This is a genomic window from Psychromonas aquimarina ATCC BAA-1526 (genome assembly GCF_000428725.1).
Taxonomy (GTDB): domain Bacteria; phylum Pseudomonadota; class Gammaproteobacteria; order Enterobacterales; family Psychromonadaceae; genus Psychromonas; species Psychromonas aquimarina.
Map to the genome: position 1 here is coordinate 115343 of NZ_KE386791.1, position 176297 is coordinate 291639.

Annotated in this window: 142 protein-coding genes and 2 pseudogenes (1 of these 144 cut by a window edge); 77 read left to right on the plus strand and 67 right to left on the minus strand. The window is 43.7% G+C overall.

Annotated elements, in window-relative coordinates; translation table 11 throughout:
- Positions 1-2974, plus strand: the 3' portion of a protein-coding gene (locus G337_RS0119985; protein ID WP_028865405.1) for a hydantoinase B/oxoprolinase family protein. Its footprint begins 641 nt before the window's first position; only the last 2974 of its 3615 coding nucleotides appear in the window; its start codon lies beyond the left edge, outside the window; the stop codon is at positions 2972-2974.
- A gap of 20 nt (positions 2975-2994) precedes the next feature.
- Here the strand turns inward: G337_RS0119985 and mepA are convergent, their stop codons facing one another.
- Complete coding sequence (gene mepA, locus G337_RS0119990; RefSeq protein ID WP_051303446.1) at positions 2995-3843, minus strand: penicillin-insensitive murein endopeptidase; 849 nt, start codon at positions 3841-3843, stop codon at positions 2995-2997.
- A 208-nt stretch (positions 3844-4051) separates the two neighbouring features.
- Between mepA and G337_RS0119995 the strand changes: the two genes are divergently transcribed.
- The gene (locus G337_RS0119995) at positions 4052-4795 is read left to right on the plus strand and encodes a substrate-binding periplasmic protein (RefSeq protein ID WP_028865407.1); all 744 of its coding nucleotides are present in this window, start codon (positions 4052-4054) and stop codon (positions 4793-4795) included.
- Between the two features lie 199 nt (positions 4796-4994).
- Positions 4995-5435, plus strand: coding sequence for a DUF4426 domain-containing protein (locus tag G337_RS0120000; RefSeq protein WP_028865408.1), 441 nt, complete (start codon positions 4995-4997; stop codon positions 5433-5435).
- Between the two features lie 62 nt (positions 5436-5497).
- On the opposite strand, the gene G337_RS0120005 is transcribed toward G337_RS0120000, so the two are convergent.
- Entirely contained in the window at positions 5498-6421 is a 924-nt protein-coding gene (locus tag G337_RS0120005; protein WP_028865409.1) for a LysR family transcriptional regulator, read from the minus strand.
- 123 nt (positions 6422-6544) lie between these two features.
- Here G337_RS0120005 and G337_RS0120010 point away from each other — a divergent pair, with 123 nt between their 5' ends.
- Together G337_RS0120010 and G337_RS0120015 are read left to right on the plus strand one after the other, a co-directional pair.
- Positions 6545-7681: a DSD1 family PLP-dependent enzyme gene (locus G337_RS0120010; RefSeq protein WP_028865410.1), complete on the plus strand. Its 1137-nt coding sequence runs from the start codon at positions 6545-6547 to the stop codon at positions 7679-7681.
- Positions 7682-7683: 2 nt separating this feature from the next.
- Positions 7684-8625, plus strand: a complete 942-nt coding sequence (locus G337_RS0120015; protein ID WP_028865411.1) for an ornithine cyclodeaminase family protein — start codon at positions 7684-7686, stop codon at positions 8623-8625.
- A gap of 71 nt (positions 8626-8696) precedes the next feature.
- Here the strand turns inward: G337_RS0120015 and G337_RS29100 are convergent.
- Positions 8697-9131 (minus strand): annotated as a pseudogene (locus G337_RS29100) (MarC family protein).
- 266 nt (positions 9132-9397) lie between these two features.
- Between G337_RS29100 and G337_RS27965 the strand changes: the two are divergent.
- The 8 genes from G337_RS27965 to G337_RS0120060 all read left to right on the plus strand — a co-directional run bounded on the left by G337_RS27965 (position 9398) and on the right by G337_RS0120060 (position 17427).
- Positions 9398-9880 carry a GspH/FimT family pseudopilin gene (locus G337_RS27965; protein ID WP_051303448.1) on the plus strand — a complete coding sequence of 161 codons (483 nt, stop codon included), beginning with the start codon at positions 9398-9400 and terminating at the stop codon, positions 9878-9880.
- Complete coding sequence (pilV, locus tag G337_RS26945; RefSeq protein WP_051303450.1) at positions 9873-10376, plus strand: type IV pilus modification protein PilV; 504 nt, start codon at positions 9873-9875, stop codon at positions 10374-10376. The genes G337_RS27965 and pilV overlap by 8 nt, the downstream gene beginning before the upstream one ends.
- Before the next feature lie 110 nt (positions 10377-10486).
- Positions 10487-11473, plus strand: a complete 987-nt coding sequence (locus tag G337_RS0120035) for a PilW family protein (RefSeq protein ID WP_028865412.1) — start codon at positions 10487-10489, stop codon at positions 11471-11473.
- 13 nt (positions 11474-11486) lie between these two features.
- Positions 11487-12011, plus strand: a complete 525-nt coding sequence (locus G337_RS27970; RefSeq protein WP_051303452.1) for a pilus assembly PilX family protein — start codon at positions 11487-11489, stop codon at positions 12009-12011.
- A 27-nt stretch (positions 12012-12038) separates the two neighbouring features.
- Positions 12039-15464 carry a pilus assembly protein gene (locus G337_RS0120045; protein ID WP_028865413.1) on the plus strand — a complete coding sequence of 1142 codons (3426 nt, stop codon included), beginning with the start codon at positions 12039-12041 and terminating at the stop codon, positions 15462-15464.
- Between the two features lie 49 nt (positions 15465-15513).
- Positions 15514-15999 carry a type IV pilin protein gene (locus G337_RS26955; RefSeq protein WP_037028238.1) on the plus strand — a complete coding sequence of 162 codons (486 nt, stop codon included), beginning with the start codon at positions 15514-15516 and terminating at the stop codon, positions 15997-15999.
- 211 nt (positions 16000-16210) lie between these two features.
- Positions 16211-16750 (plus strand): class IV adenylate cyclase, encoded by a 540-nt coding sequence (cyaB, locus tag G337_RS0120055; RefSeq protein ID WP_051303454.1) that lies wholly within the window; start codon positions 16211-16213, stop codon positions 16748-16750.
- Between the two features lie 128 nt (positions 16751-16878).
- On the plus strand, positions 16879-17427 hold the full coding sequence (locus G337_RS0120060; RefSeq protein ID WP_028865415.1) for a hypothetical protein: 549 nt from the start codon (positions 16879-16881) through the stop codon (positions 17425-17427).
- A gap of 196 nt (positions 17428-17623) precedes the next feature.
- On the opposite strand, the gene G337_RS0120065 is transcribed toward G337_RS0120060, so the two are convergent.
- Positions 17624-19459, minus strand: coding sequence for a M3 family metallopeptidase (locus tag G337_RS0120065; RefSeq protein WP_028865416.1), 1836 nt, complete (start codon positions 19457-19459; stop codon positions 17624-17626).
- 437 nt (positions 19460-19896) lie between these two features.
- Here G337_RS0120065 and G337_RS0120070 point away from each other — a divergent pair, with 437 nt between their 5' ends.
- Positions 19897-20490 carry an LPP20 family lipoprotein gene (locus G337_RS0120070; RefSeq protein ID WP_028865417.1) on the plus strand — a complete coding sequence of 198 codons (594 nt, stop codon included), beginning with the start codon at positions 19897-19899 and terminating at the stop codon, positions 20488-20490.
- A gap of 195 nt (positions 20491-20685) precedes the next feature.
- Here the strand turns inward: G337_RS0120070 and G337_RS26960 are convergent, their stop codons facing one another.
- The 12 genes from G337_RS26960 to dmeF form a co-directional block, all read right to left on the minus strand.
- Positions 20686-23154, minus strand: a complete 2469-nt coding sequence (locus tag G337_RS26960) for a CHAT domain-containing protein (RefSeq protein WP_051303456.1) — start codon at positions 23152-23154, stop codon at positions 20686-20688.
- 61 nt (positions 23155-23215) lie between these two features.
- On the minus strand, positions 23216-25693 hold the full coding sequence (locus G337_RS0120085) for a CHAT domain-containing protein (protein WP_028865419.1): 2478 nt from the start codon (positions 25691-25693) through the stop codon (positions 23216-23218).
- An 85-nt stretch (positions 25694-25778) separates the two neighbouring features.
- On the minus strand, positions 25779-28238 hold the full coding sequence (locus G337_RS0120090) for a CHAT domain-containing protein (RefSeq protein WP_028865420.1): 2460 nt from the start codon (positions 28236-28238) through the stop codon (positions 25779-25781).
- Between the two features lie 138 nt (positions 28239-28376).
- Positions 28377-30791 carry a CHAT domain-containing protein gene (locus G337_RS0120095; RefSeq protein WP_028865421.1) on the minus strand — a complete coding sequence of 805 codons (2415 nt, stop codon included), beginning with the start codon at positions 30789-30791 and terminating at the stop codon, positions 28377-28379.
- A 2-nt stretch (positions 30792-30793) separates the two neighbouring features.
- Positions 30794-32209 carry an LPP20 family lipoprotein gene (locus G337_RS0120100; RefSeq protein ID WP_028865422.1) on the minus strand — a complete coding sequence of 472 codons (1416 nt, stop codon included), beginning with the start codon at positions 32207-32209 and terminating at the stop codon, positions 30794-30796.
- A 585-nt stretch (positions 32210-32794) separates the two neighbouring features.
- A complete protein-coding gene (locus G337_RS0120110) occupies positions 32795-33355 on the minus strand; it encodes a DUF3157 family protein (RefSeq protein ID WP_028865424.1) in 561 nt (186 codons plus the stop codon).
- Between the two features lie 231 nt (positions 33356-33586).
- A complete protein-coding gene (locus G337_RS27975; protein WP_051303458.1) occupies positions 33587-36973 on the minus strand; it encodes an EAL domain-containing protein in 3387 nt (1128 codons plus the stop codon).
- Complete coding sequence (locus G337_RS0120120; RefSeq protein ID WP_028865425.1) at positions 36970-38007, minus strand: ABC transporter substrate-binding protein; 1038 nt, start codon at positions 38005-38007, stop codon at positions 36970-36972. The genes G337_RS27975 and G337_RS0120120 overlap by 4 nt, the downstream gene beginning before the upstream one ends.
- 354 nt (positions 38008-38361) lie before the next feature.
- Positions 38362-38910, minus strand: a complete 549-nt coding sequence (mepK, locus tag G337_RS0120130; RefSeq protein WP_028865426.1) for a peptidoglycan L,D-endopeptidase MepK — start codon at positions 38908-38910, stop codon at positions 38362-38364.
- 144 nt (positions 38911-39054) lie between these two features.
- Positions 39055-40641, minus strand: coding sequence for a L,D-transpeptidase family protein (locus tag G337_RS0120135; RefSeq protein WP_028865427.1), 1587 nt, complete (start codon positions 40639-40641; stop codon positions 39055-39057).
- Positions 40642-40920: 279 nt separating this feature from the next.
- Positions 40921-41337, minus strand: a complete 417-nt coding sequence (locus tag G337_RS0120140; RefSeq protein WP_028865428.1) for a MarR family winged helix-turn-helix transcriptional regulator — start codon at positions 41335-41337, stop codon at positions 40921-40923.
- 7 nt (positions 41338-41344) lie between these two features.
- Complete coding sequence (gene dmeF / locus G337_RS0120145) at positions 41345-42271, minus strand: CDF family Co(II)/Ni(II) efflux transporter DmeF (protein WP_028865429.1); 927 nt, start codon at positions 42269-42271, stop codon at positions 41345-41347.
- A gap of 362 nt (positions 42272-42633) precedes the next feature.
- On the opposite strand from dmeF, the gene G337_RS0120150 reads away from it, so the two are divergent.
- The 6 genes from G337_RS0120150 to glgC all read left to right on the plus strand — a co-directional run bounded on the left by G337_RS0120150 (position 42634) and on the right by glgC (position 49256).
- The gene (locus G337_RS0120150; protein WP_028865430.1) at positions 42634-43407 is read left to right on the plus strand and encodes a ferredoxin--NADP reductase; all 774 of its coding nucleotides are present in this window, start codon (positions 42634-42636) and stop codon (positions 43405-43407) included.
- Between the two features lie 2 nt (positions 43408-43409).
- Entirely contained in the window at positions 43410-43991 is a 582-nt protein-coding gene (locus tag G337_RS28420) for a very short patch repair endonuclease (protein WP_211235831.1), read from the plus strand.
- A 175-nt stretch (positions 43992-44166) separates the two neighbouring features.
- Entirely contained in the window at positions 44167-45042 is an 876-nt protein-coding gene (locus tag G337_RS0120160) for a substrate-binding periplasmic protein (RefSeq protein ID WP_037028241.1), read from the plus strand.
- 102 nt (positions 45043-45144) lie between these two features.
- A complete protein-coding gene (locus tag G337_RS0120165) occupies positions 45145-45537 on the plus strand; it encodes a thiol-disulfide oxidoreductase DCC family protein (RefSeq protein ID WP_028865432.1) in 393 nt (130 codons plus the stop codon).
- A 389-nt stretch (positions 45538-45926) separates the two neighbouring features.
- Entirely contained in the window at positions 45927-47555 is a 1629-nt protein-coding gene (locus G337_RS0120170; protein WP_028865433.1) for an FMN-binding glutamate synthase family protein, read from the plus strand.
- Positions 47556-47936: 381 nt separating this feature from the next.
- The gene (gene glgC / locus G337_RS0120180) at positions 47937-49256 is read left to right on the plus strand and encodes a glucose-1-phosphate adenylyltransferase (RefSeq protein ID WP_028865434.1); all 1320 of its coding nucleotides are present in this window, start codon (positions 47937-47939) and stop codon (positions 49254-49256) included.
- Positions 49257-49319: 63 nt separating this feature from the next.
- Here the strand turns inward: glgC and G337_RS0120185 are convergent, their stop codons facing one another.
- Positions 49320-49907 (minus strand): AAA family ATPase, encoded by a 588-nt coding sequence (locus G337_RS0120185; RefSeq protein WP_028865435.1) that lies wholly within the window; start codon positions 49905-49907, stop codon positions 49320-49322.
- Between the two features lie 447 nt (positions 49908-50354).
- Here G337_RS0120185 and G337_RS0120190 point away from each other — a divergent pair, with 447 nt between their 5' ends.
- Complete coding sequence (locus G337_RS0120190) at positions 50355-51308, plus strand: GlxA family transcriptional regulator (RefSeq protein WP_028865436.1); 954 nt, start codon at positions 50355-50357, stop codon at positions 51306-51308.
- Positions 51309-51523: 215 nt separating this feature from the next.
- On the plus strand, positions 51524-52030 hold the full coding sequence (locus tag G337_RS26975; RefSeq protein ID WP_051303460.1) for a GNAT family N-acetyltransferase: 507 nt from the start codon (positions 51524-51526) through the stop codon (positions 52028-52030).
- A 46-nt stretch (positions 52031-52076) separates the two neighbouring features.
- Here G337_RS26975 and G337_RS0120200 read toward each other — a convergent pair whose 3' ends face one another.
- Positions 52077-53291 (minus strand): multidrug effflux MFS transporter, encoded by a 1215-nt coding sequence (locus tag G337_RS0120200; protein WP_028865437.1) that lies wholly within the window; start codon positions 53289-53291, stop codon positions 52077-52079.
- 112 nt (positions 53292-53403) lie between these two features.
- Here G337_RS0120200 and G337_RS0120205 point away from each other — a divergent pair, with 112 nt between their 5' ends.
- The 3 genes from G337_RS0120205 (at position 53404) to G337_RS0120215 (ending at position 56555) form a co-directional block, all read left to right on the plus strand.
- Positions 53404-54282, plus strand: coding sequence for a LysR family transcriptional regulator (locus tag G337_RS0120205; RefSeq protein ID WP_028865438.1), 879 nt, complete (start codon positions 53404-53406; stop codon positions 54280-54282).
- 181 nt (positions 54283-54463) lie between these two features.
- Positions 54464-55570: a M20/M25/M40 family metallo-hydrolase gene (locus G337_RS0120210; RefSeq protein WP_028865439.1), complete on the plus strand. Its 1107-nt coding sequence runs from the start codon at positions 54464-54466 to the stop codon at positions 55568-55570.
- Positions 55571-55847: 277 nt separating this feature from the next.
- On the plus strand, positions 55848-56555 hold the full coding sequence (locus G337_RS0120215) for a DUF2982 domain-containing protein (RefSeq protein WP_028865440.1): 708 nt from the start codon (positions 55848-55850) through the stop codon (positions 56553-56555).
- 25 nt (positions 56556-56580) lie between these two features.
- On the opposite strand, the gene G337_RS0120220 is transcribed toward G337_RS0120215, so the two are convergent.
- Positions 56581-57129 (minus strand): sugar O-acetyltransferase, encoded by a 549-nt coding sequence (locus tag G337_RS0120220; protein ID WP_028865441.1) that lies wholly within the window; start codon positions 57127-57129, stop codon positions 56581-56583.
- A gap of 360 nt (positions 57130-57489) precedes the next feature.
- On the opposite strand from G337_RS0120220, the gene G337_RS0120225 reads away from it, so the two are divergent.
- The 5 genes from G337_RS0120225 (at position 57490) to G337_RS0120245 (ending at position 64559) form a co-directional block, all read left to right on the plus strand.
- The gene (locus G337_RS0120225; protein WP_028865442.1) at positions 57490-58545 is read left to right on the plus strand and encodes a cysteine synthase A; all 1056 of its coding nucleotides are present in this window, start codon (positions 57490-57492) and stop codon (positions 58543-58545) included.
- Positions 58546-58669: 124 nt separating this feature from the next.
- Positions 58670-59917, plus strand: coding sequence for a UPF0149 family protein (locus G337_RS0120230; RefSeq protein WP_028865443.1), 1248 nt, complete (start codon positions 58670-58672; stop codon positions 59915-59917).
- Positions 59918-60228: 311 nt separating this feature from the next.
- A complete protein-coding gene (locus tag G337_RS0120235; protein WP_028865444.1) occupies positions 60229-63033 on the plus strand; it encodes a response regulator in 2805 nt (934 codons plus the stop codon).
- Positions 63026-63364: an Hpt domain-containing protein gene (locus G337_RS0120240; protein WP_028865445.1), complete on the plus strand. Its 339-nt coding sequence runs from the start codon at positions 63026-63028 to the stop codon at positions 63362-63364. The genes G337_RS0120235 and G337_RS0120240 overlap by 8 nt, the downstream gene beginning before the upstream one ends.
- Complete coding sequence (locus G337_RS0120245; protein ID WP_028865446.1) at positions 63357-64559, plus strand: response regulator; 1203 nt, start codon at positions 63357-63359, stop codon at positions 64557-64559. The genes G337_RS0120240 and G337_RS0120245 overlap by 8 nt, the downstream gene beginning before the upstream one ends.
- Positions 64560-64734: 175 nt before the next feature.
- Here the strand turns inward: G337_RS0120245 and G337_RS0120250 are convergent, their stop codons facing one another.
- Together G337_RS0120250 and G337_RS0120255 are read right to left on the minus strand one after the other, a co-directional pair.
- Positions 64735-65385 carry a PEP-CTERM sorting domain-containing protein gene (locus G337_RS0120250; RefSeq protein WP_037028246.1) on the minus strand — a complete coding sequence of 217 codons (651 nt, stop codon included), beginning with the start codon at positions 65383-65385 and terminating at the stop codon, positions 64735-64737.
- A gap of 297 nt (positions 65386-65682) precedes the next feature.
- Positions 65683-66303 carry a LysE/ArgO family amino acid transporter gene (locus G337_RS0120255; protein WP_028865448.1) on the minus strand — a complete coding sequence of 207 codons (621 nt, stop codon included), beginning with the start codon at positions 66301-66303 and terminating at the stop codon, positions 65683-65685.
- Positions 66304-66399: 96 nt separating this feature from the next.
- Here G337_RS0120255 and G337_RS0120260 point away from each other — a divergent pair, with 96 nt between their 5' ends.
- Together G337_RS0120260 and G337_RS0120265 are read left to right on the plus strand one after the other, a co-directional pair.
- Entirely contained in the window at positions 66400-67296 is an 897-nt protein-coding gene (locus G337_RS0120260) for a LysR family transcriptional regulator ArgP (protein WP_028865449.1), read from the plus strand.
- 79 nt (positions 67297-67375) lie between these two features.
- On the plus strand, positions 67376-68095 hold the full coding sequence (locus G337_RS0120265) for a DUF3108 domain-containing protein (protein ID WP_028865450.1): 720 nt from the start codon (positions 67376-67378) through the stop codon (positions 68093-68095).
- 99 nt (positions 68096-68194) lie between these two features.
- Here G337_RS0120265 and G337_RS0120270 read toward each other — a convergent pair whose 3' ends face one another.
- From G337_RS0120270 to G337_RS0120285, 4 genes are all read right to left on the minus strand, one after another.
- On the minus strand, positions 68195-69673 hold the full coding sequence (locus tag G337_RS0120270; protein WP_028865451.1) for a sensor histidine kinase: 1479 nt from the start codon (positions 69671-69673) through the stop codon (positions 68195-68197).
- On the minus strand, positions 69670-70416 hold the full coding sequence (locus tag G337_RS0120275; protein WP_028865452.1) for a response regulator transcription factor: 747 nt from the start codon (positions 70414-70416) through the stop codon (positions 69670-69672). The genes G337_RS0120270 and G337_RS0120275 overlap by 4 nt, the downstream gene beginning before the upstream one ends.
- A 139-nt stretch (positions 70417-70555) precedes the next feature.
- Positions 70556-71272 (minus strand): spondin domain-containing protein, encoded by a 717-nt coding sequence (locus G337_RS0120280; RefSeq protein WP_028865453.1) that lies wholly within the window; start codon positions 71270-71272, stop codon positions 70556-70558.
- A 222-nt stretch (positions 71273-71494) separates the two neighbouring features.
- Positions 71495-72544: a response regulator gene (locus tag G337_RS0120285; protein WP_028865454.1), complete on the minus strand. Its 1050-nt coding sequence runs from the start codon at positions 72542-72544 to the stop codon at positions 71495-71497.
- Positions 72545-73014: 470 nt separating this feature from the next.
- On the opposite strand from G337_RS0120285, the gene G337_RS0120290 reads away from it, so the two are divergent.
- The gene (locus G337_RS0120290; RefSeq protein ID WP_028865455.1) at positions 73015-73260 is read left to right on the plus strand and encodes a DUF1496 domain-containing protein; all 246 of its coding nucleotides are present in this window, start codon (positions 73015-73017) and stop codon (positions 73258-73260) included.
- Positions 73261-73418: 158 nt separating this feature from the next.
- Here the strand turns inward: G337_RS0120290 and G337_RS0120295 are convergent, their stop codons facing one another.
- Complete coding sequence (locus tag G337_RS0120295) at positions 73419-74294, minus strand: LysR family transcriptional regulator (RefSeq protein ID WP_028865456.1); 876 nt, start codon at positions 74292-74294, stop codon at positions 73419-73421.
- A gap of 89 nt (positions 74295-74383) precedes the next feature.
- On the opposite strand from G337_RS0120295, the gene G337_RS0120300 reads away from it, so the two are divergent.
- Positions 74384-74800, plus strand: a complete 417-nt coding sequence (locus G337_RS0120300) for a PACE efflux transporter (protein WP_028865457.1) — start codon at positions 74384-74386, stop codon at positions 74798-74800.
- Positions 74801-74932: 132 nt separating this feature from the next.
- Here the strand turns inward: G337_RS0120300 and gcvP are convergent, their stop codons facing one another.
- Both gcvP and gcvH read right to left on the minus strand, forming a co-directional pair.
- The gene (gene gcvP, locus G337_RS0120305) at positions 74933-77836 is read right to left on the minus strand and encodes an aminomethyl-transferring glycine dehydrogenase (protein WP_028865458.1); all 2904 of its coding nucleotides are present in this window, start codon (positions 77834-77836) and stop codon (positions 74933-74935) included.
- 208 nt (positions 77837-78044) lie between these two features.
- A complete protein-coding gene (gene gcvH, locus G337_RS0120310; protein ID WP_028865459.1) occupies positions 78045-78416 on the minus strand; it encodes a glycine cleavage system protein GcvH in 372 nt (123 codons plus the stop codon).
- Between the two features lie 508 nt (positions 78417-78924).
- Between gcvH and G337_RS0120315 the strand changes: the two genes are divergently transcribed.
- From G337_RS0120315 to G337_RS0120330, 4 genes are all read left to right on the plus strand, one after another.
- A complete protein-coding gene (locus tag G337_RS0120315; RefSeq protein ID WP_028865460.1) occupies positions 78925-79551 on the plus strand; it encodes a helix-turn-helix domain-containing protein in 627 nt (208 codons plus the stop codon).
- Positions 79552-79616: 65 nt separating this feature from the next.
- Complete coding sequence (gene gcvT / locus G337_RS0120320) at positions 79617-80735, plus strand: glycine cleavage system aminomethyltransferase GcvT (RefSeq protein WP_028865461.1); 1119 nt, start codon at positions 79617-79619, stop codon at positions 80733-80735.
- Between the two features lie 105 nt (positions 80736-80840).
- On the plus strand, positions 80841-81038 hold the full coding sequence (locus G337_RS0120325; protein ID WP_028865462.1) for a CPXCG motif-containing cysteine-rich protein: 198 nt from the start codon (positions 80841-80843) through the stop codon (positions 81036-81038).
- A gap of 82 nt (positions 81039-81120) precedes the next feature.
- Complete coding sequence (locus G337_RS0120330) at positions 81121-81744, plus strand: thiol:disulfide interchange protein DsbA/DsbL (protein WP_028865463.1); 624 nt, start codon at positions 81121-81123, stop codon at positions 81742-81744.
- A 348-nt stretch (positions 81745-82092) separates the two neighbouring features.
- Here G337_RS0120330 and G337_RS0120335 read toward each other — a convergent pair whose 3' ends face one another.
- On the minus strand, positions 82093-83187 hold the full coding sequence (locus G337_RS0120335; protein ID WP_028865464.1) for a YdcF family protein: 1095 nt from the start codon (positions 83185-83187) through the stop codon (positions 82093-82095).
- A gap of 348 nt (positions 83188-83535) precedes the next feature.
- Between G337_RS0120335 and G337_RS0120340 the strand changes: the two genes are divergently transcribed.
- Positions 83536-84255, plus strand: coding sequence for an SDR family oxidoreductase (locus tag G337_RS0120340; RefSeq protein ID WP_028865465.1), 720 nt, complete (start codon positions 83536-83538; stop codon positions 84253-84255).
- 141 nt (positions 84256-84396) lie between these two features.
- Here the strand turns inward: G337_RS0120340 and punC are convergent, their stop codons facing one another.
- On the minus strand, positions 84397-85632 hold the full coding sequence (gene punC, locus G337_RS0120345) for a purine nucleoside transporter PunC (protein WP_028865466.1): 1236 nt from the start codon (positions 85630-85632) through the stop codon (positions 84397-84399).
- A 99-nt stretch (positions 85633-85731) separates the two neighbouring features.
- Between punC and punR the strand changes: the two genes are divergently transcribed.
- Entirely contained in the window at positions 85732-86634 is a 903-nt protein-coding gene (gene punR, locus G337_RS0120350) for a DNA-binding transcriptional activator PunR (protein ID WP_028865467.1), read from the plus strand.
- A 53-nt stretch (positions 86635-86687) separates the two neighbouring features.
- Here the strand turns inward: punR and G337_RS0120355 are convergent, their stop codons facing one another.
- On the minus strand, positions 86688-87836 hold the full coding sequence (locus G337_RS0120355; protein WP_028865468.1) for an HIT family protein: 1149 nt from the start codon (positions 87834-87836) through the stop codon (positions 86688-86690).
- 300 nt (positions 87837-88136) lie between these two features.
- On the opposite strand from G337_RS0120355, the gene G337_RS0120360 reads away from it, so the two are divergent.
- The gene (locus G337_RS0120360; RefSeq protein WP_028865469.1) at positions 88137-90017 is read left to right on the plus strand and encodes a methyl-accepting chemotaxis protein; all 1881 of its coding nucleotides are present in this window, start codon (positions 88137-88139) and stop codon (positions 90015-90017) included.
- A gap of 59 nt (positions 90018-90076) precedes the next feature.
- On the opposite strand, the gene G337_RS0120365 is transcribed toward G337_RS0120360, so the two are convergent.
- Complete coding sequence (locus G337_RS0120365; protein WP_028865470.1) at positions 90077-90988, minus strand: DMT family transporter; 912 nt, start codon at positions 90986-90988, stop codon at positions 90077-90079.
- A 100-nt stretch (positions 90989-91088) separates the two neighbouring features.
- Here G337_RS0120365 and G337_RS0120370 point away from each other — a divergent pair, with 100 nt between their 5' ends.
- Positions 91089-91877 carry an AraC family transcriptional regulator gene (locus G337_RS0120370; protein WP_028865471.1) on the plus strand — a complete coding sequence of 263 codons (789 nt, stop codon included), beginning with the start codon at positions 91089-91091 and terminating at the stop codon, positions 91875-91877.
- Between the two features lie 97 nt (positions 91878-91974).
- Here the strand turns inward: G337_RS0120370 and G337_RS0120375 are convergent, their stop codons facing one another.
- The 5 genes from G337_RS0120375 to G337_RS0120395 all read right to left on the minus strand — a co-directional run bounded on the left by G337_RS0120375 (position 91975) and on the right by G337_RS0120395 (position 98907).
- Positions 91975-94371, minus strand: a complete 2397-nt coding sequence (locus tag G337_RS0120375) for a putative bifunctional diguanylate cyclase/phosphodiesterase (protein ID WP_028865472.1) — start codon at positions 94369-94371, stop codon at positions 91975-91977.
- A 7-nt stretch (positions 94372-94378) separates the two neighbouring features.
- Positions 94379-95410, minus strand: coding sequence for a polyamine ABC transporter substrate-binding protein (locus G337_RS0120380; RefSeq protein WP_028865473.1), 1032 nt, complete (start codon positions 95408-95410; stop codon positions 94379-94381).
- 316 nt (positions 95411-95726) lie between these two features.
- Positions 95727-97055 carry an anaerobic C4-dicarboxylate transporter gene (locus G337_RS0120385; protein WP_028865474.1) on the minus strand — a complete coding sequence of 443 codons (1329 nt, stop codon included), beginning with the start codon at positions 97053-97055 and terminating at the stop codon, positions 95727-95729.
- 274 nt (positions 97056-97329) lie between these two features.
- Positions 97330-98115, minus strand: coding sequence for a substrate-binding periplasmic protein (locus tag G337_RS0120390; protein ID WP_028865475.1), 786 nt, complete (start codon positions 98113-98115; stop codon positions 97330-97332).
- A 12-nt stretch (positions 98116-98127) separates the two neighbouring features.
- Positions 98128-98907, minus strand: coding sequence for a rhodanese-like domain-containing protein (locus G337_RS0120395; RefSeq protein ID WP_028865476.1), 780 nt, complete (start codon positions 98905-98907; stop codon positions 98128-98130).
- Between the two features lie 314 nt (positions 98908-99221).
- Here G337_RS0120395 and G337_RS0120400 point away from each other — a divergent pair, with 314 nt between their 5' ends.
- The 3 genes from G337_RS0120400 to G337_RS0120410 all read left to right on the plus strand — a co-directional run bounded on the left by G337_RS0120400 (position 99222) and on the right by G337_RS0120410 (position 103197).
- Complete coding sequence (locus G337_RS0120400) at positions 99222-100322, plus strand: protein kinase family protein (protein ID WP_028865477.1); 1101 nt, start codon at positions 99222-99224, stop codon at positions 100320-100322.
- Between the two features lie 218 nt (positions 100323-100540).
- Entirely contained in the window at positions 100541-101179 is a 639-nt protein-coding gene (gene udk / locus G337_RS0120405) for a uridine kinase (protein ID WP_028865478.1), read from the plus strand.
- Between the two features lie 311 nt (positions 101180-101490).
- Positions 101491-103197 (plus strand): AMP-binding protein, encoded by a 1707-nt coding sequence (locus G337_RS0120410; RefSeq protein WP_028865479.1) that lies wholly within the window; start codon positions 101491-101493, stop codon positions 103195-103197.
- Positions 103198-103285: 88 nt separating this feature from the next.
- On the opposite strand, the gene G337_RS0120415 is transcribed toward G337_RS0120410, so the two are convergent.
- The 5 genes and pseudogenes from G337_RS0120415 to G337_RS28430 form a co-directional block, all read right to left on the minus strand.
- On the minus strand, positions 103286-104743 hold the full coding sequence (locus tag G337_RS0120415; RefSeq protein ID WP_028865480.1) for a methyl-accepting chemotaxis protein: 1458 nt from the start codon (positions 104741-104743) through the stop codon (positions 103286-103288).
- A gap of 109 nt (positions 104744-104852) precedes the next feature.
- Entirely contained in the window at positions 104853-105356 is a 504-nt protein-coding gene (locus G337_RS0120420) for a DUF1097 domain-containing protein (RefSeq protein ID WP_028865481.1), read from the minus strand.
- 377 nt (positions 105357-105733) lie between these two features.
- Positions 105734-105919 carry a hypothetical protein gene (locus G337_RS0120425; protein ID WP_028865482.1) on the minus strand — a complete coding sequence of 62 codons (186 nt, stop codon included), beginning with the start codon at positions 105917-105919 and terminating at the stop codon, positions 105734-105736.
- 111 nt (positions 105920-106030) lie between these two features.
- Positions 106031-106372: a thiamine-binding protein gene (locus G337_RS0120430; RefSeq protein WP_157619420.1), complete on the minus strand. Its 342-nt coding sequence runs from the start codon at positions 106370-106372 to the stop codon at positions 106031-106033.
- Positions 106373-106586: 214 nt separating this feature from the next.
- A pseudogene (locus G337_RS28430) lies at positions 106587-106871 on the minus strand (ethylbenzene dehydrogenase-related protein); the annotation flags it as partial.
- A gap of 289 nt (positions 106872-107160) precedes the next feature.
- On the opposite strand from G337_RS28430, the gene G337_RS0120435 reads away from it, so the two are divergent.
- The 6 genes from G337_RS0120435 to G337_RS0120460 all read left to right on the plus strand — a co-directional run bounded on the left by G337_RS0120435 (position 107161) and on the right by G337_RS0120460 (position 114662).
- Positions 107161-108354: a glycine C-acetyltransferase gene (locus G337_RS0120435; protein WP_028865484.1), complete on the plus strand. Its 1194-nt coding sequence runs from the start codon at positions 107161-107163 to the stop codon at positions 108352-108354.
- A gap of 17 nt (positions 108355-108371) precedes the next feature.
- A complete protein-coding gene (gene tdh, locus G337_RS0120440; protein ID WP_425414447.1) occupies positions 108372-109400 on the plus strand; it encodes an L-threonine 3-dehydrogenase in 1029 nt (342 codons plus the stop codon).
- 332 nt (positions 109401-109732) lie between these two features.
- Positions 109733-112276, plus strand: coding sequence for a molybdopterin-dependent oxidoreductase (locus G337_RS0120445; RefSeq protein ID WP_028865486.1), 2544 nt, complete (start codon positions 109733-109735; stop codon positions 112274-112276).
- A 10-nt stretch (positions 112277-112286) separates the two neighbouring features.
- A complete protein-coding gene (locus G337_RS0120450; RefSeq protein WP_028865487.1) occupies positions 112287-112985 on the plus strand; it encodes a 4Fe-4S dicluster domain-containing protein in 699 nt (232 codons plus the stop codon).
- Positions 112986-112997: 12 nt separating this feature from the next.
- Complete coding sequence (locus G337_RS26980) at positions 112998-114029, plus strand: hypothetical protein (protein ID WP_051303462.1); 1032 nt, start codon at positions 112998-113000, stop codon at positions 114027-114029.
- 153 nt (positions 114030-114182) lie between these two features.
- On the plus strand, positions 114183-114662 hold the full coding sequence (locus tag G337_RS0120460) for an FKBP-type peptidyl-prolyl cis-trans isomerase (RefSeq protein WP_028865488.1): 480 nt from the start codon (positions 114183-114185) through the stop codon (positions 114660-114662).
- Positions 114663-114759: 97 nt separating this feature from the next.
- Here G337_RS0120460 and G337_RS0120465 read toward each other — a convergent pair whose 3' ends face one another.
- The gene (locus tag G337_RS0120465; protein ID WP_028865489.1) at positions 114760-117735 is read right to left on the minus strand and encodes a DUF748 domain-containing protein; all 2976 of its coding nucleotides are present in this window, start codon (positions 117733-117735) and stop codon (positions 114760-114762) included.
- A 106-nt stretch (positions 117736-117841) separates the two neighbouring features.
- Here G337_RS0120465 and G337_RS28775 point away from each other — a divergent pair, with 106 nt between their 5' ends.
- On the plus strand, positions 117842-118015 hold the full coding sequence (locus tag G337_RS28775) for a hypothetical protein (protein WP_157619422.1): 174 nt from the start codon (positions 117842-117844) through the stop codon (positions 118013-118015).
- A gap of 111 nt (positions 118016-118126) precedes the next feature.
- On the opposite strand, the gene secF is transcribed toward G337_RS28775, so the two are convergent.
- The 3 genes from secF to G337_RS0120485 form a co-directional block, all read right to left on the minus strand.
- On the minus strand, positions 118127-119017 hold the full coding sequence (secF, locus tag G337_RS0120475; RefSeq protein ID WP_084605535.1) for a protein translocase subunit SecF: 891 nt from the start codon (positions 119015-119017) through the stop codon (positions 118127-118129).
- Positions 119017-120840: a protein translocase subunit SecD gene (secD, locus tag G337_RS0120480; RefSeq protein ID WP_028865491.1), complete on the minus strand. Its 1824-nt coding sequence runs from the start codon at positions 120838-120840 to the stop codon at positions 119017-119019. Before secD ends, secF begins: the two co-directional genes overlap by 1 nt.
- A 104-nt stretch (positions 120841-120944) precedes the next feature.
- Positions 120945-121466, minus strand: a complete 522-nt coding sequence (locus G337_RS0120485; protein ID WP_028865492.1) for a hypothetical protein — start codon at positions 121464-121466, stop codon at positions 120945-120947.
- 316 nt (positions 121467-121782) lie between these two features.
- Here G337_RS0120485 and G337_RS0120490 point away from each other — a divergent pair, with 316 nt between their 5' ends.
- A complete protein-coding gene (locus G337_RS0120490; RefSeq protein WP_028865493.1) occupies positions 121783-122223 on the plus strand; it encodes a tellurite resistance TerB family protein in 441 nt (146 codons plus the stop codon).
- A gap of 84 nt (positions 122224-122307) precedes the next feature.
- Here G337_RS0120490 and G337_RS0120495 read toward each other — a convergent pair whose 3' ends face one another.
- Together G337_RS0120495 and G337_RS0120500 are read right to left on the minus strand one after the other, a co-directional pair.
- Positions 122308-122928 carry a DUF2057 family protein gene (locus G337_RS0120495; RefSeq protein ID WP_028865494.1) on the minus strand — a complete coding sequence of 207 codons (621 nt, stop codon included), beginning with the start codon at positions 122926-122928 and terminating at the stop codon, positions 122308-122310.
- A 155-nt stretch (positions 122929-123083) separates the two neighbouring features.
- Positions 123084-123689 carry a TetR/AcrR family transcriptional regulator gene (locus G337_RS0120500; RefSeq protein ID WP_028865495.1) on the minus strand — a complete coding sequence of 202 codons (606 nt, stop codon included), beginning with the start codon at positions 123687-123689 and terminating at the stop codon, positions 123084-123086.
- 186 nt (positions 123690-123875) lie between these two features.
- Here G337_RS0120500 and G337_RS0120505 point away from each other — a divergent pair, with 186 nt between their 5' ends.
- The 7 genes from G337_RS0120505 to G337_RS0120535 all read left to right on the plus strand — a co-directional run bounded on the left by G337_RS0120505 (position 123876) and on the right by G337_RS0120535 (position 131912).
- On the plus strand, positions 123876-124907 hold the full coding sequence (locus G337_RS0120505) for an HlyD family secretion protein (RefSeq protein WP_028865496.1): 1032 nt from the start codon (positions 123876-123878) through the stop codon (positions 124905-124907).
- On the plus strand, positions 124907-126430 hold the full coding sequence (locus tag G337_RS0120510) for an MFS transporter (RefSeq protein WP_028865497.1): 1524 nt from the start codon (positions 124907-124909) through the stop codon (positions 126428-126430). Before G337_RS0120505 ends, G337_RS0120510 begins: the two co-directional genes overlap by 1 nt.
- A 180-nt stretch (positions 126431-126610) precedes the next feature.
- A complete protein-coding gene (locus G337_RS0120515; RefSeq protein ID WP_037028252.1) occupies positions 126611-127888 on the plus strand; it encodes a dicarboxylate/amino acid:cation symporter in 1278 nt (425 codons plus the stop codon).
- Positions 127889-128260: 372 nt separating this feature from the next.
- Positions 128261-129781 (plus strand): Na+/H+ antiporter NhaC family protein, encoded by a 1521-nt coding sequence (locus G337_RS0120520; protein ID WP_028865499.1) that lies wholly within the window; start codon positions 128261-128263, stop codon positions 129779-129781.
- 174 nt (positions 129782-129955) lie between these two features.
- On the plus strand, positions 129956-131146 hold the full coding sequence (locus tag G337_RS0120525) for a Bcr/CflA family multidrug efflux MFS transporter (protein WP_028865500.1): 1191 nt from the start codon (positions 129956-129958) through the stop codon (positions 131144-131146).
- Positions 131147-131256: 110 nt separating this feature from the next.
- Positions 131257-131442: a hypothetical protein gene (locus G337_RS0120530; protein ID WP_019614374.1), complete on the plus strand. Its 186-nt coding sequence runs from the start codon at positions 131257-131259 to the stop codon at positions 131440-131442.
- 275 nt (positions 131443-131717) lie between these two features.
- Positions 131718-131912 (plus strand): putative motility protein, encoded by a 195-nt coding sequence (locus G337_RS0120535; RefSeq protein ID WP_028865501.1) that lies wholly within the window; start codon positions 131718-131720, stop codon positions 131910-131912.
- Positions 131913-132264: 352 nt separating this feature from the next.
- Here the strand turns inward: G337_RS0120535 and G337_RS0120540 are convergent, their stop codons facing one another.
- The 6 genes from G337_RS0120540 to G337_RS0120565 form a co-directional block, all read right to left on the minus strand.
- Positions 132265-132894 (minus strand): bifunctional 4-hydroxy-2-oxoglutarate aldolase/2-dehydro-3-deoxy-phosphogluconate aldolase, encoded by a 630-nt coding sequence (locus G337_RS0120540; RefSeq protein ID WP_028865502.1) that lies wholly within the window; start codon positions 132892-132894, stop codon positions 132265-132267.
- Between the two features lie 23 nt (positions 132895-132917).
- Positions 132918-133853 (minus strand): sugar kinase, encoded by a 936-nt coding sequence (locus G337_RS0120545; RefSeq protein WP_028865503.1) that lies wholly within the window; start codon positions 133851-133853, stop codon positions 132918-132920.
- A complete protein-coding gene (gene uxaC, locus G337_RS0120550) occupies positions 133850-135274 on the minus strand; it encodes a glucuronate isomerase (RefSeq protein WP_028865504.1) in 1425 nt (474 codons plus the stop codon). The genes G337_RS0120545 and uxaC overlap by 4 nt, the downstream gene beginning before the upstream one ends.
- A 56-nt stretch (positions 135275-135330) precedes the next feature.
- Positions 135331-136797, minus strand: a complete 1467-nt coding sequence (locus G337_RS0120555; RefSeq protein ID WP_028865505.1) for a fructuronate reductase — start codon at positions 136795-136797, stop codon at positions 135331-135333.
- 118 nt (positions 136798-136915) lie between these two features.
- On the minus strand, positions 136916-138217 hold the full coding sequence (locus tag G337_RS0120560) for a TRAP transporter large permease (RefSeq protein ID WP_028865506.1): 1302 nt from the start codon (positions 138215-138217) through the stop codon (positions 136916-136918).
- A gap of 23 nt (positions 138218-138240) precedes the next feature.
- Positions 138241-138747, minus strand: coding sequence for a TRAP transporter small permease (locus G337_RS0120565; RefSeq protein ID WP_028865507.1), 507 nt, complete (start codon positions 138745-138747; stop codon positions 138241-138243).
- Positions 138748-139020: 273 nt separating this feature from the next.
- Here G337_RS0120565 and G337_RS0120570 point away from each other — a divergent pair, with 273 nt between their 5' ends.
- From G337_RS0120570 to uxuA, 3 genes are all read left to right on the plus strand, one after another.
- A complete protein-coding gene (locus tag G337_RS0120570) occupies positions 139021-140004 on the plus strand; it encodes a TRAP transporter substrate-binding protein (RefSeq protein ID WP_028865508.1) in 984 nt (327 codons plus the stop codon).
- 171 nt (positions 140005-140175) lie between these two features.
- Positions 140176-140940, plus strand: coding sequence for an FCD domain-containing protein (locus G337_RS0120575; protein WP_245597691.1), 765 nt, complete (start codon positions 140176-140178; stop codon positions 140938-140940).
- A 142-nt stretch (positions 140941-141082) separates the two neighbouring features.
- Entirely contained in the window at positions 141083-142267 is a 1185-nt protein-coding gene (gene uxuA, locus G337_RS0120580) for a mannonate dehydratase (protein ID WP_028865510.1), read from the plus strand.
- 51 nt (positions 142268-142318) lie between these two features.
- On the opposite strand, the gene G337_RS0120585 is transcribed toward uxuA, so the two are convergent.
- The 3 genes from G337_RS0120585 to fbp all read right to left on the minus strand — a co-directional run bounded on the left by G337_RS0120585 (position 142319) and on the right by fbp (position 145085).
- Complete coding sequence (locus tag G337_RS0120585) at positions 142319-142810, minus strand: type II secretion system protein (protein WP_028865511.1); 492 nt, start codon at positions 142808-142810, stop codon at positions 142319-142321.
- Between the two features lie 88 nt (positions 142811-142898).
- Positions 142899-143858 carry a trypsin-like serine peptidase gene (locus tag G337_RS0120590; protein ID WP_084605537.1) on the minus strand — a complete coding sequence of 320 codons (960 nt, stop codon included), beginning with the start codon at positions 143856-143858 and terminating at the stop codon, positions 142899-142901.
- A gap of 225 nt (positions 143859-144083) precedes the next feature.
- Positions 144084-145085: a class 1 fructose-bisphosphatase gene (fbp, locus tag G337_RS0120595; RefSeq protein WP_028865513.1), complete on the minus strand. Its 1002-nt coding sequence runs from the start codon at positions 145083-145085 to the stop codon at positions 144084-144086.
- A 483-nt stretch (positions 145086-145568) separates the two neighbouring features.
- On the opposite strand from fbp, the gene G337_RS0120605 reads away from it, so the two are divergent.
- Both G337_RS0120605 and G337_RS27980 read left to right on the plus strand, forming a co-directional pair.
- Positions 145569-146558: an ABC transporter substrate-binding protein gene (locus G337_RS0120605; RefSeq protein WP_169719649.1), complete on the plus strand. Its 990-nt coding sequence runs from the start codon at positions 145569-145571 to the stop codon at positions 146556-146558.
- 40 nt (positions 146559-146598) lie between these two features.
- Positions 146599-147912 (plus strand): sensor domain-containing diguanylate cyclase, encoded by a 1314-nt coding sequence (locus G337_RS27980; RefSeq protein ID WP_051303464.1) that lies wholly within the window; start codon positions 146599-146601, stop codon positions 147910-147912.
- 36 nt (positions 147913-147948) lie between these two features.
- Here the strand turns inward: G337_RS27980 and G337_RS0120615 are convergent, their stop codons facing one another.
- Positions 147949-148671 (minus strand): YebC/PmpR family DNA-binding transcriptional regulator, encoded by a 723-nt coding sequence (locus G337_RS0120615; RefSeq protein ID WP_028865516.1) that lies wholly within the window; start codon positions 148669-148671, stop codon positions 147949-147951.
- A 160-nt stretch (positions 148672-148831) separates the two neighbouring features.
- On the opposite strand from G337_RS0120615, the gene G337_RS0120620 reads away from it, so the two are divergent.
- The 3 genes from G337_RS0120620 to G337_RS0120630 are packed head-to-tail and all read left to right on the plus strand — an operon-like array spanning position 148832 to position 152699.
- Positions 148832-149746 carry an AAA family ATPase gene (locus G337_RS0120620; protein WP_028865517.1) on the plus strand — a complete coding sequence of 305 codons (915 nt, stop codon included), beginning with the start codon at positions 148832-148834 and terminating at the stop codon, positions 149744-149746.
- Entirely contained in the window at positions 149746-150714 is a 969-nt protein-coding gene (locus G337_RS0120625) for a DUF58 domain-containing protein (protein ID WP_028865518.1), read from the plus strand. The genes G337_RS0120620 and G337_RS0120625 overlap by 1 nt, the downstream gene beginning before the upstream one ends.
- The gene (locus G337_RS0120630) at positions 150711-152699 is read left to right on the plus strand and encodes a transglutaminase TgpA family protein (RefSeq protein WP_028865519.1); all 1989 of its coding nucleotides are present in this window, start codon (positions 150711-150713) and stop codon (positions 152697-152699) included. The genes G337_RS0120625 and G337_RS0120630 overlap by 4 nt, the downstream gene beginning before the upstream one ends.
- Before the next feature lie 18 nt (positions 152700-152717).
- Here the strand turns inward: G337_RS0120630 and G337_RS0120635 are convergent, their stop codons facing one another.
- From G337_RS0120635 to G337_RS0120645, 3 genes are all read right to left on the minus strand, one after another.
- The gene (locus tag G337_RS0120635; protein ID WP_028865520.1) at positions 152718-154397 is read right to left on the minus strand and encodes a flagellar assembly protein A; all 1680 of its coding nucleotides are present in this window, start codon (positions 154395-154397) and stop codon (positions 152718-152720) included.
- Between the two features lie 264 nt (positions 154398-154661).
- Positions 154662-156257 carry a protein adenylyltransferase SelO gene (locus G337_RS0120640; RefSeq protein ID WP_028865521.1) on the minus strand — a complete coding sequence of 532 codons (1596 nt, stop codon included), beginning with the start codon at positions 156255-156257 and terminating at the stop codon, positions 154662-154664.
- Positions 156258-156387: 130 nt separating this feature from the next.
- Positions 156388-156738 (minus strand): RidA family protein, encoded by a 351-nt coding sequence (locus tag G337_RS0120645; protein WP_028865522.1) that lies wholly within the window; start codon positions 156736-156738, stop codon positions 156388-156390.
- Between the two features lie 104 nt (positions 156739-156842).
- On the opposite strand from G337_RS0120645, the gene G337_RS0120650 reads away from it, so the two are divergent.
- A complete protein-coding gene (locus G337_RS0120650) occupies positions 156843-157349 on the plus strand; it encodes a M48 metallopeptidase family protein (RefSeq protein WP_028865523.1) in 507 nt (168 codons plus the stop codon).
- Here the strand turns inward: G337_RS0120650 and oleD are convergent, their stop codons facing one another.
- The 4 genes from oleD to G337_RS0120670 all read right to left on the minus strand — a co-directional run bounded on the left by oleD (position 157350) and on the right by G337_RS0120670 (position 162104).
- The gene (oleD, locus tag G337_RS0120655) at positions 157350-158414 is read right to left on the minus strand and encodes a 2-alkyl-3-oxoalkanoate reductase (RefSeq protein ID WP_028865524.1); all 1065 of its coding nucleotides are present in this window, start codon (positions 158412-158414) and stop codon (positions 157350-157352) included.
- 15 nt (positions 158415-158429) lie between these two features.
- A complete protein-coding gene (gene oleC, locus G337_RS0120660; protein WP_028865525.1) occupies positions 158430-160094 on the minus strand; it encodes an olefin beta-lactone synthetase in 1665 nt (554 codons plus the stop codon).
- 77 nt (positions 160095-160171) lie between these two features.
- Positions 160172-161053 (minus strand): alpha/beta fold hydrolase, encoded by an 882-nt coding sequence (locus tag G337_RS0120665; RefSeq protein WP_028865526.1) that lies wholly within the window; start codon positions 161051-161053, stop codon positions 160172-160174.
- 1 nt (position 161054) lies between these two features.
- Positions 161055-162104, minus strand: coding sequence for a 3-oxoacyl-ACP synthase III (locus tag G337_RS0120670; RefSeq protein ID WP_028865527.1), 1050 nt, complete (start codon positions 162102-162104; stop codon positions 161055-161057).
- Positions 162105-162715: 611 nt separating this feature from the next.
- On the opposite strand from G337_RS0120670, the gene G337_RS0120675 reads away from it, so the two are divergent.
- From G337_RS0120675 to G337_RS0120690, 4 genes are all read left to right on the plus strand, one after another.
- Entirely contained in the window at positions 162716-163489 is a 774-nt protein-coding gene (locus G337_RS0120675) for a fimbrial biogenesis chaperone (RefSeq protein ID WP_028865528.1), read from the plus strand.
- A 92-nt stretch (positions 163490-163581) separates the two neighbouring features.
- Positions 163582-164082 (plus strand): hypothetical protein, encoded by a 501-nt coding sequence (locus G337_RS0120680; protein ID WP_028865529.1) that lies wholly within the window; start codon positions 163582-163584, stop codon positions 164080-164082.
- 33 nt (positions 164083-164115) lie between these two features.
- Positions 164116-164595: a hypothetical protein gene (locus G337_RS0120685; RefSeq protein WP_028865530.1), complete on the plus strand. Its 480-nt coding sequence runs from the start codon at positions 164116-164118 to the stop codon at positions 164593-164595.
- Positions 164596-167187 (plus strand): collagen binding domain-containing protein, encoded by a 2592-nt coding sequence (locus tag G337_RS0120690; protein ID WP_028865531.1) that lies wholly within the window; start codon positions 164596-164598, stop codon positions 167185-167187.
- A gap of 22 nt (positions 167188-167209) precedes the next feature.
- On the opposite strand, the gene G337_RS0120695 is transcribed toward G337_RS0120690, so the two are convergent.
- Together G337_RS0120695 and mnmC are read right to left on the minus strand one after the other, a co-directional pair.
- Entirely contained in the window at positions 167210-168418 is a 1209-nt protein-coding gene (locus tag G337_RS0120695) for an aromatic amino acid transport family protein (protein WP_028865532.1), read from the minus strand.
- 344 nt (positions 168419-168762) lie between these two features.
- On the minus strand, positions 168763-170778 hold the full coding sequence (gene mnmC, locus G337_RS0120700; RefSeq protein ID WP_028865533.1) for a bifunctional tRNA (5-methylaminomethyl-2-thiouridine)(34)-methyltransferase MnmC2/FAD-dependent 5-carboxymethylaminomethyl-2-thiouridine(34) oxidoreductase MnmC1: 2016 nt from the start codon (positions 170776-170778) through the stop codon (positions 168763-168765).
- Between the two features lie 121 nt (positions 170779-170899).
- Between mnmC and fabB the strand changes: the two genes are divergently transcribed.
- The 4 genes from fabB to G337_RS26990 form a co-directional block, all read left to right on the plus strand.
- Positions 170900-172114, plus strand: coding sequence for a beta-ketoacyl-ACP synthase I (fabB, locus tag G337_RS0120705; protein WP_028865534.1), 1215 nt, complete (start codon positions 170900-170902; stop codon positions 172112-172114).
- Positions 172115-172259: 145 nt separating this feature from the next.
- On the plus strand, positions 172260-173399 hold the full coding sequence (locus G337_RS0120710; protein ID WP_028865535.1) for a 4-phosphoerythronate dehydrogenase: 1140 nt from the start codon (positions 172260-172262) through the stop codon (positions 173397-173399).
- Between the two features lies 1 nt (position 173400).
- Positions 173401-174432 carry an aspartate-semialdehyde dehydrogenase gene (locus G337_RS0120715; RefSeq protein WP_028865536.1) on the plus strand — a complete coding sequence of 344 codons (1032 nt, stop codon included), beginning with the start codon at positions 173401-173403 and terminating at the stop codon, positions 174430-174432.
- Positions 174433-174577: 145 nt separating this feature from the next.
- A partial coding sequence (locus G337_RS26990; protein WP_037028258.1) for a FimV/HubP family polar landmark protein occupies positions 174578-176297 on the plus strand: 1720 nt, incomplete at its 3' end.

The window sequence follows — 176297 nt, forward strand, 5'->3', positions numbered from 1 at the left end:
TGTGGTTGATGCTTATCTTTCTCCGATTCTGCTGCGTTATATTGAACACATTGCTGTTGAACTGGGTCATGCCAGGCTGATGTTTATGCAGTCAAACGGCGGCCTGGCAGATGCCGCTTTTTTTCACGGCAAGGACAGTATTTTGTCCGGACCTGCCGGAGGCGTGGTCGGGGCTGTGAAAACGGCGGTTATGGCTGGATTTAGTAAGATCATCAGCTTTGATATGGGCGGCACATCTACCGATGTGGCCCATTACAGCGGTGAATATGAACGGACTTTTGAAACGCAGACAGCCGGTGTACGTATCAAAGCTCCGATGATGTCTATTCATACTGTTGCCGCCGGAGGAGGATCTATTCTGCACTTTGACGGGGGCCGTTTGCGGGTAGGCCCGGATTCGGCTGGTGCTGATCCAGGGCCTGTCTGTTATCGACGCGGCGGGCCCTTGTGTGTAACCGATGCTAATGTGATGGTCGGCAAGATCCAGGCGCACTGTTTTCCTAAAGTATTCGGCCCCGGTGCTGATCAGTGTATGGATGAGCAGCTGGTGCAGGAAAAGTTTGCGACACTGGCGGCAGAGATTGAGTCTGAGACGGGCAGGAAAATAAGTCCGCTTGAAGCCGCTGACGGCTTTTTGAAAATTGCTGTAGAAAATATGGTCAATGCAGTTAAGCAGATTTCAGTACAGCGCGGCTATGATGTTTGTGAATATACACTGAACTGCTTCGGCGGCGCGGCCGGTCAGTTTGCCTGTCGGGTAGCGGATGCTCTGGCAGTGACCTCTGTGCTGGTCCATCCCTATGCAGGTGTGCTGTCGGCTTACGGAATGGGGCTGGCAGAGCAGAGGCTGATACTTGAGCGGGCAGTGCAGGCCGTTCTAGATGAGGCACTGGTGAGTAAATTACACTCTGTGTTTGCGGCCCTGAAGGCAGAGGGATGCGCTAAAATGTCAGCTCAGGGTATTGATGAATCAAAAATATCTTTGCTCCAGAAACTGCATCTTCGTTATCAAGGCAGTGATACAACACTGTTGGTAGATTTCAGCAGTTACGCGGAGATCTGTGCTGCATTTGCACAGCAGCATCGTTCTCAGTTTAGTTTTATTACTCCGGAAAAGGCGCTGATCGTGGATGCTGTTTTACTAGAGGTGATAGGGCATGGTGAACAGATGTCCGGGCATCATATTGTTATTGAGCAGAGTACAACACCTGTTGAGGTGCAGGAGCAGGTAAAAATATACAGTGGCGGAAAGTTTTATACAGCGGCTCTGTATCAGCGTTGTGAACTGAACCCGGGAAACCGTATTGTCGGACCTGCTGTTATTATCGAAACTAATGCTACAACGGTAGTAGAGGCCGGCTGGGATGCCCGGGTCGGCGTCAACAGGGAACTGCTTCTTAAGCGTATACAGGCACAGCCTGAACGGACAGCCGTTGGAACTCATGTCGATCCGGTTATGCTGGAAGTCTTCAATAACCTGTTTATGTCCATTGCCGAACAGATGGGAGTTGTACTGCAGAATACTTCCTATTCGGTTAATATCAAAGAGCGTCTGGATTTTTCCTGTGCTGTTTTTGATGCTGATGGTGCACTGGTCGCTAATGCGCCGCATATTCCGGTGCACCTCGGTTCGATGGAGAAAAGTGTGCAGATTATCGCGCGAAGCCGCAGAGCATGTATGAAGGCGGGTGATGTGTTTATGCTTAACAGCCCCTATAACGGCGGTACTCATCTGCCGGATATTACGCTGATAACACCGGTTTTTGATAAGACTGGAAATCTGTTGTTCTATACGGCCTGCCGCGGCCATCATGCTGAAATAGGCAGCATTACACCGGGCTCGATGCCTGCGCAGAGCACCCATATTGATCAGGAGGGCGTGCTGATAAATGACTTCCTGCTGGTACAGGCCGGTCACCTTCGTGAGGATGAGACCCGGGAACTGTTCACTTCGGGGTGTTACCCGAGTCGTAATTTCAGGCATAATCTTGGGGATCTGCAGGCGCAGATTGCCGCCAATGAAAAAGGTCTGTGTGAGTTACATAAAATGGTCAGCCATTTCGGTTTAAAAACAGTTCATGCCTATATGCGCCATGTACAGAGCAATGCTGAGGAGATGGTGCGCCGGGTAATTGATCAGCTGCAGGACGGGTTGTTTGTTTATAAAATGGATATCGGGGCCAGGATTAAAGTCAGTATCAGGGTGGACAAAATAAAGCGCACTGCAGAGATTGATTTCAGCGGCACCTCTGCGCAGCTGGGCTGCAATTTTAACGCGCCGTCGGCTGTGTGTACGGCGGCGGTTTTGTATGTATTCAGAACTCTGGTTGATGATGATATCCCTTTAAATGCCGGCTGCCTGAAACCGTTAAGGATAATCATTCCTAAGGGATCCATGCTGGATCCTGTTTATCCGGCCGCTGTGGCTGCCGGTAATGTTGAAACCTCGCAGGCGTTAACCGATGCATTGTTCGGCGCACTGGGGACTGCCGCCGCCAGTCAGGGCACCATGAATAACTTCACCTTCGGCAACAAAAGCAGGCAGTATTATGAAACTATCTGCGGAGGGGCGGGAGCCGGTTCAGGTTATAACGGCTGCAGCGCAGTGCATACCCATATGACTAATACCCGTCTGACAGATCCGGAAGTACTGGAGAGCCGTTTTCCTGTGCTTGTGCAGTCCTTTGCTATTCGGCGCGGCTCCGGCGGGCAGGGAGCTTATTGCGGGGGGGACGGAGTTATCCGACGGCTGTGTTTTCGAGAAAGCATGACCGCATCTATCCTGTCCGGACACCGACGCGTGCCTCCCTACGGCCTGGCTGGTGGTTTTCCCGGGCAGGTGGGGCGAAACTATGTTGAACGCTTTGATGGTACGTTTATTGAATTACCTGGAAATGCACAGGTCGAGATGCTGCCTGGAGACTGTTTTGTAATTGAAACGCCGGGCGGAGGGGGGTACGGAAAAGAAAAATAAGCAAGTCTTAGCTCAAAGCTTTAGCCTGGTGTAGATAATAGTTTTCTGCACTGTTCAGGTTTTACTTTGACAGCTGTTTTTGTACTGCTGCTTTTTAGTTTAGGCTGAGATTTCCACCAGGCGATCTCATTACAGCCGTTTCCCGGTGCCGGTACAGGCTGATTTGTACACAGCTTGCTGTCTTTGGGGCAGGTCAGCCTGATATGCATATGAATTGAATGTCCCCACCAGGGACGTACCTTGTTAAGCCAGTTGTCATCATGCCAGGGCATCTGGCAAAGCTGCTGCTTAATAACCGGATTAACAAAAATGCGTGCTACACGTTTATCTTCGGCAGCCAGCTGTATCATAGCCGCATGCTTATTCTGCCAGTTTGAATTGACTTTGAATTCTTTCTGGTTTGTCAGGTCTAAGGCTTGAGGTGTTTCAAGCCGCTCTGCTGATAATGAGCTGTCGGTCTGTTGAAACCACACATCCACATCTAGACCAATCTGATGGCTTGAGTGTCCGGAAATAAAGCGTCCTCCCCGCGGCATGGATATATCGCCAATCAATAGGTTATTACCACTGCTTGATTTAAACTCAGCTGCAAAATCTGTTATAAATTCAATAAGCTCTGGATGGCCGTAATAACGATGCCGTGATGCCCGGATCACCTGAAAGCCTTCTCCCTGCAGCGGCAGTGCCTGTGCGCCCGACAGGCAGCCGTTATTATAAAAACCGATAGCTTCAGGCGGATGAGGATAAGGGCTGTCGAAATCGTGCCAGGAGGCGGCTGCAGTATCTGTGATACATATAATCATCACAGTTATGGATTTAAGCATCAACCACAGTGTAGATATTGAAGTGTTCTGTTCTGCATTGCACATTATTCACAACCACCTGTTCTGCTCTTACACCGTTAATGAAATTCATCATGAATGTAATTATAGCTCCATAAGGAACTGTTATGAGAGGCTGCTGATATAGATTTTACAGCCCGCTAAATAGCTGCGATTGAACTTTTAAATTACACTTATATGTAAATGCGTTTTATTACAGTCTGCCTGCAGTGAGCCTCTGTTAAAGGAAAATGGAATGTATAAATCTTTAATTATACAGATGTTTTTCCTGTTTTTTAGCTTTATACATGTAAGTGATATTAAAGCTGAAGAGCAGTCCCATGACGTGCTGGTTAATGTAGAGATTAGCGAATGGCTGCCTTATGCTTATCAGGAGAACGGTGAATTTAAAGGGTTTGCCTATCAGATTGCCAGGGATGTATTTACCAGAGCGGGTATTGCTTATGAATTTCGTATTAAACCCTGGGCAAGGGTTTATGACTTGGGCTTAAAAAAAGAAAATTATTTGATATGCGGTGTCGGTAGAACCCCGAAAAGAGAAAAACTGTTTAACTGGATTGGTCCGGTAGCTAAAAATATTGATATCTATTTTTATAAATTAAAAAGCAGTCCGATTGAAATTAATAATCTTGAAGAAGTCAGGAAATATGTGGTGGGTGTTGAAAGAGATGCTTATACGCACGATTTTATGGTGATCAGCGGTTTTGATGAAGCGGGTTATCACCATGTGAGTAAAACCGATCAGCTGCTTAAAATGCTCCTGGCAGGCCGGTTTGAGCTGTTTCTTCTAGAGGAATCGCGAGTATTAAAAGAGGCTGAAAAACTCAGTCTGGATCCTGCATTGTTTGAAAAAGCCTATTTTGCTTTTAATGTCACTGACTATATGGCATTTAGTAAAATGACTTCTCCAGCGTTAGCGGACAAGGTTCGAAAGGCTTATCAGGAACTGTATAGTGAAGGAAAAATAAGTCTGCATTAGAATTCTATGATCTTCCTTTTTTGGTTAAACGCTGTTTTTTTAACTGCCTGCCTGTCCGCTGTGTACAGCGTTTCATTCCTCAGCTGCTTGAACTAAACTCATTAATATACCCAAGCTCTGAATCTGTATCTTCAAGTGGTTTGGTTATAAATGCACGCTTTTCCGGCGCATTTTTAAGAAAGATTATTGAGGAGTTATCATGTCTATTTTAAAACAGCTCAGCCGCTTTCTGTTGACCTTGGTTCTGCTCGGCTGCAGCTTGATGAGTTCTGCTGAGCAGTCTTTGGATTTTGGAAATCTGCAGGTACATTATATTGCGCTGCCCACCACTTTTTTACCTGCAAACACTGCTAAAGAGTATGCCATTAAGCGCAGCAGATACACGGCTTATATTAATATTTCCGTATTAGATAAAAATGCTGAACTAAAAGCAGTAACAGCTGAAATTTCCGGGATAGGTAAAAACTTAATCGGGCAGAATGAAGTACTTAAGTTCAAAGAGATAAGAGAGCAAAATGCAGTTTATTATATTGCTGAATATCCTTTTAATAATGAAGAACTTGTACACTTTAATATTGATATAAAAGCACAAAATAAAAAACATAATCTGAGATTTAAGCACAAATTTTATGTAGAGTAAGATGCAGTGAGTGAAGTCTTAAAGCTGCATAGCCAGATATATTCAGTAATAAATCGGCAACTTCATTGATTCTTCGCCTTTAACCAGGGGCGGCCGGCGAAGCGCTCCTTTAACAGCTGCAGAAACTGAGCTGTTCTGGCTGAACGGGAGCGTGCATCTGTACCCAGTAATGCAACTATATCAGCGCCGGGCAGCTCATATTCAGGCAGTACCCGCTGCAGTTCTCCACTGTTTAATGCAGACTGCACATCCCATTCTGAGCGCATAATAATACCGTGTCCGGCTAAGGCCCAGTCCTTTACCACGCGGCCTTCATTACTTGCCAGTGTCGGGTTGATACGAATAGATGTCTGTTCCCCGCTGGTGCTGTGAGTGAAGCGCCACAGGGTTACATCTTCACTGTTTTCACGCAGAGCAATACAGGCATGATCACGCAGGGCTTTTGGTGAGGTCGGCTCACCTCTGCGCGCCAGGTAATCTGGAGAAGCACATAAAAATCGCCGGTTGGGGGCAAGTAAAGCTAACTTGAGCGATGAGTCGCGCAGTTCTCCGATATAAATGATGATGTCCCACTGGTGGCTGTCTGCCCAGCTGGGGTTATCAGACAGTTCCAGTTCCACGCTGAGATTCTGGTGGCTGCGCTGAAATTCGCCCACTAACGGTGCTATATAATCATTACCGAAACCTAGCGGAGCAAGTACTTTCAGTTTACCGCTTACCTGGGATTTTTTGTTGTTCATCAGTTCCTGAAGCTGATCCATTTCACTAAGGATAAGTTTAGCTTTATCCAGCAGAAGCAGGCCTTCTTCTGTTAATGTGATACCTCTTGCCTGACGCTGCACCAGTTTTACCTGCAGTTTTCCCTCAATCAGCTGCAGCCGCTGCGTTACTGTCGGCGGGGTGACATTTAAATTTCTGGCGGCCGCGGTTAAAGAGGGATGAGTGGCAATAACATAAAAAAAACGCAGATCTTCACTGGTCAGCATTAGGTCATATCCTAATATAGTAGTTAGTTATACTTAATTCTATTCTAAAGCTTATTCAAGCACAATGTTCTCATTAGCGAGAAATACCGCATGTATGTTTATTTTAATTAGGAATAACTTTTTATGGCCCTTGAGCAGCAGTTACAGAGTATAGACACCCCGTTTTTATTAATTGATAAGCCCAAGTTTGAGGCCAACATCGTAGCTTTAAGGCTAAGACTGAAGCCGTTTCAGGTACAGCTGCGGCCGCATTTGAAAACCGTAAAATCAGTTGAAGGGGCGAAGCATGTATTACCCGATTTTGAATCTCCGGCTGTTGTTTCAACGCTGCGCGAAGCAGAGGTATTTGCTCAGGCCGGTTACAGAAACTTAACCTATGCGGTTGGTATAACAGCACAAAAACTGCCGCGTATTCTGGCTTTATTAAACAAAGGCATTGATATCAGTATTCTGCTTGACAGCATAGCGCAGGCACAAGCAGTGGCTGCATTTTGTCAGACACATGAGTGCAGCATTCCAACCCTGTTAGAAATTGACTGTGACGGTCATCGAGGCGGTATAAAGGCTTCAGATCCGCTGTTAATTGAAATAGGTAACATTCTGCATCAAGGCGGCGTAGAGCTTCGCGGGGTATTAACTCACGCCGGTGAATCCTATGCCTGTGACAGCAGACAGGCACTGATAGAGGCTGCCGAAGGAGAGAGAGCCGCTGCGGTTGAGGCTGCTGTTAATTTAACTACACAGGGGCTGCCTTGTCCCGTGGTAAGCGTGGGGTCAACACCTACCGCACATTTCGCACAAAACCTGGACGGTGTGACCGAAGTGCGGGCGGGGGTTTATACCTTCTTTGATCTGGTCATGGCGGGTATAGGCGTATGCAGTGCAGAAAATATTGCTTTGTCTGTGGTAACCAGTGTAATCGGCCATAATCCAGAAAAAAACTGGCTGTTTATTGATGCCGGCTGGATGGCGCTGTCACAGGACAGGGGGACCAGAAATCAGAAAATTGATCGTGGTTACGGTCTGGTATGTGATATTAACGGGCGCATTATTCCCGGCTTACAGGTAAGCGCTGCTAATCAGGAGCACGGCATTATTACGGCCTGCGGTGATCAGAATTTGACTGATATTGTTCTGGGCACGAAGCTGCGTATCCTGCCTAATCATGCCTGTGCGACGGGTGCTATGCATAGCGGTTATTACGTGGCTGACCCTGATTCAAGTGAGCTGGATTACTGGCACAGAATACAGGGGTGGTAATAATGAAATATATTAGTGAGGTTTTATCCAGCAGGCTGATTAGTCATGAGCTGGCATTTAATGCAGTAAGGGCCGCCTTTATCGCCGCTGCTGAACAGGCCGAATTATTTCCTGTAGTGATCGCGCAGGGGCATGGCCCGGGCAGCATATTTTCATTAAAATCGGCAAATACGGCTGAACTTACGGGCTGGAAAGCCGGTAGTTACTGGCCGGGTAACGTTGATAAGAATATACCTTGTCATGCTTCCACTATATTCCTGCTTAATCCGGAAACAGGGTATTTAGATGCGGTGATTGAGGGCAGTACCGTTAATGCTTACCGAACGGCCGCTGCTGATGCGGTAGCCGCCGCTGAACTGGCTCGTGCTGATGCGCAGTGTCTGGTTATTTTCGGCACAGGTCATCAGGCTTTTTATGAATGTATGGCAGTATCGAAAGTTCGTAATATAAACACAATCCTGGTGGTAGGGCGGGATCCGCAAAAGGCGCATAAACTCGCTGCTAAGTTAAATAAGCAGGGATTATCCGCATCTCCCTGTGATGCACAAACTGCCTGCCGCCGTGCAGATATAATAATAACTGCAACCACAGCTGCAAGCCCGTTATTTGCCGCAGAATGGGTACAGCCCGGCACTCATATTTCAGCAATGGGAGCTGATACGCAGGGTAAGCAGGAGCTGCCCGCAGATTTACTTGAGAGCGCCAAATTATACTGTGATTTTACCGCACAATCGCTGGTCATCGGCGAATTTCAGCATCTTAGTAAGGATGCACAGCAACCGCAGATGATCGGGCACGTTCTTGCCGGTAAAAGCGCCGGGCGAACTAATGACCGCGAAATTACGGTCTTTGACAGCTCTGGTATTGCGGTGCAGGATTTGTTTATCGGACAACATCTGTTAACCGCCGCCGTTGAAGCAGGTTTTAACATTACAGCCTGCTGAGTGTTGTTTGTCAGCAGCCCGCGTTATTGTCCTATAAAACAGCGCGGTGCTGTTGCTGTATTGTATGAGGATTAGACGGCAAACGCTCTGTATGCCTGATCTAAACCTTCAATAAGCATCTGTGTGCCGATCACAGCGAGAATTAATCCCATCATACGAGAGAGCACGTTAAGTACACTGTGGCCTAATGCTTTGACAAATTTTTCGCCGAAGACAAACAGTGTATAGGTTAAGGCACACAGCAGAAAAAACGGCACGATAGTAATAAGCACTTCATAAAATCCGCCGACAGTGGCGAAATTCATCGCTGCTGCAATGGTACCGGGGCCCGCAAGGATCGGCATTGCTAATGGTTATACCGCAATACTGAGCGCCGCCTGCTTCTGCGCTTTTTGGGTTTTACTATGCGGCTCACCGCCCTGGAGCATATGAAAAGCAATTAGAAAAACTAAGATCCCCCCGGTGATCTGCAGCGTATAGAGGGTGATATCAAACAGATCAAAGATAACTTACCATTTTCCTTCATTCAGTTTTGATTCAACCTTACTGATATTCCCGCCAAGCGGCGGCGCGTATAAAAACGCCAATGAATAATCCTGCTGTTCCCTTTACCGATACTTTCTAAGTTATAGAATTAACTTGATAAATTAATACTTTATAACTCAGATCTTAATCTCAAAGTCAAGCAGCTGCACTTGACGTATCTGTAATGCAGTCCTAAACATATAGTAAGTGTTATGGTTTATGGATTAAGCAACCCTAAGGGTGCGATATGAAAAATTCAGGTTTCACTGTTACTGAGCTGCTGGTTAGTATCGCTATATTTGCAATATTATTATTTATTGGGATACCGAGTTATCAAGGGCTTTCCGAGAGTGGTAATTTGGTTTCCAGTACGAATGGTATGATCGGTGCATTTAATTACGCACGAATTGAAGCTGTTAAACGCGGCAACACGGTTCAGTTAGGGCAGCTGGACGGATCCAGCTGGACCGGCGGTATAGTTGCATGGGTGGATCTCGATGCTGATGGTGTAAGGGATAGCGGCGAAGAGCTGCGCCTCTGGAAGGGACTGGCAAGCGGCAGTACCGTAGACAGTGTTCACAATAGAAGTGCTTTTGCTTTTCGAGCCTCCGGTGAAGTCGACAATGATGACGAATTAACAATCTGTGATAACCGTACGGGGGAAGAGGGGCGGAAAATTTCAATCTTAACATCGGGGGCTGTTATTGCTGAAAAGGTGACCTGTGGATAAACATAACCCGATACCTAAGCAAAGAAAATTAAGCAGACACAGTCAACGGGGCAGTTCACTTTTAGAGATTTTGATCTCCGTGTTTATTATGGCTATTGGGTTATTAGGGCTGGCCTTAGTTCAGGTGGTAAGTCTTAATAATATTAATAATTCACAGTTTCGTTCACTCGCGACAGCTTATGCTTATGATATGGCAGAGCGGATGCGTTCCAACCGGGCGGCTGTAGCTGCTGGAGATTATGATGCAGTGACTGCCGCGGAGACAGATCCTAACTGCTCACCATGTAATTTCTCACAAATTGCACAGCTTGATGCCTATCAATGGAACCAGCAGATAAAGCAGGCTGCCAATGCCGGCGGTCTGCCGCAAGGCGAAGGAACAGTAACTAAAAACGGCAGTTTACATGATATCAAAATTGTCTGGCAGGAACAGATGCATGACGGCAGCGGAGGAAAAGTAGATACCGTTGAGTTTACACTCAGCATTCAACTTTGAGCTTACATAAAATAAGAATATTTGTACCCGGCTGCGCAGGCAAAGAGTACAACACAGGGATGTCGGATAGAAAATATAAGGGCGTATATGACGTCTAGACAGAGGGATGTATGGATATTAACACAATTAATAACCTCCAGTTAGTACGCCAGCGCGGTTTTTCATTAATAGAATTAATGATAGCGGTACCTTTCGGTCTGCTTGTTATGCTTGCGGTACTGCAGGTATTTACCGCTAATATACAAAGCGTCAACCTGCAGAATGCCTATTCAAGAGTTCAGGAGAACGGGCGTGTGGCGACGGAATTAATGATTCGTGATATCCGCACGGCTGATTACTGGGGATGTATACGAGATACCAGCTTAATAGTGAATCATTTAGATACGACTGATCCGGATTATGATGCCGCATTGATGTCAAGCGGCGGCAGCGGTGTTGCCGGGGAAGATAACGTATCATCAAAAACAATTGCATCAATTAATGTCAAAGATGATACCGATACATTAACGCTGCGGGGGGCAGGAAGTTTTTCCGGCGTAAAAGTTGTACCTCCCTATATGACACCCAATGCAGCTGCAATTCATATCAATACCGGTGTCAACATTGCCAAAGGACAAATAATATTAATCAGTGACTGTACGGGTGCTGATTTATTTTCAAATACTGCCGGCAATACCTTTAACAGCGGCAGTATAATCCATAATACTGGTGCACTGCCGGTTGCCGGAGCCGTGGCCAATGCCATTAAACCTATGTCGCACACCTACGAAACCAGCGCTCAAATCATGATCCCGCATGTTAAAACCTATTTTATCGGCCAGAATTCAGGCAGCAGTTTTTCGCTTTTTAGAAGTGATAACGGTGTCGCTAGTGAGCTGGTAAGAGGAGTTAATGATCTGCAGCTGGTATATGGAGAGGATACTAACGGCAACGGCTCTGCAGACTCATTCTCGAATGCGGCTTCTGTTACTGATATGGATACGGTGCGTTCTGTTCGGCTTAGTTTAGTGGCAGACAGCGGAGACAGTTCGTCCGGTACGACATTAGAAAGAACCTACAGCATCACTGCTAATATACGTAACCGTACACTACAATAAGGGTAAGTCGACTATGCTTAAAAAACAATCCGGTGCAGCTTTAGCAGTCAGTTTAATTATATTACTGGTTGCGACGGTGATTGTGGTATCCGGCAGTCAGTCAGGAGCTTTGCAGGAAAAAATGACTGTGGCGGTTCGTGAGGCACATATATCACTGGAGATAGCAGAGTCGGGAATAAAAGATGCTGAGAACGTTATCGATGCGCTCACAAGTACTGCCGGATTTAATACATCGGGCACTAATGGTTTTTACAGTCAGGATGCAGCACCTGCAGACATCTTCGAGGCCAGCGTATGGGGTAACGCTATTACGGCGGCTGCGGCAACTACTGTCTCCGGCCAGACTGCTCGGTTTTTTATTGAAGATCAAGGGGTATTACCCATGCCGGATGAGGACTTGTCCGGTGTAAACATGACAGGCTATGGACAAACAACGGGAAGCGGTGATATTCGGGCTTTTAAAATAGTATCGCGGTCGCTGGGAATCAACGGAAATAGCGAACGGATCGTTGTGAGTTATTACGGCAAGCGTTTTTAGCCTTAAATTAGGAAAAGGAAGGCGACAATGAAGAGTATATCCAGTAAAAAATTAGTTATAGAGGTAATAGCTGCCGGCTTTTTCTGCACTCATCTTTCTTATGCTGCGCCCCTGGACCTGACATCAACTCCGCTAGTTATTTCCTCTGCTGTCGATCCTAATATGATGCTCCTGCTGGACAGCTCCGGCTCGATGAGTAATATCGTACCCGATCTGCCCTATGATACAGCTGTTGATTATCGTAATTGTAACGGTACAAATATTCTAAACCCGGGCAGCCAGCTTGATATTCGCATTCAGGCTGATGGTGATTCATATTTTAGCTATGACGGGTCTTATTATGACTACGGCAATGACGGCTCGACCGGTATTACCGGTCGAGCAAAGCGCTGTTTTGTTGATGCTGGAGTATATACAGCCCGTTTACTGGCTAACGGTACGGGAGATCCGAAGAGTCCCAGCGGTTATCTGGCCGGGCGTTACAGCGGAAACTATTTAAACTGGTATTTTGCAGACGGATCCGGTAACGGTGCAAATTTTGGTGCCGGTGCCACCCAGCGTGCAGGCACTAATTCGCGTATGGAGATAGCTAAGAAAGCGGCCGCTGGTTTAATTTCCGGACTGGATCGTATGCGTGTGGGGTTGTCAATTTATGATGGTGAGAGCGGTGCCGACGGAGATAGTGACGGTGTTAAAATACTGGTAAATATTGGTGATGTAGACTCCCAGGAAAGTACCTTAATAACGGAAATAGCTGCAATATCTAATAGCGGTTCAACACCTTTAGGGGAGTCTCTGGAAGAGCTGGGACGTTACTTTACTTTGGGCTATCCTGCGTCAAGTAACCTGAAGATGCACCCTGGGCTGGTTAATGAGGCAGATATTCAAACATCTACGTTATTTAGTCATACGCCTGAATATAAAGCAGGCCTGAGCGCTCCCGCTCAGGTGACTCAATACTGGTGTCAGCAGAACTATATTGTTGCTATGTCTGACGGACGCCCTCAGGCCGATCAGGCGGTTAGTGCGGATCTGCACGACTATGACGGCGATTGTGTCGGTGCAACACCTGCCTGCGGCAGCGATGACAAAAAAAGTTCTACATTAGGTTATGAATATGAGTCGAGCGGCACTGATTTTGCTGATGATGTCGCACTGGCTATGTATGATATCGATCTGCGTCCGGATCTCAGCGACGGCAGTGTTGATATAAAAAACAATGTTACTACTTATATGGTCGGTTTTGCCGACGATCAGGTTCTTAATGATCCGCTTATAAAAGATATCGCCGCCAACGGCGGCGGCAAATTTCTTACTGCGGCAGACAGCTTAGGCCTGGTAAGCGCATTCCGGCAGGCGTCAGAAAGTATATTTGCTCAGGTTGCGGCAGCCGCTGCTGTTTCCTTTAATACCAGTCAGCTTAGTTCTGACAGCGGCCTGTATCAGGCAAGTTTTAATACTGCCGGCTGGCGAGGCAGTTTGAAGGCGTTTTCATTGTCTGATACTGGAGTCGTTGAAAGCGAAGCCTGGGACGCTGCCGATATTCTTGACAACATGACAGCCGCTGAGCGCAAGCTGTTCAGCTATAGTGCGGACACTTCAGAAGGCATTGAATTTACATTAGCCAGCTTGAGCGCGGCTCAACTGGCAGACCTGCGTGCAGGTCCCGATGCAGATGCAGACGGTAACAGCACTGCTGACGATGATGATGTGCAGCTGCTGATTAACTATATTCGCGGAGATGATGCAAATGAGGGCAGTGGTTCAACAAACTATAGAGTCCGCTCCAGCAGCCTGGGTGATATTGTCAACTCAACCGCACTGTATGTCGGAGCGCCGCAGTTAAAATGGCCGGATTACGCCTTCAATGATAAATTCGGCGCTTCGGGTGCGGATTATTCTACCTTTAAAAGCGGCAGCGCCGCATCGCGGACACCTATGCTGTATGTGGGGGCCAATGACGGTATGCTGCATGGTTTTAATGCGGCATTAACAGGGACAGATGCCGGCAAAGAAAAGTTTGCCTATCTGCCGGGCAGTATCGCCTCCGCGGCAAATAATGCCGGATTACATTATCTGGCTGAACTCGATTATCAGCATCGTTTTTATGTTGACTTAAGTCCGGCTGTGAGCGACGTTTATATCAACCGGGGAACGGGAGATGCGTGGCGTACGGTACTTATCGGCGGGCTGCGGGGGGGAGGTAAAGGCCTGTTTGCTCTGGATATAACCGATCCGACGGAATTCGCATCCCCGTCCACTAAGGCTGATGAAATAGTCTTGTGGGAATTCAGCAGTGCCGATGATATTGATTTAGGTTATACCTACAGTCAGCCGACGATAGTAATGACGGCAAACGGTAAATGGGCTGCTATCGTTGGTAATGGTTACAATAACAGCGGCGATGGTCATGCCAAACTATTTATAATATTTATCGAAGAGGGGGTCGACGGCTCCTGGGATTCCGATGATTATATAGAAATTGATACTGGAATAGGGGATACAACGACGCCAAACGGGCTTTCAACGCCGCGCGTGGTAGATATCGATGGTGATAATGTCGCCGACCGTGTTTATGCGGGGGATTTACAGGGAAACATGTGGGCATTTGATCTCAGCAGCAGCAGTGCAAACCAGTGGCAGGTGGCTTATAAAACGGGTAACACACCTAAACCTTTATTTACTGCACGTAACAGCAGCAATCAGATTCAGCCCATTACTACAGCTCCCATCGTATCGAAAAATCCAAATTTATCAACGGTTAGCAGCAATGAGCCGAATCTTCTGGTGTTTTTTGGTGTCGGCAAATATCTAGAGGCCAATGATGTAACCAGTAATTTAGATGAGATGAGTTACTACAGCGTTTTAGATGCAAATGAAGGAGGCAAAACCCGAACAGATCTAACCGTTCGAGAACTGCTGACAAATAACGGATTACGCGCTGTCAGCGGCAGCGATGTTGACTGGAATACATCGTTCGGCTGGTACTTCGACTTAGTTGACAGAGCAACAAAGGGATCTGCGGGTACCAAGCTGGGAGAACGCGTTGTTTCAGAGTCACTTCTGCGCCGTAAGGTGTTATTCTTTAATACGGTCATCCCAGACGGGACTGAGTGTTCATCTGGTGGAAAGGGCTGGCTGATGGCATTGGATCTGGATACCGGCTTAGCGCCGTATTATGGTGTTTTTGATGCCAATAATGACGGTGTTATTGATGATGAGACCGGTGAAGCTACCGTTCTTAATGATCTCAATCATGACGGTGTTGTTGATGATGGTGACGGGGGATATATTGGTGAGATATTTGATGACGGACTGCCCTCTCAGCCGAGTATTTTAGAAGAGACACAATATACGCTCGGCAGTACTGGTGTATTGACAGAAAGAAAAGTGAGCGTAGGTAAAGGCCGGCAGGAGGGACGCCTGTCCTGGGAAGAGCAGATCCGTCAATAACCAGTGTATTAATATTGATTATTAACAGCTAGTGCAGCAGGGAGTTGTGATGAACCGCGACAAAGGCTTTTCTCTTATGGAACTGATAACTGCGCTGGTTATTGTCGGTATATTAGCGGCTGTAAGTTATCCGCCGTATCAGGAGAGTGTTCGTAAAGCACGTCGTGCCGAAGCCCAGGGTGCGCTGCAGAGTCTGGCTCAAGCTATGGAGCGTTTCTATACCAGCAAGCGCACCTATGACGGTGCCGCTGCCGGCGGGGCAGCGACCGGTGCTCCTGAAATTTTTCCAACAAAGTCTCCCATCAGCGGCTCTAACGCGTACTATAATTTAAAAATTGTCTCAGCCGGCAGCACCGCCTACGTAGTCGCCGCTGAGCCCATTAATGCTCAGGCAGGTGACGGGGTACTAGTATTGAAGTCGACAGGAGCTCAAGGCTGGGATGTAGATAATGATGCTAACGGCCTGGTATCTGGATTAGGAGCCTCACCTAATGAAGTTGAAAGCAGTGAGTGGTGCTGGACAGTGCATTGTTAGCTGATACTTTAATACTTTCCCCGCAGTATGAGACAAGTCTAAATGCATATAAGCCCTGCTTTATCTTATATTTTCTCAGTCAATTATATTGAGTACTCAAAAGTCAGACTAAAAGCTTCATTTTTAAACTTTTCCTCATAATCATCAGCAAGACAAAATAAACAATAACCAGTATCATGCGTCCAAATTATTGAAGCATACAGGTACAGGCATGGATACACATTTTCAAGGTAAATTTGAAGTAGAGTTAAAATATCGTATAAACTGCAGAGAGTCTTTTTTATCTGCTTTAGAGCAGATGAATCCTGAGGTTATGCTGGAAAATAATCTTGAACATGACTGTTATTTTGATTCAAATTTACACCGCCTGAGTAGTGACAATAAGAGTGTCTGTATAAGAGAGATGCAGCCGTCGGGTATTATGCTGTGGATAGTAAAAGGGCCGCAAAAAGACCGCTGTGAAGCACTTAATATAACAGATGTGGCTAAAGCTAAAAGTATGCTGACAACCATGGGGTTTGAAGCGGTTTTAGAGATGAAAAAAAAGCGCAGTATCTATTTTTTAGGCAAGTATCATGTAACGCTTGATCATCTTGAAAATATTGGTCATTTTGCTGAGTTTGCCATTATGACAGATGACCAGTCAATGCTGGAAGAGTATAAACAGCAGTTATTACAGCTTGCACAAAAATTCGGACTGGGTGAACAGCAGCAGGAGTTTAAATCATACCGGCAGCTGTATACGGCTTAACATTTCTATTTCATATATCAGGCAGGGGGGCTTGTTACTTTATTTCATTTCTGACTGGTGCTATTAATTAATAAGGCGATTTTTTAAACTAATCTAGTCCATATAATAGACTTAATGAGGGAAAGAATATGAGCGAACAGCTATTAATGAACGCAGAGTCAGCATTCGAGTATACGGGGCTGACTGCTAGTTCACCTAAACAAGACCTGTACGAGTTCTTTATCTGTGTTAATAATGACTGGAAAGAGAAGCATATAAGCGAGGAAAACTTCGAACGTAAGAGAAATGCATACCTGTCTCTTTGCTTCCATGCCGGCTATCTTCCTTTATCGTCATCTCTGGACGGGGTATCTGATGATATTGTTACCCTGTTTGACAAGATGCATAAGGAGCCGCCTGAAGATTCCTGCTCTGACACTCGTGTTAAGATTAAGCAGGATGTTTCTAGTTCCAGCTTAAAAATTAACCCTGCTGTAGCAGAGGGGAAGTTAGAATTAGAGTTCGAGGCTGATCCGGTTTCGTTAATACTTGCATTAGTAGACGGCGGTGTTAGTTCAGAGAGACTGGCCGCTGATATCCATATTTTCGACCATGAAACTGAGTATGTTGACAATGTAACAGGCTATTTTAGGTCTCTGGTCAAGGAGCTGGAGAGAATGAAAGGTGAGGAGCAGTAACCTTTTATAGTCTGATGCTTACAACGCGAAATATTCCGTAACATTATCAGCTGGTGCAGATCCAGGCTAGTTGTCCTGACAAAGGGAGTTTCAGTTATCATACTGCAGATAAATATTTACTGTTTAATAGAGCATTAAAGAAAATAAAAGATTCGACATGCTTTTGAGGAGCATGCCGAGAGTTATAGGCGGATGCTTAGCAGTTCTTACCGTAGTGTTTTGCTATGTAAGCCTCAAAATCTTCACATAACTGCTGATCTGATTTATGGTTATCGGCAATCAGTTTGTCCCCGTCAACAATCCTGATTGAGGCGTTCAGAGAAAGTGGTTCAATTTGACTGCGCTTCGAAGCCGCGCTGATTTTCTGTTGCTCCTGTGCCCAGGCCTGCTCGCTGCTTTGATTACACATTTCTGCTAAGTAGGCTGGTGAAAAACCTTCGCCGGTTAAACTGTGCAGCGTTGCATTATGGCTGATACTGTTTCCCGGACGCCAGTAATGCTCTGCCAGCAGCGGTCCAATCTCCGGGTTGTCGCTAAGGTAACCAAACTTCTTGGTAAAATATGCGCGGGTTTGATAAACCGCCATATGCGCCAGTAAGTACCCCTGATAAGAACAGGCCGACTCCTGTGATAAAAGGTGCGGAATGGCCAGCAGCGGACGCGGACTTACCTCTAATCCTAAAATACGTTTCTCGGTTTGACGGGCAAGGCGAGTCAGATGCTCTGCTGTTAACTGCTGCTCATCACTGCTGTATACAGCCCATTCGAAATAGGGCACCACTAGAATACTGCGCTCCTGATAGGCTTTAAAAGGCTGCTTTGCCTCGACCAATGCCCGGATCACTGAGTCTGGAATCACTTCTCTCTGTGCATTGACTGCATATTTTTTAAGCCAGTCGCCGTCATTAAGCAGGCTGTCGCAGAACATTGACTGGGTTTCTGCATATGTCATAGAGGTAGGAGCAAACTCCTGGGAAAAACACGGTGAGTTAAGCTTCACATTGGAAAAATGAGCAGCATGACCGCCTTCATGAAACAGCGTGTTGATACCGTCAAAACCGCAGCCGATCTGATCCGGTTTGGCATTGCTGGTAAAGTTTACTTTAGCCGCCTGCCATTTATCTACATTATAAAATGACGGAACAGGGCCGTGGCAGAAACCATTCTGGTATTTCCCCGGACGATCCAGCAGATCCAGGGTTAAATCTGCCTGCGAAAAGTTGATATTTAAACGTCCGAAGGACTGCACCCAGCGGCGCAGAGATTTTGAGAAGGGCACATAGGGATCCAGCTGACGAGCTGCATCACCGCTGTACATGTAACTGAAGTTATGGCCGGCAATGGCTGATTCACCTTTACTTTTTGCCAGTTCCATTAAACTCTGCTCATTTCTTTTTCGAGTGCGTAGTTCAAAGTCATCCAGGATGGTAAATAACTGCTCTGGAGTCATCTGCTCCGTTTTATTCACTTTGTAATCGAAGAAGTTGCGGAACCCCTGCTGGCGGGCAAAGGCATTACGCTGTTTAACTAATTCGATAAAACCGTTATTGAGCACCCACTGCTCCAGATCTAAAAGAGCCTGATGAGCAGAACTGCGCACATTTTCGTTATCACTGGTACGAATATTTGCACCCAGTACCGTTAGTGAGGCCTGTTCACGCTCTCCCTGTACATTATTAAAATACATCAGATAATTCTGACGTCTGGCAAACAGCTCCGATTCGGCGCGGATCAGTTCCGCCATCTGTACTCTGCCCTGCTCGCTTTCAATAGCATTAGCTTTAAAAAAGTCCAGCCAGCCCTTTAATCCCTGTTTTAATTCTTCATTATCTTCTAAAAACTGCAGCTGTTTGCGGATCTCTGTGATACGGGCGGGATCTGCAATAAAAGCGTTCAGCGATGCTTCAGCCTCGGCAAAACCACTATGATCCTCGCTGGTGCCCATGTAGGTACTCCAGAACAGATCTTCTTTACGACGGTGCAGCTGCAGATAGTCATCATTGAGCTGTTTAAAATAGTGTTGTGGGTTCAAAATAAATTCCTTGTTAAATAAGTCTGCGGCGACTGCATTGCCGTTTACTGCATAACTCTAATATAAATTTAAAAACAAACAGTTAAACAATATATTTGTGTAAATAAAACAAACCTTAACGTAAAAAAGAAATAATAAAAGCCCTATTAAGCACTAATGGTTCACAGTTTTGCAGAAACTATTAATACTTAACCTCTGACTTAGAAATGTTTTTCCTACACTCTGTAGAAGTGCCTGCTGCTGGTTAAAAAAGAGCTGCCGATAAAGATGTAGAGAAGTTTATTTGAGTTAAAAAAACAGCTTTAAATTAGCGTGATTAGGTACAAATAAACAGGAATAACCCTTTTTGCTTTACGTGTACTTAAGGGGAGAAATGCTATAGTATCTGTAACCATTAATTAGGAACAAATAATACGAATAATAAAGGAGTTATGTTCATGAAAAAAATCGTCTATACATCAGTTATTTTGGGTAGTATTTTACTGGCAGGCTGTTCATCAAATGATGTGCAGCAGGAAAAAACTATGGTTGCTGACTGTGTATTTCCGGATGCGCCGCAGGCTGCTGCACCACTGTGGATATGTGATGAGCCGGTTGAGGGCTTTGATGTTACCGGAGTTGGTTTTGCGCAGAAATCTGCAGCAGGTGCCGGTTTTATGAAGGATGTGGCTGCTAATGACGCCCGAGTTAAAATAGCGCAGTCTATGCAGATTAAAGTGCAGAATATGTTCAAGCAGTATGTCGGTACTACAGGGGCAGCGGACAGTGAAACGGTCGATATGGTAATGGAATCTGTGACTAAAAACGTGACGGCGCAGACTCTGCAGGGCAGCAAGATAATCAAAACACGTGTCAGCCCGAACGGCGGTCTTTATGCGCTTGTAGCGATGGATCCAATGGCGGTGCAGGAGAACGCTAAAACTGCGCTTAAAACCAGTATGAACAATGATCCGGCGCTTTGGCAGCAGTTTAAAGCAGACAAAGCTCAGCAGGAGCTGGAAATGATGGTCGACAAGATTGTTGCGCCGTAAAATTATTATCTGCGGCTCACTGTTTTATAGTAGTGAGCCGCAGCTTAAAGATAAGCTGCTCATTCTACTGCATTAGTAAATCCCATCCTTAGTACCGCCAATATAATTCCGCCCTGCAGAATCAATTTATGTTGTGCTTATTGTTATTTGAACTTTATGCAAAGCTCCCTGATAAAATGGGGAGCTTTGGTGTTTTTAGCGCCCGGTTAGTTGAAATGCAGCCCAGTAATAGGGATGGCGGTTATAGTTCGTTTTAACTGCCAGCTGTGCTTTTTTCAGTGCCAGACGTTTATCTGAACTGTCGGCTAGATTAGTATAGAAATTCTGCATAAGACGGCTGGTGGCCTGATCATCAACCTTCCATAAGCTCGAAATAATGCTGTTGGTGCCCGCATATAAAAATCCGCGGGTGAAACCTACCACATCATCACCATTGGCTATTTTCCCCAGCCCGGTTTCACAGGCCGACAGGGTGACCAGATCGGCATTAAGGTTAAGCTCGTAGAGTTCTCGTACGGTAAGCAGCCCGTCATTGCTTTTATCTTTTGCCAGCAGCAGACCGGAAGAGAGCGGTGTTTGCGGATCAAATATCCCGTGCGAGGCAAAGTGCAGCGTTTTAAACAATGCTCCGTTTTCTTTTACCTGAGTCTCAGTGGCATTACTTCTGAGCAGCAGGCTGGCACCGGGCTGTTTTGAAGCAATTGCTTTAGCTTCCTGCTCTGCGCCGGGCAGCGCCAGTTTAGGATCGCCGAGCTCCGGGTTACCGAGGATCAGCAGCGGATGAGCCGCAGTTACCTCTTTATTAAGGAAGGCCATTACCGAGGCGCTGGGCAGAATACTGATATCGTACTGGTCTATCAGAAAATCACTGCCGTTATACAGGGCATTAAAGGGCAGATAATGCAGCGGACCGTGCGGCACGATAATCAGTTTCTCAGTGTGCAGTTCATGCTGCAGCGGTTTGAATAGACGCTGATAGAGCAGAGCTGCGCTGTGCTGGTAGTTATTGCTGTTAGTTTTCAGTAGATCCTCGCGTAAAGCGCTGACAGAATTTGCTAAATCTTCACCGTTAAGTACGGACGCCTTGATGCCGCTATGCGACAGCAGAAAAGCAAACAGCTGCGTGCCGCTGCCGTAGAATTCAATCAGGGTTTCATCATCTGCCAGCTTCTGCTGCAGCTGAGTTACCTGCGGTGCTGAGACAGTTACCAGGGATGCCAGTTCAGGCTGCGTCTGCTGCAGCTGTTTCTGAGTTTTGCGCAGCAGGCCGCGGTCAGCGCTGCGGCTGCGGCCGCTTTTCTCACTGTAATCGGCAGTCTGCAGATCTGAATCTATGCTGTTTAGTTGTGCCAGTAGCAGAGGGGCCTGCTGAGCAGCACTTTTTGCTGCAAAATTCTGCTTGCCGGCCAGTGTATCGATCAGTGCCCGCGCTTTACTGCGTTCGGCATAGATAAACGCCTGATCCAGTTTTCCCTGCTCTATCAGCAGTGCAACTAGATCCCGGTAAACCGCTTCTTTATTGCCGATAAAACCAATTTTAGAAGCTTCGGTGTTAATAGTAGAGCGCTGCTGTTCAATAACTTCAACAGACTGCTGATAATAAATAAGTGCTTCGTCTGGACGGTCAAGCTGCTCGGCGATAACTCCAAGATCGTAGAGTAACTGATAGTAGATTCCCTGACGGTTGAGCAGAGCAGGGGAGTGATTAGCTGCGTTTTCAGGATCGAACACTAAATTATTGTACCACTGGATTATCGGAGTATCAGATTGTTCAGCTGTATATAAAAGGCTGAGGTAAATATTTTCGGCATCTTCAAGTCGACCGCTGCCCTGAGCTATTTTCGCCAGCATATAGGTTTCGTCAAAATTGAACGGATTTGCTCTTTCTTCTCCGGCTCCTAATAGTTCTGAGAGGCCCAGGGTGGTGAGTGCATCCAGAGAACGCATGATAGTGTCATTAAGCGATTGGGAAAACAGCAGGGCTTGCTGCGCTTTACTGTAATCCCCCAGGGCGAGGTAGATACGCGCCTTGCTGGCATTTTTAACTTTTACGTCTTCTGCGCTTTCGCTTAACAGAATCGATGGATAATCCAGGCAGTCTATCTTTTCGGCAATTGCGTCCGCTTCGCCGTGGTAACCCAGCTGTACAGCGGCCACTGCACCATTGGCATACATAGCCGCCATAGGTTTTATGCCTATACGTGACGGCACAGCGCAACTGTCTTCATGGGAAGAAGTGCTATGCTTTTGGGCAAGTTTGTAGCTGCGGTAAGCTTCTGGATAGTTTCCCAGCTCCAGAAAAATGGCAGTCTGCAGACGGTTATAATCAGTCAAAACCCATTCTCTTACTTCCTGATCTTCTTCGCTGTTGCTGATCTGCTTTAACATTTCATCTTTCCAGCGGATCACACACTGCTGCGCCATGGAAAAATCACGGACCATCTGATAGGAATTACACAGGTAGATCATATAACCCCAGTGCTGTGCCCACCCCTTGGGTTCATAATCTGCCCAGTGTTCAAATTCTCCTATCTGTTGAGAAAACTGTTCAACAGCTGCCCGGTGGTTGCCTTTATAAGATTCCTGACTGATTTCAAACGCCGGCGACAACGAGCAGCCGGACAGGGTAAGTGTTACTGTGAGTAATAACAGTATTTTTTTCATTATGTTTATTTCCAGTTCCATTGGAGGGCTGCAGTTTTTCTGTTAAAAATGATTGTCTTTTCTAGCGCCCAGTCAGTTGAAATGCCGCCCAGTAATAGGGATGGCGGTTATAGTTCGTTTTAACTGCCAGCTGTGCTTTTTTCAGTGCCAGACGTTTATCCGAGCTCTCTGCCAGATTTGCGTAGAAATTCTGCATTAACTGACTTGTGGCCTGATCATCAACCTTCCATAGGCTGGATATAATGCTGTCGGTGCCCGCATATAAAAATCCGCGGGTAAAACCTACCACATCATCACCATTGGCTATTTTCCCCAGCCCGGTTTCACAGGCCGACAGGGTGACCAGATCCGCATTAAGGTTAAGCTCGTAGAGTTCTCGTACGGTAAGCAGCCCGTCATTGCTTTTATCTTTTGCCAGCAGCAGACCGGAAGAGAGAGGCTGCTCTGGATCGAATATCCCATGCGAGGCAAAGTGCAGCGTTTTAAACTGCGATCCGTTTTCTTTTACCTGAGTCTCAGTGGCACTACTTCTGATCAGCAGGCTGGCACCTCTCTGCTGCGAGGCAATAGCTTTCGCTTCCTGCTCTGCACCGGGCAGCGCCAGTTTAGGATCGCCGAGCTCTGGGTTACCGAGGATCAGCAGCGGATGAGCCGCAGTTACCTCTTTATTAAGGAAGGCCATTACCGAGGCGCTCGGCAGAATACTGATATCGTACTGGTCTATCAGAAAATCCCGGTCGTTATACAGAGCATTAAAGGGCAGGTAATGCAGCGGGCCGTGGGGTACGATAATCAGTTTCTCAGTGTGCAGTTCATCCTGCAGCGGTTTGAATAGACGCTGATAGAGCAGAGCTGCGCTGTGCTGGTAGCTATTGCTGTCGATTTTGTGCAGATCCTCGCGTAAAGCGCTGACTGCTGCCGCTAAATCTTCACCGTTAAGAACGGCCGCCTTAATACCGCCGCGTGACAATAGAAAAGCAAACAGCTGTGTGCCGCTGCCGTAGAACTCAATCAGGGTTTCGTCTGTAGCCAGACGCTGCTGCAGCTCAGCCACTTGCGGCGCTGAAACAGTTAGCAGGGATGCCAGTTCCGGCTCTGTTTTCTGCAGCTGTTTCTGAGTCTTGCGCAGCAGGCCGCGGTCGACACTGCGGCTGCGTCCGCTATTTTCACTGTAATCGGCGGTCTGCAGATCTGAATCTATGCTGTTTAGTTGTGCCAGCAGCAGAGGGGCCTGCTGATCGGCCCCTTTTGCGGCAAAACTCTGTTTACCGGCCAGAGTGTCGATCAGTGCACGCGCCTTGCCGCGCTCTGCATAGATAAACGCCTGTTCCAGTTTTCCCTGTTTTATCAGCAGGCTGACCAGATCCTGATAAACTGCCTCTTTATTGCCGATAAAACCAATTTTAGAGGCTTCGGTATTGATAGTTGCCCGCTGTTCTTCAATAACTTTAACAGACTGCTGGTAATAGACAAGTGCTTCGGCCGGACGGCCAAGCTGCTCGGCGATAACTCCGAGATCGTAGAGTAACTGGTAGTAGATTCCCTGACGATTAAGCAGAGCAGGGGAGTGATGAGCTGTGTTTTCAGGATCGAACACTAAATTGTTGTACCACTGGATTATCGGAGTATCAGATTGTTCAGCTGTATATAACAGGCTGAGGTAAATATTCTCGGCATCTTCAAGTCGACCGCTGCCCTGGGCTATTTTTGCCAGCATATAGGTTTCGTCAAAACTGAATGGATTTGCCCTTTCTTCCCCGGCTCCTAATAGTTCTGAGAGGCCTAAAGTGGTGAGTGCATCCAGAGAACGCATAATAGTGTCATTGAGCGATTGTGAAAACAACAGGGCTTGCTGTGCTTTACTGTAATCCCCCTGGGCGAGGTAGATACGCGCTTTGCTGGCATTTTTAACTTTTACGTCTTCTGCGCTTTCGCTTAATAGAATCGACGAATAATCTAGGCAGTCTATCTTTTCGGCAATTGCGGCCGCTTCGCCGTGATAACCCAGCTGCACAGCTGCCACTGCACCATTGGCATACATAGCCGCCATAGCTCTTACTCCTATACGTAGCGGCACAGCGCAGCTGTCTTCATGGAGGGAGGAGCTATACTCTCTGGCCAGTTTGTAGCTGCGGTATGCTTCAGGATAGTTTCCCAGCTCCAGAAAAATGGCAGTATTGAGGCGGTTGTAGTCAGTCAAAACCCATTTTCTTACTTCCTGATCTTCTTCCGTATCGCTGAGCTGCTTTAACATTTCATCTTTCCAGCGGATCACACACTGCTGCGCCTTGGAAAAATCACGGACCATTTGGTAGGAATTACACAGGGAGATCATATAAACCCAGTGCGGGTCCCATCCCTTGGGTTCATAATCTGCCCAGTGTTCAAATTCTCCTATCTCCTGAGAAAACTGTTCAATAGCTGCTCTGTGGTTGCCTTTGGAAGATTCCTGTCTGATTTCGAACGCCGGCGACAACGAGCAGCCGGAGAGAACCAGCGCAGCAGAGAGTATTAATAATGTTTTTTTTATTTTATTCATTTCCAGATCCCTTGGTTGATAACTGCAGCATGTTTTATTATTTTTGTCTGATGCTGTTGCTTTTTGTTTGTAACAGAGCTTATTGTCAGCGCCCGGTCAGCTGGAATGCCGCCCAGTAATAGGGATGGCGGTTATAGTTCGCTTTGACTGCCTGCTGCGCTTTTTTCAGGGCCAGACGTTTATCCGAACTGCCGCCCAGATTTTCGTAGAAATTCTGCATTAATTGGCTGGTTGCCTGATCATCAACTTTCCATAAGCTCGATATAATACTGTTGGTGCCCGCATATAAAAAACCGCGGGTAAATCCTACTACATCATCACCGTTGGCTATCTTACCCAGACCGGTCTCACAGGCGGAGAGTGTGACCAGATCGGCATTAAGATTCAGCTTATAGAGTTCCCGGACGGTGAGCATACCGTCGTTTTTATTATCTCGAGCTAGAAGCAGGCCGGAAGAAAGCGGCTGAAGCGGGTCGAATACCCCGTGTGAGGCAAAATGCAGAGTTTTAAACAACACGCCGTTTTCTTTTACCTGAGTCTCAGTGGCACCTGATCCAAGCAGCAGGCTTGCACCTGTCTGCTGTGATGCTATTGCTTTAGCTTCCTGCTCTGCACCGGGCAGTGCTAGTTTCGGATCGCCAAGTTCAGGGTTGCCGAGGATCAGCAGCGGTTGAGGGGCTGTTACTTGTTTATTAAGGAAGGCCATAACAGAAGCGCTGGGAAGAATGCTGATATCGTATTGATCAATAAGAAAATCACTGCCGTTATACAAAGCGTTAAACGGAAGGTAATGCAGCGGGCCGTGCGGTACGATGATCAGTTTTTTTGTGCGCAGCTCATCTTTTAACGGGTTGAATAGACGCTGGTAGAGCAGGTTTGCGTTATGCTGATAAACATTACTGTCGGTTTTCTGTAGATCGTCACGCAGACCGCTGACTGCAGCCGCTAAACCCTCACCGTTAAGAACCGTCGCCTTGATGCCGCCGCGCGACAGCAGAAAGGTAAACAGTTGTGTGCCGCTTCCGTAAAACTCAATCAGGGTTTCATCGGCAGCCAGCCGCTGCTGCAGCTCAGCTACTTGCGGCGCCGAGACAGTGACTAGTGAGGCCAGCTCCGGTTGTGCAGTCTGAAGCTGCTGTTGGGTTTTACGCAGTAATCCACGATCGGCGCTGCGGCTGCGCCCGCTTGTTTCGCTGTAATCAGCAGTTTTCAGATCCGATTCAATGGTATTCAGTTGTGTCAGCAGTAGAGGAGGCTGTTCGTCGAAAGTTTTTGGAGCAAACTCCTGTTTGCCGGCCAGTGTGTCGATCAGCGCTCGCGCCTTACTGCGCTCGGCATAGATAAAGGCTTGCTCCAGTTGTCCCTGTTTTATCAGCAGGCTGACCAGATCCTGATAGACCGCTTCTTTATTGCCGATAAAACCTATTTTAGAAGCTTCAGTATTAATAGTTGCCCGCTGCTCTTCAATGACCTCGACAGACTGCTGGTAATATTTTAGTGCTTCGTTTGGACGGTCAAGCTGCTCTGCGATGTTGCCGAGATCATAGAAAAGTTGATAGGAGAGGCCTGGACGTTCGAGCAGAGCAGGGGAGTAATTAGTTTGCTTTTCCGGATCGAATAACAATTTGTTGTACACAAGCACTACCGGGCTGTTAGATTGTGTCGTGCTGTATAATAGGCTGATGTAAAGGTTCTCAGCTTCCTCGAGTTGACCAAGACCCAGCGCTACTTTAGCCAGCATATAGGTTTCGTCAAAATTAAACGGGTTAGCGAATTCTTTGCCCCCTCCCAATAGTTCATTTAGACCTAAGGTGGTGAGCGCATCCATCGTTCGAAAGAAGGTATCTTCAAGCGTTTGTGAAAACACCATGGCTTGCTTCGCTTTGCTGTAAGCACCCAGAGCAAGGTAGATACGTGCCTTGCTGACATGTTTAATTTTTACATCTGCAGGTATTTCATAAAAAGCCGTATCGAACCATTCGATGCAGTCAATTTCTTCAACAATTGCTGCCGCTTCATCCCGGTAGCCTAGATTAACAGCTGCTATTGCACCGTTAGCATAAGTGCGGGCCATTTGTGATATGCCTAACTGTGTTTTACAGCTGTCTTTAGTGAACAGCTTATTATGTTTTCTGGCAAGCTTGTAGCTTCGGTAAGCTTCCTGGTAGTTTCCCAGTTCCAGATAAATGGCGCTGTTGATACTGTTGTAGTGGGCTAATTTCCTGTCCTGATCGATCACTTTACCCTCATAGAGACTTGTGTCGGTTTTCCAGTAATCCACACACTGCTGCGCCTTATTAAAATCACGGAGTACCAGATAGGATTCGCACAATAAAGCCATACCGCTCTGGCCAAGTGGACCGAATCCCAGCGAGGGTTCATAATCTGACCAGTGTTCAAATTCGACGATGTCCTGCTCAAAGATTTTCACTGCAGTTCTAGACTGATCGTTTGTCGCAAAATACATAACTTGTTCCTGGGGCTTATAGGCACAGCCGGACAGCGCAAGGGTAATAGCGAGCAGTAACAAGGGCTTTTTCATCATTTTTATTTCCATTCCGTTGGGACGTAAACAGTATCAGTTCTTAGGTCATTTTTTCTTGATCTGCCTGACTGTAGTTTCGCTTTTTAAAGCAGCTGGGTTTTCCCGGGGCTGCTTGATATTATCAGAAATCCGGACTTGTCAGCGCCCGGTCAGCTGAAACGCCGCCCAGTAGTAGGGATGGCGGTTATAGTTGGCTTTTACTGCCAGCTGCGCATTTTTTAGGGCCAGACGTTTATCTGAAGTTCCTGCCATATTCGTGTAGAAATTCTGCATCAGCCGGCTGGTGGCCTGGTCATCAACCTTCCACAGGCTGGATATAATGCTGTTGGTGCCCGCATAGAGAAAGCCGCGGGTAAATCCCACCACATCATCACCATTGGCTACCTTACCCAGTCCGGTTTCACAGGCCGACAGTGTTACTAGGTCGGCATTAAGGTTCAGTTCATAGAGCTCTCGGACAGTCAGCATACCGTCATTGCTTTTATCTCCTGCCAGCAGCAGGCCGGAAGAGAGCGGTGTTTCCGGATCAAATATGCCGTGGGAGGCAAAATGCAGAGATTTAAACAAAGCGCCGTTTTCTTTTACCTGAGTCTCAGTGGCATCGGATCCAAGCTGCAGACTGGTACCTGGCTGCTTTGAGGCAATTGCTTTAGCTTCCTGCTCTGCGCCGGGCAGGGCCAGTTTCGCATCGCCGAGTTCAGGATTGCCGAGAATCAGCAGCGGTTGAGCGGCTGTCACCTCTTTATTAAGGAATGCCATTACCGATGCGCTCGGCAGAATACTGATATCATACTGATCAATAAGAAAATCACTGCCGTTATACAGGGCATTAAACGGCAGGTAATGCAGCGGGCCGTGCGGCACGATAATCAGTTTTTTAGTATGCAGCTCATCTTTTAGAGGTTTGAACAGGCGCTGATAGAGCAGGTTTGCGTTATGCTGGTAGGTATTGCTGTTAGTTTTGAGCAGATCGCTGCGCAAAGCGCTGACAGACGCTGCTAAATCTTCACCGTTAAGAACAGCCGCTTTAATACCGCCGCGCGACAGCAGAAAGGCAAACAGCTTCCGGCCGCTGCCGTAAAATTCAATCATGGTTTCATCATCAGCCAGGCTCTCCTGAAGCTCCGTTACTTGTGGTGTTGAGACAGTCAGCAGTGAGGCCAGCTCAGGTTGTGTCTGCTGCAGCTGTTTCTGAGTCTTGCGCAGCAGGCCGCGATCGACACTGCGGCTGCGGCCGGAGGTATCGCTGTAATCAGCGGTTGTAAGATCTGATTCAATGGTATTCAGCTGTGCAAGCAGCATAGGTGTCTGCTGATCGGAGTCTTTTGCTGTAAACTCCTGTTTGCCGGCCAGTGTGTCGATCAGCGCCCGCGCCTTACTTCGTTCTGCATAGATAAAGGCCTGATCCAGTTTTCCCTGTTTTATCAGCAGGCTGACCAGATCCTGATAAACCGCTTCTTTATTGCCGATAAAACCGATTTTAGAGGCTTCAGTATTAATAGTTGCACGCTGCTGCTCAATGACTTCAACGGACTGCCGGTAATAATTTAACGCCTTTTCTGGATCTCCCTGCTGTTCTGCTATTCGCCCTAGATTATAGAGCAGCTGATAGTAGATACCCGGGCGGTTAAGCAGTGCAGGGGAGTGCTTTGTTTTGTTCTCCTTAGTAAATAACAGGCTGTTGTAAATCTGCTGTGCTTCTTTAAGCTGTCCTTTACCTTGAGCTATCTTGGCAAACATATAGGTTTCGTCAAAGCTGTAGGGATTTGAGAACTCTTCACCCATTCCTGTCACTTCGCTGAGCCCTACGCTGTAGACCGCCATAGTGAATCGACTGAAGGTTTCGAGAAGCTCAGGTGAATACAGCATGGCCTGCTGCGCCTTGCTGTAATCGCCCAGGGCAAGGTAGATACGTGCTTTGCTGGCATTTTTAACTTTTATATCTGCCGGGATTTCCAGTGTGCCGCCCCAGTGATCGATGCAGTCGATCTCTTTGACAATGGCCTGTGCTTCATCCCTGTGACCCAGCTGTACCGCTGCAATCGCACCGTCTGCATACATGCGGGCCGCTGCTGATATGCCCATCGGGGTTTCGCAGATACTGTCACTGAACAGATTACTATTTTCATTGATAAATTTGTTGTTATGCTTTCTGGCTAGTTTGTAGCTGTGGTACGCCTGTTGATAGTTTCCCAGCTCCAGGAAAATGGCGGTATTAAGACGGTTGTAATGGGCCGCTGTCCAGTCCTCTCCGAAGGTATCCTGTGCAAAGGGAAGCATATCTGCTTTCCAATAGTTCAGGCACTGCTGTGCCTTGGAAAAATCACGTATCCCGAGATAGGAGTCACACAGGTGGATCATGGCCATCGGGCCGTACCAGCCCGAGGCTTTATACTCAGTCCAGCGGTCAAATTCGACTACATCATGTTCAAATTTTTCTACGGCAGCCCTGTGATAGCCGCTTTTGCCGTAACCTGAGATTATTTGTGTCGGTGAAATCGAACAGCCGGACAGGGCCAGGGTAACAGATAGCAGTAACAGGGGCCTTTTCATTCTTATTGCTCCCATTTTTTCTGGGTGGTAAAGAGTAATACGGCTTCAGCAGTTTTTTCCTGATCTGTTTTGTTGTTCTTTATCTTTTTTAGTCCACGGGTTTTTCCAAGCCCCTGACTGATATTGTCTGCGAGTTTAAAATATCCAGTTTCATTGTCATAACGGTAGCCGGGCAGTTTGTCGATCAGATCCTTTTCAGCAGCAATAACCTGTAGACTCTCGATGCCGAAGGGCGGGATAGTTTCAAATTCACCCAGCGACAGCCATTTGTTGATCTCATCGCCGTTGACAAAATAGACAAACTTACGCGAGCCTTCTCCGTATCCGGCTTCTAGAAGATAAGATAACTCCTGCTGCTCATTTTTGGCATGGCCGACGATATAGAAATAGCCTGGACGGTTCAGTTTAACCATTAGTTTGACCGTTTCTCCCTGCTGGAAGAGTAACTGGCGGCTTCCCTTATTGGTAGCAAGCTGAACTTTAAAGTCGCTGTCGAGCGCATATCCCTGATGCAGCAGGCGGTCAAAGTCCGGCGCCAGCGGCTCGGCTCTATAGTTCCGGTAAGCCTCTGGCAATACTGCCGCCACAGAGGTACTGACTGTATTACCGTCACGATCCACCAGGGAATAAGCGACTTGTATGCCGTTTTTGCTGATCTGGTAGCTGCCCGCGTAGGTAAATGACGCTTTTTCGTAGCTGCCTGCAGTATTGGGCAGTGCTTTCTGCAGCTGCATCTGCAGTGCACCGGCGAACGGTGTGATTTCTCGGGAGCTCGTAAGCGTTGCCGGACGGATATAAACAGGAGCATCGGGAACGCCGCGTGCAAGCAGTTCAGCCGCCAGTTTGAGGCTTGGCGCTTGACTTTCCAGGGCAAGCAGCTGTTCGTTGATCTGCTGACGGCTGAGTGATATCTGCGGCTCAGCAGTGCTTTTCCCGGAAAGGAAAGTGATCAGAGTTCGGTATTTATCCGACTGTTCCAGCAGCTGCAGCAGGGATTTTAAGCGGCGGTGCTGATGCTTTTTATTGTTGTCTTTAAGGGCGCTGTCAACGGCACTGATTTCTCTATGGACAGGTGTGAGCTTTTGTCGATAAAGTGGCAGCGCGCGTTTACTGTTAAGTGTTGCCAGGCAGTAATAGCCGTCTTTTTTACGGCAGTTGAATTCGGCGCCGATAATCGGCAGATCCGTACTGGAGCGGGTGGAAGATGAAATGGAATATTCACCCAGGTTGTTTGCCTGTTGTTCGAAACTGCTTTCGATGCGCACAAAGATGGTAGCCGCCAGTGAGGCCAGCGCATCATCCTGGGCAGCTTTCTGCGTTTCACCGTAACCTTCACCGTCGAGCACTGCCGCCTGAATTTGACCGGCCAGCAGTATAAACAGTGGTAAAAGGGTCGTTCTTTTTGTTAATAATTTCATCTGCAAGCAAGTATCCATACTGTTGAATAGTGAAAAAACAAATCATATTTTATGAAAACAAACGATACACAGTACAGTGTATATTTCATTGATTTTTAGCAAACTGCATCTTTAAAATTTCCCTGATTAATACAATTTGTTTATTCAGCTGTGAATTCCGGAGTCTCAGCAGCACTGCTGTCCGTTTTCTTTGCCTGGTCGTTAACCTGTTCTGTTTGATTTTATGCACTGCTTTAATCAGTTTTTTATCTTCTGCTGCTTTACCTCAGAAACACATCTTTTTTGTAAAGTCAGCCATAGTGAATGCCTGTGTTACCTATTGTTTTAATAGTAGTTTATGGCAAGTAGAACGGAGAGGAAAGCAGTTGATCAAGATCGCGTATTCGGGAGAAGTTTAGGCTTTGTTGATTTTTTATTCGGGAGTTACATTCAGCAGGCGCTGCAGACAGCCGCTAGTTTTTCTATTTAAAACTGCTGATACTGCGCTTGTAGAAAAACAGGGAGTATTTATCAGGTATAAAGGTGATGGTTATTGCAGACAACTGTGCTTTGATTACAAAGCACAGTTGTCTGCTGAGCCCTGTATTATCGTGCTTTAACTTCGATAACTTTCAGACTAAGAAGCTGTTTTCCCCAGCTGCTCTGATCGATACCTTCGACCCACAGCGTACGGCTTGGACGCTGCTCACCTTCGCGCAGGTAAGTTTCCGGGAGACGGTATTGCGCCTGCCAGACGGTTAATACTTCTTTTTTAAGGTGTTTACCGCTGTCATCAAACAGTGTCACTTCAATATCCACCACAACAATATTTTTTGAAGTTGTGCTGTGCAGATCGAAGTTAAGCCCTAGTTTGCCGTCTTCCCATTTGCTCTCAGTAAAGCTTACTTTTACACCATCAAGTGCGGCTGTAGAAAGCAGGGCACTCTGTGTCATAGCCGCTGCGGTTAAAGCCGGGGTGGCTGTGGTCTGCGTTGTACTCTGAGAGTTTTGAACAACAGGCTGTTCTGTGAGAATGACATATTCCCAGGTGAAGTCATCTTTGAGCCACACTTTAGCGCCGTTGTCCAGGGTAACTGTACTTATCTCGCCGGAAAAAGCTGGAAATGACAGTAGGAAAAGTGCCGCAAGGCCGAGTCTTTTGATCATGGTGATAAATCCTGATATTTTATTCGAGGTGTATAGCGTGTAATAGAAGTTAGCAGGTTTGATTTGTTCACTGCTGAACAAAAATGCTGTTGTGTTTCTTGACAGGCCGGGTTAATTTTTTTGTTAGTCTATAAGATAATGCCGCTGATTAACGGGATCAAGCCTTGTTTTTTTATCTTCTGGAGAAATTATTTGCTATGAGGTATTTCTATTCCCGTTATTACGATGTTTTTATCCCCCGATTCTGCTTAATTTCCGCGTCTGCAGCTCCCAATGATGGTTCTTTTTAAGCATCTGTTCAATCTCTACTGCCGGCACTGGTTTTGAAAAATAATAACCCTGACCGTAGTTACATCCCAGGCTTTTCAAAAAGCTGCACTGTTCAAGTGTTTCAATTCCCTCTGCCAGGGAATACAGCTTCAAACTTTGCGCCATTTGTACCGTTGCTGTGACTATGGCAATATCGTCTTCGTCATCAGGAATGCCGTCAACAAAGGACTTGTCGATTTTGAGCTTATGGAAGGGCAGGCGCTTCAGACGGTCAAGTGAGGAATAACCGGTACCAAAATCATCGAGAGAAATCTTGATGCCGTTTTCTTTGAAATGCTGCAGTGTTTTCTCCATTCGCTCCGGATCAACAAACATTGCACTTTCGGTTACTTCGATTTCAAGCATACTTTTAGATATGCCCGTCTCATTTATGATATTTAGTATCTGACCGGCAATATCACCGTGCCACATCTGCCGAGCTGAAAGGTTAACTGCGACCTGCAGTGAAATCCCCTTATCTGCCCATCTGCGCAGCTGCTGACAAGCTTCTTGTATCACCCAGTCTCCAATAGGCAGGATCAATCCGGTATCTTCTGCCACCGGCAGGAAGTCTGCTGGCGAGATCAGATGACCTTCCTCTCGCTCCCAGCGGATCAGAGCTTCTACTCCAACCATTCTGCCGCTGTTTAGATCAATAAGCGGCTGGTAAAAAAGTCTGAATTCCTGTTGTTCAACTGCCTTATGGAGCAGTGTTGCTAGTGACATTTTTTTCTGCTGGCGTTCCGACAGTTCTTTGGAGAAATACTGATAGTTATTACGGCCCAGTTCCTTCGCCCGATACATTGCATTGTCTGCATATTGAATCAACTGTTCGGCATTACCGCTGTCACCAGGCTGCAGACTGATACCAATGCTTGCCGAGATATAGGCATCCTGTTCTTGAACCCGGAACGGCCTCTGCAGCTCATCTAGAATTCTCTGTGCAACGAGAGATGCTTCCTGCTCGAATTTCGTATTATTGAGCTGTTTTTCGTATTCAGTGAAGAGAACAATAAATTCGTCTCCCCCTTGCCTCGCAACAATGTCGCTGTCTCGTGTCGCCTTTTTTAAACGCTTTGCAGCCTGCCTGAGCAGTTCATCACCAGCCGAATGACCGAGTGTGTCGTTAACCAGTTTAAAATCATCCAGATCAATAAACAGTATAGCCAGTGCCCCGCTGTGGCTGCGAATTCGCTCAACGCTCTGCCGCAGAGACTGCATGATCATTGTCCGGTTAGGCAGATCCGTAAGAGAGTCATGAAAGGCCTGATAGGCAATTTTTTCCTCAGCCTGTTTGTGATTTTGTTTTGTGCGAATTGCTGTTACACCATAGGCGAGATCATCGGCAAGTTTCTTCATTAACGTTACTTCATCCGCTTCAAAGCTGCTGGTCTGTGTGCTGTAGATTGACAGCACCCCAAATGCCTCGTTCTTATGCATAAGCGGAAGTACGATCATTGACTGGTAGCCGTGCTTAGCCGCTTCCCTGCGCCAGTGAACGCCGTCAGAGCCGTTATTTATGCCTGTTTCAATACACGGTTTGCAGGATCTAAGTGCAGCAGCCTCCGGGCAGTCTGCGGACTCGCCGTCCTGCAGACGCAGCTGCAGTGAACTGCTGTAGCTCTGCTCCTGCCCGGCGCAGGATGCTGTGATTATGGTTTCTGCATTATCGGGATGCCGTAGTCCTACCCAGGCAAACTGATAGCCTGTTTGTTCAACGATGTTCTTACATACGCCTGTAAGCAGCGAATGCTCATTATCAGAGCGAGTTAGAAGAATATGACTGGCATGGACGGCATTTAAAGCCCGGCTGTTTCTGCGCAATTTTTCTTCATGCTCCTTGCGTTTACTGATGTCAGTAGCCGCACAAACAATGCCCTTAACTTTTCCCTTGCTGTCACGCATTATTGAGCCGGAAAACAGCACTGATATTCTGCGTCCATCCCTGCTGATATAAGATGTTTCTATGCTGGCCGCTGCACCTTTGTGAGTGAAGGCTTCCAAATTTTTGTTTTTTAAAAGACTTTTTTCAGCAATAATTATGTCAACGGACCGGCCGATTAATTCGTTTTCTTTGTAGTCGAGCAGGGTAAGCGCCGCTTGATTGACCGAGATAATGTTTCTATCCGGGGTGATAACGATAAGCATGTTGAGCATTGTTTTCAGGATATTGTCCAGGTAATCTTTTGAAACGGTCGTCTTCTGCAGAGCTTCGGTCATTTTGTTGAATGAACAGGCCAGTTCTCCAACTTCATCATTTGTACTTACCTGTGCTTTTACTGTCAAATTTCCGCGCGAAAGCTCCTCAACTGTTTCGGTCAGTTTTTCTACCGGTCGGGCAAGCATTCTGCCTGCATAGTAGAGAACTCCTATCAGTAATATGGTCACAATTAATGCGGCGGCTGCGACATTTTTTGCCATCTGGTTAACGGGAGCCAGTGCTTTTTCAAGGGGAGTTTCCAGCAGTAGAGTCCAGCCGCTGCCTTTATAACCGAAAAGGCCGTTCTGTGAATAGTAAACTGCCAGTATAGGCCCGAGTTTTTTATGCGCTCCTTCTTCAATAACAGCACTGCCCCCAGTATTATCTGTAAGCGATCTTTCTGCCAGTTCATGCTCGGCGAGATTAAGTTTAAAGATATGATCTGCATAGGCGCTGGGCGCTGCTATGGTCATACCCTTTTTATTGATCAGGTGTACAACGGCCGGAGGGGGAATTTCATCCAGTGCCTGAATAATCACGGGCCATGCAAAATGGCCTAGCACTACACCGTTAATGGTGCTTTTTCCCTGCCGGCTTTTAACAGGCGCCGCAAATATGACCGCGGGTCTGCCTGCTTTTACGGGCTGCACCAGATCAGAATAATAGGTTTTACCTGTAACAGCCTGGTAATAGGCTGCACTGCTGCTCGGATATTCTTGTATTTGTGTGCCGATAAGCTTTTTATTTGTCGACATGAGGATAGAGCCGTCTTTGTCAATCACAGTTAACAGATCCCAGGGGCCGGTAAACCGGGCTCGTTCTTCTAGTTCTCTGAGGATTAACGATAAGTATTTATCTTCAGCAGCACTGCTTCGGGCTAGTAACGTCTGTAAAAAATCATCCTCAGCGATCATTTGAATATCCCGGTAGGCAGTATAGAGGGTTCGGTCAATTGTCTGCATCTGCCGCTGAGCAATTTCCTGATGGTTTTTACTGATGTTTTTTTGCAGTACAGTTCTGGCAGAATAAAAAACGCTCAAAACCAGTATCGGCAGGGCAATAAGCGATACCAGTGCAACTGACAGTGTGATTTTGCTGGCTAATTTCATCGTGCTTCCTGCTGCACGGAATGCATAAGGCTGCGGATAAAAGTTGCGTCAATAAATTTTGTGCTGTCCAGATGCCCTTTGCTTACTCCTTTGTCAATCAGGAAATTATCTATATATCGCGCTGTACCGTGCATCGATTCAAACCCTGCACCGTAAGAGAAGGAGGTAATATTATCCCGGAGATCCAGTATCTGGTCTAGGCGAGCAAAATCCTGTACTTCATCCGTTGTAACCTTGTAGATCCCGGCTATAATAGCGAATGCCTCTTTAGGGTTTTCTTTGATAAACAGTGTTGTCCTGTGCCATACGTTGACATAGGCCTGAACATCACCCGGCCTTTGTTCAATAAAGCTGCGCCGAAAAACCTGGCCGTTGGGGGATATGCCGGGAATCTCCGAGGTATCAAAGAGCTTTCGGCCATGCTGCTGTTTTACCGCTTCAGATACAACCGGCTCCCATGTAACAACAGCATCTAGTCGACCTTTGCTGAACTCCTCTGCCGCCTGTTCACCAGCGAGTTGTATTTTATTAACATCAGCGGGTATTAATCCATTTCGTTTCAGCACTGTATCCAGTATATATTCCGTATAGGATTCAATGTCCACGCCGATGGTTTTCCCTTTTAAGTCAGTTATTGCTGTAATAGCAGGCTTGGCTACAATAGCCTCTGCGCCGGATGAGTTGTCGCAATTAATGACCATTACCAGATCGGCGCCTACAGCATTAAAACTCATCACATCAAACAGAGAGAAACCGTGACTGTTTATTTTTCCATTAACAACATCTTGCAGTGAGCCGTAATAGTCGGGGTTAGTATCGATCAGTTCTACATTCAGGCCTGCTTCTTTAAACCAGCCTTTTTTATCAGCGATTTCTACCCAGTACATTCCCGGCCAGTAATAACGGGCGACTTTCATCGGCAGGCCGGTGGTTTCTGCCTGGTTTTCTATTTCCGGTGCAGACTGCCAGGTCAGCATTGCGATGATGATTACAAGTAGTAAAGCAGTGCTGGTGATAAGAAACTTTTTAATCATTTCGTAAACCTTCATTTTGGTTACGGAGGTTGTTTATATTATAGTGAGGAAATGAATTTAGTGTCAGTACCTAATTGAATCCTAGTAAAGAATAAGCATTTTTTTAATCAAATTGTTTCAGCTGCGGAGCAGTTTGTTTTTCACAGGAAACAGTTCCAGCATTGCTGGTTATTTTAATGAGTAAGGGACTTTCTGATAACTGACTGAGATCGCTGTAGCAGCACATATGGATTCGAGGGGATATTGTCTCTACAGTCAGCTTAGATGAGAATATGATTGTTTAATAAATTGTAACTATTGTACCCCGTATAAAATGCAGGTTTTAATCCAGGATCTGTTCTTTTTCGGAGCTTATTACCAGCTGCGAAATCGTCCGCTGTCTATATGGATAAAATTACTCTTCGGGTAATAACCGACACCGCCTGTTTTAAGCGACAAAGCCGCTTTTCTAACATCGGCTAAGGGTACGCCTTCGATTCTAAAATCTATTGCCTTACCAAGCATATGCAGACTTTTTTTTGCTACACCCTCAGATCGTTCACTAAGCATTTTATTGGTAGCTGAGGAGCGGAAACCAGAGATTATCTGTACCTGATTATCGCAGCCTATGATCTGCTGAATGGCTGATATTTGATCGAATAAAGTTTTATCCATGTTATGGGCTTCATTCTGACGGAAATCGCGGCATAAATGGTTAATTTTTTGAAGTTCACTTAACTGATACTGTCGGCCGTCAAAGTATTGAGTATGCAGTGATTCACCGGTATGGATATTACTCATCTGTAAAGCTCTGGGAGAGCCTTGTATTAATGAAGCAAATGATAAAGAAGGAAGGGCTGCCGCACCTAAAACAAATAAACTGTTTTGAAGAAATTTTCGGCGACTATAAATAGGGGCTGTCATATCACTCCGCTGCATGATAAATAAACAATCAAATGCGCGAAGATACTGATTTTTAATACAGTCGTCAAATATTAAATAGCTAAAAACAGTGTTTAGAGAGTCTTGTGGCGCTTACTTGTTGAACAGCAAGGCTTTAAATTTTTATCAAAAATAGAAATTTTTCTCTGAGTTAGGGCTTCTGCTTAATTTATCGTAATTATAGATATCTTTTCTAAACTGAGTGAAACCAAACTCATCAACCCAGACGGTTTGATACATGGTATACATAGTTATTTTTTTCTTTAAAGCAACCACATTGGTTTTAGGAAGCTGATGGTAGCTGAGAAAATCCTGATTTGAAAAACCTGATTTGTCCATCAGCAGCTGCGCAAACTTTTCTGATTTCTGAACCCGTATACAGCCGGAACTATAGGCGCGGTATTGTTTGTTAAACAGTGACTTTGTCGGCGTATCATGTAGGTAGATTGCATTTTTATTAGGTGTATTGAATTTAAATAAGCCCAGCGCATTACCCTGGCCAGGTTTTTGACGAAGTTTATAGGGGAAATTTGCCGCTGTGATGGTATCCCAGGCAATCTTTTCAGGATCAATGACCTCTTTACTCCGCCAGGTAGGGATAATGTCATAACGGTGCTGAGTAAAATAATCGCTGTCGGATAATGCTTTAGGCAGAATATCCCTGCGCATTATACGTGTCGGCACACGCCAGGTCGGATTAAATACAATGGAATCAAGTTTGGATGAAAACAGCGGAGTTTTTCTGGTTAAGCGCCCGACGATAACTTTACTTTCAAAGAGCTTTTCTCCCGATTCCCAGTACTCCATGGTGTAATTAGGAATATTAACTAATACCATTCTCGGTTTATTAACGGACCATAACTGTATTCTTAAAATATTTAGTGCCATTAAGCGCATTCTTTCCTGATGGCTGATATTCAACCAGAAACGGGTATTTGCACCGATAATGCCGTCTGCTTTTAAACCGTGACGTTTTTGGAAAAACTGCACAATATTCTGCAGCTCCGGACTGTACAGTTGTTCACCCTGTGCTTCAAAATAGGCTTTACTTTCTAAGGATATTTCGCCGGAGATCTGTAAACGGGATAATAAAAGTGTTTTCTGCTCCAGGTTTTCGCCCTGTTTTGCAAAAGCAGTAAATTCCGGGATGAAAATTTTATTGCGGCTCCTATGATAATAATCGAACAGGTTTTGAGAAAGCCGGGTGTATTGAGCTGATGCCGGCTGCTGTGCTTGTAAATATTCCAGTCTCTGCTGATTTGACTGTGCATTAAAAAAAGCATTTATTGATTCGGCGGACGGAGCGCCTATACCATGATTTATTCGTCCTCCAAACAGCCAGGAATTTCCCTGAACAGGGATCTGCTGGCTATAGGACATATAGAATAATAATAAGTCTGCAGCAATACGTTCATAACCCGGCCAGTTATTTTCTTTTGCCGCTTCAGTTAATGCCTGGTAACGCTCTGCTAAATCATCGCTGATATCAGCAAGTACCAGAAGTAAAATTTGATTTTCAAACTCGTCCCTTAAGGACTGATCCTGCCAGATATTTTTATGAGAATGGTCCTGATTGATAGTTTCAACAAGTGCGGGATATTTCAGCTCTATTTCATTAGTACTGCTAAGGGGGAGCGCATAGCTGTACACAGAAAGCATCGCACTCAGGCAGCTGAGAGTAAAATACAGATAAGATTTCAGCGGATAATTCATTTCTCAGCAGCCTATAAAAGTGAATTACGTATTGCTATAAGTATGGTTGAATTATCTGAATATTCAAAAATCGGAAAGAAACAAACAGGTTTCTGTTTTAGCTCAGATGTAACACTTTATTTATATTTAAAGTAATGAATTTAAAGGAATATTTAGAATGAGGAATAAACTGTCAGGAAGTTTTATCCAGAAATACCGGTGAAAGGCAAGTTGACCTGTCGCTCATTTTTTGAAAATTGTTCAGCAGCTGGTTTGTCAGCTGCTTCACTAAGCCGTTAGCTAAAACTCATTATTCATTTTCGATAAACACAACTGCAGTATCCTGCGTTCATCCTTATTTAAGTTTGCAGTAATATCCTGAGTCAGTGCCAGGTGAAGGTCGTCATGTTCCCGGTAGAGATGCCGGCCGCTGTCTGTTAAGTCAACCAGAATTGAACGCCTGTCCGATTCGTGCGGACGACGTGCAATAAAACCTGCATTAACTAGTTTATCTATCTGCACGGTTAGTGTGCCGGTTGTTATTCCTAATCTGTCGGCAAGCTCTTTCATTCTCATCGCACCGTGACTGCCTAGTACTTCGATGGTATGGATCTGTGCCAGAGAAAAATTTTTCTCTCTTACAACCGCATGCTCCCAGGAAGAAAGCTTGTCGTAAAACTCGATAATAGAATGATTAAGCTGTTCAATATCTTTCATAGAAAATTTATTGTCTCTCGGTGCAGTGGTTTACTTCAATGGTCAGATGGGCGATTTTATCAAACTTATGCAGTAATTGCTTGTAGTGATCTACCGGTTCAGGAAGGTGGGTGACTAACGAAATAACCGCCGCATAGTGATCCGCGCTGACTTTCCAGATATGAATATCGCTGACTTTATTATCATTGTGTTTTTCTAATGTGGTGACAATCTGCTCCTGGTAATCAGATGCGATACCTGCATCAAGAAGAATCGGGCTGGTCTGCTGCATCAGTCCAATCGCCCAGCGGGTGATAATCACTGAACCTACAATTCCCATTAACGCATCCACCCAGTTCCATCCCCAGTATTTTCCGGCAAACAGGGCTGCAATTGCCAGTAGAGAGGTTAATGCATCAGCTAATACGTGCAGGTAGGCGGCTTTTAAGTTGTGGTCATGGTGGTGAGAATGGCTCTGTTCATGGTCATGCCCATGATGGTGATCATCCTTAAGTAAAAATGCACAAACTACATTTACTAAAAGGCCGATTACAGCAACCATTATCGCTTCATTAAAGTGAATGACTTGCGGTGACATTAAACGCTGGACTGATTCACCAAGCATAATTAATGCTACTAAACCAAGAAGAATGGCACTGGTATAGCCGCCGAGAACACTTGCTTTGCCTGTACCAAATGTAAATGAGTCATTGTGTGCATGTTTACGAGCATAGTGATATGCAAAAATGGTGATCAGGAAAGCAAAAGCGTGAGTGCCCATATGCCAGCCGTCGGCCAGTAAGGCCATTGAGCCGTATATTGTTCCCGCAGCAATTTCGATCAGCATAGTAATAAGAGTAAGAAATAGTACGTAATAAGTTCGTCGTTCACCCCTATGGTTATGATTGGTAAAATTATGGCTATGCTGCCATTTATTTAAAGCCTGAGTATGCATCTGTATTTCCTGTAATTAGTTTGATCATCAAATTAAATATATAGCATATAGTTTGATAGTCAAAGTAATTGTTATTTAATTCAGCAGGATGATTTAAAAGGATTTATAAATAGAGAAGTAGAGCAGTTTAGAGAACCAGCCTGTCTGTAAGGTAAATATAGTAGATTAAGGTATTATTAGTTAAGAGATTAAATGTATGATATAAGGTGTATATCAAATGCATGTTATAATTAAGATGTGTTCTAAACAATTTCAGGCTTAGTAAATAAGCGCTAGTGTATGCACCGGACAAATATTGAATTCAGCTTAACGGTTAATTCTCCGTTAAACCTTAATTGTTTTGTGTTTTAAGGAGAGCCGTAATGAAAGAAATTCCACATGGTTTAATCAAAGGCAGAGTGACCGGCCGAACGGAGTGGACTGATAATGAATTCAGTTTAAGGATTAATGCTCCCGTTGAACCTTATCTGGCAGGACAGTTTACTAAACTGGCCCTGCTTAATGGAGCAGGTGAATGGGTGCGGCGCGCATATTCCCTGGTTAATTCTCCGAATCATAAAAGCGGCCATCAGGATATGGAATTTCTTCTTATCAGCGTCTCTGACGGAGAATTAAGTTCACAGCTTAGAAATCTGCAGAGAGGTGATACAGTTTATGTCGGAAAACAGGCCGCCGGTTTCATGACATTAGCTGAAATCCCCGCGCATATCACCGACTTGTGGTTATTATCAACAGGTACAGCAATAGGCCCCTTCCTGTCCATTCTGGATGAGCTGGAAACCCGGACGCGTTTTAAAAAAATAGTTTTAGTACATGCAGTAAGGACTAAAGCAGAACTGGTTTATCAGTCTAAAATAGAACAAATAGCAGACTCTTATAAAGATAAGTTTGTCTATATACCGATTGTCTCAAGAGAACAGTGTGCGGGTGCTCTACGGGGACGAATACCGCAGCTGCTGCAGTCCGGACTGTTAGCTGAAAGTGCACAGGTGAGACTGACAGCTGAAAATAGTTTTTTTTATTTATGCGGTAATCCGGACATGGTAAAGGAAACCAGTGAACAGCTTGTTCTTCTGGGTTATAAAAAACATCTGCGCCGTAAACCTGGTAATTTCAGCTCAGAAAATTACTGGTAACTATGAGTGCTGCTGTTAAGGGAGGTATAGTGACCGACAGCATATCCAAAGCACACCGGAGCTGGAATATGAGCCGCATACGGTCAACGGGAACCAAGCCGGAGATCATTGTACGGCGTCTTCTGCATGCACTTGGCTACCGCTTCAGACTGTACGGCAGAGTAAATAAAAGGCTCTATAAATCAGGGGTACTGCCCGGAAAACCGGATATCGTTTTGAAAAAGCATAAAGCGGTAATCTGTGTGCACGGTTGTTTCTGGCATCACCACCAGGCATGTAAACGCGCAACAACCCCTAAGACCCGGACACAATACTGGAAGGATAAATTCTCGCGTAATCAGCAAAGAGATAAACAAAACCAGCAGCTGCTGAGAGCATTAGGCTGGAATGTAATTACAGTATGGGAATGCGAAGTTTCTGTTTACCTTAAAGAAGTCAGACAGAAACCGCTGCGCAGCACTAAGCTTAGTCATCGTCTACTGTCTGAATTATCACCGTTTGTCTACGATCAGTCCTGTCCTGAGCAGGAGCTTTTCGCCGCCGAAAACAGCCCGGATTATTCGCTGAAAAAAAAAGATGCCTGAAACAGTGTTAACTTTCTAAAATGCACAGCAGTATGCGCAGCTGGTGCATAATAACTATTTTTAATGTTTAATTGGGTCTAAGTTTTAAAAAGAAGTTTTTATTAAATGTTTATTTATAGAGATACAATGGATTCAGCGTTTTCTGCTGGTGATCAGGCTTTTTTCAGGAGATATAATGAAACAGTTTTTTGCTGCTTTGATGATGCTGTTTCTGATTAACAGCCCGATCCGGGCAGATGAGCTGCTGATCAGGCATATTGCTCCTCAAGGAAGTTTGGATCAGCGTAGCCTCTATGTTATTGATCTGCTTCGTTTAGCACTGGAAAAAACGGCTAATACAGACGGTCCTTACCGACTGGAAACAATAAATAGGAAAATGTTTCAAGGGCGGGCGATAAAGCAGCTGGCGGCAGGAAAGTCCGTTGATGTGATCTGGACAATGACCTCTGTCGAGCGTGAACAGCAGCTGCTGCCGATCCGTATTCCGTTATTAAAAGGGCTGCTGGGGCATCGCATTTTTATTATCCGTGCCGAGGATAAAGAAAAATTTTCTATGATCAGTACGTTAGATGATTTGAAAGGATTGACTGCAGGGCAGGGACACGACTGGCCGGACAGCGAAATTTTACGTGCTAACGGTATTAAGGTGATCAGCAGTCCCAGTTATAAAGGGCTTTTCAGTATGCTGGAAATGAAAAGGTTTGATTATTTCCCGCGTGGAATTAATGAACCCTGGGCAGAAGTTGCCGCACATAAAGATAAGCACTTTATAGTGGAAGAAACACTGCTTATTCAATATCCCGCGCCGCAGTATTTTTTTGTTAATAAGGATAATACTCAACTTGCTTTACGCTTAGAAAGAGGGCTTCGCCTGGCGATTACAGACGGCTCTTTTGACCGTTTGTTTTACCATCATCCGGCTAACAGGGAAATTTTTGAATCAGCAAAGATTGAGCAGCGCAAGATATTCAGATTTAAGAACCCGCTGCTTCCCGCAGAGACTCCCCTGCAGGAAAAAGTTTTATGGTACAGCCCTAAGTCCAGGAAATAACCGTTTTTCAACTATTGTCTATTATTAACAACCTGCCCTGACTTATTTCGCCTGATAAACAGCGCTGCTGAATGCTGCTAGAATAAATATAGAGGTATTGATATGAGCAAGCGCAGTGCAGAAATTACAGTTTATTACGACGGCAGCTGTCCGCGCTGTATTAAAGATCGTGATAACTATCAGAAACTGGCCGGGACTGCAGGGGATTCTGTCTGCTGGTTTGATATCACCGGTAGAGACAAGGAGCTGCTGGATCTTGGTATCGATCCGCGTAAAGCTTTAACCGAACTTCATGTTAAAACTGCTGATGATAAAATTGTTACTGAACTTGATGCTTATATCGAGCTAATGAGCCGAGTCAGAGTATTGAAACCCGGCGCATTTATTATCGGACTGCCGATTATCCGGCCGCTTGTGGCCCGCTATTATCACTTTAGTGTATATAAACGGCTGAAAAAAAACGGTCGTTACCCGGGCGGCCGCAATAAAAAATAAAGTCTGTTTACTGAATGCATATTTATGACCAGTCGTATTCTGCGGCCTTGTCAGACAGATACTTACAGCTAAACTGCATATTAAGCACCCAGAATATATACCCGTTATCATTCAAGATGCAAAAATCAGCAAGCCGTGAGGTGAACAGATTCTAGGCGTGAAGGTGAAGATCTAACAGGTTAAATCGAGGCTTCATAACAACGAAGATGTTTATCTCACGACTTGCCCCGTGGGTCGCTAGCTCGAAAACCAATACTACGTTGCAACACTCGAGAAGGACTGGCCATTGTCATCATGTTGCGCCTTATCTTGGTGTCCGAGCTAACGACTGATAAATGCATTTTGATTGGTAACGGGTATAACAGACAAATAGACAGGGGAGTATTGATATGAGGAAGTATTTTATTCTTACTGCTGTTTCTTCACTTGTTGTTATTACACTTTTATCTTTAGTCTGGCCGTCGGCTCTCTGGCTGTTTGCCGCGGCGCTGCCGCTTACTGCTGTCGGTATTTACGATATGCACCAGAGTAAACATGCGCTGCTGCGGAATTTTCCCGTGATCAGCCGTATGCGCTGGATTGTAGAGTATATTCGCCCCTATCTGCGCCAGTATCTTTTTGAATCAGAAACTGACGGTGTACCCATCAGCCGTATGTTCCGCTCGGTTATATATCAAAGAGCAAAGGGCGAGCGTGATACTGTGCCTTACGGTACCAAGGTTGACAGTCTGCGGGTTGGTTATGAGTGGATAGGGCATTCACTGGCCGCCAGGCATATTACTGAGAAAAAGCCGGATCCGCGTATCAAAATCGGCGGAGCAGACTGCAGTAAACCATACAGCACAAGTATCTTTAATATTTCCGCAATGAGCTTCGGCGCTTTAAGCTCAAATGCCATAAAAGCACTTAATAAAGGTGCGAAACTTGGAGGTTTTTCTCATAATACCGGGGAGGGTAGTGTCAGCCCGTATCACTTAGGATATGACGGCGATCTGATCTGGCAGATCGGGACAGGTTACTTCGGCTGCCGGGATAATACAGGCTGTTTCAGCCCGGAAAAGTTTGCGCAGACAGCCTGTTTACCCAATGTAAAAATGATTGAGATAAAATTGTCACAGGGGGCTAAACCTGGTCATGGCGGTATACTGCCTGCCCATAAAAATACCATAGAAATTGCGCAGATCCGCCATGTAAAAGCCGGAGAAACAGTTAATTCACCGCCGACCCATTCAGCATTTTCAACTCCTTTAGAACTGATGTTATTTGTTCAGCAGCTGCGTGCTCTATCTGACGGTAAACCTGTCGGTTTTAAATTATGTGTCGGACGCCGAAGCGAGTTTTTCGGCTTGTGTAAAGCTATGCTTAAATCGGGTATTAAACCTGATTTTATTACTGTGGATGGTGGAGAGGGCGGCACGGGGGCCGCGCCGCTGGAGTATTCAAATTCAGTGGGTATGCCCTTAAAAGAGGGCTTGAGTTTTGTCTGTGATGCGCTGATTGGTTTTGGTTTGAGGGATGAAATTAAATTGATTGCCAGCGGCAAGGTGTTTACCGGTTTTCATATTGTTAAAAATATTGCGCTGGGTGCCGATGTCTGTAACAGCGCGCGCGGTATGATGGTCGCATTAGGCTGCGTGCAGTCATTAATCTGTAATACCAACAGATGCCCTACGGGTATTGCAACACAGGATGCGGATCTCGCCGGCGGGCTGGTTGTTGAGGATAAGGCTGCACGGGTTGCTTCCTATCATAATAAAACAGTCAAGGCGGCTATGGAAATAGTTGCTTCTGCAGGACTTGAAAATTCTACCCAGCTTAACCGTTCACATATTTACAGGCGAACCAGCCAGACTGCTGTTATGCGTTATGATGAAATTTATCCCTACCCGCTTAAAAACTGCTTTCTGGGTGACAATTACCCGAAAAGATTTGCGCAGGAGATGTCTGAGTCCTGTGCGGAGAGCTTTTTACCCGAGCATTATTTTGTCAAGTCAAGTTCAGGATTGGCTGAATTATAACAGCCGTAACAGGGCTGCTAGTCTGCTTCATTGTCTAGCTGAATTTAATGTTTATTAAATATGAAATTTTCTGTTTGAAATAAGCGTATGCTGAATTTTTCAAAACACAGGCGCCGCCCGCAGCAGTTAAATAAACTGTTACCTTAATCACAATACCTCTCTGTAGACCTTTTATTTATGTTGTTAATCATTCAATATAAAAGGACCGGTCCCATTTTGTTTTTATCAATAAGAACGGGAGCAATCCATAAAATTGAAACAAGGAGCCAGTTCGGAGCATATCAGCAGTAAATAACGGACAGCTGCACAGTTTATCCGTTAATTTTTACAGAAAATAAATACCTTTAGATTTTAGATTCAAAAATTTATGGAGATTCATTTATGAGCCACAATAAAGACCGTTTTATCAGTAACCTTACTAAAGATACCTATGCCCTAGTATTAGCCGGGGGACGCGGCAGCCGATTGTTCGAACTGACAGACTGGCGTGCAAAACCCGCTGTATATTTTGGCGGTAAATTCCGTATTATCGACTTTCCTTTATCAAACTGTATTAACTCTGGAATTAACCGTGTTGGTATTGCAACACAATATAAATCACACTCGCTAATCCGCCATATAAACCGCGGATGGGGAACTTTTAAGGCAAATATATCAGAGTTTGTTGATGTGCTGCCTGCGTCGCAGCGAAGCGGTGATGACTGGTATGTGGGAACTGCTGATGCGGTATATCAGAATCTGGATATCATTCGTGCTGAGTCTCCAAAATATGTTCTGATTTTGTCCGGTGATCATGTCTACCGCATGGATTACGGTGTTCTGCTGGCGCAGCACGTAGAAAACGGTGCAGATATGACCGTCTGCTGCCTTGAAGTAGATACAGAAGAAGCTGCCGGCAGCTTTGGTGTTATGACAGTTAACAGCGCCAATAAAGTACTCGCCTTTGATGAGAAACCTGCTGTGCCTAATGAAATCCCTGCTAAAGCGGGTAAATGCCTGGCTTCAATGGGGAACTATGTGTTTAATACCGACTTTTTATTCGAGCAGCTGGAAAAAGACTGTAGTAAAGAGGGCTCCAGTCGAGATTTTGGACATGATATAATTCCGTCAATCATTAAAGAGCATAATATCTTTGCATTTGCTTTTAAAGATCCGGACAGTAACAATCAGCCTTACTGGCGGGATGTCGGTACCATAGACTCCTTCTGGGAAGCTAATATGGAACTGGTTGCCCCTGAGCCGCAGCTGGATTTATATGATAAATCCTGGCCTATCTGGACTTATCAGGAGCAGCTTCCTCCGGCAAAGTTTATTTTTGATAATGACCAGCGCCGCGGTATGGCAGTTGACTCAACGGTGTCCGGCGGCTGTATTATATCCGGTTCAACAATCCGCAAGTCACTGTTATTTTCCAGCGTACATACGCACACAAACAGTGTTATTGAAGAGTCTGTACTGCTTCACGGTAGTCACGTTGGCGAACGGAGTAGATTACGGCGTGTTATTGTTGACAGTAAATGTCTGATCCCGGCTGATTTAACAATTGGTTATGATAAAAAGCAGGATATAGCCAACGGCTTCCGAGTGTCAGAGAAAGGCATTACTTTAGTTACGAATGATATGCTTAAAGTATTAGCAAAGAAGAAAAAATCTGCGCGGATTAAAAACAAAACCCCGGAATTAGATTTAGTTATCGGCTGATGATTAAACAGGTTAAGGAGAATTAAAATGACCGGAGTCCTGCCGCCGTATGCAGGGCTCTAGTCAGATGGTATTAATAACATTTTCAATAGTCATAATACCGAACATAACTTTGCGGATAAATGATTCTGAGCTGCTGACTAAGTTAAAGTTGGGATGCTGCGACCAGATCCGCTGCAGTTTTTGATCAATAACAATTGCAGTCTGTTCCGATTCATTTCTGATCGGGTTATTACTTTTTATTTCTTGGCCGGATTTGGCCGCTGTTTCAAAAAAAATTACTGCATCATAACGGCTTAATTCATACTCCAGGGTAGTGTTCATGGTTTTAAAAAAATCTTCATCTGAACGCGGCCAGTAGGCAAGCCCGTCTAAACATCCCCGGTCGCATAATATCAGACAGTCAGGGTTCATTTTTCGCTGCACATCTTCCAAATTCCGCTGCAGATTGAATATTGCGATCTGTTGAGTACAGGTCACTTCATCATCAAGGCTGCGGTCAATGCCGCCGCTGAAGATCATAGTAGCGGCTTCCGGAACGGAAGCTATTTTGCCGAGAAGCTCACGCCTAAACAGGTCCAGCGCCGTGGTTTTACCGCCCCCCGGGCCGCCTGTTAGTACAATACGTCGTTTTACATTTAACTTATTCATTTTGTCCTTTACTTTAAGATCTGTTCTACCGTGAATAATGAGATAAGGTTAATTAATACCAATCTGAATAAGCATCTGATCCTTTATGCTGGTTAAAATTAATTCTATCTTCGTTATTAATTTCGTAATTAGAATAACTAGTTACATCAATTAATGCCTTGCTAGTATTAATTTTTCCTGCGCTTAAACTGACCATTTACTTAATCAGTTTGGTATAAAAGGTAGGACAGTCACAGCTGTTAGGCAAAAAAGGCACTGTTATATCATTTGAAATCATGACGTTAATTGCAAAAACGGTAATAAAAACACGGTATTCGTCTGCGCGCGCATAACAACATTGTGCGTTTCATTTTTACATGATGATTATGCGATATTGTTGACTGGCATATGTAAGTCTAAACTGACATGATTAAAGTCAAAAGTGACAATATGACAGGTAACGTCGTTATGAATATAAGAATTGCAGTCGTAGACTATCCCGGCTGCCTTAAATCAGCAGTATACGGGCTGTCAGAAATGTTCAAAATGGCCGGCCGGGTGAGTATCGATCAAAACCTCAGCTATCAGTTTGTCCCTGAAATAATTGATTTTAATATTTATAAAAATGACCATCAACTGCAAAAGGCCAGTTACGATGCTGTTATTGTGCCTCCCTGTGATGATAATGATTATTTCCTGAGTCCTGAAGCTGAGCTGCTTAACTGGTTAGTACTGCAGCATAACAAGGGGGCTGTTTTAACCTCTGCCTGTGCCGGTTCTTTTATACTGGCGGCTACAGGCCTTTTAAAAGAAACTGAAATAACCACTCATTGGGCTCTGCAGACTTTATTCCATAAAACTTATCCGCAGTTAGCGCTGAAAATAGATCAGCTGCTGATTAATCAGGATGATTTTATTACAGCTGCCGGTATGCTCTCCTGGCTTGATTTAGGTTTGGAGATTGTGGCGCAGTTTTCCCGGCCGAGTGTGATGCGTCAGCTGGGGAAAATGCTGGTGGTTGATACGGGGCGGCGGGAGCAGCGCTATTATAAGCAGTTTGCACCAAGCTTTAGTCATGGTGACCATGCAATATTAGGCCTGCAGATAGAGCTGCAGACAATTTTTAATCAAAGCCTCACTATCTATCTGCTTGCACAGAAATGCAGTTTAACCGAGCGTACTTTTCTACGCCGTTTTATCCGGGCAACCGAGCTTAAACCAACTCAATATATTCAAAGGCTGAGAATTCAAAAAGCCTGTGACTTATTAGAAACCTCTGATAACCCGTTTGCATGGATAGCGCATCAGGTTGGTTATGAAGATGTCAGTGCCTGCCGTAAAATATTTATCCGAATTATCGGTTTAACTCCGAGTGAATTTAGAACCCGCTTTGTACGTAACAAGAGTCAGGCGGTTTTGTAAACGGCGTGAGTTCGTAGGTAACAAAAGTCAGGCGGTTTTGTGAACGGCGTGAGTTCGAATGTAACAAGAGTCAGGCTGTTTTGTAAACGCTTTGAGTTCAAGCTGTTATAATTAATACAAGGTATTATTCGTCTGCTGAGTTGTGTTTCTGTAAGCTGTTTTCCAGCTCAAACAGGCAGTAGTAATAGAAGCAACTTATACTGGAAATTTTTATTATGATTACTATCAGAAAATATGTACAACAGGATGCACAGGCTACCTGGTCACTTTATTTTAATACCATTCGAAATATCAATAAGTCTGATTACAACGCTCTGCAGCTGCAGGCATGGGCTCCTGATTCTATGGATATGTTTATCTGGAATAAAAGAATGTCTGATATTGAACCTTATATTGCTGAGCTCAACGGTGAAATTGTCGGATACGCGGATCTGCAGAATGACGGTCTGATCGACCACTTCTTTTGTGATCAGCACCACCAGAGAGAAGGTATCGGCAGAGCCCTGATGATGCATATTTTAAAGCAGGGTAAACAGCAGAAAATAAAACATTATTTTTCTCAGGTTAGTATTACCGCAAAACCTTTCTTTGAACACTTCGGTTTTAAGGTGGTGAAGCAGCAGCTGCTTGAGGTGAAAGATCAGGAACTGCTGAATTTTCATATGCAGAAGTATGACGAGCAGCAGAGGGGATTACCGGGTCGAAAAGCAGTGCTTTTGTAGAAAAATAAGGCGGCAGTGTCTCTGCCGCCTGCTGTATTTACCTTGGTTATTTTTCAGCGACTAATACAGTATTGTTAGTTTTTGTATTTCTTATGCGGCTGTGGGTTAATACTGCCGCAACTGCCAGCCCGGTTATTAAATAGAAAATGCCCAGGCTTACCTGACTGGTCACCCAGTATTTGATTAAATAACCGCCCAGCAGGCCTGCAAAACACATCTGTACTGCGCCGGAAAGCGCTGAAACCGCACCAACCTGCTTAGTGTGCGGCGCAAGCAGCAGGCTGATTGAAAGAGGAAAATTTATTCCCTGTGCCGTCGCCAGCAGTGTAAATCCGAAGATTATATTAAATAATGACATCTCATTAAATATCAGCCAGGCGCCGGAAAAAATCATAATGCCTGCAGATAAATACATCAACTGGCTTGTCGATAATATTTTGATTAAACGGTTTAATAATAAACTGCCTATTAATAATCCTGCTGAGGGGATAATCATTACTTGACCGTATTCTGCCGCGCTTAAGTGCAGCCCGTTCTGCAGTAAAAAGGGCAGTAAAGAGACCGAGACTAAACTGGATAAATAACCTATCCAGTTATAACTCGCTGAAGAGATAACCTGATAGCTGCGTGATAAACCCCAGTAGCCGCTAAACGTACTTTTGATGCTGAACTTTTTAGCCTGGTAGGGCAGTGTTTCCGGCAGTATAAAATAGCCTAATGTTAAAATTGCCGACAGATACAGCAGCACCAGGGTAAACACCGACTGCCAGCCGAAATGCCAGGCCGTCCAGCCGCCGATAACCGGCGCTAAAATCGGCAGAATTGAAGCTGTCATCGCGACATAAGACATAGCCTGGGTTAACTGCGTACCGTGATAACTGTCTCGTATCACACTGCGTCCCAGCACGGAAGCACTGCCGGCACCTAGGCCCTGCAGTAAACGGCCGATTAATAATGCAGTGAAACTCTCTGTCATCACGAAACACACCAGAGTGCCAAGCAGATAGATGCCCTGTCCCAGCAGAAATACCGGGCGCCGCCCGACTGCATCCGAAAAAGGCCCGTAAAACAGCTGAGACAGTCCAAAACCGAGTAAAAACAGGGTGACCAGCAGTTGTACATCCGCCTGTGATACCTGCAGCTGACTGCTGATTAGAGGTAATGAGGGCAGATATATACTGACACCAACCTGACCGGTGGCAATGATCATCATCGCCAGAGCCAGGGGGATTTTATTAAAAGTAGTAGTTTTTATATTCATAAAGCTAGTGTACATTTATGCGATATAAATGATAATAACCCGTATGGGAATGTCATTAGGTCCTGTTGGGACTTAATTGTTTTGTCCTTTACTTTTCATATAAGGAAACCTTATGGACTGGATGCTTTGCGTCCGCAGCTTTATTAAAGTTGTGGAAGAAGGAAGTTTTAACGGCGCGGCTTATCAGCTTAATACCAGCGGTTCAGCAGTCAGTAAACGGGTAAACTGGCTTGAAGAAAGGGTCGGGGTGCAGCTGCTGAAACGAACGACGCGTTCAATTGATCAGACCGAAGCTGGGCAGTTATTTTATCAACGCTCTCGACTGCAGCTGGATCAGTGGCAGTCATTAGTCGATGAAGCACGCTCTATACATCAGACTCCGGCCGGTATTCTTAAAATAGGCGCCACGATTGCTGTCGGCTCAAAATTTATCGTCAAATATCTTGATGATTTTTTACGGGCTTATCCGAAAATAAAAGTGCAGCTTCTGACCACGCTGCCGGGGCAGATGCCTGAGAATTATGTTGATGTATTTATCAGCCGCGAACTTGAACAGCTTAACAGTCACAGTTACAAATCGGTTTCGCTTTTTGAAAACCATGCCGAATTTTTTGCTTCGCCGAGTTATCTGCAGAAATACGGTGTGCCCGGCACTACCTGTGATTTAGAGCATCATAATATGCTGATCTGGGGGGAAAGGCCTGTCAGGGAAGTTAAATTGTCCACCGGCAAGCGCATTACTTTAAGGGGAAATTTTGCGACAACCAACCCGGAAGCACTGTTTTACGGTGCGAAATGCGGCATGGGTATTCTCCTGGCCAGCCGCAGGATGCTGCAGGATGTGATTGAATCGGGTGAATTAGTACAGGTGCTGCCGGAAATAACCGCAGATCACCGCTCTGTTTGTGCTTATTATCCGACTCTTGAATATGAACACACGCGCACCCAGGTATTTATTAAATATTTAAAAGAAAAACTCCATAGTGAGTAAAGCAAAGATTCTGCTTCGCATCGCCCGGGTTAATCGGGCAGCAGCCTCTGCCTTTCAAATCTAAAAACAGAAGTGTAAAGACTGCAGACTTTATGTGCACAAGAATACATTTATTGACCTGCTCTAGGTAAACGGAGAAAAATTGCGTTACTGTTATTTTTTTTGTTATTAAGAGAACTTTATGAACAGAATTAACCAGGAACGACTAATCCGCCACTTTATTGAACTTGTTAAGATAGACAGTGAGTCAGGAAATGAAAAACAGATAGCACAAACTCTAGCTGCTCAGTTATCTGAGATTGGTTTTGAGGTTCGCCAGCTTGCTGTCCCCGCCGATGTTTCTAACGGTTTCAATCTTTATGCCCGTCTGCAGGGAACTTTACCAGAGAGTATTTTACTCAGCTGCCATATGGATACGGTAAACCCGGGAAAAGAGATACAGCCGCAGATTATTGACGGGGTGATCAGTTCGAAGGGGGATACTATTTTAGGTGGTGACGACAAGTCTGGAATTGCCGCCATTATGGAAGCGGTTCGTTGTCTACTGGCAGATAACCAGGCTCATAAAACCATTGAACTGGCATTTACGGTTTACGAAGAGGGCGGACTTCGCGGCTCACAGCATTTCGATATGTCCTGCATAGAATCTAAGCAGGCTATAGTTTTAGACTCTGGAGGCCCGATCGGTACAATTATAACTGTGGCGCCGGGACAGCAGAGCCTGAAAATAAATATTAGCGGAAAACCCGCACACGCAGGTTTAGCCCCGGAAGAGGGGGTTAATGCATTAACAGTCGCATCCGATGCTATTTCGCAAATGAAACTTTCGCGAATTGACCATGAAACAACGGCTAATATCGGTTTTGTTAAAGGCGGCGGTGCGACAAATATTGTTATGCCGGATCTTTATCTGGAAGCTGAGGCACGCTCACTTGACGATCAAAAACTGCAGGCTCAGGTTGATCATATGGTAGGTTTATTTGAAAGGACTGCTGTTAAGCATGGTGCTGCAGTTGAGATAGAATCATGTCGTTCATATAACGCTTATTGTATTGCTGAAAATGATCCTCTGGTCAGTTCAGTTAAAGCGGCATTTACCGCCAATGATGTTGAACCGCTGCCGCGTTCTACCGGCGGCGGCAGTGATGCCAATATCTTTAATGAAAAAGGGCTTAAAACCGTTAATTTATCGACGGGTATGGCGAAAGTGCATACAACTGATGAGTATATTACTGTTGCCGATATGACTTCCATTACTGAGTTTCTTTACACCTACCTCAGTAGCTGATTATCTGCCTCTTTAAGCTTTATGATGAGGAGTATAAAAACTTCTCATCTGCTCTTACAAAAAACACGGCCATGCTGTTGTGTGCTGTTAAAAATCACTGCCGTTAACTGCGCGCTGTTATATCCCTATAAAAAAATTCACTAGCAGGATTGCCAAGTTACTCCTACAATTTATATAACCCTATAATATTCGGGCAAAAAATTTGCTGTTATTTTGATATAACACCGAATCAGGGCATTTTCATTTAGCAAAGGAAAGCTTGTGAGGAGGATATATTATGGCGGAACAAACAGCGGAGAAGGTCATTAAGGTAAGACCTAAGTCAAAACGTAATGAACAATTTTTAGTCTGTTTAGGAGGTGTATTACTTATTTTCAGTATGATATTCGACCTGCTGGTGTGGGATTTAAGTCAAATTCAGCTGATATTACTCTCGCTGGCATGTTTACTGGTATCTTTTATCGGTGTTGTTAAAATTTTAGAACCGCAGATCAGTTATTTCATCTACCCTGAAAAAATCGTTTATGTACACCGCTCCGGTTACTGGCTGCTGCCCTGGCAGGATATTCTTCGTGTAGGGGATGTCAAAGCGGATATTGATGGAGAGCATAAAGAGCTGCCTTATTTAGGTATAAAGCTGAAAAATCTGGAAAATATTGCGCAGAATATCTCCCCTAGGCTGGCAAATAAACTGCTCCATGAACAGCAGGAGTTATTAAATTTAGCAGCTAAAAACGAAGAGATTACCTTCGATGACTGTTTAGTCAATTTTGATCCCTATGTCCTTAATGATGTGACTTATCAGGGGCCGGTTGCAGCCTGGCTGCATAGGAGCGAGCAGTTAGCAAGCGCCTATGGTTATCACCTGTTTTTACCGGACAGTAGTTTAGATAGAGATATGAGTGACTTTTTAAGTTTATTAAAAGAGTGTCTGGAATATATTCGTTATCATCCAGGTTTTGTTTCCGGACATATGCAGGATTAACAGAAGATTAACTCGAACAGCTGGTTTACTGCACTGTTTTTATTAATTTTGCCGGGTTACCAGCTACCACTGTTTTAGCTGCAACATCTTTAGTGACTACGGAGCCGGCGCCTATTACTGCTTCATCGCCAATAGTAATTCCGGGTAAAATGACAGCACCGCCGCCTACCCAGACCCGTTTGCCAAGGCGAATTTCTTTTGCTGTTTCCATTCCCTGTACTCGTCTACCTGCATCAAGAGGATGGTCCGAGGTATAAAACTGCACATTTGGTCCAATCATTGTCTGTTTGCCGATATAAATGGGGGCATTATCCTGCAGGGTGACATTGCTGTTAATAAAGACTTGTTCAGCAAGATGAATATGCAGGCCGTAACTGACATAGAAGGGCAGTGATACGATAGCGCTGGGAGATTTGTGCGGCAGCAGTTCCGGGGCGATAACAGCTTCTAGCGATTGATTGACCTGACGATTGAGGCGCTGTTGTCTGCTGCGAAGCTCTGCTATTTCACCATCCAGGCAGTTATATTCCTGACCGGAAATCATTTTCTGATAATTGTCTGCTGACTCTGTCATTTTTTGTCCTTTATAAAAAGTTTATAGAGTACCTTCGGAAGGTGAGGCAAAGCAAGTAAATAACCTGTAATTATCTGCCTGAGCTTATTTATACCAATTTCATTAATTAAGTGCTCTATTTAGGCGCAGGAAAAATGGATGAACGCAAGGCATTGATTGCAGTAACTAGTTGTTCTAATTGCAAAATCAATAACGAAGCTAGCATTCATTTTAACCAGCATAAATGAATACAAAATTATTGAATTTGGTATTACCTCCTCAAGGCATTGCCAGCAGACATCAGGCTGCTGACAGGGCTTGATTTAATGCTGTATCTGCCTAGTATTTATTATATTGTTTTCAATATTAGGCGTAAAACTTATGCATTGCTCCCCAATATCAAAAAACGTTACTGAACTGATCGGTAATACAGATCTGCTGCGTATCAACAGCCTTTCTGATTTAAGCGGCTGCGAAATTTTAATGAAGTGTGAACAGCAGAATCCCGGCGGATCTATTAAAGACCGGGCCGCTCTGCAGCTGGTCAAAGATGCAGTTAACAGTGGAAAACTGAAGCCGGGAATGACCATAGTTGAGGGCACTGCGGGTAATACCGGTATCGGTCTGGCACTGGTTGCCAAAGCTATGGGTTTTAAAATGTTAGCGGTTATGCCCAGGGGACAGGCACCGGAAAAAGAGCAGATGATTGCTTTATACGATGCGCAGCTGATGCTGGTGGATGCCTGTCCATTTGCTAATCCTAATCATTTTTATCATACAGCTAGACGTCTCGGTGAAGATAATCATAATTACTGGTGGGCTGATCAGTTTGAAAATATCAGTAACAGTAAGGCGCATTATGAAAACACCGGCCCGGAAATCTGGCTGCAGACAGAAGGCAGAATAGATGCATTAGTATCCGTGGTAGGAACGGGTGGTACGATTGCTGGAAATTCACGTTATTTATCAGAAAAACATCATGCTCTGCAGACCTGGCTGATTGATCCTGAAGGCTCCGGCATCTACTCCTACCTTAAAAATGGTCAATATGTCAGCAGCGGCAGTTCGTTCACTGAAGGGATCGGCATTATGCGCAGTGTGGAGAATTTCCGCGAGGCTAGAATTGATCACGCAGTTACCCTTCCTGACCAGGATCTGGTTACTATTTCCCGACATGTTCGTGAAATTGACGGTATAGTTTTAGGCAGCAGCTCAGCGCTAAATGCCGCCGGTGCATTATACGCGGCTGCGAAAATGGGACCGGGTAAAACTATTGTTACTTTTTGCTGTGATCTGGCTGAACGCTCTTCGTCAAAGCTCTATAATAAACAGTTTCTGGCTGAAAGAGGTATTAGTGAAAAGCATGAGTCTGTGCAGGAGATGTTTGTCCGATACCAGAATGAGCCGCAGACAAGTATTGTTAATGTTGATCATTAAAAGAATAGACTTATTTCGGAGAAACCACTTCGTAAAACAGCATTGTTATATCAACTACACTTTGCGCGTGTTGTTGTGCTTTATGATATAGAGACTTGATAAAGTAACCTCAAAAAGAGTAAGCTTGCTTATTTTTCAAGAATCGACAATTAATATTATGATCTCACCACAAAAAGCACGTCTTCAAACCATTAAGTTTTCCAGCCTAAGCTCATTAAAACCGGATTATTATTTTATTCAAGGTTATTTTATGGGCTTAGCATGCTCACCGGAATTAATAGTTCCGTCAGTCTGGATGGAAGATCTGTTCGGCGATATTACGCTGGAAAATGAAGAACAGATGCAGGCAGTACTGCAGATCTACACATCACAAATGGATGATGTGATGGAGATGAAAATTAAGCTGCCTGCAAAGTGCGTACTTTCTAAAACGGATTTTGCCACTTCGTTAGCACCTGCATCTGCATTACCTAACTGGTGCTTAGGTATGATTAAAGCGCTTGATTTTATTGATGTGCAGGTTTTATCTGATCGGAATAGAGATGATCTGTTATTCATTAAAGAAACACTGACAGCTTTTAGCTGCATAAAAAACGCCAAGAAGATATTTTCTAAGCGCAGCGAGGATTACCAGTTAGAAGGGCATCGTATGAAGCGCTTATTAACGACTTTAATTGCTGATTTCATTCATGAGATGCGTTTTTCTGAGACACAAGAAAGTGCGCAGCCAGAAGAGAATAAAATCGACGAACAGGCTTTTCGTGAAATTACGCAGATTATTATGCACCAGAGTGATGACAATGCCTGTCGCCTGCTTGAGGAGATGATCTCGTTTCAAGTGTCACAGTTAGGCCCAGATTTTGAAAAACACAATAAGGGCCATATGTGGCTTAACCCGGAAATTCGCCCTTACATGGTATTAAGAGCACGACGTGCGCAGATAAATTTTGAAAAAGGATTGATAGATCCGGCTATTAATGAACTGCAGGCGCTTATTGAATTAAACCCGAATGATAATCAGGCGAATCGTTATCCACTGGTCAATTATTTGATTATTAAACAGCGCTGGTCAGAAGTTGAAGGGCTGCTTAATCTATATGAAGAAAGAAGTACCTTTATGCTGGCGGCACAAGCTCTGATGTTGTTTGCCCAGTCCGGGGACAGTAAAGAGTCAAAACTGATAAAGAAACAGCTTAAAAAAGCCAATAAACATCTCGAAAAATATCTGACCGGGCAGATTAAAATCCCCAAACAGACACCTCAGGCTTATCAGGCCGGAGATAAAAGCGAGGCACTTACCTATATTAATCTGGCTGGTAAAGAAACCTGGCGGGCAGTGGACGGTGCATTGTTCTGGTTAAGACGTAAATAGATCACAAAATTTATATAGCCGTTAGCAATCGAAATGCATTTTAAATGATAACGGCTACACATCTTATCGACGGGTGAGTTTAATTTTCTTCTCATCCGTATCTGCAGTTATTTTCTTTTTGTACCCGGCTTTATCATCTGCATCACTGTTTATACTGCCTGCTGTTTATCTCCTCTGCTCCTATTTGAAAACTAATAACAAATTGATGTCATAAAACTGTCCCTATAGATCAATTGGATATAATGCTATTTTATCAAAGAGATACTATTATTTATCAATAAAGCAATTTGACAGCAAGGATGAAAAGGTCAATGACGATTCAATGCGCATTTGATATTACACCATACCCGATTTTAGTCTGTGACAGTCAAGGCAATATTATTACTGCAAACTCCTCTTTTGCTGAGCAGTATAAAATTTCAGCTGACACATTAATCGGTTTAAAAGTACTGAGCTTGTTGTCTTTTCCTGAGAAAGCAGAAAATGAATCTGAAACCTATTTTTTAAAGATGCTTAAAAATAATGAGTATATTTACGCTCTTCTATCACTTCATGAAAAACAAAAAGAAAATGTGTATCTGAGCATAAAAGAAAACACGCAGGTGCAGGGGCAGTATTGTATTTTATTCAATACGGTTAATGTGCAGACTGTGCCGCAGAATATTACTGAAAATAAATTAAAACAGCTTAACCAGGCTGTGAGAAGTGCAGATATTGGTACCTGGGAATATACACCGCAGACACACGGTTTATATTTTTCATTAAAGCTTAAAGAATTAATTGGTCTTGATGCTGATACGCAGCCGGTCTGGAGTGATTTGGTGGAAAAAGTTGCCGTTTCGGATCAGGCTAAGTTTCTGGCCTTTGGTACCGATACTGTGAATGTTGGAGATCGAATTGACTTTGAATTTCGAGTAAAAATTGCTCAGCAGGACAAATGGTTTGAATTAAAAAGCGAGGCTTCTCTTTCTGATGACGGAGACTTATTGTTTGTTGGTTCGCTGAACGATTCGACCAAATCAAAACAAGTTTTATTAGCCCTTAAAAATGTGATTGAAGAAAAAAACCTGGCTTTTGAGGCTGGTAAAATAGGTACCTGGCGGGCGGAAAAAAATAAACAGGGGGAATGGATCTGGGACTGGAGTATACAGGCAAATAATATGTTTGCCTTAAAAGCAGAAGATATTGGAAATTTAGATAAATGGTCAGAGCGTCTTCATCCGGATGATGTTGATGATGTATTTAAAGCGATTCAGGATTCTTTAGATACGGGCAGAGAATTTGAACAGGAATATCGAGCAGTACTCCCCGGTGGACAGGTCAAATATTTTCTTGGAAAAGGTAAAGTCAGTAAAGATCTGTTTGGTAATAACAGCAGAATTGATGGTGTTTGTTTTGATCATACGGCACTTAACAGTATTCAGACAGAGTTAAAAAAAATAAACAGTGAATTAGAAAAACGTGTCTCTATGCGCACCAAAGAGCTGCAGCAGGCAAAAGAGCGTGCAGAAAATGCAAGTCAGACTAAAACTGAATTTTTGTCTATGATGAGCCATGAACTAAGAACCCCGATGAATGCGGTTATAGGATCTTTAGACTTACTGGCATTATCTAAACAGTCTTTAGAATCAATGGATCTTATTGAAACAGCAAGTACTTCGGCAACAAACCTTATCTATATTTTAAATGATATTCTCGATATAGGAAAAATTGAAGCTGGAAAAATGCAGTTAGAACAGCGTGATTTTTCCGTTGCAGAGGTGGTTGATAATGTTGTGCAGTTATTTCTGCCTACAGCTAACAGTAAATCTATTGAATTTATTGTTGAAGAGGATCCCAAGTTACCCAAGCTGCTCGAAGGTGATGCAGTAAGGGTAAGGCAGTTATTATTCAACCTGCTTGGTAACGCTTTCAAATTTACCGAGTCTAGTAAAGATAAACCCGGTATTGTGACACTGCGTACTAAAGTCATTGAAACTAATGGTATTATTTATCAGGTATTGTTTACCGTAACGGATAACGGTATAGGTATTGATAAAAAAACGCAGAAAAAACTGTTTTTACCTTTTACTCAGGCACAGCTTTCTACTACAAGGGAATATGGAGGAACCGGCTTAGGTCTGGCTATCTGCTGGAAGCTGACCTGTTTAATGGGCGGAACTGTTTCCTTAGACAGCAGCCTTGGCAGCGGAGCTGCATTTGGTATTGAAATTCCTTTCTGGCGTTCCAAAGCAAAAACGCAGCAGCTGCCTTGTCTGCAGAATAAAACCGTGGCAGTAACGCATTTTACCGATCAGTATCCATTAAATAAAACAGTGATAGCGTATCTGAGCAGTGAATATGCCGAGGTTGAGGCGGTAGATACTGCATCTATTACTGATACTTTAAATAATTATGATGTTGTACTTTTATTACTGGATACGAATATAAATCAGCTGGATGAGCTGCAGTATATTTATCAGACAAACAAAACTGTAGATAATTTACTGGTGGGGGCGCCGCGGGCGCAAATCAAGAAGATCAGACAGTTAATACCTGCCTGCTGCATATTACCTATTAATCCAATGACAAAAATGCAGCTGCTGATTTTGACACAAAAGCTGCTGGATAATAAAGAATCTCGACAGGAAGGTGATTTTTCGATAGGGGATATTGAGACAGACCTTGACTTCGATTTAGATCTGGAACTTGATTTAGATCTAGATTTGGATAGTGAAACCGCCCCCCCCGAAGAACTGCTGTCTGATGTATTAATTGTTGAAGATAATCCCTTAAATCAAAAACTAATTGTAAAACAGCTTTCGACATTAGGTTATCAGTGTGATCTGGCTAATGACGGCCTGCAGGGAATAGATAAATGGCTGGCTAATGATTATAAGCTGATATTAACGGACTGCCATATGCCCAATCTTGACGGTTACAATATGACAAAACGTATCCGGGAGATGGAAAAAACACAAAGCAAAGCTGAAATTCCGATTATTGCTATCACAGGAGCCGCTATGGCTGGTGATGCTGAATATTGTTATTCGACAGGAATGAACGATTTCGTCAGTAAACCGGTTGTGTTGAAAGATCTTCAGAAGGTAATGACCAGGTGGTATGTAAATGGCTGAAAGAAAAGTATTAAACCGTAATGTAATGATCGATCTGATTGGCGATGACAGGGAGAGTATTCGTCAGTTTGAAATCGATTTTTTAAAGCAGGCAAAAACATCGCTTATAAAAATTGCCGCTTTGTACAATGAAAAAAATCTGGCTGCTATAAAAGAAGAAGCGCATTTTTTGAAAACCTCTGCAAAAGCTGTCGGAGCCGAGCAGACAGCAGATCTTTTAGAGGCGTTAGAACACTCGGCTGTAGAAAACAATAAAGAAAAAAGTAAACAGAAAATAATACAGATAAAAGAGTCTCTATTACTTGTGCATAAAGAGGTTAAAAATGGCTAATCGCTCTAAGTCTAAATCTAAAATTGCTTGCCGAGACCCTGAAGTGATCATGATTTATGAAAATGAAGAAGACGTTTTAGGCGTCGCCAGTATCATAGCTGAACAGGTTGAAGAGTACCGGACTATCCCGGTAAACAGCAAAATAGGTCTGATTATCAACAAGTGTAAACCAGCGGTTATTCTGCTGGCGTTAAGCACGATTGAAAGGAATATTGAACTGTATAACCAGGTTATTGAGAATAAGTGTCTGGATTATCCTCACCATAGTGTTCTGTTATGTAACAATCGAGAATCAGCCGCCGCATTCCGCTGCTGTTTAAAAGGGCTGTTTGACGATTATTTTGTCTATCAGCCTCTATATGAAAAATTAAGATTAAAAATGATTGTTCATAACGGACTGCAGTCCAGCCAGGCCTCGACCAAATATGCGGGAATAAATGATGAGGAACTTGAAAATATCGGCGAAAATTTGTCGTCATTAATTGATCAGAGTGGTGAATGGAAACAGTCTTTGTTAGGCTCAATCAGTTCCTGTAAACAAGTTATTAATGCAGTGGAACCAGCTGAGGCCGGCAGCGCCTCTGCGGCTTCAACAGCTATTTTGGATGAGATAAATAAAACCCATATTGAGCCGCTGCTTGCGGATTTAGAAACCAATATAAGGCTTAATTTAGATAGTCTTATCGGGCAGTTATTAGCGCAAAAAAACGGTTTATCAACCTTTGAAAGCCGTGTTGCTATGATCAATGAAATGTCAGATACAAACCCTGATAAAAGAGCGTCGCGCCTGAAAAAAGCGTTAGCAGAGCCGCCGGCACGAGGAAAAGAAAGAATATTAGTGGTAGAGGACAATGTTTTATACCGGGATATGCTGGTTAAAGTACTAAGCAATGAAAATTTTGTTGTTGATGTAGCTGATGACGGTTTAAGTGCGCTTAAGAAAATAAAAAAGAACTGTTACGAACTTATATTGATGGATCTGTTTATGCCCCAGTTAGACGGTATTAATACAACCAAACAAATCAAGGCAGTAACAGGTGGAAAAAGTTTACCCGTTATTGCCTTAACGGGAAATAAAAATAAAGATCTGATCAAAAAATGGGCTGAACAAGGGTTGAATGGATATCTTTTAAAACCTTCTAATAAAACTGAAATTCTTAAAGCGGTAAATAAAGTTCTGGATCAAGCAAGATAAAAGAGCTGAACCTGTTAAAAGAAACCCTGAACATCAGGAATATATTCTGCTTATCCCTGCAGTAAATAAGCAGTCGCTAGTGTTTAAAAGCTTGTGTTATTTCAGTGAAATAAAAAAACAGCAATAAAAAAGCCTGAATCATTATCCAGGCTTTAATTTTTTATTATGAATAGTATTAAGCTCTGCGTCTGCGTCGTAATACTAAGCCTGCTACACCCACTACAAGTAAGCCTAATGCAGCCGGAGCCGGTACTCCGATTGTTGGATCGTTATTAGGGTCGGTATCATCCCCGCTTCTATTTGAAAGCAGTGCGTAATCAAAACCGTAGAAATCACCAGAGCCGTTCCGGTCAATCACTACGTCTAAGGTACCTAATAGATTTATGCTGTCTAGAACGTTCTGCGCAAGATCAAAATGGCGTACTACAGTTTTTGGATAACCGTCATTAAACGCCCAGTTTTGTACAATTCCGTTATAGGTGGTTATAACAGCGCCGAAGGTAGATGCCTGGAAGTCTGCCATATCAAACCACATGCTGCCTTGTGTCCAGCCGTTTCCCAGGCCGGTAAAAGAGAATGTAGTTATGGTACCTGGTTGAGGGCCGTAGCCGGGATGCGCTGTGCTGTATGTATCTGTATATTGTGCACCGTTTGTAGCGAGCTTTTCGGCAGCATCACGGCCGTCATAAATAGGGCGGAATGGCGGGTGATCTGCGTTATCGGCAATTCCTGCGCCGTAACCGTCGTTATCACCGATCATAATGACCGCGCCCCAGGCTGGGTTCATTATCATGGCAAGCAGTGCCGCTGAAAGTAGTTTTAACATTATATGCTTCCTCCATAAATTTATATTAATATCAAGGATAGAGTTATCAGAAACATTCTGTTCCTCTAGTTGATAGAGCAAGATACATACCAAGCGAGCTGCTTGTTTATAATCAATATGTTGCAATTATGTTAAATGGCGGTGTGTAAAATAAATCAACACTTTTTCTTTAAATCAACTGTTTAACTAGCAAAAGAATCGACAGTGTAATGACTGCCTTTGTCAGCTGTATTATTAATTATTAAACTAACGCTTTAACAGCTGTGATAACTTAAATGAATCTGCATAGGATCCGGCTTAGTAAGCTAACCAGGCGCTGAATAACGACCAGGCAATAGAGAACATAATAACGGCGACGATAATATCAACGGCACGTTTGATATTTTTTCTTCTCAGCTGCTTAGACAGTTTAGCAGCACCGACTGCCAGCGTATAAAACCATACAATTGATGCCGACATTACACCGAGCATAAAATAGATCCTGCTGCTTCCCTGATATTGTCCTCCGACACTGCCGATTATCATGATCATATCAATATAAACATGCGGATTTAAAAAAGTAACAAGTAAACAGGTGAGTAAAACTATTTTCAGCGGTTTTTTGACCGCAGTCTGTCTCCCGTTTTGTTCCGCCTGTTTAAACGCTGACTTTACTGACAGTGATGCATAGGTGCATAAAAAGATAATGCCGCCCCAGGTCAGCAGATTAAACATCATCGCACTGCCGGCTAACAGTAAACTGCCGCCTGTTACACCCACTATTATTAATAAGATGTCACTGAGAGCAAAAAGCGTTGCTGCTGCTATATGATGATTTCGATTTATGGCCTGATTCAACATCATCGCATTCTGACTGCCGATAGGCAGGATCATACTGATTCCTAATGCAAAACCTTTCGCTGCTAATAATAAGCTCATTTTACCTCCAGACCTTTGTGTGTAAGAGGTAAAGATTTTGCATCGCTAAATACAATAAGTATAATTAATATATTTTATTGTAGATAAGGCTGGCTTATGCAGGGGTTTGATTATAAATTATTAGCCGCATTGAATGCTGTGATTGAACAGCAGAGTTTTGAACTTGCCGCTGAAAAATTGTGTATCAGTCAGCCGGCAGTTTCGCTGCGTCTTAAAAGCCTGGAGGAAAAACTCGGCCAGCCGGTTGTTATTCGCGGTCAGCCGCTAACAGTGACACCTGCCGGAGAAAAGCTCTTAAGCCACTACAAAATGGTGCAGCAGCTTGAGAGTGATTTACTGCCGAGTTTATCTTCAGATACGCCGAGTAAACCGATTAAAATATCGCTCGCGGTAAATGCGGACAGTATTGCGACCTGGTTTATCGATGCGATGTCGCCAATTTTAAAAAACAATCTGGTAGAGATGAATCTGCTGATTGCAAGCGGTGAACATACGCTGGACAAATTACGCTCAGGTCAGGCTATCGGCGGTGTAACTAATGTTGAGCAGCCTTTACCTGGTTACCGCTCTTTTAAACTGGGTAAAATGAATTATATCCTGGTGGCCTCCAGGGAGTTTAAAAACAGATACTTCAGTATGGGAGTTAATAAAGCCAGCTTAAAAATGGCTCCGGGCATCACCTACGATCAGAAAGATAATATGCACCTGCACTTTATCGGTAAACATTTTAAACTCGATTCCAGCGAGTATTACTGTCATAGAGTTAGTTCATCTGAAGCGTTTGTTGATCTGGCCAAACGCGGTCTGGCTTATTGTTTAATTCCACAGCTGCAGATAGAAAATGAACTGGCAAACGGTGACTTAATTAATATCTGCCCGCAGCAGCAGCTGATTGAAACTCTCTACTGGCACAGCTGGGTTTTAGTTAAAGGGATAAATAAACAGATTTCACAGGAAATAGTTCGTTACGCAAGACAGGTTTTACAAAACTAAAACTATACCGTCGCGCATCAGTTAGAAAATTTCCTATACTTCTATTCACTGTTGTAATCAGAAAATATAAGGTGCTAATTTGTTTTATAAAAGTTTAATTCTTCTATTGTTTTTATCGCTCTGCAGCAGTCAGCTGTCGGCATCGCATGGCCCGCAGTCTGAACCTGTAAAGCAGCGCTATACATATGATCTTTTTTACAAAAAAATAACCGTAGGAGAAATAATCCGGGAATTACAATATGAGGGAGAAAAAATCACTGCTGATACTCGCGCTGATTTATCTTTTTTGTATATCTATTTCGGTGGTAATCAGCTTTCTCAAATATACTGGGATAAAAACTCGCAGATGTTTTTAAGTAAAAGTTTTCAACGAAACAGTGTTGGATTTTCTCGTGTCAGTATGACAGCAGAATTTTTTAAAGACGGACATAAAAGCACTATACTGCGGAATGGGAAGCGCCAGACATTTTCAAACGAACAAGAAAAAATCATTGATTTTAACACGCTTTTTTTGCAAATCAGTGAAGGCCTTAAAGAAGGCCGGACACATTTCGAGTTCTATATGCAGACATCTGACTCCGTGGAACACTATTTTTTCGAAGTAACAGGTAAAGAAAAAACAGATACTAAATTTGGTAAACTGGATACATATCGTCTGCAGCAGACGGGAAAAAATGACCGCACGCTTATTGCCTGGTTTGCACCACAGGTTAACTACCAGATGGTGAAGTTTATTTATAAGCGTAAAATTCTGGATATTCGCGGGGAATTACGCGAACAGTCAAAAGTTGATTTGTAAGCTGTTTTGCTGATATGCAGTGCAAAGTTAGATGTTCGGATCTGCGTACCAGCATATACAGCTCGGGCTTAAAGTGCACAGGTAGAATTGATTTTAAGATTAACGACCGCGGTTGAGATTAAAGCTGAAAGTGGTCCCACGTCCTAATTCGCTGCTCACACGAATATCAGATTTTAACAGGCTTAACAATTTATGAGTGATGGCCAGTCCTAGCCCGCTGTGCTCTTTTTGATCATCAACCGCGTTACTGGCGCGGTATCTTGGATCAAAAACATAGGCTAGTTCTTCAGCATTAATGCCGCTTCCGTTGTCAATTACCTGCAGTTTAAGCTGGTTACCGGCTTCTTCAGAAACTTTAATAATAATTTTTCCATTTTCAGCGGTATGACGGACGGCATTTTCAAGAAGATTAGTTAATACTCTCTCCAGCTTGCCGATATCGGAATAGACATTAAATGTACATTGTTCAGGCTGCACCCTTAAGCTGATATTTTTTTCGCCTGCTTTGAATGAAAATTTAGCGGCAATATCATGAAGCAGCTCGCCCAAAGGAAAGCTTTCTAAATTGAGCGTGACCTGTTCGTCCTGAAGGTGAGCTAATTCAAATATCTGCTCAACAAGTTTATTTAACTGGCTGGCATTTTTAAAAGCAATATCAATAAAGCGCTGCTGCTGCTGCTCGGATAGATCGCGGCCTTTTAATTTTACTGTTTCAAGGTAACCCTGTAGTGAAGCAAGCGGGGTTCTTAAATCATGTGACAAGTGCATTAATAATTCGCGTCTCTGTTTATCGTTGTTTTGCAATTGTGCCAATTGATAATTTATCTGCTCTGCCATTTCATTGAATGCCGAGCCTAATTCATGTACTTCATTATGTTCGGCTGAAGGCCAGTCATTAAGTTGTACTTTTGATTTTTCAAATCCGGCAAGACGAAAAGCGCGCATACTGCTGCTGAGCTTTTGTAACGGTAAAGTTAGAAAACGTAATAAACCAAGAACTGCGAAAAAAAAGAAAATAACCGCACCCAGCAGCAGCCCGATGGACTGAGAACGGTGCTGATTAGACTGAATGTCTGAAAAAATTGAGTCATAAATTTCACCGCGAATGATGATGTATAAATAAGCCTGTAGTTTATCACCCTTGTAGACAGCTGAAGCTGAGAATATTTTTTGACCTTCATTGTTTCTTGGATCATCACCGTAGATTGGTAATGACTGCCGGCGAGAAATGAAGGACTTTATCGGTTTAAGATCCACTTTTTGCCGTTCAACTTTACCTGGCTCAGCCGAATAACTGATTATTTTTCCATCGACATCAAGAAGGTAAAATTCAAAGCTGGGTCCTAGAATCATTAAGCTGTGAAACAGGTTCTTTAATGCCTCATGATCATAAAGGCCTTCTTTTAACAATGGATTATCCTGGGCAAGGTGATCTGCAATCGAAAGGTGCAGACGCTGCTCTGCTTCGTTACGTGATAACTGTTCAAGGTTTGCTGACCACCAGAAAAATAGACCGGCAATTAAGATGAATATAATAACCAGAGACAGCGACAGCCTTTGATATAAAGTTATTTTCATTCAGCAGCGCCCTCGGGGTTAAATTTATAACCTACCCCGAATACCGTCTGAATAATTGGAGTGACTTGATCGGTTAATGCTGTTTTTGTATCTACTGACAATTTGTTTCGCAGGCGGTTGATATGAGAATTAACCGTGTGTTCATAACCACTATGCTGATAACCCCATACCTGCTCAAGCAGCTGCGTGCGTGAAAATACCTGATTAGGATGGCGTGCCATAAAACTTAATAAATCAAATTCGGTGGAAGTAAGGTCTAATATTTTTGAATTTAGCAGTGCCTGATGACTGCGCAGATCAATTTTCAGCCTGCCGCTGCGGATAAGTGTTTCGTCCTGGCTCTGCTCACTGGTATGGCTGCGGCTGCTTTCTAACAGGTGTACCCGCCGTAATAAAGCGTGCACTCTTGCCTGCAGCTCGCGAATGCTGAAAGGTTTAGTCATGTAGTCATCAGCACCCACTTCTAGACCGACTACTCTGTCTATTTCAGAGGTGCGTGAAGTTAACATTAAAATAGCCTGCTCAGGTCTGCTCTGACGTATTTGTCTGCATATATCCAGGCCGCTGCAGCCGGGCAGGGTGATGTCTAAGATGAGCAGAGAATACTCTCTGCGGAGAGCCATATCCAGACCTGTATCACCATTGTCACACAGCTCAACATGGATATTAAGATCCTGCATATGTACCTTAATCAGTTCGGCGATATCCTGATCATCTTCAACGATCAGTATAGAGTCCTGCATAATTGTTCCTGTTTACCATTCTCGCTGCCAGTGCATCAGAGGTTTCTAATATCATAGAAGCGGGCAGAGCTGTTTGCCAGATCTACCCTGATTTGCTCAGTAGAGTTTTATTTCCTTCTGATTCTATTTCAGTTAATTTTTAATGTTTTTTCCCCGATACGGTTACTGTCACTTTAGCGACTGGGTTTAACCAGCGGTGCACACGTTTATCCAGATCGCTTTGCCCTGCGTTGAGCAGATCGTCACCAACCACGCCGCGATGAATATGAACCTTGCCGTTACTCTGCGGATCACTGACTCCTGTGCCGTTAACCCCTGCATCACCACCTGGTGCCGCTGGAATACCTGGAACGCCTGGTGCACCGCCGGCTCCACCGACAATGAGTTCATCGTTTGCTTCTGTGCCGGCATCATAAGCATTCAACCAGATAGTATAAGTGCCGTTTTTGCTTGGTATTTTCCAGCTGTCTAAACCAACAAATCCGTCATTAGTCGGCAGCATCATAGCGGCCAGTGACAAGTATCTGTTACCTGCAGATGCTGATAAAGTAAAACTACTGCCTGCTGAGCCGGCTAACAAACCAGCTGCCGGATTTTCAACTATATCTGCACCGGCCGCTGCCAGGCTGCCGCTGACACCTGATATATCACCGCCCTCGGCGAGGGCCTGCAGTTCAGCAGAGGCATCGGCGGCAGGCGTAAAAATATTGGTGCTGTTGTCGTGAGCCGCTGCAATAATCGGTGTGAAATAGATGCCGTAGCTGAGATTGGTTATGGTAATGTTGAGATCTTTAGCGCCGGCACCTATGCTGAATAGGCTGATTAACCCGGCGGCCGCGAGTTGTTTGTTATTCATTGTGAACTCCTTGTGTTGTTTAACAACAATGAAAAGTATAAACAGCACAAATTACGGAGTTATCACTGAGTTATTACAATTTAGTTGAGAATCTGTTTCTTTTTGCCGCGGATAAAGTAGTACAAGAACAGAAATTTCAGGAAAGCAGCATCGCCCTAAAATTGGTTAAGGGACTGCTGAAGCTGTGATTTTGTGCAGTAGTCCCTAGGAATGTATTTATGCCTAATCAGCAAAGTCTTTGCTGATTTCAATAATACTGGATATATTTTTTTGAAAAACCGTTACTAAAGCCGGATCAAAGGCCTCACCAGAGGCCGCATTAATATAATCGACAGCTTTTTTAACGGGCCAGGCATCTTTATAAGATCTTTGTGTTGTCAGTGCATCAAAGACATCTGCAATAGCAGTAATACGTCCTTCAATGGGAATCGATTCACCCCGCAATTTAGACGGGTAACCTTTTCCGTCCCAGCGTTCGTGATGTGAAAGCGCAATAACTCTAGCCATCTGTACTATATCTGAGTCATTACTGCCGATCAGCGCTTCAGCAAAAATAGTATGTTTATCCATTATTATGCGTTCTGCATCGTCTAGTTTCCCGGGTTTTAGTAAAATCTTATCAGGCACACCTATTTTACCAATATCGTGTAAAGGCGCGGTCTGTTCAATCATATTGACCAGTTCAGCGGGAAGTCCGTAACCTTCGGCTAATATGCGTGCATACTTTCCTACGCGGAAGACATGTTTGCCGGTATCGTCATCTTTTAGTTCGCCGGCGACAGCAAGGCTGTGTAGTAAGGAGTGAATTGATTTATTTAACTGTAGTGTCCTAAGCTGTATTTTCTGCTCTAGTATTTGATTACATTTCTCGTGCAGCAGGTAGCTTACACGGATTTTAAGTAAGTTTTTTACTCTTAATATGAGTTCTATTTGATCAACGGGTTTATTGATAAAATCATTTGCGCCGCTTTCTAAAGCGCGGTTTCTTGTTGTTATACCGATTGTACCGGTAATAATGATAATCGGGAGTTGATCGGGCTCATAGGTTTTTCTCACTTGTTCCATTACCTCAAAGCCGTTGAGGTGGGGCATTTCCAGATCCAGTAGGATTAAGTCGATTCTCTGCTCTATCAGGGTAGATGCAATCTTTCTCGGATCAGTAAGTGTAATAACACCGGCATTAATTTCACTTTCAACCAGTTTAGTTAGAATTAGAACATTGGTGATTGAATCATCGCAAATCAGAATATTCAGATCTTCAAAATTATCCATTGTGCTTGTACTCTTCTGTCAGGATATGCTGCTTAGTTTTGTCTGCTGATAAAGCCGTTTATTTATTCGAAAATACGTTTGTTTTTAGAGCAAGTTATCATCAGCATCTATATCATATTGAGGCTAACGCTTATCTGCCTATGTATCAGATTATAGTCAACATAAAATGTTTTTTAATAGATTGTTGTTAGAACAGATTGATAAATTGTTAAGATGTTGTATCTGTAAAGATTATTAAAGAAGACTCTGCAGTTTTCTTAAGCTCAGCGCTGCTTAATCACAAGTTTTATCTGCTAGTAGACAGCAGTGTGGACTGCTGCTCTAATTTAATTAATGATCCATATTTAATACAGTATAATCTGTGGTTTACAGTATTATCAGCTATACTTACAAGGCTTTATTCGCTGCATGTGCAGGGTTTTCTGCTGTTGCAGACTGCCTGCTGTTTTTTACGCTAAGGAATGCTTATTATGAATCAAGTTAAATCTATTGCTAACGTTGGTGCGCAAGTTCCTGAAATGAAAAATTCGCCTATTGTTGATGATACTGATGAAGAATTTGATGTACTCAGGCAGGAAGTGGAAGAGCTGCCCTGCTGCTATTTTAATGATATTAGTTATACAGATGGAAGCTATGTGCATAGCGGTACAGATGTACTGGTATGCAGCAAAGGTCTATGGATTTACCAGAGCAGCAGTGATATCGATAAACCCTGATCTACTTGAAAAGCTGCACAATTGAGCAGGAAGCGCAGGATAGAGTATTTACATTTTTTCTCTAACAAGCACTGAACTCGGCATTATTGACTGTATTGTCTGCAGTTGCGGGTTCAGTGTCTTTTTATCTATCGTGTAATAAAATCTGTTTCCTGCGTTTATTCAAGCAGGGTAGTAAGTTGTTCTGCCAGCCAGATACAGGCCGGTCCCATGATCCTATTTTTCGGGGTAATACGCTCAACGGGGACAGACCAGGGCTTGTGATCAAAACTTAGTTTTAATGCATGCAGTTGGCCGGAAATGAGTTCTTTTTCGACTAAATGTCTGGGTAAGTAACCCCAGCCGATTCCCTTTTCTATATAGCGCAGCTGCATACGGTAATCATTTGTCCACCATATTAGCGGTGCTAGAGGCACTGACTGAGACTGATTATTATATAAGCCCTTAACCATAAGCTGGCGATGCGCTGTTAACTGCGGAGCTGATACGATTGAATGTTTTGTTAACGGATGAACGGGACTAACTACTGCAGCAAATGCTATGCTGCCTATGTAACACTGGTCAACTTCGCTGGTAAATGACATATCGCTGTACATCAGTGCAATATCAGCACGGCCATTTTTTATCAGGTCAATAATATCGGAACTGGCTGCAGTAAAGACCTCCAGTGAAGTCGCTGGAAAACGCGCTGCAAACTGTTCAAGAATGTTATAAAAGCGCTCCAGCATCAGGCCGTCATCAATGACCATGCTAAGTTTACTTTCTTCATTATTATTCAGCGCGTTAGCCGCACACTCAAATTCATGTACCTGCAGCAGAGCAGCTTCCGCAAAAGTCAGCAGGTGCTGACCAGCCTCGGTTAATCTCGGCTTACGTGTCGAACGATCAAATAGTTGATTATTAACATCAATTTCTAAGTTTGCTATGCCCTGGCTTACCGCAGACTGGACCTTGCCCAGTTTCTTCGCGCAGGCAGAAAAAGAGCCCAGCTTAGCGCACAGGACAAACATTTTTAACTGTTCTAGGTTATACATACTATCACCAAAACTGATACTAACTAACTAGATCTCATTGTATATTCATATACATTGACTGTAAATTTATAGTTAACAGGAACAAAAGCATGTCTATCAAAGAACGTATTATTCACAGCATATTATTTGAATTAATAGCGCTGATTATATTAATCAGTTTTTCTAAAGCATTTACTGAGCATAACCCGGCAACAGTCAGCGGCTTAGCCGTTTCCCTTTCGCTTACCGCAATGGTTTGGAATTATCTTTATAATCTGGGTTTTGACAAAATATTTGGTGCGCAGCGTTTATCTCGAGGTGTTTTAAAACGTTTAGCTCATGGGGTTGGATTTGAAATAGGCTTATTGACTGTGAGCATGCCGATGATTATGTGGGCACTGGATCGAGATTTCATTTCTGTTTTCATAATAAATATCGGGCTTTCTCTGTTTTTCGTAGCTTATGCTGTTATTTATAACTGGAGTTACGATAATATTCGCCGAAATTTGAAATTTGCATCTATTTAAGCGGGAAAATATACGTATTTTCAAACCGGACTAGTTTAACCAATTAACCGCGGTGCATAAATTGAATATAAAAAAAGCGGATTCCACTGTTGTAGAATCCGCTTTTTAATTAGTTGGAGTTTGTTTAACTATTTAGTCCTGTTGATCAATATAATTAGCAATGCTCGGGCATGAGCAGATTAAGTTTCGGTCGCCGAAGACATTATCAACACGGTTAACTGCCGGCCAGTATTTAGCGTCTTTAGTTTGTTTCGACGGGAAGCAGGCAAGTTCACGGCTGTAATTATACGGCCATTCACAGGCTGTTAAATCAGCCTGGGTATGAGGGGCATTTACCAGAGGGTTATCCTGCAGTGTCCATTCACCTTCTTCTACTTTAGTGATTTCAAAACGAATTGCGATCATCGCATCACAGAACCTGTCGAGCTCGGCCAGATCTTCCGATTCCGTAGGTTCAATCATCAAAGTACCAGGAACAGGGAAAGACATAGTCGGCGCATGGAAACCATAGTCCATTAAGCGTTTCGCAACATCCTCTTCGGAGATACCTGAAGATTCTTTAAGCGGGCGAATATCAATGATACATTCATGGGCAATACGGCCGTTACTGCCGCGGTATAATACCGGGTAATAAACACGTAAACGCTCCATTACATAGTTGGCATTCAGTATTGCCAGTTTTGTCGCTTTAGTCAGACCTTCTTCACCCATCATGGCAATGTATGCGTAGGAGATCGGCAGGATAGAAGCTGAGCCTAACTCTGCACCGGAGACTGCAAACTGCTCTTGTTCAGAATTAGTGGCTTCAACATGACCAGGCAGGAAGGGGGTCAGATGTGATTTAACACCAATCGGGCCCATACCCGGACCGCCGCCGCCGTGAGGGATACAGAATGTTTTATGTAAATTAAGATGTGATACATCGGATCCGATAAAGCCTGGATTGGTCAGGCCGACCTGGGCATTCATATTTGCGCCGTCCAGATAAACCTGACCACCTGCTTCATGCACCCATTCACAAACTTCACCAATCGCTTCTTCATATACGCCGTGAGTAGAAGGGTAGGTGATCATGATGCAGGATAGATTGTCGCGGTGAATTTCGATTTTCGCTTTAAGATCGCAATGGTCAATATTCCCGAATTCATCGCAGGCAACCACAACAACTTTCATGGATACCATAGCGGCAGATGCCGGATTCGTACCGTGTGCAGAGCTTGGGATCAGGCAGATATTACGATGCTCATCACCGTTACTGTGATGATAGCGCTGAATGGCAATAAGACCCGCATATTCTCCCTGTGCACCTGAATTAGGCTGCAGGGAAAATGCATCGTAGCCGGTGACTGAACATAACATCTCAGAAAATTCAACTGCCAGCTCCTGGTAACCTAATGTCTGCTCATAGGGCGCAAAGGGATGCATCTGAGCAAATTCCGGCCAGGTAATAGGAAGCATTTCTGCGGCTGCATTTAATTTCATGGTACAGCTGCCCAGCGGGATCATGCCGTGAGTCAGTGAGTAATCGCGGTTTTCCAGCTTTTTCATATAACGCATCATCTGCGTTTCACTATGGTGTTCGTTAAATACCGGATGAGTCAGGTAGTTGCTGGTGCGTCGGCATGACTCTGGTATGGCCGCAAATTCATCAGCTTCAATTGCAGTGGTTAAATAAGATGCTTGAATTGTTTTACCGGTAAACAGCGCAATCAGCTGTTCAACATCGGCTGCCGTTGTTGTTTCATCCAGACTGATGCCTAACTGATCCACGCTGTTTTCAATATGCTGATAGTGGCGTAAATTGATGCCGACTTCTAAAGCTTTATTATAGATAGTATTGGTCTGTTCACCGGTATTCACGGTTAAAGTGTCAAAGTAGGTTTTATTAACTAATTCAATACCGGAACTGGTTAATCCGGCCGCTAGAATAGCGGTTAAGTGATGAACGCGACGGCCAATTTTGCGCAGGCCTTCCGGGCCGTGGTACAAGGCGTAGAAAGCTGACATATTGGCAAGTAAAGCCTGTGCAGTGCAGATATTTGATGTCGCTTTTTCACGGCGGATATGCTGTTCGCGTGTCTGCATAGCCATACGCAGTGACTGTTTACCTTTGCTGTCTACGGATACGCCGATAATGCGTCCGGGCATGGTGCGCTTGTATTTGTCTTTAGCGGCCATAAAACCGGCATGCGGGCCGCCGAACCCCATGGGTACACCGAAACGCTGGGCACTGCCGATCACCACATCTGCGTCCATTTCTCCTGGCGCTTTTAAAATGGTTAAGGCTAATAAATCAGAGGCAACGGCAACTAAGGTTTTCTTCGCATGTGCTTTTTCGATAATCTCAGTAAGATCTTCAACACTGCCGCTGCTGCCCGGGTACTGGAGCAGGGCACCAAACAGATCATGATTGTCTATATCAGTAAGCGGTCCGACAATCACATTGTAACCAACGTACTTAGCACGTGTACGCACTACATCAATGGTCTGCGGATGCAGCTCGTCTGCCACAAAAAAGTTCAGGCTTTTACTTTTACCTGCGCGCTTACATAACGTCATTGCTTCGGCTGCCGCAGTTGCTTCATCAAGCAGTGATGCATTAGCAACTTCCATCGCGGTTAAATCCATAATCATCTGCTGATAGTTAAGCAGTGACTCAAGACGGCCCTGGGAAATTTCCGGCTGATAAGGCGTATATGCTGTGTACCAGCCGGGGTTTTCTAGAATATTACGCAGTATGACATTGGGAGTTAAATTATTGTAATAACCCTGACCGATATAACTGCGGTTGATGATGTTTTTCTTAGCCATGGCTTTTAGAGAAGCCAGCATGTGAATTTCACTCTGCGGCTGTGCTAATTTCATCGGCTCGGGAAGACGAATAGCGGCTGGTACAGTTTGTTCAATAAGCTGATCAAGAGTGTTGAGACCGATTGTTTCCAGCATAACATGCTGCTGAGCTGCATCGGGGCCGTTGTGACGAGCGGCAAATTCTTTTTCGTCACTTAATAGATTGAGAAGTCTTGTGTCGGTCATTAGAGTTTCCTGAACGTTTATAGCTTTACATGCGCTTGTCGGCTGCTAAGCGATGATAAACTGTGGATCTGATGGTGTTTAATTGACTGCCTCTGCCGGTTCAGTTTGTATTGAAAGAGCCGTTAAAACGCAGATGAAATTTTATCTTCATCTGCGCATACACAGAGCAGTGTAACAGTCAGCTGTTACGTGACCTTTTTAATAGCGGTTAAAAGCTGGCAAGATAAGTATCACCGTCAAGCAGACTTTCAAGCTGCTTAGTATCTGCTAATCTGATTTTTGCAATCCAGCCGCCGGCGTAGGGCTCTTCATTGATAAGTTCCGGGTTGTCCTCTAACTCACTATTGATTTCTAAAATTTCACCGGAAACTGCAGCATAAATGTCAGATGCGGCTTTTACTGATTCAATAAGAGTAAAAGGTTCGCCTGCTTCGGTATGATCGCCGATCTCCGGAAGATCAACAAAAACCACATCACCCAGTAATTCCTGTGCCTGGTGTGAAATACCCGTCGTGATTGTGCCGTCACAGTTATCACGTACCCATTCATGACTTTCTGTGAACATCAGTGTCTTTTCCATCTACAACTCCTAAAGATTTATTAAAAAAAATATTGATTTCACCGGCAGCTGAAGCTGTGGTGAAGTGCTTTTTGATCTTTGCAATGTAATCTTGTTCTGCAGTTATTACACCGCTAATTTAGTAACAAGTCACTAACATTTAGTCTTTAAGGCAAGATTTAAAACAATAAGTTTCCAATAGTGAAACAATAAGTTGTTTGTTTATGCCTGCCAGACTGTCAGTTTTTCTTTGTGCTTTAAGCTTATGGATATCTGTAAAGGTGTAATATAACATTATGTTATATATGGTGTTTGTGTCGTTTGTTATGAATAAGAAAGATACATAGCTAAACTTTAATCACAATATACAGTCTAGATTACCTTAATGTTTATGAACATAAGTTTCCAAAAGGAAACTTTATCCCGTCTTTGTGCTGCGGATCATGTTTTTAACAAGATTCACCTTAATTATTGACTTAAATTTATGTGAGAATGAAAACAAATCAGAACTACATCAAGGAGGACAGATATGAGTGACGAGAGTCCACAGGATATTTATCCGTCGATGACTATCGCTTCAGAGCAGTCATCAGAAAAAATCGAACCTCTAAAGCTAGGGAAACGTTTAAAAGAGATACGTAAGTCATTTGGTTTGACTTTAGAGGAAGCGAGTCAGAAAACAGGACTGGCGCGTTCAACCCTGTCTAAGATTGAAAATGAACAGATCTCGCCGACATTTCAGGCGATGCAGAAATTAGCCAACGGCCTGCAGGTGGATATTCCGCAGCTGTTTGCACCGCCGAAACAGGTAACAGCAACGGGACGCCGTGATATTACGCGTAGTGAAGAAGGTAAAGCACATCCGACTTCCACCTATGAACATGAATTGTTAGCAACGCAGCTGACCAACAAAAAAATGATGCCGTTTAAATCCCGGATCAGGGCGCGCAGTTTTGATGATTACGGGGACTGGATCCGCCATGACGGTGAAGAGTTTCTACTGGTCTTACAGGGGGAGATAAACTTTTTTTCGGAATTTTACGAACCGGTTAATTTAAGTGAAGGTGATTCGGTTTATTACGATGCCAATATGGGACACATGTTAGCGTCAGTTAGTGAGGAAGATGCCCTGATCCTTTGGGTCACGGCTTCTTAATTTTTTAAACAGCAGTTAATCTGAATAATAAGGCGCAAACGCGCGCTCTATGGAGTATTAAACGTATGTCTGAACAATTATTGGTTACGCCTCTGCATCTATTACACATTGAAGCGGGTGCTAAAATGGTGCCTTTTGCTGGTTATGATATGCCGGTGCAGTATGAACTTGGTGTACGTAAGGAACATCTGCACTGCCGCGCACAGGCGGGTTTATTTGATGTTTCACATATGGGCCAGTTACGCCTTCATGGTGAAAATGCAGCAGCTGCTGTGGAAGCGTTAGTACCCGTGGATATTATTGATTTACCTGCCGGTAAGCAGCGTTATGCCTTTTTTACCAATGAGCAGGGCGGTATTAATGACGATCTGATGGTGACTAATTTTGGAGATCATCTGTTTGTGGTGGTTAATGCCGCCTGTAAAGAGCAGGATATAAAACATCTACAGGATAATCTGCCTGAAGATGTGGAACTTGAGATTATTGAAGACCGTGCATTATTAGCTCTGCAGGGCCCGCAGGCTGCTGAGGTATTAGCCCGCCTTAATCCGCTGGTCAGTGATATGGTGTTTATGGATGCTCAAAAAATCGAGCTGGCCGGGACTGAGTGTTATGTAAGCCGTTCTGGTTATACAGGTGAAGACGGTTACGAAATCTCTGTAGCGGCAGATGCCGCACAGCTGTTAGCGCGTCAGTTGTTAGCAAATAGTGAAGTGGAATGGATTGGACTTGGAGCACGTGATTCGCTACGTCTTGAATGTGGTTTATGCCTGTACGGGCATGATCTTGATCCGACAACCACTCCTGTTGAAGCGAGTCTGCTCTGGGGCATTAGCCCTGTCCGTCGTACAGCCGGTGAGCGTGCCGGCGGTTTTCCGGGAGCCGATTTGATTTTAGAGCAGATCCGCACCAAGGAAATCGCCCGTAAACGTGTTGGTTTAATCGGACTTTCTAAAGCGCCGGTGCGTGAAGGCAGCCGCTTGTTTGACGCTGAAAATAATGAGATCGGCATAGTCACCAGCGGTACGTTTGGTCCGTCAAAAGGGGTACCGGTGGCCATGGCTTATGTACATACTGATTTTGCCGCTTTAGGCAGTGAAGTTTTTGCTGACGTACGAGGAAAAAAGCTGCCCATGACTGTAGAGAAAATGCCCTTTGTGCCGCAGCGGTATTACCGCGGTTGATAAGCTGCTGTTAGTTTAAAGCCTGAATAAGTGTATTACCGGTCTGTAATACACTTTTGTATTTATTCATCCAGATCTTTTCTCTGATATTAATTCGGGGCTCCTATGAATATGCTGGTTAGTTGTTTTGTTTGCTGCCCTTACTGTGGTGAAACAATCGAAATGGTCGTTGACTGTTCAGCTGCAGAGCAGAATTATATTGAAGACTGCCAGGTCTGCTGCTGTCCGATAACCGTATCTGTCACAGTACCTGAAAACCGGCCTCCGCTTGTTGTTGTCTCACATCAGGACGAGTCGTTTTAATCGAATTGTAATTTTCGTTTTTTATCTGTTAAGAAAGTGATATTGTTGATTTTCATAACTTAATTACTTATCGGGACAAAAAATGAAATTCCTCAGCAAACCATTATTTATTCTACTTTCTTCTGTACTGTTTCTGGCCGCCTGCTCTGAATCGAGCATTCCTGAAGAAGGCAAACAGTATGTGCAGCTTCCTGAAAACCTGCAGGATCAAGATTTAGCTCCGGTAACAGAAGTTTTTTCTCTAGGCTGCGGTCACTGCCGTAAGATGGAAGAGTTTATTCCCGTTATAAGTGAAAATGCCGATGCAGAGATTGGTAAAATGCATATCGTCTTTAATCAGTCTGCGCAGTTTGCCGCTATGTTTTATTACGCCGCGGAAATGCAGTTAAAAGCAGTTCCGGATCATGCTTTTATGGAAGATCTGTTTGCGGCTATGCAGATGTCTAAGGAAAGCTCTGCTGAAGAGAAAACAACGGCTATGTCAGAAGCATTTACCTCTCGTGGTCTGGTCAGCCCCTTTGATTACAATGAACAGCAGAGTGCAGAACTGATTGCTAAAGTTGAGGAAATAAGCCAGTTATCTCAGCGTAGTAAGATTGATGCGGTGCCTACTTTTGTTGTTAACGGCCGTTACCAGGTATTAGTTGCCGGGCATAAAGATCCTGCAAAAATTGCAGAAACTATTTCTTATCTTCTAGAAAAATAATTCAGCTGTGAATAGCAGATAGTGCGGGTGTTTTCTTTAAACAAAGTGATGCCCGTTGGTATTTTTAAATTCAGCATTTCAAATACAGACCCTGTCAATATGTCACAGAAACTATTTCATATCTTCTAGAAAAATAATTCAGCTGTGAATAGCAGATAGTGCGGGTGTTTTCTTTAAATAAAGAAATGCCTGCTTGTTTGTTAAATTCACTATTTCTAATAAAGATACAGTCAGTAAGCTGCAGAAATCATTTTATCTCTTCTAGAAAATAATTAACTATGCTGTATTTGTTTAAAAACGCTTGTAATGAGATTGAAAATAACCGGCTCGCTTGAGCCGGTTGTACGATTAACGCTGTTCTAACGGGTAAGAGCGGTAACTCCACATTCCGTAAACGCGTAATGCATCGCGGTAAATTCCAAGCAGCTCTGCATCGCTCGGTGTTTTTAACTCCTCTAATGACTGATCTGTGCCGGCAACGGTATCAAAGGTAATATCTGCAGGACCGCTTTTCCATGAGGCAACTTCAAACAGAGCCTGACCGCGGCGGACGTGACTTGCTGAACTGATAATTGTTGCATGATCAATATTATGTCTTGCTAATGCGTAACTGCTGTACAATGCATTTTCAACGGTGCTTCTCGCATAGTTATCTTCAATAAGGCGTGAACGTGCGATACCGTGAGCCACTAACCAGTCAGCCATTAACTTACCTTCAGTTTTATGATTTTTCGGTACGCCGCCCGTGGTGATTATATATGAATCAGGATATTTCTTAGCCATTGCTAGAGTGATATTCAGGCGGTCAATTAATATCTCATGCATAGAGCCGTCCGGGTTTAAGGCATAACCTAAGGTTACAATAGCTGTTTTTCCCTGCTGTTCGCCGCCTGCCTGGTTCTTTAAAGGAGTCTGAACAATACGGTTTACGGTTGACATGATTTTTTTAAGATCCTGCACTCTGCCGTTATTGATATTCTTTAACGCATTAAGGTGTTTCTGCACCGCTTTTTCATTATTTTTAAAGTGCTGCCATATGACCAGATAGGAGTGAGCATCGAGATCATTAGGGGCGACAGTTAATACCTTCTCAAACAGCTCAATCGCTTTATCGATATTACTGTTATAAACCTGCGCATTAGCAGCTGAAATAAGAAGGTCTGTTCTATAAGGTTCTAGTTGATAGGCCTGCAGAAGACGCTCTGTTATCAGTTCCATATTGCTCGGCATTTTAGCTGTGAAACCGGCATGGGAGATGCGTGCAGGAGACTTGAATGTCTGATAGGCATCATTTAATAACTGCTCAACAACCTGACGCTTGGATGTAAACTGACTGAGTTCAATATCTGGCTGAATACTTTCAGGGGCGGCCGTGGCCGTATTAACAAAAACAGCACTGGACAGGGCCAGGGTGAATGGCAGAAGTAATTTTGTACGTTTCATTATAAACCTTGTTTAATTATTGATTTTACTAGTTAAAGCTGCTGAATTGTACTTTATTAAATGCAGTGGTACAGTTAATTTACATAGCGAATTTATGGTTTGGTTAACGGCTGTTAATTGTCTTAAAATCTGCACAAAAGAGATACAGGACGGGAATTAGCTATAGCAGCACAGAAACAAATGCTTGATTGTGTCGCTACTATAAACAATCATTTTCTTTTTGTCGTATATATCACCAATAAAGCTTTATGTATTATTACTTCAAGCAGCGGGGAGTCACAAAACAGCGTAACTATCCGTTTGTATTATTTAAATTAGTAAAACTAAAATATTCAATTGAGGGTTAAAATGAAGAAGTTAATTGTAATTACCGGAGCAAGTTCAGGTATTGGTGCGGCTATCGCAAAACGTTTCAGCAAAGAAGGGCATCCGCTTCTGCTGCTGGCGCGCCGTATTGACAAATTAGAAGCACTGCAGCTGCCGGATATGTTGTGTGAAAAAGTAGATGTCACCGATAAAAAGAGTTTCGAAGCTGCGATTAAAAAAGCTGAAGCAGTTTACGGCCCAGCTGACTGCCTGGTTAATAACGCAGGTAAAATGTTATTAGGTCAAATTGATACGCAGGACTCGTCTGAGTGGAAAAGTATGTTTGATGTTAATGTAATCGGACTTTTGAATGGTCTGCAGGCTGTGCTGGCTCCCATGAAAGAGCGTAACTGCGGTACTGTTATTAATATCAGCTCTATTGCCGGTCGTAAAACATTTGCAAATCATGCAGCATATTGCGGCACAAAGTTTGCCGTACATGCTATTTCTGAAAATGTAAGGGAAGAAGTTGCAGATTCAAATGTGCGGGTAACTACCATTGCTCCTGGAGCAGTGGAAACTGAACTGCTTTCACATACCACTTCGACAGAAATTAAAGAGGGTTATGATTCATGGAAAGACTCCATGGGCGGAGTACTGAAAGCGGATGATATTGCCCGTTCAGTGCTATTTGCTTATCAGCAGCCGCAGGGGGTTTGTATTCGTGAAATCGTTGTTGGTCCGACACGTCAGCAGCCGTAATCAATGACTTGTTTGTTTTAACAGGTTAAAAAAAATCAGCCCTGAATAGTAATTTCAGGGCTGATTTAGCGCACACTTTTGCTTTTTTGGTTTATTCACTTTGACCCTCCCTGGCCAACTGTAAACTAAATGTTGTTAAGTTTACTGCGCTGTTTGAGCCTGCTGCTGTGCTTTAACACTTTTAGCAACTAAAGGATATGCAGCTATTACAATTACTGCCTGAAGAAGCATCACTGTTGTCATTGCTACTAAACCGTAACCACTGATAAATGCCGATACCAGGCCGCTTGCAATAACACAAAGCATCATCTGTAAAAAGTTCATTAACCCCGAAGCAGACGCGCTGTTTTCTTTAAAGTCAGATAAAGCACTGTTAGCAACAATCGGATAAATTGCACCATTTGCCGCCGCCATAAAGCACATTAGAACCAGAAAGGGGATGATCGAGGTGCTGGTAAAATTTATTGCCACAATAAACATAAGCAGAACACTGACAGTAAACAGCTTTAATAACCACGGAAGTATTACTGCTGATTCATGTTTATTTAATAAAACGCGGCAGGTATAACCACCAACAATAAATGCAATGGTTTGCGGTACGTAACTAAGACCAATATCTGCGCCTGAGTAACCCATGCTGGTCATTACAAAAGGTGAACCGGTCAGCCAGGCAAAAAAAGCGGCTGAGCAGGCTGCATAAATCAGCATATTGCCGGTGAATTTTTTTGAATGCAGAATAGTTTTGTACGACTGAAAAACATTTAATGGTTTTGCTGGTGCTGACAACTGCTCTTTTTGAACTGGTGCTGCAGGCTTAGGCATTTTAAAGTCAATAAAGCTGCTGCGCAGGATCAGCACTGCACCAATTGCAACTAATGAATAGAAAATAGACTGCCACCCGAACTGTGCTTCTAATACAGCTCCGAGTAATGGAGCTAAAGCAGGCGATAATGCTACCAGCGGCATTACGGTTGCAAATACACGCTGTGATGTTTTTGAATCATATTTTTCGATGACAAATGATTGCCAAATTATTGTGGACCCGCAGGCGCCGACTGCCTGAATAAAACGGCCGAATAACAGCACTTCGATACTGCTGGAAAAAGCACAAATAATGGTGCCGATACTGAAAACTATCAAGCTTGCGCATAATACTAGTTTTTTACCGAAACGATTTGCTAATGGCCCGTAAACCAGCTGTCCGCCTGCCATTCCGAACAGAAATATAGTTAATGACCAGCCTATTAAGCGCTCACTGGTTTGTAAATCCTGACGAATAATATCAAAAGCAGGCAGATACATATCTGTTGCTAAAAAACCCAGCATACTAAGTCCAGCCAGCCAGATATACGGAATTGCAATTTTTTCTTTTGTCATTGTTACCTCTGAAATAATGAATTTTCATCAGTTTATTCTTGCTATTTAGTATTGTGAAACGGTATATTTTCACTATTCCTTTCAAAATAATTGATGCGTATGTTTTCCAATCAAGATCTTGTTGTTATTGATACAGTCGCCCGCCGAGGCAGCTTTTCAGCGGCCGCTGACGAGCTGCATAAAGTGCCCAGCGCCATAAGTTACACGGTTAAATCCATCGAAAATAAATTAAATGTGGTTCTTTTTAAACGCCTGCACCGTAAAGTAAAACTTACCCCTGCAGGTGATTATTTTGTAGAGCAGGCGCGGCTGCTGTTAAAGCAGATGGATGATATAAAATTTCAAACCCAGCGGGTTGCTAACGGATGGCAGAGCAGCGTATCAATTGCGCTGGATAATGTGGTACGTGAAGCCAGCGTGAATCAGCTGGTAAGGGATTTTTATGATGAATTTCCCGATGTTGAGCTGCTGCTTACCATGGAGGTATTTAACGGAGTATGGGATGCACTGGCTGACGGCCGAGCGGATATTGCTATTGGTGCAACAGCTTCAGTACCGATTGCCGGAAATATATCTTATCGCGCCATGGGCTCTCTTTCATGGGATTTTGTGGTAAGCGCAGATCATGAATTAGCCGGGCACAGTGGTCCGCTTAAGGAAAGTGAGCTTATCCATTACCCGTGTATCTGTTTAGATGATAGTTCACGCAAACTGCCGAAACGAACTACCTGGCTTCTGGATAATCAGAGACGTCTGGTTGTACCTAACTGGCACAGTGCTGAACAGTGTTTTATAGCCGGTCTAGGGATCGGTATTATGCCGTCGCACCGCTCAAGACCTCTGGTGGAAAAAGGAGTGCTGATTCAGCGCACACTGCAGAAACCGCATCCCAACAGTCCCTGCTGTCTAGCCTGGAATAATGACAGCTTAAATCCCGCAGTTATCTGGTTATTAAATTACCTGGGTGACAGTGAAAAACTGCATGCTGAATGGCTTTGTTAGTGTTTTATTGTTGATATCTTTGTGGGTATTCTAAGCTCCTGCGCTGACTAATTTCAGCTGCCCAGTGATAAAATTCTTTCACGCAGTCTTAATGCGCAGTCGGCAGCGTTAGCCTGACAGACAAATAAGCCTATCTGCTCATAACCGCCCATCTTCTGGGTTTGAGCAAGAAACTCAAAATATAAGCCGCAGCCGGGTCCGTTATTGACTATCATATTGTAGGCAGGCTGGATGTCCATATCCTGCATAAGCCCGATAATTGTCTGTATGGACTCCTGAATGGCAAGGGTAACCTGCTGTTTTTCTACCACAGTTAACTGATGCAGGTAACGTTTTCTGCTGTCTTTTACCATCAGCATCATATCCAGAGGACGCTTCATAAAGTAGGGCACAATTAATATTACCTCTCCATAATCCTTGACAATTAAGTTAGCTGGATTTTCATCCTGCATAAACTGGCTGAAGCTTTTGTCGTGGCGTTTACGAAAGCGTAAATTATTAAAAAAGCGCTGCGGTAAAATATTACTGTAGGCGATCTGCTGGTGGCCGTGGGTTAATGATGCGCCGGCCGCCGCCCCGTAGTTTTTTATAATAGAAACATAGCCGCTGACCAGCTGCTGTTCCATTTTTGTGATTGAGCGGGACATAAAACTGGTTGTCTGGCAGAGTAAAATTTTTTCTAGTGTTGCCAGCTGTTCAAAGCTTATTAATGCATCTGCAAAGGGCAGATTATGCCAGTCCTTATCATGAATCGATGAGGTCCATTGTAAAAGATGAAATCCGTAAGAGGCACGGCCTTTATGCTCTAAATCCTGATGCAGAAAATAATCAGCTTCCTCCTGAGGAAGTTCTTTAATGGGGTGAAAAATGGGATAAATGTTTTTATTAATAAAGGTAAACCCCTCACTCTGTTCAGCAATATCGAGGATCTCGGAGCTGCTGCCGCTGCAGATGGGGCAGTTGTCGGACTCTTTAGTCCGGGGCGGTTTGTCAACTGTAGTATGAATCCGTTTAGCGCGGGAAGAGTTATAAACCACTAGATTACCATTGCGCGGATCAATCTGGCAGATACCGTCGGGTGAATATTTATTAAGCAGTTCATCATTATTAATATTGTTTAATATTTCGGCAAAGTCTAACTTGCCTATATCACAGCTGAGCATCAGTTTTTTTGCATCTTCCAGTTTCAGCTGCTGTTTCATATAAACCATCCCTGACTTGTTCCTATTTATTTTCAGTATAGGTAACAAAATATTATTTCAATGCTTGTGGATTTTTTAGCCGCTGCAGCGTTATAAATAATATATCTACTGTGATGCTTTGCAGTAGATAATGCTGAGATTACCTGCACTTAGATGGGTGGTCATTGTAATATTATATATACATCAATTTTTTAATTATATTGAAGTCGGCTTAGCAAAAGTTTCAATTAGTTATAAGCTGTTAAAGGGGCTGTTGGAAAATCAGTCTCCCTGCTACTAATACATACAGAGGATGTAACTATGAAAGTATCCATCAAAGTTGTTTTAATATCTTCCTTGGTGCTGGTTTTAGCGATTAGTTCACTGTCGTTTTTCCAGTATAGGGAAATAAAAAGCACCTTGCAGAATCAGTCCAGCGGTGCAATAGAGGAGTCTAGTGATGCGTTGGCACAGCAGATAACCTACTGGCTGAATGGTAAATTAGAAATCATAGATCTGATGGCGCAGGTGATTGACTCCGATTTTAGCGGGGCTAATATACAGAAAACTTTCGACAGCCCGCTGCTTAAGCAGAACTTCTTACTTATATTCGGCGGACTGCACACTGACGGTATACGAATTACTAATGATCCCAGCTGGCAGCCGGAAGGCTGGGACGCAAGAAAACGTCCCTGGTACGATGTTGCTAAAAATGCAAACCAGGCGATGATCACTGAACCCTATGCCGATGCGGTAACTAAAGATATTTTAATTTCTGTTGTAGCTAATTTATCCGATAAGGGCCGCTTTAAAGGTGCTTTCGGCGGTGATCTTAGTCTAAAAACAGTATCCGATGCTTTGAATACTCTTACTTTTAATGACGCTGGTTATGCTTTTTTGTTAACTAAGAACGGCAATATTATCAGCCATCCCGATAGTGAAAATAACGGTAAAAACTATTCACAGCTGTTTGACGGTCAGTCGGTGGCAATGGATAAAAAGGTCAGGGAAATTGAAGTTGACGGTCAGTCTATGTGGGTTAGTTTTACACCGCTTAAAGGACTGCGCGGCATGGACTGGTATATCGGTGTTGTAGTTGATGCTGATATTGTGATGGCCGAGGCTGATGCAATGGGCTGGCGCTCATTTATTGGTGTAGTGATCAGTGTCGCTATCGGCTTTTTTGTTCTTGGTACCCTGATGCAGACAATTTTAAAACCGATTACTTTGTTGAGTGAGTCATTAGTTGAGATTAACAGCGGTAATGGCGATTTAACCAAACGCCTGCCGATTATATCCAAGGATGAATTCGGAGATGTAGCGATTCAGTTTAATATCTTTGTGGAAAATCTTCAGGGCATTGTTTCTAAAGTCAAAAATCTTGCTTCACAGATAGGAGGCAGCACAGTTCAGGTTAGTGATGAATCGGAAAAAGCTTCCCATGAGCTGCAGCAGCAGTTAACTGAGCTGGATCAGCTGGCCACTGCTATGAATGAGATGGCGTCAAGTGCAGTTGAGGTAGCAAAAAATGCCCAGGTAGCGGCTGAGGCCGCCGGTACCGCCGATGTAGAAACAGGTAACGGCGTAATGGTTGTTTCCGGTGCAACGGACTCGATGAACCAGCTGGCGGCTCAGATGGAAGGTGCGGTTGACTCGGTGGTTGAGCTTGCCAATTTCAGCAATAACATTGAATCTATATTATCTGTTATTACAGGTATTGCCGATCAGACTAATCTGCTGGCGTTAAATGCAGCCATTGAAGCAGCCAGGGCGGGTGAATCTGGCCGAGGTTTTGCGGTTGTTGCAGACGAAGTTCGCTCATTAGCTTCGCGTACACAGGAATCAACCAGTGAAATAAGATCCATGATTGAGCAGCTGCAGACCGGGGTACGGCAGTCGGAGGAAATTATTAAACAGAGCCGCGAAGCAGCTATAAGTACGGCGGAAGAGGCCGGCAAAGCAAATGAAATGCTGGCAACAATTCAGTCCGCTATTGTGCAGATTAATGATATGAATCTGCAGATAGCAGCCGCTGCCGAGGAGCAGTCAGCAACTTCAGAAGAGATTAATCGTAATACTACGAATATCAGAGATATCACTCAAGATGTTAGCAATGGAGCACACGAGCAGGTGAAACATGCTGAGCTGATGCGTGATCAGGTTGGTGAACAGGATGACCAGTTAAATAACTTTAAGGTTTAAACTGTTTATTACAAAGTAAAATAAAAAGCCCGCGGGATACTGTTCCGCGGGCTTTATTTTTACAGTTTACTGTCGAGGGGGTTAAGCTTCTGAGCTGCCGGCGGCTTTTTATCCGTAAGTTTAATCTGCGCCAGCATTACCCCGGAAATAACCATAATGCCGCCGAGAAGATGGTACGACTGCAGTTTTTCACCAAGAAACAGTGCCGCTAATGAGGCCGCTACCACAGGCAGCAGATTCATAAACATGGCACTAGACTCTGCACCGATTAAATCAATGGCTTTAACCCACATCCAGGGAGCAATAATTGAAGCGCCGACAGCTGCATAAGCGATTAACGGCAGTGATTCAGCTGTTGGTAAAAGTGACTGACTGGTTAACCATAACGGACAGAGCATAACCACTGAAAACAGTCCCTGCATATAGATAAGCTGCCAGCTGCTCAGCGGCATTTTCCAGCGTTTTAGCAGTACACAGTATGTAGCATAAACAGTCGCAGCTATGACCATCAGAGCGTCACCCTGGGTAATAGACTGGTCGAACATAAACAGAAGATCACCGCTGCCGAGCATATAAGCCAAGCCGATAATAGAAATAACTGCGCCGATAATGCTCAGTGTGGAAAGACGCTTTCCAAGCAGCGGTACGGCAATAAAAATACTCAGCAGCGGCACCAGTGCTGTAATCAGTGACATATTAGTTGCAGTGGTAGTCAAACCCGCGTAATAACCTAGTGACTGGTTTAATACCATGCCCAGCAAACCTAAGAAAGCCAGCTTGGCAAGGTAAGGGCGGATAGTTTTACGTGCTTTAATAACCGCAGGTAAACAAAACGGAGTTAAAATCAGCATGGCAAAAAACCATCTGAAAAAGCTCATGGCGCTGGGCTCTATAAGCGAAACTGAGGTGACATTGACGATTGAGTTGCCACCCCAGATAATAACGGTGAACAGCGGAAGTAGATAATTCATGGGCTTAGTGTCTGTTAAGAATAATGATGCAAATAGTGTGGCAGGTCTGTATGGTTATATATATCTCTATTCAGACATAAAATCTCATTAGGAAGACAATATGTTAAGCATGCGTAATATTCAGCCGGCTCTGCAGTTAAAAGACCTTCCGGCTGCACAATTTCTTCTTTTTGATGCTTTCCGTTCAAATACAGAAACACGCCCGCATTCGCATCCCTGGGGACAGTTACAGATCGTCAGCGGCGGTTTACTGGAACTGCAGGCGCAGGGCAAACGTTTTTTATCACCGCCCAATCTGGCCATCTGGGTACCACCCGGCATTATGCACCAGAGTTATAACCGTAAACCTATTGATTACTGTTCGGTAAATATAGTTCCTGAGCTTGCAGAGCATTTACCTGATCACGTGTGTTTATTAGCGGTAACTGCCATTATTGAAGCGCTGATTTCTGACTTGCGGGCCAGAGATATTCGTACTGCGCATAGTCTGGCTGACAAACGTCTGTTTAAGGTGCTGCTGGATCAGCTGGCTATAACGGAGCAGATTGAACATTTTTTACCGGTTAGTAATCATAAATTACTCGCACCTGTGTTAAAGGCGCTAGAGCTTAACCCTGCCGATGAAACGCCTCTGCATGTCTGGGCGAAACGCGTACACAGTACAGAAAGAACGCTGGCGCGGCACTGTCAGAATGAGCTGGGCATGAACTTTACCGAGTGGCGTTTAAGAATGCGTTATATTTATTCTCTAGAGCTGCTGAGAAGCGGCAGGTCGGTAAAAGATACTGCTTTTACACTCGGTTATAATCAGGCCAGCCCGTTTATTACCATGTTTAAAAGATATGCTGAGTGCACACCGGAGCAGTATAAACTCAAGCATGCCATATAATTATTTAATAAGGGAATAAGTGAGATCAATACCGCGGCTGCTGATCCGGCTAGACGAAAAATAGAAACAGTTTTTTGTAAAAAAAACAAATGTTTCTTCAGCCCTGCTCTAGTTGATATTTGTTTTCAATAACACTTTGCCATGTCAGCGGCTGAGTAAAATAGAAACCTTGTACTATATCGCAGCCGAGGTTTCTGACATGTTTAAACTCATCCTGAGTTTCAATGCCCTCAACAATAACCTCTAACTGATAAACTTTGGCAAGCTCAAAGATAATATCCAGGGTAGGTTTTTTACCTGCAGGAGTTTTATTAAGGTTTTTAATAAAAGAACGGTCAATCTTAAGTGTATCGAGCGGATAGTTATTTAACTGACTAAATGACGTATAGCCTGTGCCGAAATCATCAAGCGTAACTTTTACACCCAGTGATTTCAGCTGCGTCAGACTTGCCACCGCCTTTTTGTCGTCGGGCATCAGGCATGTTTCAGTTATTTCAAGCTCCAGCTGTTTCGGATTGATCTTGTGTTTATTTATCAGCATCTGTAAGTGTTTGTACAGCCGATTATTTTTTAAGGAGCGCGAAGATATATTGACGGAGATAAAACCGCAAAAATCATTCGTTAAAACCATCTCGGCCAGTCTGGCTAGTGCATTTTCTGCAACCCACATATCAATTTTTATTATCAGATCGGTTTTTTCAGCGATAGGTATAAAGATATCCGGGCCAATATTTTCTTTACTTAGAGCCGGGCACCTTAATAATAACTCGTAACCCTGCAGTTTTAGGTTGGCAGCTGAGTAGGCGGGCATAAAGACAAAAAACAATTCATTTTTTGCCAGTGCATTTGTTATCTCTTTTTCAATTTTTTTCTCATGATCTATTTCAGCTTCAATTTCCGGCGAAAAAACTTTATAGGTATTTTTGCCGTCTCTTTTAGCCATATACATTGCCGAGTCGGCTTGATTGAGCAGCGTCTCACCCGAGTCGCTGTTATCATTTGAATAAGCGATGCCGATACTGGCATGGACGTCATATACATTGTTATCAATAACAAAACCATTGTTGAATAAAGCACAAATTCTTTTGGCAATATTCTCAATTACCTCCAGTGTCGGCAGACCATCGATAAGAATAACAAACTCGTCCCCGCCGAGTCTGGCTATGCTGTTAATCGTGTCGGCAGTGATAAATTTATCCTGACTTCTTAAGGTCTTTTTTAATCTCTGACTAAATGCGATCAGCAGCTGATCGCCGGTTTCATGGCCGAAGGTATCATTAACATGTTTAAAATTATCTAAATCAATAAAAAATAGAGCGAGATAGTGTTTTTGAGCAGTAGTGCGGTTATCTATTAGTAATAATTTTTTATTAAAACTGCCTCGGTTAGACAGTCCGGTCAACGCATCATTGCTGGCAAGATTATTAATTTTATTAATAAATGAAATATAACTTTCATTAAGATCGGCAACCTCGTCCTTTGTAGATAAAGGTTTAAGCTTTATATCATCAGATAATTCAACCTGCTTAATACTTTTAGCAAGATTAGTGATTGGTAATATTATCTGTTTGTCAATCATCATCAGTAGAATAAAAGAGCAGGTTACAATAAGCATTATATTAAGAACAGAGAGCTTTAAAATAATACTCCATAAAATATCGTCAAAGTAGCGCTCATCGAGAATAAATTTCACCTCAAAAAGTTCAGTTTCGAAGGTACTTTCATAAAGACCGTTGTTATTGTTTATTAACGGGGTGCCGGAAACAGAAATATTATTGGTCACGCTGTTTTTGTCGGTAAACGTAAAGCTCATATAGTCTTTATGTTCACTGATAATGCGCTGTATCTCTTCTTTTACAAAATCCACATTAATTTCACTCTGTATAAGATAGAGCTCGTCATTTTTGTTATAAGTAGGTTTTGAAGTGAGATAAAAGGGTGAGAATATTTCAATAATATTCATGGATGAAAACTTCTGTTCACTGTCTGTTTCAATAAAATAATAATACTGAAACAATTTGTCACTATCTGGCTCTGTAACTGCCGCTTTATCGATTATTTTCTCTGTTTGTTTTTTTAATTCTGCTTGTGCAAAGGGATCCCTAGTATTAACGTAAAATAAAACCTCTTTATCAAATCCGAAAATAGTAAAATCATTAACTATATTGGTGGTGTTATTTGAGTCATTCTGTTTATCAACAAAGCGTTTAAGAAGCTGGGTGATGTAGGGAGCCGCCATCTCTTTTCCCTGCTTAATTACATCAAAGATAAGAAATGCCTCTTTGCTGTCTATCTTTTGTCTTATAAAACTTTTCGTGTAGGCCAGGTGGTATTGGCTCATTAACTTTAGATTCTGCAGGCGGTCATCAAGTGATAACAATTTGTTGGCGATTATCTGATCTTTATAGACATTATAATAAACGGCAGTACTCATAGTAAAAACCAAGGCGATAACCGGTATTAGAATGTAACGTATTTTTTTTCTAAGCTGCATAAGCCCTTCATTCCCTGGTGCTGAGCATAGATACAATTCTATTACGAAGCACAACTTGTTCCCTGCTCAGTAAACGATAGTGATAACTGCGCAGCAGCACACTTTTATCCGGGGATATTTCTGTGTCGTTTTTATATTCTGCACTGGCTTTTTCCAGTGCGCTTTGGCTGGTGGTGGAAAACCACATATCCTGTGCATTCATGTAAGCAATTTCCGGCTCATTAATAAACTCAAGAAATGCTTTAGTCCCCTGCAGAACCGGTTTACCGGCAGGTGCTACAAAACAGTCTACAAAAAACAGGGTACCTTCCTTCGGCACTATATACTGCCAGTCCTGTTGTCCGGTAAAGTCTTTGAGGTTCTGTAAATCACCGGCATAGAGAGCCGCCATAGTAAGTTTGGAGCGGCTGCCGTGCTCTGTGACATAAGCAACCGGGTGTCCGTATGCAAGCAGATATTGTGACTGGCTGCTTAATAGAGAATAAGCAGACTTTAATTCCTGTTTATCACTGGTGAAAGGATTTAGACCTCTGGCAAGCAGGGCAATTGCAACGGTATCTATATCGTTTTTGAGCATCATTGTACTGCCTCTGTGCTCCTGCGGCGGCTGCAGGAGATCATTCCATGAATCGATTTTTTTGGGGGATATGGAGGTGCGGTAGGCTATGCCCATTGTACCTTTGGCAAAGGGCACGCCGCTGCCGCCGCAGGAAGCCCGCGATTTTTTGGAGTTATGATCCATGTTTTTTAAAGATAAAGCAGATAAGGGGGCGAACAAGCCTAATTTTGTATAACTGACGGTATTGGCATTATCGACAAGAATCAGATCATATTTTCCGGCTTGTTCATTAACCAGAATAGCATCTCGAGCAACCTCGTCATCATATAGATACTGTTTGACCGTATGCCCGGTTCGTTCGTTGAAAATACGCACTACCTGATCGGAAATATAATGATCCCATATATAAATTTTGACTTCCTGGGCATATAAAGGCGCAACTAAAATAGCGGAGAATAATGCTAACAGCATATATTTCATAAAAGCTCCCTGCTTAAATTTCGGCTGGTAATCTTCTCTTGACCTGTTTACTGACTAAAGGAAGTTACACGGTTAATAATTAATTCTGATATATCTGTTAATAATAGTGCTGATTTCATTTATTTGGATAATAAATTTCACCTGACTGGCGCTTAATAAGCTAACAGATAATTAAATTTTTCAATATGTTATCTCTGTCCGTATTTTTTGTGCCGCGGCTTATAGGCAGGAATCATAAAGATGACCGATTTTATGGTTTGTTGTTAAAGCTTCAAGCTAAAGGCGCAGCATAGGCGCCTTTAGCTTGTCTGCTTTATCAGCCGATAACTATCTGGCCGAGAACGTAACCAAGACAACAGGCGCTGCTTACGCCGATTATACCAACTGACATAAATGAGTGGTTGAAATACCATTTACCTATTTTAGTGGTACCGGAAGAATCAAAGTTCACCGTTGCAATATCTGACGGATAATTCGGAATGAAGAAATATCCGTAGACCGCCGGCATTAATCCGATAAGTAAAGCAGGATCTAAACCTAATCCTAATCCGACAGGAAGCATCATACGGGCTGTGGCCGCCTGTGAATTAACCACCACGGAAACAATAAACAGCGCTAGAGCAAAAGTCCACGGGTGATCTGTCACCATGCCGATGATCCCGGATTGAAACTGCGGCATTGCATACTGGAAATAAGTATCGGACATCCAGGCTATACCGAAAATAGCAATAGCCGCTACCATGCCGGATTTAAAAACAACACCGTTGGGTACGTCTCTAGGGTGGGTATCGGTTGCTAATAAAATTACCCCGCCAAATGCCAGCATCATCATCTGGATAATGACAGACATACTGATCGGCTTGCCGCCTTCAGTTATGGTCCTGATTTCCGGTACCATGGCAATAAATACAATCATCGCAATTGCGCTTAAAAATATCAGTACGGAGTTTCGCGCAGAAGTAGGCAGCTTTTCATCTAAAGAGGTGGAGGTGGTATTTAATATTTTTTCACGCCACACAGGATCTTCTAAGCGGGCCTGATAATCCGGATCATCATCTAATTCCTTACCGCGTTTTAAGCTGTATAGCGACATTAACAGGGTGCCGAACAGAGTTGCAGGTACGGTCACCATTAGTATTGAAAGTAGTGTAATATCAGCCTGAATATCAACCAGTTGTGCTAAGTAATAGACTACAGCCGCTGAAATAGGAGAAGCGGTAATAGCTATTTGTGATGCGACCGAGGAAGCCGCCATAGGCCTTTCCGGGCGTATACCGTTTTTTAATGCGACATCACCGATGATCGGCATAATGGAGTAAACCGCATGGCCGGTTCCGAGCATAAAGGTCATAGTATAGGTTACAAAAGGTGCAATCAGGGTGACACGTTTAGGATTTTTACGCAGGATCCGCTCGGCAACCTGAAGCATATACTTTAGACCTCCGGCGGCTTCCAGAATCGAAGCACAGGTAACTACGGCTAAAATAATCAGCATAACGGTTACAGGAGGGGAGGTCGGCGGCATCTTGAAGATAAAGACTTCAATAACCAGACCTATGCCGGAGATAACCCCTAAACCGATTCCGCCATAGCGGGAACCGATATAGAGCATTACTAACAGAAATAAAAACTCAAGATACAGCATAATAATCCTTATAAATAGTGATGGTTAAGCTATTGTCCATCTGTTTGTAAAACAATGATTAAAGGTAATTCACATAATTTGCACAGAATAAAAACAATCTCTATTTATTAGAACAGGACCACATTTTTAGGCTGTAAAGTTCATGTAAGGTTATGATTTTGTTAAATAATTGTGTGGTGTACGGGGGCGGGGGATAATAGTCTTTGTCCAGTAGAGATGGATTGCTACTTGTAATAGTAGCTGTAAATCGGCATTTTAATTTACAGATGCATAACTATTTGCCGAACCATTTGATTCTTATCTGCTCAAGTCTTCCATTTTTACGCAGACGTTTTTTGCCCTGATCAAAAGCGCTTAAAAATTCCTTACCTTTGGGGTTGCTTTTAAGTGCTGCCAGATACTCAGAAGTGGAGCCGAAAGCATCGAGCTTTCTGTATTTATCATGCCAGTTCTGCCGCTGCAGAATATAATCCCAGTTAAATTCATAACCGGCAAATCCGTCAATACGCCCGGCATTTAACATTTTAAATCCCTGTAGAATTGTCAAAACATCATATTTATTGACAGCAGATGCCTGCCGCCATGCATTACCATAGCTAAAACCTTTTTTGACTCCGATAGTCAGTCCGTTTAATGACTGTAAACCCCGCCACTGTATGGGGTCATCTGCTCTGACATAAACAATGTAGTCGGCATGATTAACCGATTCCAGGGAATAAGTAAATATCTTGAGGCGTTTGCTGTTTTTACCCGTCGGAAAAACGATATCAGCTTTGTTATTTTTAACATTAGCAACAGCTCTTGCCCATGGTCTGATTGACAAGTGGACTACATATCCCATTTCATGAAAGCTTTCCCTTAATATATCCCAGCTGTAACCGCTGAACCCGAGTGCATCCTGACCGGGAACTATGACCTGATTGATTTCATAGTCCCCGCTGGTCATACAAAAAGGCGCGTAATCATGTAAAGTTACAATTTTAACTATTTTCGGGGCCGCATAAGTAAGCGGTATGCCCGCTGATAAAATGATCGCTATACACAAAGCTCTGCAGTACATAGCATCTCCTGATTATTCTTGTTGAAAACTGAGTACGCCGTCTTTGAGAAAATAATAATCTGTATAATGATATTTCTTTAAATAGTATTGCAGCCAGCGTACCTGGCGTCCGGTTGCATCCATAATATATAGTGTTTTATCTTTTAGTCGGCCTTGTTTTATCTGCTTATACATTTTTGCAATCGTAATTGAGCGCTGGTGTCTAACGGCTGTAACTGTAATATTTGTACGTTGAACAATGTCTCGAATATCAATTAAATAATTGCTTTGACTAGATTTAATAAAACTTTCTGAGCTAAGCAGATGAGCCTGGAATTCAGCTTCTGAGATAATGTCCTGCGGTGCTGCCGGGTTTTTCCCCAGTAGTACAGTAAACTGCGGATAAGCCTTCAGCCAGTCGATAATACCGGTATCAAAAACCCGGCTGCTGATTTTGTAATCAAGTAATAACCTGCCCGCCTGATAACTTTTCTGACATTGATGGCCGTTACAGTAGACAACCAGCTGTTTATCTGGAAATTGTGCAGTTAATTTTTTTATTCTGTTTAGAAATCCTCGGTTGGATAAGGGGATATTGATTGCCCCCTGGATGTGCACGGTATCAAATTCTAAAGGTGTTCGGACATCAATTAGTATACTGCGGCTAAGCTCTTCTCTAAGGTCTGCAATGCTGATATAAGAGAGTTCTGGGAATGTATTTCGATCCGGAAAATGAATATTAGTTTCTGCGCTGCAAAAAACTGCCAATAAGGCGCTGCAGAGTAAGAACACTGCCGATAATTTTTTACTCATAGTGCCTCCTTTTTATTAATGTAGACGATATCCGTTAGTGAAGCTAAATAATTATCACTATTACAGGGCTTAATATATCTAAATTGCTGTTGATTTGTTAAAAAACATGTATTTGCTGTATTAAAGTGCACCGCTTAGTCTCAAACCCACTGTTTCCGGTATTTATCGGCCAGTCTACGCGGCTGATTACTATATTTTTTCTCCTGTTTATTATTAAAATTGTTGATTTTTTACAGTAATTACAGGGGGCGGGGTTAGCAGTTAATGATTATTTATGCGATGTTATTTATCTGAGCCGATGAGGAGTATAAAAGATGGATCTTGAACAGCAGCGCCAGCAGCAGCAGAAGTTATTTGCAGAAAGCGGGCGAAATATTGAAATAGGGGATCTGAAAGGGTTTCCGCTGACACTAGCGCAGTTAAAAGCAACCAGCAGTGTTTCTGATTATGTTGTTGAATCGTTTAATTCCGGCCTGACCGCGGTAGTACATCATCTGCAGTTCGCCGATCAGCACTGGACGCTAAAGTTAAAAAGACCGGTTAGTCTGGTGAATAATATCGACGGGCAGACCTCTTTTCTTAACGAAGTACAGCGCCGCCGGGATTTGACTCTTCTGAAGCAAAGCGAACCGTCGGCATTTAAACATATAATCGATACGCAGTTTGCATCATTTACAGAGGGTATTATTCTCTCCCCGTGGATAAACGGGGAGCCGCCGCTGATTTTCAGTCAAAGGTTATTTGAACAGATTTTCTCCTGCATCGTAAATCTGGAATTAAATGGTTTATTTGAATGGGATTTTTGTCCGGGTAATATTTTAGTAGATACTGATAATGAAATTAAACTGTTTGATTTTGGTTATATGTATCAGTTTGATCCGCAGAAACACTTTAACAGTAACGGCCGGGCAACGCCTTTATTTCACGGCATTGAACGTTTTGAAACGCGTTTCTTTTTTGATTATTTAATGAAGAATCCGCTTAATCTTAGCGAATCGGATTTGTTTGAATTATACCGGTTGGAAAAGCAGTGTGCGCTGCCGGCTTATCAGCTTAAACTACAGAGACTGCGTGATGCGGGGGCGGAGGCAAGTGTTATCTCACGTCAGTATGTTATTAATCAAAGCTGGGAAAAAGCGCTGGCCAGCGAAAGTGCTTTAACAGAGCTGTATTTAGTGGAAAGTTACCGCTCTAATGTGCTGGATCTGCTTGATGATCTGCATGGTCAGTCATGCAGTCCTTACACAATTAAAAAAGCGGATCTTATTTTAGGCTTTATCAGTAGTAATTTTGCCCGGCTTCAGAAGGGCGATGCATTTTTCTTTGGTGACGAGAAATTAACCCGGGATGAACTGATCATTAAATATACGCTGCTGCGTAAAGATGCTCAGCGCTTTCAACTGAATATTTGCTAAGAGAAATACTCGGTGTCTTTTATCGCCTGCACAAAAAGTAAAACTTGCAGGCAATATCATTTATTAATTCTTATTTTAATGACAATTTTGTGTGAATTTGTTCGCTTATTGTGCTTAAAATCAATCTAAAGCGCCGTTGTGTTTGTCGTTGCTCCTTTACTCGTATACCATACGCGTTTTTTATCCTATTCGTTTTATTTTTCTGAGGTTATATGTCGTTGAGTTCAAAACATTGTGTCGTTATCGCTATTGCTGGGGCTTCAGCATCGGGTAAAAGTCTTATCGCAAATACGATATTTGAGGAGTTATGTCATGAACTTGGCACGGACCAGATCGGCATTGTTTCTGAAGATGCATATTATCGCGACCAGAGCCACTTAACTTTAGATGTACGTATGCAGACCAATTATGATCACCCTAAAGCATTTGACCATGGGCTTTTATGTGATCATTTGAAAGCGTTGAAAAACAACGAGTCAGTAGATATTCCTGTTTATAGTTATACAGAGCATACCCGTATGCAGGAAAGCAATGTATTAACGCCTAAAAAGGTTATTATACTTGAAGGTATATTACTGCTGACTGATCCTGCTGTTAGAGAGCAGATTGATGCCAGTATCTTTATTGATACGCCGCTGGATATTTGTTTAATGCGCCGTTTAGCGCGAGATATTGCCGAACGCGGTAGAACCATGGAAAATGTAATAGCACAGTATACAGCAACGGTTCGTCCGATGTTCCTGCAGTTTATTGAACCTTCTAAGCAATATGCCGATATCATTATTCCCCGCGGCGGAAAAAACCGTATTGCAACGGATATTTTAAAGACTCGTATTAAATACCTTTTAAACGATTAACACTACAGTAGCCTCAGGATTCGAGTTTTGTTTTAAAACACTAAACCTAACTTGTGCTGCTCAGAACACTATTTCCGGCCACCGCGCTCTCAGCATTGCAGTGCCGGAATACTCTTCATCATATTTCACCGCAGTTACTCTTACTATTCGCGAATGTATTCATAAGAACTTAAACTGGCCGATTTTGATTATTTGTCAAAGTTCTTATCCGGCGAGACTGCATTGTTTGAGTGATTTCTGTATAATATCGCGCTTTTTGCAGCAGACTTAAGACGTTAAACGAATTACCCTGGATTAACTAAGGATCCTGAATGACCATACAGCTTGAAAATAATACTTTGGCCGCCTTAACTGAGCGCTCGACTTCTCTTTATGAAGACAGACTTTTAGTCTCAAATATTGGAGAAATTGAAATAACATATGCTCAGGCCAGAGCAAAGATTGCTCAGATTCACAGCATTTTCGAGGAGTTAGGAATAAAACAGGGTGATAAAGTTGCTATCTGCAGTGAGAATATGCCGCACTGGGGAATTGTCTACCTTGCTGTTACTTCCATTGGAGCGATAACTGTACCTATTCTGCCTGATTTTCACAGCAATGAAGTGCATCATATTATTAAGCACTCGGAAGCAGTCGCTATCTTCGTTTCCAAAAAAATCAGTGCGAAACTCAATGAGGATGATTTCAGTTCATCCCTGCAGTATGTCTTTTCACTGGAATCGCTGCAGATATTAGAAGATAAAACACCCAGACAGTCGGAACTGGTAATTAAAGGTGCCGAAAAAATTGCCCAGATTAAGGCAAAAGCGATGCAGCTGGCGCATCGCCAGACGGAGAGTCAAACATTAACAATTAATGAAGATGATCTTGCTTCGATTATCTATACATCGGGTACAACCGGGCAGTCAAAAGGGGTTATGCTGTCGCATAAAAACCTGATTGCACAGGTTATGCAGGCACAAAGTCTGACCAAGATTCATAGCGATGATAAGTTTCTGTCGATATTACCTTTAGCACATACTTTTGAATGTTCTGTTGGGTTCTTAGTGCCTTTTGCAAACGGTGCTTCCATTTATTACATCAGTAAAGTGCCGTCACCAAAAATAATTTTAGCCGCTATGCAGAAAGTCAAACCGACATGCATGTTAAGCGTGCCGCTGGTGATTGAAAAGATTTACAAATCAAAAGTACAGGCCGGTTTTAATAAAAACAGGGCGGTTAAATTTCTTTATGAAAACCTGACTTGCGTGCGTAAAAAATTAAATAAAATTGCAGGTAAAAAACTGCAGCAAAGTTTCGGTGGTGAGATGCGTCTGTTTGGTATCGGCGGTGCGAAATTATCTCCCTTTGTAGAAGCATTTTTAAAGGAAGCTGATTTCCCTTACGCGATTGGTTACGGTCTGACCGAAACAGCTCCGATTATTGCCGGTGCAGTTCCAGGAGCTACTAAAGTCGGCACCACGGGAATTATTGCTCCGGGTATTGAATGCCGCTTTGAAAAACAGTCTGAAGACAGCCGTGACGGCGAGCTGCACGTACGCGGTCCTAATATTATGATGGGTTATTATAAAGATCCTGAACGTACGGCTGAGGTCTTAAATGAAGACGGCTGGTTAAATACAGGTGACCTGGGTTATATCGATGACAACGGCGTGCTGACCATTAACGGGCGCAGTAAAAATGTGATTATCGGTGCAAGCGGAGAGAATATTTATCCGGAAGCTGTGGAGTCGGTTATCAATCAGAACCCGCTGGTTTTAGATTCTCTGGTTTATGAACTCGACCATAAAGTGGTTGCTAAAATACATATTGATTATGATCAGTTTGACGAATCTCATAATATCAGCCAGACCAGTGATTCCGCTCTGCACGATGATATTTTACTGCTGTTAGAAGAGATTCGAACTGAAGTCAACACGCAGTTGTCCAGCTATTCAAAGATTACAAAAGTTGTAGAGCAGCGCGAGCCGTTTATTAAAACGCCGACCAAAAAGATTAAACGTTATTTACACACTTAAGACAATACTGGAAGAGGGAGCCGCGGCTCCCTTTTTCTATTGTTAGGAAAAGGAAGCCGCATTTTGAAGGGGATACTCGAGTGAGTATTCAGCTGTTCTCGGGCAGCTGATACTGAGAAAGTATTCCTTCCAGCTGCACAGATGATTTACTCAGATCCGATGCTAAAGTCACCGACCGCTGTGCTGTCTGTCTAATGGTTTCTGACTGCTCTCTAATATCATTAAGCTGCGAGCTGATTTCTCGGGCGGATACACTCTGCTCTTCTGCTGATGCTGCAATTTGTGAGCTCATATCGAACACATCACTGGTTGAAGCCGCCATTGACTCAACATCGTCGCCAACGGAAACAATCGAGTCGCGTCCTTTATCTGCCTGTTCAACAATTTCATCGGTTACTTTTGAAAGCGTTGCCGAGCCGGACTGCAGACCTTCAATCATAGACTGGATTTCAACCGTTGCCTGCTGGGTACGGCCTGCTAAGGTTCTAACTTCATCGGCCACAACAGCAAAACCGCGGCCCTGCTCACCTGCACGCGCCGCTTCAATGGCTGCATTTAATGCCAGTAAGTTAGTCTGTTCAGAAATGGCGTTAATAGTGGTGACTACCACCCCGATTTCCGAAGCATTATTTGACAACTGTGAAACTGATTCGGAGGCTGAGTCAATTTTATTGACCAGGGTTGAAATTCTGATCACAGCCTGAGAGATCTGCTCTTTACTGGAAGCCGCCTGACCGGAATTGTCTTTGGTCTGCAGAGAAGTATTAGCCGCGTTGCGGGAAACATCCTCTATGGCCGCTGTCATCTGCTCCATAGCAACTGATACTGTATCTAAGAACTGATGCTGCAGACTGATCAGCTCTTCACTCTGCTGTGCCTGCTGATTAAATTCATCAGCAGCTTCCGCAAGGCTGGCTGCATTATTTCCAATTGCCGTGACCATCTCGCTCATATTATCGGCACTGCGGTCAATTTCAGTGGCGATCATACTGAAATCATCAACACCAAAGAAATTAAGGCGCTGTGATAAGTCACCGTCGGCTAAACGTTTGATGGCGATATACATATCCCATAAACCGCCTCCCAGCGATGTTGATGTCCAGTAGCTTAATTGAAACAACGGCAGTAATCCCAGAAGGGCAACCCATAACATCAAACCTGCATCATCTAACGCCTGCTGCTCCCAGCCGCTGACATTAGTGCTCAGTTGAAGATAACGGCGGCCTACGGGGGCGCTTACGGTTACTGAATCTCCCTGACGGGAACTGTTCAGCTGCGAGGTCAGCTGCAGATTATGTTGTCTGGCAAATTCGCTCAGTGCATCAGTCTCCAGGCTCTGTTTAGATGCGACCTGCGCGAAGCTGTCTACCATTGCCTGAGCTCTGGCCTGTGAGCTTACGGCGGTTTGTTGTTTCACCTGATTTAAGTTGAACAGTGCAATAGTGGTGGTGATCACAGCCACAAGAGAGCAAAGTAGAAAAAACTTTCCATTTAGACTCAGCTTTATCATCAGCGCGTCAATTTTTCTAAATTCAATCTGTTTCATATTGGTTACCAACGTAATTCTATTAAGAAAAAATATAAGTATAACGTGTTACAGAAACTCTGTTTGCCTGCAGTTCCTATATTGGAGCTGCAGCGCAAAATTAGTCAAACTACTCTGTCCTTGCCTTTGTAGTTATTTTGCTCATTTCAGTCATTTTCTGCCATTTGCGGGTAATGCTGATCAGCTGACCGGTAAATAATGTCATCGAATAACCCAGCAGGGCGCCGATTATTAATGCCGGTATAATAATTACAACATCTCCGCCTACTGCAAATGTTATGCAGCAGCCGATAAATGCGCCAGGAATAAAAGAGAATTTTTGATGACTGGCCTGTAAACACATGGCTGAAGTTGCTATTCCTGTGAAAATATAACCCATAAACGGCGTGTCGAAATAGCTGCTTCCGTTGATAATTAACCATGCCCATAAAACACCGGACAGTGTTGTACACCAGGTAACAACAACTCCTTTAAAATTGGAGTTCGGCTGCGCAAAATAGGTACTGCAGCCTAAAAAACCTATCCAGGTGACAAGATGAAACAGATCTGCGATGCCGCACCATACTGCTGCTAGAATTCCTGCTGATAACGCGATTTGCCAACGATTTTCCATGATTACCCTTATTGCCATTAACTAATTATTTATTAAACAATACCGCATGCGGTGATGTTTTTATCTGCATTGATCTGCCGTGATCAGTGCTTATTCGCAGGCAGTCTATTTACTCAACAGCGTAGAAAATGCGATCTGGCTCTATAGAATGATCAATACTCGGGTTTCTCCTGTAATCGTTTACAAAATATGTTGTTAATAGTAAAAGGGCAGTGAGTTCTGAACTCTGAAGGGTAGCGCTGTATCGGGACTTAAATGCAGTCTTAAGCTGGTAGCATTATCAAGTGAAATAACTAAGGTAGAATCCTGCAGGGCAAAGTGTCTTTTGTATTGCCCTGACGACTGCATTTATTAAGCTAAGGGTATATATAAAATTATTATTTACGGTCACGTCCGCTTAACTTACGTAGACACGCAAATTTTTCAGCACCAACTTTTACTACACATTCAGAATAAACGATATCGTTATTAATCTGCTGTGTGTTTGATAAAGCTGAAGCGGGTGCAGTAAATAGTGATGCGCCTAAAACCGCGGCCGCAAATAAACTAATTAACCTGATCATAATCACCTCTCCTTTTCAAGCTGAAGAAATACGTAAGAAATGTATTTCTTATACAATAAAAGAACGGGGCAGATCACAATAAATTTCATATTTATTTAAAATAATATGTTGTTATTTTTTAACAAACATATGGTTTGCAGGTGTAACACCGCGATGATAGGTACAAAATGTATCCGTTGCTTCGGGTGTTCGGCTGTGAATTTTGATATTTGTAATAACTTCTAAAGCACCGGCGTCGTAACAGGCTTGCTGGGCATTTTTAACAATATCAAGCAGCTGGTTTAATTCCCCTGTCATTGTTGTTTCCATCGCGCCTACCTGATAGGGCACGTCAGCTTGCCTTACAACTTCAATGGCTTTATCGACTACTTCAAAATTATTACCCTCTTTGAGTCTTGGGATAACTTGAAACGCTAAGAAAACTTCATTTTCGGCTGGTGATAATGTGGTCAATTTATTCATCCTAAGGTTATTTTTAATTAGAAATATTAATTTTAGTCAATGCTGCAAAGCAGCCCGGCAATTATAACGGGTATATATTAATGTACTAAGCTCAGTTTTTCAGACGAAAAGCTGGTGCAGAAATTATGCTCTAAGCTTGAATATGCTGCGCAGGTAAATTTAAGATACCGGTTTTTTACAGTAAAACCGGTATTAAATTGAGGAATTACTGCTGAGTACTTACCACGCTGCCCTGTGCATTGTCACCAATGCCTAGTGTGAAGGTTAATGTTACATAATGATAGCGGGTTGTTGCCTGACCGTCATGAATTGCAATATTGAAATCATAGGTACCGCCTATTTTTATTCTCTTATCGTCTTCAGGAAAACCAGTATCGAGTTTGCGTTTAAAGATGACGGTATATTTACCATCTTTCCATAAGGATGCAGCTTCCTGATTAGTACCTGCAGAGCCTTCTCCTTTACGGTTTAAACGTCCCAGCAGATACTGACCTTCTTTAACCCCTGTTTACTGCTTGAATACGGCGTTCTGCGGCACTCTGATTATATTAACGTAAAGCTTAAAAAGTTTATGTTTTAGAAGGTTTTTTATTCGTTATAAATTCACTAGCCTGAGTTATAGATGCATATCTGTGATGCAGTTTAAAAACTGTTGTGTAAATGATTAACACCAAGTGCTTTTTTTTGTTATAAAGGCGTTATTAAACTCTGCCGCCGTTAAATATTCCGGCGAGCGGGACTTATTCTTTTATTCTAATTCTTTTAATGCGTGGTATGTGATGTCTAATAAATTTTATGAGCAAATTAATCAGCAGCTTGAACAGGTAAAAAATGAAGGCCTGTATAAATCAGAGCGTATTATTACTTCAGCACAAAAGGCAAGTGTTTCTATTACCGGCGGTGAAGAGGTTTTAAATTTCTGTGCGAATAACTATTTAGGTTTAGCTAATAATGCTTCGCTGATTAATGCGGCAAAAAAAGGATTAGACGAGCAGGGATTCGGTATGGCTTCTGTGCGTTTTATATGCGGAACACAGGATAAACATAAAGAGTTAGAAGCAAAGCTTTCAACATTTTTGGGCATGGAAGATACTATTCTTTATACCTCTTGTTTTGATGCAAATACCGGTCTGTTTGAAACTATTCTCGATGCACAGGATGCCATTATTTCTGATGCGCTTAACCATGCATCAATTATTGACGGTGTGCGTTTATGTAAAGCGAAACGTTACCGTTACGCTAATAACGATATGACTGAATTAGAGCAGAAGCTGATTGATGCCGATCAGGCCGGCGTTCGTCATAAACTGATTGTGACCGACGGTGTTTTCTCTATGGACGGCGTGGTGGCAAATCTGCCTGCAATTTGTGATCTGGCTGATAAGTACAATGCATTAGTGATGGTTGATGACTCTCATGCGGTTGGGTTTATGGGCGATAACGGCCGCGGCACTCATGAGTACCATGATGTGATTGACCGTATTGATATTATTACCGGTACTCTTGGCAAAGCCATGGGCGGCGCATCCGGCGGCTACACGGCGGGCAAAAAAGAGGTGATTGACTGGTTACGCCAGCGTTCTCGTCCTTACCTTTTTTCTAACTCGTTAGCACCAGCCATTGTAGCCGCATCAATTGAAGTGATTGATCTGCTGGCTGACAGCGCTAATCTGCGTGATAAGCTATGGGAAAATGCCGCGCATTTCCGCACCAGCATGACTGAAGCCGGTTTTACCATGGCAGGATGTGACCATGCGATTATTCCTATTATGCTCGGTGATGCTAAAGTTGCCGCTGAATTCGCAGAAAGAGCACTGCACAAGGGTATTTACGTAATTGCTTTCTCCTTCCCTGTTGTACCAAAGGGACAGGCGCGTATCCGCACACAGATGTCAGCAGCCCACTCTCGAGAGCAGCTGGATCGTGCTATTGCTGTGTTTATTGAAGTAGGTAAAGAGATGGGATTAATTTAAGGGCCATAACCATGAAAATAAAAGCACTTGCAAAATTACAGCCGCAAGTCGGCATCTGGATGACCGAAGTTGATAAACCTGAGCCCGGTCATAATGATCTGCTTATTAAGATCCATAAAACAGCTATCTGCGGCACCGATGTACATATCTATAACTGGGATGACTGGTCACAGAAAACCATTCCAGTGCCTATGGTGGTCGGCCATGAATATGTTGGTGAAGTGGTCGGCATGGGCCAGGAAGTCAGAGGTTTCAGCGTTGGTGACCGGGTTTCCGGAGAAGGGCATATAACCTGCGGTCACTGTCGAAACTGCCGCGGCGGGCGAACGCACCTGTGCCGTAATACAATTGGTGTCGGTGTTAACCGCACCGGTGCTTTTGCGGAGTATTTAGTCATTCCGGCTTTTAATGCTTTTAAGATCCCCGATGGTATTTCTGATGATTTAGCCGCTATTTTTGATCCGCTGGGTAATGCGGTTCACTCTGCACTGTCATTTGATATTGTCGGTGAAGATGTATTAATTACTGGAGCCGGCCCCATTGGCATTATGGCGGCAGCTGTTGCTAAACACGTTGGTGCGCGGCATGTGGTGATCACGGATGTTAATGAATACCGCTTGTCTTTAGCTCGAAAAATGGGCGTAACGCGTGCAGTGAATGTCGCGGAGCAGAAACTCGAAGATGTTATGGCAGAATTAGGTATGACGGAAGGTTTTGATGTCGGGCTGGAGATGTCTGGAGCGCCGGTTGCTTTTAACAGCATGCTGGCTAATATGACCCATGGCGGTAAGATTTCACTGCTGGGCATTCCTCCTGCAGATATGACCGTTGACTGGAATATGGTTATCTTTAAAGGTTTGATTATTAAAGGCATATACGGCCGAGAAATGTTTGAAACCTGGTATAAAATGGCCAGTCTGATTCAGTCTGGTTTAGATTTAAGCGAGATGATAACCCATACTTACCCTGTTGAGCAGTTCCAGGAAGGTTTCGATATGATGCGTTCCGGACAGTCCGGTAAAGTCATTTTAGACTGGACAGTCTAACGGACGAGACAGTTAACTCCCTGATTAATTATTAACAAACAGCAGTAAGTTTAAAATGTTTACTGCTGTTTTTATTCCTGTTCAGCCTTAAGCACTGCTTTTAACCTTTACTTATCTAAACCTCCCGCTTTTGATTGTTTTTTCTACAATTTTTGATCTTTATCATAATTCCCTTATTTATCCGATGGTTAATGTTTAGTCGTACTATAGTTAAAAAGATCCATGGCGCTTCTGTCAGCTATGGCCACTTCAGCGGTGTGACTGACTGGTAATATTTAAATTTCTCTCCCACTGCATCCGGTTTTTAAACAAGGTGAATTGGAGATAAGTTTATGGACACAAAGGACGGTTGGAAACTATCGAGGCGTCAGCTGCTGCTGGGTACAGGCAGTTTAGCGCTGGCTTCACTGTTTGCCCCTAAGCTGATTATGGCTGCGATGGCTAAGGCAGGTGTGGTGTATGCACCAGGCAGCGGCAAATGGGTGGGAACTACTTGTAACGGCTGTACCTCTTTCTGCGCTAAGCAGGTATATATTCAGGACGGCCGTGCGCTGCATATTCGCGGTAACGAATATTCTAAAGTGCATGGTACGGCAAGCTGTCCGCGTCAGTATCTGGCACTGCAGGAGCTTTATGATCCGGATCGCGTACGCACACCTATGCTGCGCGGCAATCCGGAAAAAGGCCGCGGGATTGATCCGCAGTTTAAATCGATCAGCTGGGAAGAAGCGATCAAACTGATGGCAGACCAGTTTATGGCCCTGCGTGAACAAAATGAAACCCATCGTTATGTAGCACTTCGCGGCCGTTACTCCTATCTTAGTGATCTGCTCATTAAAAACTTTACTCAGGTGATGGGCTCGCCTAATGCCATTACCCACAGTGCCCTGTGTGCAGAAGCTGACAAATTAGGCAGTTTCTTTACCGAGGGTAACTGGGGATACCGTCAGTACGATATTAAGGATACCCGTTATATCCTCTCCTTTGGTGTAGACCCTCTCAGTTCCAACCGTCAGGTTTCCTACTATTGTAAGGAGTGGGGTAATACCCTGGATCGTGCTCAGGTTGCGATTGTTGATCCGCGCTTCTCAGCGTCTGCCGCTAAGGCCGATGAGTGGCTGCCTGTCGTTCCGGGGCAGGATGCTGCGCTGGGTCTGGCACTGGCGCATCAGGTTATGGTAAACGGCGGCTGGCACCGCCCCTTTGTCGGTGACTTTGTTGACGGAAAAAATCGTTTTATTGCCGGTAGTGAGGTCGAGCCTGATAGTTTCAAAGAACAGCATACCCTGGGACTGGTTGAATGGTGGAATTTAGAGCTTAAGGATCGTACTCCGGAATGGGCTGCCGAATTATGCGGTATTAAAGCAGAGCAGATACGGCGTATTGCAGTCAAACTAGCCGATGCTGCTCCAAAAGTACAGATCTGGCGTTCCCGTGGTGCTCAGATGCAGCATAGAGGCGGCTATACCGCGATCGCCCTGCATGCACTTAATGGTTTACTGGGCAGTATTGATCAGGAAGGCGGGGTGCTTAAGTGGGCTTCGGTTCCTCTAGGAAAGATGCCGTCTTCTAAGAAATATGTTGATGAGGTCGGTTCGCACGGCCTGAAAATGGAGAAAATAGACCGCCGCGGACGTCTGGAATATCCTGCTCTTAAAAAAGGTAAAAGCGGGGGAGGTGTGGTTACAGCCGCGGTTGCTGAGAGTATTCTTAGTGAAGACCCTTATCTGCCGGAGTTTGTACTTGGCTATTTTAATAACTTTACTTTTTCGGCACCAGGCGGGCAGCAGTGGGAAAAAGCCCTTAAGAAAGTCTCATTTGTCACCCATCTCACCACTAATATCAGTGAATTCAGTTATTACGCGGATCTGATTCTTCCGGCGCCGCATTTTATGTTTGAACGCTGGGGAATTCAGAAAACCGCAGGTAACCGCTACACCCAGGTGTCCATTAGTCAGCCTGCGGTAAAACGCCTGGGTATGTCAGTTGAAGATGAGTGCGGCCTGCCGTGGTTATTAGCTGAGGAATTAGCGAAGCGGGGTTTTGAAAATCCGCTTAACTACCTTAAAACTGAATTTAAGGATCCGGAAACGGGCAGAGAGCCGACCAGTGCAGATGAAGTCGCCCTGTATGCAACTAAAATACTCACGCAGACGTTCTGGGATCCGGCTAAATATAAGGAAGGGGATCACCTCAGCGGCTGGCAGGAGTTTATGGAGAAAGGCATCTGGAATTCCAAACCGTATGCATTCCGTAAACGCTGGAGCCATATGAAAACGAAGAGCAAAAAGTTTGAGTTTTACAGTGAAACGCTCAAATACGCGCTGCAGAAGCACGCTAAAAAACACCATACTGATGTCGATGGAGTAATGCAGGCTACCGGTTATTTAGCACGCGGCGAGCTGGCTTTTATCCCCCATTACGAGACTCCGTACCGCTTTGGTGATGAAAGTAAATTCCCGATGTTATTTGTTGATTATAAGTCACGCTTAAACCGCGAGGGCCGTTCGGCAAACACTGCCTGGTACCAGTACAATCTGGATATTGATCCCGGATCACACAAACTTGCTGATGCGGCTAAACTCAATCCCTTAGATGCGCAGAAGCTGGGAATTAGTGACGGAGATACCATCCGTATCACCTCGCTGCAGGGAAGTATCACTTGTCAGGCGGCTCTGTTCGAAGGCGTTCGGCCCGGTACCGTTGCTAAAGCTTTTGGTCAGGGGCATTGGGCCTATGGCAGGACAGCATCGCAGCAGTTTGGTAAAACCCCCTTCGGCGGCAATAATAACGAATTACTACCACCGGTATATGAGCAATTGTCTGGATCCTCTGCCTTTTACGGTCAGATTGGTGTCCGGGTAGAGAAAGTCTAGGAGGCTGACAATGCGTTATGGAATGGTAATCGATCAACAAAAATGTGTGGGTTGTGCCGGTTGTGTTTTCGCCTGTAAAGCTGAAAATCATACGCCGCCCGAGATTAACTGGTGTGACAAGATAATTACAAGCAGCGGTCAATTTCCAGATGTTCGTTTTGAATATCTGTCAACTATGTGTAATCACTGCGACGATGCTCCTTGTGTTAAAGGCTGCCCGACACAGGCGATGCATAAAGGAGAGGGAGGATTGACTCTTCACGAACAGGAAAAGTGTATCGGCTGTAAAGCCTGTATGGAGAATTGTCCCTACGGAGTGATAAGCTTTAACTGGCAGCGCCCGCATCAGGAATGGCAGGAAAATAAAGGGCTGGCCGCTGGTACTTTTACGCCGTCGGTTATGCTTGCAGAGGCAGGCGGAGAAGGCAGTCCGCTTAGTAATCCCGAACGCGGCGGCAGCTACCCGTTAATGCGGTCGCGCGGCACGGTTGAAAAATGTAACTTCTGCGACCATCGACTTAAAGTCGGGCTGAATCCAGTTTGCGTGGACGCCTGTCCTTCGAACGCCCGGGTAGTAGGTGATCTTGATGATCCCAATAGTGAAGTTTCGATGCTGATCCGCAAGTATGACGGCAAGCCGCTTAAACCAGAGCTGGGTACCGGAAGCAAGGTGTTTTATATCCGCCGTTATACTCCGGAAAACCGCTGATAGGAGAGAAACATGAAAACTGCAAACTTCAATAAAATGTTGTTGGCGCTGTCTGCTGCCGGATTATTGTTCGGGGGGTATTTTGCTTTAATGGAATGGTTTGTCGGTCCAATGTTTGTGACCAATGACGCTCTGTTCTGGACATTACCCCTGGTAGCCTACATATTCCTGGCCTTGACCAGCACAGGTATATCTATCCTAATGACAGCAGGTGAGCTGTTGAACAACAAGGCTGTTATAGCACACAAGCCGGTCTTATTGACTGCAGCCCTGTCTCTGCTGATAGGTGCTTTTGCCGCCTTGACTGCTGAAATGGGTTCTCCGCTGCATGTTGTCTGGCTGCTGTTCAGCCCTAACCTGAGTTCACCTATCTGGTGGATGGGAACACTGTATGCCGTGGAACTGCTGCTGCTTGGTATTAAATATTACGCCTTGCTGCGCGGCCGGCCGCTGGGTTCTGAGTTGTGGTTAACCTCAGCTGCATTGTGCGTGGCCGTGGCCGCCGCTTTAGTATTAGGCAGTGTATTCGGAACGGCAGTCGGCCGTACTGGTTATCAAGGTGCGGATGCGTCGGTGCTTACCCTGCTTTGTGCTCTGGCAAGCGGTATGAGCTTAGCGCCGCTGCTGTTTAAAGAACAGGCGCGGGAAGTGCTGCAGCTGCCCGGCAGAAGCATGCTTGCCGGCCTGGCGTTGTTTTTGTTTACCCTGTATTTGTATTCTTCCCGCAGTACGGTTGTGGCGGAAATAGTCTGGGTGCAGTTGTGGATGCCGCTGCTGCTGCTGGGCGCATTACTTGCTTATAAAGTAAAACCGGCACTGAGTGCGCTGATCGCTTTGCCGACTGTGCTGCTGGTGGAGTTGTTCTTTGTTATTCAGGGACAGATGCAGGTATTAGGTCCGAAACAAACCTGGTTAGGTGCGGTGCAGAGCTATATGCCCAATACAGCTGAAATAGCGATTCTTATATTCGGCTGCTCCGTTGCTTATCTTTGCTTCTTCTTATTTAACCGGCTGGCACTACGTCCGGGCGGCTCTGCAGACTAAATGCCGTGAACAGCAGTGAGTAAAACCGGTGCGGCCTGGCTGCGCCGGTTTTTGTTTATGCGTCAATTGAAATTTTCTACACTTGCTTATAATGATATTGGTTATCATGCTGTTAATCAGTACAATGCAGGCTCATTAAAAAAGAGAATCATTATGCTTATAAGTAAAAATTCAGTTGTACAGTTTCATTATGTTTTAAGTGAAGCAGATCAGGAGCTTGAAAACAGTTTCCAGAGTGAGCCGTTAGTTTATCTGCATGGTCATGACGGTCTGTTTGAAACCTTAGAAAAACAACTCGAAGGTAAAACCAGCGGTGACAAACTGCAGGTGACACTTAAACCTGAGCAGGCTTACGGTCAGCGTAGAGAAGGTGGTCTGCAGCGTATTCCAATTAAACATCTGCAGGGGGCTAAGGTCTGGAAGCCGGGTATGACAGCTGTTGTTGAATCAAATCAAGGCCGTCAGCAGGTAACAATCGTAAAAGTTGGGCGTTTTAATGCCGACTGCGATTTAAACCATCCCTTTGCCGGTAAAACATTAACCTTTGTCATTGAGATTGTATCGGTACGTGCTGCAACAGATGAAGAGATCAGCCATGGTCATGTGCATGGCGCCGGCGGCTGCGGGCATTAGATTTATTGATTAAAAAAGGTCATTAATAGTTAATGACCTTCTTGTCTGCGCTTTGTTCTCCGCTTGTTTTTAGACTTTCCTATTGTACTTTTTCTGGCTATTTAGTGGTCAACGTAAAGGTTGTAGAAATAGTATTATTGACTGCTTGGCCGTCTAGTGACGGCTGTAAAGCAAATACCTGCCCATTGGCTACTTTGTCGTGTTTAATCAGCTGCGCTTTGATAATACTGATCCGCTGCTGAGCCAGAGTGCTTAACTCCAGACTGGACAGAGGCTGCCTGGTTAACAGAGCCTGATAAAGTGACTGCTCATATTTATCGGCTGCAGCCTGCAGCTGCTTAGTTTTGTTTTCTGAGTTCTCTTTTACTGCTGCCGTTTCTGTGTGCATATCACTTTGTAGTCCGGCAAGCTCTTTTTCTCCATTATGCTTGGTTAACTGCTGTTCCAGCACCGAGATACGTTTATGCTGTTCTTCATTGTCGGCACCGGATTCTTTTAACAGCTTATCCATTTTTATCTGTTTTAATACCTCGCCGTCTTGCTTTTCATCAACTATAGCGCGGATTTCCAGGATCAATTGTGGACGTTTGTTTAATACCTCCGCAAGTGTATCCAGCTGAGCTGTCTGATCTGCAGTTAAGGCCGCACTGCCGGGAGCAAATGCCACAGAGTTCAGTTTATCAGGATCACCTCCAACCAGATCAGCTATCATAGAAAAGGGTGAAGTGACTGCTTTACTGAGCACATTCATAAATGCTTTCATCACTAAACCGCCGACCGCAAAATCCGGATCATTCATATCACCTTTGGTTGGAAGGCTGATATCAATGATTCCGTCACTGTCTTTAAACAGTGCCAGTGCTAGTTTAAGCGGCAGATCCAGTGATTCGTCGCTGTCTACCGTAGAGCCTAACTCAAACTGATCTAGAATCAGACGATTATGGCCATCGAGTAAACTGTCGGCTATTTTGTAATTTAGATTAAGGCTGAGTTTACCTTTATCAATAACATAACCGGCATAACGGCCTGAATAGGGAGTAAGCGTGGTGAGTTCTATCTTGTCAAAGTCAGCATTGATATCTGTATATAGATCGCCGCTGAGCGGGTTTATTTTCCCTTTTACCAGCATCTTTCCATATTCTTCAATGGTGCCGCTGATATTCACATCAGCACGAGCCAGGTTATCAGAAGAGAGGCCGTCCACTGACCCGTTCATATTTTGAATACTGGTGCCGAACTGCGGGCGCAGCGACAGGTCCGCAAAATAGGCGCTGCCGTCCTTAAGTTCAATTTTATCTATTTTAACCGGCAGCGGCTGCTTTTTATCTGCTTTACTGCTGCTTTTGCTTTTGCCTTTGTCCGCCTGTTTACTGTCAACTGCTAACTGTGCAAAATTAATACTGCGCTGTTCAGTGACGATTAAACGCAGATAAGGTTTTATTAATGTCACCTTGTTCACAGCAATGCTTAACGGGTTTAAATCAACTTTTACCGGAGCAATGTCAAGAGTCTGCCAACCGACTAAACGCTGCTTAAGCAGCTGGTCTTTACTATTAAACTCTCTTATATCAAAGCCTCCTTGAAAGTCGCCTTGAATCTCTCCCTGCTGATCTTTGTGTAAGTTAAGATCGCCGTTCATTGACAGTTTTCCCTGCTCTAAAGTGATTCTGGCTAGATCATTTATATAAGGCTGCAGCATGGGTAAAGCAAAATCATTGATCTTTAAGTGTGCCTGCAGCTTGAGCGGCTGCGGTTTTACCTGACCATTAACAGTGTTTTTGCCGGAATTGTTTACATAGTAGGATAGATTAAAAGGCAGATCAGCACCTAAGTCTTGGTTGAGCCCTTCAAGGTTAAAATTAATCCTGTTGACCTCTATTTGTGCTTTTGTACTAGGATATTTATCAACAAAGTTAACCTGGCTGTTAGTTAAAATAACATCTGCAATCGACCACTGAAAAGGTGATTGAGAAGGGGCCTCTTCTGCTGCTGTTTCAGTTGTGTTTTCTGAATCATAGCTGCCGGAGAAGGGCGCCAGTATATTAAGCATCCCTTGTTTGTCACGCTCAATCAGCAAACTTGCTGTATCAATTTTAACTGACTCTGCCTGTAGTCTTTTTTCTGCCAGATTAAAGTCTAATGGACCAATTTTAACTGCTTTTATATCTGCAAAACTCTGTGCTTGTTGTTTATCAGCCAGCTTAATATCGTTAATTTGTATCGTGCTTTGTTGAATCTTCAGCTCAGCGGACTCGCCTGCCATGCTTATCTCATACTGACCGTTAAAGCCGGCAAGGGCATGCTCTAGAGTATAGGGAGCTTGTTCGGAGAGATAATCCCGGAAGTTATGTACTCTAATACCATTTATATTCAGTGAGCCGCTGGAATGCAAGGGCGCAAGGCCGATAGTACCGCTCCAGTTTAATGTTTGTCCGCCGCCCAGGGCGATATTGAGCTGATAGCTGCCGTCTTCTTTAATGTAGGTGGATAAGTTTTTTAAATTAAATGCAATAGGGTTAAGTTGATGTTTAACCGTTTTAGCAGGAGTATGGTCAACAATACTAATCTCGCCGCCGCTAACATTAATATTATCAAATAACAGTTTGGGTAAAGCGCTGTCTGTTTTGTCTTGTGTTTCAGCTTCTACTGTTGGTGCGCTGTTGGCTTTCTGTTCCAGCAGTGCCTGCTGGAAATTAGTCAGTCCGTTTTTATCAATTTCTACTTTGATGCTCGGAGCGGTCAGTTCAATGTCGGCAAAGGTAAAAGCACCCTCTATAAGTGAGCGCAGTTCGAAATTCATATGATAGCGGGCAAAAGACAGCTGCTCCTGTGCCTGCTTATTCAGTATTTTTAAATTATGGATTGTCAGCGTTAATGCATAGGGATTGAACTCAATTTTTTCAATTTCAGCCCGCCAGCCGAGGTGCTGATCAACCTGTTCAACTAGTGTTTTGTGAATAATATTGGGTAAAAGTAAAAAGCCGGCAAGGCTGTATGCTGCTGTCAGTGATAAAAGCCAGAAAAGGCTGGAACGGTAGAATTGTCGGCTGCATAATTTTTGTAAATATTTCACGTTATATCCTTGTTCTTTAAGAAAAGAACTATTTTCGAATGGTGCTGTTTCAAAGAAAAATTATAGCCTAGCCATACTGTTATTTACAATCGCAGCAGGGAAGAGTATGGATTTAAAGCATAATAGCCCGGTGTATGTTGACGGCGAACAATTCACCGGTTTAAACAAGGGCGCTGAACGTTATCAGGGCAGGGGGCAGTTTTCACTGGATATTTCCGACGCACAGCCCGGAAAAACCTACAGCGATACTATTCACCTGCTTTTTGAGGCTGATTTTTAATTTTAGGCTTTCTTAAGTTGTGCAGTGATTCACTGCCGCGGCAGTTTCTGCATACAGCTTAAAAATAACCACCAGTAACAGTGCTGGTGGTTATAAACTGCAGTCTTAGTATTATATTAACTCAGGCGCAGGCTCTTTCGGCTGATAATCCTCAGCGCTTAAACCGAGCTTTTCAGGCAGTGTCGGTGCGACACAAATAGAAGAGATAGTACCGACTACGATGCCGAAAAACAGGGCAATGGAAAAGCCTTCAAGCGGCCTTCCCGCTAACAGCCATATTGCCCCTACAGTGGTTAAGGTTGTTCCCGAGGTAATCAAGGTTCGGCTCATGGTTGACTGAATCGCCTGATTAATGCTTTGCGATACAGCTTGTTTAGGCTTACTGCGCAGTATTTCGCGGATTCGATCAGCCACGACAATGGAGTCATTGAGTGAATAACCAATAACCGCCAGAACTGCCGCTAATACGGTAAGATTAAACTCCAGACCGCTCCAGGCAAAGATACCTAGTATGATGACCACATCATGAAATAATGCCAGCACTGCGCCAAAAGCAAAACGCCATTCAAATCTAAATGCTAGATAGATAAAAATAGCTATAACCGCAGCCAGCATAGCCAGGCCGCCTTGTTCAAGCAGTTCATCACCAACCTGCGGCCCTATTATACTGGAGTTCAGCAGTGTAGTTTCCGTAGCGGTATTAGCTCCAAGCTGAGCTATCCAGGATAGATCCTGATTTTTTAATAGAGACTGGCGTATATTCCAGGTATGTCCCTCGTCAATCAGGTTAACAGCGGCTTCCGGGCCGAGAAGCAGACTGACCTGATTATTCATCTCCTGTAGATTAACTACTTCTGTTGTACTGATCTCGGTGACAATACCGCCGGTAAATTCGAGTCCCTGATTTAGTCCAAAAGTAAATAAACCGGAAAGAGATAAAAGCACACCGGCTAAACCTAATACACAGCCGTAAAAACGTAATCTGGTTAATTTAGTATTCATTATTTTGCCCCCTGTAAAGCACGATTGTGTGACGTTTTTTTCTTTCTTAATAAGGTTAAATTAACTAATGCTCTGGAAGTAAATACACCGGTGAAGATACTGGTCAAAATACCTAGACCAAGGGTAATAGCAAAACCTTTTACCGGTCCGTAACCGATGGAAAATAAAACTACTGCACAGATCATCGTGGTGATATTGGCATCCATAATGGTGGTTAGTGCCCCGCGATATCCAGCCTCAACCGCCATGGCTAAACTGCGTCCCCGTTTAGACTCCTCTTTAATACGTTCAAAAATAAGTACATTAGTATCTACCGCCATACCAATAGTTAATACCAGTCCGGCAATGCCGGGAAGAGTCAGTACAGCTCCCGGCAGTAAAGACATCAGGCCGATCAGCATTACCAGGTTAGTGAGCAGAGAAAGGTTGGCAATCCATCCTAAGCGCCGATACCACAGGGCCATAAAGGTAACGATAACACCAAGTCCAAGAAGCAGGGCTGCAAAGCCGTTTTCAATATTATCCTGTCCTAATGAAGGGCCTATGGTGCGCTCTTCAATAATGGAAACCGGTGCAGACAAGGAACCGGCGCGAAGCAGCAGTGCTAATTCCTGAGCCGCTTTGGAGTTCTCCATACCGCTGATCTGAAAGCGGCTGCCCAGGTGAGCGCGAATGGTGGCGACATTAATCACTTTACTCTCTTTGATTAAGCTGCCGTCTTCATCTTGTCGATATTCGGTATACAGAGTTGCCATCGGTTTACCGATATTGTCACGGGTAAAGCTGGACATTAACTTGCCGCCGCTGGCATCCAGGGTCAGACTGACCTGTGCGCCGCCGAACTCATCGCGGCCGCTGCGTGCGTCGCTGATATGCTGACCGGTTAATATCGGCTGACGTGCTATGGATATGGTCTCTCCCCGCTGAGTTTTTATGAGTCGCCCGCCTCCTGCCAGCACAGGGTAAAACTCAAGTGAAGCAGTAGCACCGATTACGCGTTTTGCCTCGGCAGGATCCTGCACGCCGGGCAGTTCAATACGAATTCGATCATGGCCCTGACGCTGTGTTACCGCTTCGGTAATACCTAAAGCTTCAATTCTGCCTCTAAGGGTGTGCAGGTTTTCCTGCAGGGTAAGCTGACGAATTAAATGCTGCTCTGCCTCTGGAATGGTGACTGAGATGCGTCCGCCGCCATGAACAGTAGTTTTTAAATTAGGATAAAGCTCCTGCAGTTCTGCTTTTAAGCGGCTTTTGAGCCGGCTGCTGATACCAGGGGAGTTGATTTCGATTGACTCGAGTCCGCTGATCACCACAGTGCTGTTTCTGATTTTTAATTCGCGTAATGAAATTCGGATCTCCTCCTGCATCTGCGTGAGTTTGTCACGTAGTGCCTGATCTGTATCAACATTAAGCAGAAACTGTACGCCGCCGCGCAGATCTAAGCCGAGTTTTATCGGCTCCAAACCCAGGCTTTTAAGCCAGGCTGGTGATGCAGAGTGCATCGACATAGCCACTGTTGTTTTATGTCCGAGTGCCCGCTGCAGTACCTTCTGTGCTTTAGCCTGCTGGTTATTGTCTTTTAATAAGACGGTTAACTCGTTGTTGTTAACATCAATTTTTGTTAGCGGAATATCCTGCTCCTGCAGGATTCGGTAAACCTGGGTCGCCGGAAGCATTGAATCAGATCTGCTGCGGATATTGAGCGCGGCATTCTGACCGAAAATATTCGGCAATGCGCTGATAAACAGCATGGCGATGGTAAATATAAGGATCAGGTACTGCCATTTAGAATAGCGGTTAATAACTTTTGGTTTTACTTTCATAAGAGATCTATCCAGCATAGTCGACAGAAAAAGCCGACAAAAAATGTCTCCAGCGTTAGTTAACGCCGGCGGTAATTTTTATTACTTTGGTGAGGATGCAGTAATTAGCTGTGGTAGGTAATGGAGCCGCTGTAAAGGCTGTTACTCTCTTTCCAGCCGGCAATACGTGCAGGGCAGCTGCTGGAAGTTGATAAAAACCAGGGACGAAAATCATTGGCCGCAAATGAAGGAGTAGATTTTTGTGTAGGGGGAAGCGGGGGATTAAACTCAATTTCAAGCTGGTAAAGCGGCTGGCGTTGATAATCACTGAGCAGGTAAGCATCTCTGTTCAGTCCTGGATCAACATGCACCCCGCCTTTTAATTTCTGCTGTTGTTTTGGCGCTGGAAATTTTTGACTTAACAGTTTTATCTGTGTATTCGCAGCCTGTTTGCCTGTAGTTATATTTTGTTTAACCGGACTGTGTTTGAGTTGAGAGTTATCCTGAGAAATTACATTTTTCGGGATTGAACCTTGCTGCTCAGCGTCTGATTTTACTACTGAGAAGTCAGCTGCTAACTGTGCCGGGTTTGATTGGAGTGCTTCTTCAAACGGAGTGCATGAGCCGGCATAAGCACAAAAGCTCATTAAAAACAGCAAAGAAATTAAAAGACTTCTTACACTCCGCACTAAAATTGTCCACTTGAATTGATTTGAAAAGAGAATATGGTGATCATTATCACATTTGTCAATGCCTGAACGGAAATAGTGATAAATAAATTTATCTGCAGCGGACGCAAGTTGGTTGATTTAACTGCTTATCCGCTGGTTTTTTGTTGTTAATGGAACTTAATAGTCATTTTCAGCTCTAAGTTTAACCTTAACTTATTCGTAAAGTCCTGCAAAAAGGTTCTTCTGTGCAGTTAAAGCGCATAAGTCATTAATATAAATAAAAGAGTTAGCAATGATTGCAAAGATTAAAGATTTTTTAAATTCAATTATAGAAACAGATGTATCAGCTTCAGAAGAGGATCACAGAATCGCGATTGTTTCTTTACTGTGTGAGGTTTGTAATGCCAATCATTCGATTGCACATAAAGAGGAAGCTGCTGTGATCAGAACCTTGAGCAAACTCCTGCATATTGAAACGGTTAAGGCACAGGAGCTCCTGGAAATCGGTAAAGAAGAGATTAAATCATCAAATTCATTATTTGACTTTACCTCGCAGTTAAGTGATTTAGATAATGAAACCCGTATCAGATTAATAAGTTCAATGTGGGAAGTTGCGTATGCAGACAATCATTTAGATCCGATTGAAGAATCGATTATTCGTAAGGTCGCCGCTTTAATTTATGTAGGACATAATGAGTTTATCCGCACTAAACTGGCGGTTATGCCTTCATAAAAGAAATACAGGTAAATATAAAAAAAGGTGTCCCTCTTAATAATGGACACCTTTTTTACGGCTGCTGTGAAAGTAACGGGGGGGTTATTTCATCTCTTGTTCAAGCAGCCAGATTCTAAAGGCTTTACGCTCTTCTTTGCTTGCCGAGTTATACAGCTGCATCAACTGTTCGGATTTTGCCAGGTTTAAATTGTTATTCGGCTTGTCCGCAGCTGCAGTCGCTGCTGTTGTCACCGCTACCGGAGCATTCGCTAGCGTAATACCCTGTTCTTTATTATAAGCAGTGATCAGTTTTTCGATATCACTATAAGGCAGGTATCCTTGTCCTGTCAGTATATCACTGCCGACTATTTTTGTAGTTTCTTGTTCATTGCTGACAATCCAGGTAAGACCTTTACGCATTTCACTTTCAGCTTGGCTCTGAGTATTGAAATTTTTGACTGCGATTTCAGTCTCTCCGATAACATCAATATCAAAAATATACGGCTTACTGTGGATCAGCTCTTTATTTCTAAAACTGTTTACATATTTGACCACCACCTGATGGCTGCCTTCAGTTAACTGCGCATCTGCGCTGGAGAAAAATCCACCTTTTATCTTCTGACCGTCAACGGCTAATATTTCTACCGCTTTTCCTGCGATCAGATTGTTAGCCTGAGTAAACGGAGCAATGATTAATGTTAATATTAAAACTAAACCTTTCATTTAAACTTTTCCTTTTAAGTATCACGTATTGTTTTGTTCGACACGTTACTATGTTGTTGATTAAAAATATAGGAGCTTCTGGTCTTTTTTAATTTGTCTGGTAATTAATGTGTTGACTTCAAAATCAGCAGGCCTAAATAATGTCTACTGCTTAATTAATCTGGAGCACTGCATCCCTGCAGGAAAAACTTCACCGCCTGTTGGGCCGATTTATGAATTTCCTGTTCGCTCGGGCAGGGCAGTCCGACCAGTGCTTCCTGAAAAAAATCACCTTTTAATAACCCTAATAAGCGGGTGGCTGCTAATGGAGCCTTGTTTATGTTCAGTTTTCCCTGCTCAGCCTGCTGCAGTAGAAACTCAGTTAAAATACGATGAAAATGCTGCGGACCCCGTGACAAGAAAAATTCTGCAAGTTCCGGATCACGGCGTGATTCTGTAATGACTATGCGGTGCATGTTCAGCAGCTGCGGAGAACACAGGGTTTTAATATATAAATAACCAAATTCATTGAGCTGTTTGATCAGGGCAGTATCTGAATCATTTTCAAACTGAAAAACACTTTTCATCTCCTCGGTACCCTGAGTAATGACCTCATTGAGAATACCTTTTTTATCACCAAAATAACGGTAAAGGGTTTGTTTTGAGCCGCCGCACTGTTCGATGATCTGATCCAGAGTGGTTTCCGGGTATCCCTGCTTGAAAAACAGCTGTGTTGCCGCCGAAATGATTTTTTGACGCTTTATAAGGGTGGATGGACGCATAACTACCTCTTTTTTATCCATATTAAATCAGTTAGTTTGATTACATGCAATTCTCAGCCGCGGGGCCGCTGCTTATATCGCTTTTTTATTCCGCCGTCTGCCTGTAAATATAACTTGATCAATTCTGTATAATAACTTATTGTACTGTTCGGTACAGTACATAATCAACAGAAAAGAGTATAGGATATGAACAACAAAATCAAAGTGCTGCTGACAGCTTTAGTCTTAAGTGTTTCTGCTACCGGCATTTATTACACATTTGCTCTGAAAGCAGGTCAGGTGAAAACTGATAATGCCTATGTTCATGGTGAAATCACCCAGATAAGTGCAGAAGCCTCTGGTCGAATTACGAAAATATTTATCAGTGATAATCAGCTGGTAAAGGCCGGTGAACTGCTGGCAGTTATTGATGAGCGTGACTATATAGCGCGACGGGATCAGGCTCAGGCCGCCTTGGCAGCAGCGCAGGCGGCGTTAGATAACAACCTGACGCGAATTGAGCTGCAGCAGCTGAAAATAAAACAAGCAAGTGCTCAGCTTAATACGCTGCAGGCTGAAGATAAACTGCAGAAAAGTGAATTGATACGCTATTCCCGACTGGTAACAAGTGGTGCGGTAAGTAAAACCAAGTACGATCTGCAGCAGACCACCACAACAAAAGCCGCCTCGAATCTGCAGGCCGGTAAGTTTACCCTGGCTGCGTCAAAGCAGACTGTGCAGACTTTATACAGCGAACGGGCACAGATTATAGCGCAGCTTCAGCAGGCTGAAGCTGCGCTGGCCCTGAGTGAACTGGCACTTCAGGACACTAAAATCCGCGCGCCGATTACTGGAGTTGTTGGTAACCGTTCCCTGCAGGTCGGCAAGTTTATTAAAGCTGGAACGGGAATTCTGGCGATAGTGCCGGTTAATGATCTGTGGCTAAACGCAAACTATAAAGAAACACAGCTGACTAATGTCCAGCCGGGGCAGGTGGTTGATGTGCAGCTGGATATGTTTCCGGGTAAACATATTAAGGGGTTAGTCAGCAGTATTTCACCGTCTACGGGGGCACAGTTCAGTCTGCTGCCGCCGGACAACTCTACGGGCAACTTTGTAAAAGTGGTACAGCGGGTCACAGTTAAAATTGAACTGGATATTCCCGAGCAGCTGCAGGGGCGTATTGTGCCGGGACTTTCTGCACAGGTTGTGATTCACGCAGAAAATACGGGAGTTTAATGATGAAAGCGCCTATTGAACTTATTGTGCTGGTATCCGTACTGATGATTCCCTTCGGCATCACTTCAGCTGTTTATAATTCCAGCTCGGCTGAGATAGCCGCCGCGCTGCGTTTATCAGCAGACGATACTGCCTGGTTCAATATACTTTATATTGGCGCACAGTTAATAATGCTGCCCTTTGCCTCCTGGCTGACTTACCGCTTTGGTGCGGTGCGTTTACTTATCGGCGGTGCTGTTATTGGTTTAGTCAGTGCAGTAATAAGTGCTTTTTGTAATATACCCGAGGCACATTACTTTACCTGGACTGGGCACGGCATCGCCGCCAGTGCAATGATAGTGGCCGGCCAGGTACTGGTGCTGCGAAATTTGTCTATTCGTAATATTGCTTATGCTGAAAGCATTATGCTGCTGATGACCACTTTGTTACCTTTTGGTATTTATCCGTGGATTTTAGCTGAATTAGCTGAAAATCAGCTTTGGCAGCTCTCTTTTGCTGTACAGATACTTGTTTATATCATCTTTTTTGCCTGGATCTGGTTACGTCCTTTTCCCTATAAAGATGAAAAGCGGGCTGTCACATTTAACCTTCTTCAGGCTGTGTTGATGACGGCCGCCATTGCCGGCGTTGTTTTTATACTGATGCGCGGTCAGTTTTATAACTGGTTTGACAGCCCGCTAATAAGTAATGCCGCTGTGATAACAGCCGCGCTGATCCTGCTTTGCGTCTTTGCGCTTAAAAAACGCTGGGGCAGGGGGGAATATATTCGCTCCGATGTACTGGCTTCTGCTAAGAATATCGTCTCTATGTATAACGGCGCGTTAGCTGGATTTGCAGTGTTAGGTACTTCTATGCTGATTTCAAGTTACCTTGCCGGCGTTCTGCAGTACAGTCATAGTCAACTGGGCTGGATTCAAGTTCCTGCATTAAGCAGTATGCTGCTGGGCCTGCTGGTGAGTATATGGATTTGTAACCATCCGACCTTAAAACCTGATGTAGTGATTCCTGTCGGAGTACTGATGATCCTGCTCTCCAGTGCTTTTCTTGCCGGCAGTAATGCCTACAGCGGCGTTAGCGACATGTGGTTAGCGCTGCTGCTGCGCGGTTTTGGTGTCGGCGTGCTTAATGTAACAGTAACAATTTATATTCTTGGCGGATTTGAAAAAAAATATATAGCGCAAGGTGTAAGTTATTTCTACTTGTTTCGTACATTTGGCGGTCTGGCAGGGGGCGCTTTGTTTTCCCGTTTAATGAGTCAGGAAGCTTCCACTGCCGTTAATGTTCTGGGTGAGAATTTTAATGAAATGAATCAGGCTTTTATTCTTTATCAAGGGGCCATGGTGCGCACTCTGGAAAATGCGATGCTGGAAGCAACACCTGCCCGCGTTGCTCTGCTGCTGAGCGGGCAGCTGAAAACTCAGACAGCGGCAGTAGCGGGGGTTAATAATTTCCAGTGGTTTGTTATTTGTATTTTTATACTTGCTCCGATACTGCTTATTGGTAAGAAACTGGCGGCAAAGTAAAACAATTCAGCATAAAAAATATACTTTAGTGCACAGTAGACAACTCCTTATTGAGTGTGTGGAGATGTGAGAGCCGGCACAATCTGACGTTAATATATTGCTCAGTGAATAAGGGATAGGTAAACTGCATCCGCAGACGCTTAGTCTCAACACATATAAACAATAATTAAGGATGAAAAAGTGCTAACGAAACATAAAGGAATCTTGTCCAATATTGGGACACAGGTAGTTATTGCCATGATTATAGGCTCCCTTGTCGGGGTTTATATGGGTGATGCTGCATCTATGTTTGCGCCGCTGGGTGCAATATTTATTCATTTAATCAAAATGCTGGTAATCCCTCTAGTAGCCGTGGCTATTATTACGGGGGCGGCAAATCTTGGTGACAGTCCGGCTGCTGGTAAAATTGGTCTTACCACTTTCGGCTTCTTCATGCTGACTTCTGCAATTGCTGTTGCATTAGCAATCTTTATGGGTGAGATGTTTACTCCTGGTGTTGGAGTTGATTTATCAAGCATGCAGGGAATATTCTCTAATGAGTATGCAGATAAAGGTAACGTACCAGGCTTTTTCGAAACAGTATTAGGCATGATCCCGACGAATGTCTTCCAGTCGTTAAATAATGCCAACATTCTGCAGATTCTAGTTTTCTGTCTGTTCCTGGGTATCGCACTGTCTAAAGTTGAGAAGAAACGCAGCGAACCGTTAATGAATATTCTTAACGGCCTTGTTGATGCGTTTGTATGGATGATTAATGTTGTTATGCGTATAGCACCGATTGGTGTATTCGGTCTTATGGCTGAAGCAGTAGGTACGTTTGGTTTTGATGTACTAACAACAGTAATGCAGCTGTTTATTGTCTATGTAGCGGCAATCCTGATCTTTGGTTTTGTTGTTTACCCGTTATTTATCAAACTGTTTTCAGATGTACCGGTGGGACGCTTTCTCTCGGCAATGAAACGTCCGCAGGCTGTTGCACTTTCAACTGCTTCTTCTATGGCAACACTGCCGGTTACTTTAGATACAGTAGAAAAAGAGCTGGATGTTTCTAACTCTACCGCTTCTTTTGTACTGCCGCTGGGCGCTACTATTAATATGAGTGGTAATGCTATCTACTACGGTCTAGTTGCGGTATTTTTTGCACAGGTATTTAATGTAGATCTTGGTTTTGCAGCTTATGCGGCTATTATTTTCACCGCAACTATCGGTGCAATCGGTCAGGCAGGTGTACCTGGTCCGTCTTTCCTTGTTGTTGCAGTACTGCTGGCTGCCGGTATTCCTATTGAAGGTTTACCGCTGCTGTTTGCACTGGACCGTATCTTCGATATGATCCGTACTGCGTTGAATATTACCGGTGACGCCGCTTGTGCGGTAATCGTAGATAAATTCAACCCGGAAAATCAGGTTGATGCTGAAGTCACGCCGATTAACGGGCAGGAAGAGAAGAAGGTCGCTTAATTTTTTTATTAAGTGAATATCTTGTTAAGGGAGCTTATTTAAGCTCCCTTTTTTATTGCTGATCTTGTCTCATCAGCGTTTCATTGCTTTTCTAACATATCTGCCTAGCCTGCATTCAGGCAAATTTTCAAAAAATGTTTAGTCACATTAACTGCATAAACAAATCAATATTTTGCTTCTCTGAACATGGTGATAAAAACATCAATTACAGTTATTCGGTTTATTATTAGATACTTGTACTAAATTTTTTGTTCCTGCTATACACAGCTTGAAAATAAATATATATTCACTATTTATGTGTATACATTCACTTTGTGTGTTTGTTTTTAAATAATACAGCTGCTCACAGCTTTACTTGGGAATAAGAATAAGATGCAGGAAATAGATGTAACCTCACTGCTGCCGATTGTTGTAACTCTGGTGCTTTCATTAACCACACGAAACGTAGTGATCGGCCTGTTTAGCGGTGTATTAACGGGGATTGTTATGTTAAACGGCTTCAGCCCGCTGCATAATGTCGAGTTAATGGTTAAAGATTATATTGCACCGCAGCTGACTGACAGTTATAACGCCGGTGTATTAGTTCTGCTGGTATTTATCGGCGGTTTTGTAGCATTGATGGAACAGTCCGGTGGCGGTTTTGCTTTTGCCTCTAAAGTAACCGACTGGGTCAGTACAAAATTTAAAGCTCAGACTGCTTCATGGTTTGGCGGTATTATTATCTTCTTCTCTGATTTAGGAACTCCGCTGATTGTCGGGCCGGTATTTCGTCCTATTTTTGACAAGTTAAAAATTTCCCGTCAGAAACTCGCATTTATTCTTGATTCAACTTCTTCGCCTGTGGCTATTCTTATTCCTTTTATCGGCTGGGGAGTTTACATAATGGGGCTGCTGCATAAGGAGTTCAGTGTTTTAAATGTGGATATTAGTGACTGGCAGGCGTTTATCTCAGCTGTGCCTTATCAGTTTTATGCTTTTCTGGCTATTTTTATAGTGCCTCTAGTGGCATTTAATAAACTAGATTTCGGCCCTATGGCCGCCGCAGAAGAAAACACTCAGAAGGGCATTAGTATTGGTAACAGTAAAGAATCGCTGCAGCCCTTTACCCATGACAAAGCTAATGCCTCATTTGTCTGGGCACCGCTTGTGGTGATGGCAGTTGTGCTGTTTACTATGCTGCTGCCGTTAGGTTTCCCTTTTGAGAAAATATCCGGTTCAGATTTTAGAGCTGCATTGTCCAGTGCTTACTTTTTTGCCGCTGTTACCTTGATCTGTCTGATGGCCCTGTACAAGGTAAGAAATCTGTCTAACGGCATTTCTGTTTATCTAAAAGGTATGGGTAATATGATGCAGGTGGCGATCATCCTGATCCTTGCCTGGACATTAAGCACTATAGGTAAAGAGTTAGGTACTGCCGCATATATCGCTCAGCAGGCGCAAAGTGGTTTTCCTTACTGGTTAGTCCCGGCGGTCTCTTTTCTGCTGGCGGGTATTATATCTTTTGCTACAGGCTCGTCATGGGGAACATTTGCCATTATGATACCGCTGGTGGTACCGACTGCGTTTGCTGTCGATGCGCCACTTTATGTTTGCATCGGCGCTGTTTTATCCGGCGGCCTGTTCGGCGATCACTGCTCCCCGATTTCTGAAACAACTATATTGTCTTCCACTGGATCCGGCTGTGACCAGTTTGAGCATTTCCGTACACAGCTGCCTTATGCCTTATTAAACGGCGCTATCGCGCTGATCAGCTTTATTGCCGCCGGTGTATCTGCAAGCCCGCTGGTATTAGCAGCGGCACTGGTCGCACAGATATGTCTGGTTTATATTTTGTCAAAGCTCCATCGTAAACGCCAAACCCATAAGCCGCTGACTAACACTGCTGCGGTATAACCTTTACTGCTCCGTTAACATAACGAAAAAGTGTCTGTTAAGACATTTTTTCGTTTTTATTTTTCTGCGCTCATAAATATATGTAAATTTTGCAGAATATCATTTCATGTGATCTGGATCGTGTTACCCTAAGCACTCCCGTCTACTGTCAAATTTATCTATGCAGGAAATTCTATGAGTTCAAACTCGTCATCAAAGCTGAGTTTATTACTGGTTATTATATTAGGTGCAATATCAGCTCTTACACCCTTAGCCATCGATATGTACCTACCGGCTATGCCGAGCATTGCCCGGGAACTAGGAGTGAGTTCCGGATCGATTCAAATCACTTTAACCGCCTATGTAAGCGGATTTGCAGTGGGGCAGCTGCTGCACGGTCCTCTGGCTGACAGTTATGGACGTAAACCGGTACTATTGACTGGTACTGCATTATTTGCGGCAGCATCGGTGATCAGTGCAACAACCGAGGGTATCAATGCATTAATGTGGGTGCGTGCAGCGCAGGGTTTTGCCGGTGCCGCCTCTGCTGTGGTTATTCAGGCGATAGTCAGGGATATGTTTGAAAAAGAAGATTATGCCCGCACCATGTCGATGATAACCCTAGTGATGACTATTGCTCCTTTAGTGGCACCTATGATTGGCGGGCATATGGCTGTGTGGTTCGGCTGGCGTTCAATCTTCTGGCTGCTGGCATTAATTGCTGTGGTGGTGATTATTGCTTCAAGCTGGGTTATCCCGGAAACACTTGCAGTAGAAAAAAGACCGTCATTTAGTCTGCATACAACTCTGCGTAATTATTTTCAGCTGTCTACCCGGCCTGAAGCGATAGGCCTGATTTTTACCGGTGCATTTTCATTTTCAGGCATGTTCGCATTTTTAACTGCCGGCTCTTTTGTGTACATCGAACTTTATGGTGTTGATATCGAACATGTGGGTTATCTGTTTGGTTTGAATGTCCTGTTGATGATGGTTATGACCAGTCTTAACGGCCGTCTGGTCAAAAAAATGGGCTCTCACTGGATGCTGCGTTTCGGCTTAAATATCCAGCTGCTGGCTGGTTTTATGCTAGTTGCAGCGCAGATCTTGAATCTTGGTTTATGGGGCGTAGTGATTCCGGTGATGATGTTTGTCAGCACTATTTCAATTATCGGCAGTAACAGCATGGCGCTGCTGCTGAGCGAATATCCCCATATTGCCGGGACCGCATCATCGCTGGCCGGTACTTTACGTTTTGGAACCGGCGCACTGATGGCCGCCTGTATATCTTTGCTGCCCGGTTCGTCAGCCTGGCCTATGGTTGCATTGATGGCATTAAGCGCAGTACTGTCTATGGTCATTTATCTGCGATTTGCCAGAAATGTTTGATTAGTACCGCTGTTGAAGCTGGTTGTGTGTAGGCTGCTTAACTTCTATACTTTAAATTAGCCGCTTGTAGATTGTTTATGCGGGTGTTTTAAGTGAAATAAGAGGTGATTATGGATATGAGCGTTGTCGGCGGGGTAATGACCCAGCAGGCCAAAATTAGTACCCTTGAAAAGGTTAATGTCAGTTTACTTAAAACAGCTAATAAGCAGGCAGAAGAGCAGACCGTGAAGTTATTAGAATCTGTTAAGCCGGCTCCCGTTGGTAATCTTGGTAAACATATAGACATTGAAGTTTAATCTGAAGCTTGGTCTTCGGCAGTGCTGTAAGAGTCTTTACAGCGCTGCCGTTTTAGTTTCAGCTATATCATTTTCACCCGCAAACAGACCCAACCTCCAGCTATAACAAGTTTTTCCCTCAATACCGCTGTAAATTATTGAGCAAAGTATTACTCAAGATATTTAAAGTTATGCCGATACAGTAAGCACGTTCGATAATAGTGTTTACAGGGGTATTTAACCTGCAGTATGTGTGATTATCAGCGTTGTTAAAATAAAATTCATGAGGTCAAATTATGAGTCTAAGCAGTGTCGGCGGTGCAATGGGAGTTCAAGCTCAGGTAAATACCTTAGAGCAGGTAAATATGAGTCTGATTAAAACAGCAAATAACCAGGCGGAACAGCAGGTCTCACAGTTATTACAGTCAGTTAGTCCGACTACGTCTACTTCTGACGACAGCCGCGGACAGCACGTAGATATTTACGTGTAATTCTTTTTGTATATAAAGTTAATCTGATAGTTGTATTTTACCGGCTGTCGGATTAGTCCTGCTGCATAATCCTGTAATCTGCCCGCTTTTAAACAGCCCCAACCTCCAAGAATAAAAATACACAAATATACTCATCAAGTTTAATTTAAATATACCGGATGAAGTAATAAGCTACATATAGTGAAATTATTAAACCGCTAAGACTGGTCCGTAAAAATATTGCTAATAGTAGGGGGAGAGCCATGGTGCATTATTGTTTTGCGGTTAATAACTCATTGGCAAAGGTTTAAAGTTCTACGCCGGGTAGTAATGAAACCTTGTTAATACTACCCGGCGCACTTTTTAATATTGTTTAACAGTGTACCTGCTGAGCCGTTTCACGTGTTAAGCGCCCGATTTCCTGCCAGTCTGCTTCATTAATCATTTTCTTATCTACCATCCAGGTGCCGCCGCAGGCCACAACGCGGTCTAGTGCCAGATAGTCTTTTACATTGCTGGGGTTAATACCGCCGGTGGGCATAAATTCAACCTGTGTATAGGGGGCAAGTAATGACTTAAGCATATTAATGCCGCCGGATGCTTCTGCCGGGAAGAACTTTAAAGTGGTCAGCCCCATTTCCAGAGCTGCTTCAACAGCAGAAGGGTTATTAACACCAGGTATAATATCAATGCCGATCTCCCGGCAGGCACGCACCGTGTTCGGGTTGAAACCAGGTGAAACAACAAATGTCGCACCGGCATCTTTAGCCGCCTGTGCCTGCTCTCGATTCAGTACTGTCCCTGCGCCGATCAGCATATCCGGCTGTGCTTGACGTAACAATCGAATCGCTTCCGCAGCCGCATCTGAACGGAAAGTGATTTCAGCAGCTGCCAGACCGTTTTCTACCAGAGCTTTTCCTAATGGGATAATATCTTCAGCGTTATCAATTGCGATCACCGGAATAATTTTAATCTGTTTAAGTTGTTGTGAAATAGAGTTCATTGTCTGTTTTTCCTGCTGATATTTTAATTGTAATTAATGTGGCTTGTGGCTGATCTCGGGATAACTGCCCCTTTATGCTGAATAACTACGGAGGCCAGCTGATGGCCCTGTAGTGCACAATCACGCGGCGTTTTGCCGGTCAGGTAACCTGCTAAGAAACCGGCATTAAAGGAATCTCCCGCAGAGGTGGTGTCAATAACATTAGTCACTGCGGCCGCTGCAGTATGCTCAGTTTCACCGTCGAGCAGATTATGATAAATACAGCCTTCTGCCCCCAGCTTGAGCACCATCTCCTTAACACCGGCACTGCGCAGCCGGCAGCTGGTGTGCTCTGTTGAACTGTCACCCCAAAGGGCCTGTTCATCATCATCCGTCACTAACGCAAGATCTGTGACTGCGAGAATCTCCTGGTAACATAAGCGTGCCTGCTCAGCATCTTTCCACAGAGCAGGGCGGTAGTTAGAATCAAAGGCTATTTTAACTCCCCGGGCAGCCAGTTTCTGCAGCAGTGCAGTCAGCTGCTGACGATCTTGATCGGGTAATATCGCTAAACTGATGCCGCTAAGATAGATCATGTCTGCGCCCTGCAGCTGTTCTGTTACAGTTGGAAAATCATCATGCCGCAGCAGGTAACGTGCTGCAGACTGATCCCGCCAGTACATAAAGGTACGTTCACCCTGGTCGTCCAGCTGAATCAAATATAAACCCGGCCGGCGTGCAGGATCGCGCAGTACACAGTGAGTGTTTATACCTTCCTGCTGCCAGCGCCTGAGCATGCCGTCGCTTACAGCATCACTGCCCAGCGCGCTGACATAATCCACTGCAATTGAACGATCTGCAGTACGCGCCATATAAACGGCGGTGTTTAAGCTGTCACCGCCGTAGGACTGATGCATCTGTGCAAATGGTTTACCGTTGAGTTCAATCATACATTCGCCGATAACTGCTATGCGTTTCATTTCTGCTCCTCAGGCTGGCGAAAGTATGCCTTGGCATTATTGAAACAGATATCTTTAACCATTTGTCCAAGCAGTTTAATATCATTCGGCGCTTCGCCGTTTTCAACCCACAAACCTATGATATTGCAGAGAATACGTCGGAAATACTCATGGCGCGTATATGACAGAAAGCTGCGTGAATCAGTAAGCATACCGACAAACTGACTCAGCAGACCCAGCTGTGCTAACTGCTGCATCTGCCGTTCCATACCGTCTTTCTGATCGTTAAACCACCACCCGGAGCCGAACTGTACTTTTCCGGCAATGCCGCCGCCTTGATAATTTCCAATCATAGTCGCCATCATTTCGTTATCACGAGGATTGAGGCAGTACAGTATGGTTTTAGGTAGTTGATCACTGCTGTCAAGGGCATCAAGCAGTGATGCTAACTGAAATGAAAAACTGCTGTCGCTGATTGAATCGAAACCCGCGTCAGCGCCAAGCAGTTTAAACATCCGGCTGCTGTTATTGCGCTGTGCTCCGATATGCAGCTGCATAACCCAGCCGCGCTGCGCATACTGTCTGCCCAGCCACACCTGTACAGCGGTGGAAAACTGATCTATTTCAAGAGAGCTTAACTGCTCCCCCTTTAAGCGCCGTGATAATAAACTGTCCAGTACTTTTTCCGTCGGCACAGATGCATAACGTACAACTTCAATTCCGTGATCCGCGGCGCGGCAGCCGTGCGCGCTGAAGTGATCCAGACGGCGCTGCAGTGCGCTCAGCAGATCATTAAAAGAGCCGATTTCTATATCAGCAGCCTTGCCCAGCTGATGCATATAATCACAAAAACCGTCTAATTCGATTTTAAATGCACGGTCAGGACGCCAGCTTGGCGCAACTTCGACGCTGCAGGTCGGATCCTGTCTGATGCTTTTATGGTACTGCAGCGAGTGTACCGGATCATCCGTGGTGCCGGCCATCACCACATTCATCTGCTTCATAATGCCCCGGGCTGAAAACTCCGGTGTTGCTAACAGATCATTACATTCGTGCCAGATACTGTCGGCAGTATCTGGATTCAACTGCTTATTTACAATAGCAAAGGGACGGCGCAGTTCCAGGTGAGTCCAGTGGTAGAGCGGATTACCTATAGTCTGCGGTACGGTTTTTGCCCATGCCTGAAATTTTTCATAATCTGAACTTTGTTTACCGGTAATAAGCTCTTCCGCAATACCTGCTGAGCGCATTGCCCGCCATTTATAGTGGTCACCTTCAAGCCAGATTTTACCCAGGTTTTCAAACTGGCGGTTTTCAGCAATCTCCTGCGGATTGAGGTGGCAGTGGTAATCGTAAATCGGCATATCTTTCGCAAAATCATGGTAAAGACGCTGCGCCGTGGTGGTTGCGAGCAGGAAGTCCTCGCATAGAAACTCTTTCATAATAGACTCCGAAAAATGCACTGCTTTACCTTCATTGTGTAAAGCAGTGTGAAAAGTTAAAGAGAAGCAACTGCGCTGCGTGCGCCTTCGCTGATCAGCTTCTGATAAGCGCTACTTACCTGATTAACAAAACTTTCATTTTTAATAAGATCGTCAGCAAAAACGGCTTCCAGACCAAGCAGTGTTTTTACCGCGGAAACATTGATGCCGTGCTCGTCATAAATTGCTTTAAACTGCGCAAGCATAGGGTCGCGGACATCGATTTCCTGATTCTGCTCATCACTGCCGCTGACATAACGCATCCAGGCGGCAATGCCCAGTGCCAGCCATTTATAGTCGCTGCCGTTGCTCAGGTGAAAACGCAGTGAGCCGCCCATCCGCTGCGGCAGTTTCTGGCTGCCGTCCATGGCAATCTGCCAGGTCTGGTGTTTTAGGCTTGGGTTCGTGAAGCGTTCAATCAGCAGCTGTGCATAACCTTCAAGGTCGGTTCCCTGAGGCATATTCAGCGTTGGGGCTTGTGCTTTGATCATCATATCCAGTGCCGCCTGACGGTAATGCTGGTTCGTCATAGTGTCAGAGATATGCTCATAGCCGCCTAAATAACCCAGGTAGGCGAGAAATGAATGACTGCCGTTGAGCATGCGCAGCTTCATCTCTTCAAAGGGCACAACATCTGACACAAATTCTGCACCTGCAGTGTCCCACTGTGGTCGACCATTTACAAAGTTATCTTCAATAACCCACTGCAGAAAAGGTTCACAGGCAATGCCGCAGGGATCTTCTACACCAACCAGCCGGGTAATTTCATCCAGTGTTTCAGTTGTGGCCGCCGGTACAATACGGTCAACCATGGTGCAGGGAAAAGTAACATTCTGCTCAATCCAGACAGCCAGTTCTGAATCAATTAACTGCGCAAAATCGATTACGGCCGCACGGGCTACATGGCCGTTTTCCTGAACATTATCACAGGACATAACGGTAAAAGGTGTCAGTCCGCGGTCACGACGAAGGCGCAGTGCCTCAACAATATAACCAATGGCAGAGTTTGGTGATCTCGGATCGACTATATCCTGTTTAATTAGAGCATTAGTTTTATCCAGACGGCCGCTGCTTGGATCTGTACAGTAGCCTTTTTCGGTAATGGTCATAGAAACAATGGCTACCTGAGGCTCTGCCATTTTTTCTAATACTGCCTGCCGGCCGTCAAATGTCGGATGAAGTGATTCAACCACGGAAGCAATCATTTTAACTGTGCTCTGTTGTGCGCCTTTCTCACAAACGGTATATAAATGATCCTGTTCACGCAGCTGCTTGATAAGCTGTTCGCCGCCGAACAGGTTTATTTCACAAATACCCCAGTCACTATTGGTTTTATTAAGCATTTCATTAGTTATTAATGCCTGGTGAGCGCGGTGGAATGCGCCGAAACCCAAATGCACGATGCGGCTTTTTAATAATGAACGGTCAAAATGAGGGCGGATAACCTTGGTGCTTATTCTTGTATTGGTAATATTATTAGACATTTTTGCTCCGTAAATTTCAGCTGTTATAGCTGACGAAATAAAGATACTGGTTTAGTTACTTAATAGAATGCTTATTAACTGTATTTAATAAGCATTATTTATATTTCCTGCTGCGCGGTTAATAACCTAAGAACAAGCGAGGCAGGAATAAACTTAATTCAGGAATAAAGGTGACCGCCGCCAGTGCTGCAATCAGGGCTGCATAGAAAGGCAGCAGCGGTTTAATTACCTTATCAATCGAGACCTTAGCAACAGAGCAGCCGATAAATAACGCACTGCCCACTGGCGGCGTACAGATACCGATAGCCAGATTAAAGGTCATCATGATGCCGAAATGAACGGGATCAATACCTAAATCTAACGCGATAGGCAGGAAGATTGGTGTGAAAATCAGAATGGCCGGGGTCATATCCATAAAGATACCGACAATCAGCAGGATCACATTAATGATAAGCAGAATGATTAACGGATTTTCGGAAATCGCCAGCAGGGCATCGGCAATCATATAAGGAATATCACCATTAGCCATAGCCCATGACATGCCCATTGAAGCGCCGACCAGCAGCAGTACAATAGAGGTGGTTACCGCAGATTCCAGGATGATTTTAGGAAGATCTGTGATTTTTACTTCGCGGTAAAATACTACTGCCAGTAAAAAGGTATAGACAACTGCGATTGCTGACGCTTCCGTCGCCGTGAAGATGCCGCCGATAATACCGCCCATAATAATAATAATAAGGGTCAAAGAGGGCAGTGCTTTTAGTGTTGTGTCCCATACAACAGCCAGACTTGGTTTCTCATCAAGCGGGTATCCGCGTCGTTTTGCAATAAAAGCCGCTACACACATCAGGCTGAGCCCCATAATAATACCGGGAATATAACCTGCCAGAAAAAGCGCCGCGATAGATGTACCGCCGGAAACTAAGGAAAAAACGATCAGAGTATTACTTGGCGGGATTAATAAACCTGTCGGACATGAGGTAATATTAACTGCTGCTGAAAAGTTTTCGTCGTAGCCGTCTTTTTTCTGCAGAGGCGCCATGGTGCCGCCGACAGCAGCTGCCGAGGCTACTGCTGATCCGGAAATAGAGCCGAACATCATATTAGCCATTACGTTTACATGAGCAAGCGAGCCTGGTAAACGTCCGCCTAATACTTTGGCAAAATTAATTAAGCGGATTGCTATGCCGCCCTGATTCATAATATTGCCCGCCAGAATAAAGAACGGGATAGCTAACAACGCAAAATTGTCTAATCCGGCAGCCATACGCTGCGCGACAACAGCTATTGCAGGATCTAACGGCAGACTTAATAAAATAGTTGCCAGTGATGATAAACCGATAGCAAACGATACGGGGATCCCTAAACAGAGAAGGACCGCAAAGCTGCCGAAAAGTGTGAGAATGATCTGCCATTCCATAATTGAATTCCTATATAGAGTAATTATTGTTGTTCTGCAGCAAGGCTTTTGGACTGAAAAAGCTGCTTAACTTTCTCTTGTGCAAAAACGAAAGAGTAAAAAGTTATCAAAATACCGCTGATCGGCAGACAGAAATAGATGTAACCCATCTGTAAACCTAAGGCAGGTGTAACCTGACCTGTTGACAGAGTTTTGAGAGCCAGATTCGTACCGCCGTAAACTAAAACAATTAAAGCAAAAGCGGCAATCGCAGTCTGGATAACGATTTCATTGACAATTTTTCTTTTTCCTTTGAGCTTCATGGTCATTAAATCGATGGCTAAATGCCGTCTAACACCCGTTGTATAAGCTGCGCCGATCAGTGCCACCCACATAAACAGATAGCGGGCTAGTTCATCGGTCACCGTGCTTGGTTTACCAACTACATAGCGTGAGATTACCTGCCAGATAACACAGAAGACTAAGAAGGCAGAGAGCGAGATGGTAAAACCTGCTAACCCCCGGTTAATATATGCAACCATTTTATTCATGTTGTTTCCTTTAAGTAAAAGAACTACTGACGCTGCTGTATTAATTGAGCTGCAGTACCTCCAAATTGGTGTGACGAGTATAAATAAACTTCGTCTGCTGTCATGTGAGATAAGTCACACAAATATTGGTTGGCCAAAAGTACCGGCAAAACTGTGATAAAGGTCGACCAATTGTGTTTTTTGCTTTGACCAAAACCATCTGCAGCAGTAATAATGCATCCACTTACAAAAACACTGACAATTGGACAACCAATAAAACTGGAGAATAAAAATATGAATATGCGTAAAAACGTTTTATCAGCAGTTATCGGCACGGCACTGACAGTCGGCTTTTCAGCATCAGCTTTTGCCGCAACTACTTTTAAATTAAGTCATAACCACAACCGTGACCATGCTGTGCATAAAGCTATGACAGAAATGGCGAAAGAAGTACGTGAACTGACTGACGGCGAAGTAAGAATACGCATATATCCCGATGCCCAGTTAGGTACGCAGCGTGAATCAATGGAATTGATGCAGAACGGTGCGCTGGATATGGTAAAAACTAATGCGGCCGAGCTGGAAGCTTTCTCTTCTGATTACTCTGCTTTTAATCTTCCATATCTATTTCGAGATCAGCAGCATTACTTTAATGTGAAAGAAGGTCCGGTCGGGGAGCAGATTCTTGCATCTTCACGTGACAGCGGTTTTATCGGCCTGACTTATTATGAAGCAGGCGCGCGCAGTTTTTATACTTCTAAGCCTATTATCAACCCGGAAGATCTTGACGGTATGAAAATACGTGTTCAGCCGAGCCCGACAGCTATCAATATGGTTAAATCTTTAGGCGGAAGCCCGACACCTCTTGCCTATGGAGAGTTATATACTGCGCTGCAGCAGGGAGTGGTAGATGCTGCTGAAAATAATATTCCTTCATTCAGCCTCAGCCGCCATAGTGAAGTATCAAAATACTTCAGCTTAGATGAGCACACTATGGTGCCCGATGTTCTGGTTATTTCAACTAAATCATTCGATGCTTTGTCCAAAGAAAATCAGGCCGCGCTTAAAACTGCTGCAATGAATTCGATGCAGCTGATGAAACAGCTTTGGGCAGATTCGGAGCAGCAGGAACGTGCTAAAGCTGAGAAGATGGGCGTTAAGTTTGTTACACCGAATAAACCCGCCTTTGTGGAAGCTGTGCAGCCTATGTACGCAGATCTGGCTAAATCAAATCCGGAGCTGAGTGCATTAGTTGAAGAAATTAAAGCAGTGCAGTAATTACGCCGGTCTGTTAAGGCTGAAAAAGTAGTGCATATATTAACTGCCGGGCATTTTTATATTTTCAGCTTGAAGGTGCAGATGCCCGGGAAATCGTACGCAGGCACAGCTGTATTTGCAGATAACAGCTGCCGCCGAATTTGACTTAATATAATGAAACAGAGCCGCATTATGATGCCATTTGAGCCGAAACGTCCCTATCAGGAATTGGGCATGATTTTACGTCGAAAGTTGACCAACGGGGAATATAAGATCGGCGAACGCCTGCCTCCGGAGCGCAATATTGCTGAAGATCTTGATGTCGGACGCACCGTTGTGCGCGAAGCAATAATTATGCTGGAACTAGAAAATCTGGTTGAAGTCCGCAAGGGGTCGGGGGTTTACATTATTAATATCCCGGATAAATCTCAAAGCCGGGAAATAATCAGCAATGATGAAGCCGGCCCCTTTGAAATGCTGCAGGCCAGGCAGCTGCTTGAAAGCAATATTGCGGAATTTGCGGCTATCCAGGTGATACCGGGGGATATAAGTAAATTACGCGCCGCACTTGAGGTAGAGCGTCAGGAGCTGGCCAGCGGCAGCTGTGAATGTACGGGGGACAAACAGTTTCATCTGTGTATTGCTGAGGCCACACAAAATTCTGTACTGGTCGATATGCTCAAGCATTCCTGGGATGCCCGTGAGAACAGCCCTATGTGGCAGAAGCTGCATACACGCATTATAGATCAGGCATATAGAGACGAGTGGTTTGATGATCATGTGCAGATTCTTGCCGCCATGCAGCGTAAAGATCCGATTGGAGCAAAACATGCCATGTGGCAGCACCTGGAAAATGTTAAGCAGCGGCTGCTGGAATTGTCTGATATTGATGATCCGAATTTTGACGGATACCTGTTCAGTTCGAATCCCGTTGTCCACCTTCAAGCCGTCAGATAAAAGTAAGTAGTGTCAGGCACTGCCGGCGCTTTCTAGCTGCACTTTAAAAACAAACAAAATGAACTGTCTATTCGATAAATTTATTATTGAAGGGCGCTGTTTTAACTAAATAATCATAAAAACGATAAGAGAGGAAATTGTTATGGAACAAACTTGGCGTTGGTACGGACCTAATGACCCTGTGTCTTTAAACGATATTCGTCAGGCTGGAGCAACCGGAATTGTCAATGCGCTGCATGAGATTCCTAACGGCCAGGTGTGGAGCAAAGAGGTCATACTGGCGCGTAAAGAATTGATTGAAAGTAAAGGCTTAACCTGGTCTGTTGTGGAAAGCGTTCCGGTACATGAAGAAATTAAAACCCGTACCGGTAACTTTGAGCAGTGGATAGAAAATTATCAGCAGACACTGCGTAACCTAGCCACATGCGGTATTGATACTGTCTGTTATAACTTTATGCCGGTTTTGGACTGGACACGAACTGATCTTGAATTTGAAATGCCGGACGGCTCACGGGCATTACGTTTTGATCATACCGCATTCAGTGCATTTGAGCTGCATATTCTTAAACGCCCCGGGGCTGAAAATGAATACTCTGCGGCAGAGCAGGAGCAGGCAAAAATCTATTTTGATAATATGTCCGACAGTGATATTAAGAAATTAACCGCGAATATTATTGCCGGTTTGCCCGGAGCAGAAGAAGGTTACACGCTGGAAGAATTTCAAAGCCAGCTGGACCGTTATACTGGTATCTGCAAAAATACCTTACGGGAGCATCTCGCTTTATTTCTGCAGTCTTTAATGCCGGTTTGTGACAGTACTGGTTTGAAGCTTGCAGTTCACCCGGATGATCCGCCTCGTCCTATTCTCGGTTTACCGCGTGTTGTTTCTACGATTGAAGATATTAACTGGTTAACCAAAGCTGTACCCAGTATAAAAAATGGTCTTACTATGTGTACCGGTTCATACGGGGTACGCGGTGATAATGATTTAGTCGAGATGATCAGACAGCATGGAGATCGTATCTATTTTACGCATCTTCGTTCAACACAGCGTGAAGAAAATCCGAAGAATTTTCATGAAGCCGCCCACCTTCACGGCGACGTGGATATGTACAGTGTGGTAATGGAAATATTAAAAGAGGAGCAGCGCCGCGCTGATGCTGGAGATAAACGTTTAATTCCGATGCGCCCGGATCACGGCCACCAGATGCTTGATGATCTCAACAAGAAAACTAATCCGGGTTATTCGGCAATCGGCCGTTTGAAAGGCTTAGCGGAAGTGCGCGGCTTAGAAACTGCACTGCAGCGTGCTTTCTTCAGCCGTTGATCAGGCTAGGCAAATAAACCGAAGCTTAAGAGCTTCGGTTTTATATGTTTTTTAACAGCCGCTGATTTTAAGTGATAACTGGTACTGTCCCCCGGCGGCTGTCGCCTGTGCATAACGTACCCAGCAGTTCTGCGCCGTTTGCGAATAGCCTCTGGGCATAAAATACAGGCCGTCATTACTAACGTTACGCCACATCCACTCATGTGCATCACGATCATCATAACCGGATTCACCAAATTCAGCATCCAGCAGTTTAGACCAGGTTGTACTGAATTCTGCTTTCGGGTAGCCGTAAACACTTCTTATGGTATCGGCGCCTATCTGAACATCCGTTTCACTACTTTTTTCTAAACCAAGCAGGATTGTTTTTGAATAGGAGAGCAGGGCTGCAGTGGAGACGGCGCCTTTCATTCCTTTTAGTGTAGAGATACGCGCATCACTGCTTAGATTAATAAATTTGGGGGCGGCTGCCGCGCTAAGTATGCCTAGGACGATAATAACGACTACCAGTTCAATAAGGGTAAAACCCGATTGTTTACTCATGCCAGTTTCTATTTCCCTATAGACAGCAAGTGACAATCTGCATTTTAGCAAAAGTGAAACCTAGGCTAAACAGATAAATATCGTTAAATCACTTATCTGCGCTATTAATAAACGGTTTAACTTGTACCAGGGTCATATGACCGCTCAAATGCTTAATATCTTCTGCTGTGCTTAACTGATTCTTAAAACCGTAGCAGCGTCGTCCTGGTTTTATACCGAATGTGACATTAAAGCCCTGGTTGACCGTAATGCCAATGAGATCACCCGTTTCAAGGTCAAATAACGGACCGCCTGAATTGCCCTTTAATGTTCCAATATTGGTGGTCATATAATAGGGGTTGCCCATTTTTTTTAAAAAACCATTGTGATTAAATTTTAATGAAAGCCCTAAAGGATGACCGACTGACACTGCTGTTCGTCCTTTGAGAAAAGGATCATAATTAATATTTAAGGGCATGTAACCGTCAACAGGTTTATTTAGTTTTAACAATGCCAGATCCCTATATTCTGAATAATCATATATATCAGCTGGTAAAGGCGGCATACCGATTTTTTCACGCTGCTTGTTTATAGTGCTGCGTTTAAAAGAGTAATTACTTTTAATCATATTAAAGTTATGAAAAATTACACTTTTTACTTTGTAGCCTGTTTTTAACGCGAGATCTTCATCCTGCTGATAATTAAAAAACCAGGTTTGTTCAGTGATTGCTGCATCGACACAGTGCCCTGCGGTAACAACAACGTCGGGTTTAATTAAAACACCGCTGCATCGTCCAAGTGCAATGTCCTTAATAAAAGGAAGATCCTCGCAAATCTGCCTGTCTGCACTGTTTTTGTAAAAAATAGAGAGGATTTTTTCTTCTAAAATGGTTTTCATTGTTATGTTGTTATCATCAACTAAAATACCGGTATTGGTGAGCATATGCTTAAATTTTGTGGTTTGTTCGCTGCTGTTATAGAAGTGAAAATCCGCACTTTCCTGCTCCTCGGCCGCTAGACAGGGGAACGAAAGAATACAGATAAGCGTCATCTTCAAATAAAGTTTCATTTGAAAAGCATATAAGCGATCGGGATAAAATGCGAGTAGCACCTTTATTGTGCCGGGTAAATAGTTGGTGCTGATAAATGAGATGCAGGTCTGATTGTTTTGCTGGTAAACAGTCGAAATTTTAGTTGACTATAAAAAAAACACCCATGCTCAATCTGCATGGATGCTTTTCTGGATATGTGAGCTTATCTAGTTGTTGAAAATGATAAATATCCTGGAATTTTACTAGCCTGAATATTTAGCCATAAAATCATCCGTATCGTTAACCATATTCTTACTGCCGCAGAAGAAAGGTATGCGCTGATGCAGTTCCGTCGGTTCGATTTCCATAATTCGATTATAACCGTCAGTGGCTCGGCCGCCGGCCTGTTCAATTAAAAAGGCCATTGGATTACATTCGTATAATAAGCGTAGTTTACCCTTAGGTGCAGAGGCGGTTGAAGGGTAGATGTAAATACCGCCGGTTAATAAATTGCGGTGAAAATCTGAAACCAGTGAACCGATATAACGTGATGTATATGGACGGTTACTTGGTGTATCTATCTCCTGACAGAATTTAAGGTATTTTTTTACCCCGTTTGGAAATTTGAGGTAGTTACCTTCATTGATAGAGTAGGTTCGGCCGTCTTCTGGAATGCGCATATTTTCGTGAGAAAGGTAGAATACGCCTAATGAAGGATCACAGGTAAAGCCGTGTACACCGTTACCTGTGGTGTATACCAGCATGGTCGATGAGCCGTAGATAACATAACCGGCGGCAACCTGTTTAATGCCCGGCTGCAGGAAGTCTTCTAATGTAGCCGGCTGGCCGATAGGACTGACACGTTTAAAAATTGAAAAAATGGTACCAACGGAAACGTTTACATCAATATTCGAAGAACCGTCCAGTGGATCCATTAATACCACATATTTACTGTTGACGCCCCGTGTGCTGTCAAAAGAAACAAATTCGTCTTCCTCCTCCGATGCGATTCCGCAAACTTCACCGCGTGCTTCTAGTGCCGCCTTGAACTTATCGTTAGCATACAGATCCATTTTCTGCTGTACTTCGCCTTGTACGTTCTCAATGCCGGTAGCTCCGATAATATCAACTAAACCGGCTTTATTGATTTCTCTATTTACCACTTTTGCAGCTAACCGTATTGCGCCGAGTAACAGTGTTAACTCCCCCGTTGCTTCTGGAAAGTCGTGCTGCTTTTCGATGATGTATTCACCAAGTGTGATCATGTCTGTGCCCTTTATGATAATGAAGTGGTACGTTGAATGAAATTGTTCAATTTACTATCTGCTGCCGGAATTATGGGCAGCCTTTATAGTCAAGCAAATATAACAGGGTTGTCACTACAAAAATGCGAGCTCGCTAGCAGCTACGCGCACTATTTATAAAATAATATCTTCAATTTTAAATGTTTGATGATGAAGGGGCAGGGAGCTGCTGTTTCTACAACAAATATGTATGCAGCGCCTATACTTAATGGAAATTATATAAGTTCAGTTATGCTTATTAACGGAAAAATTATTTTATGGGGTGGTTATTGGAGCCTGTTGAATACGGAAAAAGATCTACGCTTTATACTGATGATTTTGTATTTTAATCACCTAATAGTAATGGCAATATCATTTAATAGTTGTTTATAAAAAGTTTGTTCAGCTGTAGAACTCGATTAGTATTCTATACTTTAGCAATAATTATTAATGGAAGGGCGCGCTATGCGTTTAATCAGTTTTGTGTTTGTCCTGCTTATTTCCGTTTATGCGAGCAGTATATATAACGATATACATAAAGCTTCAGGGAGGAATAAAGCAACGGTCACTATTGCTGTTTCCAAAACACCATTATCAGCGCCGTTTTATATTGCCGAGTCGCAGGGTTATTTCACAGACAGTTGTGTCAATGTGGTAATTAATGATGTGATCGGCGGCAAAAAAAGTTTTGAGCAAGTTGTAACAGGTGATGCTGATTTCGGCACTAGTTCCGATTCTGTGATTGTTTTTCAAGCTCTGCAGCGCGATGATTTTGTGACCCTGGCAAGTTTTGCGCAGTCCGATAATGATGTCAAGATGATCAGCAGGCTGAAAAATAATATTTCCGAAAGCGCGGATCTCGCTGGTAAGCGTGTCGGGCTGACCAGAGGAACTGCCTCTGAATACCTGTTAACCACCTACCTGGCGCTTGCCGGGTTAACCATAAGCGATATTAGCCTGCACCCGCTTTCTCCCGATGAACTGCCGCAGGCGCTTGTACAGAATAAGGTTGATGTGATTGTTCCCTGGGAGCCCTATGCATTTATGACTGTAGAGTTGCTTAACTCGGATGCGCGGACACTGAACACCAAAAATTTACATACATTAATGTTCAATCTTATCTCACGGCGCTTAACTGACACAGAGAAAGTTGAACAGGCAGTTTGTGTTATGCAGGCTTTAAATGATGCGATCAATTATATCGCAGCTGAACCCGATAAATCTCGAAAAATAATAGTTAAACGTATTGGAACATACCAGAAGTTTATTGACTGGGTTTGGCCGGATTACATTTTTAAATTGAGTTTAAACCACTCTCTGTTGATGAATTTTCAATCACAGTCCCTGTGGATCCATGATTCTGGTATCTCAAAATCTGTCGAACTGCCTGATTACAGAATGTTTCTTGATACTCGTGTACTGCGGCAAGTGAATCCAATGGCGGTAAAATTATAATCTTGAACAGCGTCTTATCCGACTGCTGAAGGGGGAATATATGGGACTAACACAGCGTTTATATCTATTCAGCCTTGCCTGTTTCGGTTTAATGATAACTGTCTTTTATATTATATTCTGGTCATGGATTACACTGAGCACGGCTATGTCACAGGTTGATTATACACAGCGTGTTGGTGAAGCTGTTGACCAGCTGCAGCTGAATATATTTAAAGAGCATGTTTCATCTTTAAAAGACTGGCCTGATACCTGGATGGCTGATCAGCAGAACTTTACCCGAATTATCTCTTCTGCACCGGCTCTGACCCCGCAGCAGCAGACACTGCATAATAGTATTGTCAGTCAGAACGGCAGTTTAATCATTCTTTTTAAACAGATAAAAAAAATAGCGCCAGAGGATAAGAGCGGCAAAATCGCAGCTCATCTTAATGCACGTCTGCTTACGCAGATAGAATTGATCCGTGAAGACTGTCTGCAGCTGGCTTCCAGTACAGAATTAACCCTGCGTAATACGATTAGGGAGCTGTTTTATCTACTGGTTGCGGTATTCAGCATTACCGTCTGCGGTCTGACCTGGGGGATCATCAATGTCAGTAAAGTATTTAACTCGTCAATTAAAGATCTTGAATATGGTATTGCTAATATTTCGCAGGGTAATTATAAGCAGATTACACTTTCTCAACAAAGTACTGAGTTTAATAAATTTGCGGCAGAGTTTAATGCGATGAGTAAAAAACTGGCCGAAACAACGGTTTCCCGAGATTCCTTACAGAAACTGGTGCAGGACAGAACAGAAGCTCTGGTTACTATATCTAATACCGATCAGCTGACCAATGTTGCCAACCGCCGCGCGTTATATGAAAGAGGGCAGGAAGAGTTCCTGCGTGCTCAGCGTCATCAGTTTCAGCTTACTTTGTTAATGATAGACTGCGATTATTTTAAGAATATTAATGATACCTACGGGCATCTGGCCGGAGATCAGGCTCTGCAGCATTTATGCCGGGTTTTTGAAAAGGTAATTCGCGATGTTGATTTTTTAGCTCGATATGGTGGTGAGGAATTTGTCATTATCTTACCGCACTGTGATGAGGCGGGGGGAGTAGAGAGCGCTAAACGCCTGCAGGCGGCATTAAGCCGTCATCCTTTTGTGATGAACACCTTAACTGTAGATATTACTGTGAGCATTGGAATTGTCGTAAATTCGCCGACATATGAGAGTTTTGATGTCTTACTTAATGATGCTGACGAAGCCTTGTTTGCAGCAAAAAATAATGGGCGCAACCGCTTTGAGATAGCAAGGAAACCGTTAGTTCAAGGGGAAAACGTGGTAAATTTTAATAAAAAACCACGTTAAAACGTGGTTTTTTATTAACAACTATACAGGAGCTGCTTATTCAGGCAGTACTGCGTTGTGATAAACATTCTGCACATCATCACAGTCTTCTAACATGTCCATGAATTTTTCAAATTTCTCTACATGTTCAGGAGTGATATCAGTATCAGTCTGCGGCACAAAGGTGACTTCTTCAACATCTAGTTCAAGATCCGGGTAGGTATCATGAAGTGCTGTTTTTGCTTTGTAGAATTCCGTATGCGGGCAAAAAACCGAGATTTTACCGTTTTCACTTTCAACGTCAGTAACATCAACGTCAGCCATCATTAACTCTTCTAATACAGCTTCATCATCTTCGCCGTCAAAAACAAATACAGCCTGATGCTCAAACATATGCGCCACTGTGCCCGTTGAGCCGATTTTTGCGCCTGTTTTCATAAAGCAGTTACGCACATCGGTCCAGGTACGTTTGTTATTATCCGTTAAACAGTCAACGATAACTGAGCAGCCGCCGGGGCCAAAACCTTCATAAGTTGCACGTTCGTAATCTTCACCGCCGCCGCCTTTGGCTTTTTCAATAGCACGTTCAATAACATGTGTCGGTACCTGGTCTTTTTTCGCGCTTTCAATTAAACGGCGTAATGAAAGGTTGCCCTCGGGATCGAATCCGCCGTTTTTCGCAGATACGTAAATTTCTTTACCATATTTTGAATAAACTTTAGTTTTTGCGCCCGCAGTTTTAGCCATAGACTCTTTACGGTTTTGATATGCTCTTCCCATCTGATCAGACTCTTTTTGTTAGTTGGTTAAAAATATTGGTAGCAATTTTACCTTGTTAGGGCGCTGTTAGGCTAGTCTGACATCAATAAAAATTGAGCCAGGTAAATTTTTGCTATGCTTATCTGAGTTAATCGATTGAAAATCAGTCAAAGGGAAGTTCATGCACAATAAGATTGCTGAAATATTTAAACAGCTTAACCAGGTATTATTAGGAAAAGAGCCGCAGACTAAATTAGCGTTAGTGTGTTTATTAGCCGACGGGCATCTGTTAATTGAAGATTTACCGGGCATGGGTAAAACCACCCTGGCTTCTGCATTAGCACAGACACTCGGACTTGATTACCGGCGAGTACAGTTTACCAGCGATATGCTGCCTGCTGATATTCTCGGCGTATCCATATTTGATGCAGCTAAACAACTGTTTAATTTTCATCAGGGCCCGGTTTTCTGCCAGGTATTACTTGCCGATGAGATAAACCGTGCTAGTCCGAAAACACAAAGCGCATTATTAGAAGCAATGGAAGAGCGCCAGATTTCTATTGACAGTGACAGTTATCCGTTACCGCGGCCGTTTTTTGTTATTGCAACACAAAACCCCTTAGATCAGGCCGGTACTTTTCCATTACCTGAGTCGCAGTTAGACCGGTTTATGATGCGTATTGCCTTAGGTTACCCGGATCAGAGTTCGGAGTTAGCTATGCTTAAAGGAGAGGTTTTTTCTGATAAAAAACTGAGCTTAGATGCGCTTATTGATCTGGACACTTTGTTTGCTATGCAGAAGGCCGTAAGAGCAGTACAGGCAGGTGATAATGTATTACATTATCTGCTGCGTTTAATTAATGAGAGCCGTTACAGCGGTACCTATGCTAATCCGTTATCTCCCCGGTGCAGCAAGATATTACTGCAGGCTGCAAAAGCAATGGCTTTTATAAATCAGCGCGATTATGTTATTCCGGAGGATATTCAAGCGGTATTCATTGCGGTGACCGATCATCGTTTAGCAGGTATTTCGGCCGGACATGGTGATAATGTACTTAGCCGTACCCTGCTTGACAGCGTGGATCCGTTAGACTGATGATCAATAAAAACTATTTTAAAAGTTTAATGCAGACTCGTTTTGAGAGCTGGTTAAAAAGACGTATACCGGCGGTTAAAACAATTACTTTAAATCGCGGTAATACATTTATTTTCCCTTCCAGAGCGGGTTTTTTATATATATTAACCGTTTTAATGCTGTTCCTATTAGGTACCAATTATCAGAATAATCTGATCCTGTTTGTGGTATTTTTCCTCTGCAGTTTTATGCTCACCTGTCTACTGTTAAGTTATCAGAACCTTGCGAATCTCACACTGACAGCAAATCCGGTAAAAGCACAGTTTGCCGGCCAGGACTGCTGCTGTTCATTACGAATCAGCAGACAAAGGGGCAGGGCGCAGCAGGTACATTATGAATTTAAAAAATCCAGCTCACCCCTGCAGTCAATTCTGACTGAAGAAAGTGCTGTACTTTACGCATTGTCAAAAAAACGCGGCTGGTTTGAGCCGGGCAGGGTGACGGTCAGTTCACGCTTTCCCTTCGGATTATTCTCTGTCTGGACACATATCGATTTCGGGTTTAAATGCCTGATATATCCGCAGCCGCTAGAACAATATTGTGTTGTGCAGACTCTGCCCGGTAAACAAACAAACAATGGACTGCGCAGTTTTGATAGTGGTTTTGAGCAGTTTGCCATGCTTAAGTCTTATCAGCCTGGAGAGTCTTTAAAATCAGTGGCCTGGAAACAAGTCGCACAGGGTCGCGGTATGCTTAGTAAACAGTTTGAACAGTCACAGGGCGGAGATGTTATTTTAGACATTGACGATTATGCTTTTCTGGATTTAGAAGCAAAACTCAGCGCACTTTGTTATCAAGTGATTGAGTTATATAAAAATAATGTTAGTTTTGTTTTAAAACTGAAGGATCAAGTGATAACTGCTGAGCATGGCTCGGACGGAAAAGCCACATGCTTACGGCAGCTGGCTCTTTACGGAGCCGGGCAATGAAGGAATTTCTTACCCGGCAGAGTTTAGTGCTTATTAATCTCTCTTATATCGCGATTGCCGCTTCTTTATTTAATAATATAAACCCGCTTCTGCTTATCTTCGGCCTGTTATGTGCAGCCTGGCGTATTGTTTTATTTTACGGGCGGGTTTCTATATTACCTAAACTGCTGTTAAACAGTGCTGCATTACTGAGCACTTTTTTAATCATAGTGCTGGTTTATAAGCAGGGTTTATTTAGTGTTATGCTGCATCTTATATTGTTAGGTTTCAGCCTTAAATTTTTAGAGTTGAAGTCCGAACGTGATGTGCATTATTTTGTGAATACCGGTTTTATATTAGTTGCCCTGTTTTTTATTTTTAACAGCAGTATTGTTACCTCGCTGCTTGGCGGGGGACTGATTCTGTTACTATTAGCGGTTTTACTTAGTATTCATGCTCCGCACTGTCTTTTTGCCGAACAAAGTAAACTGCTGTTTAAAAGTGCTGCGGTCAGCCTTCCCTTAGCAGTAGTGCTGTTTATTGTCATTCCCCGTTTACCTTCGTTATGGAAAGTACCTTTACAAAAACAAGCAGCAACGGGCTTAAGTGACAGTGTAAGTCCGGGAGAAATTGCGCAGTTAAGCCGTTCCAGTGAGCTGGCCTTTCGTGCTTCGTTTACTGGTGCTCCTGTAGAAGAAAGTGAGCGTTACTGGCGAGTTATGATATTAGATGCCTTTGACGGTAGAACATGGTCGCAGTCAGCGGTCAAAAAAGAGGAAGAAAAAACCGTATTAAATGGGGAGAGCAGTCTTTACGGTTTGAGCGGCAAACTCAATAGTTATGACTTAATTCTTGAGCCGCATTATAAAACCTGGATTCCGGCTCTTGATTTTTCTCAGGTTTCTTTTAGTGCCGTCAACCTGTCGGATTATTCACTGCGCAGCAGGCAGCCGGTTTTTAAAAGAAAAGATTTTACTGCTGATTTATACCAGTCAGTAAATTCAATATCACTAAGTGCAGAGCGCCGCTTTCAGCTGACAAAGCTGCCTGAGCAGGGAAATGAGAAAACTCGCTTGTGGCTTGCCGCTCAATTAAAGCGGGGACTGTCAAAGGATAAAGTACTTAAACTGCTGCTTGACGGTTTTTCTGCACAGGCTTTTCGTTATACGCTTCAGCCGCCTGTACTTGGTGCAGAGCAGATCGATGACTTCCTGTTTTCAACCCAGGCTGGGTTCTGTGTTCATTATGCAGGTGCTTATGTTTATGCAGCACGAAGCTTAGGCATTCCAGCCCGCATGGTAACCGGTTATCTTGGCGGGGAGTGGCAGGCAGATCTGAATTTTTTGACTGTGCGTCAATATGATGCCCATGCGTGGGCAGAAATATGGCAGGATGGCCAGTGGCAAAGAGTAGATCCTACCGCTTATGTTGCCCCTGAACGTGTAGAGCTGGGATTAGAAGGTGCGTTATCGGACAGCAGTGAATTTTTAGCCGGCCAGTATCTGTCATTACAAAAATGGCGCCATATTAGCTTTTTAAATGATTTACGCTTGAATTTAGCCCGGCTGGATTATTTATGGGCTGTCTGGGTTATTAATTATGATAATAAAAAACAGCTTGAGCTGTTAACATCCTGGTTTGCACAATATGCCTGGCTGAATATGCTCTACGGCATATTGGTTATGATGTTGTGCGCATTTTTGTTTGTGGTGCTGATCACTTTTAAACCCTGGCAGAAGAAAAAAAGAGAAGTTGAAGACCGCCTTTATCTGCAGCTGCAGGCTTATTACGCAAAGCTTGGAGTAATACGCGGCAAAGGTCAGACTGTTAGTGATTATGCTGAAAATATCAGGCTGTCAATTAATCGTCCTACACCATTATTTGAGAAGTTTGCAGTCAATTATAACCGTCTTAAATATCAGGCAGGTTTATCAGCCGGACAGCGTACCAAGCTTATCAAAGAGCTGCAGGCTCTCAGTAGACAGATACGTGCTGGTAAGAATTAATCTGCGGGGCAGACAGTTTTAAGGTAAAAAAGGTTCGGCGGACAATTTATACTCTTGAACCTGAATTTTGGTTGGACCATAGCTGCGGGCGGAGCGGAACACGTCGCGTCCTATCAGCACTGAAACATCATTATGCAGCTCTTTTGCGGCGATAACTTTAGCCTGGTCAAAATATGCCTGTAAGGCAGTTAAATAATCTTCCAATTGCGCATTGAGCTCAAGAATTCGCTTTTCAGCGTGATCTTTGGTGAGCAGTAAGTTGTCGCTGATCTCCTGTTTCTTTTGACTGTCCGGGAAAATAGCTATTTTACGCTGTGTATCTGCGACGCTTTGTAATTTTTCTTCGGCGGCTGCTATTGCTGCTTTGATCTGTTTTTTATTTTCCATTAATTTTGGATACTCACCGATAAGATCAATCGTTGTTCTGGTGCCGGCACTTGCGCCGAGTGTAACTGTATTTACACCTTTGCTTGTACATAATAAGCCGCCTAAAATGGTTCCTTTCATACCGCTGTCATCTTTAACGTTAATTTCTCCTGCGCAGATAACATGGCAGTGCAGCAGCTGGTTTTTTATATTGAGCTCCTGACCTGCGTGGATTTTTGAATACTGGCTGAGATTGGCCGCAACCGTTCCCTTACAGTTTATATTACAGGAGAATTTATCACTTCCCGGTTCAATCTGATGCCCCAAAATACCTTTACTTACAATCAGATCACCGCCGCATGTGATATCTGCAGATTCAATAAAACCGGCAACCGTAATATCTCCCGATGCATTGACTTTCATGCCGTCACAAATATCACCAGTGACTATAACGCTGCCTTCGTAGTCCACATGACCGTTACCAACATCAACATTGTCTATGGTTAATACATCGTCGACCATCATGCCGTTGCTCAGTACTTTTGGGATACCGGCAATGGAAGCAGTAAGCAGGTTAGGATCCGTTGATGAAATTTCAGTGTTTTCGCCGACTTCTAAAGAAAAGTCTTTACCAGGCGTGTGTTTCACTATTTCGCCGGTAACCGTTATGCCCGAGCAGCCTTCTGTATGAGGATGTTTACGCATTAATTCACTGCCGGGTTTGACTGTAATTAATTCACCTAAATTGCGCATATCCACACGATCCTCGGAGATTTTTTTTGGTCTTAACAGCCGTTCCCTTGGTGTTTCTACTAAACGCTCAAATGTTGCATCAGTACCATTAACCGGCTGCTTACCTTTGGCTATTGTCGCCTGGTAAACCGTTCCGGGTTTTGCCTGTGCAGATTTATTGACCAGTAAATGTAATGTTTTTTCACTAATACCTGTATTAATCTCTAATTCATCCATCTCCTGTTTTAACTGCTCCAGTGTGACTGCAGAACCTGCATAGGCGCACACAATACGTGCTTTAGCCTGCATTTTTAAGGGATCAAAAGTGATGCTTAACTGTGCATCCAGGCGGTCAGCAATGGCAATAGACTCAAGTTCTGCACTGCGTTCCTTTTCACTTTCAAGACGCTGAAAGCTTTGTACCGCTTGTTTAATGCCGTCAGTATTTAATTTAAGACTGGTATAATCAGACTGGTGGAAAATTTCAGTCAAACTGGCTTCATTAATCTCCTCTTGAACAGCGGTGATCAAGAGTAATAATTGCGATTTATCAGTAGATAAACGAAGCAGGTTGGTCGAAAGGGACTGTTTATTTTCCATGAAAAAATTCTTCTAATTACTGATCCGAAGGAGTTCAAAGCACTAAAACCTTACAGTGCACATATTGTTAATATATCCCCATATGTTAATAAAACTAATATCGATATTAAAAAAATAGAGCCGCAGTAACAATAATTGCAGGGCGTCTGCGTGAAACAACGGCCGCATCACAAAACAATTGAGTATCTTTAAATTGTAGTCAAGATATAAAAGCAGTGCTGATTGTCGGTATCTGCTTAATCTCGGCACTGGAAGTACTCTGCTTTATGAACTGCAGGATAACATTGAACAGCCGACTTTATCTCGCGCCCAGTCGGGACGTTTTTTTGCGTAGTCCTGAAATTCGGCTTGTTCTTTATAGGGTGACTGCAGTATCAGCTGAAGCTTGTGAATTTCGCTAAAATCTCCCTGTTCAGCAAGTTCTATCGCCTGCTGGGCAAGATAGTTGCGTAATACGTATTTAGGATTAACCTGGTTCATTGCCTCGGCACGCTGCACCTGTGTTAAACCATCATAATTAAGACGGACAAGGTAACGTTTCAGCCACGAAGTAAAATCTTGTAAATAACCTGCTTCAAGTTCATGCAGTTTATAAAAACAGGGGCCCAACAGTGCCAGCCACTGTTCATGCGCATCTGTATTTAAGTCATTTGGCAGTGTCGCCAGCAGGCGGTAAAAGATGGTCATATCTGTTTCGACTGTAGTTAATAGTTTTTCTAAAGATTGAAACAAGTACAGGTCACTTTGCCCCTGGTAGTCCTTAAAGCCGAGTTTTGAGGCCATCATAGTGCGCCAGCTGTTTTGATAATTAAGTGCAAAGTCACTCATAATCGCCTGCAGCGGCTCTGCTTCGCCGATTAATGGAAATATGGCATTAGCCAGTTGAAATAGATTCCATTGACCTATTTCTGCCTGTCCGCCAAAACGATAGCGCTTTTCATATGCATCTGTAGTATTCGGCGTCCAGTTGAGATCAAAATCATCAATCCAGCCGTAGGGACCGTAATCAATGGTCTCACCAAGTATGGACATATTATCGGTGTTCATTACACCATGAACAAAACCGACACGCATCCAGTGCACTATCATTGCGCTGGTTCGCTGAGAAATTTCACTAAACCAGGCGAGATAGATTTCCCTAGTAAAATCAACGCCGTCGATTAATAAATGGGGGAAATCTGTTTTGATACTGTGCTGCACCAGTTTAGTTAAAAGCTTTTCTTCACCGCGGGATGCCGGAAGTTGAAAACTGCCGAAACGCAGAAAAGAAGCGGAAACGCGGCAGACGATCGCACAGGGCTCAAGGGATGCGTTGCCGTCATACATTTTATCACGTACAACTTGTTCACCGCTTAAACACAAACTTAATGCCCGTGTTGTTGGAATACCTAAATGAAACATCGCTTCTGAGCATAAAAACTCGCGAATTGATGAGCGTAATACTGCCATGCCGTCCGCCTGACGGGAATAGGGCGTTTTGCCGGCCCCTTTAAGCTGCAGCGTCTGATGACCTAAAGATGTAGTTGTCAGTTCGCCAAGGTTAACTGCCCGTCCGTCACCTAACTGCCCGGCCCACTGACCGAACTGATGTCCGCCGTAACAAAGTGCATAGCTCTGCATACCGGGTAATAATTTGTTACCTGTCATCACCTGCGGGAATTCACTGCCTTTTATATCCTGCTCAGAAAAGCCTAACTGCTTAGCGAATAACGGCGTTACCGCGATTAATTTTGGTGCTGATGTTTTTGCTGCCGAAACAAAGGAAAATGCGGCATTTTCAACACTTCTGCAGTAATTATCAGTTTCTGAATCTGCGGGTAGATTATTAATAAAACGGTTGTCAAAAGAGAGGGCATTCATTGCGGTTGTTACTTTTTATAAGGTTAGATATAAATAGTATACTATTTTGCTGGGGTATGTGCAGGAAAATAAACGGGACTATCTGCTCTAAAATAATAATCCCGGTGCTGAATATCTTGCTGTAAGAGGATTATTTTTCTGCAGCGACTACAGATATTTCGACTAATAAAACATCGCGCGCCATAGATGCTTCAACACATGCACGGGCTGGAGCGAATCCTTCCGGCACCCAGGCATCCCAGACTGCGTTCATCGGCGCAAAATGCTCGGCCATATCTTTAACGTAGATGGTTGCAGAGAGTATGTGCTGACGGTCACTTCCTGCTTCAATCAGCAGCTGATCTACTTTATCCAGCATAGTCTGCGTTTGTTCAGTAATATCTTTAGATGCATCTGCACATACCTGTCCGCACAGGTAAATCGTACCGTTATGTTTAACAATACGGCTCATGCGCTGTTTAGTTTGTATTCTTTCAATCATTATCTTTCCAAAGGGTTATAAGTGATTGATCTAGTTTAAACATTACAGATAATAAAAACGAGTGATATAATCACCATTAATATAAATAATTTAAGTCTATCTCCATGAAAGTGCTCAAGTATGTAAACCATTATCCCGCTCATATTGTTGATCAGGTTGAATCATTAGTTAAACAAAAGCAGCTGGCTGCTTACCTGATCAAAAAATATCCCTGTAAACATACAGTTAATAGTGAAAAAGCACTTTATGATTACGTTCAGAATTATAAAAAAAGGTATATAAAACAATCCGCACCAGTCAGCAGAGTGAGTTACGATGCTAAACTGCAGCTGGTCAAACATGCACTAGGCACACATACCTATGTATCCCGCGTGCAGGGCGGAAAATTAAAGGCTAAACAGGAGATTCGTATCGCTTCCTTATTTAAAGAAGCACCGCAGGTCATGCTGGATATGATAGTGGTGCATGAATTAGCCCACCTCAAAGAGAAACAGCATAACAAAGCATTTTATAAATTGTGTCTGCATATGCTGCCCGAATACCATCAGTTAGAGCTGGACACACGCCTGTTTCTTATTGAAACAGAGCTTAACGGTCCGCTTTATAAATAGTTAAAGAGAAGCTTTAAGTTTTTCCATACCCTGCTCAATCGAAACCAGAGGCTGGTAATCAAGATCATGTTTAGCCGCGCTGATATCAAAATAGTGGCTGGTTGACAGCTGACGAGCGACAAAACGGGTCATTATCGGCTCTTCCTTTTTGCGCAGTCCTAAATACAGCCATTCTAATACTGTACCGACAGCATAAGCGAGAGCCGCCGGTATTCGTTTAGTGATCGCTGGCAAATCCTTACAAGCCAGGATTTTATTAAGCATATCAGCCATCAGGATCGGCTGATCGTTACTTAAAAAATACGCTTTTCCGGCACAGGCTGGAGATGTTTCACTCAGTTTTACCGCCGCTAACAGGTGTGCATATACCGCATTATCGATATATATAGTATCAACAAGTTTGTCTGTTTTACCGACCAGCTTTAATCTTCCTGCCTGTGCGCGCTCCAGCACGCGCGGCACCAGATGCGGATCACCGGGGCCCCAGATTAAATGCGGGCGCAGGGCAACGGTTTTAAGACCGGCTGAATCTGCCTGCAGCACACTCTGCTCAGCCGCTGCTTTAGATAAACCGTAAAAATTTAAATAGCGCTGTGCGTAGGGTTGAGATTCATTAATACCGTCTTCATCCTGGCCACAGAAGGTCACACTTGGCGTACTGGTATATACCAGGCGGGAAATATTAAGTTCGCGGCAGGCTTCAATGATATTCTCTGTGCCGTGTACATTCGGCTGAAAATAAGAATCTTTACTGCCCCAGACTCCCGCCTTCGAGGCAACATGAAAGACCAGATCACAGCTCTGCATCGCCTTTAACAGAGTCTGTTTATCTGCGATATCACCTTGAATTAACCGCACGCCCATATCTTTGAGTTCCGGGTAACTGCCGCGCGCAAAACCAACCACATTAATATCGGCGGCGCGCAGGTATCTGCATAATGCTTTACCTAAAAAACCGCCGGCACCGGTAACAAAAACAGACTTTACCTGGCCGGCAAGCTGTTTTAATACAGCCTGCTGTTTTTCATCTAACTGATTGAACGGGGGAGTTTCATTAAAAGGCATTATTAAGGGTTCCAGTTATTTACTAATCTGCTGCTGCGCCCACAGGGCTAGTTTCTCGCGGAAAATTTTTGCATTGTGACGGATATCCATAGGAAAAGCCTGATGAATTAAAAACTCTTTAATACCTGCTGTCTGCGGGTGGCGGTCAGCCATAAATTTTAATTCATTAAAAAGTTTAATCGAACTTTCCGACGGTTTGCTGATTAGTTCAATGCACAGCAGCGGTACTGTCTGTTCATTAAGCTGCACTGCAACCAGAGCACTGCGTTTAACAGCAGGGTGGGTATTAAAAATGCGTTCGCAGGGAATTGAAAAATAACTTTTTAATTCATTTTTATACACAGAATCAACAGCATGAGACTTACGGCCGCACATCCATAGTTTACCGGACTCATCGAGATAACCAAGATCACCCATGCGGTGACGTACTGCTGTGCCGTCATTGATTTTACTGGCTAGTGTTGCCTGATCTCTATGATAATAGCTTGAACTAACCTGCGGACCTTTAACCACAATTTCGCCTATCTCATAAGGGGGCAGACTAAGCTTCTCATCCCAGTTTTCAATAACCTGTTCACTGATTTTAATAATAGTGATCTCGGTTGCATCCACTGGTAATCCAACACAGATGCCGCCGCCGCTGTCGGTAATAGACTCTGTCTGCAGCAGCTGCTGACTGCCGATTTTACTTATAGGCAGTGATTCAGTGGCTCCGTATGAATTGAGTATTTCAACTCCTTTATCAAGCAGTTTAGTAAAACGTTCAATAGAGGGCAGGGTAGCTGGTGCACCGGCCGAAATTACACGTTTAATACTGTGCAGTTTTAAGCTCTGTACTAAACCAGCCTGGCCCAGCAGCTCTATTAGTGCCGGATTGGCAAACAGATTCGAGCACTGATATTTTTCAATGGCGGCAAATATATTATTCGGATCGGCTGTAATTGGTTTACTGGCGTCCATATCAGGAACAATGGATGCCATGCCTAGTGCCGGACCGAACAGAGAAAACAGTGGAAAAGTGGCAAGATCTGCTTCACCCGACTGTATGGCATAATCATTTTTTAACACATTGATCTGCGCTTCAAACATCGCATGGCTGTAAACCACACCTTTCGGCGTGCCGGTGCTGCCGCTGGTAAACAGAATAGCGGCCATCTGCTCCTGCTCCAGCTTAACCATCTCATAGGGCTGCTCTGTTTTATATTTTCTCAATAAAGTTTTTAAACTGCTGCCGCCCCATAGGCCGGATCCTGCAACTGTGATGTTATGCTTAATACTTTCCTTACCCCAGCCGAATAAACGCCTTGCCAGATGGGCCTTGGGAATACCGATAAATATATCCGGCAGCGCCTCGCTAAAGCACTGTTTAAGGTTTTTAGTGCCCATACCGGGATCCACTAGTATTGGAACAATACCGGCTTTAAATAATGCAAATGTCAGGGCAAAAAAATCAATGCTGGGTGTTACCATCAGTACCGCTTTATCACCGCTTTTTAAACCATACTGATTAAGCGCAAAAGCGATCTGATCACTGCGCCGGTTAAGTGACTCAAAGTCAATTTCCTGGTAAGTCAGTTTATTAAACTGCTGCTTCTGAACGGCAACAGCAAGGGATTTAGGTATGTTGTCAGCAGCATCGATAAGATGTCGGCAAAGATTGGCTTGATTGATATTTTGCATAAATGAGTGAATATCTACCTTTAGTGTTTTTATAAACTTAGTGCCGTTAAGGATTTAACGACACTATAGGTGTTCATTTATGGATTATCTGCCATAAATGTTTTAACCAGAGGGATCACCTCTTCAGCTGCATCTTCAAGAATATAATGACCGCAGTCAGCAAATTCATTAACAGACGCCTGGGGCATTTTTTCTTTCCAGACATCTAAGAAATGTTTATCAAAAACAAAGTCTTTTAGGCCCCAGCAGATAATAGTGGGGACTTTCTGCAGGTTTTGCAAACTTTTTTCGATCTCAGAAACCAGCTGATAGCTTTTATCATTAGGAAACAGTGGAATATCCTGCACAAAGCGTAAAGTTGAAATACGATTCTTCCAGGAGTTAAAGGGCATGACATAGGCCTTGCGGATATCTTTAGGCATAGGTTTACGCTTGACGCCGACATAGGAAGCAATGGACGAAAAGGCATTAAAACCGCGTACCAGTATTGTCCCTAGGCGCATATTACGGCAGATCCATAACGGAACAGGTAAGCTTTTGCTTTTAGGAAGGTGGAAGGCGCCGGTGTTTAAAACTACTAAACGTTTAATACGTTCAGGGTAGCGGGCCGCATATCCCATGCCGATCATGCCGCCCCAGTCATGTACAACTAAGGTGATGTTTTCTGTTATCTGCAGCGATTCCAGCAGTGCTTCTAAATCATCAATACGAGATTTAAGCGTGTATTCATAATCTTTATCGCCGGGTTTATCAGATAAACCACAGCCGATATGATCCGGCACAATACACTGATACCGGCTGCTTAGTGCAGTCACTAAATTACGGTAATAAAAGGACCAGCTTGGATTACCGTGCACCATAACAACGGGTTCGCCGCTGCCTTCATTAAGATAGTGGTACTGCTGACCGTTACGGTCTAAATAGTTGCGTTTAAAAGGGAATAAAGTATCTAAATTCATATTACCACTCAAGTCCTAGCATCATACAGTTAAGGCCGCTGCCTATACCTAAAAAGCTGACATTATCACCTTTTTTCAAGAAACCCTGATCATGCGCCATAGCTGCAGTCACAGGTAGAGAGACGGTGCCCATATTGCCGAGTTTCTGAAAAGTAGGAAACTCTTTATGTGCTGGAATATTTAAAGCCGCTAATACCTGTTTCTGGTTTGCCGAGCCGACCTGATGACAGATAACTTTATCAACCTGCTCGTTGACCCAGTTTCTCTGACTTAAAAAATGTTTCCAGGTATCAAGCGCCAGTGCCACACCTTCTTTAAGCAGCGGTACGGCATTGGTGCGCATAAACTCGCGGTGCAGTTTTAAACCCACTTCCTGCAGACCCCATTTGCATAAATCATTATGCTCTGGTGCAGAAAGGTGGCTGGCGCCTAATAATTTATGCTGGCGTGAGTTTTTCAGAGGCAGAGAGCCGTCTGTTAATAAAACCGCCACTGCGCCGGAGCCGCCCGTTAAAGTAGCTAAAGACTGAGAAAAATTCTGGATGGTCTGATTTTCCAGCATATTGTCGATAGTAATATCAACAATATGACGGGCTGATTCACAGGAAACCACTAAACCGGCTTTTATCTGGCCAAGTTCGATGCGGTTGGCAATATCCAGCATGCCCGATAAAACCCCTAAGCAGGCATTACTGATATCGTATATTGCCGTGCTGTTATTAACACCTAGCTCAGCTGCAATGCGGCAGGCCGTAGCCGGCTCATGCTGATCCCGGCAGACACCGGTATAAACAACAGCACCGACATCATTAATGTTAACACCGGTTTCATCGATGGTTTTTTTAGCCGCTTCAATAGCTCCGTCGGATAAACGATGATCTGACGGCCACCAGCGCCGTTCCTGGATGCCGGTTAAAGCTGCCAGCTGACCCATAGGGATGCGGAGTTTCTGATACAAAGGCGCAAGGCGCGACTCTAATTCGCTGCTTGAAACTGCATGCGGAGCCAATTCGTAAGCAAGGCTGTTGATAAAAACGCGTGAATATTTCATTAAACTGATTTATATCTCATCTATTACTACTTTACCTATAAGAGTAAATTTTAAGCAATTAAGCATACCCTCAAATCGAGCGCGTAGGTTAACGCAAAATCTTTGTTTTAACAAAGGGCTAAGTAAAAAGAATACCAGCTTTAGCCTTTTTTATTGCGTCTGCACGCATTAACAGCGCTTTATTTACAGGATTTTTGTATTAATTTCTGAATATTTTGTTTTTTTTGCAGGAAATATCATCTGTAAAACGATTTTTAATGAGTAAATAATGAGATTAGGAAATTCAGTTTTTTAATAATAGATCTCTAGAACAGTATTTTCATACTGATATCGATAACAATTAATTGTGAATGAAAATTGAGTTTATATTAAGGCAAATGATCTGCCTTGATTTTTTGTTTTGATTCAAGTCAATGTTTTTAGCTTGTTGCGTGTAACTGCACCATATATATTTCAGTTTTTACATTTGGTTCAATGTTTTAATGTTGTGAATATAAAGTCATTGACTAACGACATTCCTTTAGAGGAGTATAAATAAAAACATCAAATCAAAGTATGTGTCAGCTGAGTTTTTGCTGAGTTGTACTAAATCAGCATCGTAGGGAGTATGCATGCGCAAATATTTAGCTGTTCCACTTTTAGCCCTTTCGTTAATTGTTAGTTTTTTCTCTTCCGCAAGTCTATCCGTCAAAGAACCGCGCATTGTATTAACCGATAAAAATAAAAAGGGCGAATTTAAGGTTTACAACACTTCCGACAAGACGCTCTCTTTTCGTGTCAGCTTGATTGAGAAGCAGATGGACGGTAAGGGAAATATTAAAACGGTTAGTACTTCACTGACTTCCGCTGGCGATTATGTGCGTGTCGGGCCGCGTATGGGAAAAAACATTGCGCCGAAGGATTATCAGAAGTTTCGTCTACGAGCAAAATTTTCAAAAATGCCGGAGGGGGAGTTTCGCAGTCATCTGCTGATTGAACCAATTACGCCGCCGACAGAAGAAACAGCGCCGGGTATTCATCTAAAACCTACCATTAAATACTCAATTCCTTTAATTCTGCGTCATGGTCAGTTACAGGCCAATGTCTCCATTAATAATGCCAGGGTCATTGTAAATGAAAAGAATCAGTCGGTAGTGCAGTTTGACCTATTAAGAGAAGGAGAGCGCTCAGTATACGGCGATGTGCAGGTATTTATGCTGCAGGACAATAAGGAAATATTATTAACTTCCATTAACAGCCAGGCTATTTATACGGATATTAACAGCCGTAAATTTTCTATTAACCTGCAAAAAAAGCTGGAAAAAAATACTCAGCTAAAAATTCTATTTAAAGAAAATCCAGAGTTTGGCGGTGACAGCCAGGCCCAGAGTATATTAAAGATTTAATCAATAATGATTAATACAGCGCAGAGGGCAGATCTGTTTCATTTTTAATTGATTGTGCCTAATGCAAAAGCAACTATAAAAAGGAAATTTTAATGAAAACTATTAAAGTACTAGCATTAACAGCAGCGCTTGTTTCAACTGGTGTAGTAGCGGAAACTTACACTACAACGGTTGGAGTAACTAATCTGGCTACAGCATTGAATTGGGAACAAACAACACCACTGCAGTTTCCTAGTTTATTACTTGATGGTGCGACACCGGCAAATGCAAAATGTTATGTAGGTTATGCTTCTCCATACGATAGTGTAGGTAACAATAGATTATGCCCTGGTGATAAAAGTGCAGCAACAGAAGCAGTATTTGCGATAACAGGCACACCAAATGCGACAATCACTGTTCAGCATACTGTTACTCCTCAAACGATTGAAGGCATTACATTCTACTCTTATATTAATAGTGGTAAATCAATTGTCTTAGATAGTGCCGGAGTAGGGGCCTATAAGTTAGGAGGGCAATTACAACTTGTAGATCAATCTCTTAATACTAGTGACAGCCTTACTTTTAGTTATGACCTTGAGTTTGTTGCGCAGTAATTCTGTACTGGTGATTAAGTGAGGTTATAGCTAATGAAACGAATTCAATTTTTTCTTTTGCTTACAGGGTTTGTTACTGTCGTTAATGCAGAGACTTACACAACCTCAGTTAATATTAATAACTCGGCAAAAGCACTGCACTGGTCTGAAACTACAAGTTTGCGGTTTGCTAATGTACTGTTGGATGGCGCGACACCTCTAGGAGCGCGCTGCAGTACATCTAGCAATCAGGCTGATAAAAACCGTTTATGTCCTGGTTATCGTGGTGAAGTCAGTAATGCGTTGTTTACACTTTCTGGTGAACCTAACGCACTGGTGTATGTGTTGATTGATACTAGAGCGCAGAGACGTGATGGTATTAGTTTTAAACCTGTGCTTATTCAAGGCACACAGGTGCGTTTAGATGCACATGGTAAAGGCAGCTACCAGTTAGGCGGTGAGTTAACTTTCAGCGATTATTCTGCCAGCGGCAATATCAGTTATGGTTATGATATTGAATTTTATGTGCAGTAAATGTTTTTAAAGAGTTTACAGCGCACTTTGTGTTGGGCACTCCTTTTATTAGGACTGCCCTTTTTAGTTTATGCGCAGGACGAACCTGAGCTGTTGTTCCTTGATGCTTATTTAGACCGCAGTGATCTCAACAGCAGTATTGAGGTAATTACCCCGGATTTTATCCTCTTTTATCTGTCTATTGATGAACTTGCCACCCTGCTGGATCTGCCCCTGACCATTGAGCCGAAGTTAAGCCTGATCTCCGGATGGTTTATCAATGAAACTAATATCGTTGATATTAATATTGATACCCTGCAGTACAAAATAGGTGAAAAGAGTGGAACGCTAAAAAATAACGATTTTTTAAATGCTGATGATATGCTTTATATCAATAATCGGGCATTAGATCGATTATTTGGATTACATAGTGAAATCCGCACTAACGATCTTAAAATTAATTTTACCTCTGATTTGCAGCTGCCGTATCAGGCTAAACTTGAACGTCTAACAAAACAAAAAATGCATGCTTCTAGGCAGGGCAACAGGAAGGATGCACATTTAGTTTATGATAATTATCAGTGGCTGGGATCGCCTAATATTGATATCTCTTCGCAGCTGAGCACTTCGCGTAAAAATTATCAGCAGGAAAATTCTGATAATATAGTGTTCACCGGCAGTGCAGATATTGCTAAGCACGGCAGTGAGTTCTATTTTAATAAACGCCAGGACGACCTGCAGATGCGCATAAAAATGTATAAGTCGCTGGCTGTCAATAACCGCAGCTGGTATTACGAATTTGGTGATGCCGGCGGTCTGGCAAACAGTCTTAGCGGCGGGGGCGGGTTAGGTCGAGGTTTCAGTTTTCGTCAGAGCCGTGACAGTAATCAGGATTTTTCCAGCCGCCGTCTTGAAGGCAATGCCCAGCCCGGCTGGGAAGCAGAATTATACCGTAATGGTGCCTTGATTGATTACCAGGAAATTTCCGATAACGGATATTATCTGTTTGATAATGTGCCTATCCAGTTAGGGCAGAATAATTTTGTTATTGTACTGTACGGTCCGCAGGGGCAGAGAAAAGAGATTGAGGAAAGTTTTGTCGGTCACTCGTTGAAGCAGAAATCCGGGCAGTGGACTCCAGAGTTTTCTATTATTGAGCCCTATCAGCGGGTTATTCCTCTGCATTATAAAGAAAAAAAAGGCCGTAATATAAATGCTTCGATTAGTTACGGCCTCAGTGATCAGCTCCAGGCATCATTGGGTTGGAATGAAAAGGAGCAAAGCTACACTGAACAAAAGTACCGTTATATTAATAATGCGTTTAAAGGCAGCTGGCGGGATGTTGTTTTTAATCTTGAATCGGCTTATGAAACCACTGACAGCAATCTAAGCTACAGTGCAGAGGTGTTGTCGCAGTTCCGGCAGCATGACTGGGGAATAAACTATTTACATCAGAATGACAGTCAAAGGGATGCTTATCAAAGCATAGGCCTAAGTATGATGGGAAATCAGGCACTTATCAGCAGTCAGGATAATTATTCATTTAGTATTAATTATTTAAAACAAAACAGTGATAATTCGCTGAACTTATCGGGGCAGCATAGTGCTAATTATGAAAGCTTCAGTTTAAATAATCGTCTGGACTTTATACAGGCTAGAGATTCCCGCGAGCTTAGCGGCAATACAAGCGCTAACTATAACCTCAGCGGCAATATGTTTATCCTGGACTGGCAGTATAAGGCCTGGCCGGAGCCTAAGACCCGCAGCGTCAGTGCAAGTTACAGCCGGCGCTTTGGGAAAACCTATCTGCAGCTGCGCAGCAATATAAATAGAATACAGAGAAACAGCGACTACAGTGCGCAGTTAAGCTGGAGTTTTAAATATTTCCGTTTAGGGACCCGCATGACGGTTGATGATCAGAAAAATTACACTATGGCGTTAACTTTTTCCACCGGTTTAGCGGTCAACGCGGAGCAGATGCATTTCAGCCGTAATACCTTAAAGAATACTGCAACCATTAAAGCGATAGCGTTTGAAGACAGTAATTACAACGGCGTGTTTGATGAAAATGAGCAGGCCGTTTCCGGTGTTCAGTTTAAGGGCAATTCAGCCTGGAAAAATAAACAAACTGATGACCAGGGAATTGTTTATCTGCCGGAAGTGAAAACATCTTCTACGCAGTATATTGAATTTAAAGAAGACTCATTAGATGATCCTTTTCTGGTGGTGGATAAACCCTATATTGAAGTTGAAGCACATGCCGGCGGGCTTAACGAGCTGTATTTCCCTATTTACCAGACCAGTGAAATAGAAGGCGAGATTATGCTGCGCCGTAAAGATGAAGAGACAGTTACTCAACAGGCAGTGCCTTTGCTGTTAGTTAATGAGAAGGGCGAGCAGAAAGGACGTGTGCTTAGTGAGTATGATGGTTTTTTTGTTTTTGAAGGTGTTATTCCGGGGAAATATCGAATTGTCGTTGAACAGAATTATCTCAGGCGCAAAGGTTTTGTTTTTGATCAGCCGCTGGAAATTGATATGCAGACTAATGATGAATTAGAGGGAATTGAGGTGGGCACCTTATTTATTAGCGAAATTGAATTAGGGGCTAAATAGCCCCTGTATAAGTTTAAGCTGACTAACCTACTGCCGGGATAAATCCGGCCATCTGTAACAGCTGCGCTGCAATTATTAATAAACCAACAGCGGTAACCGTGTACAAAGCAAGACTGCCTCCGCGTACCTGATAGCATTCTTGCGTTTTTTGGTGAGTTTTACGCTGCGCTCTGACCATAGCTACGGGTAAAAACACTGCAAGGATCACCAGGGCAACGGCAGCATAACCTAAAGCCGTTATAAACCCCTGCGGGTAAAACAGCGCAAAACAAAGCGGCGGTATAAAAGTAACCAGCGCAGTTTGCAGGCGTCCTGTTAAACAGTTAGTACGTTTTAAGGTATCAGAAATAAAATCGAACAGACCTAAGCTGACACCAAGGAAAGAGGTCGCCAGGGCAAGATCGGCAAAAATGGATACAGATTTACTGACCATGGGGTTATTGAGCATACTGCTTAATGTGCTGATAAATGCGCCTAATGTTGTACTGGCTATTAAGTCAGACTGATTCAGTACTCCTTGACTGGCAGCCTGCCATAAAATATATACCAGCAGCGGCAGTGCAGAGCCGATCAGCATTATTTTACGCAGGGATTTAATATCTACACCGACGTAGCGTACAACTGACGGAATACTGCCGTGGAACCCAAAGGAGGTAAAAACAACGGGCAGCGCTGAGATGATCAGTCCTTTATGTACCGGCATTTCAACGAGATGCTGACTTTGTATATGCGGGATTAACAGCCATAACATGACCAGAAGCGCAATAACCTTCAGGGTAAACAGAGCGCGGTTGACCATATCCACGGAATGGGTACCGATTGATACTACTGCTGCTATGATCACGGTAAAAATAATAGTACCAGTGTGCGGGTTAACATTAAGGCCCATCCAGTTAGTTAATTTATCATTAAGCTGCGCGCCGCCGCCGGCAATATAGGCTGAACATAATGCATAAAACAGGAACATCATGGCAAAGCTGGCGATCATCTGCCCTTTACGTCCGAGTAACTGCTGAGCAAGGGTATGCAAGGTGGCATGTGGTGCTGCATGCTGGTGTACTTCGAGCATTAACAGTGCGGTGTAGATCATTAAAGACCAGATAGCGGCCATCAGCAGTGCTGCAGTTGTGAAGCCAAGTGAGGCTGAAGCTAAGGGCAGTGCTAACATGCCAGCCCCGATGGTGGTTCCGGCAATAATCAGTATGCTGCCGAAGGTTTTATTCATAGACATTATTTTAAGTTTCCAAAAATTTGTTATTAAAGCTGTTATTTAAAGACGCAGATTATTAACGAATAAAACAGGCTTAATCGTGAAAAAGCGTCAAAATGCTGCAGAATTAGACTGGATAATGGCGATGAATCTGACGATAGTAGAGGTGGCCGCAGAAGTTGTTCACAATAGGTGCTCTTAAAATAAAATGATAGTTTTAAACAGGGAAAGAGCAGAGTAATTGCACTTACCGCTGCTGTCAATGATTGTTGTGTTTGTTTATTTAAGTTAAATATTAAAGGTAATAGCGGGCTTGGTTTGTGTTTAATAAAATAATCCAAGACCCGGTAATTTACTGCTAGCTGTTAAAACTTTAACGGCTTACCTTTTTTCAAGTAATTTAGCCATTGTCGGTTACCCTGCATGGCATTTAAAATACTACAGCTGAAGGGTAACGGCTCTTTATTTATCTGCCCGGCCAGCATCTCTGCCAGTAACGGCGCGGTGCATAATCCCCGAGAGCCTAATCCGGTTAATATAAACAGATTATCATGGAAAGGGGCGTCGTTTGGATTTACTGACTTGTGAGCATCCTGGTAAAACTCTTTGTTTGCCTGGTAATCTGGCAGCGCACCTGCGTAGGGAAAATGATCCCGTGTGGTGCAGCGGATACCGACATTGGCATCCTGGTGCTCTATATCAATCTGCTTTACCCAGTCTTTGTCCGTTATACACTTTGCCAGCTTGTATTTATTATCTGCTTGTTCTTGTTGGGAAAAAGCTTCATCTGTTACGTGACGTTTAAAGGTTGCTCCCATACAGTGCTGTTGATTATTAACCGGTGTTAAATAACCTTCATGGCATAAAGTCACCTGCAAAGTGCCAAGTTTTTCGTTTGTCGGCACATGAGTTACCTGACCGCGGGCCGCTGATAACGGCAGCGCTTCACTTTGTTTGAACTGCAGCGTATTAAACCCCGTGGTTAAAACCAGCAGATCGTGTTTAACACTTCTGGAAGCAAAATCTAATCTCCAATGATCCTGCTGCTGAGCAAAGGAATCTAGTTTGTGGTTAAAGTGGATAGTCAGATTACCGCTTTGCTTAGCTTTATCAAAAAGAGCGTTAACCATCTGTTTCGGACTTAACCATCCGGCCATTGGGTAAAACAGTGCCTGCTGGCCAATATCGATGGCCGCAATTGCATCACTTTGAGCTGCTGATTTACGGCAGACAAGTCCCTCCGGCAGTTTTGCCTGTAGTATTTTATCTAATTTCTTTGCTGCGCTTGGGTCGTAATAGAGCTGCAGTAAACCTGAAAAATCATAAGCAAATGGAAAAAAATCTGCAGTTTGAAGTACATAATTACGCGCAAATAAAAATGAATTAGCAAAAAACTGGCTTAAAAAATCGTGACTGCCGTTTAATAAAGGATATAGGGCGCCCTGCTGATTGCCGGATGCACCTAGCGCAAATTCTGCGTCTTTGCAGTAAAGGCTGACTTTATAACCGCGTTTGATTAAAGCTAAGGTGATACAGGCACCGGCAATACCGCCTCCGATAACAGCAATACTTTCCGTAGCAGAAGTTTTGCCGGCTCGATAATGGGGACCGCAGGGCTGGCTGTTTACAACAGATCTGTCAAAGTCGCCGATAAGCATTTCCCGTTTTTTGCCGTAACCTTTACGCTTATGCATATTAAATCCGGCGTTTATTAAACCTCTGCGTACAAAACCGGCTGCAGTAAAAGTGGCGATAGTCGCTTGATGCTTAGACGTTTTGGCAATCTGTGTGAATAACTGTTCACTCCACATATCCGGGTTTTTACCCGGCGCAAATCCATCAAGATACCAGCAGTCAAAAATTCCCGTATTATAATGATGCACAGTTGGAAGTGTTTCTTTGACATCACCAAACCACAGGTCCAGGGTGATATTGAAATTATCCAGAGTAATGCGGTGACAGCCGGTTAACGGCAGTGGATATTGTTCAATTAACGGCTTAATAAAATCTTTAAGCGCCGGCCATCTATTTAAAGCCTTGTGCAGATCCTCTTTATTAAGAGGGTATTTTTCGAAACTGCTGAAATGCAGGCGCTGCAGCTTAGCTTCTGGATTGGCTGTGCGAAACTTATGAAACTCTAAACAGGTAAGCAGAAAGTTAAGACCGGTACCGAAACCTGTTTCGGCAATAGAAAAAAATGAACCGCTGCTGTTTAACCAGCGCTGCTGTATATTACTGCCCTGTATAAAAACATACAGGGATTCGTTTAATCCTTGTTCAGTATTAAAATAGACATCTTCAAATAGGGCTGAAAACGGCTCGGACTGATCAGACCAGTTTATTTCGGCATGCGTAATTAATTTGTTTTTGTCTTCAGACAAGATATATTTCCTATTCTGTGCGATTATATTTGAGTTTTATATCGGTGTGCCTTGAATTTACGAATAACGGCCACATTTCGATAATCATATAATTAGTCCCTCATGCAATAAAGGCTTAATAATGAAAAGAGCAGTAATTACAGGTATTGGTATTGTTTCTAGTATTGGTAACAATAAGGAAGAAGTTTTAGAGTCACTGAAAAGTGGTAAATCTGGCATCACATTCTCCGAGCAGTTTGCTGAGATGAAAATGCGCAGCCAGGTTTGGGGTGACTTAAAAATTGTGCCAAGTGAACATATTGACCGTAAAGTAATGCGCTTTATGGGTGATGCCGCTGCATTTACATACCTTTCTATGGAACAGGCAATCGCGGATGCGAACCTTTCAGAAGAGATGGTTTCTAACGAGAGAACGGGTTTAGTTGCCGGCTCTGGCGGCGGTTCTTCTAAAAACCAGGTTGACGCATGTCAAATTATGAAAGACAAAGGCGTTCGTCGCGTTGGTCCTTATATGGTGCCTCGTACTATGGCAAGCACAACATCAGCTTGTGTTGCAACACCGTTTAAAATTAAAGGTATTAACTACTCAATGAGCTCTGCTTGCGCAACAAGCTCTCATTGTATCGGCCATGCACTTGAGCAGATCCAGCTTGGTAAGCAGGATATCGTTTTTGCCGGCGGCGGTGAAGAATTAGACTGGACTATGGCTTGTGAATTTGACGCTATGGGCGCGCTTTCAAGCAAGTACAATGAAACTCCAGAAAAAGCATCACGTACCTATGATGCTAACCGTGACGGTTTTGTTATTTCCGGCGGCGGCGGTATTGTTGTTGTTGAAGAACTTGAGCACGCGCTTGCCCGCGGCGCAAAAATTTACGCTGAAATCGTAGGTTACGGCGCAACTTCTGACGGTTACGATATGGTTGCTCCTTCTGGTGAAGGTGCAGTTCGCTGTATGCGTCAGGCACTAGCAACGGTTGAAGGTGAAGTTGACTACTTAAATACACACGGTACTTCTACACCAGTTGGCGATACTAAAGAATTAGAAGCAATTAATGAAGTATTTGCAGATAAAGCGCCGAAAATTAGTGCAACTAAATCTCAAACTGGTCATGCACTAGGTGCCGCTGGTGTTCATGAAGCTGTCTACAGCCTGCTTATGATGGAAAATGATTTTATCTCTCCTTCTATCAATGTTGAAGAAGTAGATGAGAAAGCGACTGCACTGCCTATCGTTAAAAACACAGCGGTTGATGCTAAACTGAACATCGTAATGTCAAACAGCTTTGGTTTTGGCGGTACAAACGCAACATTAGTATTTAAACGTTTCTCATAATCGTTTTAAATTCTATTGTTGAACTTGATGTTCAAATTTAAAAGGAGCTTTTAGCTCCTTTTTTGTTGCTGATATACCCAAAACTACTTCAAGATGCTGTTTTCTGCATTTTGATCTAGTTTGAGTATAATAATTGGAGATATAAATGAATATTTATATCGATGAAAACATTCCCTATGCACGGGAATTTTTTGCCGGTCTCGGCAGACTGCATTTTTTTGCCGGGCGCTCGGTTTGTGCACAGCAGTTAGCAGATGCAGATGTACTGCTGGTTCGCTCAATTACTCAAGTTAATGAACAGCTGTTAAGTATCAACCATTCGCTTAAATTTGTCGGCACCGCTACTATCGGCACGGATCATATCGATCAGGATTATCTGCACAAACGTGGTATCACATTCAGCAGCGCGCCGGGCTGTAATAAAATTTCGGTTGCTGAATATATATTAAGCAGTCTGCTGGTGTTAGCTGAAAAGCAGCAGTTTCAGTTAACTGATAAAACCGTGGCGATTGTCGGGGCTGGGAACACTGGAAGTGCTGTTTTTCAACGCTTAAATGCTTTAGGTCTCCGCTGTAAACTCTATGATCCGCCGCTGCAGCAGGCCGGCGATAAACGAGACTTCTGCTCTTTCGCCGAGGTGTTAGAGTCGGATATTATCAGCCTGCATGTACCTAAAACTGCCGCTGGTAAATTTCCTACTGTGCATATGTTTGCTGAACAGGAGCTCAAGAAGCTTACTAAGAAACAGATATTATTAAATGCATCGCGCGGTGAAGTTATCGACAATCAGGCTTTATTAAAAATTGCTCAGCAAGGTTTACATCCTGCATTAGTACTAGATGTGTGGGAAAATGAGCCCGCTGTTGAGAAGCAGTTATTGCCGTTTGTGGAAATTGCAACGCCGCATATTGCCGGTTACAGTTTAGACGGGAAAGTGCGCGGGACCGAAATGCTCTACCAGGCTCTATGTGAATTATTAGATATAAAGCCGAAATACCGAGCAAAAGACTTTACCGCAGCCGCCGCTGTTAATCAGGTAACTATTTCGCAGAAAATTGATCAAACGTTGTTAAAATCATTAATGCATATGATTTTTGATGTCCGCCGTGATGATGCCTTATTTAGACAAATGATTGATCAAGCTGATGGTTTTGATACCATGCGCAAAACTTACAAGGAACGCCGTGAATTATCGACATTAGTTGTCCACTCCAGCGTAAAACAAAACACATTATTACAGTCGTTAGGTTTCTCTACCAATGAGCTGAATGACACAAAGGAATAACATGAAATCTGAATACAATATTGCCCTGATTGGTGATTTAAACGGCTGTATCGAAGCCACATTAGAAGTACTGGTAAAACGTGATTTTCCAGTGGGTAAAATTTTCCCCCTGGTGAATGAAGGAAGCGGCTTAGACGATGAAGAACAGGTAAATACAGTGATGTTTTCCGGTAAACCTGTAGATGTTGTAGATATCTCAAGTTTTGACTGGAATACAGTTGATATTGCCTTCTTCCTGACGGATATAGAAACAACGCTGCAGTGGGCAGATACTGCCAGCGAGTATTGTGTGGTGATCGATAACAGCGGTGCATTTTCTGCTGATGAAAATGTCCCTCTAGTGCAGGCTGGAGTACACGATGAAAACCTCGGCTCTTACAGTGAAACAAATAAAATTGCTCTTGCCGGCAGTGAAGCCGCACAGTTAAGCCTTGCCATTAAACAGCTGCATCAGGAAGTAGGTTTAGTACGCGTTAGTGTATCCAGCTATCAGTCTGTTTCAACGGCTGGTAAAGCCGGGGTAACCACACTTGCCGGTGAAACTGCGCGTCTGTTAAATGCTAAAGGAATCGAAACTGATTTGTTCCCGCAGCAGTCAGCTTTTAATGTTTTTCCTCAGGTAGGTGAATTTAACGAAGAGGGGATCAGCTTAAGTGAGCTTCGCTTAGTTAATGAAATTCGTACGCTGTTAAATGACCCGTCAATTATTGTTTCATCCACTCAGGTTGTTGTACCGATGTTTTACGGCTGCGCGCAGTCTGTACATCTGCAGACTCATTATCCAGTTGATCTGGAAGAAGCGGCACAATACCTGCATCACAGTGAAGGTATCTCATTAGCTGAATCAGTTTGTGATTACCCGGATATGATCAACGATGTTGTTGGTAATGACGGTGTGCAGATTGGCCGTTTACGCAAAGATGTTTGTGATGCCAGCGGCATCAACCTATGGGTTTGTGCTGATAATGTTTATTATGGTGTTGCCAGCAATGCAGTACAAGTTGCTGAAAAACTTATCTATACTTACCTGTAACGGTTTTCTGCTGTTTATTATAGTGGGCTAGGTCTCAATTCTAGCCTTACTTTAGTTTTTATTTCACGGCTCTTGATTGAGCTGGTTTATTATTATTTATTAATAATCATAGTTACTCAATTTTCTGCTTTAACAAGGAATGAATATGAAGCGCCTGCTGCTCTCTCTCTTATGTTGTTCTCCTTTAGTATTTTTCCCAACAGCCAGTGTCAGTCTAGATTTAACTGGACCTGGCGATGAACAAAACTTTGCATATGATCAGTATGGGCCGGTCAGCCCGGCGGAAACTTTGTGGGCGATTTCGACTAAACTGCGCCCGGACAACTCTGTCAGTATTCAGCAGACACTGGTAGCAATATACAAGTTAAATCCTTACGTATTTTATGAAGGTAATATTAATAAAATAATTCCACAGTCCGTTATAAATATACCGCCTTTTCAGTTTGTAGCACAGCAGACTGACAAGGAAGCAATGGCTTTAATTAATAAATATTCTAAAAACCGAAAAGCACAAGCAGCAAAAACAGTGAAGCCTGATATTAAGGCAAAAGAAACAATGCAGGAGAAACCGCCTGTTGTTAAACCTGAACCGCCTAAAGAGGACGTGATAGTCGGCGAAGCAGAAGTTATATTTGATGATGCACAAGCGGTGAAAGCTGCGCAAGTTGAATTTGAGAAGGAAAAACTGGCCGCTGCGGAATTAGAATTACAGAAACTGCAGGAAGAGCTGCTGCTTGTCAATGAGCAGCTGCTTGTTACGACTGAAGAAAATCAGAGTTTGAAAATGAAGCTGCAGCCTCTTGAGGATACAATTTCTGAACTGCAGATACAGATGGAAGACGAGGCTTTAATTCAGAAAAAGCTTCAGAAGATTATTGATGAATATCGTGCCGAGCTGGATGCTGTTGTAGAGCCTCCCTTTAGCGGTGAAGGTATGCTAAATGAAATTCTGCGTGCAGTTACCTCTTCGCTGCTGAATTTGGCAATTGTTATTCTTGCTCCTGTGTTAATTCTATTAGCTGTGTTTTTAGTTGTTGCCCGTTTAAGATCTAAACGCCTGTTAGCTGAACAAGAACAGGAGATGGCAGAATCAACGGCAATCTTAATGGAAGAATCAGGCCAGTTTGATGTGCTGCTGACTGATGAATTTTCCGAAGAAGCTGAGCCGGATTTAGATTTCTCTAAAGACGAGGCAGTTCCCGTGCCGGAAGCACCTGAACAGGAGCAAGCTGAACTTGATGACGAAATACAAGAGATCGATTTAAGCGATGCGTCCGATGACTCGTTTGCTGTTGACCTGACCTCTTCAGATGTAGTTGATCTCACAGCTGAAGATGAAGTTGAAGCCAGTGAAGATGATCCCTTTGGTATCGGCGCATTAAGTGAAGAAGAGCTTATTTCCAGTGTGGATCTGGATGAACCCGAGGTTGAACACAGTGCTGATGATCCTTTTGGTATCGGAGCATTAGTAGAAGAGGAAGATCTTATCTCCGGTGTTGACCTGGTAGATACTGATTCTATTTCTCCCGAGGAGCAGGCTGATTTAGATCTGGCTGCACAATGGGAGTCGCAGTTATCCGAAGACTCGGAAGAATCTGATGTAAAGCTGAATGATGCTGCGGAGCAGGATGAATCTGATGTAAAGCTGAATGATGCTGCGGAGCAGGATGAATCTGATTTTGATTTAACTGCAGCATCGACTTTTGATGAACAAGCATCTGATGATAGCGAAAGCCCAGCAGAAAACGGTTTGTCTGCAGTAAATGAAGAGATAGCAGAGACCGCAATACAAGAGACTGAAACAGAGCTCAGCGAAGATGCTGCCGAACTTGATGCAGCAGTGCTTGCGGAGCTTGAAGAAACAC

Bases quoted from the DNA above. Each gene is read 5' to 3' on its own strand.
- mepA (WP_051303446.1), bottom strand. From the start codon at position 3,843: ATGTGCAATGCAGAACAGAACACTTCAATATCTACACTGTGGTTGATG.
- G337_RS0119995 (WP_028865407.1), top strand. From the start codon at position 4,052: ATGTATAAATCTTTAATTATACAGATGTTTTTCCTGTTTTTTAGCTTT.
- G337_RS0120000 (WP_028865408.1), top strand. From the start codon at position 4,995: ATGTCTATTTTAAAACAGCTCAGCCGCTTTCTGTTGACCTTGGTTCTG.
- G337_RS0120005 (WP_028865409.1), bottom strand. From the start codon at position 6,421: ATGCTGACCAGTGAAGATCTGCGTTTTTTTTATGTTATTGCCACTCAT.
- G337_RS0120010 (WP_028865410.1), top strand. From the start codon at position 6,545: ATGGCCCTTGAGCAGCAGTTACAGAGTATAGACACCCCGTTTTTATTA.
- G337_RS0120015 (WP_028865411.1), top strand. From the start codon at position 7,684: ATGAAATATATTAGTGAGGTTTTATCCAGCAGGCTGATTAGTCATGAG.
- G337_RS27965 (WP_051303448.1), top strand. From the start codon at position 9,398: ATGAAAAATTCAGGTTTCACTGTTACTGAGCTGCTGGTTAGTATCGCT.
- G337_RS0120035 (WP_028865412.1), top strand. From the start codon at position 10,487: ATGGATATTAACACAATTAATAACCTCCAGTTAGTACGCCAGCGCGGT.
- G337_RS27970 (WP_051303452.1), top strand. From the start codon at position 11,487: ATGCTTAAAAAACAATCCGGTGCAGCTTTAGCAGTCAGTTTAATTATA.
- G337_RS0120045 (WP_028865413.1), top strand. From the start codon at position 12,039: ATGAAGAGTATATCCAGTAAAAAATTAGTTATAGAGGTAATAGCTGCC.
- G337_RS26955 (WP_037028238.1), top strand. From the start codon at position 15,514: ATGAACCGCGACAAAGGCTTTTCTCTTATGGAACTGATAACTGCGCTG.
- cyaB (WP_051303454.1), top strand. From the start codon at position 16,211: ATGGATACACATTTTCAAGGTAAATTTGAAGTAGAGTTAAAATATCGT.
- G337_RS0120060 (WP_028865415.1), top strand. From the start codon at position 16,879: ATGAGCGAACAGCTATTAATGAACGCAGAGTCAGCATTCGAGTATACG.
- G337_RS0120070 (WP_028865417.1), top strand. From the start codon at position 19,897: ATGAAAAAAATCGTCTATACATCAGTTATTTTGGGTAGTATTTTACTG.
- G337_RS26960 (WP_051303456.1), bottom strand. From the start codon at position 23,154: ATGAAAAAAATACTGTTATTACTCACAGTAACACTTACCCTGTCCGGC.
- G337_RS0120085 (WP_028865419.1), bottom strand. From the start codon at position 25,693: ATGAATAAAATAAAAAAAACATTATTAATACTCTCTGCTGCGCTGGTT.
- G337_RS0120090 (WP_028865420.1), bottom strand. From the start codon at position 28,238: ATGATGAAAAAGCCCTTGTTACTGCTCGCTATTACCCTTGCGCTGTCC.
- G337_RS0120095 (WP_028865421.1), bottom strand. From the start codon at position 30,791: ATGAAAAGGCCCCTGTTACTGCTATCTGTTACCCTGGCCCTGTCCGGC.
- G337_RS0120100 (WP_028865422.1), bottom strand. From the start codon at position 32,209: ATGAAATTATTAACAAAAAGAACGACCCTTTTACCACTGTTTATACTG.
- G337_RS0120110 (WP_028865424.1), bottom strand. From the start codon at position 33,355: ATGATCAAAAGACTCGGCCTTGCGGCACTTTTCCTACTGTCATTTCCA.
- G337_RS27975 (WP_051303458.1), bottom strand. From the start codon at position 36,973: ATGAAATTAGCCAGCAAAATCACACTGTCAGTTGCACTGGTATCGCTT.
- G337_RS0120120 (WP_028865425.1), bottom strand. From the start codon at position 38,007: ATGATTAAAAAGTTTCTTATCACCAGCACTGCTTTACTACTTGTAATC.
- mepK (WP_028865426.1), bottom strand. From the start codon at position 38,910: ATGACAGCCCCTATTTATAGTCGCCGAAAATTTCTTCAAAACAGTTTA.
- G337_RS0120135 (WP_028865427.1), bottom strand. From the start codon at position 40,641: ATGAATTATCCGCTGAAATCTTATCTGTATTTTACTCTCAGCTGCCTG.
- G337_RS0120140 (WP_028865428.1), bottom strand. From the start codon at position 41,337: ATGAAAGATATTGAACAGCTTAATCATTCTATTATCGAGTTTTACGAC.
- dmeF (WP_028865429.1), bottom strand. From the start codon at position 42,271: ATGCATACTCAGGCTTTAAATAAATGGCAGCATAGCCATAATTTTACC.
- G337_RS0120150 (WP_028865430.1), top strand. From the start codon at position 42,634: ATGAAAGAAATTCCACATGGTTTAATCAAAGGCAGAGTGACCGGCCGA.
- G337_RS28420 (WP_211235831.1), top strand. From the start codon at position 43,410: ATGAGTGCTGCTGTTAAGGGAGGTATAGTGACCGACAGCATATCCAAA.
- G337_RS0120160 (WP_037028241.1), top strand. From the start codon at position 44,167: ATGAAACAGTTTTTTGCTGCTTTGATGATGCTGTTTCTGATTAACAGC.
- G337_RS0120165 (WP_028865432.1), top strand. From the start codon at position 45,145: ATGAGCAAGCGCAGTGCAGAAATTACAGTTTATTACGACGGCAGCTGT.
- G337_RS0120170 (WP_028865433.1), top strand. From the start codon at position 45,927: ATGAGGAAGTATTTTATTCTTACTGCTGTTTCTTCACTTGTTGTTATT.
- glgC (WP_028865434.1), top strand. From the start codon at position 47,937: ATGAGCCACAATAAAGACCGTTTTATCAGTAACCTTACTAAAGATACC.
- G337_RS0120185 (WP_028865435.1), bottom strand. From the start codon at position 49,907: ATGAATAAGTTAAATGTAAAACGACGTATTGTACTAACAGGCGGCCCG.
- G337_RS0120190 (WP_028865436.1), top strand. From the start codon at position 50,355: ATGAATATAAGAATTGCAGTCGTAGACTATCCCGGCTGCCTTAAATCA.
- G337_RS26975 (WP_051303460.1), top strand. From the start codon at position 51,524: ATGATTACTATCAGAAAATATGTACAACAGGATGCACAGGCTACCTGG.
- G337_RS0120200 (WP_028865437.1), bottom strand. From the start codon at position 53,291: ATGAATATAAAAACTACTACTTTTAATAAAATCCCCCTGGCTCTGGCG.
- G337_RS0120205 (WP_028865438.1), top strand. From the start codon at position 53,404: ATGGACTGGATGCTTTGCGTCCGCAGCTTTATTAAAGTTGTGGAAGAA.
- G337_RS0120210 (WP_028865439.1), top strand. From the start codon at position 54,464: ATGAACAGAATTAACCAGGAACGACTAATCCGCCACTTTATTGAACTT.
- G337_RS0120215 (WP_028865440.1), top strand. From the start codon at position 55,848: ATGGCGGAACAAACAGCGGAGAAGGTCATTAAGGTAAGACCTAAGTCA.
- G337_RS0120220 (WP_028865441.1), bottom strand. From the start codon at position 57,129: ATGACAGAGTCAGCAGACAATTATCAGAAAATGATTTCCGGTCAGGAA.
- G337_RS0120225 (WP_028865442.1), top strand. From the start codon at position 57,490: ATGCATTGCTCCCCAATATCAAAAAACGTTACTGAACTGATCGGTAAT.
- G337_RS0120235 (WP_028865444.1), top strand. From the start codon at position 60,229: ATGACGATTCAATGCGCATTTGATATTACACCATACCCGATTTTAGTC.
- G337_RS0120240 (WP_028865445.1), top strand. From the start codon at position 63,026: ATGGCTGAAAGAAAAGTATTAAACCGTAATGTAATGATCGATCTGATT.
- G337_RS0120245 (WP_028865446.1), top strand. From the start codon at position 63,357: ATGGCTAATCGCTCTAAGTCTAAATCTAAAATTGCTTGCCGAGACCCT.
- G337_RS0120250 (WP_037028246.1), bottom strand. From the start codon at position 65,385: ATGTTAAAACTACTTTCAGCGGCACTGCTTGCCATGATAATGAACCCA.
- G337_RS0120255 (WP_028865448.1), bottom strand. From the start codon at position 66,303: ATGAGCTTATTATTAGCAGCGAAAGGTTTTGCATTAGGAATCAGTATG.
- G337_RS0120260 (WP_028865449.1), top strand. From the start codon at position 66,400: ATGCAGGGGTTTGATTATAAATTATTAGCCGCATTGAATGCTGTGATT.
- G337_RS0120270 (WP_028865451.1), bottom strand. From the start codon at position 69,673: ATGAAAATAACTTTATATCAAAGGCTGTCGCTGTCTCTGGTTATTATA.
- G337_RS0120275 (WP_028865452.1), bottom strand. From the start codon at position 70,416: ATGCAGGACTCTATACTGATCGTTGAAGATGATCAGGATATCGCCGAA.
- G337_RS0120280 (WP_028865453.1), bottom strand. From the start codon at position 71,272: ATGAATAACAAACAACTCGCGGCCGCCGGGTTAATCAGCCTATTCAGC.
- G337_RS0120285 (WP_028865454.1), bottom strand. From the start codon at position 72,544: ATGGATAATTTTGAAGATCTGAATATTCTGATTTGCGATGATTCAATC.
- G337_RS0120290 (WP_028865455.1), top strand. From the start codon at position 73,015: ATGAATCAAGTTAAATCTATTGCTAACGTTGGTGCGCAAGTTCCTGAA.
- G337_RS0120295 (WP_028865456.1), bottom strand. From the start codon at position 74,294: ATGTATAACCTAGAACAGTTAAAAATGTTTGTCCTGTGCGCTAAGCTG.
- G337_RS0120300 (WP_028865457.1), top strand. From the start codon at position 74,384: ATGTCTATCAAAGAACGTATTATTCACAGCATATTATTTGAATTAATA.
- gcvP (WP_028865458.1), bottom strand. From the start codon at position 77,836: ATGACCGACACAAGACTTCTCAATCTATTAAGTGACGAAAAAGAATTT.
- gcvH (WP_028865459.1), bottom strand. From the start codon at position 78,416: ATGGAAAAGACACTGATGTTCACAGAAAGTCATGAATGGGTACGTGAT.
- G337_RS0120315 (WP_028865460.1), top strand. From the start codon at position 78,925: ATGAGTGACGAGAGTCCACAGGATATTTATCCGTCGATGACTATCGCT.
- gcvT (WP_028865461.1), top strand. From the start codon at position 79,617: ATGTCTGAACAATTATTGGTTACGCCTCTGCATCTATTACACATTGAA.
- G337_RS0120325 (WP_028865462.1), top strand. From the start codon at position 80,841: ATGAATATGCTGGTTAGTTGTTTTGTTTGCTGCCCTTACTGTGGTGAA.
- G337_RS0120330 (WP_028865463.1), top strand. From the start codon at position 81,121: ATGAAATTCCTCAGCAAACCATTATTTATTCTACTTTCTTCTGTACTG.
- G337_RS0120335 (WP_028865464.1), bottom strand. From the start codon at position 83,187: ATGAAACGTACAAAATTACTTCTGCCATTCACCCTGGCCCTGTCCAGT.
- G337_RS0120340 (WP_028865465.1), top strand. From the start codon at position 83,536: ATGAAGAAGTTAATTGTAATTACCGGAGCAAGTTCAGGTATTGGTGCG.
- punC (WP_028865466.1), bottom strand. From the start codon at position 85,632: ATGACAAAAGAAAAAATTGCAATTCCGTATATCTGGCTGGCTGGACTT.
- punR (WP_028865467.1), top strand. From the start codon at position 85,732: ATGTTTTCCAATCAAGATCTTGTTGTTATTGATACAGTCGCCCGCCGA.
- G337_RS0120355 (WP_028865468.1), bottom strand. From the start codon at position 87,836: ATGAAACAGCAGCTGAAACTGGAAGATGCAAAAAAACTGATGCTCAGC.
- G337_RS0120360 (WP_028865469.1), top strand. From the start codon at position 88,137: ATGAAAGTATCCATCAAAGTTGTTTTAATATCTTCCTTGGTGCTGGTT.
- G337_RS0120365 (WP_028865470.1), bottom strand. From the start codon at position 90,988: ATGAATTATCTACTTCCGCTGTTCACCGTTATTATCTGGGGTGGCAAC.
- G337_RS0120370 (WP_028865471.1), top strand. From the start codon at position 91,089: ATGTTAAGCATGCGTAATATTCAGCCGGCTCTGCAGTTAAAAGACCTT.
- G337_RS0120375 (WP_028865472.1), bottom strand. From the start codon at position 94,371: ATGCAGCTTAGAAAAAAAATACGTTACATTCTAATACCGGTTATCGCC.
- G337_RS0120380 (WP_028865473.1), bottom strand. From the start codon at position 95,410: ATGAAATATATGCTGTTAGCATTATTCTCCGCTATTTTAGTTGCGCCT.
- G337_RS0120385 (WP_028865474.1), bottom strand. From the start codon at position 97,055: ATGCTGTATCTTGAGTTTTTATTTCTGTTAGTAATGCTCTATATCGGT.
- G337_RS0120390 (WP_028865475.1), bottom strand. From the start codon at position 98,115: ATGTACTGCAGAGCTTTGTGTATAGCGATCATTTTATCAGCGGGCATA.
- G337_RS0120395 (WP_028865476.1), bottom strand. From the start codon at position 98,907: ATGAGTAAAAAATTATCGGCAGTGTTCTTACTCTGCAGCGCCTTATTG.
- G337_RS0120400 (WP_028865477.1), top strand. From the start codon at position 99,222: ATGGATCTTGAACAGCAGCGCCAGCAGCAGCAGAAGTTATTTGCAGAA.
- G337_RS0120410 (WP_028865479.1), top strand. From the start codon at position 101,491: ATGACCATACAGCTTGAAAATAATACTTTGGCCGCCTTAACTGAGCGC.
- G337_RS0120415 (WP_028865480.1), bottom strand. From the start codon at position 104,743: ATGAAACAGATTGAATTTAGAAAAATTGACGCGCTGATGATAAAGCTG.
- G337_RS0120420 (WP_028865481.1), bottom strand. From the start codon at position 105,356: ATGGAAAATCGTTGGCAAATCGCGTTATCAGCAGGAATTCTAGCAGCA.
- G337_RS0120425 (WP_028865482.1), bottom strand. From the start codon at position 105,919: ATGATCAGGTTAATTAGTTTATTTGCGGCCGCGGTTTTAGGCGCATCA.
- G337_RS0120435 (WP_028865484.1), top strand. From the start codon at position 107,161: ATGTCTAATAAATTTTATGAGCAAATTAATCAGCAGCTTGAACAGGTA.
- G337_RS0120445 (WP_028865486.1), top strand. From the start codon at position 109,733: ATGGACACAAAGGACGGTTGGAAACTATCGAGGCGTCAGCTGCTGCTG.
- G337_RS0120450 (WP_028865487.1), top strand. From the start codon at position 112,287: ATGCGTTATGGAATGGTAATCGATCAACAAAAATGTGTGGGTTGTGCC.
- G337_RS26980 (WP_051303462.1), top strand. From the start codon at position 112,998: ATGAAAACTGCAAACTTCAATAAAATGTTGTTGGCGCTGTCTGCTGCC.
- G337_RS0120460 (WP_028865488.1), top strand. From the start codon at position 114,183: ATGCTTATAAGTAAAAATTCAGTTGTACAGTTTCATTATGTTTTAAGT.
- G337_RS28775 (WP_157619422.1), top strand. From the start codon at position 117,842: ATGGATTTAAAGCATAATAGCCCGGTGTATGTTGACGGCGAACAATTC.
- secF (WP_084605535.1), bottom strand. From the start codon at position 119,017: ATGAATACTAAATTAACCAGATTACGTTTTTACGGCTGTGTATTAGGT.
- secD (WP_028865491.1), bottom strand. From the start codon at position 120,840: ATGAAAGTAAAACCAAAAGTTATTAACCGCTATTCTAAATGGCAGTAC.
- G337_RS0120485 (WP_028865492.1), bottom strand. From the start codon at position 121,466: ATGAGCTTTTGTGCTTATGCCGGCTCATGCACTCCGTTTGAAGAAGCA.
- G337_RS0120490 (WP_028865493.1), top strand. From the start codon at position 121,783: ATGATTGCAAAGATTAAAGATTTTTTAAATTCAATTATAGAAACAGAT.
- G337_RS0120495 (WP_028865494.1), bottom strand. From the start codon at position 122,928: ATGAAAGGTTTAGTTTTAATATTAACATTAATCATTGCTCCGTTTACT.
- G337_RS0120500 (WP_028865495.1), bottom strand. From the start codon at position 123,689: ATGCGTCCATCCACCCTTATAAAGCGTCAAAAAATCATTTCGGCGGCA.
- G337_RS0120505 (WP_028865496.1), top strand. From the start codon at position 123,876: ATGAACAACAAAATCAAAGTGCTGCTGACAGCTTTAGTCTTAAGTGTT.
- G337_RS0120510 (WP_028865497.1), top strand. From the start codon at position 124,907: ATGATGAAAGCGCCTATTGAACTTATTGTGCTGGTATCCGTACTGATG.
- G337_RS0120520 (WP_028865499.1), top strand. From the start codon at position 128,261: ATGCAGGAAATAGATGTAACCTCACTGCTGCCGATTGTTGTAACTCTG.
- G337_RS0120525 (WP_028865500.1), top strand. From the start codon at position 129,956: ATGAGTTCAAACTCGTCATCAAAGCTGAGTTTATTACTGGTTATTATA.
- G337_RS0120530 (WP_019614374.1), top strand. From the start codon at position 131,257: ATGGATATGAGCGTTGTCGGCGGGGTAATGACCCAGCAGGCCAAAATT.
- G337_RS0120535 (WP_028865501.1), top strand. From the start codon at position 131,718: ATGAGTCTAAGCAGTGTCGGCGGTGCAATGGGAGTTCAAGCTCAGGTA.
- G337_RS0120540 (WP_028865502.1), bottom strand. From the start codon at position 132,894: ATGAACTCTATTTCACAACAACTTAAACAGATTAAAATTATTCCGGTG.
- G337_RS0120545 (WP_028865503.1), bottom strand. From the start codon at position 133,853: ATGAAACGCATAGCAGTTATCGGCGAATGTATGATTGAACTCAACGGT.
- uxaC (WP_028865504.1), bottom strand. From the start codon at position 135,274: ATGAAAGAGTTTCTATGCGAGGACTTCCTGCTCGCAACCACCACGGCG.
- G337_RS0120555 (WP_028865505.1), bottom strand. From the start codon at position 136,797: ATGTCTAATAATATTACCAATACAAGAATAAGCACCAAGGTTATCCGC.
- G337_RS0120560 (WP_028865506.1), bottom strand. From the start codon at position 138,217: ATGGAATGGCAGATCATTCTCACACTTTTCGGCAGCTTTGCGGTCCTT.
- G337_RS0120565 (WP_028865507.1), bottom strand. From the start codon at position 138,747: ATGAATAAAATGGTTGCATATATTAACCGGGGGTTAGCAGGTTTTACC.
- G337_RS0120570 (WP_028865508.1), top strand. From the start codon at position 139,021: ATGAATATGCGTAAAAACGTTTTATCAGCAGTTATCGGCACGGCACTG.
- G337_RS0120575 (WP_245597691.1), top strand. From the start codon at position 140,176: ATGATGCCATTTGAGCCGAAACGTCCCTATCAGGAATTGGGCATGATT.
- uxuA (WP_028865510.1), top strand. From the start codon at position 141,083: ATGGAACAAACTTGGCGTTGGTACGGACCTAATGACCCTGTGTCTTTA.
- G337_RS0120585 (WP_028865511.1), bottom strand. From the start codon at position 142,810: ATGAGTAAACAATCGGGTTTTACCCTTATTGAACTGGTAGTCGTTATT.
- G337_RS0120590 (WP_084605537.1), bottom strand. From the start codon at position 143,858: ATGAAACTTTATTTGAAGATGACGCTTATCTGTATTCTTTCGTTCCCC.
- fbp (WP_028865513.1), bottom strand. From the start codon at position 145,085: ATGATCACACTTGGTGAATACATCATCGAAAAGCAGCACGACTTTCCA.
- G337_RS0120605 (WP_169719649.1), top strand. From the start codon at position 145,569: ATGCGTTTAATCAGTTTTGTGTTTGTCCTGCTTATTTCCGTTTATGCG.
- G337_RS27980 (WP_051303464.1), top strand. From the start codon at position 146,599: ATGGGACTAACACAGCGTTTATATCTATTCAGCCTTGCCTGTTTCGGT.
- G337_RS0120615 (WP_028865516.1), bottom strand. From the start codon at position 148,671: ATGGGAAGAGCATATCAAAACCGTAAAGAGTCTATGGCTAAAACTGCG.
- G337_RS0120620 (WP_028865517.1), top strand. From the start codon at position 148,832: ATGCACAATAAGATTGCTGAAATATTTAAACAGCTTAACCAGGTATTA.
- G337_RS0120625 (WP_028865518.1), top strand. From the start codon at position 149,746: ATGATCAATAAAAACTATTTTAAAAGTTTAATGCAGACTCGTTTTGAG.
- G337_RS0120630 (WP_028865519.1), top strand. From the start codon at position 150,711: ATGAAGGAATTTCTTACCCGGCAGAGTTTAGTGCTTATTAATCTCTCT.
- G337_RS0120635 (WP_028865520.1), bottom strand. From the start codon at position 154,397: ATGGAAAATAAACAGTCCCTTTCGACCAACCTGCTTCGTTTATCTACT.
- G337_RS0120640 (WP_028865521.1), bottom strand. From the start codon at position 156,257: ATGAATGCCCTCTCTTTTGACAACCGTTTTATTAATAATCTACCCGCA.
- G337_RS0120645 (WP_028865522.1), bottom strand. From the start codon at position 156,738: ATGATTGAAAGAATACAAACTAAACAGCGCATGAGCCGTATTGTTAAA.
- G337_RS0120650 (WP_028865523.1), top strand. From the start codon at position 156,843: ATGAAAGTGCTCAAGTATGTAAACCATTATCCCGCTCATATTGTTGAT.
- oleD (WP_028865524.1), bottom strand. From the start codon at position 158,414: ATGCCTTTTAATGAAACTCCCCCGTTCAATCAGTTAGATGAAAAACAG.
- oleC (WP_028865525.1), bottom strand. From the start codon at position 160,094: ATGCAAAATATCAATCAAGCCAATCTTTGCCGACATCTTATCGATGCT.
- G337_RS0120665 (WP_028865526.1), bottom strand. From the start codon at position 161,053: ATGAATTTAGATACTTTATTCCCTTTTAAACGCAACTATTTAGACCGT.
- G337_RS0120670 (WP_028865527.1), bottom strand. From the start codon at position 162,104: ATGAAATATTCACGCGTTTTTATCAACAGCCTTGCTTACGAATTGGCT.
- G337_RS0120675 (WP_028865528.1), top strand. From the start codon at position 162,716: ATGCGCAAATATTTAGCTGTTCCACTTTTAGCCCTTTCGTTAATTGTT.
- G337_RS0120680 (WP_028865529.1), top strand. From the start codon at position 163,582: ATGAAAACTATTAAAGTACTAGCATTAACAGCAGCGCTTGTTTCAACT.
- G337_RS0120685 (WP_028865530.1), top strand. From the start codon at position 164,116: ATGAAACGAATTCAATTTTTTCTTTTGCTTACAGGGTTTGTTACTGTC.
- G337_RS0120690 (WP_028865531.1), top strand. From the start codon at position 164,596: ATGTTTTTAAAGAGTTTACAGCGCACTTTGTGTTGGGCACTCCTTTTA.
- G337_RS0120695 (WP_028865532.1), bottom strand. From the start codon at position 168,418: ATGTCTATGAATAAAACCTTCGGCAGCATACTGATTATTGCCGGAACC.
- fabB (WP_028865534.1), top strand. From the start codon at position 170,900: ATGAAAAGAGCAGTAATTACAGGTATTGGTATTGTTTCTAGTATTGGT.
- G337_RS0120710 (WP_028865535.1), top strand. From the start codon at position 172,260: ATGAATATTTATATCGATGAAAACATTCCCTATGCACGGGAATTTTTT.
- G337_RS0120715 (WP_028865536.1), top strand. From the start codon at position 173,401: ATGAAATCTGAATACAATATTGCCCTGATTGGTGATTTAAACGGCTGT.